A 230686-nucleotide genomic window follows, 5' to 3' on the forward strand; every position below is an offset into this window, starting at 1 on the left:
TAAATAATATCCAATAGTATAAAAAGATTGAAATAAAAAGCCAAATCAATCGAAACTAACTAATTAGAAATTAGAAAAATTAGAAATTAGAAAAATTAGAAATTAGAAAAATTAGAAATTAGAAATACTTTTCATTATTTGTTGGTTTGTATATAATTATATACAAACCAACAAATAATGAAAAGTATTTCTAATTTCTTAATCTTTTTATTAATATGTAGTGTTAATTTATTTTGTTTTCAAAATAAATTAAATACTTCTAACTGGAAATTCCCTAAAGAGGATATAATAAAAAAAAAATTAAAAATAGGCATAATTTATCATAATTATATAAATCCTATCTTTTACAATGAAAACTACAAATACATTGCATTTATCGGAATATTGACATCTTATAATGAATGGATTGAAATACAATTCAGCCCTATAAATTTTTTTACTATCCCAACAAATAAAAATTTTATTTCAAATGCTTATTTCAATTTAGCTTTCACTATTTACATTGCTAAATATTCAATTTTAACTGATACACTTAATATAAAATTCTTTATTGGAACACAAGTTGATTTAACTCTAAGAACTACTATATTTATAGGAAAAACAACCAATGCATTTCTCTATCCAATTCTTCCCCTAATTACCTTCAAATTTGAAATTGATTTCATACCTAATAATTATAGTATTTACTATAAATTATCAACTTCTTTTAAAGAATTTGTTCTTTTAGATCTAGGAATTTCTATATTTATACAATAAATAATTTATGGAATTTATGGTAAAATAATGCAAATTGCAAAAGACACAAAACAAATCTTTAAAACAATTACACTAAGGAACAAGGACCACATTGACACCCGAACTTAAAGACTTTTTAATAGCATTTTCAATATTAGAAAAACTTCTTGTAATTGCTCCCATATCATAAGAATCTGTCATCATTATACTAGTAATATTTAAATTTTCTCTTATAATATTAACAATATTTTTAGACATGCTAGTTATATCTTTAGAAATTTTAGGAACATTTACATGCCCAATCATAATAAATTTAGCAGCTCTACCAAAAACAAATGGAACAAAATTATTTAACATTAAAAAGCTTTTACTATAAGGCAAAAATGCTAAATATTTATGTGTATCTATGGTTGTTCCCCCCAATCCAGGAAAATGTTTGATTGCCGAAAATACTCCATGATTCTGCATTCCATCAATAAAAGCTTCTACCATAAGTCCGATATTATAAGCAGAATATCCTCCGAACGTCCTATTTAATAAAGGAGTATGTGGCGCAAATTTTATGTCGGCGACTGGGGCCATATTTAAATTAATACCCAGTCTACGCAATTGTTTAGCAAGAACCTCACCAATTTTATAAATAAGATGCAAATCTTTAACACCTCCCACATGCTCCATGGCTGGAAAATTATAAACCCCCATTTTTTTATTTTCACCAGCTCTACTAACTATTCCCCCTTCCTCATCAATAGCAATAAAAATATCATGGCCAATATGACTCTTTATTGTACTAATCAATCCCTTTGTCTGCTGAGCATCTTTCAAATTTTCTCTAAATAAAATTATACCAATCGGATTAATCTTTTTTATTCTATTAATATCATCGGCATTAAGCCCTTGAACATTCTTTAAATTTGTTAAATTTCTAATCCCGATAAATAAGTTTCTATCTTTTAAAATAGTTTGAAAATCTGATTCACCCAAAAATTTTATCAAATCTACAAGATCTGATTTATCCTTGTTAAAATATTCATAATCTATTTCGGGTAAAGATTCTATTGCAAATAAATTTAAACAAAAAAAGCTAAAAAATAAAAAATATAAAGTTTTCAAAAAGTCCATTTATATAGCCCACAAAGTAAACCATAATCTTTTGATAACAAATCAGAAAGAGCGTTATAATTCTTGGTAGAATTATCGACCTTCTTCTTACAACAATATCCACATCTATCTTCAAGATTACTATTAAGCAACATATCAATAAATAACTTTGCAGGAATAAATCTTTTATTTCTATCAACTGTTAAAATTAATGGATTTTCAATTAATTTTAACACTTCCCACGTTATTTGCTCAACCGAAATATATTTACCAATCTCTTTATCTTGCTTTATAATTCTAATGGGCATTTTTTCTATTATTTCATCAATATTTTTTATCAAATACTCTAAATTAAAAAGTCCAGTTGCACAATTAAATAATAGTCTATTACCCTTATTTTCAAACTCTTGCACAATCTCTGAAGAAATCCCCCCACCAATATCAACACAAGTTAAACGATTTTCACCATTTACTGCCAAGATCCCCCCCTTAAAATCCTCCTTGCTTTTAAAACTAAATTCAAACCCAGAAGAATAATTGGTCAAGGCCATTACAGCAAGTGCTTTAAAATTAGCTGTAAATCCTATATTATCAACATTACCAATATATACAAATCTTTTACCAGATTCATAAAGCTTCAAATAAATATCTTTTAAAATTTTAAAATTTTGACCATGACCAGCAGGCAAAGCCAAAATAGAATTAGCATTTTTATTATTTTTAAGAGTAAAATATTGATAATTAGAGTTATTCAGCTTTTCATAACAATAAACTAAAGGTTGAACAGCTGTGAAAACATCTTCTTTTTTTAAATCGCAAAAATTTACACTTTTAATCAAATCATCTACAAATAAATCATCCAAAAATTTTGAAATAAATTTATCTGTTTTGCAACTAGTCATTTGAAATATTGAAGGCTTAATCATTTTGCCATAAACAGATTCATATCTTTTAGCAACCATTAAAAGATGCCTAATTTTCAAAGCCAAAAATGAAAATCCAGAACTACCATCTTTGTTAATATAAGCTGGTGTTATCCCCTTTGGAAATTCTCCAAATTTTTCTTTAAATTCAAGTATTTTAGATTCATATAGCATATATAAATCTTCATTTAACGCCCTATTTTTAGCTAAATCAAAATAACTTGTTGCGGAGCCCCCATTTAAGATTCCAAAAGAAAGGTATGGAAAAAGCATTAAACCCAAATTTTTAAGATCATCAGAAGAAAAAATATAACAATCACCTTCTTCTGATTGCAAAAATTTAGAAAAATCATGAAAATATTTTTTTAAATTATCTTCAACCAAGCCTTTGTCGAACTTAAACCTCAAAATTTTATCCGAAATATTCAAAATATTTTTATGGTTATCGCAAGGAAAATATTTAATGGATTCAAAAGTATTAGGACAAATCTCACCGGAATTAAGTTTTTCAAGTATCATTTCAGAAAAAATTTCATCAACTTTAACACTCATCAGTTAAAACCAAAACCCTTAAAAAAAGCTTATTAATATAAGCAAAAAAATAAATTTTTGAGTATAATAAAATAAGTGACCATATTATTGCTATAATTAACTAATTATAGCAATAATATGGCTAGAATATCAATGAGAAGAAATTTACATGCTTAAACAATATTCACTTAACATGAAAAATTTTAAAAAAGCTTTTAATGAGATGATATTTTCTCCTTCAGGATTTAGAAAAATTTTTGCAAAATCAAAAAATGAAGATTCAACAGAAACTGAAATAAATAATGAAGATAAAGCGCTAATAGCACTAATAATCTTCACAATATCAAATTATTTCAAAAATGAATCTAAGCCCTATATTGGATTAGGATTAGACTCAAGACCAACTGGCAACATTATTGCAGAAATAACAATAAAAATATTAATAACAAACAAAGAAAAGATTAGGTTTTTTGGAATACTTCCAATAACTGAAATTTTAGCTTATACAAAAAACAACAAAGATTCAAAAGGATTTATTTACATTTCCGCAAGCCATAATCCAACAGGATACAATGGAATAAAAATAGGGTTAAACGATGGCGGTGTACTAAATTCTACAAAAGCCCATGAAATAATACAACAAATTAAAAACAATAGCCAAAATGAAAAGCTAATAAACCATTTAGTTAACACTCTAAACAAATTTGATAAAGATAAATCCCATTTAGAGCATTATAATAAAATAATAAAATTAGAAAGAAAAAATAAAAACCAATCTTATGAGGCTTATAAAGCATTAATACATAAAATAGCATATGAAAACAATATTAACAATAAAAATATTGAAATTTTAAAGAAAAGAATAATAAAAAATCCAATTGGAATAATAGCAGAAATGAACGGAAGTTCCAGAATTAACTCAATAGATAAAGAATTAATAGAATCTTTGGGATTGAAAGTAGAATTATATAATGACGAAATAGGTATTTTTAAGCACAACATTATTCCTGAAGGAAAATCTTTAAATGAATGTAAAAAGCTACTACAAAATAAATATATACAAGACAATTCTTTTGAGCTAGGATATGTACCAGATTGTGATGGAGATAGGGGCAATTTAGTGTTTATAGATAAAGCCACAAACACCGCAAATATCATCGAAGCACAAAAAATATTTGCACTTGTAGTAATTTCAGAGCTTAGCTATCTTTATTATATAGGAATAAAAAATAACATAGCAATAGTAACCAATGATGCAACATCTCTAAATATTGAAAAAATTGCAAATTTTTTCAACGCCAAAGTTTATAGAGTAGAGGTTGGAGAAGCTAATATAACAGAAATGGCAGATGATTTGAGGGCCCAGGGATTGATTGTAAAAATCTCAGGAGAGGGATCAAATGGGGGCTGCATAATCCATCCTTCAAGGGTAAGAGACCCAATTACTACGATACTTAGTATCGTAAAATTATTAAAAATGAAAGAACTTTACCAAATATGGTGTAAATTGTCCAAAAACCACTATAAAGAAAAGTACGACTTAAAAGATATTTTAAATACAACAAATTTTTATAGTAATGTAATAGCATCATCCAAGAAAGCCAATTTAACAAATCTAAAAATAGAAAATCAAGAAATTTTAAAAAGCAATTATGAAAATCTATTGATTAAAGAGATAAAGAGCAATAAGTTATTTCAAGAATTATCAATAGTTGATTATGAAATCATTAACTATGAAGGAAAAAGACAACCTAAGATTAGAACAGGAGATTCTTCGGGCGGATTAAAGGTATTGCTAAAAACCAATAAAGAAATTGTTGTTGCAACCTTATGGATGAGAATCTCAAAGACAGAACCAGTAACAAGAGTACTCAGCGAAGTTATTTATACAAAAAGAAATATTTTGTTCAAACTATTAGAATTCAACAAAAGACTAATAAAAAAGGCAAACTTTCCTAATAATTAATATTGTTTGATTTAAATAATAAGTTAATCACTAATATAAGTCTAGCATAAAATCAATAATTTTTATTCTTCATTTTTTAATTTTTTCTCAGCACTATATTTTATTCCATTCCAAGTTTTTGAAAGTCCTATTAAATCCTTAACATCTTTTACTACTTTATTTGCAATAAACCTTGCCTTGCTAGTACCATCAAAAATAATTTCATCAATGTAATCTTTTTTTTTGGCTTCATAAAAACTTCTTTTCTCTCTTATTGGTTTTAAAAAGCTATTCAAAGCTAAAAACAATTTTTTCTTAACCTCAACATCACCTACTTTACCCTTCTTATATCTACTTTTAAGATCTTCAACTTCTTCATGATTACTATTAAAAAAGCTATGATATATAAAAACGGGATTGCCTTCAACATTACCAGGAATATCCGCCCTTATTCTATTTGGATCTGTATACATAGACATAATTTTTCTTTCTAATAAATTTTCATCATCGTTTAAAAAAATTGCATTATTAAGACTCTTGCTCATTTTATTTTTGCCGTAAATACCCACCAAAGGACGAGAATCTGTGAAAACAGATTCGGGTATTGGGAAAAAATTATTTTTGTACAAATGGTTAAACCTTCTTGCAAGCTCTCTTGCAAATTCAATATGAGATTCATTATCACGTCCAACGGGAACTAAATTTGCTTTTGTCATTAAAATATCTGCGCTCATAAGAACAGGATACCCCAAAAGACCATAAGGAATCTCTTTAAGTCCAGCCGCAATGCTCATGTCTTTTATACTTGGAATCCTTTGCAAGCGCGCAACAGTAACAATCATTGAAAATATTAAATGGAGCTCAAAAAGCTCAGGTATGGCTGATTGCAGATATATACTAACCTTATCAGGATTAATCCCACAAGCAAGATAATCTAAAACCATTTCTCTAACATTAGAAGGTATTGTATTGATGCTCCTCAAGTCAGGCTTTGTAGTTAAAGTATGTAAATCGGCTATAATAAAATATGTTTCATACTCTTCTTGAAATTTTAACCGATTTACTACAGACCCCACATAGTGTCCTAAATGAAGAGCACCAGTAGGCCTATCTCCCGTAAGCATAACCTTTCTTTTCAAATTAAATCTCCTTACCTTTACCCGAAATATGACCAATATTACTTAAAATCTCAGAACCACCTAAAAATACAGAAAAAGACTTAAGCCAACTCACATTGTCAACTATTACCTTTACAATAACAGTAAAAGGATAAGATATTAAAAGACCAACGATACCCCAAAGCCATCCCCAAAAAAACAAAAAACATAAGAGCAAAAATGGTGAAATATCAAGTCTTTTACCCTGCATTTTTGGCTCAAGAATATTTCCAATCAACATTTGAATAGAAGTATTATATATAAAAATATAAAGCACTATGTTTAAATTCGGATAAAATTGAATTAAAGATGTTATTACAATAAAAAACACAGCTAATATGGACCCAATACTGGGAATAAAATTGAAAACAAAGGAAAGAACTGCCCAAACAAGAGGAAAATCTTGCCCAAACAAAGTTAATCCAATAAATACTAAAATGCCTGTTAAGCAACTCACAAGAATTTTTATTCCCAAATATTTGCCAATTTGGTTATTAATGGTATCTAAAGCCCCAATAAATCTAGTAGATACCGGCTTTTTAAAAGCTTTATCAAGTTTAATTTCAAAAACATGTATTTCTGAAAGCATAAAATACAACAACAAAAATACTACTACCAAACTACTTGTAAATCCGATAATCTCATTATAAGCTCTTGTTAAAAATGGATAAATGTAACCAGAGAAATTCATATCATTAATAACAGAACTATCAATTTTATATCTACCAAGCACATCTTTCATAATAAATGCTAATTGATTTTGATAGTAAGGCAACTGCTTCATTAAAACAGTAACGCTGTAATAAACAAAACTAAAAATCAAATAAGAAAAAGAAAATAATAAAAAAAATATAATAAAAACTATTAAAAATTTTGGAACTTTGAATCTTGCTAAAAAAGTATAAACAGGATAAACCAAAAATCCCAACACTATGGAAATAGCCAAAGGTTTAAATACGGTTTCTGCTATTTTAAAAGCCCCAATAAATATTAAAACTATGACAATACAATAAAAAACAGATTCCACTCTCCAAGGTTTTAACCCTTGATTTGTATTTAAATCTTCAAGCATATTCCCTTCTTTTCGTTTTTTTTACTGCTTCTATCAACTAAACAAAAATAAGCTATGTGAATCATACGCTCAAGCAAATTTTCTCCATTATCCAATTATACAATTTAGTACCCTTACTATAATTGGCCTCAGCAAAATCTCCAACTCTATTCTCATAAAATAATTTTTTTGCATTCTTATCATTTCCATGATATACCGTCAAAGTATTTCCACAATGTTTCAAAATATTATTTAAGATTTCAAATGCCGGAATATCGCTAAATCCATCTGCAATATAAAATATATTTTTAAAAGGAATTTGTCTTTTACTCTTTGGCACTCTTTCATTAATCTTCTCATAAGACCCTTTATTGATTTCAAAAATCACCCTGGTTTTTATTGTATGATCTACAAAGTAGCAAACACTGCTTAAAATCTTATTTTTAGAAAATTTATCATCTCTGAGTTCGTAAAAAGGCATCAAATAAGAATCTATAAACTCACATGCCCACACTTTACTCACATAGGGCGCAATTTTGCTTCCCAAAATCATTTGTCTAAACCCGCTTGAAACAATGTAAATTTTAACCTGCGAATTATTATTTTCCAACTTTTTATTTATTTCAGATATTTCATCAAATAAACCAATAACCCCTTCAAAAAATCTTAACTTAGCACCCAAATTAAATAATACTCTATTATCTAGATTTTCAAAAAACCCTTCCCTTACGTAGGTTAAAAAATGGGATAAATATATCATTTCATTAGAAATTATATTATAACCGTTTTGCCTATAAACATACTCTAAACCTTCAACTTCTCTCCAAAAGGAACAAGAATCAACACAATACTCATCAAATAGTACTTGCTGCATATTACCATAAATAAGAGTATTGTCAAAATCAAATATTAAGGCTATAATGTTTCCTCTTTCATTCATAAACAATTTAATTTAAATAATTACAAACTGTGCTTATTTGTATATTTTATATTATACTAATATAGGTTAATAAGTATAGTGTTTTCACATTGAGTAGAAAATTTATGATAGACATAAATGATTTAAATCAAATAAAAGATACTTTTTCAAGAATCTTAGATCTAAGCTTAATTAGCATCCTAGTATACTACATATATAAAAACGTAATCAATTCTTATTCTACAAATCTATTAAAAGGAATGTTAATCATCATTTCTATAGGAATTATCTCATATTATTTAAATCTCTATACTATTAGTTGGCTGTTAAATTATATAGCCAAGATATTACCAATAGCAATAGTCATACTTTTTAATCAAGAAATAAAAAAAATAATAATGCAAATTGGAAATTTCAATTTAGCCTTTAAGCTCTCAAATAAAAAAGAAGAAACTTTAAAGGTTATTTCTGAAATCTTAAAAGCAGTCAAACATCTATCTGAAAACAAATCTGGCAGCCTGATATGCATTGAAAAAAAAATACAGTTGGAACAAATAATAAACAAAGGAACTAAAATTGATGCACTAATATCTAGTGAACTGCTAATATCACTATTTGAACGCGAAACTCCCCTTCACGACGGAGCCGTAATAATTAGTAAAAATAAATTAAAATATGCAGGCTCATTTTTACCATTATCTAATGTTGATTCTATTAGCAAAGCATTTGGAACAAGGCATAGAGCAGGACTTGGAATTTCTGAAAACTCCGATGCAATAACAATAATAACCTCCGAAGAAACTGGGTCTATTTCTATTACAATCAATGCAAAATTGGAATACAATTTAAGCTTAAGTGAAATTAGAAATAAGTTAAATCTCGAACTAATAGAGTAAAATAATGAAAATAGGCAAAAAAATAATAAATATAATAAAGTTGCTATTTGATGATTGGCAAAACAAAGCTATTTCCATTTTAATAGCTATTCTAATGCTTGTAGCATTTAATTTTAATAAAATAGAATCAATAACAACTGAAAAAGAATTCAAAATTGTCTTGAATGATCAAATAGCTCTTGGAAAAATGCCAGAATTTAGTAAAGTCAAGATTACAATAAAAGTCAACAAAGATGACTTAAAATACCTTGATCTTAATAAAATAATATTATTTATTGAAGCATCAAACATAAAGATTCCTGGAAACTATAAACTACCAATAAAAATAAAAAATCTTAACTCAATACATATTGCAGAATATAAGCTTTCAAAAACAAATGTATTGCTAAATCTTGATAACAAAGTCTCTAAATTAGTTAAAATAGAACCTAAGTTTAAACTTATAGAAAAAGATAGCAAGGGGGAATATTTTATTGCAAAATACAATATATTACCTGAGAATTTATTAGTATATGGACCTGAACAAGAGCTCAAAAAAATAAACACTATTCAAACCAACGTAAAAGAATTTGACACAAGAACCCTATTCGTATCAGATTATCTTGAAGTAGTTCCACCAAACCCTCTAGTTATGTTTGAAAAAAGTCATGTGGTGGTCAATATTTATTTAAACAAAAAATATTCAAATACAACAATAAAATCTCCTAATCTTATTTTTAATAATCTTAAAAATGGCCTTGAAATTAAAGATAAAGAAAAAATAATAAACCCAGAAAATAAAATGTTTGTAAAAATAAAAACAAGACTTTCTGAAAAACAAATTAAAGCTCACATAAACAATCAAAATATAAGCCTTGCTTTTGATTTAGCAGATATAAAAACTCCCGGGACTTATAACATTGCTACAAATATAATTCTTAAAGAGAATATCAATGAAACAGAAATATATGATTATGAGCCCAAAAAAATAAAACTAGAAATAATTGAAAGCTCAGAGACCAAACCATGAAATCAATAGGATGTGATATAATAAAAGTAGAAAGATTTAAAAATTTCTTAGAAAATAAAAAAAAAATGGAGAGGTTCTTTACACATAACGAAATTGAAAATTTTAAATTAAAAGGGGGTAGCATTATAGAAAGTTTAGCTGGAAAATTTGCAGCTAAAGAATCTTTAATAAAAGCATTAAGTCCACTGTTGCAATATAAAATAAATTATACCCTTAAAGATATTGAGGTAATAAAATCCTTAAAAGGAAATGTGGGGTTTTGTTTGCATAATGAAGTTGAAAAATTTGCAATAAAAATGAATTTAAAGCTATACCTAACAATATCCCATGAAAAGGAGTACGCTATTGCATTTGTAATAGTAGAAAATTAATTCATGAAAAAAATATCATATTTTACAAAAGAAAAAATCGAATGTTCTTTATGCTCTTTTAAATTTCAAAAAGAAGAATTTTTTACTGGAAGCAGCAGATTAATAGCTGGCGAGTTACAAATTGATCTAAAAAGAGAATATATAAAAAACGACAAATATGGCAACATTTATCCTAGAATATATTCTATAACAGTATGCCCAAAATGTTACTTTGCAGCATTCCCAAGCGAATTTAATTCAATCCCTAAAAACAAGAAAGAAATTTTGCAAAATAAAAAATCCGAAAGAAAAAAAATAAATGAGATTTTTGACAACATGATCAACTTCAGTAAACCTAGAACATTAAAAGAAGGAGCTGCAAGTTATATTCTTGCCATGCTATGTTATGAGCATCTGGAAAAAAATTATAACCCCACATTAAATCAAGCAAAATCGGCAATAAGGGCTGCTTGGACATTTGGAGACCTTGAAAAAGAAGAACCAAACAAAAACTACAATTATCTTCAGAAAATATTTTACCACAAAGCTGCATATCTTTATAAACTAGTTATTGAAAAAGATAAAGACAATTCAGAACCTGTTAGTGCATCAACCATATTTGGCCCAGATACAGATAAAAATTATGGCTATGATAGTGTACTATACTTATCCGGTCTTCTAGAATACTTTTATGGAAATAAAGACAATAAAGAATACAGATATAAACAATTAAACGACATAAAAACCACTCTTTCTAAAATAGCAGGCATGGGTAAATTTTCAAAAGAAAAGCCTTCAATACTTTTAGATAAAATCAAAGAAGTTTACTTTAAAATATCAAAGGAAATGAAAACTCTTAAGTAAATGAAAAAAATATTAGCCGAAATCGCTTACGACGGGTCTATATACCATGGATTCCAAATACAACCAACAAAGCCTACAGTTCAAGGAGAAATTGAAAAAGCCCTAATGAAAATCAACAAAAAAAAAGTAAAAATTCATTCATCCGGAAGAACAGATAAAGGCGTTCATGCAAAAAGGCAAATAATAACTTTTAATATAAGCATTAATATTCGGCTAAACAATCTAAAAAAAGCACTAAATGCAATCTTATCAAAAAACAGTATCAAAATACTAAAGCTCAAGTATGTGAAAAATTCATTTCATCCACGTTTTAACGCTCAAAAAAGAAAATATAGCTATTTTATATTAAACAGCGACAACTACTATCCCTGGGAAGGTTATCAAGCTCACCATGTAAATAAAAAACTAAACATAAACAATTTAAACCAAATGGCTAAAACATTGATTGGAAACCATGATTTTACCACATTTTCATGCATAAAAGATGAAAGCAAATCTAAATTTAGGCATATACATTTTGCCAAATTTAAGAAAAGAGGAAAATATATTATTTTTGAAATAATAGGATCTTCTTTCTTGTGGAAAATGGTAAGATCAATAATAGGCACAATGCTGGACATTGAAATAAAAAAAGAATCAATTTCTACTTTTGAAACAATACTAAAATCAAAAAATAGAAACCTTGCAAGAACAACTGCACCTGCAAATGCTTTATTTTTAGAAAGAGTTTACTATGAATAATAGTATTTTAACTAAAAAACTTTTTTTTCTTAAAATATTGACAAATAATATCGAAGGCAAAATTACAGAAAATTTTGAAGAAATAGACAATGAAATTAAACAAAAAATAGAAAAAGCTAAAAGCACTAAAATTTATCAAAAAAACGAAAATATCAAAAAACCTACAAAAATACCTTTAGAAAACAAAAATTCAACAAACATATTGTTAAATAATGGTTTACAAGAAAAAAGTATCAACGATCATATCATAATATATGTAAACAAAAACTATCTCAACGAGCCTTCAAAAGACATTATAACAAAATGGTGCAAAAGCATAAACATATACAATTATAAAATAATAGACACTATTGAATCACTTAACTTAGAAATCAGCAACAAAAATCCTAAAGCGATTTTATCTTGCGAAGAAATAGATTTTTTCTTAAATCAACCACTAAGAATTCAAATTGTAAGAGGAATAGAGCTAAGATTTAAAGGCATTCCACTGGTTTTCACATATCTTCCTGCAAATCAAATAAAAAATCCAGAATTAAAAAAAGAAATATGGCAAGATTTAAAAATAATAAAAGGCATAATAAAATATGGTTGAACGTTATCATTCAACTTATTACTATGAAATCGCAATAAATATTCCTTTAAATAAACTTTTTTTTTACAGATTTAACTTAAATCTAGAAATTGGAATAAGAGTAATGGTTAATTTTAATGGCTCCAATAAAATTGGAATAATTATTAAAAAATATTTTGAAAACGAATTTAATGAAAAATTTGAATTCAAAATAAAAGAAATTATCAAAATAATAGATACAACTAAAATAATAACAGAACATAACATTAATTTAGCACATTGGATTAGTAAAAAAACATTTTCGGGATTTGGAGAAACTTTATTCTTTGGATTGCCCAAAAATTCAAAAACTAAAAAAAATCAAACATTACTTTCAATAAATGAGCTAATAAATGAGCATCCGGATCATAAAAAATGCCTTCAGCTAAACAGCGAACAACAAAATACTTTCAAGGAAATTATCGGGTCAGAAAAAACTAATGTTTTTTATCTTTTTGGAATACCTGGATCTGGAAAAACTGAAATATTTATCAAACTGTGTGAATACTATTTAGCACTAGAACAACAAGTACTTTTTTTGATTCCCGAAATATCATTGGGATATCAAATAATAAAAAGAATAAAATGTGCATTAAATATGCACCACAAAATTTATGAATATAACTCTAAAGTTACAAATTCTAATAAAAATTTAATATGGAATAAAGTTAAAAATGGAGAAAGTTTGGTTGTCATTGGAATCAAAAGTGTTTTAATGCTGCCTTTCACTAAATTAAAATTAATAATTATGGACGAAGAACACGAAACTACATACAAATCTGAAAATATTCCAAGATTTCACTCAAGACACATATCATTTTTTTTACAAAAAAAATTTAATGCTAAATTTGTTATGGGAAGCGCAACACCTTCTCTTGAAGCATACCATGCAATGAAAAATAACCAAATAAAAAAAATAATAATGCAAAACAAATTCTTTCAAAGCAAAATAGAAGATATAAAAATAATAAATATGAAAAAAGAACCTAGCACAATTTCATCAGAGCTATTATACAGTATACAAAAAAGTTTAAATGAAAAAAGACAATCTTTGATTTTCATTAATAAAAGAGGATATCTAAAAAATCTAGAATGCAACGAATGTGGGCATACAATTTGTTGTCCAAATTGCTCATTTGGCTTGATTTATCATAAAAAAGAAAACAAACTTTTATGCCACTATTGTAGTTATAAAACAAAAACAGCAAGCCATTGCCCTCAATGTGAATCAAAAGACATTAAATACAAAACCTATGGAATTCAACTTGTTGAAAAAGAATTAAAAAAATTTTTGCCAAATGCAAAAATTGCAAGAATAGATTCTGATATTACAAAAATAGAAAATATAGATTCAATAAATAAATTCGAAAATCAAGAAATAGACATACTTGTTGGAACACAAATCATCTCAAAAGGATTTAATTTTGAAAATATAAAAACACTAGGTATAATCAATGCAGACATTGGAATAGGACTGCCTGATTTTAGAAGTAGCGAAAGAATTTTTACAACACTCTCACAAATTATGGGAAGAGCTGCAAGATTTAAAAATGACAACACAATTATTATACAAACAAAAAATCCCAATTATTATGCCATAAAATATGCTTATAAGAGCCAATATGAACAATTTTACGAACAAGAACTAGATATAAGAAAAAAATTGAACTACCCTCCGTTTAACAAAATTATTAGAATAATATTTAGAAGCAAAAATGAAGAATCGGTTAAACAAAAATGTTGGGAATTTTTTGAAAAATCTAAAGAATTTTTGCAAGAAGGAATTGAACACTTGGGCCCATCAGAAGCTATTATGAAGAAAATATCTAAAAATTATAGATATAATATAATATACTTGTCAAAATCCTACAGCCTGCTTGAAAAACTAGTTAACAAGACAAGAGAAAAGGTAAAACCGACAAATACTGTTTATATTGAAATAGATTATTACCCAATATCATTAATTTAGGTAAAATCTAATCCCTCTTTACTTAAAGACTTAAGAAACGTTGAAAGCACATAAAGCGCTTTATCATTGTGACCTCCCTCAGGAATAATAAGATCAGCATATTCTTTTGTAGGCTCAATAAATCTATAATAACCCCATCTAGTGGTATTTAAATACTGATCAATCACCGACTCTACAGTACGTCCTCTTTTGGAAATATCTCTTCTTAAGCGCCTAATAAATCTAATATCATTTGGAGTATCAATATATATTTTAAGATCTATTAAATTTCTTACTCTCTCTTCAACAAAAATCATAATACCCTCAACAATAACAACAGGAGTTGGAACAACCAAAACCGTTTTAAGCTGTCTTTTATGATTAATAAAATCGTAAAGGGGCATATCTATTGGACTATTTTCTTTTAAATTTTTTAAATGCTCATAAAACAAATTATTATCAAAAGCATCCGGATGATCAAAATTTACCTTAGAAAATTCATGTTCATAATCCCCCACACTCTTATAGTAATTATCTTGAGAAATAAGGACAAATTCTGGAATAAACTCACTAATCTTGCTTACAACCGTAGTTTTTCCGCTTCCAGAACCACCAGATATCCCAATAATCTTAGCCATCAACCAACTTCTTTTTTTTTAGCTTGTGGCATGTCTTTCAAGGTACCAGCAACAAACACATTCTTAAATCCCATGCTTTTTAAAACTTTTTTAGCCTCGTAAGACTTATTAAAGCTTTTGCCATAAACAATTATTTGGGAATCAAAATCGCCTAATTTATCCTTTTTAGCAAATAAATTATTAAAAGGAATGTTAATTGATTTTAAATAATGAGATTTATTATATTCTTTGGGAGATCGAATATCCAAAATTTTTGCTCCATTTTGGATTTTTTCCAACAAAAACATATTAGCTCTTTTCATCCTAAGGATAATAAAAAACCAAATATAAAAAAAAAGCACAACTATTAATACTACAAATCTTGCATAATTCATCGCCATAGTTTCATGAACATGATATCAAAAAAAATAAAAAAAGTGAATCAAATTGTTTTTTTTGCAAAATTAATATAGAATTCAAGTAAATTACTAGCTTGTAGCTTAAAAGTAACTCTAGCATTAAAATGAAAAAGAAAAAAAAGATACGTTGTCGTAGAATTAAAAAAAAACTCAAACTATTATTAATAATAATAATAAAAAAATTAAAAACTATAACTAAAAATCCTAAATTAATATTTGATAGCACAATGCAAATAACTTTAGGCTCTGCATTAATGGCAATTTCCACCAATGTTTTGTATATTCCTCATGGACTTCTTAGTGGGGGAATTGGGGGCATTTCATTAATGCTACATTATCTATTAAGCTTCAATTTGGGGTGGACAATATTTGCATTAAACATACCATTATTTCTTATTGGAATAAAATTTTTAAACATAACATTTATAATTCAAAGTTGGATTTCAATGGGATTATATTCTATTATCATAAACTACTCCCAGTTTTTACAAAATAAAATACATCTTAACGATATGATGCTTGTATCAATACTAGCTGGACTTATTTCTGGACTTGGGCTTGGGCTAATCTTTAAGGGCAAAGGATCTTCAGGGGGATCAGATATAATTGCTATGATTATTAAAGAAAAATATTCAATAAGTATTGGAACAACAAACTTCATAGTTAATTTGATGGTATTAATACTTGCAACCTTTTTCTTTAATATTGAAATCGCCCTTTATACACTAATAGCATCATTTGTAACATCTATAATGACAGACAAAACAAGCACTGGATTTGGCAATCAAAAAGCAATATTAATCATTTCAGATAAAGGAAAAGAAATTGCTTATCTTCTTACAAACAAGTTAAAATTAGGCGCTACATTAATAGACGGAAAAGGAGCTTGGGCAGGAACAGAAAAAACTATAGTATTTATAGTAGTTCCAATAATGCGTTTGTCAAGAATTAAATATATATCACAAAAAGTTGATCCAAATTGTTTCATTACTGTTATTAACACTAATGAAATCACTGGGGGCAAAATAATAACTGATCCAATATCATTAAAATAAGAAATTTCAAATTAAAAATCTCTTAAGAAGAGAACCAAATTATCAATAATCAAATTCAATTCATCGCTCTTGTAAAAATTTGACAAAAAAATAACAAATCTTTTAGGAAATTCAGAAATGAATTTCCTAAAAGAATTTTTTCCAATATCAATTTCAAGCTTATAAGAATGAAGCATCAGAGTGATTTTTTTTAAACTGCCGTCTGCTCTGCCATAAACTTCATCTCCCAATATTGGAAAATTAAGATATCTCATATGAACTCTCAATTGATGGGTACGACCAGTTTTAGGCTTTAAAGCTAAAAGAGAATATTCCCCAAAATTGAGCAACAATCTATATTCTGTTAATGCCTTTTTACCCCTATCTTTAGAAACACTAAATTTTTTCCTATTGTATTTATCTCTATCTATAAAAGATTCAATACTTCCAAAAAAACTATTAAAATTACCCTTAACAATTGCAATGTAAACTTTATTTGTCTTTTTATCTTTAAACTGCTGAGCTAAAAATCTTAACGTGCTAATGTTTTTTGCACAAATTAGAACTCCGGAGGTATCTTTATCTAATCTATGAACAATTCCGGGTCTAATTTTTTCTTCATTAAAATTAATTTTCAAACTTTTTACATGATATAAAAGAAAATTTACAACAGTATCATCCCAATGTGATATTCCAGGATGACTCAAAATTCCTTGTGGTTTATTCAAAACAACAACATTAGAGTCTTCATAAATTATAGCAATAGGGATATTACTCGGCCTAAGATAATCAATTTGATTACCTTCCTCGTCAAATTCAATTAGTATTTCATCATCTTTAAAAACGGGCTTGGACAATTTTATCTTCAAAAATTTTCCATTACTCTTTTTAAACGCCTCTACATTTCTTCTTTTAATCTGACTTCTAGTAAAAACTTCCAAATTGCTTGATAGGTAAAGATCCAATCTTAGAGCATTTTCTTTAACGGTAAATTCTTTTTTAAGTCTTATCATATCATTAAAGAAAATAATCAATCAAAGCAATAGTTAGTGCAACTATTGCACTAATAGAAGCTGAAACAATAAATTTTTTATAAATCTCATCTTTTGAAAAACTAGGACCATTTGAAAAAGGATATGGAGCGTAATTTGTATTCATTCCGCTATAAAAATAGTAGCCCACATCAAAAAAAAACAAGCTTAAAAATAAAACTATTGGAAAAGATCCAATACTAATAGCTGAAAACCTAAACAAATCTTTTGCTGATTTTGACTCAAGATCATTCTCAAGATTTAAAGCTTTATTCTCTTGAATATTTTTATAAAGAAAAGAATCGTCATTATCAGCAACAGACATATTATTATTTTTTTGATGAGAAATAAAATTGCCACTGGAAGTTGATTTGTCTTGCAATGGCAAACTTTTAGCAATACTTAGCTTTAAATAATTAAAATTGGGCTTGAAATAATCAAGTGAATTTGAATAAACATTCAAAACACTAAAGAATAACAACAAGCTTCTAATAAGCATAAACTTTCTACTTTAATGATTCTAACTTTAAAGTCTCAGTTATTTCATCAACAATCTCAGAAGAACCAAAATACTGCACAGGACCTGGACATAAATATAAATTATTCAAAGCCCACTTATCACGATTTTTAACAAACTCTTTAAATGGCTTTCCTTCTAAATCAACTAGGGTTTTTTTTATAACAGGCTTTTTCTCTCCATACCTTTCTTCCATGTTCATCAACATTGTTAGAGGCACTCCTCCTGCAATCCAATCTGTTGGTTTCAAATTTAAATTTTTTATACAAGACATATAGCCTGTAAGGCCATTTAAAATAAGAACAACAGCATTATATCCCAAACTATAACAATAATCACTGTCAAAATTAGAAGGAAAAGCACTTCTACCTTCATAGCCAAAGAAATGATCAACTGGGGTAAAACTCCTCTTATATTCTCCCTTTTTTTTCAACTCATTTAATCTTGATTGAACCATTTCAATAAATAATTTTTCAGTAGGAACTCTTGAAACATTAAAATTCCCATGAGGATCTCTTTCCAAAATTGAATTTACAAGTTCAAATTGAATGAACAAGGGCAAAGACAAATAAACTCTCTTCATATAATCACTAAGCTTAGCAACAAAAACTTCTTTCATCCCTTCAATATTAAGCCCCTTAAACTCACTTTCATTTTTATCAAAAATATCACATAATTCAACCATTAAAGACTTAACTTCTGGAATAAACTCAATAAGCCCTTCAGGAACTATAACTATTCCAAAATTATCCCCATTTAAAGATCTCTTTAAAATAACAAACACCATTTCATCAACAATCTCAGACAAAGTTTTCTTTTTAGCCAAAACCTCCTCAGACACAATGCAAATGTTTGGATGAGTTTTTAAAGCACATTCTAAAGCAACATGAGATGCACTCCTACCCATAAGTTTGACAAAATGCCAATGTTTTTTAGTTGACATGGCATCTCTACATAAATTACCTATCATCTCGGAATAAATTTTTGTAGCAGAATCAAACCCAAATGAAATTTCAACATGATAATTCTTAAGATCAGCATCAATTGTCTTTGGAACTCCAATAACTTGAATATTCTCTCCTTTCTTTTTGAAATATTCAGCAAGAATAGCAGCATTGGTATTTGAATCATCACCACCAATAATAATAATTGCATTAAGATTGTTTTCTTTGGCAACAAATAAGGCTTTCTTATAATGTTCTTCCGTTTCTATTTTTGTTCTTCCAGAAGATACAATATCAAACCCCCCGGTATTTCTATAAGAATTTACTAAACTCTCAGTAAGTTCAATTTTGTCATTTTCTAACAGGCCTAAAGGGCCCCCTTTAAACCCAAAAATCTTTGAATTTGGATTAAATTTTTTTATTGCATCAAAAACGCCAGATATAACATTATGCCCCCCAGGAGCAGGCCCCCCAGAAAGAATAATTCCAATATTTAAAGCTTTTGAAAAAGACAAACTGGACTTTCCCTCGGTAAAACTTACAATTGGCAACCCATAAGTATTCTTAAAAAATTCTTTTAACGCCTGTCTATCTTGAATTGCTTCGGTCTTTTCTCCATAAACTAAACTAATATTATTAAAATTTTCTTTTAAAATATTTGGCAATTTAGGAACATACTTTTGCCTTTCTTGTTTAAAAAGAGAAGTATTCATACATTTTCCTCCTAATGATTTAAATTAAGCCCTATCATAACTTAAATATTAAAATAATTCACAACTAATATCTATATATGATTTAAAACTAACATAGCATCACCATAAGAAAAAAATTTATAACCTGTATTTATAGCTTCTTCATAAGAACTAAACAAAAAATCTTTGCCTGCAAATGAAGCGACCAACATCAAAAGAGTAGATTGTGGTGTGTGGAAATTTGTAAAAAGCATGTCAACAAACTTGAAACAATAGTTCTTGCCAGGATAAATAAAAAGATTTGTACTTTGCTGACCTGTTTTAAACTTCTTAAGTTTATTGTCATAAGATGACTCTAAAGCCCTAAGAGTTGTAGTACCAATTGATAAAATTTTTTTACCAAGAAATTTTGCATTCTCCAATCTATTAGCCACACAATCTTTTATTAAAAAAGTTTCAAAATGCATATTGTGTTCTTCAACCTTTTTTGATCTTACGGGAAGAAAAGTACCAAGCCCCACATGAAGAGTAATAAAATCATATTCAATATGGTTCTTTTCAAAAGCAGAAAACAAATCTCTGCTGAAATGCAACCCTGCAGTTGCAGAAGCTGCAGAGCCAATGCATTTAGAATAAACAGTTTGATATCGATCTTCATCTATTTTCTCATAATCTCTTTTAATGTAAGGAGGTATGGGAACAAAACCATGTTTTTCAAAATAATCTTCTCCAATATCAACATCAAATTTTAAAACAATCTCACTACTATTTTTTGACAAAATTTCACCTATTACTCCTTCAGGAAATTTGTAAAGATTGCCAACAATTTGCTTTTTAGACTTAGAAATAAGCGCAGTAAACACATTGGTGTCAATTCTATCCAAAATTAAAAATTCAATATTACTGCCCATCTCTGATTCTGCATACATTCTTGATTTTCTAACTTTTGAATTATTAAAAATAATAAAAGTGTCACTATTTATATATTTTAAAATATTGTTTACAGAATCTTCATGGTAAATTTTTTGCAATTTAGGATCTAGTACCATTAGCCTTGAAGATCCTCTTTTTTCACTTGGATATTGAGCTATTAAAGAATAGGGCAAATTAAAATGAAACTCTTTGGTTCTCATTAATACCGTCCTCTTTCATCTCTAAGTTTAAGTGAAGATACGCAAACTCAGTAGCTTTACGACCTCTGTGAGTTCTACTGATAAATCCTTTCATAATTAAATAAGGCTCATAAAAGTCTTCAAGAGAATCTGCTGTTTCCCCTACAGAAATAGCTAAAGTATCAACACCTACAGGTCCTCCATTAAATTTCAATATTAAACTTCTTAAAATATTTCTATCTTGCTCATCAAGGCCTTCTCCATCAATTCTAAGCATTTCAAGCCCAATTGAAACAATATCACTTGTAATAACCAAACTTCCAGCTACTTGAGCAATATCTCTTATTCGTCTTAACAATCTATTTGCTATTCGAGGAGTCCCTCTTGAACTTCTTGCAAGAAGAAAAGCAGCATCCTCTTCTATTTCAATATTTAAAATAACAGAATTTCTCTTTATTATCTCAACAAGCTCTATTTCGCTGTAAAGCTCAAATCTTGCAGTAATTCCAAATCTCGCATAAAGTGGAGATGTTACTTTTCCCGGTTTAGTAGTAGCTCCAATCAATGTGAATTTTGGAAGTGGCATTCGAACAGTTCTTGCATTAGCTCCTTGCCCTATTACCCAATCCAGCTCATAATCTTCCATGGCAATACAAAGCATTTCTTCTATTATTGGTCTGAGCCTATGTATTTCATCAATAAATAAAACACTCTTCTCATCAAGACCTGTTAAAATACCAATAATATCTTTGGGCTTGTCAAAAGCTGGCGCTGAAGTAATTTTAATCGAAGCATTCATCTCAAAGGCAATGATACTTGCAAGAGTAGTTTTTCCAAGACCCGGTGGACCGCTTAAAAACACATGATCTAGGGCTTCATCTCTCTCTTTGGAAGCTTTTATAAAAATGCTAAGGGTTTCTTTAACATTAACCTGACCTTTAAAATCTTCAAAAACTTTGGGCCTAAGCTCATTTTCACTCTTATCATATAAATAATTTTCATTAGAGCTTAAAAAGCTTATACTGCTATTTTCGTCTTTCATAAACACCCCTTAAAACCTATTTTATAGCTACAAAAAACTAACAATTAATTCGAAATTCTTTTTAAAACCTCCTTAAATAAAAACTGCTCCTTTTCAGAATCTTTTAAATTTGAAAATTCAGCTAAATTAAAAGCCTCTCTAATCTTGCTATTAACAATTTTTCTATCAAATCCCATACTAACAATTGATTCTTCTAATTCTTTAAATCTAAAAAGACTGGTAGATTCAAGCTCACTATTAATCAAAAGCTTGCCTTGAAGATGTAAAAACATTTTACCAGCCATTTTTTTGCCAATGCCTTTGATTTTAGAAACAAGTTCAACGTCCTCTCTATCAATAGCCTCCTTAAACTCATTATACCTTATATTGGATAACACTCTTAAAGCGGCTCTTGGGCCTATTCCGCTTACTCCAATAAGCCCTTTAAAGATCTCCCTTTCATCTGAATTTAAAAATCCAAAAAGTTTTAACTCATTTTCTCTTGTATAAAGATAAGTAAATAATTCTACTTTGTCTGACAAATTAAAATTAGCAAGGCAAAATGCACTAACTGAAAGTTCAAATTCAAAAACAGTAGTCAGTAAAACTAAACTAGATTCTTTTTTTTCTATAACTTTACCATGAATCTTATTTATCATATAATTAAATTATAAATTATATTACACAGAAACATCCAACAATTTAAAACAAAAGCCTTAAGTATAAAAAGGACACTAAATGAAAAATCAATTTTTAAATAGCTATTTTCAATTACTTACAACTATTTTCTTAATCTCATCTATAACTATGAAAGCAGAAGAAACAACAAGCACACTAAAAGTTCCCAATGGATTTAAAGTCGAAATTTTTTTAAACAATACAATTGAAAAACCTAGAGGAATCACAAGCGATCAAGAAGGAAACATATTCATAGGATCTGGAAGCACTTTTGCATACCTTGTAACAAAAAACAAAAAAATTTATACCATAGCAAAAACTCTACAAAAACCCATTGGTATTGCTTATTGGGATAATAAACTCTATATATCTTCTATCGATAAAATATATGTAGTTGAAAATGTAAAAGAAGAAATTAATAAAAGCATAAAATCAAATAAAGAATATACATGGAAAATGCAAATTTTTACACTTTTACCAAAAAATAATACCAAAATGCACGCAGGGCGTTACATTAAAGTGGATCCCAAAAATAACAAATTAGTGGTAAACATAGGATCCCAACACAATGTTAAAATTCCTCCCCAAAAAGAAGCAATAATCCTTAGCATCGATTTAAAAACAAAAAAAGAAGAAATAGTGGCTTTTGGAGTGAGAAACTCAGTTGGATTTGATTTTCATCCAATTAGCAATGAAATATATTTTAGTGACAATGGCCAAGACGGATTAGGAGACGACATTCCCCCAGATGAAATAAACGTAATAACCAAATATAAAGAGCATTTTGGATTTCCCTATGTGTTTGGGAAAAATCAAAAAAATTACGGTTTTTATAACAAAGCACCCAAAAACACTAAGTTTAACCCATCTATTTACGAACTTCCCGCACATGTCGCTCCACTTGGAATACACTTTTACAGAGGAAATAACTTTCCAAAAGAATATATAAATAAATTATTCATAGCAGAACACGGCTCATGGAACAGATCTTCTCCTGTTGGCTACAAAATAACAACACTGGACATTAATTCTAAAACCAGAACAGCAAAAAATTATAAGACTTTTTTATATGGGTTTTTAAAGCACAACAACTCTAAATTTGGGCGCCCTGTTGATATAATCACATATTATGATGGTTCAATTCTTTTTACAGATGATTTTGGAAATAAAATATACAGAGTTTACTACGAAAAGATTTAAATAAAATTAACTTAATTCTTCTGGAATTTCCAAATTATGAATTACTTCCTGAACATCATCAAAATCTTCAAGCTTTTCAACAAGAAGAATTATTTTTTCTGCTTGCTCTTTGTTTAAAGAAATTTTATTTTCAGGAATTAAAGCTATCTCTGCCACCTCTTCTTTAAATTTAGTTTTTAAAAAAGATAAAACTTTATCAAAATCATCGGAACTTGTTATAACTTCTGCCTCATTGTTTGAAACTAAAATATCTTCAGCACCAACTTCTAGTGCAAATTCCATTATTTCATCCTCAAGATATTTTCCTAAATTGTAAACAATAAGACCCTTTCTGTAAAACATATATGAGACTGACCCTGGAGTACCCAGAGATCCTCCACCTTTTGCAAGAACACTTTTTACATCGCTAGAGGTTCTGTTTTTATTGTCTGTTAAGCACTTAATCATTAAAGCTACCCCGTAAGGAGCATAAGCTTCATAAGTTATTTCAAAATATTCAACCCCCTCATTACCACCAATGCCCTTTTTTATTGCCTTCTCAATATTATCTTTTGGCATATTGGCAACCTTAGCCTTATTAACAGCTACCCTTAGTCTCGGATTAGATTCAATATCCCCACCTCCTATTTTAGCTGCAATGGTTATTTCTCTTATTAGCTTTGTAAAAATTTTATTACGCTTTGCATCAAGAGCACCTTTTTTTCTCTTTATTGTTGACCATTTACTGTGTCCAGACACTTACACCTCCACCAATTTTTCTAATCGATCTAAAATGTCAAACATCTTATTATTAATCAAATGAGCCTTAATTGTATTAAACATTAACATAAGAACCGTAACAGGACCTATTCCACCCTTAACAGGAGTAATAAATTTAACACACTCTTTAATATTATCAAAATCTGTATCGCCTGAAAGAATTTTTCCGTTATCAGTCTCAATTTCAGAAATACCAATATCAATAACATAAGGCTTTCCGCTCAACATGCTTTTATCTATTAACCTAGGCTTACCAACAGCAGAAATAACAATATCTGCCTGTCTCAAATAAACATCTAAATAAATGCTCTTGCTGTGACAAGTAATAACAGTTGCATCATAAGGTTTTGATGAGAGTAATATTGAAATGGGCCTTCCTACAAGAGGACTTCTACCAACCACAACAACAGTTTTTCCTAATGTTTTTATTCCTTCATCTCGCAAAATCTTTAATACAGCAAGAGCTGTACAAGGAATAAATCCTTTTTTATCGCCCAAAATCATTTTTCCTAAATTAACAAAAGATAAGCCATCAACATCTTTTGAATAAACTATACCATTTAAAATAGAATTTAAATCCATACCTTTCAAAAGGGGTAATTGAACAATAATTCCATCTGTACTTAAATTTTTATTTTCTCTATCAATTACTTTTAAAATATCGCTTTGAACAGAGTTTGTAGAAAATTTAATTACTTCAACATTTAAGCCAATCTCTTTTGCAACTCGACTTTTAATTGAAACATAAAGCTTGCTTGCAGGATCAGCATTTGCCAAAATAACTTTTAATGAAATTTTATCTCTCAAGTCATACTGCTTTAAGAATTCTTTGAGCATTAAATAATACTTATTCGCAAAATCTTTTCCATTAAACACAGTATTCAAAATATGCCCCTTAAACCTAATAAGATTACCTTAATATTATACTTAGATTGTTAATATAAGAAAAGCCAAATGACCAAATTTCAAATTGTAATTAAATTTATTTTCAACTATAATAAACAAGGATAATAATTTTAAAAGAATGGAGAATAATGAGAAAGTATCTTTTTATAACGCTAATTACAATTTTGCTAATTGGTGTAAATACAAAAAAAATCACAGCCGCTGTCAATATTGATAGGCATACAAACTCTACTTTAGGCATAGATTTAAGTGTTGGAATTCCTGTTTTTTACAACGACTTATCAAAAGCCTATCCTACCAATTTATATCCAGGAGGTATTGGGGCAATAAAATACCAATACCATATTTTAAACAATTTAGCAATTGGACTTGAACTAAGATATATGTTTAACTTTGATATTAACCATTCTTTTAACATATTAAATCCAGATTCAAGTGTAGGTAAAATTTTTTATAGTGTGCCTATTACATTTTCAATAAATTATATATTTGATATAGGAGAATTATTTCAAATTCCAGTCTTCACAAATATAGGGTTTTCTCTTAATACATATGGAGATAGAAACAATAATATTACAAATTTAAGAACTTTTGATGCGCTCCCTACAATCTCTTTTGGTTCCGGAATTTTATGGAACTTTAACTATAAATGGGCTTTTGGAGCAACAGCATCTTGGTGGATGATGTTTGAATTTGGGAATTCTGCCAAAATGGCACATTTTGCACTTGTATCATTATCAGTTACAGTAAATGTAAATAAATTGTAGGATAAAAATGAAACAAAAATATGAAAACTATTTTAAAAAAAGATTAATTTTAAACCTATTAATATTTTTACTACTAGCATGCTCAAGCGAATCCATATTTTCCCAATTAGGCAATCTGCAAAAAATAAAACATGAATACAATATTTTGGGCAGTTCAAGTCCAAGAGGAATTTCTCTAGTAGGAGAAACTCTATACATTGCAGCCATGCATTTGTTTAAAAAAGAAAACGGTAAGATTGAAAAAATTGATTTGAATGATTCTTATGAATTTATAAACGACATTGTAAATATATCTGGGAAAACCTATCTTTTGGCGCAAAACAAACAAGAAGAACTAGAAGTTTGCGAGCTAAATGGAAAAGATTGGAAATTAAAATTTAAAAAACCACTAAAAGCATATAAATTTTTAAAATCCGTGGGAAGAAATGGCGTAAAAAACGCATATATTTTAGCTATAGACAAAAATAATCGTGAGAAAATTTTTGATCTACAAGGAGCTGACAAAACGCCATCACAAGCTACTGAAAATGACAAATTTTATCAAATATCAAATGAAGACAACTTAATTACAGGAAATTCACTTAAAATATGGCAAATAAATAACAATACCTACACAAGCATAGACTATCAACAAGCCAAAGAAATAATGCCTATCATTAAAACAAGCATTAGGGGTTCTTCTGAAATTTTAGTAATAACTGGTGGTTATAATAATTTAGATACAAAATTTAAAGTGTACTCAAGTGCAAATAATTACACAACACCAATATTTATTCAAAACGAAGTAGGCGAATTTAGCAGCTACTTTGCAAGAGAATTTAATGATGCAATATTAATAGGAAGTAATAATGGATTTGCAGAATTTACAAAAAATAAAGAAGGAATTTTTGCTTTACAAGCGCCCTCAAAATCCGTAGAACCTGGAGCTTATAACGGATCTCAGCTAAGCAAAACAGGTCTTAATGATATTATTCCTGTATCAAACAACACAATTTATATATTAACTCAGGGAAAAGGTTTGTGGAAATTGGAAAACAGAAAATTAACTAAAGAATAAAGAATAAAAATTAGTTATAAATTTTTCATATCTAGATTTATTAAAATCTCCATCATAATATTTTTTAATCTTAATTTTCAAATTGAAATTAATCTTAGATCTGAAATATAAATAATTTATATTATTTATATCAAAAATTCGACCTTCATCATTCATAACCTTAACCCCAAGATCTAAAAGGAGTTTGGCAAAAAAAATATCTCGAGTAATCACAAGACTGCATCTATCTGCTAAATTCAAAATAAATGAATCAACATTGTCTACCACCTCTAAAGCAAAATTTTCTGTTTTTTCTAAACTTAAAAACTTATTAGAAACTACAATAAGTTTTGATTTATTGTGCAATATAAACTTTTGTAAAAATTTTATTATCTTAAAATTACAAGAATCAGCATCAACAAAAATTTTACTTAACAATCTTATAGTCCAGTACCTTAAGGGCCAAAAAAGAAACAATAGCATTTTTATTAATAGGTCCAAATATTCTAGAATCATTTAAAACACTTAAATTGTCATTTAATAAAAAAAATTCATTTTTTTTCAAAGTAAAACATTTAATCACTTCGTCTGTATTAAAAAAATTATTCAATTTGTAATAGCTAACCAAATTACCATTCAAATAAAAAAAATTTGTATCCTTTTTATTTACCAGGACATTCAAACCTCTAACATACACAGAATCGCCTTGAACAGCTGCTATTCTTGATACTTTATAGCTTGCTCTTTTAAAAATTTTATTTAAAAAAAAGAAATCTTTTATTAAAGTTAACAAAAAATTATTACGTAACCTAAAATCTTCATAAAGAACAATATCATTCATTTTCAAAGGAATAAAAAAAGAAGTTATATGAGTTGCTACAAAAAACAAACTAGCATTTTTTGTTATTGTTGGCAACATCTCATTACTTCTAATCATAAAAATTTGCAAAACAAACTTTGTGAAAAAAAAATTTAAAATTAAAAATGTTAAAACATATTTTAAAAAAACTTTTCTTTGTTTTTTCCTTAAAAGCCTTTGTTCGAAAGTTAAATATGGGGCCACTTTAAATAAATCCTACTCTAGAAAATGGAAGATATATTATCAAGGTTCTTCCAAGCACTTTATTCTTATTAATTACTCCAAAAAACCGACCATCATGAGAATTGTCTCTATTGTCTCCAATTGGCAAAATATATCCATCAGGAACATAAATACCACAATCTCTTATTATAGCTTTTTCCATATAATAATCAACATAAGGCATAAAAGCAGCTAAATACTTGTATTCCAATCTTTCAAACTCAAACCTATCAATCATTCTAGCATCAAAAAAGGAAAAATCGGGAGTTCTGCTTAAATTTATATTCAACTGGCTCAGAGCAACAAACATAGCAAAATCACCATAAATTCCATAGTCCTCATCTGCCACAATTTTTTTAATTTTAAAATTTTTATCAACCAAATCCCAATAAGAATCTTCTAAAATAAAATTTTCTTCGCCTTCTCTTCTAATATAAGCTTTGCCGTTATTAAATCTAACAATTTTACCATCTGCAAACGCACCCCTTTTCACAAGAAATCTAACATTAGGATTACCATATTCATCTCTATCAAGATCAATAAAAGATAATGTTAACATGTAAAGTATTCTTTGAAAGATATCAAAAAAAACGCCCTTAGATTTATACTCCGGATTTTCAAAAATAATAATATCAGATTCTTCTGGGACTTTAAAACCATTAATCTTAAACAAACCCGGTAAAAGCTCGGGACCGTAAGAAAATTTATCTACAAATAAAAAATCCCCTATTTGAAGAGTATTTTCCATTGATCCTGATGGTATTTTATAAGCTTGAACAAAATATTGATTTATTACCAATACAAAAATTGCTGCTGCTACAAAATCAAACAAAAAGTTAAGCAAAAAACCTCGTTTCTTAGCCCTTAATTTGCAAAAATATTTCTTTCTTTTTCTATATGTCAAATATTTCTCAACAATGTGTACCAAAAAAGATGCGAATTTATCCAATCTTCTTAAATACATAATCTAACCCTCAAGAATTAAATCATACAAAATATTGACACTTATTTAAATACTTTTCTATACTTTAAAAGATGAAAGATGTTGACGAGGATTCAAATATTGAGCTTTTTGAAGTTAAATTAAAACCAATTCTAGGAATAGCGCCCAAAGTTTACGTATTTCTTACAACAATAATATTGCTTTTAAGTTTAGTAGCAATTTTAATAATCATGCCTAAGTTTAAAAATCCAGGAGCATATTTAAAAATAAATTCTAATATTGCAAACACTTACATATATTTAAACGAAAAATATATTGGCAGAACTCCATTTAACAAATATATAAATGCCACCGAAGGAATTATTAGAGCAAAGAGGATGGGATTTAAAACTTATGAACAAAAGATAAAAATTAACAATAAATTTTTTGGAAGCTACAGTTTGCAAATAAATTTAGAACTGGTTGATCCTGAAAAGATCATTAAACAAAGACAAAAAGAGCTCTCTATAATGGTGAAAATAAGAAATATTAATGAAAATACAAAGCTAATTCCTGTTTTTTCATTAATATCTAGTGAACTCAAAGAACATCCCAAATACATTAAAAAATTTCTAAAAGATTCCATACCTTACTTAAATTCAATCGAAATGTTTAAAGATTTTCTAAATTCATATAAAGTTGTATATTCAATAGGCCAAATCAATGGCAATCAAGAAAAAATATGGAACTCTTTGAAAACAAATTTTGATTTAGAAAATAGAGCTATCTTTTGGTTTTTGGAAAATTTAGATAAAGATTTAAAAATGCTAACAAAAAATGAACCTTGGGTTAAAACATTGGCCAAAAGTCTAGACAATGAAAATATTCAATTAATTTCTAAAAATGAAAAAATCAATATAAAATTACCTGGATTTAAAAAAATAAATTCAAATAAAATTGAAAAAATTCATAATTATGAATTAGATTCATTGGATTCAAAAAATATTTCACTAAGATCTACCTATAGTATAAAAGAATTTCTTATTCAAGAACAAAATGTTACAAAATACGAGTATCAAGATTTTTTAAAAGAAAATCCAAAATGGGCATTAAATAACAAAGAAAATTTAATTAAAGAACAACTTGTAGATGAAAATTATCTTAAAAATTTTAATCAAATAGGCTTAAATGAAGCTATCACAGGAATATCTTATTTCTCAGCAATAGAATACGCCAACTGGTACTCTAAAAAACTTCCATCAGGATTCAAAGCAAGACTGCCCATATCACAAGAATGGGAATTGTACCAAAAAGAGCCAAACAAAAACCCATTAAATATTAATGAAATATCAAAAAAAGTCGGATTTTGGAATTTAATGCAAAATTCATCTTTTAATGATATCGCAATATTCAAAAATGAAAAAAATTTTTATAATGAAAATTCAAATTTTTACTCATTGATAACAGAAATTAGAACATACTCTTATCAAAATAATAATAATTTGCTCAATCCATCAACTAAAGCCTCTTTTTTGAAGAATTGGAGTTCTCCAAACATTGGTTTTAGGTTGATTGTATCAAAGGAATAAAAGGAATAAATTTGAACACAAACACTTTGCTTCTTGAAAACAAAAAAGCAAAATTTAATTACTTTATTGAAGAGAAAATAAGTTGTGGAATAGTGCTAAAAGGAACTGAGGTTAAATCAATAAAGGCAAAAAAAATATCATTTAACAATAGCTTTGCAAGCATAAAAAAAGAAGAATTGTGGCTTGAAAACTTGCATGTATCAAAATATAAAGAAGGGAATATCTTCAATCATGATGAATTAAGACCCAGGAAACTTCTAATCAAAAAAAGAGAATTACAAAGGCTAAAAAAATTTAAAGAAAAAGAGGGATATACTTTAATTCCTATTGGTTTTTATTTAAAAAAATCAATAATTAAAGTAGAAGTTGGAATATGTAAAGGTAAAAAATTGTATGATAAAAGAGAAATACTAAAACAAAAAAGCATAAAAAAAGATCTTAGTAGAGAAATAAAATACAATTAAAAACTCTTTTAATGACAATGAGCAATCACAATACAGAATTGCAATCACTCATTTTATAATAAATAAAATTAATAGCTTTTTTTGAAAGATAGTTCAAACCCAAGAGCACTGGCTTGACTCATCGCAACATCAAAACTAGGCTCAAATCCTCCTAAAGCTATATTAAGGCTATTTTTCAGCTTCTTATTATAACTATTAGCAAATGTAAATGGAAGAATAATTTCTGTCAATCTTGTAACAGCCATAGTAACCACACCTGCTAACATAACTCCCTTACCCCAAGTCCATTGAAAATCAGCTTTTTTAGCACCACCATCAAGAGCTTTGATATCCAAATAAGCCCCTGTAAGTATAAGCCCTATACCAACCGCATCAAATCCAAGAATAAGAGAACCTCCAAGAATATCTCCTTGAGCAAAGGAGCCTATTCCAAACCCTAAGAAAAGGTTCAATAAAAATGGCACAATAGGATCTTGCTTGCTAGTTTCATAAACCAAAAGTTTTTCTCCAGCGTTCATACCAAACGCACCGCTTTTAGAATCATTAGCTTGAGCAAAGCTAGAAAAAACACAAAAGGCTGCCAAAACAAAAATTAAAAGTTTATTCATAAAAACCCCTTTATTAAAACTGGTACTATGGTAGCATATTAATGAAATTTAAAAAAGGTTTTTAAAATTATTTGAACTTAACTTTTTTCAAATTTTTACTTGAAATTCGCTTCCCAATAGAGCTTCTTGATTTGACCATAAAATTATCAATTTCAATTCTTTTAACAATATCTTTATTTGTTGAAAATTCTACAAATTCGGGATTCAATGAAAAATCTACAAATTCATCATTTTCTCCTAAAAATTCATAAACCTTATCTGCAATAAATTTATCTATTTTAAACCTTTTAACATAATAAAAATTGTCAAGCCTATTAAAATAAATTATTGAAAATATTTGCTCTTTTGAATTATTTATATCATAAACTAAAGCACAGACATTCTTTTTATCTATAAATGTCTTATCTTCAATATTTTTAAGAATATAACTATTTTCTCTAAAAACTAATATTTTATCATAATAACTAGCATTTCCAATAAATTCACCATCAAAAAGACTTGTCCCTACAAAACCTTCTGCTAAGTTTAAATAAACCTTCATATTCTTTGTAGCTATTTCTCTTACATTTTTTGATTTGATTAAAGAAATTTCGGTCTTTCTTTTATGCTCTTTAGAATACTTTGCAAGTAATAAATCAATAAAGTTTATTGAATATCCTCTTATTGAAGAAATATTGCTATTTATACTCTTTAATTCTTTATTTAAAATTTTAATATCCTTGAAATTCTTATCAATATCAAATAGACTTATTTTTCTAATTGGAATTTTAAGCAAATTTTCAACATCTTCTTTTAAAACTTCCCTTGAAAAAGATTCTTTGTATCTTAAAACCTCTGACAATATTATACTTACAATATTTTCTTCTTTAGAAATTGTTTCAAGAAGTTTATAAATCTTTTTTTCAATAAAAATTTGCTCGAGTGTTTTAGAAAATATTTTTTCAAGAATCTTGCTTTTCTGCAATTCAAGTTCCATTTTTAAAATTTTTTGAAGATGCGCAGCATGAAACTTGATAAGATCTTTAATAGTATAAACAACAGGATATCTCTCACTAAGCAACAATAAATTAACAGAAATTGATATCTGACAATTTGTATAATGATACAACTTTTCAATCACTTCACTTGCATAAACACCCCGAGGTAAAGATAGCTCTATAGCCACATTCTCAGCAGTAAAGTCATTAATACTTGAAACTTTAATATAATTTTTTCTAATTGCTTTCTCGATCGAAGATATCAAACTCTCAGTAGTCTCACCAAAGGGTAATTCCCTTATTACAATTGTTTTTTCATCTATGGTATCAATTTTAGCTCTAACTAAAACTTTACCGTTACCATCAGCGTATTCATTAACATCAACTATTCCTCCTGTTGGAAAATCAGGATAAATATCGTAACTCTCTCCAAGAAGCTCGCTCTTTACTGCATTTAAAATTTCATTAAAATTGTGAGGCAATATTTTAGCTGCCATTCCAACAGCAATCCCCTCACTTCCTTGAATTAAAATAACAGGAATTTTGGCAGGATAAAGCAACGGTTCATTATTCCTTCCATCATAAGAAGATTCATAACTTGTTATCTCCTTGCTATAAAGAACATCAAAAGCCAAAGGGGTTAGTCTACATTCAATATACCTAGAAGCAGAAGCAGGGTCGCCTGTAAACAAATTACCAAAATTGCCCTGCTTTTCAATAAATAGACCCTTGTTGGCAATATTAACAAGAGCCTCATAAATTGATGTGTCGCCGTGGGGATGATATTTCATTGTATTACCAACAACATTTGCAACTTTATGAAAGTTGCCATCATGCATTTCGAAAAGAGAGTGTATAATTCTCCTTTGAACTGGCTTAAACCCATCAACAACACTAGCAATAGCACGATCTTTAATAACATAAGATGAATATTGCAAAAAATTATCTTTAAGTACAGTTCTAATATCCATATTAAATCAAATTCTCCATAATAAAATTCCGTCTCTCAGGAGTGTTTTGGCCCATATAAAAACCCAATTTCTCTTTTATCTCTTTAATATTAAAAAGATCCACCTTTGTTAGTTTAATGCTATTAATATCAATAAAACCTTTAAATTCATTTGGAGAAATTTCCCCCAGACCCTTAAACCTTGTCACTTCACATCCTCCCTTAAGCTCAAGAATGGCTTTTTGCTTTTCTTCCTCAGAATAACAATATATTGTGATTTTTTTGTTTCTAACCCTAAAAAGAGGAGTTTCCAAAATATACATATGCCCATTTAAAATTAAATCCTCAAAAAAAGTCAAGAAAAAAGTTAACAACAAATTCCTAATATGAAATCCATCAAAATCTGCATCGGTTGCTATTATAACCTTATTGTACCTTAAATTTTCAATTGATTCTTCAATACCAAGAGCTACCATCATGTTATAAAGCTCTTCATTTTTGTATATTTCAGATTTATTCTTTTCAAACATATTTTGAGGTTTTCCCCTAAGAGAAAATATAGCCTGAGTATAAACATCTCTACAAGACACCATTGAACCTGTTGCAGAATCCCCCTCTGTTAAAAAGATCATGGTTTGTTCTGACTGCTTGCTGCTGTCATTAAAATGAAATTTACAATCCTTAAGTTTAGGGATTTTAAAAGATATTTTTTTTGCTCTCTCTCTTGCCTCTTTTCTTACACTACTTAATTCTTTTCTGAGTCGCTCATTCTCAACTACCTTTTTCTCAATCAATTTTGCAAGTATTTTATCTTTATATAAAATTTCAGAAATTATCTTTTGCACTTCCTTTGCAACATTGCCTCTAGTCTCAATATTTCCAAGCTTATTCTTAGTTTGACTTTCAAATATTGGATCTTTAATTTTAACAGAAAGAGTTGCAACAAGCCCCTCCCTAATATCTGTTGAAGAATATGATCTTTTAAGAAAATCGTTAATAGCTCTTACAAAGCCTTCTCTAAAACCGGTCTGATGAGTACCCCCATCGTTGGTATATTGCCCATTAACAAATGAAAAATAGGTCTCCCCATAATTATTTGTATGGGAAAAAGCAAATTCTAAAGTTTTACTAGAATAGTAAACAATATCATAAAGCAAATCATCACTTTTAATTTCTGAATTCAAAAAATCTAAAAGGCCATTTTTAGATTCAAAAATTTGATCATTATAGTTTATTATAAGTCCCTTATTCAAACAAGCATAATGGAAAAATCTTCTCTTGAGAAAATCTTCACTATAAGAATATTTCCCAAATATTTCTGAATCTGCTAAAAACTCAACATAAGTACCATCTTTATCAGAAGATTTTATTTCTCTAGATTCCAATAATTTTCCCTTAGAAAACAAAGCCTCAAAAGATTTACCATTTCTTGTTGATCTTACTAAAAACTTTGAACTTAAGGCGTTAACTGCCTTAGTTCCAACCCCATTAAGCCCTACAGAAAATTGAAAAACATCATCATTATACTTGGCTCCAGTATTAATAACTGAAACGCTTTCAATAACTTTTCCAAGAGGAATTCCTCTTCCATAATCCCTAATAGAAATAAGATTATCTTCTTTTTTTATAAAAATTTCATTTCCGTAACCCACAATAAACTCATCAATTGAATTGTCTATTATCTCTTTAATTAAAACATAAATACCATCATCAATATTAGAGCCATCTCCCAAACGTCCAATATACATACCAGATCTTAATCTAATATGCTCAAGAGAAGATAGGGTAATTATTTTACTTTCATCATAATTTTGAGTCTTCATCTAAATCCTTGCTTTATAAATTAAATTTTAATAGTTTCAAGCTTTTTAACTATTTGATCTCTAATAATACTAGTTAGATTCTCTTTTTCATATTCACTTAATTTTAAAACATCTATCAAGGGATGGACATGAATATAAATAGATAGCCCAGAATTAAAAATAATATTTTTAATAAAAAAGTTATTAGTATTATAAAGAGTAACAGGAAGAATTGATGTTCCTGTCTTTAATGCCATCTTAATTGCACCTTTTTTAAAAACCTTAGTATCCCCCCCCCTATTTCTAGTCCCTTCGGGAAAAATTCCAATAGATCTACCCTCTCTCATAACCTTTATTGCCTTAACCTCAGCAGCAGCAGCAGATCTTATACTCTTTCTATTAACAAAAATAACACCCATAACAATCAAAACAATATTCACAAAAGGAACCCTAAGCAGCGTATGTTTTGCCAATATTACAAACGGACAGTCAAAAGTATAAATAAAAATTAAAGGATCCATAGCCGCAATATGATTTCCCATTATTATTACATTGCTTTTTTTAGGAATATTCTCAGAACCCGTAATAATAATTTTAATTCCAGCAAGCCATAAGCTAATCTTAATACAAGCTCGCATCATAATAAAACTAAGTCTAACAACATAACGTTCAAGTAAGAAAACTTTACAAACCAAGTAAAAGGGAAATAAAAAAAAAATTAAAATCAAAAAAAACAATAACACATTAAAATAAGTTATAATACTTCTTAAGATTTTCATAAAAACTATTATCCTATTTTTTCTATCCGCTCAAGCTTTAATTTTTGCCCTTTAACTAAGCTTACATCATCTTTTAAAATTTTAATAGGATTTAAAATGATTGTAGAAAATTTTTGTTTTTGAACAACTCTTTCGTTATGCTCAAGAAAAAAAGATTCAATAAGCCTATAACTACCCATATCAATCTCATATTCAAGAACAAAATTATTTTTTAAAGGGAAAATATTAAAAATGCCATAATAAATTTTATTCTCATCAATATAAGTTAAATGGGGATAAGAAAAGTCATAAATTTTATCTTTATACACGTAATTTCCATTAGGAATAAAATAAATATCATTGCCCCTTTTTTTAACATTTAAGACATTCTCATCAAACCTCTTAAATGCACCCGCAAATCCACTATTATCATAAGAATTCGTACTAGTGTCAATTTTGACTTCAATGTTTTCTTTATCTACAATTTTTATCCAAAAGTTGTAGACTATCAAATCTGAAAAAAGAGACTTTGCACTAACATTAAGAGTGTTGTAAGCGGGTTTTGAAATATATTCAATCTTTGCAACTTCTTGAGAATTTTTTCTAAAAAGATTAATCTCGCTTGATTGCTTTTCAAAAGACAAGAATAAAACTTCCTCAATATCTTTGCCATGCTTTTTATTATAGTCATGTACATCATACCAAACCCCATGCAAAAATTTATAAACTTCATCTTTGCTTAAATTCTTTAAAGTTTTATAAATATTATTATCGATTTTACCAACTTTTTCATTCACAGAAGAAAGATAGTATTTACCCTGAACATGAGAATATTCATATTTTTCAATCTTACTGATTATTAAATCTTCCCCCACTTTTTCATATTTTTCTAAAGAAATAGGATAGCTTTCTCTTGATCTGTTTTCTTCATAAGCCGAAGATCTTGCATACTTGTTTATAATAACAGTGCCATTAACTTTGTCAAAAAATATAGGCTTATAAGAAGATACATCATTTAAAACAGATTTTTGAAAAACATATAAAACAGATTTATCTTTTAAAAATCCCTGAACAACTATATTAAAATCATAATCACCTGTAATATCTTCAAGATACATGTTATAAGAATTTTTTGGATCAATATCTATTTGAGTTTTAAAAAGAATCTTTCCGACTTTGGCTTTAGGATCAAAGCCAATAATAAACAAATACGCATTAAGATTTGAAAAATTTTGAGCTAAAACTACTTGTTCAAAATAAACATCTAAATTTAAATTTTCCTGCTGAACTAAAAGAATTTTATAACCTTTTAAATCTATAATATCCCCAAAAAAATCTTCCATTTTATTAACTTCTAAAACATTAGAATTTGGATTATCGATCCTGGAATAAGACTTTACATCTTTGTTAAAAACAATAAAATCTTTGCTTACTTTAGAACAAGCAAGCAATGTAAAAAAAATAAATAAAAACAAAAACTTATAAAAATAATTATAAAACCGAATTAATTCTTTATTATCCTTACTAAGAGCAATTGCACTAACACCCAAAACCTTTGTCATAACATTTATTTCTTAATTTTGACTAAAGTTTTGCAAAGCAAAAAACGACTCATTAAAATTATTAACAAAATCTTTTTTATTCAGCAAAAAATCTGTAATCAAACCACTATTTGCAATATTAAAATTGTTAAGAAGTTTTTCATTTTTGATTTCTTCTTTGAACCGATTAGATCTTTTTTTAGCTGAATTGAGAAAAAATAAATAAACTTTTTTATTTGCTACAAAAGGCTTAGACCAAGAATTTTCTTTTAATCCAAAAATAATATCATAAAAAGACTTACTATTATTAAACTCAACTAACTCTTTTAGAGTATTTGGATAAATATTAATATTATAAGACAAATTAACAATTTCTTCTTTTAAGCTAAGCTGATATTTTTCAAGAACTTGGCTTAAATTACCAAATTTAACATCACTGAGAAAATCAGACAGCTTATTTTCTAAATAATCCTCAATAACGCCTGGTTCATAAGTTTCAATGTAATTTTTAACAGAACTAATATCACGATCTGAATTTTTATCAAAATCATGAACATTACTAAATGCTTTATATATTTGATATTCATTTTTATTTTTAATCTTGATAGGCTTACTAAACTCACCTTCTCTTAAAGAAAAAATAGAATTTAGATCTTCTTTCTTTTCAACATTAAGATCTAAATCAAAATAATACTTATCCAAAGAAACAACACCCTTGAAATTAGTTATATCATCTGAATAAAGCTTAGCAAGCTCTTCAAATGGAGTTTTGTTTAATAGCTTATCATAAGCAGTCCGAGCATCATTCATATTTTTAAAACGAATAGACGCAAGCGATAAACGTTTAAATAAATTTAAATTTTTTTCAGCATAAGATATTGCCTCTTTATTGGCAAAATCCTGATAGGAAAGAGAAAGATATGAAATATGCCTTTCTACAGTACTCATATCTTTAATCATATCAAAAATAGAATCGGGAAATATCAAATTACTATTTAAAAAAATTTTTACATTGGAAAACAATATATTTTCTACCATATCATCATAAATTTTAACTTTTTGATAATCAGAAGCTTTATTGTATCTTTTAGAACTGAAATTTCCACTAGAGTCTAAATATTCTGGAGATCTAAGTAAATTTTTATTTAGCATTTCTTTAGAAATATAAAAATTATATTTTTTTACTAAGTCTAAAAAAGCAACATCCTCAACATATTTCATAAATGCCAAATACCAAGCATTATAATCTGTATTAATATTTTTAGCATTGCCCTGCAATCTAGAATAAAGATTTGAATAATAATTAACATATTTGGCAAACTTACTATCTTTTTTATAGTAAATAGGTTGACCTTTATAAGAACCAAATTTTAAACCAGATGAATGAGCATTATCAAATATCCCTGGAAGCAAAGGTGCAACAATAAATCCGAAAACAATTAAAACAAGAGCAAAAATACCCCACATACCAACTTTTTTTTCTTTAGATTCAAGCACAACTAAATCATTTTTGACTTTTCTACTTCTTTTTCGCATAAAACAACCTTCAATAAGTAAGCATACTAATAATTTAACTACTAAATTATCACAATTGAAAAATTATTGCAATTGAAATATCTAACTTAAGCTATACGCTTAAATATTATAGAACTAAAAAAAATTACATTTTTAATATGAAAACGAATCGCTATGGATAAAAAGGAGAATGAAAACAAAAGTATATGAATATGAATCAAAGCAAATTCAACCTTAATATAAATATAACTAAGGACGAACTTTTAAGATTAATAAAAATAGTTTATAACAATTTTGGAATCAATCTCAGCGAAAAAAAAAAGCTGCTAATTGAAAGCAGATTATCATCCCTTCTTAAAGTTAAAGGTTTTAAAAATTTTACCGAATACATCAACTTTTTAGAAGAAAGCACTGGGAATATTCAATTGATCGAATTAATAGATAAAATATCAACAAATCATACCTACTTTTTCAGAGAATCTAAGCATTTTGATTTTTTAAATAATAAAATATTGCCCAAACTTACTGAAAAAATATTAAACTCAGAAAACTCAGAAATTAGAATATGGTCAGCTGGCTGCTCAAGTGGCGAAGAGCCTTATACAATTGCAATGATATTAAAAGAATACATGGAACAGAATAAAGTGGATTTTAAAGTCAAAATCTTGGCAACAGACATTTCAATTAGCGTTCTAAATGAGGCTCGTGAAGGGATTTATCCTGAAGATCGCATAATAAATTTGCCCAAATATTTAAAAACTAAATATTTAAATAAACTTCAAGATGATAAATTCCAAGTTAAAGAAATTTTAAAAAAAATGGTTTACTTTAAAAAATTAAATTTAATGGATGATAAATTTCCATTTAGCAAAAAATTTGACCTAATATTTTGCAGAAATGTCATGATCTATTTTGATGAAAAAACTAGAAACAACCTTGCCAATAAGTTCAACTACTACCTTAAAAAGGATTCTTATCTTTTAATTGGACATTCAGAAACAATCAGAGGAAACAAAAATCTTGAATACATAATGCCCGCTACCTATAAAAAGAATTAATGCTCATGAGCATTAATTCTTTTTATAATAAATTTTCTATTATGTAAAATTTATTTAACTTAAAAGATCTAAAAATAATGCTGCTAAGTTAAGTTTACTTTTTCACCTATTCTAATAAAATAAAGCAATTCACCAATTGTTGCTACATGATCGCCCACTCTTTCTAAAAAACTATTCAAAAATAAGATATTTAAAAGATAATCCAAATTTTCAGGATTTTTTTTCATTGCATCAATAACAATACTTTTCTGCTTTGAAAATAATTTATCTATTATATTGTCATACTTAACTATCTTTAATATTTTAGTAAAATCTCCATCAAAATATGCATCAAAAATATCAGACAACATTTCTTTAGCTGTATCGGCCATTTCTCTTAAAGGTTTAAAATATAAATTAAGAAAATCAAAATCATCCAAATCTGATTCAAGCAAAAGAACAACCTTTACAATCTTAGTAGCATGATCTGCAATCCTTTCAAGAGAACTTATTATTTTAATAATTGCTAAAATTTCTCTAAGCTCTGTAGCAACAGGATGCTCAGTCGCAATTATTCTTCCACACAAATCTTCAATATCGTACTGATAATCATCTATTATTTTTTCATCTTCATTGATTATTTTTTTAGCTAAATTTTTATCTTTAGATTCTAAAGCTATTAAAGAATCATCTATAATTTTAAGCACACATTCTTTCATATCCCAAAGATAATCTTTTATTATTTCAAGTTGTTTAGTAAGCTTTCTCCTTATCATATTATATCTCCTAAAAAAACCGCTTTAAAAATAAATATCTTATCTTGGCTTTCTCATAATAATAACTAAAAGGGTAATTATCAATAACCAATTTATAGTAATGCAAAGCCTTTAAAAAATCTTTATGCTTGCTCTCAGACTCATAAAGTTTTCCCAACAAATAACTATATTTGTCTGAAAAACTTGAATTAATATACTTAGGAAAGTAAAGAGAGCTAAAATTTAAAGCAAACTCATACTCTCCCCTTGTTACTAAAAATTCAAAAATCTCAAGATAAATACTCTCAGAAAAATCAACATTCTTTTCAACTAAATATCTAGCGTTCTCCAAAACCTCTTCTTTAATATTTAATTCTATACCAAGCTTAATTAGATCAAAAACAATGCTTTGAAAATATTTGCTCTTCAATTTCAAATAATTTTCATAAGATTTTAAATAATCCCCATTTTTATAATGAATTTCCGCCTTCAATAAAATATATTTATCGTCATCGAAATTATACTTATTAAGCAAATCTATTGCTCCCCTGTAATCATTTATGTAAGACAAATTTAAAGCCCTGACAATAATCTCTTTGGAGGTTACCCCGTCAATACTATCCCTTCCAAGTTCAAGATTATTAGCACTTGCAATGTTATTGTCCTTGCTAGAGCCAACACCACTGCCATGTGGAATTGCAACTTCAAACTTCTTTGTAATTTTCAAGATAATTATTTTATTAAATTCACTTAAATCTTTAACATTTTGATAACTGAAAACCAATTTAATTTTGCCTTCTTTTTTAAAAGTTTTAAAAGTAAAAACAGCACCATTTTCATAAGATTCTCCAATTAACTTAATAAAAGCATCATTTTCAATGCTTTTAATATAAATCCAAGACTCATCTTTAAAAGAAAGCTTAAACTTTGAATTGGTATTTACATTAATATCTACCTCTCTACTACTAAAATCAAGCTCGTATGAATCGTTTTGATTTATAAAAGCTGGCTTAGAGCAAACTTCAAAAACAATAAATAGCAAACTTATATAAATCAAATATTTTCTAATCATTTGGAAATTTCTAAAATCTTATCTATTAATTTTTCATTCTCCTTTTCAATATCAACATTAAATAAATTTTCCTTTTTAATCCAAAGATCCTTGAAAAAATTTTCATCAAGAAATTTATTTTTAATCAACCCATCAACAACTAAATTTTTATTTAAATTTTCATTTAAAAAATCAGGCCTTGGAATAAAAAAATCATCCATATTTAGACATTCATTTAAATCAAAATAAAAATCTTCCATATCAACTAATTTGACCTTAGCGTCTAAATTGTCTTCAACAGACTTTTGAGATTTCTCTAACATTTGCGTTGAATAAAAATAAGTAATACCTGAAACAATAAAAATCAAAAATATTAAAATTAAAAAATACTTTCTAAAACTAAACTTTCTATCTTGCATGTTAATTTCCTTAAATCTAACTTAATTATATATTAAACACCCTGCTTTCACCATTATCCAGTGTAATACCTATCAAATTTTCACCACCTTCAGAAACATATGCATTATGGGTTATTACTAAGAGTTGGATTTTTTTCCCCAATTCTTTTAAAAGCAAAGAAAGTTTTTTGCTATTCTCAAAATCAAGAGCTGCATCTATTTCATCAAGCATGCAAAAACAAGCAGGAGAATAATAATAAAGTGCAAATAAAAAAGCCATACTAACCAAAGTACTCTCGCCTCCTGAAAGCATATTATTGTTTTTGACAAATTTGTTTGAAAAATTTATTCTAATCTCAACATTATCGGTATTTTCATTATAAAAAAGACTGGCAGTTCCTTTAAAAATTTTTTTAAAAAAGTAAGAAAAATTTTTATTAATCTCATCAAATGATTCTCTAAATTTTTTATAAATCTCATTTTTTATTTTTTTTTGAAGCTTCTGCAATGAAGATTTTGAAAGCTTTAAATCTTCTACTTGTAAACTTACTTTTTCAAAACGATCCTTAGTTTCATCAAATTCTTTATCAATATTGAAAAATACATAATCACCCAGATTGATTGTATCTATCTCTTTGCGCAACAACTCTCTGGTTGCAAGATCTTCTTCCAATTCAAATTTATCAGACATTTCATTAGAAACATTGAAATTTTCTATTTCGCTCTTAATGCTTACATTAGAATTTAAAAGAAATTCGTATTCCGTCTGTTTTTTTATATATTCATAATAATTAGTTTTTTTAAAATCATTTAAAAAAACTAAAGAACTAAAATCTTTTTCCTTAAAAGGCTCACTACTGAATTTTGAAGCACCAATAAGATTACTTAAATTAAGCTGAATATCACTCTTTTCTAAATTTAAATTTTCAAGCTTTAAATACAAATCTTTAAGCTCTTCATCAAGGCTATTCTTAGATTCAAATAAAAATTCCAAATTGCCATCTATAAGTTTAATTTCATCCAAATTTTTAAATTTAGAAAGCTCTATATACTCAAGCTCACCTAATACATCATTTAATTGAAAAGTTTTTTCTTCAATTAATCTCTCAATATTTGTTATCTCTTTAGCAAGATTTGATTTTAAAGCATTTTTTTCGAGCAAAAATTTTTTCAAATCAACATTTTGATCGAAAATAGGCTCAATTTTGTCCCTCAATAAAGCCAAAAGCTTCTCATCTTTGCTTATATACTTGATTAAATTTACTCTAATCTCTTTAATATATTTTATACTCAATGATTCTTCAAAAAGTTTAAGAGAGTCTAATATATTCTCTTTTAATAAAACAAACTCTTCTGATTTGGCACTCTTTAATACAGATAAAATTAAATCAACAAGTTCAAAAAAACTTTTAGTATACCTATTAATCTCGTCACTTAAAGAAAAAAATTCATTTTTCTTTTCTTTAAGTAAACTATTTAATTGATATAAATTGCTATTTATAGAATTTTTTTTCTCTTCAGATTCAGATTTGCTCTTGGCAAACTTATCTTCTAAATTCATCTTTAATGTCTTTTCTTGTTCTAATTTTTGAATTTTAATTTCTAGTCCAAGAATTTTAGACTTCACAAGCTCAAGATCTTTTTCTAATGCTTGAATATTGTTAATGACATTTTTTTCTCTAAATGAATAAAATTCTAACTTTTCCTTAAAACTAGAAGACAAAAATTTAGTCAAACCGTCTAAATTTAATTCACTCTTCAAGATATTAAGCTCAAAATTAATATTGAAAAGTTTTTTTAACGTTATTGTTTTTTCTAAAGCTTCTAATTTTTGACTTAAATCTTGATGTTTTTTTCTCAAAAGGTAAACATTTTTTATGTTGTCGTACTTTTGCCTTAAATTTTCTTGCAGAGATAACAAAGATGATAAATTTTGATTAGATTGCTTAAAATTTTTCAAAGCCTCTTCTTCTTCAATTTTTAAAATATCTATTCCGCTTGCCTGTTCAATTAAAGTTTTAAGATTTACATTTCTTTCCAAAGAAATGTCTTCAACCCTGCCTTGATTTATAAACATATAAGGCGACTTTTTAAACTTAAAACTGTTCAAAAGTCTATTATAATTTTGAAAATTCAAAATTTTATTATTAAAATAATACTCACTTGAACCGTCCTTATAAAGACGCCTGCGAATATAAAAATCTCCTTCAAATTCCTTAAAAGTCAATTTTTCAGAGTTAATATTGCTAAAAAAAAGAGTTATTTCTGCAAAATTTGATTTCCCTAATTTTGAAACAGAAATTAAATCAGAAATATCTTCAACCCTTAAAAATTTTAAATTATCTTCTCCCATACAAAAACGTACAGCATCAATAAGATTGCTCTTTCCACATCCATTAGGACCCACAATAAAGCTTAAATTTTCACCTATTTCAAACTCTTGTCTATTTAAAAAAGATTTAAACCCTAAAAGCATTATTTTTTTTAAAACCAAACTAACTCCCAATTAAAATTAAAAACCAATTACTGATAAATCTACAATTTCATATTATAATAAATAAAAATATTTTTAAAAAAGGTCAATTATGATTTGCGGAATAGATGAAGTTGGAAGAGGTTGCATTTTTGGACCCATTCTAAGCGCTGCTGTAGTTTTCAAAAAAAAACCTAGCTTTATAAAAGAATTGGATGACTCTAAAAAACTAAAAAAAGAAAAAAGAGAGTACCTATCCTCATTAATACTTGAAAACTCGTATTATGCATTTGCTGAAATTTCAAATATAATAATAGAAAAAATAAATATTCACAACGCATCCCTTCTTGCAATGCAAACTGCATACGAAAACCTAAAATTAAATTGTAGCCTAGTACTTGTAGATGGCAAATTTGTCCCCAAAATAACAGCAAAAAATGTTAAAGCAATAATTAAAGGAGATTCAATAATAGACGAAATAAAGGCTGCTTCAATTATTGCTAAAGTCAAAAGAGATAAACTAATGGATGAATACGATAAAATTTATCCATTATATTTACTTAAGAAAAATAAAGGATACCCCACAAAAGAACATAAAAATGCAATAAAGAAATATGGGGTTTTAAGCCTTCACAGGAAAAATTTTAAACTAATTTAATTTTAAAAAATAAATAAAGATAATAAAATTTAATAATCCTTCTTTTTAAATCGCCCGCCTGATAATTGAGATTTCTTATCAAATCTAGAATCGTCTAATTTAGATTTCTCTCCATATTCACCATACCCTTTATTATGCCTTGCAAAAGAACTCCCGGGCTCTGTAGATACTTTCTGCTTAATAACCGCTATTGCTTTAAGTAAATTGGATTCAAACTCACTTATATTCTCTTCATATACAAAAATAGAATGTCTTTCAAAATCTCCACTTGGATTTCTTTTGCTCTCTACAATATTTAAAAAATAATCTCCTTTTCTATTTTCCTTTACATTAAAAAAATAAGTTCTCTCGGACTCTGTAAATAGTTTCTCAGAGTATACTTCCCCTCTCTCTCCCATCAATTTCCTCCACACAAGTTTTTATACTTGACTACATTTAAGTTAAATTAATTGTACTTATTTAAAAAAAAAATTACTAGCCAAAAATGACATTACAATAAATCTTATTGACATAAATTGATTTTTTTTATATAAGTAAATTATTGTATTGCGTCCTTCGTATAATGGCTATTACCTTAGCCTTCCAAGCTAATGATGTCGGTTCGATTCCGATAGGACGCTTAAAATAATGACAGTACGCTTTTCAAACTTGACAATACTTGTTAGAAATGAGAATTATATTTAAAAGATAAATAAAAGAATGAAATAAATGGAGATGGCGGGAATTGAACCCGCGTCCTAAAAACAATACTATAAGCTTCTACAAGCTTATCTAGCATTTTACTAAGCAATATGGTTTGGAAATGCTAGCAAACCGCCAAATTGCTCTCAAGTATAAAAGTCCCTAAAAATCAACTTGAAAAAATTTTTAAGCAAGCTTCGATGTCAAAAAGAGTATAAGCGAACCTCAAAGCCAAATTCAACAAAACTCCCTGCTAACTTAAGCAGCCATTACAAGATTTGAGCTTGTAAAGTTATTATTTTTTGCATTTATTTTAGAAGTTTTAAGAGATTCCCTCTGCCTGCAACTTATAATATTAGCATCTTTAGTCAAATCCAAAACATCCCCTTATATAAAAGCCACTATAGCATAATTTTAAGAAAACAACAATGCTTAGTCTTATTTGAAAAAACTAAACTAAAATTTTATAATAGTAAATCCAATATTAGTAAAAGGTAATTTTATGTTTAATGAAATTTTATGGGTTTTTATGCTAATTACTACTTATTCATTTTTGATTATTGTATCCTTTTTTTTTAAAAAAAACGGATTATTTGCATGGGTTGCAGTAGCAATTATTATAGCAAACATTCAAGTTTTAAAACAAATTACAATATTTGGAATTAATGCTACATTGGGCAACATTATTTATGCATCATCATACATTGCAACAGACATTCTATCAGAATTTTATGGAAAAAAAACTTCAAAAAAAGCCGTTTACATTGGATTTATCAGCTTTATTGTCTTTGCAGTATTAACAAATGCACAAATACACTTTATGTCAAATAGAACTCAAGAAAATTTTAAAAGTTTAGAAAACATTTTCTCTTCAATACCGGCTTTACTATTAGCATCTCTTGTTGCATACCTAGTATCCCAATTAAACGATGTTTATCTATATCAGCTTATTAAAAAAAAATTTCCTAAATTTTTATTTTTCAGAACCAATGGATCAACATTAATAAGTAGCTTAATAGATACAACAATTTTTGTAGGCATAGCAACATATTTTAAAGTATTTCCAAGGCAAGCTTTCCTAGATATAGTAATTTCCACATACCTAATTAAAGGTCTAGCAGGAATTTTGGGAACACCTTTTATATATTTTTTTGTAAAATATATAAAGCTTCAAAAATGAAAAAGTTAATTTGCATAAATAAAAAACTTTATCTAAGATAATTAATCTGGTACAATTAAATGCTATGAATAAAGATATGTTTGATTTAAGCTTATGGATAGGAATGATTCTATTTACATATACAACATTGGGAATTCTTTACCGATTTTTTGGAAAATCCGGGCTTTTTTGTTTCAATGCAATTATTTCAACAATGTCAAATATTATAATATTAAGAAATTTAAAAACATTTGGAATGTCATTAAATTTATCAGGTATCACCTTTTTATCGGCATTATTCTCTTTAAACTTAATGGTTGAAAAATACAGCAAAAAAGAAGCAACAAAATCTGTTATATTGAGCCTTTTGTTAAACATAACTTTTACAATTATGATTAATTTTATGATACTATTTAATCATAATAAATTAGACACGGCAGATATTCATTTTAAAATACTGTTTAATAACTGTACATATATTTTAACAATATTAATTGGAACTTATGTGTTTTTTTTATCCCAATATATAAACATCTTACTATATAATTATTTTAAGCAAATAAAAATAAAATCTTTATGGATAATTCATCCTCTATCAAGACTAATTTCTGGATATATAGCTAATTTGCTAGTTTCAATAGCTATAAATACAATACTTAAATTTTATCCTGAAACAAAAAATATCGAACTTATAAAAGGTTCCTTAATTATTACATTAATAATAATTTCAATCGATACCATTTTTTACCTATTTCTAAATTCTTGGAAAAAAATAAGAGAGGCTTAAAAATTAATAAGATTTTCAATAAATTGATAATTTTTAACAACTTGTCTATAATATTTTAATCTCAAATTTGATTTTTCAACTTCATTTAGCAAGTAATCAATACTGCTTTTTCTTAAGCGAATCAACAAAGAATATATAACTATCGAAACAGCTACAGAAATATTATAACTTTGAGTAAATCCATACATAGGGATTTTTACATATAAATCGGCGACTTCTAAAACTTCTGCACTAAGCCCTGTTAGTTCTGTGCCAAAAAATATCGCCATTTTATTATTAATTGGAAAATTTTCAAGATTTATTGATTTTTCATTCAAAGATGTGGCCACTATTTTATATCCATCAGACCTTAATCTATCAATTGCAAAAGTAGCATTTTTATATTTATTTAAATTTATCCATTGTGAAGATCCTAAAGTAACATCTGGATTTAAAGTATACTTATTCTTTTTTTCAATAACATGAACATCACTAAGTCCTAAAATTTCACCTGTTCTAATAGTAGCACTTGCATTTTGAGACTGAAAAATGTCTTCTAACGCAAATGTTAAATAATTAGTGCGAAGACTTAATACTTTCTCAATCCTAGCTTTTTTTTCATCTGTAATAAATTTAGACAAAACACCAATTCTTTTTAATACATCATCATCCATAATAAAAATTAAATTTCAAAAATAACAAAATTGTTTTCTTTAAAATATTTCAAATTACAAACTATTTCTTATATAATACAAAAATGAAAGTCAAAATTGAAGAATCTTGGAAAGAAGTTTTAAACAATGAATTTAACAAAGAGTACTTTAAAAAGCTTGTGAGATTTATAAAACATGAATATAAAACAAAAAATGGGAAAATATTTCCTCCTCCAAGACTTATATTCAATGCTTTTAATTCTTTACCATTTAAAGACATAAAAGTGGTAATAATTGGACAAGATCCATACCATGGAAAAAATCAAGCAAATGGACTTGCTTTTTCTGTAGATTCAAAAATCAAAATTCCACCGTCTTTACAAAACATATTTAAAGAAATAGAAAAAAGTTTAAAAATAAAAACCATCCCAAATGGAGATTTAAAAAGATGGGCAATTCAAGGTGTATTTCTGATAAATACAATCTTAACAGTCGAAGAAGGCAAGCCTTCTTCCCACAAAGCCATTGGGTGGGAAATTTTTACAGATGAAGTAATAAAAATAATCTCTAAAAATTTGAAAAACATTGTGTTTATGCTTTGGGGCAATTTAGCAAGAAGCAAAAAAGGGCTAATTGACCCAACAAAGCATCTAATTCTTGAAACAAGTCATCCATCGCCATATTCAGCAAACAATGGATTTTTAGGATCAAATCATTTTAGCAGCGCTTTAGATTATTTAAAAAAACACAATAAAAATATAATAAACTTTCAATAAAATTAATAAATGGTTAGATTTAAAATTTCTTTATGTAAAAACTCTGCTTAAATACTAAAATACTACTCGTAGCATAAACAACGATAACCAATTTAAATTATTTCTCTTTCAAATTGTTTTCTTTAATTTCATTAATGTTAGTATCTGATTTATTATTATTATCATCATCCCAGAAAGTTGAACTATTCTTGTTTTCGGTCTTTATATCATTTAGAAAGCTATCATCTGCTCTTCTAGTGTTTAGAAAAGATAACAAAACTACAAAGATAAAAAAGAGTGCTATAAAAAATCCAGTAATTTTTACAGCAACACTTGAAGATTTTGCCCCAAAAATGGAAGAACTACCACCCCCAAAAACACCACCTATTCCATCGCCCTGCTCATCTTGAATTAAAACCAAAAGAATAATAAAAATTGAAACAATAACAAAAATTATAAAAATAAAAAATCTAACTAAATCCAAAACAAACCTCTTTAACTAAAGAACATTATTAATTATAGATAAAAAAGATTCGGCCTTTAAAGATGCTCCACCTATTAGCGCACCATCAATATTGGGCTCATTCATAAGCTCTTTTACATTGCTTGAATTAACAGAGCCGCCATACTGAATTATAATATTGTCTGAAGCTGACTTTGAATAAAGCTTCATAATCTCAAGTCTAATTGCCTTATGAACCTCTTCTGCTTCCTTTTTAGTTGCGGTTTTACCCGTTCCAATTGCCCAAACAGGCTCATAAGCTAAAATTATCCTTTTAATATCTGATTCAGAAACACAATTTAACCCCTTTTTAACCTGATTTAAAACAACGTCTAAAGTTTTTCCAGAATCTCTCTCGTCAAGGGTTTCTCCAACACAAAGAATTAAATATTTAAAAGGATGCTTAAGTCCTGCAAGAATCTTTTTATTTATTATTTCATCTGTTTCTGCTAAATACAATCTACATTCAGAATGACCAAGTATAACATATTCTACTCCAAATTCTAAAAGCATTGAAGGTGAAATTTCACTTGTCCTTGCTCCACTTTCCATATAAGACATATTTTGAGCACCAAGGAGAATATTACTACCCTTAATACATTCTGAAACCTTAGATAAAGCCGTAAATGGAGGAGTTATCATTATTACAACATCATCTTTTAAAGTCTTAACCTTAGTTGCAATTTCTTTTGCAACAATAGAAGCTTCTGCACTTGTATAATGCATTTTCCAATTTCCCGCTAAAAATATTTTTCTCATTTTAATTCTCCAAAACCTTAATACCTGGCAAAATTCTCCCTTCAAGATATTCAAGTGATGCACCACCACCTGTTGAAACATGAGTAATTTTATCAGATAAATTAAATTTATTAACAGCCGCAACAGAATCTCCACCACCAACAACAGTTAAACCTGAGCAAAATGCTACCATTTCAGCAACCTTAGCAGTTCCTTTTGAAAATAAATCAAATTCAAACACACCAAGAGGGCCATTCCAAATTATAGTTTTGGCAGTTTTTACAACCTTTTCAATTTCTTTTAAAGTCTTGGCTCCAATATCCATACCAATCTTGTTTTCAGGAATATTAAAGGAATCAATATACTCAGGAGTTGCATTTTTATTAAAATCACCAGCTACAATATGATCAAGCGGCAAAATTACTTTAACGCCCAGCTCTTTTGCTTTCCTTAAGAAAGAAGATGCTATATCAATATACTCGTCCTCTAAAAGAGATTTACCTATAGAATATCCTTCGGAATGCAAAAAAGTATAAGCCATTCCACCACCAATCACAACTACATTTGACTTTGACAAAAGTGATTCTAGTACCGCAATCTTTGAAGAAACCTTGGAACCACCAATAATTGAAACAAATGGCCTTTCGGGATTTTTCAATATTCCACCAAGAAATTTATCTTCTTTTTCCATTAAAAATCCACCAACAGATGGCAAATAATCAGCAACCCCTACAGTTGAAGCATGCGCCCTATGAGCTGCGCCAAAGGCATCATTTACAAAAACATCTCCATTCTCAGAAAGTTTTTTTGCAAAATTTATATCATTTTTCTCTTCTTCTGCATAAAACCTTACATTTTCAAGCAATACAACATCTCCATCCTTCATTTGCAAGGTGCTATTTACAATTTCACTTCCAACACAATCAGAAAGCATCTTGACATCTTGGCCTAAAAGCTCTGACAATCTATTGGCAACCGGTTTAAGAGAATACTTAGGATTTTTCTTTCCCTCTGGTCTACCCAAATGACTTATAAGTACAATCCTAGCTCCTCTTTCTTTGAGATACTCTATTGTAGACAATGCGGCCCTAATTCTAGTATCATCGCTAATGTTCCCCTCTTTTAGGGGAACATTAAAATCACATCTTACTAAAGCTCGCTTGCCCGCAAAGCTACTAAAGTCTTTTACTGTTTTTATTGACATTTTATTACCTTAAGCCTACTTATTTTACCAATTTTTGAGCAAGATCAACCACTCTTGTAGAATATCCAAACTCATTGTCATACCATGACAACACCTTTGCAAATCCATTTTCAAGAACCATTGTTTCAAGACCATCAACAATAGAAGAATGAGAATTCCCCTTTATATCTGAAGATACAATTGGATCTTCCGTGTACCCCAAAATACCTTTAAGCTCAGGTGTTTCTGATGCCTTCTTGAGGACAGAATTAATTTCTTCTTTTGTAACATCTTTTTTCTTGAGTTGAACTGTAAGATCAACAATTGAACCTGTTGGCACAGGCACCCTCATTGAAGTCCCATTTAACTTACCCTTAAGTTCAGGCAAAACAAGTCCAACTGCTTTTGCAGCACCAGTTGAAGTTGGAATAATAGAAAGTGCAGCGGCTCTTGCTCGTCTAAGATCGGAATGAGGAAGATCTAAAATTCTTTGATCATTAGTATAAGCATGAACTGTTGTCATAAGTCCTTGTTCAATTCCAAATGATTCATGAAGTACTTTTGCAAGAGGAGCCAAGCAATTGGTTGTACATGAAGCATTTGACACAGCCTTTAAATCAGAATTAATATCGTGATCATTTACACCAAGAACTATTGTTTTAATCTCGTCTTTAGCAGGAACTGTTAAAATAACTTTCTTAGCCCCAGCATGATTCACATGATCAAGATATCCCCCTTTATCACTAGTTGCTGATGAAAAAACACCTGTTGACTCAATTACAACATCAATTCCAAGCTTTGCCCAAGGAAGATTTTTTGGGTCTCTCTCAGCAATAATTTTTATTTCTCTTCCATCCACAACAATAGCAACATCTCTTGACTCAACTTTTTTATTATATACTCCAAAAGTCGAATCATACTTTAAAAGATGTGCGAGAGTTTTAGGATCTGTTAAATCATTTATTGCCACAATATCAATTCCTCTTTCAAAAGCAATCTTAAAAACATTTCTACCAATACGACCAAAGCCATTAATAGCCAATTTCATACAAAATCCTCCAATTTTTTGATTTTATTCTTACTAGAATTATTAAATCACAAATTAATAACAAGTGTCAAACTATCTTTTTATAAGCACAGTGGCTCCTTCTTGAATATAATCCTTTAAAAAGGTAGAAGATTTTATGGTGCCTCTAGAAATATAATCACTTATATCTTCAATTAAAATCTCTCCCAAAATATCTGATTTTTTGTAAACAATAAAACCAGAATCTCTAGTATCACTATTTAAAGCACCTTCTTTAAGAATTAAAAAAACATCGCCTTTTACAACATCGCTTACTTGACCAAGATTAATAAGAGCATCGTCATTTTTAATTTGAATAATCTTTCCTTTTTTGGGTAAATAATCATGAAAATCTTTTGAAAGAGAATTTAAAGCATTGCTTAAATAATTAATACCCCCCACATCATAAGAGAAAGAAACAACTTTGATCCCTGTTTTACCTGAAAAAATATCCACTACCAAAGTAGCTGTATTTTTTAAAACATCTGCCTTAAAATCAAAAATTAAAAATAAATCCAAATTATTATTCCTTGAATAAGAAAACCCTTCGGAAAAATTATTAATCAGATAATCTCTATTTTTATTGTAATCAAAATTATAGTTAACTATTTCCATATTTAAATTACGTTCCAGCACCCTTTCAGCATATCTTAATATTAAATCATTTGCCCCAAAAAACTTATTTTCACTTTGAGTAAAAATAGCCATTTTATAAACTACTCTGTCATCGTAAAGCTTATTAAAATCAGCAATACTTTTATATCCATATTTATAAAATAAAGACTTTCTAACATCAAAAGACACAACATCATAAAAATCTAAAATTCTAGAATCAGTAGAATTTCTCTGTTTTACTAAATAAAAAAGCTGCTCATAAGCCATAATATCTAAATTCATAAGCTTGTATATTTTTGAAAGCAAAAACCTAGCACCATCATTATCAGGCCAAATATCAACAGCATTTTTTGCATTAAACAATGCTTTATTTAAATTTAAAGCTTTAAAAGCTTTAAGCCCCTCATTTTCATAATGTTTAGAAATTTTAACATTGGAATTATTTTTCAAAAAATTTCTAAAATTAGATGCGAAAAAACTCTCTTCAAGAGCAATATTATAAAATTCTAAATCTTTTTTAATATTTTTAGCTCGCTCCAAATTTAAAATAGCCTTTTCACTATCTCCAAATTTTAAATAAGAATATCCCAATAAATAATAAAGCTCATCAGAATCTTTATTAACTAAAATAGCTTTCTGCAATGCCTCTATTGCATCCTCATATTTAAATTCATGCAAATAAACAAGTGCAAGCAGTCGATACGCATCAACAACTCCAAAATCTTTGTAAGAGCTTTCAATTAAAGCCAAATAATTTAAAGCATACTTTTCAGCAAGCCCTAAATTATTAATACTAATATAAAATTCAGCTACTCTTTTATGAAAATCTGGAAAAGATAAAAAATTTACCCTGACTTTATTTATCAAATGCCTAATTTTGTCATGCATTCCTAGCCTTTGATAAATATCCATAAGATGTTCAAAAGCACTATAATTATTTTGACTATAATCAAGAATAGATAAATAATAATTAGCAGCGGCTATAAATAATCCACTTTTTTCAAAAATTGAAGCAAGTCCAACCAAAGCATCAATATTATTCCTTTGTTTAACTAAAACCTCAGAATAGATTTTTTTTGCTTGATCAATTTTATCATTTTTTAACAATATATTTGCGTAAAGAATTTTATACTCAGTGTCTTCATTAGACATTTTAGAGGCTTTTTCTATGAAAAATTGTGCTTGAGTATATATCTTAAGGGAATAGTAAATTGATGCAATAAATTTATAAGCTTCATAATAATTGGGATTAATTTTTATAGCCTCAACAAGTTCATCAATAGCATCATAATACCTTTTAGATAAATAATACTCATGGGCCTTTTGATAATGTCCTAATGCTGTAGTATCACTTCCTAATAGAACACTAAAATTAAAAAGGAATAAAATTAAAAACCAATTAAAATTCATAAACCTTCCTTCTCGGAAATCTTTATCACCTTAATATTTCTTTGATGCATATTTTTAATTGAAAAAACCAAATTGTTATACTCTACCTTTTCATTTTTCAAAGGAATCCTCCCAAAAAGATCATAAACAAAACCACCAAGAGTATCAAAGTCTCCATTTGGCAAATTTAAATTAAGTTTCTCATTTAAATCCTCTATTAAAATTCTTGCATCACAAAGATAAGATCCATCATCAAGACGAACTATTTCATCAAGCTCATTGTCAAATTCATCTTGAATGTCGCCTACTATCTCTTCAAGAATATCTTCAAGAGTTACAAGCCCTGAAACCCCACCATACTCATCAACCACAATTGCAATATGAACATGATTTTCTTGAAATTCTTTTAAAAGAGAGTCTGTTTTTTTGCTTTCGGGGACAAACATAACCTTTCGCATAATATCTTTTAAGTCTATTTCGTAAAAATCTTTTTTACACATGTGCAATAGTATGTCTCTTGTATGGATTATTCCAACAATATTATCAATGGTACCATGATACACAGGAAATCTTGAATGACTGCTAGATGTTACAACCTTTAAAAGTTCGTCCTTACTCTTAGCATAATCAACAAATATAACTCCTATCCTAGGAATCATAATCTCTTTTACAATAGTCTCTTTAAGAGAATTGAAATTTTTTATCAAAGAAGTTTCAATATTCGACTTATCTTCAAGATCATTTTCTGGGCTTCCTTTTTTTTTCTTTTTGTTTTTAAAATTAAAAAATCCCAACATTTAAAATACCCTTTTATTTTCTCTTAAGATATTTTCTTGAAGAATCAACATACCTTCCTTTTGAAAATCATTGGTTTCATGTTTATATCCCATTAAATGCAAAATTCCATGAATAGTAACACGTTGAAGTTCTTCATAAATTTCAACATTAAACTCTTGAGCACTAAATTTTAAATATTCAAAAGATATTACAAGATCTCCTTGTATTTTATAATTTATACCATCAACCAAATCTTCGTTAAGTTCATTGTGTTCATTATAATTAAAAGAGAGAACATCGGTTGGCTCATCCTTGTTTCTAAATTTATTATTCAATTCTTGTATATAAGCATTATCACAAAGAATAACTGAAAGTTCAAAATCGCTAATAGAAAGAGCATTCAAAACAGATAAAATAAAATCATAAAAAACACTAAGATGTTCAAATTTAATATTTTCTACCAATAAATTCAAATCAGATTTGGACAAATTAAATATACCCTAAAATAATCCATATATAACTTACAAATATGATTAATTGCTATAGCAATTAATTTATTTTATTTTTCAAACTAAAAACCAAAAAAATCTTTAATTATGTTTTCAAAAGCATCTTCTTGTAAAAAACCAACAGAAACCTTTGGCTTGCCATCAACAGGAATAAAAAGAATAGTTGGAAGACTTTGCACCCCAAGCGCAGAAGAAATATTTTGTTCCTTGTCTGTATCTACTTTGTAAAAATCAATGCTATTCTCGTACTTTTTAGAAAGTTTTTCAAAAATCGGAGAAAGCATTTTACATGGACCACACCAATTGGCATAAAAATCAATTATTGCAGGCCTATCACCTCTAAAACTCCATTCTTTATTATTTTTATAATCAAAAACTTTAACAACAAAATCTTCTTCGGTTAAAGAAATAGCCATATATTTTACATGCCCCCCTATCGACTTAAAATTATATCACAAATACAATATTAATAATAAGGAATTATAAGAAATGAATCTAATGTTAATAACTTTTAATGAATTTAAAACAGGAATTTCACTCAATGATACTAGGGCAGAACATCTTGTTAAAATCTTAAAATTAAAAGATAATGAAAAATTTAAATTTGGTATTCTTGGAGAAAAAAACATTTACCATTGCATTTACAAAAAAGATAAAAAACTATTTTTCAAAAAAATCTTTAAAATATCCGAATCTAATAAACTTAAAAAATTATATGTACTAATTGGAATTATAAGGCCAATTGTTGCCAAAAGAATCATAAAAGAACTTGCTAGCATTGGAATATACAAAATAATTTTTTTTAACACTGAGCTTACTGAAAAATCATATTTAAATTCTAAAATCTTTAAAAACAATGATTACGAAAAACATTTAATAGACGGAGCAATGCAAGGAGGAGTAACGTACTTACCAGAAATCAAAATTATGAAAAATTTAAAAGATAGCCTTAAATACATTAAACAAGAAAATTTTGAAATAAAAATATTGCTTGAAAAAAATAGTGCAAAAAATTTAATTGATATAGAACAAATAAAAAATGCAGCCATTATTGTGGGCCCTGAGAGAGGATTTACAGAAAAAGAAAAACAATTAATAGCACAATATAATTTCTCCTCTTATAGTATATCCTCAAACACAATAAGAACAGAAACAGCCACAATTGCTGCATCTATTATTACAGCATCAAAACTAATTAATATATGATTTTATATTAGAAATTTTTTTATCATTTTAAATCAATTCGCTTGAGCACAATTAATTTATAACTGTTTGATTAATTAGCTTATCATAAATATAAAGCTCAACAGTAGAGCCTTTGTTAACCTCATAGGGCAATTTAATCAATCCTCCTTTTGATTTAAAAGAATAAATCAAGGAATTTTTACCATCCAAGCCTTTTAACCTAACAGATATATCAACATAAGATGGATGTTGTCTTAATTTATAAGTCAAAATTCCAAAAACAATTTTATCATCAACCTTGGGCTTTGCAATAGTAATTAAAATTTTATCTGATTCATTTATTTTGGTTCCAGGCGGAATAGACTGAGAAATAATATTTCCAAAATCACCGGTATTTGCCAAATCAATGTCAAAGTTAATGCTATCACTTAAAAGAGAAGCAATCACATCTTTATAGTAAATTCCAATATAATTTTTAACATGTTTATCCAAGCGATCTTTACCCTTACTAATTAAAAATTGAAGATCCGTTAAACTTGATATTTGACTACCCGGTGATGGATTTTGACGAATTATTATGCCTTTTGGCAATTCACTCTCCACCTCAATAGGTTTAACAATATGGTAAAGTAATTTAGAATTGTCAAAAGAATTGGCCTTTAAATTAGTAATAACATCATTAATGTTTTTGCCAATAAAACTATCAACTCTGTTTATTATAGCCCCTTTGCTAATGAAAATTATAACCTTATTACCATGTCTTAAAACAGTTCCTGGTTTTGGGCCTTGATCTATTACTTTTCCTTTATCAAGAGCACTTGAAGAAAATTTAAATTCAATGTGCGGAATCAACTCTTTTCTCTGCAATTCAAGAACAGCATCCTCAATAGTAATAGAATAAAGATTCGGAACAACTGTAATCTCGTTATTTTCTAAAACCATAAAGAAAATTGCAAAAGCAACAATTAAAGATCCAAAAATAACTAAAAGCAATGCCTTAATTGTAGTTTTGGATAAAATCAAAATTTCATTATTACAATTTTTGTCGCTCTGAGTCAGATCTAATTTATTTTTAAACAATCCCTCTTCATTAGAAAATTTATTTTCTAGATTGTCATTATTATTAAAACTAATATATCCCTCCTATTCTATTGAAGAAAACACTTGCCCTATTAGCTGCCTACTTCCATTATAAAAAGACTTAAAATCCAAAACCTTTCTTCCAGGTCTTTGAACTTCTAAAAGCAAAAGAATTCCTTTTCCAGTATTAACAAGTAATCCTTTTTCGGAATTAAAATCAACAATTTCTCCTACTTTTTTCCCCTTATATAAATCTACATCCAAAAAATCGGCACGATGAAAAATAATGTCGCTATAATCAAGCCTAGCTCTTACAAGCGGCCAAGGATTGTACGCATTAATTTTGTTTTTAATCTCAAATGCGTTTAATTTAAAATCTATAAATCCAGTTTTTTTTTTAAAAAAAGAACAAAAAGTAGCTTCGCTTGATTTTTGAGGAATTCCTAAAAAACCCTTGCTAATTTTTTCCAAAGCTTCTAGAACAAGGCTTGGACTAAGAATTGATACAAGTTTTGAAATATCATGACTTGTATCATAAGATCTTATTTTAAATTTTTTTTGCACTAAAATATTGCCACTATCCATTTCTAAAGCCATACTCTGAATAGTAACACCGCTAACACAATCACCATTTAAAATTGCAGATTGAATCGGAGAAACACCTCTATATTTGGGCAAAAGAGAAGGATGAACATTAATACACCCCTTTGGGAAAAGATCTAAAAATTCTTTTTTAAAAATCTTGCCATAAGAAAAAACTAACATTAAATCTGGATTCAAATCCCTAACTAAACTTAATGTATTATCATCAATAATCAAGGGATCTAGAACTTTAATATTTTTAGCAATAGCCTCTGCCTTTATTACATTTTGACTTAACTTTTGTCCCCTACCTTTAGGTTTATCGGGCAAAGTCAAAACTCCCACTACCTCATAATGCTTTACAACTTCCTTGAAAACTTCTAAAGCAATAGAAGAAGAGCTTACAAAAAATATTTTCATTTTACCTTAAGACCTCTTTCTCTCATATAAGGCTTTAACAATTTATTTTTTAACTTTTCTTCGTAATAATCAATAAAAAGAACTCCATTTAAATGATCCATTTCGTGCTGAATAATTCTTGCCAAAAAATCAGAATTTTCTATAGTAAAAGATTTTCCATTCTCGTCATGAAAATTTACCACAACAGCCTTGGGCCTCATTAAATCATAATAAACTCCGGGTATGCTTAAACACCCCTCTTTGTAAGAGCTAAGCTCATAAGAAGTCTCTACGATTGAAGGATTGATAAAAACTAAAGGCTTTGCCATTTTATTTTCTCTAACTACAAAAAGCGCTAAATCAAGGCCCACCTGAGGAGCAGCAAGTCCAACTCCACCGCTAATATCCATCAATTCTATCATCTTTTTAGCATAATCTTTAATCTTATTGTCAATATTCTCGATTTGTTTTGTCTTAACACGAAGCAAATCATTAGGATAAAATACCATTTCCATAAAAACTCATCCCCCTTTCAAACAAAAAAAGACACTTATTTTATTTTTCCAAAAAGCTTCCATTCCTCATTTCCCAATAATGAAAAATAAATATTACCAATCCTAGACTTAGGAATAGCATAAAGCTTGTTTTCATTAATATCTTTAAAAACTAAAAATTCTTTAAGATCTGTATCAAAAAGAACAAGCTTTCTGTCCTTACCATTAAACTTTAATCGCCAATCGCCTTTTAATGTTTTGTAAAAAAAGGTTCTCCCATCAGCAGTATTAATTTCATAATCTTTTTGCTTTTTTAAAACACTTGTTGATTTTATAGCTCCCATAACATAGCTTAAAAAATCTTTATTAAATTGAACACTACTCAAAACAGCTCCCACATAAGCTGCCTTTATTTGCTCATTCTTAGAATCTACAAAAAAAATAGTTGGACTTCTTTGTAGATTAATTTTATTAAAAATTTCATTATCCTTATCAATAACTAAAAAAACATTTTTTCTAGATACCCTGTGAATAATTTCATCACTTGTAAAAGAGTTTAAAAAATCTTTTATTAAATTTTCTTTAATATCTCTGCCAACCAAAATTAAAACATTTTTATCTAATTTTTGAGCTTTTTTAATTGCAATCTCATAAGAACTCTCAAAAATAATATCTTCCGGCGGCAAAGAAAACAAATTTGAAAATCCTTGATTTAAAATCATTAAAAATGCAATTATAAATCTCATATTTTACTTGTTAGCTTTGCTAAAAATTCCAACTCTCCTTCATCATCAAAACGCTCTTTTAAGGTTAAAAAAACACATTCGTGATAATAATTGATATAATTTAACTCATCTTCTGAAAGCATTTCTTTTACTATTAATTCTTTTTCAAAAGGAACAAGAGTTAAATTCTCAAACTCTAAAAAAGCTCCAAAGTCATTTGTAAAAGCTTGTCTTACAAAAACTAAATTCTCAATTCTTATTCCATGACTAAATGTTCGATAAAGACCAGGTTCAATTGAAACCACTTCAGAGCCTTTAAAAAGATAACTGGAATTAGGGCTAATAGAAACTGGAAGTTCATGAACATTGAGAAAAAATCCAACACCATGCCCAGTGCCATGAATAAAATTCAATTCATTTTTTAAAAGCGGCAATCTACAAATTCCATCAAGAAAAGCTCCAGAAGATCCATATGGAAACTTTAAAGAAGAAAGACTAATGAAAGCCTTAAGAACCAAAGTATAGTCGTGCTTTTCTTTATCAGAAGCATCGCCTATTAAAAAAACTCTTGTAACGTCTGTTGTGCCAAGTCCAAAATATGAGCCCCCAGAATCAATCAAAAGAAGGCCGTTGGCATTTATTTTTTTACCTCTTTTGGGCTTATAATGAGGAAGAGCCCCATTTTCTCTAAAACCAACTATTGAGTCAAAGCTAGAACTAAAAAAATCTTTATTCAATTTCCTAAAATGTAAAAGCATATCAGCAATGTCTATTTCATCTAATTCGGCCAATTCAGCCTTGCTAAGGCTTTTAAATTTACGTAAAAATTTAATCAATGCAATAGCATCAATAATATGCGCTTCTTTCATCTTAAGAAGTTCATAATCGGTTTTTAATGCCTTAAGACTGCTTATAATGCTATCTCCTACAATGATATTCTTCTCACCAAGAACTTTTAAAACCCTAACATTGGCATAAAATGAAACAAAAAATTTACCTTCATGCTTTATCTTGTCCAAAAAACAGTAAAAATTACTGTAAGACTCTATTTCAAAATTTTCCATTTCAAGTGCTTCTTTAGCGCTTGAATCAAGTTTTTTTATATCAACAAAAATAACGTTTTTTCGATTCTTATTCCTAGATATTAAAAGAAACGAATAAAACAATGCCGATTCTTTAACATCTGATCCTCTTAAATTCAATATCCAAGCAATCTCATCAAGAGCAGTAATAACATAAAAATCTGACAAATTCTTTTCTAAGATCAAACAAATAGATTTGATTTTTTCAGCTCTTTTATTATTCTTCTCAGCATCAACCAATTCAAATATATGACCAAACTCAATCTGGGGTCTAGATTTCCAAATTAAATCAACTAAATCTTGATTTAAAGCCTTGATATGTGTATTTTTACATTTTTCAGACAACTCTTTATAAAACTTTATACTAGTCTCATCTGAATAAATTCCAAGCTTTAATTCTTGAAGATTTAAATTTATATACGTAAAAACATCAGGAGATCCTTTTACTCCAAGCCTTATTAATACAACTTCAGTTCCCTTAAGTTCTTGCTCAGCTTGTAAAAAATATCTACCATCCGTAAAAAGAACAGCTTTTGATAGTGTTACAATTACCGTACCAAAGCTACCAGAAAAACCTGTAATAAACTTACGAGTGCTATACCTTTCATGAGAATATTCACTAAAATGAGGATCATAACCTGCTACCAAATAAGCATCAATTCCATTATCCCTCATATGATCTCTAAGCAAAGATAATCTTTTATTAATATCCAAAAAAATCCCCTTTATATAAAACCTTACTAATATCTAGTATACCAAATAATTATCAATTTAAAAAAAAAAAAATATTTGCTATAATTTAGCTTGAAATTAACTCCTAAAGGATAAAACATGAAAAATATTAAAGCAGTTGCCTCTGATCTTGATGGCACTCTTTTACTGTCAAAAAGCTATATTGGGGCCTTTACAGAACTTGTAATTAAAAAATTAACAAAAGAAAAAAAGAAATTCATAATAGCAACAGGAAGAAGTAAAAATGAAATCATTCAAATTACAAAAAAAACAGATCAACTGCAAGTTTCATTTTTTATTACATTAAACGGAGCAAAAGTTTACAATCAAGAATGGGAATTAATAAAAAGTCACAATTTATCTGCTGAAGTGGTAAAGAAGATTTTAAATTTAAGAGACGAAAAATTTAGTCATATACCTCATTTTTTACATAAAGCAGATCAAAACGACGACCAATTAAATATTGACATCAAGACTAAAATTGCAATTGATCAATGCAAGAAATTGCAAAAAAAATCCAACATCTTCAGACATGAAATAGTTAGCCCACTCAATAAAATTCAAGAAGTTAAAGACTTTAGCAAGCTTGAAAATTTTGAAAATGTTGCAAAAATAATACTAGCTGGCAGAGAAGAAAGCCTAATAGAATATGAAGCAATGATTTTAGAGAAATATCAAGGAGAAATAAATACATACCTTTCCACTCCAAATTCACTAGAAATTGTAGATCATAAAGTCTCCAAAGGTAATGCATTAAAAGAAGTTCTTAAAACTATAAATATTGATTTAAGCGAAACCATAGCTTTTGGAGATGGATTTAATGATACTGATATGCTAGAAAATGTAAAAAAGGGATTACTAATGGGAAATGCAAATTATAGATTAAAAGCAATGCTTCCTTACTTAGAAGTAATAGGAACAAATGATGAAGAAGCTGTTGCAAACTACATTAATGAGAATATCTTAGAAGAACCATTCAGGAGGAACAAATGGAGAAAGATTTAATAAAATATGCAGAGCTTATAATTTTAAAGGGAATTAATTTACAAAAAAATCAATGTGTTTTAATTCAAGGTTCAATCGACAATTATGATTTTTTGAAAATATTAGCAAAAAAAGCTTATGAACATGGAGCTAAGTATGTCAAGCTAAATATTAAAGACATTGATATTTTAAAATCAAGACTAAAATTTTCACAAGAAGAAAGCTTGGAGTTTATTCCCAATGCCGAAAAAAGCTTTTTAGAAGAAATGGTTCAAGACAAATGGGCAAGAATAAACGTCGATGATACAGAAAATTTTGAAGACTTAAAAGAAAGCATTGGTCAAAAAATGTCAATTTATCAAAAAGCATTAAATCTGGCAAGCAAAACCTTATCGCAAGCAATAATGAGTAACGAAATAGCTTGGTGCGTTGTTTGTGCGCCAGGTCCAAAATGGGCTTCCAAAGTTTTAAATAAAAAAGAAGGAAGTCAAACTTTAGAAGAATTTTTCAAAATACAAAAGAAAATATTATTACTCGACAGCGAAAATCCAATAAAAAGTTGGGAATCCCATGGGGCAAAACTTCACGCAAGATGCAAAACATTAAATGAACTTAACCTAGAAAAGGTAATTTTTAAAAACGAAAAAACAAACTTGGAAGTATATTTGCTTGAAACTTCTCTATGGACAGGTGGAAGCGAAAAAATCAAAGGAACAGAAATAGAATTCAATGCAAATATGCCAACAGAAGAGGTTTTTACAACTCCAAACTATAAAAAAACAAATGGCATTGTGTACGCCACACGACCTGTAATGGTTCTTGAAACACTAATATCTGGAATATGGTTAAAATTCGAAAACGGGAAAGTCGTTGAATTTGGCTGTGATGATGAGAAGCAAAAAGAAATATTAAAATCACACATTGAAACCGACATTCAAGCAAAATATATAGGAGAAGTAGCACTAGTTGACAGCAGCTCTCCTATTTATCAAAGCAATCTTATTTTTTACAGCACATTATATGATGAGAATGCAAGTTGTCACATAGCGTTAGGAGCTGCATATCCATCTTGTTTAAGCAATGAAGAAGATTTAAAGACAGATATCGATAAACTAACTTACGGATGTAATGTTTCATTAATACATACAGATTTAATGATTGGAAGTGATGACTTAAATGTCATTGGTGTAGACAAAAATGGTAAAGAATACACAATAATAAAAGCCGGTAAATTTGCAATCTAAAAGGAGGCTTAATAATGATAAGGGCATTGCTTACCAATGATCTTTTTTTATCTTGTCTTGTATCAGGAATTTCTGCTCAAGTGATCAAATATGGTATCCAAACCGTAAAAACAAGAAATTTAAAACTAACTCCAGCACATCTTTTAAAAAAAATTTTTCTAGAAACGGGAGGCATGCCAAGTAGTCACTCATCAACAGTCACTGCTCTTTCAACCTCAATTGCACTAACTGAAGGAATAGATACAAATTTTATAATAGCTCTTGCATTTGCCCTTATTACAATAAGAGATTCTTTCGGGGTGAGATATATGTCTGGAGTTCAAGCAGAATATTTGAATGCATTATCAGAAAAATTAAAAAAAGAAATAAAAATTGACACAACAAAAATAAAAGTGGTCAAGGGACACAAAAAAAAAGAGGTTCTAACGGGCATAATAATAGGAATAATCTCTGCGTATATTGTGTGCTATTTTTAGCATAGGAAAAAATAAATGGTGCGTTTTTTAGGTTTTTTATATTTAATTACAACAATGCCACTTATCAATTCCTGCAATATAGCTCAATTTGGAGACTACAAGCCTTTATACTTTGAAAATGAAAACGATCTAAAAACTGCCAATGAATATATAAATTCGCTGGGGTACAAAACAATCTCAGAATACACAACAAAAATTGACATTTTAGACTTTCCCGAAAATAAAAAAATAACAATTAATGAGGCAAACAAACTTAACAATCTTGACCTGAGAAAAAGTATATTTTTAAAAAAGCTTCCCAATCTTTTCAACACAGAAAATAAAAAACTTCTTTATGTTGAAAGCAGGTTTAAAACTATAAATTTTAAAAAACTAAAAAAAGAACTCAATATTAATGCCGACATACATTCTCTAGATTACAAAACAAAAATTAATTTTATTTCAAGCATAATATTTCTAATCATAATAATTTTATTAATTTTTCTAGACCCAGCAAACTCTATATTTACTTTAATTTTTCTATTAATTTCATCTCTTACTTTTATGATAAGTAAAGAAATAATGTATTTTTATCCACTTACGATTCTCTCTTATTTGTTATTTTCAATAATCGGTAATTTTAACAAAAATTACAATAACATATATTTAAAAGAAATAAATTTTTTAACACTAATGACAAAAATAAAACATTTATTATTTTTATTTATATTCACAACCCTATATTTCATTGCAATCACAACCTTTTTTACTACAAACATTGATCCCACTTTGATTGCATTTGTTGCAATGCCAACCCTTTGCATTTTCTTAATTTCCAGCTGGATCAAAACAGAAAGCCATTTTAAAGATACTTTCTTATTCCCAATCGAGATTAAAGAGAAAAAAATAGAAGGAAAAAAAGCTTTAAAATCAAAAATAACAATACATCTGTTGCTATTTACACTCTCATTAATTCCTTTTGCTTATTCAAGCTATATGCTAAATTCTTATGAAAACATTAACTACCTTTACAGTAAAAAATTAAATTACTTTGATTATTTAAATCCTAATAATATTTATATAATGCTAGGATACAACAAAGACATACCCAACATCATAGGGTACTTGTCCCACATTCTTTATCAAAACGAACTAAGATACAATATTACCGCTAAATATGGAAAAATGCCTAAAGATATAAAAGAAAATTACTTTGAAATCAAAAACGACAAAATAGAAATTAATCCTAAAATTGTTTACGAATTAGACAAATCATTTATTGATGAAATTCTTAAAAAAGATCTTGCAAGTCTGTTTTTAAAAAATAAAAATCCAATCCTAATATATAAAGAAAACAAAAATAATATCAACACAGATAAAAAAAATTACAAAATACTTTTCTTTTTCTCTTTACCCTTCTTTGTATTACTATTCCTATTTAAAGCAATAAGATTTACAATTCTTTTAAACATAAATGAAAAAACCTATAAAAAGTATATTCAAGGATAAATAGCTAATGCTGGATTTAGAAAAAGTAAAAACAATTTTAAAAAAATACAATAAATACGAAGTAAACATTAAAGAGATTCAAATACCTGAATATGCCCTAATACCCCTTGAAACAGAAAATTCAAAATCCATAATATACATAATTGAAAAACAAAAAATAGAAGAAAATCAAATTTTATCTAAAAACTCAAACATAGAGCTATACACATACTCTCCAATATCTGGAATAGTAGAAAAAATATACACAGCAAATTTCCCAGATGGAAAAAAATTAAAATCAGCATTAATCAAATTTCAAGGAAAAATAAAAACCGAAAAAACACCAATTGAAGAAGGGGCTTCAAGAGAAAAAACCTTGGAAAAATTAATTCAACTGGGAATTCCTTGGTTTAACGAAAATTCTTTATTTCAATTCATAAACAAATGTAAAAAAATAGACAAAATGATTTTATTAACAAACGGAAAAGATGCATTTACAAATATTTCAGAAGCACTGATGGCAGAAAAATTAGAAGAAATTTTTTCAGGATTCCAAATAATCGACAAAATATTTAAATTCAAAGAAATAATAATAATATCAAATAAAGACAAACTTAAAAAAGAATTCGAAAAATTGAGTATTTTTAAAAACAGAAAAATAAAAATTAAATCTTTAGAAAATGCATATCCTTATACAAATCACGAAATGATAATGCACTTCTTATACAATAATAAAAATACAAAAGATGATATAAACCCCCACAATAATATTTTATTGGCAAATATTGAAGATTTATACAACGCAAATCTTGTCATAAAAAATAACAACCCTTATAAAGAAAAATTTGTAGCTATAAATGGAAATAAAAAAATAAAAAGTAGAATACTAAAAGTAAAAATTGGAACATCTTTCAGCCAGCTAATAAATGAGAAAATTGATACAAAAAAATATGAAATTTTTTTAAACAATCCGGCCAATAAAATAAAAATCAATACATTAAACATACCGATAACAAGAGATATTTATAGCCTCACCATATTAAAAAAAAAGTCAATATATGACAAAATTAAAGCATTGTTTATATCTAGCTTTTCGCCATTGCAAATGGAAAATATTATTTTTTCATTTTTAAAAAATGAAAAAATAAATAATAACAGCAAATTAAAAATATTTAACTATACAGACAAAGAAGTAGAAGAAGAAATACATAAGGTTCAAAAAGAAATTAAGGGCAAAATTCTGAATGAAAGTCCAACAAATGAAGCAATATACACTGAAAACAATTTAAAAGACATATATTTTGCTATCATACTATCCCTATCACCTAGCCTAATATTTTCTTTCCTAAATAACACAAAATTCATGACAGACACTTTGCTGTTAATATTTATTAGTGTATTAATCTATATACCTATAATGCTAAAAATTAATTACAAATGTTTGTCTTTTTTTGTTTACGCCGCCTTAATAATAAGCATTATATTGCCCTTGGATTTAGAAATTACACTAAAAATAATCTGCTTATTATTTACTTTTTTAGTATTCTTTTACTTTTTCAGACTATCAGCATTTTTAGCAAATCCCATATTAATTTCTTTTATGTTTTTTGTATTAAATTTTCCAGTAAGTTTTAAGCAAACCTATCAAGAGGAACTTAAAAACTCAAATTCAATAATTCCAACCTGGAATGAAATAATTGAAACAAATCCAAACATAAAAAATTTAAAAAATTTAAATACCTTGACAAGATATGAAAACAAAAAAATAGATGCAATTGAAAACTTTGTAAATCAAAACATTTTTTCTGCTCTTAATATAATTGTTACAAGATTTCATATTGAAAGTCTTTTGGGAGTTAATAATGAAAAAAAAATATCTCCTATCTTGCTTTATTTTGGACTCTTATTAATAGTTGGTAAATATATAATCAACAAATTAATACCATTGTCATTTTATATAAGCTTGATGACAATCTCATACATAGCACATCATATAGGAATGCTAAGTCACATCAGCTCCGATATGTTAACATTACTCATTTCTCCAATCCCAATGCTGTTAATATTTACAATGGCAACAGAATTGCAAATAACACCTCACTTTAAATTTGAACAAATACTCTACGGATCAATATTGGCATTTATATACTTTTTAACATTAAGCTATATTCCTTTTGAAACTTTATCGGTTATAATATCTATTTTCATCTTACAAACAAGCTCAAACTTAATAAAAAAATATAGCTTAACCTTCAAAATTAAAAAAATAATGCATGTTTTGAAAACAAATAAAGAAAAATCACTCAAAACCCCTCTTGAAAATGAAAAGGATATAATAAAATTATGACTAATAATTTAATTACATACTTGATTATTAACAACTTAACCTTAATACACTTTGTTGGACTTGAGGATATAAAAATAAAAAACAATACAATCCTAATAAAAAAATACATCATAATAACACTTACTTCTTTATTAATATATTCAATATCGTTTTATCTCTATAAACTGTTTGTAAAGAATAATTTACTATTCTTAATGCCAATTTTTTATGTAATTTTAATTTACGTGTTGATATTATCATTTAAAGTATTAAATGATATATTTATTGTTTACAACAAAAAATCAAATTATTCAAACGATTTCATGCTTTCAAATAGCAGCTTAATTGCAATAACATTTTTTGCGCTTGATAAAAATAACGGATTTTTTGAAGGTTTAGAAATACTTGTTCTATCTGCACTTGGCATACTAATAGCTTTAATGTTAATAACATCAATAAAAAAAACCTTTGATAACAACCCTAAAATCAATATATTGGAAAACGAACCAATATATTTTTTTATAATGTTTATTTTATCTTTAATTCCAAATATAATTATATTAATATACAATCAATAATAGCGAGAAATAAAAATGAAAGAAAAAATAAATGCATTGCTCAAACAAGCCGAAGACATTTGGAGGAAGCTTTGACAAAAATGAAATTCAAGATAAAATCGAAAAATATGAAAAAGAAATAAACCAAAAAAATTTTTGGAATGATCCTAAAAGAGCTCAAGAAGTAATTAAAGCTCAAAGTATCTTAAAAAACAAAATTGCTCCATGGGAAAAGCTAATAAATAAAATAAAAGACTTAAGCGATTTGTGCGAAATTGTTGAAAATGAAAAAGATACTAACAGCTTGGAAATCGAATTTAATGCACTTGAAAAACAATACAAAGATTTACTCACAATTTTTTACTTCAAAGAAGAGCTTGACGCAAACAATGCTTTTCTAACTATTCATTCTGGAGCTGGAGGCACTGAAGCATGTGACTGGGTTGCAATGCTTTACAGAATGTATTCAAGATACGCTGAGAGAAAAAAATACAAAACAGAACTTATTGATTTACTTGAAGCAGAGGGTGGAATCAAATCTGTTACAATAGAAATCAAAGGTGAGTATGCTTATGGGCTATTGAAAAGTGAAGTCGGAATACATCGTCTTATAAGAATTTCTCCTTTTGATGCTGCTAAAAAAAGACATACCTCTTTTGCATCAGTATTTGTTGATCCTGTTATTGATGATAAAATAGAAATAATAATCAAACCAGAAGATATAAGAATTGATACATATAGAGCATCGGGAGCCGGAGGACAACATGTCAACAAAACATCTTCTGCTGTAAGAATAACTCACATTGAAACAGGAATAGTAACTCAATCTCAAAGCAACAGGAGCCAACACAAAAACAAAGACTTGGCAATGAAAGTTTTAAAATCAAGACTTTACGAATACTATAAGAACAAAGAAGATGAAAAAAACAAATCCAAGCAAGACACAAAAAAAGAAATCTCTTGGGGCAACCAAATAAGATCTTACGTATTTCAACCTTACAATTTGGTAAAAGATCACAGAACAAAATTTGAAAATTCAAACATCACTTCGATTATGGACGGCAATATAGACAATTTCATAGAAGAGTATATAAAATGGAAAAGCTTAAACTAAAGCTAGTAGTAACATTGCTAGTATTTACAATATGCAAAATACACTCTCAAAGTAATATTGAGTACAACTTTTCTTATATCATCAATACAAAAAAAGAAAATATTGATCTGAAAAAGGGAATTGAAAAACAATTAGACAAAATCTATGATAAAATAGCAGAACATATAGTAAACAATGATGATAAGAACATCATTGAAGACATTTATATAAATCAAGATATAATAAAAACAGAACTTGAAATTAGCAAATTAAAAAAAGAAATGGATAAAAAAAAACTTCAAAACATAATAACCGCAAAAGAAAAACATAACACCAAAACCAAAATTGATGAGCTTAAAAAAAATATTCAAAATATTAACAGTAAACAAAAAAAATTTGCAGAATATTTTAACAATTTAAAAAAATTAAAAGTAAAATATAAAAAAATCGAAGAACAAACAAATATATCAAATTTAAATAAAGAATTTTTCATAAGAGAAGAATTGTTTTTTATTAACTATATTGACCTAAAAAAAATAGAAAATTATTATTTGCTAGAAATTAGCAACATCACTTCTGAGAAAATTGAAACTACAAAAGCAGTATTTAAAACATCATCTTCTGTTAATGAAATTGCAGATCAAATAACAAAATACAGCCTCAAAGAAATATTGGGCAGAGAATTTTTAAAAATCAATATTAACGTCAAAAATAACCCAGATGCAAAAATTTATATAAATGAAAAATTTGTTTCAAAAGGAATCTACTACGATAATATTTTCGACATTTCTAAACTTCCAAATAAAGAAATTGAAATACAAATCACAAGTACAAATTACGAAAACTATTCTATTAAAAAAAAGGTAAAAAATGCAGACTCAATAATATTAAATATTGACTTAAAAAGAACAATCTCTAAAAAAGTATCAATTAAAAGCAATGTACAATCTAAAGTTTTTAAAAAGGGTATATTTATAGGAGAAACTCCAATTGAAATTGAAAAACCAGAAAATCAAGACATCATTTTGCTTAAATCTAAAGGATATAAAGATAAATTCAAGTTAATAAATAAAAAAGAAGATCAAGTAGAAATAGAAATGATAAAAACCAATAAAAATAGACTTATCGACACAAGAGATAAATTTTATGTAAATCTGGCTATTTTTACATTAAGCACAATAGGAACCATTTTTGCAGGAACATTACTTAACAATTCAGAAGCACTTTATAAAATAACGGGCAATCACTTTATTAACAAAAGATTAACAGCAGAAGATGTTTATATGGCAAAAGCAGAACAAATGACTGCAACATTTCTATTTGGAGCAGGCATCACCTTAACTATTGGAAGTTTTATCTCATTAATAACTCATTTAGTAGAATATATTAAAGAAGCAAATATGGGAGAATAGACTTAATAATCTGCAAGAAAATAGGAGAACAAACTTTTGAGCATTTTAGAAAAAATAAAAAATTTATTTAAAAGCAAACAACAAGAAAATGTTATTGAAAATTTAGAAGACATTTTATTAGAATCAGACATTAATAATGAGATTGTAATAGAAATAATAAATAAATTAACAAAAGAAAAAAATAAAAACGAAAAAACTATTATTGAAAAACTAAAAGAACTTTTAAGTAATTATATTAACACAAAAAAACTTACTCTAGAAAATAACAAATTAAATATTTTGTTAATAGTTGGCATAAATGGAATTGGAAAAACATCAAGCATAGCAAAACTTGCAAATAAATTAAAAAATGAAGGCAAAAATATATTAATATCGGCTGCCGACACATTCAGAGCAGCTGCAATTGAACAAATGAAAATTTATGGAGAACAAATCGGAATCAGAATAATATCTCAAAACCAAGGAAGTGATCCATCGGCTGTGATATTCGACAGCATATCAAGCGCTAAGCTTAAAAATTACGATGCATTAATTATTGACACAGCCGGAAGATTGCAAAATAAAGAAAATTTAATAAAAGAACTTCAAAAAATAAACAATGTAATATTAAAGCAAATAAAAAACACCAACATCAATTACCAAAAAATACTTGTAATAGATTCTACTATTGGAAAAAATGCAAATAGCCAAGCAGAAATTTTTAATAAAGCAATAGAAATAGACGGAATAATAATCACGAAACTTGATTCATCTTCCAGAGCAGGCACAATAATAAATATTTCAAAAATTCTTGAAAAGCCTATATACTTTACTACATTTGGAGAAAAACTAGAAGATATTAAAGAATTTGATATCAACGAATATCTTAATAAATTGCTATGAAAAAAAAACAATTAATACTTATTCTATTTATACCACAAATTATTTATACAAAAAGCTATTTTGCATCTGATGTATTTTTCAATAAATACCAAAAATTAAATGAAAAGCCAAAAATGGGATTTTACATTGAATATTATTCTATTGATGATACTGAAAAGCTCTACTTATACAAAGATAATAACTTAATAAAATACAAAACAATTCAAATCATAGAAAACACAAAGAAAATTACATGTTATGATACAAAAGATATAAAAAGGAAAGAAGAGGTTTACGACAATTTAAATAACAAAATACAAGAAATTGAATATGATAAAAAAGGAAAAATTCTTGAAACGGTAAATTACTTTTATGAAAACGAAAACTTAATATATAAAAATTTAAAAACAATAAACCAAAAACCAAAATTAATATATTATTCTAAAGACGAAAATGGCAAATTACTAAAAATAACAGGATCAAATTTCCAAATTTGGAACTATGGAATTAATGGCGACATAAAATTACATATTTTGATATCAAAAAAGCAACAACAAAAGTGATAAAATATGATGACAAAAAAAGAAATTCAAACAGTACAATAATTGTTAATAATAAAATAAAATCCAAAGAAAAAAACCAATATCTAGATGAAGAAAAAATAGTAAATACCTTTGAAGAAGAAAATACAAAAATCATATCCACCTACAAGGCAAACAACCTAATTAAAGAAGAAACATATAAAAATAATGAACTTATAAAAATAAATGATTTTCAATACAACGAATCCGATATGATAATTTTTCAAAACACTAAAGAAAAGGATAATGACCAATACACAAATACTAAAATTGAATACGAATATAACAAGGACAATCAATTAAAAAGCAAAAAAATCTATGAGAACGATATAATTTATCTAAAAACAGAATACCACAATGATAATGAATATGAAGAAGAAATATACTACAATAAAAAACCTGCTCTTAGGGTAAAACACAAGAACGGAAAAGTTACCGAAGAAAAACCAATAGGAACAAATTAAATGGATATAAGAAATTTTTTGCTTAAAAGATTAATACTAGAAGAAAAAAATAGCCTAGCTCTTACAATTGTAATAATATTAAGCATTGCCTTAGGCGAAATAATAATTATCCTAACAATATCAATCATGAATGGTTTTCAAAACGATTTTTTTCTTAGCATTACAAATGTAGAAAGTGGAAACTTAAAAATAGAAAATGAACTAACTCAAGAAGAAATCAAAGAAATTAAAAAGATCGAAGGAATAAAACATATAAATAAAATATATGAAACACAAGGCATTGGAATTCAAAATTATTATTATCCAACTATTTTAAATATCATTGCAGTTGATATTAAAGATCTAAAAAAAGACCAAAATTTCATTTCATTTACAGGACTTAAAAAAGATGAACTGAATCTTAAAGAGAATGAAATCATTATTGGAAATGTACTCTCCCACAATTTCAACTTATTTGAAAATGATCCCCTAGAATTAATAATAACCGATGAAATAAAAACACTTTTAGCACTAGAAAAGGATATAAAAAGCTTTAAAATAAAATCGATTTTCAAAAGTAATTATGCAGAAATAAATGAAACTTTAATTTTTATGAATATAGACTATTTCATTAACAATAAAATTTTACATAATTCTAGTATTAATTACCAAGTAAAAACAAAAAATTTAAACCCAAGTAACAAATTAATTGAAAAGATCAAAGCTGTTAATCCAAAAATTATAGCAAAAACTTGGAATGAATACAATAAAGAATTTTATAAAATATTGAAAATAGAACGAAATACAATGTTAATTATTTTAGCAAGCATTTTCATTGTTATTGCCGTTAATACATATTATCTTCAAAAAAGAATAATAATAAACAAAAATAAAGCTATTTTAATACTATTAGCCATTGGACTTAGAATAAAAAAAATAAAGCAAATTTTTTTTATTCATTCAATAATAATCTGCACTATAGGGGGACTTCTTGGTTTGGCGCTGGGAATTTCCATTTCCTTAAATATAAATGAAATTTTAAAAATAATTGACAATATGGTAAACATTTCAATAATTTTTTTAAATCAAATATTGGCTTTAAAAATAGCTGGCATTAAAATACAAATAGTAAAAAATATGATTACTCCTAAATTATTTTTAAGCGATTTAGCATTTACCTTCTGCTTTGCATGCTTTTCTACGATGTATTCAAGCATGAGGGCAACAAAAAAAATTGAAAGCCAAAAAAACATTGAAACTATTAATGGGTAGTAAAATGGAAAATATATTAATTATAAAAAATCTTTGCAAGGCATATAAAAAAAATAAAACAAAAATTCAAGTAATAGAAAATTTAAACTTAACTGTAGAAAAAGGTGAATTTATTTCGATTCAAGGAAAAAGTGGTTGTGGAAAATCAACTCTTTTTAATATGATTTCGGGGATTGATAAAATAGATTCTGGAGAGATAATATCGTGTGGAATATTTTTGAAAAATGCAAATGAAAAAACATTAAGTTTGTACAAAAACAGACAAATAGGTTTAGTATTTCAAAATTATAATTTAATAAATGAATTTAGTGTAATTGAAAATATAATTTTACCTCAAATTATCTCAGGCCAAAAAACAAAAGAAACAATAAATAAAAAAGCTTTCGATCTAATGAAAATACTAAAAATAGAAAACAGAGCAAATCATTACCCTTCAGAGCTTTCGGGGGGCGAATCACAAAGAGTTGCTATTGCTAGAGCATTAATCAATGAACCTAATATAATATTGTGTGATGAACCTACGGGAAATTTAGACTTAAGCACGGCTAAAACCGTAGAAAATCTACTTATCAATACAGCAAAAAATTTTAAAAAAACCTTAATACTAGTTAGTCACAACCCGCAATTTGCAAACAAAGCAGATTCAAAATACGAATTCAAAGATAGGACATTAAAAAAATTATGATACTAAAGCTCTCAGAAATTACAAAAATTGCGTATTTAATTTTTAAAAATTCAACAAATAAAATAGCTTTAACAGGTTCTGGAATATCATTAAGTTTGGTAATGATCCCATTAATTATTGTTTACTATATGTCTAGCAACATTATGACTTCTACTATTAATAGATATATCGAAAGTGAAGGATTTTCAATGCAAATAGAATACAACGACACAAATAAAACTCATTATCTAAAAAACAGATTAAGCTTATTGAAAAAAAAATATAATTACAAGGATTTAAATTATTTTTTTGAGAAAAGAACTTATGGAATTATTGGAAATAATAAAAAACAAGGTGCATTAATAAGAGCAATAGAAAATAAATTCATATTAGAAAACAAATCAATAAAATTAATAAAAGGTACTAAAAATTTAAAAAAGGATTCTATACTCATTTCAAATCAAATAAAAAATAAACTTAATTTAAATCTTAATGAAAAAATTGATATTTTGATTCCAAATACAAAAAATGATAAAATAATACCCAGAATAAAAAAATTTAATATCTCAGGAATAATTGAAACCGGATTAAAAGATATTGATAATAATTTGGTATTGATTTCTTTTAAAAACGAAAATTTAATGTCAAAAAAATTTTCAAAAAGTATAATTGGACTTAAAACAAATTCCAATTCCATAAAAAACAATGAGATCTTAAAAAAGAATTTAGAAACCGAATTTCAAGAATTCCAAATAAAAACATTCTATGAACTTTACTCAAATAAATACAATAATCTAGATATAAGTAAAAAGCTTTTAATATTCATTATGGCTTTGATTATAATATTTGCAAGCATCAATATATCTTCGTCCCTTTCAATGCTTATTTTTGAAAATAAAAAGAAAATTGCAATACTAAAATCAATTGGAATGAATAATTTAAACATAAAAATAATATTTCTTTTGATATCGCTCACCTTAAGCACTACCTTTTGTGGAATTGGAATAATAATTGGAAATTATTTAACACTCAAAATATCTTATTTAATAAACTTTATTGACAATATTTTAAATTTTTTTTTAAAAATATTTGGAGAAGAAAATTCTGAAATATTAAATTCAGAATATTACGTATCTGAATTTCAAATACATTTAAGCCTAAACTTTAGTCTAACACTTCTTGGCCTTTATATGTTAATAAACATTTTAACTACATTGATTCCGCTTAGCATTGTCTCAAATCTAAAAGAAAAAGAAATATTAAGATAGTTTAAAATTCTATTTAATCATCACATTATAAATTTTAATAGAAGAAAAATCCTTTTCAATTGTAGGATAAATCTCATTTGGGAAAACTGTACTAATTGTAAAACTCTGCTTGGATTTAGATTTTAGAAAAGAATTGGCAGAAGAGATTAATTTGCGTCTCAAAGATCTAATAACTCTACCTTCCTTATCAATATAACCAATTTCAATCTCCAAATTTTTAATAACATCTTTTGAAGAATTAAAAACTTCTATCACGGTATTTGCCTTAGAAATCCCAAAAGATTTTTGAAAATAATTTCCAATATATTTAAATTTTAATATAAAAGAATCTGAATCAAGATTCACACCAATTTTATCATCAACATTCTCAAAAAAATCAATGTCAATAATATTTAATACTATTTTTTTAGGATTAACATCGATAGCTCTTGGTATGCTTGATATAACATCAATTGGAATATAAACATCTTTACCCCATTTTGCAGAAAAATCACTTTCTTTAGTAAAAATCCGATTAAACACAGATTTGCCAAGATCATCGCAAACTGTAACTCTGTAAGAAATCTTTTTAACAGGGTGCATTGTTGAAACAATCCCCGCTTTAAGCTGATACAAATGTGCATCTTCAAACACCAAAACTTTAGCATCCTCTATTTCCATGTAATATAGATCTTTGGGACTTGAAATAAGATTAACGGCTTCAACTACTAAATCCGTAGCCATAGTAATAGGAGGAAGACCTTGCGATGTGAAAGAGGGAGCAAATTTTTCTTTTAAAGCCATTTTACCATTCCCATTCATACTAATAAAACTCTGAAAAGATCTGTAAGTAATCAAAGAAATGCAAAAAATCAAGATAGAGCTTATGACTAATATTAACATTCTATTCTTAGATTTCTTCAATTCATAATAGTCGATTAAATCTAAATCATCTCTTATTCCAAATTCTTTTGCTTGTAAAGTTACATGGATCATTTTTTTTTTAGATTCTTTAGTATTTACCTTATTAGCAATGTCCTTAAAAAGAAAAAAAAATAAACTAAACATTGATTTGTCGTGAAGAGAATAAAAATAGATAGATTCAAGCTCTCTAAAAGCAGCATCTATCTTGCCTATATCAACAAATCTTTTGGCTCTCGCATAAGATCTTCTAAAATGAAGTCCAATATTTTCAATATCATTATCAGAAATATCTGATACTTCAATAATATTTTTAATACTCTTTTTACTTAAAATTTTATTTCTATACTTACTAAGTTTTGATAAATAAATCTTAATTCTATCTTCAGATGTTTTACTATTCATTATCTTCTAATTCATCAACTTTTTTTAAAAGCCAATAAGCAATATTTCTAGCAGTGGTCTTTGTAATAGAAATCCCTATAAAAGAGTTGATTAATACTATTTTTCCCTCTTCTCCACTTTTAAATTCTTTTGAAGCCTCTTCTAAAACACCTTCTTTGGTTTTTGTGTAAGCAATCTCCTCAGAAATCTCTGTGGACTCAAAAACAAGATCACAAAAAATTTCTCCTGTATTAGTTACATTCCCATAAATATTATTAACAGGAACTAATTTATAATCTTCAGCTTTTTCAAACCTATAAATTACTTCTTTCATATAAACGAGTATATCATAATCAAAAAACATAGCCAATAAACAAAATTTATACAAAAGTAAATTTCAATTTTTAAAAAAAATGATTATTAATTAATAATTATTTTAAAACTTTTTTTGTGAAATAAAAAATAATGATATAATAATTAAGGCTAAAAATTAAAACAAAGGAATTTATAAGGATTATGGATTTCAAACAAATAAAAAGCAATGTCGAAAAGGTTAAATTTTTAAGAAAAGATTTTCCTATTTTAAATAAAAAGTTTGAAAATAAGCATATAATTTATTTTGACAATGCAGCAACCTCTCAAAAGCCCAAAAACGTAATTTATTCTAACGTTGAATATTATGAAAATTACAACGCAAATGTACACAGAAGCGGTCATAAATTTGCAATCCAATCGAGCATAAAAATAGAAAAAACAAGAGAACTTGTAAAAAATTTCATTAATGCAGAATCCGCAAAAAATATAATATTCACCTCTGGAACTACTGATGGAATTAATACTATTGCAAGTTCATTTTTTTATTCAAAATACTTTAAAAAAAAAGATGAAATTATTCTTACAACTCTTGAACATAACAGTAATTTACTGCCTTGGGTAAATCTTGCAAATTTAGCTAATTTAAAAATTAAATTAGCTAAATTTAATGAAATGGGAATTATTACCCCTGAAGAAATTGAAAAACTTATTACAGAAAAAACAAAGCTTATCAGTATTTCAGGAGTAAATAATACCTTGGGAACCATTAATGATTTGGAATCTATTGGAAAAATCGCAAAAAAATACAACATATGTTTTCTTGTAGATGCTGCACAAATGGCACCCCATATAAAAATAGATGTTAAAAAAATTGGTTGTGATTTTTTGGCATTTTCTGGACATAAAATGCTTGCTCCAACAGGAATAGGAATTTTATACATTTCAAATAATATGGCCGAAAAACTTCATAGTTCAAAATTGGGAGGAAATACTGTAGAAGAAATATTTATAGAAAATGAAAAAATTAAATTTAAATCATCCAAGTCTCCTAATAAATTTGAATCGGGAACCCCAAATATTGCAGGAATTATTGGACTTGAAGAGGCAATAAAATATATTGATAATATTTCTATGGATTTTATTTTAGAGCATGATCAACAATTAATCGAATATGGGGTAAAAAAATTACAAGAGCTTGATGAAGTTGAATTTATACTAAATACAAATCTTAAAAGAAATTCAATAATATCATTTACGGTAAAAAATATTCACTCACACGATATTGAAACCTATCTAGATACAATGGGAATAGCAACCAGAGCCGGAAAAACTTGTTCCTATGTGGCATTTTTCCCAGAAAATTTAAATAAAAATCATCTTTTAAGAATTAGCTTTTATTTTTATAATACACAAGAAGAAATTGATAATTTCATATTGGGATTAAAAAAGGTAATAAAAGAGCTTTCATAAAAATTTATAAAATAAAGATCTTAACAAAGTTAATCAAAAATACATTTTTTGATTAACTTTAATTTTAGGATTAATAAGCATTATTTTAATCTTTTAAAGAAAATAAAAACAATTTCAACTGTATACCATATTTTTAAAATTTTTATTTAAAAATCTTCACATTATTTTTTATAATTGATTTAATAAATCAAAGAAAATAAAATTAAATTATGCTCACTGAAAAAACTAAAAAAGAATTATTAAGACTTAGTAAGGTCAATAATTACACAATAAATGAAGTAGAAACAAACCAAAATTTCAAACATCAATCCAAATGTGGAGATCAAATTTTGTTCCAAATAATAAGAACAAATAATGGAAAATTTAATTTAAAACATCATGCATCTGGATGTATGATTTTACTTGCAAGCGCCAACGCTTTAAATAAATTGTGCAATAACAAAGCAAAGTCCGAAATTCTAAATTTAGTGCAAAAAGTGTTAAGCGGTGATTTTGCAAATCTAGATGAAATTGACGTAAGTTTAAAAATTTTTGACGTATTTACAAATACAAATAGAAAAGACTGTTTTTTACTGCCATACAAATCATTAAAAGATAGTTTGGAAAACTACAAGCCTTTAAGGAGAGCTATTAGATGAAAATCTATTCACACTCATCAGTCGGATATGAAGGAGAACTAATTGAGATTGAAATAGATATAAAAAAAGGAATTTCTGGAATTGATATCGTAGGACTTGCTGGGAGTGAAATTAAAGAATCAAGAGAAAGGGTAAAATCAGCTATCAAGAATTCAAATTTTCATTTTCCTAAAGATAGAATATTAATAAATCTTGCACCGGCCGGAATTAAAAAGCTTGGAACAGCTTTTGACCTTTCGATTGCTATTAGTATTATTAAAGTCCAAGAAAGCAAAGATAATAAAAATTTGGAAATCTTAATATTAGGAGAATTACAATTAGATGGCAAAATAAGATCAATAAAAGCAGTTTTACCAGCCATTGCACTTGCTAAAGAAAAGGAAATAAAATTTGCAATAGTTCCCTTTGACAATTTAGAAGAAGCTAGTCTAATAGATGGCTTGAATATTTGGGGTGTTAAAAATTTAAAAGAAACTATAAAAATAATAGAACAATTAAACGACAATATGCTCCCCCCAAGAACAAATACTAAACTCCAATTAACAATTGAAGAAGATTATATTATAGATTATGACTTTAAAAACATAAAAGGACAACAAAGAGCAAAAAGAGCAATTGAAATAGCAATTGCCGGTGGACATAACATCATGTTATTTGGTCCACCTGGAAGCGGAAAAACACTTAGTATTAAATGCTCGCAATCTATTCTTCCCCCACTTACAAACAAAGAGCTTATAGAAACAAACAGAATATGGTCAATATCCGGGAAATTAATAGACAGAAAGATAATCAAACAAAGGCCTTTTAGAAATCCCCATCATACTGCCAGCAAAGAAGGAATAATCGGAGGGGGGCCCAATCCTTTACCTGGAGAAGTGTCTCTTGCCCACAACGGAATATTATTTTTAGACGAAGCTTTAGAATTTAAAAAATCTATCTTACAATCTTTGCGCGAACCTATTGAAGACAAATCAATTTCAATCTCAAGAGCAAATTCTAGAGTATTCAAATACCCAGCCAATTTCCAATTAATGCTTGCAATGAATCTTTGTCCTTGTGGAAATCTTGGTAAAAAAAATACAGATTGTTTTTGCTCACAACAAGAAATTTCAAATTATTGGAAAAAACTTGGAGCCGCAATGCTTGATAGAATTGATATTAGAGTTCCAACAAGAGCAATTAATAATGAAAAATTACTCGGCGAAACAAGCGAAAGTTCAAGCGAAATAAAAAAAAGAATAATAAAAGCAAGAAACATTCAAAATATAAGATACGAAAATTTTGCAAACATAAATAAAAATTCTGATCTTAATTCCGATTACATTGAAAAATTTTGTGAATTAGGTGCAATCTTAAAAAATGATTTGATTTACATTCTAAACAAACTCAACATATCTTCAAGAGCAACACATTCAATACTAAAAATTGCAAGAACAATCTCCGATTTAAAAGAAGAAAAAAATATTTCAAGAGAAGCCTTGCTTGAAGCAATTGAACACAGAAAAAACGGAGAAAATATGCTTGAAAAATGAAAACCCCTAAAATATTTGGGGTCTTAATACTAAAATTCTATTTTATCAATATAGTTTTTAAGCTGATTGGCAGAACTGTTAAACCTCTCAAGCTCTTTAGGGCTTATCTTAAAGTTTAAAACTTCTTTGACTCCTTCTTTGCAAACTATAGCAGGCGCTCCAATATAGATATCTTTAATCAATCCCCCATACTGACCATTAATATAAGAAGATATTGGCAGAATAACATTCTGGTCTCCAATTATTGCATTTACAATATTCTTAATACCAAGTCCAATAGCATAATAGGTTGATCCCTTTAACTTAATAACTTCATAAGCAGCATTTACAACCTTTTTATGAATTTCATCAAGCTCAGACTCAGTTATTTTACCTTCAGCAAGATATTCTGATAAAGGCTTCATTGCTATTTTTGTTTCATCCCAAGTAACAAAAGAACTGTCACCATGCTCACCCATAATATATGAATGTATATTTTGAGTATTAACATTAAAACGATCACTTAAAAAATATCTAAGTCGAGAAGTATCAAGAATAGTACCAGTACCAATAACCTTGTGAATAGGAAATTTGGAATATTTCATTGTAACATAAGTCATAATGTCTACAGGATTACTTGCAACTACAAAAATACCATCAAAACCACTAGACACAACATTGGTTACAATATCTTTAAAAATTTTAGAATTTTTATCAACTAAATCAAGTCTTGTTTCACCGGGTTTTTGATTAAGTCCTGCTGTAATTACAACAATATCTGCATTAGCACAATCTTTATAAGTCCCAAACAATACATTAATATTCTTCTTTAAAAACATTTGGCCATGATTAAGGTCCATGACCTCCCCTTTTGCTTTATTTTCATTCACATCAATAATCATAAGTTCATGTACAAGCGAATTGTCTATTGTTAAAGCATAAGCAAAGCTTGAACCCACCCCACCAGCTCCAATAAGAACAACTTTATTAGACTTAAGCATAAATTACTCCATATAAATTAAAACTATATACAACTAATTTTAAATAAGCAACGATAAAAATATTTTATCGCATTTCCAAGGGCTTTGCCAATCACGTAGCACAAAAAATTAAAAACAAATTTAATTATCATTGGATTTTAGAACTGCAAGAAAAGCGCTTTGTGGAATTTCAACATTTCCCACCATCTTCATTCGCTTTTTACCTTCTTTCTGCTTTTCTAAAAGTTTTCTCTTACGAGTAATATCACCACCATAACACTTAGCAGTAACATCTTTTCTAACAGGAGAAATTGTCTCTCGAGCAATAACATTAGAGCCAATAGCGCCTTGAATAGCTATTCTAAATTGTTGTCTTGCTATTTCATCTTTCAACTTTTTACAAATTCCAATAGCCTTAGTTCTGGCACTGTCTTTAAAAACCAACTGAGAGAGTGCATCAATTCTATCCCCATTGACCAGTATATCTAATCTTACTAAATCTGTATATTCATAATCTAAAAGCTCATAATCAAAAGAAGCATATCCACGACTCACAGATTTAATCTTATCATAAAAATCAAAAAGGATTTCAGAAAGAGGCATTTTATAAATAAGTTCAACACGCTTAGTGTCAAGATAAATTAAGTTTGTCTGAACTCCTCTTTTTAATAAACACACACTCATAATATTTCCTAAGAATTCTTTAGGAACAATAATATTAGCCTTAATATAAGGCTCAAGAACGCTTTCAATAGATTCATTTCCAGGAAATTGTTCAGGAGTTTCAATAAAATAAGATTCTCCCTTTTTAGGAATTATTTTGTATCTAACAGAAGGAGAAGTTAATATCACATTCAAATTAAATTCACGCTCAATACGTTCTTGAATAACCTCTAAATGTAAAAGCCCAAGAAATCCACATTTAAAACCATGTCCAAGCGCAGATGATGAATCTTTCTCAAATGTTAACGACGCATCATTAAGTTTTAATCTGTCCATTGCCTTCAAAAGATCATCATATTGATTAGCATCAACGGGATACACTGAAGAGAACACTACAGGCTTAACTTCTTTAAATCCCTCAAGAGGAGATACTGCTGAAAAATCACAAAGGGTTACTGTATCTCCAATTTTAACATCTGATATATTTTTTATTCCTGCAATAAAATATCCAACATCTCCTGCTTCTAGGCTATCTTTTCTTTCAAGTGATATTTTAAAAATTCCAATCTCTTCAATTAAATGCTCGCTATTAGTATGCATTAACCTAATCTTATCGCCCGTTTTGATTTGTCCTTCAAAAATCCTAAAGTGAACAACAACTCCTCTATAAGAATCATAATGTGAATCAAAAATTAATGCTCTTAAGGGATCCTTAATACTTCCTTTAGGAGATGGCACATACTTACAAATAGCTTCAAGCAAATCATCAATTCCTATTCCATTTTTAGCAGAAATTGAAATAGCAATTTCTTCATTTAATCCTAAATCATTTTTTATTTGCTTTTTTACAAAATCAACATTAGCATTTGGAAGGTCTATTTTATTAATAACAGGAATAATTTCTAAATCATGCTCAAAAGCCATATAAAAATTAGAAACTGTTTGAGCTTGTATTCCCTGACTTGCATCAATTAATAAAAGAGCACCCTCACAAGATGAAATTGCCCTTGAGACTTCATAAGAAAAATCAACATGGCCTGGAGTATCTACAAAATTTAACTCATAAAAATTACCATCATTACTTTTATAAGTAATTGTTACTGCCTGACTTTTTATTGTAATTCCTCTTTCTCGTTCAATATCCATACTGTCAAGCATTTGACTTTTAAAATCACGATCGGATATTATTTTGGCCTTTTGAATAAATCGATCAGCTAATGTAGATTTTCCATGATCAATGTGTGCAATAATGCAAAAGTTTTTCTTACGAATACTAATACTAATCCTCCCAAACTACAAGTCAAGATTTAAAAATTAATTTTTTTCAAATATACAGAATTTTTAATTTGACTTCTTGATTTCGCAATATAAGGAGAAAATCTTGGTGCAAGATCTACTATTAATTTCCAAGTATCTATTGCTCTAAATTTATAATTGCCATTAGAATATGCATAAGTAGCAGCAGCAACATTATAAACTATTTCCCAAAAATCTGTAGATTCAAAAGCATTTTTTATTGCCTTATACTCATTAATTTTTTGAACAAAAGACCTTAAATTTTTAAACTGATACACAGGTTCATAATAACAAACATAATCATACATTCTTGTTAAAATTCCTACTGCGGCTATAAGTCCATGAGTAATTGAAAGTTCATAAGCTTTTAAACGCAAATAAACTTTTGACAATAATTGATGAGCATCAATAACGTTATAGTTTTTAAATCTGTAAAGATTAAAAGTAAAATCAATACCAAAAGCTCCTCTTACTTGTTTTAAATAAGAAGTTAAATAAAATGAAACATTAAATTCATTATTTGGCACACTATTTTCGCCTTGAGAATAATCATGATAGCTATAATAATCTTTTTTAGTTGAAAACTTGTTTAATATATCATTCAAATAATCAATCGTATCAACATAATTATTCTCAAGTTCAGCCATTTTAGCTAAAGAAAAAAGTATTTTTTTTTCAAAAGATTCATCTAATAAATAATCTTTATCTTCAAAAGACTTGTAAAGGTTTAATTTTTCAAGAATAGCATTGCCAGACATACCATAAGCTACTGACAAATAGTAACTGGCCTCAGGATAAACACCTTTTCTAAGCAAAGCTTCCTGAAAATAATTAATAGCATGTGTAAGATTAGACTTACTAAATTCAGATTTAGAATAAAGCAATTGCCTGCCTTTTTCAAGTAAAATCCAATACGGAAAATTTTTATTACTTGAAGAATTCAAAGAAATAGAAAAAGGCAAAGCAAAAAAAAATAAAACCACATTCCTCATAATAATAAATATATTAAATTAACTCATAAATTACGAGAAAATTTAATATTAAAAGAAATAATAAATCAAAATTAAACAAACTTAAATATCATTAAAAATACCATTACAAAAAGAGCAACAGATTCGATTAATCCTAAAACTAATAGATATGTGGCAAATCCTTTCCCGGTCTCAGAAAACGCATCGCAAGCACCCGCTGCGGCTTTACCTTGAGCAAATCCAGAAACAGCAATAGCAAACCCACCACCAATACCAGCTCCAAGCAACAACCATGGATTTGTCTGCATCATCACCTCATATAATGTGTTCATCAAAATATATCCATATATTATTTGAGTCAGCGGTGCTGAAACAAAAACGATCAATAAAAATGGCGCCGGCTTTCCTTGCATATAGCATCTCTTCCATGCTCCAATAGCAGCACTACCTGCTGCACCCATACCCAACGCAGAACCTATTGCTGAGATTGTTAAAGCTGAATTAACCCCTATTAAACCTATATCCATAAGTACTCCTTTTTTATTTATTTTTTCATTTTTCTAAAAGGCCTATAAGCATATCCACTCCATTCTTGCCCTAAATGGTTTGAAAATTCAAGCATATTAAGCCTTACTCCATGAACAATTACTGAAAGCAAAGATAGCATTATATTTAAAACATGCCCAAAAAGTATAACAATAATTCCAGCTACTATAAAACCAATATTAGAAGATTTTAACAAAGGTATTGACATAGTATTAAAACTTGCTGAGATCGAAAGTCCTGCAAGTCCAACTGCAAAAAGTCTAATATAAGATATTATATCTGCAAACCCCGACACAGTGGTTAAAAACTGCTCTATAATACCCCCAAAGCTTTTAAATATACACTTGAAAAAATTTGAACCATCTTGCTTACCAAAAACAAATACAAGTGCAATGCCAAAATATATTACATTATAAACAACATTATACATGGGGAATCGAGATTGACTTAGTATTAAATTCAAAACAAGATAATAAAGTCCAACTATACACATAATCCAACCAATTTGTGCGATTGAATGAATATGGGGCTTTTCTTTTACTTGTCTGAAAAAATTCCAAGCATGCGCTAATGAAATTTGCAAAACTCCTATTGAAAAACAGATAAAGATAATATTTTGTACACTATTTTTATCTGTCAAATAACTAACTTTAAATGAATTTAAAACGGGAAACATTTCAAGAATTAAAGGACTACCAAACCAAGTCCCAGTCATAGTCCCATAAAGTATCGATGATACACTTAGATAAAATATCAACCCATGAACTGGCGTTAAGGGTTTACCTTTAAGAAGAAAACTCAAACTAAGTAAAATTCCTATCAAAAAAAATATCACTCCATAAGCCGCATCACCTATTATCATACCAAAAAACACAAAGAAAAATAACATAAAAATAAAACTTATATCTCTTTCTTTATACCCGGGAATTGTCTCTAAAATATTAAAAATAGGTGCAGCTAAACTGGCAATTCCTTTTCTTTTTATATAAGTTGGAATAATATCATTTTCTTCGGGATCTGCAAATTGAGCTGCAAAACCTGCTTTTAAAACTACATTTTTAAGAGATTCTTGACTTTCAGCTGGAATAAATCCTGTAATATACGAAAAATCTTCAAAATCAGTTTGCATATCAGCTAAAACTTGCTCAAACTCTACGATTTGATCGTAATTTTTTATCTCATCTCTTAAAATATCAATATATTTATTAAAAAGAGAAATTTGAGTCAACTTTTGATCTAAAATTTCATCAACAACCTTTAATTTATTATTAATATAATTAAGATCAAAATTAAATTTAAATTCGTCAGCAATTTCAATTTTTTGCTCAAACTCGCCAACATTCACAAAATAAGAAGTGTTTTTTACGTTTTTAATCAAAAACACATTAACATTGGGATCTTTTAATAAATTTTTATATTCACTTTTTTGGATTTTAAAAAATTGAATATAAATGTTAGATTCTTTCAATTTGTTAATATTTTCTAAAGAAAAATTTCCCCAAACAGAAATCAAATTCCTTTCATACAATAAAGATCTTTTAATATCTTGAAATTCTTTAATTTCATTTCCCAAATTAACTATGCTTTTTGCAATATCTAAAAAATTTCCATTAGAAGATTTTAAAGCTTTAACACCCCCATCTTCTTTAAGCAGAGAAAAAGCTTGTATTAAAATTCGTCTATTATCAATGCTTTTTTTTAAAGATTCTGAATTCTTATTGCAAGAATTAATATGAACTGCTCCAAAATCTCTTAAAATCTCTAAAGATTCTTTTTTATATTTTGATAAAGTTAAAAGTAAAACTTTTTTCATTTTTACAATCATAAGCTGTTCCTATTTTTTTTTATCAAACTAGATTTAGCAATTTTACCTCTTACAACAGCAGCGGTTTGCTGATCTCCAAGATATATATTAATTTTTTTTATATTAGCCTTAGCTGTTGGTATCATAACTTTCTCAAATAAATTGACTCTCTGAGATGTTACTCGAAACTCTTTTAAAAGCAAATCGATCTGTTTTTTTAAAATTTTGAGTTCTACGTCAATTTGAATAATAACTTTAAGAATCTCAATCCCCTTATCTACCCAATAAGGGGTAAAAAGTAAATCATGCCTTATTTCCTTATATTCAATAGCATCAAATATAGGAATTGCAACCCCCGCAATATTTAAAGACTTTTTGACCACTGTTTTTACTTGAATCCAACTCTCAAAAGGAAATTTTTCGCTAAAAAGAGAAATCCAATTAGAAATACTATCCCTAAGTTTTTGTTGCTCAAGATTTTTAATTTTGTAAGAATTCTCAATTTTAACAATTTCCATATAAAGCTGTTGCTTCTTAAGCTGCAAAGTAGGCAAATATCTCTTAAACATTTTAAGTTCATCTTTTTGCTTTTTAAGATCATTTTTGGTCAATTTAATTTTAGACATAATCAACAAGTCTCTTTTTAGGCCAATATTTTTCAATAAGGTCTGTTTTTATTCCTGTTTCTTTTGGACTAAAACAACTAGCAAGAATGTCCCAACCCAAATCCAAAGCCTCTTCTAAAGGAATATTAACAGACAAATCCATCATCTTACTTTCAAACATATTGCTATATTTGAGCAATTTTTCATCCCACTTGGTCATATTAAATCCCATAGCCTTTTTTTCTACAGACTCTTTTGAAGATGCATAAAGTTTGATCATTGAATCCATTATAGTCCTATGATCGTCTCTAGTTCTATTATTTACCATTTGCTTAAGTCTTGAAAGCGACCCAAAAGGCTCTATTCTGCCACCTTTTAAATAATACTGACCTTCTGTAATATACCCGGTGTTATCAGGAACAGGATGAGTAACATCATCACCCGGCATTGTTGTAACCGCAAGTATTGTAATCGATCCGGCACCTTCAAAATCAATAGCCTTCTCATAACGATATGCAAGCTGAGAATATAAATCGCCAGGATAACCTCTGTTAGAAGGGACTTGTTCCATTGTAATGGATATTTCTTTCATTGCATCAGCAAAATTTGTCATGTCTGTAAGAAGCACTAAAACCTTTTTACCTTTAAGGGCAAACTTTTCAGCAACAGAAAGCGAAATATCAGGAACAGTTAAAGATTCAACAACAGAATCATTAGCGGTATGAACAAAAAATATTGCCCTACTTAAAGCGCCCCCTTTTTCCAAGGAATCTTTAAAAGTTAAATAATCATCATTCTTAAGCCCCATTCCACCAAGAATTATTAAATCAACTTCCGCTTGAAGTGCAATTCTTACAAGCAGCTCATTATAAGGCTCGCCAGAAACAGAAAAAATTGGTAATTTTTGAGATTCAACAAGAGTATTAAAAACATCTATCATTGGAAGCCCTGTTCTTATCATATTTCTAGGAACAATACGTTTTGTAGGATTTGCAGAAGGACCCCCAATTTCAATTAAACTATCATCAAGAGAAGGGCCCCCATCTCTAGGATTCCCAGAACCATCAAAAATTCTGCCCAACAAATTGTCGGAAAATGAAATCTGCATTGAATGCCCTAAAAACTTTATCTCGTCTGAGGTAGAAACACCTCTTGTACCACCATAAACCTGAAGAGAAACTTTTTCTCTATCAAGTTTAATTACTTCGGCTAGAGAACTTGTATCTTTTGCTTTCACAATAGCAAGCTCACCATACTTAATACCTTGAGCTGTAACAGTTATTACATTGCCCGCTATAGACTCTATTTTACTGTAGACTCTTTTCATATATATATTTCTCCAAACCCCCTAAATTACCTTTTTTAAATTTATCAATTCACTCAAAGCATGCTCCAATTTATTAAACTTATAATCCTTAAAAGAAGAAAGATTCATGTCTAAAAGATTTTGCCTCAATTCATTTATAAAATCTCTTGCTTGAAGCTTATCGGAAAACTCAAAGTTGGTTTTAAGAATGTTGTAAACTATATCAAACATATAATTTTGACGCTCAGAATTTACAGCAGCATCAACAGAATCAAATGAATTTTGCTGTAAATAGCATGAATCAAGAAGTTCAGACTTTAAATAAATTAAAAAATCCTCATTACTTATGCCTTCTTCTCCAACAACTTTCATCATTTGATTAATTTCATTACCTTTTACCAAAAAAGATCTTGCATATTCGGTCTTTTCAGAATCAATAACACCTTTATATTTACTCCAAGATTCAAGAGGGCTAATAGCTGGAAATTTTCTAGCATCAGACCTTTCTCTTGTAAGTCCGTGGAATGCTCCTACAACCTTTAAAGTTGCTTGAGTAACTGGCTCTTCAAAATTACCTCCAGCAGGGCTTACGGAACCACCAACTGTTACAGATCCAATACCACCGTTATTAAGAACTACAATGCCTGCCCTTTCATAAAAGGAAGCAATAATAGATTCAAGATACGCAGGAAAAGCCTCTTCACCAGGAATTTCTTCAAGACGACCAGACATTTCTCTCATAGCTTGCGCCCATCTTGAAGTTGAATCTGCCAAAAGAAGAATATCAAGGCCCATTTGCCTGTAATACTCACCAATAGTAATAGCAGTATAAACAGAAGCTTCTCTGGCTGCAACTGGCATTGAAGATGTATTACAAATAATACAAGTCCTATCCATTAAAGATTTACCGGTTTTTGGATCCATTAACTCGGGAAATTCTTTAAGAGTTTCTACTACTTCTCCTGCTCGTTCACCACAAGCTGCAATAATCACTACATCAACATCAGCATTTCGACTTGTAACCTGCTGAAGAACCGTTTTTCCAGCCCCAAAAGGCCCTGGAATGCAAAAAGTCCCCCCTTTAGCAACTGGAAAAAATGTATCTATAATTCTAGTTTGAGTCAACATAGGCTCACTCGGAATAAGCCGTTCCTTATAATTAGTAATAGGAACTTTAACAGGCCAATGAAAAGACATTGTAATATTATGTCTCATACCAGAATCATCTTCAATTACAGCAATTTGCTCATCAATCGAATAGTCACCATCATTTACAATCTCCACAATTTTATAAGAATCCCTTTTATAAAATGGTACCATTATCTGATGGTGAACAGTTCCCTCAATTACAAAACCTAAAAAATCTCCTGCAATAACGATGTCTCCGACTTTGGAAGTTTTTTTAAAATTCCACTTTTTATCTTTATTCAAGGGCCTTAGATATACTCCCCTTTCTAAAAAAAATCCACATTGAATAGCCAATTCGGGCAAAGGATTTTGAAGCCCATCATACACTTGAGTTAAAAGACCTGGTCCAAGCTCAACTGTTAAAAGTTTGTCTGTAAATTCAACTAGATCTCCAACAGTTATCCCTTTTGTCAATTCAAAAACTTGTGCATCAACTTCATTGCCTCTAATACGAATTACTTCTGCTTTTAAATTTCTACCAGCAGTCTTTACAAATAAAACTTCATTCATAGAAACTGAACCTTCTACCTCAATAGTAACTAAGTTTCCATTAACTCCAACGACTTTTCCTTTTGTATTCATCTAAATTCCTTTTCTAAACTTTTTCATTAGTTTGATCAATTAAATTTTTACAAATATTGTCAAAATTTTGAATACCCAATTTTTCTTTAAATAAATTATGCCTTAAAAATAACCTTAACTTTAAAAAGTAAATTATTAATTTCTCAAAATCAAATTCATGCCCAACCTCAAGATCAGTTAAAAATTGCCACTTAAGAAGGTCAAAACTTAATTCTATTTCAAAAGGATTTTCTTTCAAGCAGATGTTTTTCAAAATACTCAGATAATAACTTGAAAAATAAGTAGATTCTAAATAAAAATCCTTAGGTAACCCTAATTTTTCTGCCCTTAAAGACGCAAGTGTATATCTTATTGTATCCTCAAAATCAAGAAAAAGATCAATAACTCTTGATTTACCCCTATCTACCTTAAATTCTAACAACCCTTTTAAAAAATCGAAGTCCTTTTTACTTAAAGAAATTTCAACATTATTTAAAAAATCTGAAACACTATAATTTTTCAAAGATTTTAAATCAATGTAGGGCAAAGAAGATAAAACATAATAATATGAATCCAACACAAAAGTCTCCTAGACCACCTTTATAACTTCCTTAAATCTTGGATTAAGATAATCAAAAAGAATGTCTGCAATAGTTTCAGCTGAAAAATCATAATGCAAACCAATATTCTTTTTTTGAATCTTAAAACCCTTGCTTATCCCCCTGAAAGGCCTAAGCTCCATCCCTTCCTTAAGCTTATGGCCAAGCTTTAATCTTAATATCTGCTCTAAACTAAAAAAATCAGATTCATTTAATTGAATAACTAATTTTTCCTCCTCGGCCCATGAATCCGTTATTTTAATTATAAGCTCTGCTAAAAAATTATAATCACTAAAAACTTCCGTTACACTATCTTTTAAAGCATTTTCAAAAAGAGATTTAAGATTCTTTTCAACGCCAATAATTAAATCTCTTATTGCCTGACGAGAAGCTTCAAGAGCATGACATTTGTAATCATTAGCTTCTTTTTCTAATTTTACCTTTAATGCTCTAGCAGATTCTTCTGCTCTAGCAACTATTTCTTCTGCCTCTCTTTTAGCCTTTAAAATAATATCATTAGCTGCTCTCTCAGCTTCTTCAAGTCCATCTTTTTTAATTTTATTTATAAGATCCTTTACTTCAAATTGCATTAAAACTCCTTATCATACAAGATTAAAATAATAACTTAACACTTATTAGCAAACAAAACTTTAAAAAAAGCATACAATAAATTTTTAATATCAAAAATTTTATAATATTTAAAAACATATCAAGTTGACACAATAATACTTCTTTAAAGAATACATTTATTCTCCATTATAGAAATAATGCAACCATTAAAAAAATGGCCCAATAATTTTATAAACATTGCCATCACGCACTATATCAAGATTTTTGCTTGGAAATTTATTTTTAAGTCCTTCTCTAAAGATTTCAATACCCCTTTTATTTATCTTATCCCAAAATTCATCATCAACAAAATTTAAAGTTAATATCTCAATAATAATCAAATAACCTCTTCCAAACTTAGATCCATAGCCTGACGTAAAAGTTGTTGTAACACTAAAAAGACCATCTAAGAGACCATTTGCAGCCTTGCCCCTAAAAGGTCTGTTGGGATGAATATCATAAGAATTTCCAAATTCATTCTCAAGAACAAAATCAACATCTAGACAAATGTGAAACAATACATTTTCAAATTCATTAAATTTTGATATATTCACTTAAATTAAATCTCAACTATAGTTTTTCCAGACCCTCCATCACTAGGGTGAGCAAAATAATATTTTCTAACAAACTTCAATTCTTTTAGTAAATTGTGAACTTCTCTCATAAGATGCCCCTCACCTTTTCCATGAATGATCTCAAATTTATTAATGCCATTTAATATAATATTATCTATTTTCTTATTTAAAAAGTCTAGAGCATCAACAGACCTCATACCCCTAATATCAATGGTAAAGCTTAATAAATTTTCCTTATTATAATCAATTGAAAAGTTAAAATTTTTACCATTCTCTTTTTTTTCTTTAAAGTTTTCCAAAGATATCTCTGAGCTAGAAACAGTAACATTAAAAGCACCCACATTAACAGTTATCTTCTTTTTTGAAATCCCGACTATTTTTCCTATTGAATTAGAATTTAGTATCTTAACTCTGTCTCCTATTTTAAAATCTACAACCATATTTATCTTACTGTTAAGAGAATTTACTTTATTAAACTTGAGGTCTACATTTTTTTCCAAATCTGATATAAAGGCTTTATTCTTTGAAACATTAATATTACCCTCTTTTATTTCTCTAACCAAATTTTCTAAAACTTTTCTTGAATTTTTTAAAAATTCATTCTGCTCATTTAAAAGCTCTGTCTCAATATTTTTTTCCTTTAATAAAAGATCTTGATAAAAATTTTCTAACTCTTTTTCTTGCAATTCTATTTGGATTAATTTTTTATCCATATTCTCTTTAATTAAAAGCAAATCTTTTTCTTTTTCAATTAATTTTTCTAAAATTTTATTAATTTCTGTTTTTTGAGATGAATAAATTTCATTAGCACGAATTACTATGCTACTGTCAATCAAAGCCTTACTAGCAACATTAAATGCATAACTTTCACCAGGAATGGAAAAAATTAAATTATAATTAGGCTGCATCGTCTCTAAATCCATCCGCATAGAAGCATTAACAACGCCTTCGTGGGTATATGCAAAATATTTAAGAGCATTATAATGAGTTGATATTAAAACATAAGAATTAATATTGATTAAATACTCAAGAATTGAAATAGCAAGCGCTTGACCTTGATCAATGTCAGTCCCTGAGCAAAATTCATCAAATATTACAAGGCTATTTTTTGTAGTATGTTTTAAAATATAAGAAATATTGCTCATATGACTTGAAAAAGTTGAAAGAGAATTAGAAATTGACTGTTCATCACCAATGTCAATGAAAATGTTATCAAAAATTTTAAAAGTGCTAGATTCACCAACAACAATAGGAATCCCAAATTGAAACATTGCACTAAGTAATCCAATTGTCTTTAAAGTTACCGTTTTTCCACCGGCATTAGGACCAGTAATAATTACAACACGATTCTCAGCAGGAGTAAAAGTTATTGCCTTTGAATCCTTTAAAAGAGGATGATGTGCATCAAAAATACTTAATGCATTTGAAATCTTAGGAAATATTCCTTTAGTTTTGATTCCATAAATCGCTCGTGCTTTTAAAGAATCATAATACAAAAAATTATTATAAAGATTATCTAAAAGAACAATGTTGTTATGAACTTTAGCAGAAAGATTTCGTAAAATTTTTAAAATTATTCTTTCTTTTTCTAAACTCAAATAATTTAACCTATTGTTATCATTTGCAATATCATTTGGTTCAATGTAAAATGTTTCGCCTGATGATGAAATAGAAATAATATTGCCCTTAATTTTGCCTTTAAAATTAGACTTAAGAGCAAGAGTATATTTATTGGATTTATAATAAACAAAATTAGAAGTCAAATATTCTGCGTTCAAACTAATTATTTTTTTTATCTGATTTTCAACTCGTCTATTTAAATTTTTAATTTCAAATTCAATCAAATCATATTCTTTGACAACGCCACTTTTCAATTCAAAAGCATCAACATCTATATGCTCTTTCAATTCATTAAGCAAATCTTTTAGCTCTGGGTTTAAAAATAATAAATCAGATATAATCTGAACATTAAGATATTTGATATCACTATTTTTTTGTAAAAATAAATTTATTCTTAAAACCTCATCTAAAAACATTAAAATATCTCTCAAATTCTCAATAGAAACTTTTGAATTTTCTTTTGATAATAATGAAATGGGATATTTTAAACTATTTATAAAAGAGTTTGGATATCCTTTATAACTTTCAAAAAGCATTCTAATTAAATTTACAAAGGAGAATATTTTCTCTAAACTTTCTCTTGTTTTTAATATTTTTTGATTACTTAGTAAATCAACAGTGTCTGGATTAGAAACGTATTTAGACACTAAAGATAAAATTTCATAAAAGTCAACATTTTTTAAATATTTATCTTGTGCATCTTGCATAATTTTTATAATTTTTAAGCTCTGCCAAAATCTTTAAATAGCTTTTGTATCTAAGTTTAGAAATCCCATTACCTAAAGAAGTTATAACAGAACAATAAGGTTCGCTGACATGCAAACAAGATTTATATTTACAAAAACTAGCAAAATTTTCAAACTCTTTAAAATAATATTTAAGATTCTCAAAGGGCAATGTTTCAATTCCAAACTCCTTTATTCCTGGAGTATCAACTATTATTCCACTCTCAGAATGAAATGATATTGAATAAACGGTAGTATGTTTTCCTCTAGAATACTTATGTGAAATTTCATTTACCGATTGAGAAGCTCTTGAATCAATCAAATTTATCAAAGAAGATTTACCAACACCAGACTGACCAATAAAAGAAGTTCTTGAATTTTTCAAAACCTCTTTTACTTCTTTGATACCCTCAGTAGTTTTAACAGAAGTTTTTAAAACCTTGTATCCTAGATTTTCATAAATTTCAGAAAATTCTTGTGCGCTTTGACTTATTCCTTTGTCAATTTTATTAATCACAATAACAGGAACAATATTTTGTTCTTCTGCAACAACAAGAACTCTGTCAATAAAAAAATTTTTCATCTCGGGGAAATTAGCAGAACTTACAATCAAAACATTATCAATATTAGAAACAATTGTCTGCCTAAGATCTGCTTTCTTGTTGTAACGCCAAAGCATATTCTTCCTATTTAATCGCTTATCAATATATACTTTGCGAGAACTATAAATATACCCTAAGACTATATCCCCTGGAACTAAAGGACTATACTCCTTAAAACCTGTTTCTAGTACTTTGCCCTTAAAAATTCCTTCATAAATTAACTTGCTGCTAAGTTCTAAAATAGAATATATATTATTAACTCCCCAAATAACTTCAAATTCAAGATAATTCAAACTATCGTTCCTTTAAAGCGGAGATTATATTTTTTGCAAAAATTTTGATAAAAAGTCAAATTTTTATTTCCGGTCAAATAAAACTCATCATCCATATCTACAAAATCAAAATCATTTTTATAATAATTACCTTTATGTTCAGGAAAATTCATTAATCTAATAAGATTTTGTACCACTAATTCACGATTCTCATAAACAGGAATTTTTAAAAAATCTTCTATCAATGCCTTGAGATGTAAATAATGCGTGCATCCAAGGAAAACAATTTCTCTACCGGTATTTACAACTTCAAATTTTAAAGCCTCTAAACATCTAAAAGCATCTTTTTTGTACTTTTCTCCATATTCAACAAAATTAACAAGCTCTCCGGCAGCTTTTACAATCAAATCATTATGTATATTTACTTGATCTTTAACAAATTTGCTTTCAAGAGTAGTATTTGTTGCAATCAAAAGAACTTTTTTTAAAGCAAGATCTGAAACTGAACTTACATCTGGCAAAGTATAGACCACCGGAAAAACAAAATTTAATTTATTGTATACACTAACAGAAATTGTATTGCAAGCCAAAACCAATGCACCAATATTATAGTTTTTTTTAAGTTTCTCAATTAAAAACAAAACTGCTTCTAAAAGATATTCAGGACTTTTTTCTCCATAAGGAAAATTTTTATTATCGGCAACATAAACATATTGGCACCCCCCTATTTTACTTTTAATATATTTAAAATAAGAAAGTCCCCCTATACCTGAATCAAAAATAATTATTACTTCTTTGAAATTTCCCATTACAAAATAATAATCAACCCTAAAAAGTAAAGTATAAATATTAATAAAGTTAATATCAAGAATTAAAATAATAAAAATTGTTAAATGTTTTTTTTAAAAAAAGTTTTAAGCTATAATAAAATTGATTTAGCAATATTAATAAATATTTAGGATGATAAATAAAATGTTTGCAAGCATTAAAGATATTTTAAAAAAGCCAATTTTAAACAGCAATGTTACAATAAATGGCTGGATTAGAACCAAAAGAAGTAATGGTAAGATTGGATTTATAGAAATTAATGATGGCTCAACACTTAAAGGAATTCAGGCTGTAATAAACGAAGAAGAAAATCAATTTAGTGAAAAAGATCTAAAAAAATTAACAACCGGAGCAAGTATATCATTAACAGGCCTATTGGTGGAAAGTCCTGCAAAAGGGCAAAATTATGAAATAAAAACACACAGTTTTAATGTAATCGGCGAGACAGACCCAGAAAATTATCCATTGCAAAAGAAAAGACATTCTTTTGAATTTTTAAGAGAAATCCCACATTTAAGAATACGAACCAACACATTTGGAGCTATTGCTAGGGTAAGAAACAAAATTTCATACAAAATTCATGAATATTTCCAAAAAAATGGTTTTTTTTATATTAATACACCAATAATTACATCAAATGATGGAGAAGGTGCTGGAGAAATGTTTAGGGTTTCCACACTAAAATTTAATAAACCAAACAATACGCTTAGCAATATTGATTTTAAAGACGATTTTTTTGGAAAAGAAGCTTTTCTCTCTGTCACTGGTCAATTACATGGGGAAGCATATGCAATGGCTTTATCTAAAATATATACATTCGGCCCAACATTTAGAGCAGAAAATTCTAACACCACACGCCACGCTTCAGAATTTTGGATGATAGAACCAGAAATGGCTTTTTATAAGCTTAATGACAATATTGCTCTAGCAGAAGATCTCTTGAAATATCTTTTAAGTTCAATTTTAAAAGAATGCTCACAAGATATGGATTTTTTAGAAAATTACATTGAAAAAGGTTTGATTAAAAAACTAGAAAATGTAATAAATTCAAATTTTGAGGTTATTACCTATACTAAAGCAATTGAAATTCTTGAAAACTCAAAAAAAAATTTTGAAATAAAACCTTACTGGGGAATAGATTTGCAAACAGATCACGAAAGATACCTAACAGAAGAGACTTTTAAAAAGCCGGTAGTGGTCATAGATTATCCAAAAAATTTCAAAGCATTTTACATGAAAGTAAACAAAGACAATAAAACCGTTAAAGGAATGGATATACTTGTTCCAAAAATTGGAGAGATTATAGGAGGAAGCGAAAGAGAAGATGACCTGCAAAAATTAGAAAATAGAATAAAAGAATTAAACCTAAATATTGAACATTTAAACTGGTATCTTGATCTAAGAAGATTTGGCTCGACTCCTCATTCTGGTTTTGGACTTGGACTTGAAAGGTTGATACAATACTCAACAGGAATATCTAATATAAGAGATTCAATACCATTCCCAAGGACTCCCAAAAATCTTTATTTTTAATAAAAAAAAGGAAACAAAAAGATGAAATTAATAAAACTTTGCAAATTAATGCTACTCTTTCTTTTTGCAACAAGATTATTTTCAGTAAAAGATGAAAAATTAAACACTAAATTGGAATTATTTTCAAACGTAGAAACAAAAATCAAAAAAAATTCTAAGACTTACGATTCAAGCTCAAATAGCAAAAAGATCAAAAAAGAATCAATTTTAAAAAGAGATACAAACGGTGAAAAAAATATAAATTCCAATATATACATACAAAAATCAAAAAAAATTAATTACCCCAACAGAAATTTAGGCAATAATATCAATCAAAAAACTGTAAATGATGTTTCTGCCACAACTAGTTATGTTAAAGTTTATCCTAGTTATAAAAATGATAACTTTCAAGAAATTAAAAATGCTAATAAATTTCCGGTTAAAACCGAAAAAACTCACATGCTAATAGGCCCAATATTAAAAGATAATCTGGGAATAATAATTAAAATGCTAAAAACAAAGGGATATACTTTAATAGAATACATAGAGGACAATAATTAAGATTTGGTTTTTGCTAAAAATTTTAAAATCTCATTAAGCTCATCATCTATGTATTTAAAACTATTCTTATATTCACTTTCATTTAATCCTGTCAGCTCATGATTTCCATAATGAATCCAAGTATTTAATTCTTCTTGGTTAGAATATTTATTAACATAATAATCAGGAATATAATCTACAAATCCATGATCCTTATAATCATAAACTGCTATTTTAACATTTTTATTCTCTATGCCTTTTTTTAAAACTTCATTTCTCAAATAAACAATAGTACGACCCGTATCAAAAATGTCATCAACAAATAAAACTTTATCCCCTGCCCTTAAATATTTTGGATCATAAGTCCAACCATCTATCATTATCTTTTTTTGCTCATTAAAAATATCATAAGATCTAGCAACAACGGCAGCATATAAAAGAGGTTTATCTACTTTTACAAATTTAAAAAATTCGCTAATAATATTGCCAAGATAAGCTCCTCCTCTCAAAGAGACATACATAATATCTGGAATAAATCCATCTTTATAAATTTTATAAGCAAGCTTAAATCCATTAATTCTTATCTCTTCATAAGAAACATATTTTTTCATAATTCAAACTTATTCCTTTTATTCTTTTTTAATAAAAAAAAATTTATTTAATCAAAATATTTTAACTTGCAAATTAACACACAAATATTTACATAAAATAAAAAAGGGCTAAGATCAGCTCTTAACCCCAAAACCAAAATTTACTAAAATGAAATTTTAAAAGAATCGTTTCCTCTTAAAATTTTATAAGTATTTTTTCCAATCTCAAGAGCATCATAAAATTCTCTTAAATTAGAAACACTTTTTGAATTTACAGAAAGAATTACATCTCCTGATTTCATCTTAATATTTGATGCTAAATTTTTATCAATATAATCAACAACAACGCCTTTAGTCCAATTTCTTAAATTAAGCTGAGCTTTAATATCCTCAACTAATGGATACACAACAAAACCTGGAAGCATCTTTGAAGAAGAAAGCTCTTTATCCTTAGGTCTAACAGCAAGAATAATTTCAATATTTTTTTTGACACTTCCTCTTAAGATTTCTACATTTACTTTCTCACCAGCATAAAAATCACTAATATATGATGTAACATCCTGAAAAACGCTCATGGAAACCCCATTAACCTTCATAATAATATCTCCTGCCCTAAGCCCCGACTTAACAGCAGGTGAGCCCGGATAAAGAGAAGCAATAATTGCAGCTGAAACATCATTACTTTCAACCCCTAGACTTTTTAGCACCTCAGAATCTCTTGTCTTTAACGGATAAAAAGAAATTCCAAGCCACGCTGATTCAATTTTTTTACCTTTAAGGAAAAAATCTACAGTGCTTTTAATATTGTTAACAGGAATTGCAAAACCTAGCCCAATATTTCCGCCAGAATTTGAAGCTATCCAAGCATTAATTCCAATAACTTCACCTTTTATATTTACAAGAGGGCCGCCCGAATTACCCCTGTTGATTGCAGCATCGGTTTGAATAAACAAATTCCTTGATTGCAAATTAGGATTTGCAGAACGTTGCAATCCACTCACAATGCCCGCTGTAACTGTAAAACTAAATTGAAAAGGACTGCCTACTGCCATAACCCAATCACCTATTTCAAGCTTATCACTATCTCCAAGATCAGCTACTTTAATAGTTGCATCATTACTTTCAAAACTAATAAGAGCAATATCTTTTTTTTCATCTTTGCCAACTAACTTAGCCTTGTGCTTTTTTTTATCATAAGATACAACTTCAAGTTCAGTTGCCTTATCTACCACATGACTATTTGTAACTACATAAAATAATGATTTTTTTTGAGAATCTCTCCCAATTATTACTCCAGACCCTGCCCAATTGCTTTTTCTCTCAGAATCAAATTCTGGCATATCAAAAAAGAAAAATGGAATAGGAAAACTCTGCTTGATTACCCCTGTTGCATGAACTTCTACAGATGATGGTAAAATTTTCTTGGAAACTTCCCTAAAAGAATCTTGCAAGGCTCTTACAGTATTGTCCTTTTCTTCTGCAAAAACAATGTTGCTTCTATTAGAATCTAAATAATGCATTCCAATAAAAAACCCAATACCCAAAGCCAAAAAACTAAGAAGAAATCCAGAAAAAAACTTTTTTTCCACTTTTATAACCTCCAAATAATTACTCAATTCTACAAATAATATTTAAATATTTGATTAATTTAAAATTTAAACTTCACTTAAAATTAAAGGCAATCCATCAACAACAGCAACAGTATGTTCAAAATGTGCAGAATAACTAAGATCAGATGCAAAAACAGTCCAACCATCACTTTTTATTGAAACCTTGTGCCCCTTTAAGTTTACCATAGGCTCAATAGCCAAAACCATACCCTCTTGAATTCTAATATTTTTAAAAAAAGGAGCATAATAATTTGGAACACTTGGTTCTTCGTGAAGCTCAAATCCAACACCATGGCCTGTATATTCTCTAACTATTCCAAAACCAAACGGTTTTATATAATCTTCTATTGCCTTTGATATATTTAAAATTCTATTTCCAACTTTCATCTCGGCAATACCTTTGTAAAGAGAAGCATTTGTAACTTCTAAAAGTTTATCGATGCTAGAATCCACATTTCCCACTTTAAAAGTTTTTGCCATATCGCTATAAAATCCATCAAGAATAACCCCACAATCAATACTAACAATATCCCCATTCGCTAATTTCCTTTTTCCGGGAATGCTATGAATAACCTCTTCATTAACAGATGCGCAAATAGTACCCTTAAACCCACGATATCCCTTAAAAGCAGGCTTAGCTCTATTTTTAATAATAAAATCATAGGCTATCAAATCAAGTTCCTTGGTACTAATACCAGGAACAATATTCCTCTCGACCTCTAGCAAAGTAAGCGCTAACAAACTTGCTGAAGCTTTGATTTTTTTAATCTCATCTTTAGATTTCAATCTTAGTTTAGTCAAAATTCAACTTCCTTTCTCTAAGTGTATCTATCATATTTTTATAAAGTCTTCCTTCATCAGTTTCGTAAAAAGAATAAGAAGTCAAAATAGACTCTTTACCTTTTTCCATTTTCCCCAAATAAAGATAATTAATTCCTTGTTTTAAGTAAATTTTTGATATAAGTTCACGTTCATAGTTAGTACTAGAATCTTTATCATAAAAGCTACTAGGCAATAAAGATATTCCTTTATTAAAATATCTTTCCGCTTCTTTATAGTCTTTTTCAGAAAAGCTTAAAACTCCAAGATTATAATAAATTCCAAACATATATTTTTGAGATTTATTGTCAAAAATTATCTTTTTTGAACTAATAAAATCTCTTTTAAGAAAAAAATAATAAAATTTATAAAAATTATACCAATCTTGTTTACTTTCAGAAAAATTATAAATTCTAAAAAATAAATCTAAGTCCTTTAAATCTGAATAAAGCAGCAAATTCCAAGCCAAAAATTGAGCAATACTAGAATTGTACTCAGTCTTGTAAAATAGTCGCCACAAATAAGATTTTTTTGCCTCATACTTAGAATTTGCATAATTTAATGCAAAATAAAGTTTAAAAAATAACGGATCTTCCTTATAATTAGTTATAATTTCATTAGCTTTAAAATAATTTTTAATTTTAAAGTATATATTTGCTAAATAATAACTTATTATCTTATTATCTTTAAACACCTCATTAGCCTTATTTAAATAAGAAATTGCTCTTTTATGATCATTCTCACTATTAGCTATGAGTGCAAGATTTAAATAAACAAGAACATTATAATTAGGAAATCTTGTATAAAGCTTTAAATATTCATTCTTGGCATTCTTAATATCTCCTTTTTTAAAATAAGCATCGGCAAGCAAAAAAAGCAAAGTGGAATCTTCTTCATTTTTAATGGACTTAAGATTGGAAATTGTATAATCTAAATCATTAAGATTATATGAAATATATGCTAGCTCTTTTAAAAAATTTTTGTCTTCTTTGATTTTTAAAAGTATGCGCTTAGCAGCATCTATGTTTTTTTTCTCTATATACAAAAGCATTGCATTTATTAAAAATGCATTGTTTTTAAGATTTGAACCTATCTCTTCAAAAATACGAGCATCCTTTTCTTTATAGATTTTATCAATAAATTTGTTAAAGTCTATAATACCATTATCTGAACTTAAATTTTTAATAAAAACTTCATCATAAAGGCTTTGATACTCTTCGCTATTTAAAAGATATTGATTTGCAATTCTATAAGCGTCTTTTAAAAGCCCAATTTTAAGTTTAGAATAAACTTCTAAAGCTCTTAATTTCAAATTTCCTGGCAAAACTTTAACACCAAGAGCTACTATCTCCCCCATAAGATGATAATCACCAGTATTTAAAGCCCAAATTTTAGCTCTTTTAGCAAGAGATAGCCATTTAAATTCAGTATTAGCATAATATGATGAAAATAGCATTGCTTTTTTAGCATCTGAAAATTTTTTTTTATCAATATAAAAATCAATCCCCATAATAAGCTTGCTAAAATCTTTCTCACCTTTTAAAAAATATAAAATATTGGGATCGAAATAGAAATAAAAACCTCCTAAAAAAACCGATAATAAGAACAATGAGATGAAAACTAAAGTTTTATTTTTTTTCAATACAACTCTCCATATTTTTAAGTAAAGCATCAAGTATACCATTTATAAACTTGTAAGAGTTTTTACTGCCATATTTTTTGGCAATCAAAATTGCTTCATCAATTACAGCACGTTTTGAATTTTCAAAATTTTGGAACTTTAAAGAATAAACGCCCATTCTAAGTATTGCAAGATCAACCTTATCCATGCGATCTAAAGACCAATTCAAAGAAATATTCCTAATCAAGCTATCAATATGCTCTAAATTATTAAAAGTACCATTTACTAAAGAAGAATAAAACGACTTGATAGATTCATTTTCTATGTCTAATCCTTTATCTTCAATATTAAAAATATCAAAAATATCGTCCATTGCGCTTTGATTAATACCAATGCTATAAATCTTTTGAAAAGCCAAGACTCTAACTTCATGCATTAAATCCATAATAAAATTATATAAATAAAAATATGTTTTATTTTAGACTAGAATCCAAGATTTGTATATTTGCAGACTTGTTAAGCTTACCATACATATCTTGCTGCACTTGAACAACAATTTGCTGTTGTTGCACATTAATCATATTGTTTCTTATTGCATCTTTGACAATCAAATCTGCAGTAGGAGAAACTTTATCATTCAAACCTAAAAATCTCTGAGCATATTTTTCTGTAACTTTAATAATATGAAACCCTTCCTTTGAAGCAATAGGCGAAGATATATCGCCCTTATTAAAATTAAAAACCTCTTTCACAAAATCAGCTCCAAGAAGATTTTGAGCATTTTGATCGCCTCTTGACAAAAATCCAAGATCACCATTTTTAGCCTTAGAAGATTCGTCATTTGAATATTTTCTTACAGCTTCTTCAAAAGTAATTTTTTTTGATCTTATTTGGCTTAAAATATTTTTTGCTTGATCTAAAACATCTGATCTTTTTTTATCTTTAGTAGAAAAAAATATATGACTAACTCTTGAAATATCGGGATTTACAAATTTAGTTTTATTAGCCTCATAATACTCAACAATTTCTTTCTCACCGGGGGTTTTAATTTCAGAAAACTTGGGCTGAGCCTGCTTTAAAACAAGTTTTTGAGAAGATAGAGATCTTTTCATTGAAGACAAAAGCTCGCCCCAATTTGTACCTTGTTTTTCTATCATCTGCTTGATTTGCTCATCAGTAAAATTCACAAGTCCAAATTGAGTTCTAATTGTTTGCATAACCTCATCATCTGAAATTTTAATTCCTTGTTTTGAAGCCTCTTGGCTAAAAAGAACATCTGCTATTAAAACTTGCAAAACTTGCTTTTTCTCAGCAGCAGTCAGGTCTCTACCTTGGGTCTTTTTAAATATATCAACCTTAGAATCAAAACCAGTTTTAGTAATAATTTCATTCTTATGTAAATTAATAATAGCAACAGGAGTATTTTGAGCAAAAGAGCCAATCTCTACAGTTCCCAATATTACCCAAAACAAAAAACTCTTCATAATATAACCTCTTATTAAAGAATCACTTACCCACTAATTTAACAAAATTTAACATTTAAATCTAGTTAATAAAACATTTTCATCTATATAAAAAACTAGAAATTCCTTGTCCACCACCAATACAAATAGATACTATTCCTTTTGTTTTATTATTCATTTTCATAGAACGAGAAAGTGTTAATAAAATTCTTGAACCGCTAACTGCAAATGGATGCCCCAAAGCAATAGCACCGCCATTTACATTAATAATATCACTAGTTATATTGTATTTTTTAAACAAGGCCTTTTCAATGCTTAATGCTTGGGCCGCAAATGCCTCATTTACCTCAATCAAATCTATTTCGCCAGGGTTTAAACTTAATTTACTAATAATACCTTCAATAGCCATATAAGCTCCAAAACCCATATAAAGTGGATCAAGCCCCACACTTTTAAATCCTCCAATATAAGCTAATGGACTTAACCCTAAGCTTTTTACTTTTTCCTCACTTGCTAAAATTAAAAAACAAGCACCATCATTTAAACTTGAAGAATTTCCGGCAGTTACTGTGCCTGATTCTTTAAAAACAGGATTAAGAGATGCCAGCTTATTTAAAGTCAAATTATCTCTTATTTCCTCATCACTTGAGACAGTCCTCTTAGAGTTGGTCTTCTTATCAAAAACGGTCAGGGGATAAATTTCATCCTCAAAATATCCAAGTTCTCTTGCCTTTGATGCCTTTACATGAGAATTATATGCAAATTCATCTTGCATTTCTCTTGTTATACTATATTTTTCTGAAAGATTTTCAGCCGTAAGCCCCATAGAAATAAAATTTAGAGAATCTGTTAAGGCGTCTTTTTGGATTGAATCTTCAATTCCAAAATTACCAAATTTAAGACCGTCAAATCTAATCTTTCTGGGTAATAAATAAGGAGAATTGGTTAAATCTTCTACTCCTCCAGCTAATACAATATCATTGTCTCCAAGGGTAATAGAATTAAATGCAAGCTCCAAAGCCTTAAGACCAGAACCACAAACTTTATTAACGCTAAATGCAGGTACATTATCGCCTAAACCAGACTTTAAAGCAATTTGTCTTGCAATATTTTGACCAAGTCCCGCAGATATTACATTGCCAATAATAACCTCATCCACTTTACATAACTTATTTCTTCCAAGCAAAGCTTTAACAACTTTTGAAGATTCGTCAATAATATCTAAACCCTTAAAAGAACCTCCAAACTTGAAATTGGGTGTTCTAAGTCCATCAATAATAGCTACCTTTTTTATCACAATTACTCCTAAAGTCTTAATAAACTTATTGAATTATACAATACAATAGATCATATAGAAACTAAGTTTATTTAATAAAATAAACTATTTAACCTGAATTATTTAATAAACAAGCTAAAATGTTATAATTTTAAAATGCAGTTTAAAAAAATATTTTTAACAATATTTATAATTTCTACTTTAAAAGTTTATTCTTATAATTATGCAATCCAATACAAAAATGAAGGTATTGACAAATATTATTTTGAAATACTAAATGATGGATTTGGATTTTCATTAAGCGATTTTTTTGATGACTTAAGAAGTGGTTCTCTAATTTTTACCTATGCTTCAAAATACAATTTTATAATAAATTTAGAAGCACACATGCTAACCTATAGAGGTTATAAAGACTCCCCGAAATCTTTAATTAGTAGAACAGATTTAATTGAAATAGGTTTCATGTATTATTTTCCAATCCTATTGCTAATTAATGGAAAAAATTTTGGAGAAATAGACTTAGGAATTGGAGTTAAAAACTTATTATTTGGAGACTGGGGAGGACATTTAATGCAAAGCATAATTCACCTCATTTTAAATCAACACCGCCCAATTCCAAGTATAAAAAGCTACGACAGCTATAATTATAGAGGATTTTTAAGTTTTGCTCTAAATTACTCCTACATGAATTTTTTAAATTTAGAAAATTATATGGACTTATCTTATTTTGCAGATTATTTTATTAAAAACAGTATTGGAATTACCTTAAAAAATGAAAATATTGGATTTGATATTAAACTTTATTCACAAATTCAAAATCAAATCAAAAGCTTTAAAACATATTCAAAAACACAAGAAGCAGAAATAGGAATTGGAATAAATTATCAATTTTACTCTAAAAATTTTTTCATAACCAATAATTTAAACATTAAAAATTTTTCAACCAAAGAAAATTTCTTAAGCGTTGGAGGATTTGGAATAATCATTACACCTGAAGAATACAAAAAAATATCAGAATCAAATAATGAATTTAATGTTTTAAGTAATAATTTTTACTTTGGGTTTGATATTATGATCCCATTAAAAATAAGAAATTCATTATTTTATAAAATAAATAAAAACATCAATCATTACTTTTCAATATCAACAAATTATTACACTAATCATAATGAAACTAATAGCTTTACAAATCAATTCTCATCAGGCATCATGTATGAATTTTTACCACAAAAAACATTCAATCCTTATCTAATTTCAGGATTATTTTTTGCCTATAATCAAAATAACCAAGATATTAAAAGCATCTTCAGACCAATAAGAATAAAAAACATTCTTCAAGTTGGAATTGAAAATGAATTAGGATTTTTGTTCACAATGCTAAAATACCGCAACACCGAGTATATTTTTAAAATATATTCAAAAGTCAGTTATATTCCTCTAGCTTATAACTTAAATGAAAAAAAATTAGAAAAACATTCTATTAACTTTAATTATTTAGGAATTGGATTAGTTGTTAAATAACAACTAATACTGATGATCTTTGTTAACAAATTTAGTAATGTGTGGCAAAAATAATATATCTGCCCTACCTGTAGGACCATTTCTGTGTTTTGCTACAATAACCTTAGTTTCTATTGGTTCTATTTCAGCAGAAGACTCAAATTTAAAATCCTTATCCCTGTGAAGCAAAATTACAATATCGGCATCTTGCTCTAATGCTCCTGATTCCCTTAAACTGGCAAGATTAGGCTCACGTCCTTCCGTATCTCTTGTAAGCTGAGACAATGCAACAATAGGAATCTCAAGCTCTCTAGCAAGCTCTTTGAGAGATTTGCTAATCGAAGCAACTTGTTCATGCCTTGGAAGATTTTTTGTTTCAAAAGAAATCAGACTAATATAATCAACAAATATTATATCTATACCATAAAATCGCTTAAGTTTTCTAGCTTGAGTTGCTAAAGTTAGCAAACTAATATTGGGAGTATCTTCAATATAAAGCTCAGAATCACTAATTTCATTTACAATATCATTTAGTGACTTTATCTCTTGTCCAGATAAAATGCTATTTTGAACCTTAAAGCTATCAATACAAGATTGAGAAGATATTATTCTTTTTATTAAAGCATCCGCTGTCATTTCAAGAGAAAAAAATCCTACTTTTTTCTTTTCTTCTTTTCTTAATGCTATAAAAGAAGCAATATTTAAAGCAAATGCCGTTTTACCAATGCTAGGACGAGCACCAACTATAATAAAATCACTGTTTCTAAATCCCCCAATAAGAGAGTCGACCTTTCTAAAGCCACTTGGAATGCCAAAGTTTGCTTCTTTTTTCTTCATACTGCGCTCATATATCTCATTATGAACACGTTCTGCAATAACTTTAGCATGATAAAGGTTTTTGCTAGAATAATCTAATTCAATTGAAAGAATCTTTTGTTGAGATTCTTCAACAATCTCATTAATAGATTTTGTAGAATCATTTATATAGTCATTAAGTTCTTTAGAAACATTTAAAATGCTTCTACGAACACTCTGTTCCTTTACAATTTTTGCATAAACATTTATAGTTCTATCTGTTGGCAAATAAACTGAAAGTGAATCCAAATAATCTGGCAAATTGATTAAATCTTTTTTAATCAAAAGTTGTGTTTTTGAAACATGCTTAGATACTTCTTCAAAAACGGTAATAGGATCAATATTTTCTCTTTTTTCATAAAGCGAAACCATAGCTTTAAAAATTAACCTATGAGTTTCATTGTAAAAATCATCAGCTCTCACATGAAAAGCAATTTGCTCTATCTTATCTGAATTATAAAATATACTAGAAATTACTGCTTTTTCCGCACCATCATTAAAAAGAAGTGCAGAATTTGAAAAAGCCGCTAAAGCCACAAACTACACCCCTACCCTTTCAGCTTACTCATCTTCTTTATTCAACTTTTTACTTAAAGACTTTTTATCCTCTTGTTTTTTTTCTTTTTTTATCTCTACTTTAATAATAGAGCTAATACCTTCATAAAGCTTAATTGTCACATCATAAGTTCCAAAAGTCTTTAAGGTTCCATGATGTATATCTATTTTTTTTCTCTCTATATCAAAACCAAGTTTTAAAAGTTCATCAGCAATATTCAAACTGTTAACACTATGAAACAATTTGCCAGAATCATTAGATTTCATAAAAAATTCTAATTTAACAAGATCAAGCCTAGATTTCAGATCGTTAGCCATTTGTTTTTTTGTTTCTTGCTTTTTTAATATTGATCTTCTTTTTTGATTAAAAATCTCAATATTATGTTTATTTGAAAAAACTGCAAAACCTTTTGGTAGTAAATAGTTTCTTGCAAATCCATCTCTTACCTCTACAGTATCTCCTTCTTTTCCAAGATTAATAAAATCTTCCTTTAAAATCACTCTCATAATTACCCCCCAAATAATTATTTTTTTACAAAAGGCAACAAAGCCATATATCTTGCCCGTTTAATTTCTAATGCCAAGCGTCTTTGGTGCTTAGCAGAAGTTCCAGTAATTCTTTTGGGTAAAATTTTACCTTGCTCGGTAATAAACTTTTTAAGAAAATCAAAATCCTTATAATCAGGATGTTTGCCAGAATCACAAAATTTACATGACTTTCTCTTAAAAAATCTGAAATTTGAATTTTTCTTAAAGCCATCCTGCTGATTTTCAAATCTTGAATCCCTTTGATTTGCATCTCTATCTTTATACATAACTTAAACTCCATTAAAAAGGTATATCTTCACTAAACTTATCATCAATAATATCAATATCCTTAACTACATCTTCTTTTTTATGATTTGTCAAACTATTGATATCTGAATCTTGCATTTGAATAGTATTAGAACCTGAACTAAACATTTGCAAATTATCTACAAATATATTGACCTTACTCCTCTTATCACCCGTATTCCTATCTTGCCAGCTTTCATATTTAAGAGACCCACTTACCACAACTTGTTTGCCTTTTTTCAAATAATCGCTGAGACTTTCAGCTCTTTTTGAAAAAATAACACAATCAAAATATTGTGGATAATCAATCCATTCATCGTTTTTCTTCATTCTTCTATTATTAGCTATAGAAAACCTAAGAACAGCCATGCCACTTTCTGTATAAGAAAGCTCAGAATCTCTTGTAAGCCTACCAGACAATACTAATGAATTAATATCAGCCATTCAAAACCCTCTTATTTTTCCTAAATATCTGTGCTTTCAGAACCTGTTGGTGTTTCAACTTTAGAGGCACCTTTAAGACTGTCTTTGTCAATATTATCTCTAAATTCTCTAAAATTTCTTCTTTTGATTTTTTTAGTATTGATCTTTCTAACTATTTTAACCAAAATCATATACCTAAGCAAGTTTTTAATTAACTTAAGCCTTGATTCAAGTTCTTTTAAATTATTACCTTCCATACTAAACTCTATTATTTCATAACGACCTCTGGCCTGCTTTTTGATAGGATATTCTAAGGCTCTCTCCCCAATAAAATTGCTAACAATTTCAGTTGCACCAAAAAATTCTAAAGATTTTTTAACTTCTTCTAAAGAACCTTTATATTCAATTTCTTCACTTTTAAACAAAAAACATGCCTCATATCTTTTAATCATTACTAAAACTCCTTATGGTCTATCGCATTGCAAAGTATGCAACAAAGGCTACTTAGTTAGTATATAAAAGAGACTAATTTTTTTCAACAACAAAAACTTTTTATAACATAAAAAATGTAACTAAAAAATAATGCTATAATGTTAAACCTTAATCTTCTTCTAATTCGCTAAGCTTATAGGTTTTCCCTAACTTGCCTTGCTTTTCAAGTTTTTTGTCTTCTTTCATTTCAATATAAGTCTTAAAGCCTTTTTTTACATTATCAACTGCAACCATAACACTAGCTTCAAAAAGACTCTTTGGAGAATAGTTATCAATAGCCTTTTTAATATAAAAAACATTAGATCCATAAAAAAGTTGAACCCTGCCATTAACAAGTCCTATTTTAAGAACTCCAGCCTCTTTAAGCAAATCATTATCAACAAGCTCAGTATTAACAACATCTACATGCAATCTTGTAGAACAAACATCAAGCTTTGTAATATTATCAAATCCACCAAGACCTTGAATTAAAAGATGAGCAATTCCGAGACTCTCTAGCTTGCCTTCTTGGCCTTCAAAAAATGGATCGTCTGTAACAAATATTTGAAAATCAAAATATCTATAAAGCCAACTAAAAGTAAAATAATAAAGAACAAAAAATATTACCCCCAAAGGCACTACACTAATCCAATTTGTCTTAGAATTTCCCTGAAGAATTCCAAACATAAAAAAATCTAAAAATCCATTAGAAAAGGTATTGCCAATAGTAACATCAAAAAAATTAGCAAGCAACAATGCAAATCCCGAATAAGTGGCATGAACAAAATAAAGCAAGGGCGCGGTAAAAATAAATAAAAATTCTAAAGGTTCAGTTATTCCTGTTAAAAAAGCTGTCAAGGCCCCAGATAAAAGAAGCGCTGCAACCTTATTTTTATCTTCATGAACAATACCCTTGTAAACCCCCAACGCTGCTCCGGGAAGTCCAAACATAATAGAAAGATAAAATCCACTGCTAATCTTGGCAAAACCTGATGAAAATTTACCAAGTGATGGATCTAATAGCTGAGCATAAAATATATTCTTAAGACCTCTAACAGCATTGCCATTAATTATCTCTACTCCTCCCAAAGAAGTAAAATCAAAAGGAAAAGATAAAATAGAATGCAACCCCAAAGGCAATAAAAGCCTATTTAAAAATCCATAAAGAAAACTGCCAAAATATTCAAACTTAAAAACAAACACACCTAAAGATGCAATTAACTTGTCAAAACTTGACCAAATCAAACAAAAAAATATCGCCAAAACAACACAAAAAGGCAAAATTATTACTATAGGCACAAAATGGGACTCTGAAAAAAAAATAAAAGGCTTGGGCAGCTTCATATTATAAAATTTGTTATGCAAATAGCCAACTACAAGGCCTACAGCTAAAGAACCTGCAATTCCTGTATTTAAAGTTTGAACGCCAAGAAAATTTATACGCCCCACAGAAGACATTGACTCTGCTTCAACAAGCCCCGAGAAAGTCTCAATAAAATAATTTCCAGTAATATTAAATGTTAAATAACCAATAAGGCCCCCTAAAGCAGCTGTTCCCTGCCCCATTCTTGCAACTCCAATAGAAATTCCAATAGAAAAAATTAAGGGCATATTGAGAAGAATAGCATTGCCTATGGCTTTCATTAAACCCAAAACATTTTGAATAAAAATTTTATCAACATAAACAATACTAGAAGAATTTGAAAATGCAGATCCAATACCAATCAATAAACATGCAACTGGTAAAATAGAAATAGGCACTCGTAGTGCTTTAGAAACTTTTTGCAAACTTGAAAAGTTAATTATTTTAATAAAATTAATCACGCTAAGCCTCTCCAATACTAATTTCAGCAAACACTATTTATTATAAAGCTTTTTTTGTAAAAAAAAACCTTACTTTACTAAACAAGCCAAATAATAAGATTAGATAAATCAAGTAAGATTTAATTTGATCTTGAGAAAAACTTACAATTAAAGTAATGTATTATATATTTTTTATAAATAAATGATAAAACGGAGGCAAAGTTATGCTTAGAGAAAACAAACTTAAAAATTACTCGTTAATCGATGTTAATACAAGCAAAATACCAAAAAATGAACTTTTTAGTTCAATATCGCATCTTTTTGGAATTATTTTGTCTATCATCGGAACAACAATTCTTGTTACAATATCTACTCTTAAGAAAAAAGATTTACATGTGCTTGTATTCTTTATTTACGGGTTTTCAATGACCCTATTATATGTAATGAGTACTCTTTACCACATATTTCCAAAAGGAAGTAAAATAAAAAAAATATTTAGAAAATTTGATCATATTTCAATATTTATTCTAATAGCAGGAACGTATACTCCTGCATGTGCAATCCTTGTACCAAACAAATCAGGACTAATAATATTATGCATAGTGTGGAGCTTAGCTATAATTGGAATAATTTTTAAAGTAATATTTACAAATAGCCCTGGATGGTTTAATGGATCCATATTTATAATCATGGGGTGGATTATCATTTTTAAAATTAAGCCCATTTATAAGGCCCTCAACGGACAAGGATTTTTTTGGTTAGTTTTTGGTGGAATCGTCTATACAATAGGCGCAATAGTATACGCATTAAGTAAAAAATTCAATCCAACAATTAATATGAAAATGCATGATGTATTTCATGTATTGATAATAATCGCATCAGCATCTCACTTTTGGTTTATGCTAAAATACATTTCTAATTTTTAATTAAATAAATTCAAAAAACCTCTCAAATCGTTAAAAAGGCCCAGACCAAAAAGAAACAGCCCCAAAAAAACACCAAAGCTATAAAAAGAATAAATGGTTTTGGCCTTAAATCTTTTGCCACGCAAAAGTTCAATCAAACTGATAAAAATTTGTCCCCCATCAAAAATAGGTATTACAATAAAAAATAGATTCATACCAGCAAGAATTAAGCTCAAGAAAGAAATGCTATTAATCCAATATAATACCCCTAAAGAATAAGATGAAGAGAGAATGCCTACAATTCCAACAGGGCCTGATACATTCTTAGAAGTATTTAAAAAATTTGTTATTAATAAAAAAATAGAATACAAAATGTCTTTCAAAGCGTTTACAACCTGAAAAAAAGAATTTTTAATGGCACTTAAAACATTTTCTACTTTAACTATCCTTTCTAAAGACGGTGAAAAATATATACCAATCATTTTATTTTTATCATGAAATATTAATTTTGAAGAAAAAATCTCACCATTTCTAGAAAACTTAATCTCTACAATATCCGAATTTAAATTCTTAAGAAAATCATCTAAATCTCTTTTGTTTTTCAAAAGAATATTATCAATGCTAATTATTTCATCACCCGGTTTCATTCCTGCAATCTTAGCAGGCGAATTCAAAATCACATCTGCTACCACAAGATCAACCCAAGGGCCAATTTCTTTTAAAAAATCTTGCAAACTAACAGTCTCTTTAAAAGTAATATTTTCTTTTTCCCTTAAAACATCAAATGTAACTGTGGATTTTTCCTCAGGAATAACTTTTCTTAAATCAGAAAAATATTCAATTTTTTTATTATTAATCTTTAATATAACATCACCGTCTCTAAATTTATCTTTTAAAAAAGAATCTTTATTTAAAATACTAACCCTTGAAGAATAATCAAAATATATAACACCTGCCATACTTATAAAAATGAAAACAATAAATGAAAAAATCAAATTAAACAAAGGACCTGCAAAATATATTAGAATTTTTTTAAAATGTGAAATTCCAAACAAAGAATCTTTATCCGCTTCTAATTCTTTATTTGCCTTAAGTTCTTTTTCTAAGTGATCAAATCCTTTAAGCTTACAATATCCTCCTAAAAGGATTGGAGAAAGCCTATACTCAGTATTATTAATTTTAAACTTTAATATGCTAGGGCCTATACCCACAGAAAAAACTTCAACCTTAACTTTAAAAAGCTTAGCAAATAAAAAGTGCCCAAGCTCATGAATAAATATTATAAAACTAAGAGCCAGCACACTAAAAAGAATATACATAATTTCCTCCAAAAATCACTAAGATAGGTATAAATAAAATATAGGACCTGTTAAAAGAAAAGAGTCAATCGAATCAAGAGCTCCACCTCTACCAGGAACAATTTTCCCAGAATCTTTTACTCCAGCACTTCGCTTTAATCCAGATTCAAACAAGTCGCCAATAATGGTAAAAACTCCAATCAAAATGCCTAAAACAATAGATTCTCCATAGCTTAAATTTATTAATCTAAAAAATACTGCAAATATAGCAGTAAATACAGAAAACAAAATGCCCCCAAAAAATCCCATTAATGTTTTATTTGGGCTAATAATAGTAGGACGATAACTGTTTTTCCCTAAAAAATAACCAAAAAGATATGCAAAAGTATCGTTTCCACTTACCATAGCAAAAAGTATTAACATTAAAAATGGTGCCTTAGGTAAAGTTGTAATAGAAACCGTAAAAGACATTAATGCCCCAGGATATATAAGTATAAAAAGTATTGACGTTGCTTGAGACAAAAAGTTTCCAATTTCATGTTCTTTAATAAACACCAAATCAACAATCCAATTGCTAAAAACTAACGCTATAACCAAATAATATATTACATTCATGCCTAAATAAAAAACATTAAAATGAATATATGTTAAAATTGGAGGAACAAACCCTAAAAAAAAAGATAATATGCTCGAAAGTCCTGAGGATTTGAATTTTAATTTTAATAAATCATTAACTTCTTTTGCCGCAAAGCCACTAAATATAAAAATTAAAATATTAAGAAATAAATAATTTTTAAAATCTAAAAATATTAAAAATAAAATCAAAGGAACAAAAAATAGAAATGTTCCCAACCTTGCAAAAAAAGCAAATCTCTTAACCTTACTCAACAAATCATCTCCCAAAATTTCTTCTTCTAAATTGGAAACATTCCAAATCTTTACTATACTTATTGTCGTAATATTCGGGCCACAAAACATTTGAAAAAATTAATTCAGAATAAGCAATCCTCCATAAGAAAAAATTACTTATTCTAATATTTCCGCCTGTACGTATTAAAAGATCAATATCGGGTAGTTCTGGATTGTCTAAAAAACTGAAAAAAGTATTCTCATTCAAAGACTCTAAATCAAAATCACTTGAAACAAATTTTTTAATGGCTCTAAGTATTTCATTACGACCCCCATAATTGATTGCCAAATTTAAAATAAGGTCATTGAAATTTTCAGAAAAGCTAATAGAATCTTTTATAGAACTTTTTACTTCCTTGCTTAAAGACTCAACATCTCCTGAAACTATTATTTTTATTCCATTTTTTTTATAAAAATCAAATTCAGCTCTTAAATATTTAGCAATTAAAAACATTAAATTTTCTATCTCACAATCATCCCTTTTCCAATTCTCAGTAGAAAATACATAAAAGGATAAATATTTAATACCTATCCTTAAAGAATACTTCACTATTTCTTTTGCTCTTTTAAGGCCCTCTTTATAACCTTCTAAAGAAGACAATCCCCTGCCTAAAGCCCACCTTCTATTGCCATCCATAATAATTCCAACATGACCTGGAAGAGAACCTTTATTCATGGATTAAGCTTCCATTATTTCTTGAATTTTAGATTCTAAAATTGAATCTATCTTTTTAATATAAATATCTGTAGATTTCTGAATATCATCTAAAATTCTTTTTAAACTGTCCTCTGTAATTTCCGATTCTTTTTCTTGCTTTTTAACCTTATTGTTTAAATCCTGTCGTATATTTCTAGTTGAAATTTTATGCTCTTCTGCTATTTTTTTAGCATGCTTTACAATCTCTTGCCGCCTTTCACTAGTTAAATTTGGAACCTTAATTCTAATAACTGAACCATCATTTGAAGGATTCATAGAAAGATCAGAATTAAGTATGGCTTGCTCTATCTTATTTAAGATGCTTTTATCCCAGGGCTGAATAACAACAAGCCTTGCTTCAGGAATTCTAATACTTGACACTTGAGTTATAGGTGTTCTTCGGTCATGGTATTGAATACAAATTCTATCAAAAATATTACTACTAATTCTACCTGTTCTTAACGCTTTATATTCATTATCAAGTGATAAAAGAACCTTGCTCATCTTTTCATCTAGAAAAGCCTTATAATCTTCCATATAAACTCCTCCTTGCTGATAAAAAGCACATTATCTATCCTATTCTTAAATATTTAAACTCAACCATTTCTACCTTGCTTGAAATTGCTTTTGAAATTTCTTCAAGCATTTCCTTTACAGTAATTTTATCATTCTTTACAAAACTTTGCTCAAGAAGAGAAATCTCAGCAAGATGTTTTTTGATTTTTCCCGCAACTATACCCTTGATTATGCTTTCCGGCTTACCACTAGATTCTAATTGTTTGGTAAATATTTCTTCTTGCTCTTTAATATAATTTGGACAAACATCATCATTTCTCAAATAAACAGGAGCAAACGCAGCCACGTGCAAAGCTAAATCCATAGCAAAATTTTGAAAAATTTTATCTTCAGTTTTAGAAAAATCATTTACTTTTAATTTAACTAAAACCCCTATCTTGGATTGTTCACCATGCAAATAAATCTTTACAAACTCATTAGATTGAATTTCAGTAATAAAAATTTTTTTAACCTGAATATTTTCTTTTATTGTGGCTGCTAAATTTTTAAGCTCCAGCTCTTGAGAAGTGGTTAAAGAATCTCTTCCACTTTCTACCAATTCCTTAATCAAAAAATCGCCAAAATTAACAAAATTGTGATTTAAAGCAACAAAGTCTGTTTCACAAGAAACAAGCAAAAGACCAGCATGAATATTGTTTGAATATGAGAATACTCTACCTTCTTTTGCATCTCTGTCAAGTCTTTTCTCAGCAGATGCGATTCCCATTTCTCTAAGTTTTTTTTTAGCTAATTCAAAGTCTCCACCAGCAGCAGACAAAGCTTTTTTACAATCTCCAAAACCAGCATTGGTTTCTTCTCGAAGTTTTTTTACATCCTGAGGACTAATAATGCTCATAAATTACTCCCCCCTTTCTTCAATAGAATCACTTTTATCGTTTTTAATTTCAATTTCTTTCATCAAATCTTCTTCATTCAAATTTTCAATTATTTGAATACCAACCTCTTTATCACTTTCTAAAATAGCATCAGATATTATTTTAGTAAACAAAGCAACAGAGCGAATCGCATCATCATTACCAGGAATTGGACAATCAATAACATCTGGATTACAATTCGTATCAACCACAGAAATAATGGGGATTTTTAATTTTCTAGCCTCATTAATAGCTATTTGCTCTCTCTTAGGATCAATGATAAAAATAGCACCAGGAAGTGTTTCCATGTCCTTGATGCCTGTTAAATTTTTAGCTAATTTTGATTTTTCACGATTAAGTTGTGAAATCTCTTTTTTACTTATCATGTCAAAAGTTCCATCAACTTCCATCTTTTCTAGCTTTTTTAATTTTTGAACAGATTTTCTAATCGTATTAAAATTAGAAAGCATGCCCCCAAGCCATCTATTATTTACATATGGCATATCACTTCTTCTTGCTTCTTGTTCTATTATCTCACTAGCTTGCTTTTTGGTTCCAACAAAAAGCACCTTTTTGCCATCTTTTATTACACTTTGAACAAGCTCATAAGAATCTTTAATGCCCTGCAAAGTTTTTTGAAGATCTAAAATATGTATTTCATTTCTCTCAGAAAAAATAAATCTTTTCATTCTAGGATCAAGCCTTTTTACTTGATGGCCAAAATGAACTCCGGCCTCTAACAGGCTCTTCATCGTAACAATTGCCAAATCAACCTCCTATTGTCCTTCTCTTTTACTCACCATGAAAACACACGGCGGAAATTATCCCCTCTTTCATAAGAATATAATAAAACAATCCAATTAGTCCACCTCATCAAAAATAAACGTAATTCTCTTTAATAAAATTATCAACAAATTATATTAATAAAAAAATATTAAAAGCTAAATTAATATCCAACTCTTTTAAAAATCATTCTTTTATAGATCGTTCTTATTTCTTTCAGAGAATTTAATCAAACCTATTAAAATAACTGACCCCAAAATAGGAAATAAATAAATAACAAAATCTATTTGCCTTTCATAATAATCAGAATAGAAAAAGGGGATAAAAAACAAAAATAAAATTCCACCCAAAAAACTTATTAAATAAACTACTAAAAATTTAAAATTTAATATGTTTAAAAACATAACAAAAAAGCTTACCAAAAAAGAAATAACAATGTTTGTTAAAATCAAATGAGAAAAAAATACTATCATAATCCCCCCCCTTAAAAAGAACTAATTAGATAAACTAAATCCCGACAAATCCCCAAGATTAATAAGAACACTATAAGCATCATCAACAATGCTACCGACACCCATAACAAAAATTGCCAAATTATACTTAGGGGCAATATCTTTTGTAAAAAAATCCTCATTGATGTGTTTTAGATCAATTGGCCTTTTCTCTTTATCTAAAAGATTGGACTTTTTAATAGATTTTGAAAAACCTATATATTCTCCTTTGTCAATATGGGACCTATATATAGTTTTCTTCTCAAGAATAACAGATGAAGAAGTATTTCCATTTTTCACAATAATGAACGCCTCACCAGGAACATCTTTTCTTAATTCCCCAAAATTTATTTCAAAATATAAAGACAATTTGCTATCTACCCACTCTTTATTTAATTTAAAAACAGGCTTACCTGAATAAACAGTAGAACTTAAATTTATTTTATAAAACCCTCTATTATTAAATTCGCTAACATTGTCAAAAACACCTTTTAAGGCTTCAAAATCTTTTTCTACGCTTTTTTGGAAACTACTTATATGATAATTGGCACCTTCCGGATAAAACTTGTAATATATATCAAAACCTCTTAATTTACCAGCTTCTTGACTAGAAAAATAACTTGCTGGTAAAAAAAAAGCTACATAATCTCTTGAAATTCGATTATCAACCCTTTCTGGCGAAGGAAGTATTAAAATATTGTCAAGACCACATCCAAAAAATCCCATACAAAATACAAAATATAAGATAAAAAAATTTATAAAGCCTCCCCAAAAAATACAAATTAATTTTGCTTAAGTTCTAAAATTTTATTATTTGCTATATTTATATATAAATTATTTTCATACGGAAACTTAACAATCTCTTCATATACTCTAACAGCAAGATTCTTATCTTTTTCCTCAATCAATATTGCCTTACTCAAAAGAGCTCTTGCCTTTAAAAAATCTAAATTAGTACTATTGATAAGATCTTCATAAACTAACAAAGCATCCTCTTTTAATCCCATTTTTTCATAAACTGCAGCTTTATTAAGAAAAGCAATTTCACTTTCAATACCTTTTGCCTTAATAACAATATCTAAATCTTTAATAGCATCATCATACTGTGCTTGACTTTGAAAATAAACAGCCCTGGCCAAATAGAACCTTGAAATAAAATAAGATGAAATTTCTTTTTCCTTTGAAATAAGTTCCTTTATCCTAAGAAATATTTTTTCTCTCTCTTTAGCATCATTTTCTTTTAAATAATCATTTAAATCTTTTTCAAGATTTTCTACTATTTCTCCACCACTCTTTACATAACTCTTGCCTAAAGAATTATAAAAAACAACAATAATAGATACAAACACAAAAATAATAGCAATAAAGAAAACTAAAAGATTATTCCTAGCCATTATTCATCCCTCTTTAGCAAATTTTCAAATGGTTTATAAGATTCCTCATCATTGCCCTTAAATAAATAAGAAGAAATTTCTTCTCTTGATCTTTGATTTTCATACTCCCTATAAGAGAGTAATACTGATTTGTCTTTAGAATCAATACTTGTTATTACTACTTTAAGCTTATCTCCAACATTTAATTTTTCGAAAGTTTCTAAACTAGATTCTTTTGTATCCCCCAGTTGAATTTTACTAATAAATCCCATTATTTTATTATAAACTCTTACTTGAAAGCCTTTTGATTTTTTCTCCACAATCTCAACCTCAATAGCATCGCCTTTTTTATAACTTTTAGAAAAATCTTCCCAGGGACTCTCTTCTAACTGCTTAATTCCTAATCTAACATTCCTCTTTCGCTTGTCAACTTCAAGCACTTTCCCATTCACTAAATCACCTATCTTAAAATATTCTTCAGGATCAATCTCTTCAAGCCAAGAAATATCAAACTTACTAACATAAGCATCTATACCCTCTTCAATATTTACAAAAGCGCCTGTTTTTGTAATATTGGTAACAACTCCTTGAACAACCCTTCCAATGGGATATTTCTCAGCTAATCTCTCCCAAGGATTCTCATTGATCTGTTTAATACCTAGGGATATTTTTTGATTTTCTTTATCTATCTCTAAAATCTTAACTTCTACAATCTGGCCAAGTTTTATTAATTCTTGGGGACTTTTTACTACTCTTATCCAAGAAAAATTACTTATATGTAAAAATCCCGACAATTCGCTGTCAAGCTCAATAACAGCTCCAAAGGGTAAAATTTTTACAACTTTCCCTTTTACAATGCTATCAATTTTATATTTGTCATATACAGAATCCCAAGGATTTGCTTTTAATGCCTTAAGAGACAATTCCATTTTGCCTGTTTGTGGATTTATCTTAATAATTTTCAACTTTAGCTTATCACCAACTCTAACAAAATCTTCAACATTTTCAACTTGATTAAAGGCAATATTTCTTTTATGCAAAATTCCTGTAACAAAATTTTTAATTTTTACAATCGCACCATATTCTGTAATACGCTCAACCACACCATCAACTACATCTTCTTCATTATAAGAACTTACTAACTCTATTCTCTTGGCAAGATCTCTTTCTTTTTCTAAGGTGCGCCTATCAAGAATAAGTCTTAAACCGTCTGCTTCGCTTGCTTCAAGGATATAAAATTCAACAACAGACCCTCTTCTTAATTTCTCATCCTTAGATTTAGAGCTTAAATAAAAAGGCATAAAGCCAGAAACATTTTCATTAATTTGAATCTTATAACCATTTGGAAGCTCAACCAACACTTTGCCTTTAATTATTTTTTTATTTTGAATATATTCATATACTTTATCTTGAAAATTTAAAGAATTAAGCTTTTCAACACTTAAAATAAGACCTAATTCTCCACCTATTCTTACAACGATTGCTTCAAGTTTATCACCAACTTTGGGGACGTTTTCAAATTCTTCAATCTTAATAAAGCCTTCCGATTTATAACCAATATCTACTAGAACATAATCCTTCATAATGTTAACAACCGTCCCAGAAACACGACTTCCAAGTTCTACTCTTTCAAGTACTTTCAAATAATTTTCTTGTAAATCTTTTTGATTTTCCATTCTCACCTCTCTCTTACTTTTTTCAAATTAAACTTTTCTATTATAATATTACATACATCGTCTAATCCTTTGTAGCTTGTATCAAGGTAAAAAACCCCTTTTGATAATTTTAACTTACCATATTGTTTTTTCTTGTCAAAATCATCTCTTCTTTTAAGAGTACGCTCTAATTCTTCTAAAGTTTCATTCCCATTTCTTTGTTTATATCGCCTCAAAGCTCGAACTTTAACAGAAGCATCAAGATATATTTTAAATTCAGATTCTGGAAAAACTACAGTAGTAATATCTCTACCTTCTATTATATAATTATCGTCGCTAAATTTAACAACCTCTCTTAACTTTTTATTCACAATGTTTCTTATTCCAACATAAGAAGAATAAAAAGAAACTTGAAAATCAATTTTATCATTTAAAATTTGATTTTCAACATTCTCTCCATTAAGCAAAAAGGTGGAATTATTAAAACTTATATCATTCTCAAAAATCAAATTTAAAAGACTATCCTCACTAATAAAATCGCTGCTATTCATAAGAGATCTGTGAGCAATTAAAGTTATTATTCTATAAAGATATCCAGAACTTATAAATTTATAATTCAGTTTTACACCAAGCTCTCTTGCAATTGAGCTTTTCCCTGATGCTGAAGGCCCATCAATTGCTATGATCATTTAATTTCTCCAGCCTGGATTTTAAACTATTTATCTTAGACAAAGGAATAATTTTTACTTGGCCTTCCTTTAAACTATCCAAACTAATATTGCCAATTCTAATTCTATGAATTTTTTTTAAAAAAATATTTTTACTTAAAAACACTTTTCTTATTTCTCTATTTTTTCCTTCATCTAAAATCAATCTAGCAGAATTTTTATTTAAAATTTCATAAGATTTTAATTTAAAAAATTCTTTTTTTACCTTTATACCCGATTTAAAAGAAATAAGCAAATTTTCATCAATATTTTTTTTTGATTCAATAATATATTCTCTTTCAATTTTTTGCCTTGGATGAATAATATCGTTTGCAAATTTACCATCATTGGTGAATAATAAAAGTCCAGAGCTTTTAAAATCAAGCCTACCAATTGAAAACACACGCTCTTTAAATAAAGGCTGAACTAAAGATATTGCCAATTTTCTTCCATTAACATCAAAATTGGAACATAAATAATTTCTAGGCTTATTAAGAGCTAGATAAACTCTATTATTACTTTGAAAATCTTTAAAAACAAAAATCTGTTTTTTATAAATTATTCTATCTCCTAAAGCTACTTTATCCCCAAGCTTAGCAATAGTGTTATTAACTCTTACAAGTTTCTTTCTTATCAGCTCCTCGCAAAATCTTCTTGACCCTACTCCCTTTTCAGCTAAAAAAACGTGAACTCTGGGGGTTTTAAGTGTAATCATTAATTTTACAACCTCGATACAATACTAATTTGTTATTCAAATATCCTAAATTTACAATATTAAGCATTTGGCACTCAAGAGATACTAAAAAATAAGAAAATCTCTCAAAAGAATAATTATCGGCATTAAAATCCAAAAGAGAATCAAAAATTATGCTACTCTCTTTATTTAAAATAGAAATAATTTTCATCTTTTTCTCAAAAATTTTCAATTCATATTTATTGTAAACAGCTTTAAATTTTTTATCACACAAAAAATTTTTATTAATAACTTTCTTCTTAAATGCGCCAGACTTTCTCTTTAAATTTCTCTTTTTATTATTATTAGCAATAGCATTAATATTTTTAACAAAATTATCACTATTGCTAAAAATAAACTCTTCAATCATTTTTGAGTCATAGAATTTAAAATTTTTTGCTTGATTTAATTGTAATTTTTCAGTTTCTCTATTCTTGCTAGAACATATTAATCTTTCCAGAACTTTGCGCTCAGCTTTATTTTTGTATTCAAGCTTAAGTGGAAATAAAATTTGAGTTTTCCAATAAAACAAATTATTAGCAAGATAAAAAAAATCAATCAATCCCTGAATGCTTATACCAAGGTCACCTGAAACAGATATAAATTCTTCAATTATTTGATTTAAACTCAAAGTCCTCAGAACATGTCTATTCATATTAACATATTCAAAAAAAAGCTCTATTCCACCTGTAAAATTATCAAGGCTGATAGAATAACTATCCAACTCAGACATTTAAATTTTCCATATTACTTAGATTCATCTTCTTTAAATTCAATAAAATTATCATCCTCTTGATCAAAATTATTAAAAATTATTTTTCTAAGCCTGTTATCCAAATCATTTGCAAGTTCTACTTCTTTGCTAAGATACTCAATAACACTCTCTCTTCCTTGCCCCAACTTGTTATCTCCTAATGAATACCACGAGCCTGTTTTTTGTATTAAATTATACTTAACAGCAGAATCTAAAATACCAGCTTCTCTTGAAATACCTTTCCCAAAATAAATTATCAATTCTACTTTACGAAAAGGTGGAGCAACCTTATTCTTCACAATCTTAACTCTAATCTTATTACCAATAACATCATCACTTGAGCCTGATCTGGTTATTTGTTCGATCTTTCGAACCTCAAGTCTAAGAGATGAATAAAACTTTAAAGCATTCCCGCCAGTAGTAGTCTCAGGATTACCAAACATAACACCAATCCTAATCCTTATTTGATTAATAAACATAATGCAAGTATTGGATTTAGAAAGTATGCCAGCAATCTTTCTAAGAGCCTTGCTCATTAGTCTTGCTTGAAGACCAATCTGAGAATCCCCCATTTCTCCATCTATCTCTAATTTGGGGGTTAAAGCTGCTACAGAATCAACTACAATCAAATCAACACCACCACTTCTGATTAAATGCTCAGAAATCTCAAGAGCTTGCTCTCCGGTATCAGGCTGACTAAGCCAAAGTTCTGCAACATTAACTCCTAAAGCTTTTGCATAAACAGGGTCAAGAGCATGCTCAGCATCAATAAAAGCAGCTATCCCGCCTTCTTTTTGTACCTCAGCAATCGCTTGAAGGGTTAAGGTGGTCTTGCCAGACGACTCGGGGCCAAAAATTTCTATTATGCGCCCCCTAGGATATCCGCCAATACCAAGAGCCTCATCTAATACAATAGAACCACTTGACATGCTTTTTATACCTTTTACGACAGGAGATTCTCCCATCTTAATAAGACTTCCCTTCCCAAAAGCTTTTTCTATTTGAATTTTTGCAAGTTCAATAGCTTCCTCTTTATTTGCTCTTTCTATGCCAATAACAGCTTTTTCCCTTTTTTCCTTTAACTTTGACATTCTTAAATTTTCCCTAACTAAATTTTATGGGTTCTATTTTCTTTACAAAATATCTAAAATTAGTATTATTTATAACAAAATTAAGACTGTCCCCTTCTCTAGAATCAAGCAAATTTTCTCCAAAAGGCGATTTATATGAAATAATGCCTTCATCGGGGTTTGATTCCCAAGGTCCAAGTATTAAATAAGATTCATCTTTACCTGTAGCTTCATTTAAAATAACAACCTTAGTCCCAAAACCAACAACAGAACTTTGAAGATCCTTAGTATCTATAACTTTTGCATTCTCTATTTCCAACATTAAGGAATTTAATCTTTTTGTCAAAAACTGTTGTTTTTCTTTAGCAGAATGATATTCAGCATTTTCTTTTAAATCGCCAAGTTCACGAGCTTTTCCAATTTCTTTTGAATTTTCTGGAATTTCAACTTCTTTTAAATGCTTAAGCTCTTTTTGCTTTTTGTTCAAAGAACTTAATATGGTTAAAAATCCAATTTCCATTCTCTCGCCTGCAAGCTGCATCTTTTCATCTTCAAACTCAACCGAATCAAATAATTGCCTTATTATAGATTTAATCTCTAAAAGATCCTTTGGCGGAAAATCTTTTACATAAAAACAAGTCATATAAACCCTTTTTGCAAGCTCCTCATCTCTCACGACCTCTAAGACCGATTTAAGATATCCATCTTTAACTAAAAGATTAATTGCCATTTTATAAATTCTTTTACTTGCAACAGAATTATTTTTATTATTAATTTTGATAACACTATCTGTTAAAATTTTAATCAAATTGGATAAAAGATCCGAATCTGAATAACTCAACTCTATAGAATAAGTTTTACAATGCTTTAAAATCCAAATATAAGCATCTTTATAGATCTTATAATTTTTTATAACATAGTTAAATAATTTCTCCACTTCTCTGGGCTCTTCTTTGTAAAGCGATTCAACCAATCTCTTATTAACAGAATGAGGAAAAAGTTCTTTGTAGTATAAAATCCAATTGCTTAGTTCTTTTTTGATCAAAACAACTAATTCTTTTTTGATTTCTGCGTTCAAAATTGAATCAAAAAGATCCACTATCCCTTTTGGATATTCTTTTAAAAGAGATTCTAAATTAACATCTTTTTCTATATTAACTTTTGATGACAATTCTTCAGAAAAATTACCTAAAGATTTAAGAATAACGTAAGAACTTATAACATGATGATCAACCTTTGTAAAATTGTTAACATAAATTAAAAAATAATTAAGCATCTCTTCTTCAATATGCAAATCCTTAGCAATTCCCTTAACATTACAATAGTTTATAAATATCTCGTATCTTTTATAAAAATCTTTCTCAATCTTAAATTTATCATACATTTTTTCATTCAAATTGGAAGATCTCTCATTATATACATAACAATCAAGCTTGCCAGAATCCATAACAAAATGGGGATTATCCTTTAAAATTTGCTTTGCTTTCAAACTCCATGAATTCCAAGAACTTTGAGTCATCAAGCTTGGCACTAACTCTTTTTTTATTCCCTTTAAATCAATAGCTTTATAGCTTTTTATAATAACCTTTATAGCCCACTCAATATCTTTTTTTATTCTATCTGCAAGTTCCTCCCTAGGCGTTACGGCTTTTAATACTCTAATATCCTCTCTGCTAAGAGGAGACAAAGCCGACATAGCCATATCAAAACCAATAAAATGCCCTCTTTTGGAAACAAAATCAACAGTAATGCCATTATCATTTACATCTCTTACTATTCCAACAGACCAAGTCTGATGATAAACAAAATTACCTTTTGCAAAAAACAAATATTTTTCAAAATCTGAATATACATCAACAAAGTTCTTATCTAAGTTTTCAATATCAGACTTTACAAGATAGTCTTCAATATTTTTAACATCTTTATATCTTTCTCTTAAAAATTTAACCAAATTTTCTCTTGCCTTATGATTTTTGTTATCAAGCTTTAAAATACCTTTTAAAATTTCTATTGTCTCATCAACATTATCAGTCAAAGAATAATGATCAAATAAATCCTCATAAAGAACTATGGCCTTTTTAAATCCAAGATCTTTCTCAATTTTTTGCAAAATAAGCAAAAAAGAATCAAAATCATCCGAAACATAATGAATAAGCTTAGCCCATACTTCTCTGATTCCTGACATTTGTTTTTTATCAATAAAACGATAAATGGCTTTTCTAAAATAGAAAATTGATTTTTGCAAATCAATAGTTTCATAATAAGTAGCAAGTTGTCTAACAAACACAGTATCGTCAATATCTGCTTCAACAATTCTAGTCCAAATACTTGGAAGCTTCTCATTTTCATTGTTCTGAGCATATATTTTTGCAAGAGTATAAAGAGCATGCTTATTCTCAGAAATTAAAAGCATTTCATTGCATATATGCTCAACAAGAGCCCATTTTAAATTTTGAGAAAACAAATCAATAACGGCAAGCAAATTCATATCATTTAAAGGTCGCCTACTATATATAAGCATTCCAGAAATATAAAGACCTGCTATACTTTTTTTAACATCCTTTAAATGCCTGCCACAAATATCAAGAACATCCTCTGTTAACCCCTCATCAATTATATTATCTATCAAATCATCCAATTCTTTTATTTTGGCAAGAGAATAATTATTAACAACTATTCTTGTCCATTTATCTTCTTGTAAAATACTATCTAATTTCTCTATGGTAGTAACATTAGACATCAAACTCTCCTAATATCGATTTTTTAGCATCAAGCAACTAATTTACATACTGTTGATAAATACCTAGGTCTATTTCTTTTATGTATAACAAAATTTCATCAATACGTGCTCTATCTTCTTTTATCCTTACATAATGATCAATAAGCCAAAAATATTTATTAATAAGCCTTGGAAGCAATATGCTCTCATTTATTGATCTATAAGACTTTTCTTTAAGTTCATTGCGCAAACTGTAAACAGACTGCTTTAGCTGTCCAAGCTCTATAGGCCTTAACTCTCTTTTAATATTAAAAACACCATTAAGAGAGCCATAAACAGGAATCCATTCTTTTATAAGATCGTCTGAAATATTTCTGTCAGACTTAATAAGATCTATTAATCTTAAAATCATATCAGACTCAAGAGAATATATATCTATCTTTTGAGGATTAATAAAAAAAGCCTCTCTGAATAAGACTTTGGCTTCTTTAATTTCATCAATCAACGCATAAGAATCAGCAAGCTCTGCAACAACATCTGAGTTATCTTTAAAATCTCCCAATATTTGCAAAAAAACATTAATTGCTCTCTCGTAATTTCCCATACCTTTATAAGACTTAGCAATTTTTATTAAAAGGTCCAAATTTTCTGGATGCATTTTGTATATATTTTTATATATATAAAGACAGGTTTGAAACACAAAATATTTTATAGAATTGCGACCTTGCAAAAAATTACAACCCATCTTTTTCAAATATCGTCCTGCAAAATTATTCCACTCTCTTATTAAAAATTCTGCCTTTTCATAATCTTGCCCTATTCTATCAAGGCTTTCAACTTGACCATTCCAATACACAGAACTTTTCAAAGCTGTTAGAATTTCAATATTATCAAAATCAAGAGAATGAGCCTCTTCAGATTTTACTAAAGCTTCTTTGAAATTACCTTTCCTAAAATCTAAATAAATCTCTTTAATCAATTCAACGATTCTTTCTGATGACACATCCCCACCATTTTAAACAATATATACAAACCCCCGTTACACTTTATATAATTATATCATTTATCAATTTTTAGTCAAACAAGAAATTAAGGCAAAATAACAATATTTCATTTATTATTCTTTTAAAATAAAATCTTATATTATAATATTAAAAAGAAAATTGTGGAGTCAAATTCTAGCTATATGGAACCTAATAAAATTATCAATAAATCTATTTATTACTATAATTCAAAAAAATATTCACAGGCAATAAAACTCCTAGAAAAAGAAATTTTTTTCTACAAAAATTACTATTTGTATCACTATGTCTTGGGAATGTCTTATCTTCGTATTGGGAACCTTGGCAATGCTCAAACATATCTTAAAAAAGCTTATACTTTAAACCCGGGTGAATCAAATATAAAACAAGCTATTGCTATACTTTTAGTAAGCCAAGGCAAAGAAGAAAAAGCTATTCAGATATGGCTTAAAATGATAGAAGAAAATCAAGAAGTGGATCGATCAGAGCTGTCTCTTGAAATTATTCGAAAAAATCCTATCAAAGATTCTGCCTTTTTTAAAAATAGCAACCTATATGAAAAATTGTTTCCAACAATTAAAGCAATACCCGATAAAAATTCAACAAAGTTAATCATAATAATCATCATAGGAGGGATTGTATTTATTTCAATGTTAGCAATCTATTTTGTTTTTTATGAACAAAAAACAAAAACATCCGCAAATCTAAAAACAGAAATAAACAAAAATTTAAACAATATTGCTGCTTACATTGATGACATTAAAATAAATAACAAAGAAAAAATAAAAAATGAAGAAGGTCAATTCATATTAATACTAACCAGCGACGAAATTAAAAATTCTTTCGAAAAAATCAAAATTTATTTAAAAAAGGGAAAAGATAATTTTGCAAGAGTAGAAATAAATAAAATATTAAATTCAAATGCATCAGAATCAATAAAACTAAAAGCCAAAAATCTTGCAAGTTTTATATCAAGACCAGATTTCATTAGCTTTAATGAACATCTAAACCTAAAAGATATTAAAAAAGATCCATCAATATATTCAAACGTGTATGTAAAATGGGAAGGAGTAGTAAATAATATCGAAAAAAAAGATAACATAATTCAATTTGACTTCTATGTAGGATACAATAAAAATGTACTCTCAGGAATTATCCCAACAAAAACAACCTTTGATATTGATATTGATTTTAAAGACAATGTTGAAATACTTGGACAAATAGAATACAAAAAGAACAAACTTACCTTAAATGCAATAACAATTAGAAAGATAGATAAAAATGCAAATTAATCCTAATGTCTTTGCCAAAATTCCAAAAAATAATTAACATTTAAAATTAAAAAGGGGTGCACAGTAATTTTTCATTACATTTGATAAGATTTATTGATTCTTCAAAAGAAAGCAGTAATTCTTCCTTTTTTGTCAAGTCCCTTACTTTCATTTTATTTTCTTTATATTCTTCTTGGCCAACAAAAATTAAAAATCTTATTTCTTTGCTTAAAGCATATTCTATTTGCTCTTTAATATTTTTACCATTTTTATTTTTAAAATAGACTTCACAAGAAATATTTTTAACCTTAGAATAATCATGATTTCTAAACCTAGTAGCAAGTTCATAATAATAATTTTGCAAAGCACTATCTAAATTTACAATCAAAACTTTAGATCTAGCCTTAGTTACAAATATTTTAACATAACTAAACTTTTCAAGATCAATTATATCCTTTATTCTGTCAACACCAAAAGATCCCCCAACACCCGAAACTTTTTGAATAGAGTTTGAGAACGAAGAAACCAAATTATCATATCTTCCCCCACTGCAAACACTACCCATATTACTACCAAACACCTCAGATTCAAAAACAATCCCTGTATAATAATCAAGCCCACGCGATATTTTAAGATTCAAGTTAAAAGAATCTTGAATTTTTAATAAACTAAGATGCTGAAAAACATCTTCCACTCTCTTGATAGACTCATTATCGCCTAAAATACTTTTTAAAGCTTGTATTTTATCTTTAAAAGTCCCTTGCAAGCTCACTAAATTTAAGATTGAATCTACTGCTTCTTTTTCAATCTCAAGAAGCAGCGCTTCTTTAACCTTATCAATTCCTATTTTATCTATTTTGTCAATATTTCTTAAAATAAAAATAGATTTTTCTTTAAGTCCTAATTTTTCAAAAAAAGAATTTAATATGCCAAGATGAGAATAATGGATAATAAATTTTTTATTAATACCTTCTATAAAATTCAAAAAAATCTCTTCAAGTCCATAATATACAACAGAAAGAATCTCGGCATCACCCCTAAAACTGTCCTCTCCAACTATATCAAAGTCGAATTGCATAAATTCCCTGTATCTACCCTTTTGAGAATTTTCTCCTCTGAAAACTTTTCCAAATTGAGAACGTCTGAAAGGAAATTTTAAAGCAGAAATATTTGTAGCAACAAATCTGGCAAAAGGAACAGTCAAATCAAATCGCATGGAAACATCTCTGCCTCCATTATCCTTAAACCTATAAATTTGCTTTTCGGTCTCATCCCCACTCTTTTTTAAAAGCAAATCTGAATATTCAAGAACTGGAGTATCTATTAAGTCAAAATTATAAGAACTAAGAATGCTAAATATCTGCCTAACAATATGAATTCGAATCAAAGAATCCTTAGGTAAATAATCTTTAAAGCCTTTTAAAGTTTTAATATCCATTATATTATACCCTCTGTTATATCGTAATTTACTTTTTCAGAATATAATAACATATAATAATATAGATGCAAAAAAAAATGAATAATTTTTTATTTCATACAGCCATAAAATAATTTAAGAGGTCCAAAATTCATGACCAAAAGAATACCTAATAACAATTATCGAGTAAAAACAATATTAACAATCTTCTTAGGCATAACTTTATTAACAATTTACAAGTATTTCACACTAATGGTTTTTAATAACAGCCCAGACAACATAATATCTTTAAAGTCAAATGATATTACCAGAAGAGGAACAATTTATGATAGAAATGGCAAACCAATAGCATTCTCTTCAAAGTCCTACTCAATAGGAACAAATCCTCAAAAAATAGAAAATATTGTAAGCACAGCAGAAACTCTTGGCGCAATACTTCAAATTGATTCAAGAATTTTAAAGGAAAAGCTTTCTTCCAATAAAGGTTTTTTATATATAAAAAGAAAAATAAAAAGGGAAGAATCAGATTTAATAAAAAGAATTCAAGCTGAAGGCAGACTTTCAAATATTACTTTATATCCCGATTATACAAGAATTTATCCCTTTAGACATACCACAAGTAATATTACTGGCTTTGTAGGAACAGATAATCTTGGCCTTGAAGGTATCGAATTTTCTCTAAATAGCATATTAGGAAAAGATAAAACCAAACAACAATTTTTAAATCAAGAGTTAGAAACAAACAACATCTACTTAACAATAGACATGGACATACAACAAGGTGTTAGCAAAATAGCTAAAAAATACTTTAAAGAAAATAATCCTGAAAGTTTAATTACTTTGGTAATGAACTCCCAAAATGGAGAAATATTGTCCATGGTTCAATTTCCTCAATATGATGCGAACTTTTATTCTGAATATCCTGAAGAAATACGAAAAAACTTTTCTTCATCTCTAACCTATGAGCCTGGAAGCATTAATAAAATTTTTACAGTTGCAATAATATTAGAAAGTGGAAAATTAAATTTGGAAGAAAAATTTTTAGATAATGGAATATATCAAAAACAATTTCCATCAGGAGAAAAAATTACAATCAAAACATTAAATCCTCCCTATAAGTATATCGACTCTACAGAGATTTTAATTTATTCATCAAATGTTGGAATAGCTTACATTACTGAAAAAGTTAGCAATGAATACTTTTACAAAAAACTTTTGGATTTTGGATTTGGGGAAAAAGTTGGATTTCCATTTCCCGGAGAAACAAAAGGACTGTTGAATCATTATTCAAAATGGTCAGGACGAAGTAAAGTTACAATTGGATTTGGACAAGAAATAGGGGTATCAGCGGTTCAAATATTACAAGCTGCAAGCATACTCAGCAATAATGGAATAATGTTAAAACCTAGAATAATAAAAAAAATAAGCAACGATAAAGGAGAAAATATTAAAGAATTTGATAAAGAAGAAATAAGAAAAGTAATATCCAAAAATTCAGCACAAAAAGTTTTAAAAATGATGCGAGAAGTTGTAAATAAAGGTGGAATTCCAAATCTTAAGATTAAAAATCTTGACATTTCTGCAAAAAGCGGAACATCTCAAGCTATTGATAGAAAAACAGGTAAATACTCAGAAGAAGATTATACCTCATCTATATTAGCAATATACCCCACAGAACAACCAAAATATATTATTTATATTGTATACAGATACCCAAAAAAAATAATATACGGAACAAGAATAGCGGCCCCAATGGCAAAAGAAATAATAGAATTTATTGAACACCAACAAAATACAATCGCATATAAAAAAATTAAAATGCCATCAAAAATCAAGATCCCTAAAACTGAAACCAATTATGAAAACAAAACATACTTGCCAAATTTTATCAACCTTTCCAAAAGAGAAGCAATAGACATACTAAAATATTATAAAAATACTATGAAATTAAAAATAAATGGAAACGGATTTGTTTACAAGCAAAGCATACCCCCCAATACAAAATTGGAAGATATATCAGAACTTGAACTGTATTTAAAATAATTGGGGTTAATTAAATAAATAAATTTTTAATTTCATTTTTATAAAAATTTAAAATATAGCTTCGCTTAATGTCCATTTTAATAGACATTTCTTTACCAACTTCAAATGGTTTTTCTAAAAGAGTAAACTTTAATATCTGCTCAAAAGGCTTAAATCCATTAGCTTTATTGATTAATTTTTTTATTTCATCATTTATGGCCTTAAGAACAATATTATTTGCAATAATTTGACGCCTATTATTGGCATCAAAAATTTTTTGCCCAACACTTTCTAGATATTTATTTATTTCTTCAAAATTTGGAAGAATAAGAGCGCCTAAGAATTTTTGATCTTGACCTACAACAACCGCTTTTTCTATTAATGCTGATTCTTCAAGCTTAATCTCAATTGGAGCAGGCTCAACATTCTCTCCATTGTTCAAAACAATTGTATCTTTTTCTCGACCAATAATTTGAACAACATTATCCTTAGATAATTTTGCAATGTCACCTGTGTTTAAAAACCCATCAGGACCAATAATCCTACAAGTTGCTTCTTTATCCTTGTAATATCCAAGCATTACTTGGGGTCCTTTTACAAATAAAATTCCCTTTCCAGGTTTTTTAAGTTTATTCCCATCGGAATCTCTAATCTCAGCAACAGTTCCAGGCAAAATTTTACCACAAGTTCCAATAATCACTTTTTTATGCTTATTAGAAGCCACTCCGGGTGAAGTTTCTGTCAATCCATAAGCATTGGCAAGTTCAATGCCAATTGAATTAAAAAATCTAACAGCAGGCAACGGCATACTCCCACCACCAGTAATCCCAACAACAAAATTATTACCCAAGATCTTATTTATTTTATTAAAAATTAAAATATTCCCCAAGGCTTTAAAAGGAAATAAGCAGATTAATCCAAATATTCCTAAAATTTTCTTTATAGGGAAAAATAAACTTAATCCGTTGTCTGGATAAAGCCCCATTACAACCCTATAGCAAATATCACTAAGAAGTGCTGATTTTACAAAAAAATGAAAAATCATTCTAGAAATAAACGGTTTTTTAGAAACTTCTTTGTAAATATTTTGTCTTATTGCAATCCAAAGCCTAGGAACAGCTGCAATATAATGAGGATTAATATTTTTAATATCATCAAGCATTGCCCTTGGAACAATGGTAGAAAACAAACAAACCATACCCTTGAGAAAAATATTGTAAGAAAAAGATCTTTGAAAGGAATGCCAAATTGGCAAAATGCACATAAATATTTGTCCCACCTGCGTATCAACCATTAAACTAAAGCTAGAAACCTGATAAAGAAGGTTAGCATGGCTGAGCATTACCCCCTTTGGATGGCCTGTTGTTCCAGAAGTATATATTATTGTTGCCATATCATTAGCATCAACTTTACTTGCAATCTCAATAATTTCCGAATCTTTTCTTAAGTTATCTCCAAATGAAATACAATCACTATAAGTATAAATTTCAAAATCACTATATTTTAGTTTATCTTCTTGGTTTAAATTTTCAATAATAATAAATATTGGCTTTACTGTAAATTTAATTTGAACAAACATATTAAGAAGATTTAAATTTTCTAAAACAACTATACTTGGAAGAACGGAGTTAAAAATAATTTCGGCTTCAAAAAGAGTAACATCAGAACCCTTTGGAATATCAACAGCACCTAAAGATAAAATTGCAAAATCTATCACGGTCCACTCGGCTCTATTTTCAGAGCAAATAAATATTTTATCTTGATGCTTAACATTGATTGACTTTAAAAAGGAAGCAAGCTTTAAAACATTGTTTTTTAAGTCGCCATAAGTAACATGGGCATATCCATTGCAAACTTTATATATTTGAGCAATCTTATCTTTTTGTTGATCAGCCACCTCAAAGAATGCCTTTGCTATTGACATATAATCCTCCTTTTAACAAAGTTAACATGGTTTATTATATCATTATTAACCATAAATTCATAAAGATTATTTATAAAGCCCCCTGCTGTAAAAAGCATACAGAAAGTAAATAAAAATAAAAACCTAAAAAATCAAAACAAAGTTTGAAAAAATATTTAATAAAAAAATAATTGAAAATCTAAAAGTAAATTTCAATTTTAATATTTTAGCAAGTAATATTTTTTTCTCAAAATGCCTAAAACATTAAATGTTATTCAATTATTTTCACAAACATAAAAATAGTGTTTAGGATCTATTTTATTACCTTTAAAACAATCAAGCACTCTTTCTAAAAAATCTCTTTATTTTTTCCTTCATAAATACAAGAAATATAATTTTCACAGTCTTTAAAATAATATTTATCTGATCATATTTATCTGATTTTGCTTGAATACAATGAATAAGCTTATAAAATATATTGACCCTGACCTTAATAAAAGAATAAAAAGAAAAAATTTCTGTAACTCTATTAAAATAAAATGGTACAATTTATTCTGTAATAAAAACTTATCACTATTTATCATTTAAAACAAAATGTCCACAGGCCCATAAACATAAATTTGATCGCCTATCTACAATATTCTAGGAATTTTTGAAATATTACAATCTTCCACTTCTCGTATTAAGAACTTTTAAAAAATCATTAACTACTCCATTATTAACCAAAGCAGTAAATAAAATTTTACCCTTAAGAATTAATTTCTCAAAACAAAAAAATTAATCCCCTCTGTAGGGTAAGAACTATTCAAATCATCCACAATATCCTTTAATCGATTAACAATAAATTGATTAGAAGTATAAATAATCAAAATAAAATTTTCTTCAGGCCAAACGCCATTACCTTGTTTCTCCCCCTTCTTGCCTTTTCCATAAACATTTCCTATCTTAGAATAATATATGGGCTCTCCTAACTCTTGCTCTATTTTTTCTATACATTCAAAAACATCAAGCTCTAAAGATAAGTTGGAAACTATTTCAATCCTATACTTATAAAATTCAGTCATATCATTCCCCATCTTCTTCAAATAAATTATCATAATTACTTTTAGCTGAATTATTAATTTTGAATGATTTTTCAACATCCACATTGGACGCCACTCTTTTTAACCTAGATTTGTAACTTGAAACAATGTTGGAAAAAATTTCAAAAAGCATAGGAATAAAAAACAAAGTAAGAAATGTGCTGGCTGTCATTCCACCAATAAAAGTAAATGCAATTGGCTTTAGAAGTTCATTTCCACTCCCACTAGAAAATGCCATTGGAATAAGCCCTATTATTGAGGTCAAAGAAGACATTAAAATTGGTCTAAGCCTTGAACGACAAGATTCAATAATTGCTTCTCTTAGGTCAAACCCTCTCTTGATCAATAAACCAGTATAATCTATAAGAACAATTCCCGTATTTACCACAACACCAACAAGCATAAGCATACCAATTGCAGCAAAAATAGAAAGTTTTTCTCCTGCAAGAAAATGTATAAGTACAACCCCTATTGCCGTTAAAGGAATTGTAAAAATAATAATAAAAGGTTTTAAAAAGGATTCAAATTGAGAAGCCATAATACCAAACACAACAATAACAGCCATCATAATAATTATTTTAAACTGATCCATGATATTTGAAAATTCATTATATTCTCCCTCAACCTTAAGAGTTATGCCTTCTTTATGGGGTACCTTATTATTAATAAAATCTACAACTTTTGCAGTTACTTGGGTTAAATTATCATTTGGAGAAATACCCGCATTAAGATAAATAGTTAAAGCTTGATTTTCTCTGTAAATAGATTCCGCTTTATTGGTTTTTTCAAAGGTAGCTATTGATGAAAAAGGAATTTTAACTCCAGATGAATTTGTAATAAATATTTTTTCTAAATCTTTTAAATTTTTAACATCCATTCTATCAAGCTTAAGAACAATATCATAATTAAGTCCATTCTCTACATATTGCCCAGCAACAACACCATTAATATTGGCTTTCAACTCATTTAAAATGGTATTCATGTCAACACCATAATTATAAGCTAGCGATCTGTCTATCTCAACACCAATTTGAAGTTGGAAATCACTTATGCTAAGCCTTGGATTTACAAGTTCAGGAATTTCCTTTTTTAACATAGAAATTAAAATTTTTCCATAATCTTTTATATATTCAAAATCATTGGCCGAAATTTTAATTCTAATAGAATCTCCACTGCCTAAAGAATTTTCACTGGAAGGCTCAATATTAAATTCAGGATAAAGATTTCCAATACGATTCATAATTTTATATTTAATAGAATCGTAATCTACGTTTTGAGTTAACTTATCTCTTGATTCTTCTTTAAGAGGAAACAATACGTTGAAAGTTATTCTATCAGCACGCAAAGTAGCAATAATACTTTTATATCCTTTAGCTTCACTTTTTACAATTTCTAAAAATCTATTAGAATAAAATTTTGCATATTCCAAATTAGTTTTATGGGGAAAATTTAAATTAATAGTAATTGAGTTCTCTTTACCTCTAGCAAAAGTTGTCACATCTAACAACAATCCTAAAAGCAAGCTGCCAATAAAACTAAAAAAAACAATCAACCCAAAAATCAATTTGTGATTTAAAACTATATTTAATAAATTTATATACAAAAACTCTAAAAAATAATAAATACTAGCAAAAAAGGCATCGATTTTCCTAATAAAAGCATTCTTAATATTCTTTTGAAAACTTGTGTATAAACCGACATAGTGGCTTGATAAAACAGGAACCAAAAAAATCGCAACTAAAAGAGAAACGCCTAAGGAAATAACAATCGTAAATGTAAAGTCTTTGAAAAAATCTCCATATACCCCAAGTTCTGATTTGAAAATAAGAAATGGCCCAAAAACACAAATAGAAGTAAAAGTTGAGGATGTAATAGGCAGCATCATCTCCTGAGCTCCGAGAATAGAAGATGAAATAAGCTTTGCTCCTTTTTGCCTATACTTGTATATGTTATCTATTACAACAATTGAACAGTCAACAACCATTCCAATCCCAAGTGCAAGACCCGCAAGACTCATAATATTAAGAGAAATATTTACAAAATACATTAAACAAAAGGTCAAAACAATTGCTATTGGAATAGAAATTCCAATAATTATTGTGGCCCTAAAGCTTCTTAAAAAGAAAAAAATAACAAATATTGCAAGCATAGCCCCAAAATAGGCTGAATTTACTACCGTTGAAATGGACGCTTTAATAAAATCAGTACTATCAGAAGCAATCTCCAATTTCATATCTTTAGGCATAGATAATTTCAATTTTTCTATTTCATTCATAACAACTTTAGAAACTGCAATAGAATTGGCATCACTACGTTTTTGCACCGACAAAGAAATTGAGGGCAACCCATTATACTCAACATATTCTGACAAATCTTCAAAATCGGTTTTAATATTAGCAATGTCTTTGAGTTTTATCTCAATAGGAGATGAATTTATACCGAAAGAAATGTCGGGCATCTTATAAGCTATGACTACATTACCTATCTCTTCAATTGATTTAAATTTTCCAGAAACTTCAACCAAATATTCTAAGTTGTTCTCCAATATATTACCAGCTGAAAGTTCCAAATTTTGAGACGCTATAATTGAAGATATTCTTGATAAAGAAAGACCATAAGACTCCAATCTGTTTTGAGAAACTTCAATTAAAACTCGCTTTTTACTTCCCCCATTAACAGTAACAATTGCAACTCCATCAAGCCTTTCAAGCCCAGGCTTAATGATTTCATCAGCATATCTTTTAAGCTCAGAAACTGGCCTTACAGAATTAATAACAATTTCCATTACAGGAATATTTTTAAGATTGTATCTAAAAATTCTAGGGGTCTGTGATTTGCTGGGCAATGAAGATTTTACCAATTCAAGAGCATCTCGAATTTCATTTAAAACCAAATCCAAATCAGTTCCATGATAAAATTCAAGTGAAACGGTGCTACTTTCTTTAGAAGAAGTACTATATATATTTTTTAAATTCTTTACCGAACTCAAGCCACTCTCAAGAACTCTAGAAACGCTCTCTTCAACTTCTCTGGGAGAAGCGCCAGGATAACTAGTGTAAATACTTATTTGGGGAATATCAATTCCCGGCAAAAGGTCTACTTTTAACCTTGAAAAGGTGTACAAACTTATCATCAATAACAATGAAAATAAAATCAACATTGTTATTGGTTTGCCAACTATTCTCTTTACCAACATAACACATCCCCCAACAAATTAAATATTGCTTTCGACTGAAAGACCTTCTTTAGTATCTACCAAATTTATTAGAGTTCCATTAGAAAGAGCAGACATACCTTCTACTACAATTAAATCATTCTCTTCAACCTCACCCGAAAGAGCTACAATGTTGTCTATTTCAAAAAGTACTGTAATGGGTAACATTTGAACACTCTTGCTCTCTAAATCAAGCTTAAATACAAATTTCTTGCCCTCTCTCTCAACAACAGCCTCTCTTGGAATCTTAATTACATCTTTAAATCGCTTAGTAATAAGTTTAATTTTAGAAAACATCCCAATAATAAGTTTATCCAAATTACTGCCAATAGGGGTAAGATATACTTCGATAGTTCGACTTTTAGAATCTAAAATGGGAGATATTTCTGAAACTTTAGCTTTAAACTTTTCATTAGGATAAGCACCAACCTCAATAATAGCATCATTTCCAACTTTAATATTTGAAATGTATTTCTCAGACACATAGGTTAAAATTTGCTTTGTATCTATCCTTCCTACTACTGCTATGTTGGATTGAGGATTAACTGTTTCACCAATTTTTTTTGTAATATTTAAAATATATCCTGATATTGGAGCTCTTACAGGACTTTTCAAATATACAGAACCAGGCCTTGAAGGATCAAGAATTGCAACTATTTGTCCCTGTTGAACATAGGCTCCAAGCTTTATTCTCAAAGAAGTTATTTTGCCCACAGCATCTGGAAAAATATCTGCCTTAACTTTTGTATCTACATCTCCATTTAAAGACAAATAATCACTCAAGATTCCCTTTTTAACCTTCATAGCAATTACTGGAAATCTATAAGGACTTTCTTTCTCCTTATTAATATTTTTGTCATCTAGCTTGTTCTTATTCACACAAGCAACCAAGACTAAGAATAAAACTAAAAAATATCTTTTTAAATAAAAGTTAATATTAAAAATCAAATTCATCAAAATACCTCTTAGTCTAATGAATTTATTAAATTTTTATATTCAAGTATAGAATTGGCATAATTTAATTTATCTTCAATAAATTTCAAATCGCTCTGCTTATAAACAAGTTCAATATCATTCAATTTAGAAAGATCCATGACCCCGGAATTAAAAGCATTAAACGCCATTTGATAATTTTTATTCGCTAATTCCACATTAATTTTAGAAGCATCAAGAATTGCTTTATATCTTCTAATGTCCTTTCTTTTTTGCACAATACTAGATTTTAAATTCCTAATTTTACCTTCAACATTGTTTTGTAATATTTTTAGCTGATAGTTGTTATCTTGTATTTTTGTAAAACTCTTTGAAAATGGAAATAATTCAGTTAAACCATAATTTAAACTAAAGGATGCTAAAAATCCAGTTGAAAAACCCTTAGAATTTTCATGAAATGATTTATAAGGAGAGTAAGAAAATGACAAAGAAAGGCTTGGCAAATATGTATCTAACCAAAGCGAACCAATAAGCTGTTCGGTCATTTTTAAGCGCATATTTAAATCCTTAATTTCTAATGATTCATTAAAATTTAATGCCTCATTAAATAAAGAAAAATCTATTGTTTCGTCTGGCAATTCGCCAATAATTTCAAAATCTTGATCCGGATCTAATCCTATTAATAATTTGAAAATTTCTTTTGATTTTTCAAAATTAATAATCTGACCATCCAAATCTGGTTGAGATTTTTTATACTTAAGCTGCGCATCAAGAAAATCTATTTCTGATATTAGTCCATTATTATAAGCAATTCTAGCTTGTTCAAATTTAAGTTTACTATTTTGTATTTGACTCTCAAAAACCTTCAAAGTGCTCTTTAAAGCTATCAATTGATTGTAAGACTTGAGAACATTTAGCTTGATATTGCGAACAGCACCCTCCCTTTCTATTTTTGCACTTTCATACTCCAACATAACAAGTTGCATTCTCTTTAAAACAGAGGGGGACAAAGAAAGACTAATCCCAACTCCAAACCCAAAACCCCAATAATCTCTCTCAAGTTCACTCAGCACAGAAGAATTTCTACTAAGTGTAGAACTAAGGTTAACATTTGGAACAAAAACATTCCACGCATTATTTTTATAAAGTTTTTTTATATTTTCTTTGTAAAAAGCATTTTTTGAATCCAAGCTATTTTCTAAGGCCATATTTACAGCTTGTTTGGGTGATATTTTGATAATTTCAGCAAAAGAAAAAGAGACGGTCATAAAAATTAAAAAAATTTTTTTAATTTGAAGCCCCCTTATATTTAAAATCAAAACCTTAAAGTTATAAAAATTAACTAATATTTCAATTCATTTGATTAATTATTATAATGTTTATTATAATATAATATAATTCCAAGTATGAACATTTTTAAAATTTTATTTATCTTAAATTATACTCTTATTTTTTTAATAAAAATTTATCAAAACACTTTCTCTAAAATATTTGGGCTGCAATGCATATACAAACCTACTTGCTCAAAATATTCAATCGAATGCCTTAAAAAATACAATTTTTTAACGGCCTTAATATTAATGACACTAAGAATAATAAGATGTAATGCATTATTCAAAGGAGGAAAAGATTTTATCCCTAAATACAACCCTATTTTAGAATCCTTAAAAGAATTTAAAAAAAGATTAATCAAATAAGGTCTTATATTTTTCTGGAACCCACGTCTTTACAATCTCTTTATTCTTTTCAACAAATTCAACTGCATTGCGGTATTCTTTGCCTGGCTCTTTATCATTTTTATCCATTAAGGGCAATATTAAATCATCGCTCCAATAAAAATGATCAAAAACATAATATGCATCAAAATCATCATTTTCAAGACCAAGTCTAACAAGAGTATGCACGCTCTCAATTCCCCCCATAATTAAATCAGGATCATCAAGAAACTTAATATCATACCTAGAAAAAGCCCAATGGGGCTTCCATAAAGGAACTAAAATCCATTCGTTTCTCTTTATTGAAGAATCCAAACTTGCAAGCATAACGCTCTCGCTTGAAGGAACTAGCTCATACTCTTTACTTAATCCATAATAATCAAGCGCTTGTTCTGTAACAATCTGAGTTCCCGCACCAGCATCTATGCCAATCATTTTGTTTTTAAACTTGGCGCCCTTACCCTTAAGCTCACTAATGCTAGAAATTGGAACATAACTTGGCACCACAAAACCCTGAATGGTTCCTTCGTAATTTGCACCAAGATCAACAAACTTTGTTTTCAGTTTTTCATAATAAAATTTATCGGCTGTGGGAACCCAAGAAGATACCGTACCATCTACCTTTCCAGATGCTAAGTATTGATACATTATAGATGTAGTAACTGAAAATATTTCTGCATTGTAGCCCATTTTCTCAAAAACAACCTTTAATACATTTGTAGCTGCCGTTTCTCCACCCCAATTCACATATCCAATTTTTACCGATTTTAAATTCTTTGAACTCTTTTTTTCATCACAAGACAAAAAAGTAAGAAAAATACAAAAAATAATGAATAATTTATTCATAAAGAAATCTCCATTTCATAAAGTAATCTACAAAACTCAATAAACAATTTAGACATAAAATACTATCCGCTTATTTATTATATATTTCTAAAAATCTTTTAAATTTATTTTCTCTCTTTCCACCATAATGATCTGTGTTTAAATAGCTAAATTTAATAAAGATAGATTGCATAATCCTATCTAAAATAATAGCTATAATAACAACTGCTAATCCAGATATTAAACCCTCACCAAAATTTAATCTTTCTATAGAGTAGATCACAGTTCTGCCCAAACCAGACGATCCAACCATTGCAGCAATTACTATCATAGATATAGCCATCATTATTGACTGATTAATGCCTTCAATTATACTCTGAAGAGAAAGAGGAAGCTGAACTTGAAAAAGAATGCGCAAATTACTACTACCAAAGGACTTGGCGGCTTCTATTACTTCATCTGAAACTTGAACAATTCCCAGCCTTGTATATCTAATAACAGGGGGCATAGCAAAAACTATTGTAGCAAAAATAGCAGAAGCTGTACCCATTCCAAAAAAAGGAATAGCGGGAATCAAATAAATAAAAGGAGGCATGGCTTGCATTAAATCTAGAATAGGTTTTAAAAAAACATAAAACCTTGGGAAATATCCACCCAAAATACCTATAGGAATTCCTAAAATAACAGAGACTAATACAGAAACAAATATTATAGCTATTGTATCCATTGAAGCTTCCCAAAGATTAAAATACAAAATAAAAAAGAATCCGGGTGAAATTAAAAATATTAATCTCTTTTTTAAGAAAACAAAACTCAGTAAACATACGGTCAAAATAAAAAGAATTGGATTAACAAAAAGAAATAAATTTTTCAAATTTTCATATAAAAAAATTATACTTTTAGAAAAACCTACCCCTTCAGAAATTGAAAAATTATCAACCAAAAAATCAAAAAAATTATCTATTTTTAATATAAAAAAATCTTTATTCATAAATTCCTATCTTGATAATAAATAAGAGATTTCATTTAAACTAATATACCCGGCAATAGTTCCCTTTTCTTTTATTATTAAATAATCTTGCTTATTCAAATATTCAACAATTTTTTTTATCTCATCATTTAGATCTAAATCTAAAGATACAAGATTATCATACCTTTTATTAAGAACTTTGTCATACAAACTAAAATTTTCACCTTTACACTTAATAATAACATTTAAACCATTATCACTACCAGAGTTTAAATCAAAATCATCCTTTAAAATATCTTTTATTTTTAAAATATTTAAAACAGGTAAATTTTTAATAAAATCAGATATAAAATCTGTATTAGGATTGGCTAAAATTTCCAAAGGTTTACCAACCTGAATAATTTTTCCATCTCTCATAAAAGCAATTCTATGTCCCAATTTAAAAGCTTCATTTAAATCATGAGTAATAAACACAACTGTTTTTTTAAGTTTGGCCACCAACCTTAAAAGTTCTTCTTGCATTTCTCCCTTAATTAAAGGATCAAGTGCCGAAAAAGCTTCATCCATTAAAAGAATATCTGGATTAACCACTAATGCTCTTGCTATTCCAACTCTTTGCTTCATTCCTCCAGAAAGTTCATTAATATACTTATATTTTGAATCTTCAAGCCCCACAAGATTTAATACCTCAATAGCGCGCTCTTCTCTGATCTTCCTAGGAATACGTTTGACCTCAAGTCCATAAGTAACGTTTCTCAATACATTCATATGAGGAAAAAGTCCAAAGTTTTGAAAAACCATTGCAAATTTATCTTTTCTTAAATTAGAAAGATCTTTGCGATTTATAGCATTCATTTCCATATTATTTACCAAAATAGACCCTGAATCTATTTTATGAATACCATTTAAACACCTGACTAAAGTAGACTTGCCACAGCCCGACATACCCATAATAACTAAAATTTCATTTTCATAAACATCAAGATTAATATTAGCATTTGCAATAAAAATAGAAGATTCTTTGTAGATTTGCATTCTATCTTTGCCATCTTCATAGTCTTTTATAGCTTGACTTATCCGCTTTTTGTCAACATAATACGAAAATACTTTATAACAATCTTTAATTTTAACAGCAACCCTACTCAAAGCAAACTCCTCAATAAGCCTGCATTATACTTTATAACACATCATTATAAATTATACTAAAATTATTAAATTTTTACCGATCCAAAATAAAAAAACAAAAGATCCTTTAAAGGATCTTTTGTTAATAATTTGTACCAATTAAATTAGAATTTTATCTAAGCAATGACAAAACATATTGGGGAACTTGATTAGCCTGCGCAATCATTGCCATTGCGGATTGTGTTAAAATACTATTAGTTGTAGCAGCTACAACCTCATCTGTCATTGTAGCATCTTTTATTTGAGCATAAGATGCTTTTAGATTTTCAATTGCATAATCAGTACTATCCTTGATAGATTCAAGTCTATTTTGGAAAGCACCTAAATTTGCCCTTTGATCACTTATCATTCTAATAGCATTTTCTATTTTAGCAAGTGATGTATTAGCATCAACTGTAGTTGTAACATTAACAGGAGAATTAACTCCGCCCTGAGAAGGTGCTGTAGCAGGTGCTGGCTGTTGAGCTCCTTCCTGTTGAACACCTTCTTGAACAGGTGCAGCCTGAGCAGTTTGAGCTCCCTCACCAGAGAAAAGATTTGCAACATTAGCCGCATAAATATTTACAGCAATAGCTTCATCTTGGTTTGCTCCAACATGAACTCTTAAAGTCCAAGAAGCTTGAGACCCTGAAAGTGATGCTGGAGTGTTAATTTTTGCAGGTTGCATTCCAAGCTCTTCAGCTGTTCTTACATTTTGAGAAGCAGATTTGTTTGATAACATGTGCATTTGGTTATATTGAGCTTGATCAGCAATTCTATTAATTTCGTCTGTAAGTTGCTCTATTTCAATTTGTATAGAACCTCTGTCTGCATCTGAATATGTACCATTACCTGATTGAACTGCTAATTCTTTCATTCTTACTAAGACTTTTTCTACTTCATTCAAATTACCTTCTGTTGTCTGAATAAAATTGATAGCCTTTGAAGTATTTCTAGAAGCTTGTGACAAACCTCTTATTTGAGCATTAATCTTACCAGAAACTCCCATGCCAGCAGCATCATCAGAAGCTCGATTAATTCTGTACCCACTAGAAAGCTTTTCTTGAGTTTTACTAAGATTAGCAGCATTAATACCATTATTTCTTGAAGCATTAATAGCTGATGTATTATGATTTATAATCATATATCATTCCTCCATGATAAAATTTAGTTATTTATTTTTGGCAAATCCTTTTGCCTGTTAAAAAGAATAGCACAAAAATTTAAAAAAAAGAAACGCAAACGGCAATAGCATTAAAAATAATTGTTATTATTTATTTCTTTGATTAAAATCAAAAGCCCTTAATGTATTTTCCTGATCTTTCATGCGCTTAACGGTAAAATCCAGGGTATTAAGCTCACCTTCCACTTTTCTCTCTCTGTCTTCGTACTTCTTTTTATAATCTTCAACTTTATTTTTTTGATTAAAAATTTTCAAGTCATAATTTTTTATTTTATTATAAATAACTCCTCCAGAAGCTACAAGAGGCCCCAGACAATCTCCTAGCATTTTAGCAATTCCATTATCATATACTCTGTCACCATTAAGATCAAATAAAAAAAGTTCTCTAACATTATCGATATTATTACGAATCGATTCATCAAACTTTTTCTCATCAAGTCTTAAATATCTAGAAAGTCCTCCAGAAGAAGAAATGGAATTAGTAAAAACTCCCATCTGATTAATTATTGAAAAATTAGGGTCACTAGTAACATAAGGCTTAAAAATTATTGATTCTAATCTGGACTTAAGATTTTTTAATAAAAATTCAGATCTTAAAATACCTAAATTTTTATAAGCCTCTTCTTTTTGAGAATCACTAAGATAAGTCAGCTCTTCAATTATATTAGACTTTTGATTATTGGGTTGATCTTCATTAGAGCTTACAATATTAATCTCAGCAAGAACTTCATTGTAAGCACCAATAAAATCTAAAAGAACCCTCTTAATCCCTTCATAATCAGGTTCAATTTTAGCCTCAACCATATCACTTGAGGCTTTTTTTAAACTTAATGTCACATTTGGAACTAAATCATTTATAACATTTGAATCTCTCTCAACATCTACTCCATCAAATTTAATTTTTGCATTTTCAGCAAAACTTTTAGCATTTATTGGCAAATGCCCATCTCTATTTTTTGGATCAAAAATTTCAACATTGCTAATCACAATTACTTTATTATTTGCTTTATTTTCAATATTTATTTCTTCTAGATTAGAAAGAACTCCAACATCAACTTCAACTTCTTCAAAATTATTTGAAATATTTATTAAAGGAAGCTCTAAAGAACCTTCCTTGCCACATATTTTAACCATATTCATTTGAATATATTTTTTTTCCAAAGGAGTTTTTAAATCAGATCCAAGATCAACTACACTATCTTCACTCTCAACTTTTGCATCCTTAAACGTAGCCCCCCCGGGATTAAAAATAATCTTGCTATCAGGCTCTTCTAAGCCTGTATCAAAATACTTAACTTTAAATTTAATTTTACTCCTAGATGTAATTTCAATATCTTCAGGAATTTCAATTGATACTTCTGAAAGCGGATTCAAAACAAGGCTATTATTCTCAAAAGAAAGTTTATTGTTACTGCTAGATTGATTTGCAACAATATCTGAAAGATTAGGGTTAAAATTGGTTTTAAGTTCACTTAAAATTCCAATTTGCTTAGCAAAAGACAATCCTTCCCCTTTTATAACAAGTTTATTTTCTTTACCTTCCTTTAAAGATTGTAAAACAAAACGACTATTCCCATTTTTATCACTTTTTACTATTTTTGCAGATAAAAAGCCCTTTCCCTTGTTATTAATATCCCTCACAAGTAAATCAATATTACCATTACTTTTTACATTAATTTCTTTCTTGCCAACTAAAAATATATAATCCCCCTCTGGGATTGTAACTTTTTTAGGATCAAAATTTGAAGACAAAAACACATCGGCTGATGCTATTTGATCAACAATTAATTTGTGAGTCTCATTCTTAGCTCCATATCTAGTAGACAAGGTTAAGACTTCGCTATTACTAGAATTTCCTGACATTAGATTAAAAGGACTGTTAAGCGATGTAAGTTCTTTTGCAAGAGAATTTAAAGTAGAAATTTTTCTATTAATTAGCTGCCAGGCACTTTTCTCTTGTTCTAAAGATTCAAGTTTCTTAAAAGAAGAATCGATTTTAGCTTTATCGGACTTAAGCATGGATTCACGAATTTCTTTGGTATTGTATTTACTCTCAAGTCCAGGAACAAAAAATCCTGATGCCAAAATAATGCCCTCCGGGATAAATTATATCATTAATAAAATTGAAAATAAAATATAATATGCAATAAACAAAAAACATAAAATTCAAGTATCTAAACCAATTTAAAATAAAAAACATAAAAAGTAAAAACTTTAAAAAAATTTAATGTTTATAGTAAAATAAATTAAAAGGAGCATAAAAATGCCAAATTTTTGCTTATTCAACTCAAAATCCGTTTTAACTGGAAACGATAAAATAGATAATTCAGCAGTTCTAATTAAGGATAATAAAATTTTTGATATTGTAACGTCTGATAGGCTTAAAAAAATGGATCTTGAAGAATACCAAATGATTGATACAAAAGGCAATTATATAACTCCCGGACTTTACGACAATCATATTCATGGATTTCACGGTCATGGGACAGATCAGTGTTCAACAGAATCAATACTTAAAATGTCAGAACATCTAGCACAATACGGTGTAGTAGGATTTTTGCCAACTCTTTATCCAAGACCAATAGATGAAATGATTGAAGCAATAAAAGCTTGCACAGCAGCAATTGGCAAAGAAAAGGGAGCTAAAATTTTAGGACTTCACCTTGAAGGACCATTTTTTTCTCCTGAAAAAAATGGAGCCCATCCTGTTTCTCATCTTCATGAACCCAGCATTGAAGTTATGCAAAAATTAATAGATGCAGCTGGTGGAGTATTTACAGGATCAAACGGCAAAAGAAAAACACATATAAGTACAATGACCGTTGCTCCTGAGCTTAAGGGCATGAGAGATCTTGCAATATTTTGCCTTGAAAACAATATAAACCTTCAAGCAGGACACACAAATGCAACATATGAAAATATGATAGAAGGATTTCAGGTCGGAATACTTCACACAACCCATTTTTTCAACGCAATGTCAAAACTTGATCACAGAAATCCAAATGCAATAGGAGCAGTGTTAATACACGGCGATGTTTCTTGTGAAATTATTGCAGATGGCCACCATATACATCCAAAATTAGTTTTAATGCTTAGAAAACTTAAAGATATAAGTAAAATAGTCCTTGTAACTGACGGACTTACTCCAAATTATCAGGCTTGTGGAAAACTAATCGCAAACGGAGACGAAGTTTATATTGCAGAAGATGGATTATTCCATAACGTAAAAAACAACACAATAGCTGGATCAACACTCACAATGATACAAGGTCTTAAAAACTTAATAGAATTCGGATACAGTTTAAGCGATGCTGTTCAAGCAAGCTCCTACAATCCAACAAGAATCCTAAATATTGATAAAAAGGGATTAATATGTCACGGATATGATGCAAACATCAATGTCTTAGATAAAGATTTTAATCTAAAGTTAACAATGATAGAATCTAAAATAATTTTTAACAATCTATAAATTTAAACCATTTTAAGGAAATAGTAATGAGATTAATAATCAGACCTACATATGAAGACATATCAAAGTGGGCAGCCAATCACGTAGCACAAAAAATTAAAGAATTTTCTCCAACAAAAGAAAAGCCATTTATCCTTGGACTTCCAACAGGAAGTTCTCCAATTGGTATGTATAAAAATTTAATTGAATTAAATAAAGATAAAAAAATTTCATTTCAAAATGTCATAACTTTTAACATGGATGAATATATAGGAATTGAAAAAAATCATCCTCAAAGTTACCATTCATTTATGTGGAAAATTTTTTTTTCTCACATTGATATCAAAAAAGAAAACATAAATATACTAAATGGAAATGCTTTAGATCTTAAAAAAGAATGTGAAGAGTATGAAAAGAAAATCAAATCCTTCGGGGGAATCATGCTTTTTGTAGGTGGAATCGGACCTGATGGTCACATTGCTTTTAACGAACCGGGGTCCTCCTTAACATCAAGAACAAGAATTAAAACTTTAACCCAAGATACAATCATTGCTAATTCAAGATTTTTTGAAGGCAATCTGAACAAAGTTCCCAAAAGCGCGCTAACTGTTGGGGTTGGAACAATTATGGATTCACAAGAAATTTTAATAATAGTAAATGGACATAGCAAAGCAAGAGCATTAAAGCACGCTATTGAAAAAGGTATTAATCATATGTGGACAATTAGCGCACTTCAATTACATAAAAATGCAATCATAGTGTCTGACAAAAATGCAACTTACGAATTAAAAGTTGGAACAGTAGAATACTTTAATGACATAGAAAGAGAAAACTTTAATAATGATTTAAAATAAATTAAATTAAAATTTTAAAGTAAAATACTATTATTCATAGTAAACTCTTTCTAAAAATAAAGGCTAATTGTTAGCTTCATTGTAAATTTTTGAAACTTCTTCCCAATTCAAAGCCTTAAAAAATGCATCAACATATTCAATTCTTCTATTTTGATATTTAAGATAATAGGCATGCTCCCAAACATCAATACCTAAAATTGGTTTATAAGACTTCATTAAAGGACTGTCTTGATTAGGCATTGAAATAACCTTAAGTCCGCTATCAGGGCACAATACTAGCCAAGCCCAACCACTTCCAAAAATTTTCATCGCAGTATCTTTTAAATTAGCCTTAAGAACATCTAGGCTTCCAAAAGCTGTATTAATATCATCTTTAAACTTTTCAAAAAGATTGTCCTTGTTTCCTGGCCTTAAAGTTCTAAAATATAAAGTATGGTTAGAATAGCCTCCAGCATTATTTCGTATTAAAGTTTGAAATTCTTCTGGAAAATCATGAATATTTTTTAGTATGCTTGACACATCTGTTAAATGAATTTTCTCCACTTTTTCCAAAATGGAATTCAAATTCATTACAAAACCATTATGGTGCTTGCTATGATGAATTTCCATAGTTTTAGCATCAATATAAGGCTCAACAGCATCATAATCATAACCAAGTTCTGGCAGCTTAAACATAAAACCCCCTATTTTAACTTTTGCCGTGACAATTTTTATATTTCTTCCCACTTCCACAATAACAAGGCTCATTTCTACCTATTTTAGGAGAACTTCTAACCACTTGAATATTAGAAACGTTTTTACCCTCATTAATAACAATTCCAGAAAGTTCTTTATGAATTGGTTTAACATTTCTAGACTTCTTTGTTGATTTAAAATCGGAAGAATTGCTATCTAATTTTAACTGAAGAACACGCCTTATGGTAGAAACTTTAATATCTTTAATAAGTTCGCTAAATATTGAAAATCCCTCTTCTTTATATTCTGTAATTGGATTTTTATTAGCATAAGACCTTAAATAAACAGCCTCTCTTAAAGAGTCTAAATTTGCAAGATGTTCTTGAAATTTAAAATCAATATTTTTCAAATATTCATATCTTAAAAATCCATTAAAAAGATCCCTACCAATCAAATTTTCTTTTTCATCTAAATTTGCCTTTGCTATTTGCATTAATTTAGCCTTTAAATCAAGAGAATTAATATTTTCAATAGAGCCAATACTCTCAAGCATATAAGCAAAAATTGAATTTACTTCATTTAAAAAAACATTTGAAACTGTATTACCTTTTGTCCCTTCAAGTAAAAAACTAAGATATTCTTCTAAAGCAACAAGAATACGATCCTTAATGGCTGTATCTTCAAGAATAGAGTTTCTCTGGGCATAAATAAAATCTCTGTGTTTTGTAATAACATCGTCATACTCTAATAAATGCTTTCTAATTTCAAAATTTCTGTCTTCTACTCGTTTTTGAGCATTAATCAAAGATTTAGTTAAAAGAGAATGTGTAATAGGCTCTCCTGTTGCCATTCCAAGCTTACCCATTAATGATCTTAGGTTGTCTCCAGCAAAAAGACGCATTAAATCGTCCTCAAGTGACACATAAAATCTTGAACGCCCAGGATCACCTTGCCTTCCGCTACGCCCACGAAGTTGATTATCTATTCGCCTTGATTCGTGACGTTCACTACCAATAACATAAAGCCCACCAAGACTTTTAACCTCATTATAGTCTTTCAGGTAGTTTTCTCTCTCATTTTTAACAGCCTCTTGAAATTCTTCAAGGCTTACATTAGTTCCGATTTTTTTTCTAACTCTGTGCTCAATATTTCCCCCAAGTTTAATATCCGTACCACGACCAGCCATATTTGTTGCTATTGTAACCGCATATTTTGCTCCAGCTTCAGCAATAATAAATGCTTCTCGAGAATGATTTTTCGCATTAAGAACTTCATGCTTAATCCCCCTACTTTTAAACATGGCTGATAAAATCTCAGATTTTTCAATAGAAGCGGTTCCTACTAAAACCGGTTGACCCTTTTTGTAAGTTTTATAAACCTCATCTGTAATCGCATTAAATTTAAATTCTTCCGTATAATAAATAGTATCATCTTCATCTATTCGAGCTAACAATCTGTTTGTTGGAACTACAACTACATCAAGATTATATATTTTGTGAAATTCCTTAGCTTCTGTATCAGCTGTACCTGTCATACCAGAAATCTTATCAAACATTCTAAATAGATTTTGAAAAGTAATAGTTGCCATAGTCTTATTTTCATTAGCAACTCTAACTCCTTCTTTAGCCTCAATAGCTTGATGAAGTCCGTCTGAATATCTTCGCCCTGTTAAAACTCTCCCGGTAAATTCATCTACAATCTCAACCCCAGAATCACCAACAATATATTCTCTATCTTTCAAAAAAAGCAAATGTGCTTTTAAGGCTTGAGTCATATAATGAACATAATTAAAATTTGAATCAGTATACATAGATCCACTAATAATGCCCTTAGAAACTAAAAGCTGCTCAAGATTATTAAGTCCCTTGGCAGTAAAAGAAATTCTTTTAGATTTTTCATCAACAGTATAATCACCATCAAGGTCATCTATTTCTAAAGGATAATCACCTGTTTTGGGATCCTTGGAGCATTCTTTTAAAAAAGATACAAGAGAATTAACTTCAAGATAAGCATTGATGTTGCCTTCAGTAGGCCCTGAAATAATTAACGGGGTTCTTGCCTCATCGATCAAAATAGAATCAATTTCATCAATAATACAATAATTAAACTTTCTTAAGGATTTTTCATTAAGATCATAACGCATATTATCTCTTAAATAATCAAATCCAAGCTCATTATTTGTAACATAAGTAATGTCTTTAGCATACTGAGCCTTTCTTAGCTCATAATCCATATTAGATAGAACAACCCCCACGCTAACACCCAAGAGATCAAAAACTGGCTTCATCCAATTAGAATCACGCTCCGCAAGATAGTCATTAACAGTAACAATAATAACTCCATCTCCTGTCAAACTATTTAAATACGCTGCTTGAACTGAGGAGAGAGTTTTTCCTTCTCCTGTTTTCATCTCTATTATTTTGCCCTTGTGAAGAGCAAGCCCCGCAATGATTTGCACATCATAAGGCCTTTCTTTAAGACGCCTTCTGGCAGCTTCTCTGGACAGAGTAAAGGCTCGCTCTAAAATATTATCTAAAGAATTACCCGATTTTAATTCATCTTTAAGCTTTTCTGTCTCCTTTGAAAAATCTTCATCTGCCAACAACAATGCCCAACGCTCAAGCTTATTAATATTTCTTAAAGTTGGAAGATAATCTTTTAAATCTCTTATACTTTTTGAGCCAATAGTTGTCTCAAGTACTGCTTTTAACATGATAGGTATTAATTCTCCTAAATAATTGACTTAAAGTCATTTTAAATAATAATATAAAAATATGAAAAAACACTATAAAGCTCTTATATTAAGCCTGCTTTTTGCAATTATATCATGTAATACTAAAACTTTAAACGAACTAGGAGAAGAACAATTCAAAATACCATTTGGAACACTTCCTGGCGCAATAATGCCTCTTAATAACAAATTCACAAATTCAAAATTTGACATCAAAACGTATAACGGGCTAGTGTACATTGCAGAAATAAAAACAAATAAATTAATGATTTTCAACTCATACGGAAAACTAATACAAACATATCAAAATGGAATATTTAAAACAAACCCAGATTTAAAAATAAAAAAAATAGATTTTGAAGGAATTCAAGCAATATATCCATTAAAAGATTTCATTATTGTCGCAGACAAACTAAATAATAAAAAATCAAAATTCAACCAAAAAGAGAATATTGCCTACTTCATGAGAATATTAATACTAAACAAAAACTCGACTGTAGAAATTTTAGGTCAAGAAGGTTTAAACGGAACACCATTTCCACAAATTTATGATGTTAATGTTGATGAAAATGGCAACATTGCAATAATATCAATATATAGCAAAGGATACATAATATATTCTTACAATAAAGAATTTTTCCCTCTTTATAAAATTTACGTTAACAAAAACCTGCTAAAAACGATAGACAATCAAAAGAAAAAATACAACATTTCAATAGATAAGGTTTTTTTTGAAGTTAATAAAAAAATTCTTTATGTAAAAACTACTTACTATGAAAACATTGGCGACAATGAAAATATAAACGACCTTGGAATTAAAATTAAAGATCAATATATCTATAAAATGAGTTTGAAAAAAAACAAAGAATTGGAAGTGATAACTAAAATTGATCTTCCCAAAAACTTACTAGATGATAAACAAGAAAGCTTCATAAACATTATTAAAATACAAAAAGACAAAATAATAGCATCCACTAATATGAAAAATTTATCTAACAATTTAATATGGAAATTAGACAACAAAGGTTTAATTAAAGAACAAATAGCTTTAATTGAGCCTCCAAATTTAATGTTTCTCTCTGAGAGTTTATCTAAAGATGGAATACTTAGCATACTTTATGCCGGAAAAACCGGTGTTAGTGTTTACTGGTGGAATTTAAATGCATTATTAAAATTATAATTATAAGAAGGTTGAATTTGCAAATACAATGAAAAAGATTAATTGCAATCAACAACTAGAAATTGAATACCAAAAAAAAATAAAAAAACATATCATTATTGGAATAATCTTTGTTGTAATTCTTTTATTTTTTAAAATTTTATTAATTCCCAGAATTCAAAATCACGAAAATAATAAAAATAATATCAAAATGATAATAAGCTACAAGCAAGACAAAAACAAATTGTCGCTAAAAATAAACATAAAAACAAAAAAAACTTCTAACCTGGGAAAAGCCAAGCTAGATATTTATCTGGACAGTAAATTAATTGAAAGTAACATGCTTTATATAAGTAGCAAAAACTTTACAACATATGCTAATATAATCTATCAAAATGAAAGTTTATTAAGTATAATATTAAAAAGTAATGGCAATAATAATGTCTTTTATAGCAAAAGAATAAAGCCTAGAGGATAAAATATGATACAAATATACTTCATGTCTGTTTCACTTAACATCTTAGGGGGAATAATACTTGCATTTCCAATATTAATAGAAAAAATAAGCTTTTTCAAAATTTTTGAAGATTTTGTAAATTTAATAAACGACAATAAAAAGGTAAAAAGCATTTTTGGATTATTATTTTTAATAACCAGCACCCTTGAAATAATCAAGCCCTACAAATTGCCAATAATTGGAAATTTGATTCCAGCTATAAGTTTATTTTTAATTGGATTTATCTTGTTTTTAAACCAAAAATTACCTACAGAAGTTCAAAATAATAAAAAATATGGAAAATTCAAATCAATACTTGAAAGCAATCAACAACTAATTGGCATTATATCAATTGTTATAGGAATAATTCATTTTTTAGCAGCAGAAATACCTTTATTGTAAAATGTTGAAATGATTAAAAATAAAGATGCAATTTTTAATAAAACCAAAAGTTCATTGACTTTGATATAAGCATTCTATATTATTACTATGATTTAATGTAAATTTAATTACCACCTCAAAAAGGGCTTTAAATGGTATAAAGGAAGAAGGTATAATGATATTTAGAACATATAAACATTTAAGACTAATAATACTGCCCATATTAATATTGAGTTGCGCTTTTTTTAAAAAACCACAATCTGTACAGCAAGAAAACGAAACTGGAAAACCAATAGGCGATGAAAAATTGCATTTAATATCAGGCAAAATTTCAAATAAAAAATTGCCAATCATAACCGGAAATCATGACGTAACTTGGATAAAAACAAAGGCAATGAAAATCTTAGGCGAAGATGGAAAAGAAATACCAGAATTTAAAAACAAATTTGGATATTCTTATATAATATCTCCTATAAAAATGGATGATAAATATAGTTATTACGCGTCATTATTAATACTTTTTGAAACAACTAAAAATGGAGATGATGAATATGAAATTGAAGATGTTAAATTTGTAACAGCTGGTTCCAATCTGGAACTTAAAAATTCGCTTCTGGCTGTTGAAAATTCACAAGAAGAAGGATATATTACTGCATACCCATTTGGAATATTGATGAGCGATGAAATAAAAAATGCCTTTAAATTAACATATAAAAATGGTCATTGGAATTATATGCTTGCAGATTTAACTGTCAAAAATAAACTTACTAAAGAAACTAAAATTTATAAAATTTCTCTTAATTCAAAATTAATTATTAAATTTTTAAAAGAAGTACTAAAAGAAAATTCTATATTAAAAGACATAGCTGGAGATTTATTTGAAGATATATAAATACAAGTAAAAGGAAACATCTTATGAGCATTAAAAAATTTATTTTAACCATGATAATTCTTTCTTTAGCTAAAAATATTTTTTCTGAAAACAAAATTAATATCTTCGAAAATGAAAATTATATTGTAAAAGAAAATATAAAAACAGAAATTAAAAAACTAAAACAAAGTTTTTTACTTACATCTGTTGATGTAGCCATCAGCCAACCTTACATAGAATTAGTAGATTTAAATGGAGATCCAATAAAAGAACTTGATGGAATTAGTTATTCATTTATAAATGTATTTTCAAAAATTGGATCTTCTGCTATTATTTCATTTGATCTATCAAAAGAAGCTTCCAAGAAATACAAAATCACAAAATTAGAATTTTTAAGTCCAGATAAAGGCAATTTTATTAATCGACTAAGTAATCTTACTAGTGGAAAACAGCAATCAAAAAAAGAGCTCGCAAAAGATGCTTATTCATTTGGCACATTAAGAACTGAATCTCTTTCAAAAACAATTGCAGAATATTACAAAGATAACAACTGGTATTATATTTTAGCAGCAATAACAGTAGAAAATAATATAAATAAAGAAACTAAAATATACAAAATTAGAATTAACCCTAAAATATATAATGATTTTCAAAAAAAATTGAGATTACATTTTAAAAACAATCAAATAAACAAATTCCCAATACCCGTAGTTATGGAATAAACTACAAATTAATAGAAAAAGATTTTTACTTCTCTAAAGACGCTAAATATATAATAATAAAACAATGGGTAGTAACAAAACAATAATAATAAATTTAAATAATTTAGAACATAACTTAAATTTAATTAAAAATAAAATTGGCGAAAAAGAAATAGTGGCCACCCTAAAAGGTGACGCATATGGTCATGGGCTTATAAACATCTTTAAATTTTTAAAATCAAAAAAAATAAATTATTTTGGACTTTCTAATATTGAAGACGCTAAAACACTTAAAAAAATTGATAAAAATATAAAAATATTGATGTACATTAAAGTGGATCAAAAAGAAATTAAAAATTTAATTAAACTTGATTTAGTACCATTTGTTGCTGATTTTGAATATCTATTTTTAATAGAAAAAGAATGCGCATTGCAAAAAAATAAAATAAAAGTCCACTTAAAAATTGATATTGGAATGAATAGATATGGAATAAAAATAGGTGATGCTCTTGAAATAGCCACATATATTCAAAATTCAGAATTTTTAGAACTAGAAGGGATATGCTCACATCTCCCATCAACAGAAAACTTTAAAACCACGCAAAAACAAATAGAGCAATTCTTATTTTTTTTAGAAACTCTAAAACAAAAAAATATTCATCCCAAGTTTGTTCATATTTCTAATTCAGGACACATTATTAACTACAAAATAAGTCCACAATTCAATATGGTAAGACCTGGTCTTATTCTTTACGGTTATTGTCAATCGCTAAAAAACAAAAAACCTGCTTTAAATTTTAAGCCTGTATTAAGTTTATTTTCAAAAGTAATATTTATCAAAAATGTAAAAAAAGGTGAAAAAATTTCATATTCAGGTATATTTCAAGCCAAAGAAGATATAAAAATAGGAATTATTCCAATCGGATATTTTGATGGAATACCTCAAAATATAAGTAATGATTTTTATTTTTTAATAAACAATAAAAAATGTAAAATAAGAGGAAAAGTTTGCATGAATTTAACAATAGTGGAAATTCCTAAAGACCTAAAAGTTAAAACGGGTTCAAAAGTAGAAATTGTATCAGAAAAATTAAGTATAGATGAAATGAGTAAATTTTCCAAAAGAAGTTATTATGAATTATTATGTAATATAGGAAAATACGAGAAAAAAAAATACTTAGATTAAATTGCCCAAAGAATCAAATTTTTGGAAATCTATTAAATTGCCTCTAGAATCATAAATCCACTTATAAATTGAAAATCCCCCAACATCATCTCTTAATCTCAAATCTGGACCATGATTAGATTGCTTTGATATTTTCCCAAATTTATTGTATTCATATTTATAAACACTAACTCCATGAATATCGTCTTGCAATTGTCCTAAGCTACCAAAATTTTTTTGGGAAATAAGCCTATTTTGTTTATCATATTCATATAAATACTCAAAAACAAAATTACAATCAGAAGCCAAAACCCCATCCTTAGAATAATTTTTCTTTGAAATCATATTGCCATTAGAATCGTAACTAAATTTATACTTTGAAACTCCTTCAAAATCATCTATTGGATTAACAAAATCTCCACCAAAATGTTCTTGAGCAATCAAAAATCCTTCTTTGTCGTAAGAGTATCTATAAATCATCACACCTTTAAAATCGGCTATTAAATTAAAATTTTTATCAAAAAAAATATTTTCTATTAAATAAAAATTATCATCATATTTATAACTATAAATAGCAATGCCTTTAAAATTATCCATTATTTCATACTTTTCCTCATAAACAGTCGGAATATCTCTATTATAGTTTTTATTGATCTTATTACTGTAATTTATTATCCTTTTTTCATTATTTTGAATATAAAAAATAGTCTTCTTCATGGCATATCCATTTTGACTGATTGTTAAATTATTATTATTGTCATAATTATATTCCTTGTAATAGCAATCTTTATCTTTTAAATAATATTCATAACGATAAATTGCTACATTATTTTCATCAGGAGTCAAGTTATTATTAATATCATAATTTAAAATCTCAATAACTTTTCCATCAACATCATAGTGATATATTTTAGTAGCTACAGAAAATGGATTTGAAACGACATAAGCCGATTTGTCAAGATATTCCTCTTTAATAAGATTATGATTAGTATCATAAGTTAATCTAAAACCACAAGTACCATTTTTTGATCTTACAATATAACCATTCTCATCATAATACAAAACCGTTTTAACAAATTTAGTATGATCATAGCTGATTTTCGTAAAATACACATTATTTAAATCTTTGATTTGAATCCCTGATTCATTAAATCTGTAAACATTAAACTCTCTTTCATTGTCGTATAAAAAATGATAATAAGAAACACCATACTTATCTCTAACCATTCCATTAGATCTATTATAATTAAAAATATTTTTAATCCTGCCATCACTCATATATTCTATATGCTCAATATAAACGCCATTATTGTTTTTAAAAGCAAGCCCCCTATTTAGAAATATTCGCCTTTCACTGCGCTTGGATCTTTCTATTTTAATTTGGTTTGCATTAAAAAAAGAAGGCATTAAAATACTAAGCTTACCAATATAATCAACTAAAATAAGATTATTGTTTCGATCATAAGTAAATTTATATCCGTACTCTTCCTCAGACTCTTCTTTTGTAATCTCATATTTACCCACTATACTGTAATTAACAGAATAATCTGCAAACCTATAGTAAACTTCTTTTGAAAAAAGAGAAGCACTAATAAAAAATATTATAAATAACATGAATAAATTCCTTGATAAATCAATTCTATTTTGATAGATTTTATTATACAATAAATCTATCAAAGGGAGCTTTAAAATGGCTAAAATTTCTAAAAACGCTCAAAGAGTGGGTTCAAAAGAACTAATAAGTCGATGGGGAGGAAAAATTATAATGAAATCAAAATTTGAAAATGGGAAAATAAAGCATTATGCAGAATGTCAAACGTCAAAAAATACAGCAAGAAAACCAAGGGATTTATTTTAACAAATAAATCCACTTACTTATAAACGCTATTTTTTTTGTATCCTATCACTAAATTTGACCCAGGCTTCATCTTGCTCTTGTTTTGTATAGCTCTTATTTGCTACTTGCTTAGACGCTGTGCCTTTTTTGGGGAAAGAATTCCTAACTTGTTCTTTTATTTCCTCTCTTTGTTTTCTAATTTTTTCCAATTGTCTTTTAACTCTTTCATTGGAATCAAAAAGACCGCTTCCACCTTTATTCAAACCAGCCCTAAAATCCAATCTAGATAAAGCCTCTTTATAGCTTTGATGCTTGCCTGTTAAAAACAAAACAATTCTTTTAAATAAACTTAATTCTTTATAAGCAGCATTCAAAATTGAGTACAAATCAAGTTTATATATTTTATATAAGGGCAAAAGTTCATTACTATTCTTAAAATATTTTGCTGCTTCAACTTTAATCAAATCTTTAAGATGAGCCTGAACACTTTGTGTTTTGCAAATTCTCCTGTAATGAGAAACAATAAGGTCAAGAAACTTAACTTTATTTTTTAAGCAATACTCATTCATAATATATCTAGATACCAACCTACTGAGAACTTCTTCTAAGCCTTCTTCTGTGAAAATAGAAGAAGAATCATCTCCAAAACTAAGAATTTTAAATATACTAGCCTTCAATTCACTATTAAGAAATCGCAAAACCTTTTCATATTCTTCTAGAAAAAACTCATATGCAAAAGGCTTGTACAAATAAAAATTTTCTTGTACTTGAAATATTTTTGGCAAAATATCATGAATTTTAGATTCAAAAAAGTACATATTAGCAACTAACAAAAAATTTTTAGGATCGTTTAGCCCTTCAGAATAAACTTTTAAAATCCCCAAAAACTCTTCTGTGTTAATTGAACCTTTTTTAAACTCTAAAGTCTTTTCAATTGCTTTTAAAGATTCATCAATTTTAATAGCTTCTATAGCCTTAAGCTCCTCTAAGTCTTTTTCATTTTTAATAAAAAGATTAAGAAACTCCAAAAAAACAAAATAATTTTTTGAGAAAGTAATTCCTTTCTTACCAAGAACTTCATCTTTGATTTCAATTATGCCAGAGAGAATCTTGGAAATAGCACCAATAATATTCTTGCCCTCTTCTAAAGTTTTCTCATAATCAATAAGCTTTAATCCTTTTATTCTAACGAAAACATCTTTTACAACATTGTTAGAAGCAATATTAAAAAATATTTTTTTAACAAACTCAATGAAATATAAAGCCCTGCTTGATGGAATTATCAATGATTTCCAAACTAATATTTCTTTCAATTGAGATTTTGTTTCAAAAAATTTATAGTTAATATCTAAATCTGAAATAGTTATAAATTCATTCTGAAAAACTAACAAACTGGATTCTATATTCTTAACAGTAAGCAAAGAACTAAAAAGCTCTATTCCTATATAAGTTTTCAAAAATAAATCATCAATAGAATAATAATAAAAATCATAACTGGCCTCATCGGTCAAAATTATGCTGTCTGGCAAAAATTCTCCATCGGCTGCTATTTTATTGGTAACTATTCCCCTTTTAACTTCATAAAGTTTGCGAAATAAAAAATCAAGCTCTCCTTTTAAACCTCGTATTCTTACAGAATGCTCTTCTATAAAAGAAGAATAATCTATAGATTCCTTTTTATAAGATAAAATAATTTTCAAAATTGACTTTTGGGTATCAGAAGATATTCCTAGTTGAGAAATCAAAATATCTACTTCTTTACTACTCATATAAAAAATTTCTGGTAATTTTTTCATATTTTCCCTTATATTATATCTAAATAATAAAGCATATTACATTAAAAATATATCAATAAGTCAAAATTAAGTTCAAATAATCAATAAAAATTAAATAACATTAAATTATATAAAAGATATAAAAGCAAAAAAATTAAAGAAATGCCTCTGCTAAAAATACCTTTAAATTTAACCACTAAAAATAAAACGAAAGTTATAAATACCATTATACCAAAATCTAAAATATAAATATCTTGCAACAAGATAGGCCTAAAAAAACTACTACTAGCTAAAATAAACCCAATATTAAAAATATTACTACCAATAATGTTGCCAAAGGCAATGTCTGATTCTTTTCTAATTATTGCAAAAAGAGATACAACAAGCTCAGGAACACTTGTACCAAAAGCTACAAGCATAATCCCAATCAACTTTTCACTAACGTTAAAAACATTGTTGGCAATGTAAAGAGCTCCATCTACCAATAATTTCGACCCCAAATAAAGAAAATACATACTAATAACAAAACTTAATAAATTTAAAAATATAAAGTTAAAACTCTGATTTAAATTACTTACACCCTCTTGAAAAGAATTTTCCAAGCTGGCATGCGTTTTTTCTTCTTTATAAAAAAGTAATAGATAGGATAAAAACAAAATTAAGATACTCAATGAGCTAAAACGATTATAAGGTGTTACAAAAAAAGAGTAAGATCTAAAATCAAATGAAAGCAACAAAAGAAGAAACATTAATAAAAATAGAAACATAAAAGAAAGCTTAAGTCTTTTAAAATCTGCCTTAATCTTTAAAAAGAATCCTGCTAAAGGCAGAGCAAGCAACATATTAATAATATTGCTACCAATAACATTGGAAACAACAATTTCGTTTTTACCCTTAAAAGCTGCCACCAAACTTGTAAAAAGCTCTGGAGCACTTGTTGAAAAAGATACTATTGTAACTCCTATTAAAAGCGTTGGAACTTTCAAATAAGTAGCAATGCTAACTGAACTTTTTAAAAGTAAATCACCACCAAGATACAATAAAAAAATTCCAAATCCTACGTAAAAAAATTGAATTAAATGTTCCAAATGAATCTCCTTTACAAGAAACAACAATTAAAAAGAATCTAAATATTCTTTTAGACTGCCTTTAATCATATAATAAACATTGGACGCATTCCAAAGACTAAAGCCACTACCAAATGACTCCTTGATTCCTTTAAGCTGAAACTTTAAATACTTCAAATAAATCTCGTCATCCACAAATCTTTCTTTTCCCAATAAAAAAGATTGAACATAAGGCCTAATAACAACCCTATCTAAAGAAAAAGCAAGCGCTCTATCACTTCCCTCTTTATAAATTCTATAAGCTCTTTTTGTATAATAAAAATTACTTGGCAAAAAATCATCAGTATAATGCGAAGGATAAAACATAGGAGATATAACGTCAACATAATCTGATAACATTGAAATATTTTGCCCAATACTATTAGTAGGAAACCAGCCATTATACCCATAAATATCAACAGAAATAGGAACATAAAGCTGTTCTCTTGCCATAATTAAAAAAGATTCAAGAGCATCAACGGGTTGCATCTCATACTTATTTATTCTTGAGATTGCAAGAGAAACAGGCCCATCTGATGGGAATCTAATATAATCAAACTGTATCTCGTCAACTCCAAAAGATTGAATTTCTCTTGCAATAGAAATATTGTACTCCCAAGTAGCAGGAGAAAAAATATCTACCCAATGCTCTACTTGTACATAATTCACAAGACCACTAGAATCAACTTTTTTAACAAAATGGGCCCAAGGTTTATTGGTTCTTTTATTCCAAAGAGCGTGCTTAAAATTATCATAGTAATATAATTTTGCATCTTTAAATACAACACATCTAGCAATAACATAAATTCCAAGCTCTTTGGCTTTTTTAAGAATATAAGGAACATTAATTAAGTTTTTAACAGATTTCAACTTATTGGGCAAAGAAAGCTTGCTAGAATAAGTCAAATTACCATTATCATCTTTAAAATCAATTACAACGGCATTCATACCAGAATCTTTAATAAATTTAAATCTTTCATCAACTGCCCTCTTATTACGCAATGTATATGCTGTTAAATAAATAGATCCTTTATTTTTAGCAAGCTGCATCCTTTGTGATTTTTCAAAAAAATCCTGATCCTGCAAAGATAATTTTCCAATAAATGCCCATTGCCCATTAATATAAGAATAAAAATGATTGTCATACGTTCTGACTAAAATTTTTTCTAAATTCTTGCTAGATAAGTCTAAAATACGTATTATTTGCTTTTTAAAGGGAAAAGAAATTTTTTTAATAAATCCACTTTTTTGACTAATTAAAAAAATATCTCCATAAACTCCAGAAGAAAAATATAAATTATTTGTCTCTTCTTTTGAAAATTCAATAGCACTAATAATATCGTAATACCCTGCACCTAAATAAATCTGCGGAATTAAACGATTTAAATTTTTAAAACTAATAGCTCCATTAACACTAAGATAAATGCCATGAATCGCGGTTCCAATAGCAATACGCTTATACTCTCCTTGAGAAAAGGCGCTAGATGTAATATACGCACTGCTATTAAATTTATCAATTCCCACCAATTTTCTAAAATTTTTTGAATAATCATAAGAAACGTAAAGATTGTTACTTGTAGTCAAAAATGAATTCGAAGAATAAACATCTTCATAAATAGAAGTAATTCGACTAGGAATAGGCTTATGAAAAGGGTAAACCCACCTAGAATTTACCCCATTAACTTGAACTTTGGTTATTTTCCCATTAACATTTTTACTTAAAAATCCTTTATGAACAAAAAATAAACTATATTTTTTAAAAAATTCTTCATCGGTTAATGAATATATACTAAAAACTTTAAAAACAAAAAAGAAGAAAATAACTATCCAATAGACAAAAATTTTCATATACATTAATACAATGATACTTGCAAATCAAAAAATATTAAATAATAGTGATTTTTATTTGAACAATTGGAACTCAATTAAATTCAAAAATACTTAAATTTTAGAACAACTTTGCTCTTAAAAATCTTAAGCCCTGCCATAAAGCCTTGTAATAAAACTTATATTTTGACTCAAAGCAGTATTTAAATCACTTTCTAATAATCTAAAAATACAATTATCTAAAGTATTTTTTGGGATATTTGCCTTAAATTCGTCTTCTAAATTAATATAATCTTGCATTGGCACTATTACATTATCAGAAACACTACCCATAGCACCTCTTATCATGTCCCAAACAACAAAATTTTCATTTGTATTTAAATAATCAAAAATGTACTTTTTATGCAAATCGTCCAAAGAGGCAACAAATTCTCGTATTGTATCATTATCAGTACTTCCTGTGTAAACTATACAATTTTTAATATAATTATGAGGAAGATTTTGATTACCTGAATCAAAATCAAAGGCAAGTTTCATTATTTTCATTCCTGGAAAATTAAAAAAATCTCTTAGTCTTGAAACATCTTCAAGATCATTTTCAAAATCTTCAACCCAAATTTTTAAATCTTTAATTTCATTTAAAATAAAATTGAAAAAATCTCGTCCTGGTGACTTTACCCACAACCCATTAAAAGCATAAGTCTCACCCGCACTAACTTCCCAAGTAGAAACAAAACCTCTGAAATGATCAATTTTAATTATATCTGCATACTTTCTTAAAACTCCAATCCTTTTTGCCCACCATTCATACTGAAATTTCTTTAAAACATTCCAGCTATAAGCTACACTATCCCAAGCTTGCTCTTGTTCTAAAAAATAATCTGGAGAAATTCCTGCGACCTTATCTTTGCTTGCATCAAATCTTAGCTTAAAATATTTTTGATGTGCCCAAACATCAGCAGAATCATATGCTATAAAAAAAGGCACGTTAATAACTAGCTCAATCCCCTTATCATTTGCATAGCGCTTTAAAGCTTGAAATTGTGAAAAAAAGAAATACTGCAACACCTCTTGCACTTTAATCTCTTTTGAAAGGATATTTCTCAATTTAAATAAATCTTTTTCATTTCTTTTAAGAATTCCTCTATCAAAAAGAACATTAAAAGTATTCTTTGAGTCTTTAAAAAAATATTCTTTAAATGCAACAAAACTTGCAAAATCTAAAAGCCAATAAGAAGACTTTTTTTTAAATTTTTCAAAGCCTCTAACCTCATCAGCCGAAGCTCTATTAATAAAATTTAAAGCAGCTTCTTTAAGAAATTTATCTTTAAAACTTAACTTTTTTAAATCAGAATACCTGGTTTCATTTTCCTTTAAAAGGCTCAAATCTGAATCTATAAATTTGTCAAGGGATTCTAAATCAATATAATAAACATTGCCAGCAAAAGCTGAAAAAATTGAATAAGGGGGAGATCTTGTAAAATCAATAGGAGAATAAGCAAACATTTGCCAATAACTTTGAGAAGATGCAAACAAAAAATCTATAAATTTATAAGCTCCTTTGCCTAAATCTCCAATGCCATATTTAGATGGTAAAGAGCTTATGTTAAGCAAAATACCACTTTTTCTTTTTAAGTTTAAATTAATACTTATTTTTTTATATTTCATATAAAACCTCTATTAATTAATAATTTAAATAAATTCTCACTGTGTTATAAATTATAATAAATATCAGCTCAGAACAACATATTAAATGGAAATTTTAAAAAAAATTTAAAAATTAAATACTTTTATGATAAAATCTATTAATGAATACTAAAGCTACTATGCTATTGTTGCTATTATTTTTAGTTCAAAGCTTAGCTTTTTCTTCTGAAACCTTTGAATTTAAATACATTAAAGGATCTAAGTTTAGATTAGAAGGTACAGATAATCAAGAAATATATTACAACGGGCATTATAACTCAAGCTCTACTACTAATATTCAAATTTCAAGTGAAATAAAAGACACAAAAGAAAACTTTGCAAACATTAAAGCTTTTTTTAGAATCTTAAAAAGAGAAAATATTAATGAACCTTACCTATTAAATGAAGAGTTTGAAGAAACCTTCAGCGTAAATAAGCAAGGAGAATACATAATAGGAGCAAATCAAAAAAGACCCTCTGTTAGAGGAATTCCAAGATTTCCAAAAACACCAATCAAAATAAATGAAAAATGGACATATCCTGCAGAAGAATATATAGAAGCGTCAAAAATAGACAAAAATATAAAAGATTTCGTTGTAAAATTTAATGTTAACTACGAATATAAAGGCAAAGAAGAATACAATGGCAAGCACTGCCACATAATTCTTTCGAATTACGAATCACAATACAATGTAAAAAACATCTCTTTCTATCAAAAAGTAGACCAAAAAATTTATTTCGATAATGAAATTGGCAATACATATAAATACAGCGATAAATATATATTTGAAATAAATCAGAACAACAACCAACATTTTAAAATGGTTGGCAACTCTCTTGGCAGAGTAGTTTCAATTGAGCTTCCAAATGATAATCTTATTGAAACTGAAGTTGAAAATTACATCCGAGAAAATAAAATAAAAACTATTGACGTTGAAAAAAACAATAAGGGCATTAATTTAAGCTTTGACATTGAATTTTATCCTAACTCATTTCAAATACTACAAAAAGAATATAAAAAAATTGACCTTATAGCCAAACTTCTTGAAAAATTTAAAAAAAATAACATACTAATAGAAGGACATACTGAACAATTTGGATTGGAAGAAGAAATGCATGAGCTCTCTGAAAAAAGAGCTCGTGCAATTGGGAATTATTTAATAAAAATGAAAGTAAAAGACAAAGACCAAATACTATTTAAAGGATGGGGATCTCAAAAACCAAAATATCCTAAATCTTCCCCATTAAAGGCTAAAAATAGGCGAGTAGAAATTACAATATTAAATAACTAACTTAAGATGTATCATCTTTTATTCTTTTTTTCTTTTTTTGTCTGACAACTAATACATAAAAAAGCATAAGGAATAGCTAAAAGTCTCTCCCTAGCAATCTCTTTTTCACAAGCCAAACACTTACCGTAAGAATTTTGAGAAATTCTATAAAGAGCTTGATTTATTAAATTCAACTTTCTCTTTTCAACAAAACCTAACGCTTCAAGATTATTTCCATCCATATTATCAAAAGCAATATCGACAACATCCTTTGGATACATGTCATTATTAATTATTTCCTTTTTGCTATTTTCTACAGACTTAATAGAATCTAATATCTCTCTTTTTTCAGCTGAAAGAAATTTTTTGATCTCTTTAATAAACTCATGCTCAGAAACAGCTTTTTGCATGATACCTCCCTATAAATTACATTTTTAAAAAACTTCGTGTAATTATATACACAATTTATTATAATGTAAACAAAAAATAATGCTTTTATTCTTAAAAAGAATAATTGAAATGATATGTTTAATCATGTAAAATTTATCCTATTAGAGAAAATTATGGAGGTTGTCTTGAATATTAAAGAAGAAGCTATTGAAACTGAAGGAGTTGTAAAAGAATCCCTTCCAAATACCATGTTTAGAGTAGAGCTTAAAAACAAGCACATTGTACTTGCACATCTATCTGGCAAAATGCGAAAACATTTCATAAAAATAGTTCCCGGTGATAAAGTAAAAGTTGAGTTATCTCCTTATGATCTTACAAAAGGCAGAATAGTATACAGGGAAAAATAAAATTAAACCTTTTTGAAAAATTTTCAAGTGTTATAAATATTCATTTTTTAGATCAAATCATCTTTTAAGGAAACAATAAAATTCTTGTTAATCCAGCCCTGAAGTCCATAACTTGTTTCAATAAGAACAAAATCGTCTTTGCTGTCAAGAATATAAACACTTGCATTTCCTTTTAAAAATCTCCAACTCCTTGAAAAATTGTCAGGAACTTTATAAAGAGAAACTAAATCCCCCTTGATTATTCCTACCTCAGATTGTTGCTCATAATAAAAATAATATGTTTCAAACATAGTAAAACAAGTCGCAGAAAAAAGTAAAAATATAATTATTTTTTTCAAATTTTTTGCCAAAAATCTATAAGAAATAGATACAACTAAAAAATTAATCAAAAATAAGCTAATAATAAAAAAAATGTTGGAAAAAATAAAACTATTGTTACGAACATTATCTGTAATTCCATTTTTAGCTTCAATCAAATCAATAACCTTATAAGTGGTTTCATTATTTGGAGAAGCCAAAAATGCCTTATAAGCCGAATAAATAGCATCAAAATCCCTATCCATTTTACTTAAAACAAGAGCTCTATTTAACCAAAGTCCTGAATAATTTGGATATTTTTTAAGAATATTATCAATCTTGATAAGCGCAGCACCATAATTTTTAGTATTATAGTTTTCAATCAAATCATTTATATTTTTCTCTGACAATAAACCATCATTTACAGCATTCAAACTAATGCCAACAGCCAATATTAAAATAACCAGTCCAAAACTTGATGCTGCAAAAAACTTTTTATAGTTAATTAAAATAACTAAGGATAATAAAAATCCTGGAATCAAAAGTAAATAATAGTATGAAACAAAAAATAAAAAAGTTTTATTTTTGTAATTCAAAATATCGGAGTAAGATAATAGTTTAAAATCAGAATCTACATTATTTTGTATTTTATTTATATTGTTAAACTCTCCTAAATATTCATACTTCAATTTTTTCCCTTTAAGCGTATAAACCGTATCATTATCAGGATTTAAATAATTAAAATCACCAATATTTAAAAATACACTACCTTTGGTGTCAGGCTTAACTGTATAAATTTGAGAAATACTACCCTTATATCCATTTTTAGAAGGCTTAAAGCTATAATTTTTCTTTTTATTAAGAATTTTAGAATTATAGGTTTCAATCTCTGGAAAGTAAAAATGTGGAAAATTCCCTTGACCTGTAATTTTTATTAAAATAGTAAATATATCTTGCTCAATTGTCGAATAAGTTGGAGTCTCATAATCAATTCTAAAAGTTCCTACTGCTAAAGATTTAACCTCTCCAGGAATCGGTTTGACTTTTAATAAAAGCTCGGGGGTATTCCTAATAAGACCAAAACCAATATTAAAAGAAAAACTAGGAATCAAAACATTTTTTGAGTCTTTAAGAGGAGTTAGCACAAAGTTATAAAAAGGTACATCTAAAATTTCTTTATTATGAAAAGTTCTATATTTAATATCTCCAAATATAGGCATCTTCTCAACCATTGCATCCTTAATAGCAGGTAAAAATCCAGATATTTCATTAGAATTACTATCTGAAAGCCAATTTGAGCGCAAAACAAGCCCAATACTTTGATATTCATAAACTTCTTTTTTATCAAGATCCCAATATAAATCAACCGGCAAACCAAAAGAATTTATTTCATCAGCTCTTAGCACGCTAACTTCAACTTCTGAAGATAGATAAAAATCATCCTTATAAATTACTTTTAATGGAGGAATCTTAATAAATCCCAAACTCTCAAAAAGATACTCAACCTTGATCTCAATAAAAGACAGGTTATTATCCGTTATCCTAGATATTGATAAAACATTGGAATTGGATTGAACTTCTTTATTTATTTCAACTTTTAGCAAACTTATGTCAATATCTTGCAAAGGATTGTTAAGCCTTACAACCTGAATAAATTTATCGCCCTTTAAAACTTTAATATTTTTAACAAAATCAATACCTGTAAGCGAATAAAGTTTTGCGATTGAAAAAAAATAAATAAAAAATATTACCAATCTTCTTTTGGAACAGCTAGATTCTCGTCTATTTTTCTCAACCATACAACCCTCTCAAGGTTTTCAATATACCTTAAAAAATTTTCATTACTTTCAACAAAATTTTTACTTTTTTCTACACTTAAAGAATTCAAACTATCACGCATCGTTCGTTTTTTTATTATTGCAAGTTCAAGATTATATTTAGCATTATAACTGCCAGGATTAATCTTTAAAGCTTCCTTAAAAGCCATCTCGGCCTTATGATACAGTCCTTGATTATAGTATATTACTCCTTCGTTATAATTGACATTAAAATTTAAAAAAATATCATTGGTCTTCTTTACGTAAGAAAATATTCTAAGAGAACTTTCATATTCACCTAAAGAATAATATACAACGCCAAGATTGTAATATCCCCAAGCAGAATATTTTTTATCCTCTACAAGATTATAATAATTTGAAATTGCATTTTGATAATTTCCCCTAACATATTCATAATTGCCAATAGCCATTAAAGACATGGACTTAACATTTGAACAAGACAAAAAACCTAAACACAAAAAGCAAGAATATAAAACCGCTAAAAAGTTTCGTCCCACTTTATCATCCTGATAAATAAATACATAAAAATAAACAACAACGAAATAACCAAAAAAATTTTATATCTTGATACATCAACAAGTATAATATCGTTTGACGTTCTTCTTATTATACCATTTCTTATATCATTAACAACAAAGTTAATCCCTTTTGAATATAGGTTATAATATGATCCCTTAAGAAAAGAAGCAAGAAGAAGTAAATTTTCTTCATTTATCACGGTTTTAATAAGATTTCCATTTTTATCTTTAATACTTAAATTTTGATTAAATAAAACGGGATTACTCCCGCCAATCCCAACCACAAAACTTTCCAATTTTAAATTATTGACAAATTTAGAAAACCTATAATAATTATTTTCCCCCCAATCATCGCCATCTGTTAAAATAACTAAAAAATTATAATAAGAGTCATCCTGCACATTAGAGATTACGCTAAAAACAGCATCTCCTAAAAAACTCCCAGGGGAACTTATTAAATCAGGCTCTATATAATTTAACATCTTGTTTAAACTGTTTTTATCCTTAGAAAAAGGTAAAACCAATATAGACTTACCTTTAAAAATAGTAAGGGAATATTCTGCATTCTCAAAATTACTTAAAATTAAACTAATCATATTTTTAGCAATCTCAAGCCTATTAATAATTTTACCTTCATCCACACTTAACATGCTACGAGAAATATCAAAAATAAAAGAAATTCTCAATTTACTTCTCTCATCCTCAACAGCTCTTTGCCCCCAAGAAATATCCAAAATAGATAAAATCAAAAAAATTAAGCTAAAAATAAAAAACATTGTCATGAGAATTTTTTTAATGTAGTAATTTTGAATATAGGAATTGTCCCCATACATAAAACTTAAGGTTTTGAAAAACGAAATATTTCGTCTAAAATCGAGCACGCATACAAAAAAAATAAATAATAAAATCAAAAAAAAGTATAAAGCACTATAATTATTTATACTCATAGTATCTCTTTTAAGAAAATTTTTGAAAAAATAAAATAAATAAGCAATAAGCAAAGCGCTAAAACTAAAAATTCTTTATAAATATCTTTATTGTCCACAGCTATTTTAATTTTTCTCTCCAAATTTTCCTTTTTTGAAAAATCTTGAATTGCAAATTGAAAAGAAAAATCATCATTAACCGAATAAAAAAGCCCCCCTGTTTTATTTGAAATCTCAACAAGCATACTAGGATCATAAACCTCTTTAAGACTTCCTTGATAAAATTTTCCAGATCTTAATTTAAACTCAACGCTAAATTCCTCAGAACTTCCAATACCAATAGAATAAATCTTAACATTTAAACCTTGAGCAAGATTGATTACTTGATCTTTATAAATCTCATCTGAATTAACAACTCCATCTGTTAAAACCACTATTGATCTTTTAAGAGCCTCAGAATGCTTTAAATGAGACAGTGCAATAGAAATACCTAGTCCTAAAGCAGAGCCATTGCCAAGATCCATAATATAAATATCATCTAGCTTTTTATTAAAAAATTCCCTATCTGTTGTTATAGGCACTACTATTGAAGCATCTTTTGCAAAAGCTACTAAACCAATGTTATCATTTTCACGTTGAGAAATAAAACTTCTAATCAGTTCTTTTGAAAACTCAAGTCTATTCTTAGAAGAAAACTCAACAGCCCCCATGCTAGGCGATATGTCAAGAACAATGACAATGTCAGCACCAGCACTAAGATGTATCATCTTCTTTTTTGAAACTGAGGGGCCTGCTAAAGCAAACACCATAACCATTGCAGCTAAATATAAAAAAGAATAAGTAAAAAAATACATCAAATTTAATCTATAATTCTTAAGTTTTAAAGAGTTGAAATTACCATAAAGCGATATTGGAAACTTTATCTTGCCTCCTCTATTTCTAAAAAAATGATTAAAGTAAATTATTAAAGGAAAAATTACTAATAAAAACAAATATAAAGGCTCATTAAATGTTAACATTAGCGCCCCTATTAAATTCTTCAAAATTTGATGCTGCAGCTCTTAAATCTTCTAAAACAAACGACAAACTATCAAATACTAAATTAACACCACTAAATTTACTAAAATCAGAAAGTCTTAAAGTATTAATAAAAGTTGAACGAATCTCATAAGGAACCTTAAGATCTTGCAAAATTATAGAAATTTCTGTTGTAGTAATCGCATTAAAATCAAAACCTGTTTTTTTAGATAAATAAACCCTTAAAGAAGAATTTATTAAATTATAAAATGCACTTTGATCCCCATCCTCTTTAACATATTTAGATAAAATAACGAACTGTCTCTGCAATACCTTGTAAGGCTTTCTAAGTCCGTGCTTAACTATCAAGCAAATCAAAAGCCGATTTAAAAGCTTTAAAAGCTTAATAATCAAATAAGGAATAAAAAACAAAACAAAAATGAATAAAAACAAATAGGTGCTTGTTCCAGGAATAAATAAAACGCTTTCTATATTTTTAATTTTAAAATCAGAATTATTAGATACTAGTTTATCTGTATTGATTTTTATATTCTTTAGAATAACCTTGTTTTTCTTACCATTACTAATTACATCCCCAATATAAATAGAAGGAAGAGAGCTGCTTCCAATATAAAAAGAAACAAAATTAACTATTATTTCATTTGTTGTGTCATTAAAACTAATTGAATTTACTTCAACAAATTCATCTTTAATATTAATATCTTTAAAATCTACAGGGAAAAACTCTTCACCATCATTTAAAATTAATGAAACTTTAAAATCAACAGAATCACCTACATAATAACGAGTAGGCATAAATATTTCATTTTTTATTTCATAAGAATGCAAAGATAATGTTAAAAAAAGAAAAAGATTTGAAATAGCTCTCTTCAAAATCTATTGTCCCTTTTTAAGAAGAATTTTAAGTTTTTTGAAAACATCTTCTTTAGTATCAATCTCAATAAAACTAATATTTTTTTTAATACATTCTTTTTTCCATTTTATTTTATCAAGCGTCCAATAGTTTTTATAACCACTTAATGTTGACTTGCTAAACCCTGAAACTAAAAAATTTTCTCCAGTTTCAATATCTTCACAAATCAAAGTCCCAATTTTAGGAAAATTTTCATCAAAAAAATCTGAAATTCTTATAGCAATAACATTGTGTCTCTTGCTCAAAACATTTAAAGATTTAAAATAAGCATTAGCTTTAAAATCAGAAATAATTATAACTAAAGATCTTTTTTTATAATATTCTGCCGTATTTTTAAAAATATAAGCCAAGCTGCTACCCGGCTTAAGATTTCTATTGATTGTTTCACTTAATATCAATCCCAAGTGTGAATGACCTTTGCTAGAGGGTATAAACTTATCTGTTCCACTTGAAAAAAAAGTAACACCTATTTTATCATTATTAAAAAATGCCATATGTGCAAAAATAGAAACCAACAAATCCTGAACATCCTTTTTATTTACCTTGTCTCCCAAGCTCATGGAAAGTGAATTATCAACAAGAAGGTGAAGATTCATTCCCCTATCTTCTTTAAAAACCTTTGAAAAAATGCTATCAGCTTTTGAACTTACATTCCAATCAATAAATCTAGCATCATCAGAATCCTCATAAGGTCTAAATTCATGAAATTCAAGGCCAAGGCCTTTAAAAATTGAACGATAACCACCAAAATTAAGCTCTGAAAGCATTTTCCTTGAAAAAAACTTTAAAGCTTTTATCCTAGTTTTAGTACTACTACTTATCTCATTATCTTGTATCATCTCAAAATTATTTCCTAAGGAAGCGCTACAGCGGAAAGAAGCATTCTAATAATATCATCAATACTCATTTCCTCTACCTCTGCCTCATAAGATGGTGTAATTCTGTGCCTTAATACCCCGTAAGCAACGGCTTTGACATCTTCTGGTAAAACAAATATTCGCCCCTCATAAAGAGCATTAACGCGCGCACACTTTAACAAACTAAGAGAAGCCCTAGGAGATGCTCCAAATTCAATATATTTAGCAAACGGATAAGTTTTCTTATCTCTCTCACGAGATGCTGAGATTAAAGTAACAATGTAAAGCATTATTTTATCATCAACTTTTACTCTGCTAACTGTTCTCTTAATGTCAGCCAAAGAATAAGCATTCATCACCTTTGCAACTTTAATATTCTCAAGACGCCCATCTACTGAAAATATTTTCAAAAGCCTTACTTCATCTTGCACCGATGGATAATGAACATTAACTTTTAATAAAAATCTATCAAGTTGGGATTCTGGCAAATTATAAGTCCCTTCTTGCTCTATTGGATTTTGAGTAGCAAGAACAAAAAACGGATCTGGAAGTCTATGAGTTTCGTCCCCAAGAGTTACTTGTCTTTCTCCCATAGCTTCAAGAAGAGCAGACTGAACTTTTGCGGGGGCCCTGTTTATTTCATCTGCTAAAATAACATTAGAGAATACTGGCCCTTTTCTAACCTTAAAAGTGCCTGTAGCACTTTTATAAACCATATTCCCAGTAAGGTCAGATGGCAAAAGATCTGGGGTAAACTGTATACGCTTAAATTCAAGATCAAGAACATCAGATACAGTTTGAATTGCAAGGGTCTTGGCAAGGCCCGGAACCCCTTCAAGCAAAACATGCCCATCTGTTAAAAGCCCCATTAAAATAGCATCTATCATTTCTTTTTGACCAAGAACTCTGATTGCAACCTCTCTTCTAAATTTATTTATCAAATGTAACGCATTTTCTACTTCTGAATCTATCTGAAAACTACTCTTCATAATACTCCTAGTCAAAATCACTCTAAAAGATAAATTGGACTTAAACGATAATAATATTATCTGTAAAGCAAAACCAAATTTCTATCTACTCTTAATTTCGAATTTAAAGACTTTACTTCTATTTTACTAAATAAATTTTTGATTTGATTAACCTCAAGGTTAATTCTATCAAATTTACCCTTATATGCCATAATCAATCCTCCGCTCTTTAAAAGATTTTTTAAAATTAATGCGTATTCATTCATACTTCTAAAAGCTCGAATTGTAATAAATTCATACTTCCTTTTTTCTCTTTCAATCTCATATTCTAAAATTTTTACATTTTCCAAATCAAGTTCTAATTTTATCATTTTTAAAAAAGTAGATTTTTTTTTACTTCTCTCTAAAAGATAATACTTTCTAGAAGTATCAAAAATAGCCAAAATAATGCCCGGAAATCCAGCACCACTTCCAACGTCAAGAACTTCAGAAGGATTAATCTCTTTAATAGTAGACAATCCTAAAAGAGAATCTATAACGTGTAGATTAAGAATAGAGCTAAAATTGCTATTACTATTTGAAATTAGATTAAATCTAGTATTTAAAAGTAAAATTCTCTTTATATATAAATTTATTTTCTGAAGATCTTTGTAAGCAAACTGAAAATTATATTCCGAGAAAGCAAATTCAATATCACTTATCATAAAGAAAAATTTATAACTACCTTATTTTTAGGATTTGAAAAATATATTAACAAAACAGTAATATCTGTACTTCTTATTCCAGGAATTCGACTTGCTTGAGCAAGAGTAGCTGGTTGGACCTTGGAAAATTTTTCTCTAGCTTCTCTTGAAAGGCCTTCAATAATCTCATAATTAAAATCAAATGGTAGCTTGACAAGCTCTAGATTATCAAGCCTTTTAATCAAATCTTTTTGTCTATTAATATAACCTTCATATTTAACATCTAATTCAACTTGCTCTAAAATTACTTTTGAATCATTTAAACTTGGATCAATCTTTATAAGATTATCCAAACTAATAGAAGGATCTTTTAAAATATGGTAAAAATCTTTACTAATATGTTTTTTTAATTGTTCATCAACAACATCTTTTAAGCTAAGACGTCTTTGCTTTAAAAGCTCCTTTATCTCTTCAACTCTCCTCTCTTTAAAAAGATATCTTGAATACCTATCCTCATCAACAAGTCCAAGATCATACCCAATCTTAATCAAGCGCTTGTCACTAGTATCATGCCTTAAATTAAGTCTGTGCTCAGCTCTAGAGGTAAACATCCTATAGGGTTCTTTAGTGCCCTTGGTAACAAGATCGTCAATAAGAACTCCAATATAAGAGCTAGTTCTTGTTAAAATCATTGGCTTTTTATTTTGAAGCCTAAGAGCAGCATTAATTCCAGCCATTAACCCTTGAGCTGCTGCTTCTTCATATCCTGAAGAGCCATTGGTCTGGCCTGCTATAAAAAGTCCTTTGACTCTTTTACTCTCAAGATTTGGGTAAAGTTCAATTGGATTTATATAATCATACTCAACAGCATAACCGGGCCTTGTAATAACAGCATGCTCAAGGCCTTCAATACTGTTAATCAATTTTTGCTGAATATTTTCAGGCAAGGAAGAACTAAGACCATTAAGATACATTTCTTCAGTATTAAACCCTTCAGGCTCAATAAAAATTTGATGCCTATCTTTATCTTTAAATTTTACTATTTTATCCTCAATAGAAGGGCAATATCTTGGACCATTACCTACAATCTCACCAGAATAAAGGGGTGAAAGGTGCATATTTTTGCTAATTATTTCGTGAGTTTTTTTATTAGTATAGGTTACATAACATGAAAGTTGAGATTTGTCTAACTTGCCATTTGAAAAAGAGAAAGGAATAATGTCTGAATCTCCAAATTGAACCTCCGTCTTTGAAAAATCCACACTTTTTTTATGAATTCTTGCTGGAGTACCAGTTTTAAGCCTACCCATTTCAAATCCAAGACCAAGTAAAGTTTTATCAAGTCCATAAGAAGAAAATTCAGCAAGTCTACCCATATCGGCCCTATACTCACCAATAAATATTTTACCTCTAAGAAACGTCCCTGTTGTAAGCACCACAACGCTTGACCTAAACTTATTACCTCTCTCTGTAACAACACCTTCAATTTCATTTCTCATAGAATTAAGAAGAAAATCAACAACTGTATCTTGAAAAAGATCAAGATTGTCTTGACGCTCTAAAGTTTCTTTGGCCTTGGTTTGATACATTAATTTATCAGCTTGAGCACGTGGAGCTTGAACTGCAGGACCACGGCTTTTGTTTAAAACTCTAAACTGAATCATGCTAAAGTCAATAATACGACCCATTTCACCACCAAGAGCATCAATTTCTCTAACCATATTGCCCTTAGCAAGCCCACCAATAGCAGGATTACAAGAAAGCTTGCCTATTGTATCTAAATTTTGAGTAATCATTAAAGTTTTAAAATTCAACCTTGAAAGAGCAAGAGCAGCTTCAATCCCCGCATGTCCTCCTCCAATAACAATTGCATCAAAATCCATATTTATTTCCCCAAACAAAAATTCTTAAACATGTTGTCAAGAACATCTTCACTACTAACTTCTCCTGTTATTTCCCCTAAGCAGTTGATAATCTCATAAGCATCAAATGCTAACATATCATAACTTACTTGACGATCAATTTTACTAAGTAAATCTAAAATCAAAGCATAGGCTTTCTCTAAAAGTTGCATCTGACGACTTGATGATATTATTATATCATCAAGTCCAATCTCGACTTTCTCATAAGAGATTAAAGCCTTTATTTTGTCATAAAGAATATCTATTCCTTCTAAATTTTTAGTACTAATCATTATTAAATTTGAAGAATTTAAAACCTTTGAGCGAACAAATTCTTCAGTGGACTTATTTATCTTTAAATCTATCTTATTTAAAACGAACAATATTTTACTATTAGATTTATTTGAATCAATAAATAAGAAATCATCTCTTGTTAAATTTGAACTAACATCAATCACATAAATTACTAAAGATGCTTCTTTTATTAAAGAATTACTTTTTTCAATGCCCAATCTCTCAACAAAATTGTCAGCATCTCTGAGTCCTGCTGTATCAAAAAGATTAAATAAAATACCATCAAGCTCAAAACTTGCTTCAATATAATCTCTTGTAGTGCCTGGATATGAAGAGACAATTGATCTATCTTTTTTGAGAAACAAATTAAATAACGAAGACTTTCCAGCATTAACAGAACCTGCTAAAACCAAAGTAACACCATTATTAATTTTTTCATAAATTTTATAGGAATTAATTAATTTTTTAAGTTCAGCTTTGCTACTTAAAATTAAGTCAAAAGGAATGCTAATCTCATGATCATCAATCTCATAATCAAGATAAACACTAACAGCTGATAGAAAATTTAAAATATTTTTTTTTACTGCATCTATTTTAATAAATAAAGCTCCAGAAAGTTTATTGATTGCAAGAGAATAAGTTTTATTGGTTTTGGCAAAAATAATCTCATGAATTGCCTCTGCCTTTGTAAGATCAATTTTCTTAGCAAGAAATGCGCGCAAAGTAAATTCACCAGGTTTAGCCATCCTAAATCCACTTTTTAAAAACAAATCTATAATCTTTTTAATCCCAATCACAGAACCATGCGCCATAACTTCAATAGCATCTTGCCCTGTAAAACTCTTTGGTGCTCGATATAAACAAACAACAACTTCATCGACCTTGCAATCATTCTCATTGTCTAATATATAACCATAATGAATCGTATTACCAGGTGCTGAATTGAGAGCTGAATGATTTGAAAATATTTTAGAAAATTTAGATATAGAAGAAGCACCACTGCTACGAATCACACACAAAGCGCTACTTAAAAAAGGAGTTGCAAGAGCTACAATATCATCATCTCTCTCAAAAAACTTACTCATACTTTAATGTATTATAACACAATAAAAAATACAAAATTGATTTGTAAATATGTTTATAATAGTTTATAATTAATTTTATAAAAATGAAAACAAAGCTTGAAATGGAACTAAGAGAGGTCTTAAAAAAAGAATTTCTCTTAGTAGAAGAAATATATAATTCATACTTAAAAATAAAAGAAAATATCGACAATAAAAATGAAACAGGGCTTAAAGAGGTTGCAAGCAACACAAAAATATTACTTGAAAGTTTTAAGGAAATTGAAAGTAAAAGAGACGAAATTTGGAAAAAATTCACCAAAAATGAAAACTTTAAGTCAACTTATGAAGCTGTAGAAAAATTGACTACAATTTACAAACAAGAAATATACGACTATCTACACAAATTGAAAATTGGAATACTTAATATCAAAAATTTAAACTACATAATACAAAACTATGTAAACACGTCCCTTGACATGTTGTCAATAATATTTCAAGATATCCAAGAAAGCATAGAAAATGCAACTTACAAAAACCCTTATGGGCCAAAAATTGGACGCTCAAATGAAGCTTCCATTTTAATAAATAAAAAACTTTAAAGGAGTTTAGAGTGGATTCAACATTTTCAGGAATAGAAATTGGAAAAAGAAGTTTATTTGCACATAAAGATGCTATGAATACAGTTGGACACAATTTATCCAACGCTACAAAGCCCGGATATTCAAGACAAAGAGTAACAATGAAAAGCGAAATCCCTCTTTATGCTCCACAACTAAACAGAGCCAAAAAACAAGGGCAATTGGGCCAGGGAATCGTAGTTCAATCTATAGACAGAGTCAAAGATGAACTACTTAACACAAGAATCATTGAAGAATCACACCGACTGGGATACTGGACTTCACAAGACAAGTTCATATCAATATTAGAAGATGTTTATAACGAACCTGAGGATCAATCAATAAGAAAAAGATTAAATGATTTTTGGGAAAGTTGGCACGATCTGGCAAATCAACCACAAGGTTTAGCAGAAAGAAAAATAATTCTAGAAAGAGGCAAATCTTTTTGCGAAGGAATAAGAAATAGATTCCATTCACTTGAAAGAATTTACATAATGGCAAACGATGAAATAAAAATTACAACGGATGAAGCAAACAATTACATTAGAAACATTGCAAATCTTAATAAACAAATTTCAAAATCTCAAGCAATGAAAGACAATCCAAATGACTTAATGGATGCAAGAGACTTAATGGTTGAAAAATTGGGCAATATAATAAGCGTATCAATTGAAAATAAACAAGATCCAAATGAATTTTTAATCCACTCAGAAGGAAGGCACCTTGTACAAGGTTCAATTGCAAATGAATTTAAACTAGAAGCTACAAACGGGCCTACCAGAACTAGATGGAACATTTTATGGGCAAATAATGATAAAGCTTACCTTAAAACAGGCAAGCTGGGATCTTTGCTTAACATAAGAGATGAAGAGATTAAAAATGAAATCAATGAACTAAATAATATAGCTGTCAACATTACAGAGATTGTTAACGAAATACATGAAACAGGACATGGACTGGACAAAAAAAATGGAAGAAGCTTTTTTTCTCAAGAGCTAAAACTAACTGATGATCGGGGTAGATATGATGCTAACGGAAATGGCCAGTTTGATTCCGTTCATATTTTCAAAATTAAAAGCACAAACGAAATATTTTCAGAAGAAAAATTGGGATTTTACGGAACTCTTAAATTTGAAGCTATAAATAGCAATGAAATTGTAGAAATACCCTACAACGCTCCAGATACAGTTCAAGATGTAATAAATAGAATAAACAATTCCAACGCACAAGTTACAGCAAGAATTAACTCAGAAGGCAAGCTTGAAATCAAAGCGGTTAAAGAACAAGAAGATGAGAACATAACATTTAAAATCAAGCATATAGAAGATTCTGGATCATTTCTAACAAAATATACAGGAATATTAAATACATCTGGACCTGAGGGAGCCTATGATTATAAAAATATTGACACAACAGACAAATTGGCGCCTAAATCAACCTATTCAATCTCGCCTCTAAAAAATCCTGCAGCATGGATAAAAGTTGCAGACATAATAGACTCAGATCCTTCAAAAATAGCATCGGGAATTAAAAATCCAACAAATGAAATATCTATTGGAGATAACCAAGCAGCACTGAGAATCTCCTCTTTTGGAAATTCTCAGATTATGATTGGCAAGAATTTAACACTAAATGATTACTTTGCAAATACAGCATCAAATATAGCAATAAAAGGACAAATTTCAGAAATCACAAAAGAAAGCCAATCTCAAATATTAAAAGATTTAACAGATCTAAGAATGTCTATTTCTGGAGTAAACAAAGATGAAGAACTTGCAAACATGATCGAATTTCAACAAGCATTTATTGCAGCAAGTAAATTTATCACTGTTTCTGTTGAGCTAATAGACACAGTAATAAATAAAATGGGAGTATAAGTATGATAAATAGAGCAAGTCATCCATTAACATATGAAAATTTCAAAACCTCTTTAGCAGAGCAAGAGTCTAAAATTACAAAACTTTTAGAAAACTTATACAAAGGCGGTAAAAGAATTGTAAAACTAAGAAACGATCCAACAGGCGTTACTCACGCAATAAGGCTAGATAACGACATATTTAAGCTTAATGTATACATAAAAAATATTGGTACTTCTAAAAGCAACCTGAGGTATACGGAAGGATATTTACAATCTCTTACAAATATTTTAACACGAGCTAAAGAAATTGCAATTCAGGGAGCAAGCGGAACTTATGAAGAAGATGACAAAAAAATGATATCAAAAGAAGTAAATGCTTTGCTTGAAGATGTTGTTGCAATAGCAAACGCTAAAGGGCCTGATGGATATAGCATATTCTCGGGGACTAAAATTGATAGCGAAGCGTTTAAGGTAACTAGAGAGAATAAAATAAGCAAAACAAACAAAGACGGTGCAGGCCCCCAAATAATCAAAGTAGAATACAATGGCAACCAAGCCGAAAAAAAAACAGAAGTATACAATGACATTCATATGGCAAATAATTATCCTGGAAATGTTATATTTTTCTTGCAAAACCAAAATATTGTCTCATCAATAAACACTAATGGATTTGTGGTAAAAGAAAATACAAAAATTTATATTGACAATATTGAGATAGGACTAACAGCAGGAGATACTGCTCTTGACATTGTTGCAAAAATCAATGAATCCTCAGCGCCTGTTGAAGCAAGCATTGATCCCGTTTTAAACTCATTGTCTATTAAAACTACAACTCCACACCAAATTTGGATAACAGAAGAAAAAGAATCAAATGTTTTACAAACACTCGGAATACTGACCAAAAACAATGATACGAAGCTGCCTCCTTACAATCTTTCTAGCAGTACAGAAGTTAGAAGCAGGTCTATTTTCGATGCGCTTATTGAGCTTAGAGACACACTTTACAATAACAAAGAAGAGCTTGTCGGTAGTAGAAGCCTGGCAGAAATTGACGAAAGCTTAAAAAGATTACTTATATCCGTTGCAGATCTTGGAGCAAAAGAAAATAGACTTGATAGAAGCTATGAAAGAATAAGCAAAGAAGCTGCAGATATGAAAGAAGATATGGTTCAATATACAGATCTTGATGTAACAAAAGCAATAACTAATTTAAATATGGCAAGCTTAGCTTATCAAGTATCTATAGGAATCTCTGCTAAAATAATGCAAACAACCCTATTAGATTTTATAAAATAGAATGATAGATGAAAAAAGTATAGAATTTGATTTTCCCGAAGGAATACTTGGATTTGAAAACATTAAAAAATTTATAATAAAGGACTCTAAGTATAAACCTTTTTCTATTATGCAATCTATCAATAAAGACGTAAGTTTTTTGGTAACATCTCCTTTCAATTTTTTAAGTGAATACTTACCAAATATCCAGGAAAAAGATTGGTCAGACATTAAAGCAAAAGCAGAAGATGAAAAAGTTATACTATGTATAATTAATATGCATGTTAATGATTATAAAGACATTACAGCTAACCTAAAGGCACCAATCATAATAAACAAAAAAAAATTACTTGGAAAACAGGCTATATGCACAAACGAAAAATATTCACTACACCATAAAGTTTTCAAGGAATAAAGATGCTAGTATTGTCAAGAAAAGTAAATGAAAGTATTAAAATAAATTCTGATATTGAGGTTTTGATATTAGAAATAAAAAAGGATACTGTTAAAATAGCAATTAAAGCCCCTGAAAACATTAAAATATTTAGATCTGAAATTTATGAATTTATTATAGAAGAAAATAAAAAATCACTACTAAAAGACAAACACAATATAAGCAAAATTAAAAGCCTATTTAATCATTATTTCAAGAATGAAAATTAACCTCTGCATCACTTTGTCTTATGTAAAGAGGTCCTGACAAAATATCATCGCCTTTGCGATTTTTTAAGTATTTAGCTATTCCGAGTCCTGTCAAAATTTTTCCAAACGAACTTAAATTCTCAATGATTTTAAATTTATAATTGAATTCTTTAAAAACATCCTCAAGATTGTTCCCAATAAGCACCGAATTTGGATCAATCTGATTTAAATGTTCAAATAAATCTTCCTTAGAAAAACACAAAATCTTCCCTATCAATTCACAATTTTTATAATGACCAAGAAAATATTTACCTGCAGTAAAAGTTAATACAATTACACTGGTGTTGTTTTTAACTAAATTTGCAAAAACATCTAATGTAGAAATATTGACAAAAGGAATAGAAAGACCTAAAGCAAGGCCTTTGACAAAACTTAAACTAATTCTAAGGCCAGTAAAAGAGCCGGGGCCATGAGAATTTATAATTAATTCAATTTGATTAAGATCTATATTATTTTTAATTACAAAATCATTGAAAATTTTTGGAACACTAAAATTAAAATTTGATTTAAGTTCAACCAATGAAAAATTCTTATTATTAATTCTACAATAAACTATTAATGCTTTATATGAATATTCAAATGCAAGTGTATTAATCATTAAATTCTACAACCCTGCCTGAACCGACTATTCTAAAAGTTAAAGAAAATAATCTGTCTTTTGGAACAATGCTCAAAGCAATTTGTGGCCATTCAATAGCAATAATTGAGTCAAGGTCCATAAGTATTTCCAATCCCCCAACAAGCTCAAATTCTTCTAAAGAAGACACCCGATATAAATCAATATGATAAAATTTAAAATCTATAAAATCATAAACATTAACAATGTTATAAGTTGGGCTTGTAAAATAAGAAATTCCAAGGTTAAGGGAAAGTCCCTTTAAAAAACTAGTTTTTCCAGATCCCATATCACCACTTAAAACAAATATTTTGCCAATTGGCAAAGGATAAAAAAAAGATTTGGAAAAATTTATCATTTTTTTTTCTGATTTAAATTCCAAAATCAAGGAAGCTTACCTTTAAACTCTAAATCGATTACACACCTTTTAATTGCAACCATTAATTTTAACACAGGATAATTTAAAAGATCTATAAAATCGATAGTGACATGCTTTTCTCCTAAAGGCGTAGCTTCAATTACAAACTTGACTTTTTTGATTTCTAAGATGTCATTATACTTATAAATAACATCAGCAAAATATACGTTTCTATAGTATATAAAACTCTCTTGCTTTTCAATATTATTAAGAGAAATAAGCTGCACAATAATAATCCTTAAAATAAATTAAACTCCCAAAAAGCCAACATAAGAACATTTTTATTTAGCGCTATTTTTCAAGGCGGAATTTTTATTCTTAACCTCTGAATTGCTTTCGGCTATCATTGACTAAAAATCTTCAAATTCCTAAATTTTATGAGATGTCGCAAAAAAATAACTCTAATTCTTAAAATTAAACCTCCCAGGAGTTTCGATTTTTCATTTTCTTATTTCTAAAACAATTTTTTTAAAAGCTTCAATATCTTCAATCGCCAAATTAGACAAAATTTTTCTATTAATTTTTATATTAGATTTAAATAAACCCTCAATAAATCTTGAATAACTAACTCCAGTATCACTTAAAGCAGCCGAAATTCTTGAAATCCACAAACGTCTAAAATCTCTTTTTCTAACCTTTCTATCTCTTGTGGCATACATCATGCCCTTTCTTAAGGTATCCTTAGCTTTTTTATAATTGCTCTTTTTTGTACCCCAAAACCCTTTTGTTTTTTTTAAAATTCGCTTACGCCTTGCAACGTGAACTGTACCGTTTTTAGCCCTAGCCATATCTATCTCCTAAAATTATTTTAACCATACGGTAATAAAGTTTTAATTCTTTTAACTTCAAAACAAGAAAGACTGCCCGATTTCCTTAAATTTCTCTTGCGCTTAGAAGATTTTTTTGTCAAAATATGCCTTAAATTTTGTTTTTTATGCTTAACTTTGCCATTTACAGTAAAAGAATACCTTTTTTTTGCACTTTTGCGTGTTTTCATTTTATTTGCCATTTCATCCCCTTTAATTTAATTAATATTTATTTTTTAAACTTAGGCGCTACAATCAAAAACATTGTTTTACCTTCCATTTTAGCCGAAGATTCCAAAACATAATTCACATCCCCTACTTTTTCAAGAATGCTATTTAAGATACCATATCCTAAATATGTATGAGCAAGTTCACGACCTCTAAATCTTATTGTAACTTTAACCTTATTACCATCTTTGAGAAAACCTAAAATGTTTCTTGATTTAAAATCAAGGTCATGGGCATCTATCTTGGGCTGCATTCTGACTTCCTTAAGCTTAATTACTTTTTGATTTTTCTTTTGCTCTTTTTGACGCTTTTCTTGATGGAATTTATATTTTCCATAATCAATAATCTTGCAAACCGGAGGAGATACATTGGGAGAAACCTCAACCAAATCAAGTCCAGCTTCCTTTGCTTTTTTAATAGCATCTTCAATCGGCAAAACCTCTTGTGTTCCATTTTCAAAAACAACTCTTACCTCACGAGCCTTAATTCTGTAATTAATTTTCAATTCCTTGTCATTTGATCTGGACCTGTCCCTATCTCTATTAGCATTTCTATTTATCATCTAAAAAATATATACTCCTAAATCAATTAATAATTAATTTTATTATACATTCACTAAAAAGTAAATTCTAAGAATAATGTTTACAAAAAGCAATAAAATTAATAACATTGATAAAAAAATACTCAAATCACACAAGTTTTTAGTCAATCAATTGATTTAAAAAACGTTTAAAAGTAGAATTGTACTTACAATGAGTTTATTTTTATTAACAAGTCTGCCACTAATATTAAAAATTTACATGGATATTCGGTTAAAACAAAGTCAAACAAAGAATACACAAGCTCATGTTTTAGCAATATTTTTTGCAATAACAATGTTTTCTTTTCTTTATTTAACCCAAGAATTTATTCTATACAGATCATTTGAATTAAATTACACATCAAGAATAAACCTAGGAATTTCAATATTTATCAAAGAGCATTTATACTACTATATATTCCCACTATTAATATTTATATTTTTTTTTACTCTAAATGAAAATTCTTTATTTAAAGATAATTTAACAATTCTTATATATTTCACATTTGGACTAATATTTTCTAAAAACTTAGAAATAATAATTCTAAATAGCAAAATTTTTGGAATCTATGAATATATAGAATTACCAATACTTAATGCAATAGAGTTAATATTTTCAGCTACAATCTTTGAAAAGAAAATTAAAAAATGCCAAAAATACTCGACAAAAGAATACAAAATCATTCTTTTCCCTATTCTATTTTTAGGATTATTTATTGCAACCTTAAAAACATTAATTTTAACCAATATGAGCATCTATGCACTAATAATACTTGGTCTGGTTTTAACATATATAGCTATTAATAATAAGTATTCTGGAAAGTAAAATGTCTGGCCCCAAAAAACTTATCATAGTAGCGCTTTTACTAGTTTCAACACAAGGATGCAAAGAATCTTCCATTATTGAAAAACAATTTAATTATGCAATTATTTTCTCAGATGCAACTGAATATTTTTTTGAAATTCAAAAAACTCCATTCATAAAAAACAAAATACTATTTATAAATGACAAAAATTTAGAAATTATAAAAGACAAACTTAAAACAACAAAAAAAATACTATTAACTCACAAATCAAATAACGAAATTTTAAATAACGAAATTCTAAAAGAGAAAATTTTTTATCTATCAAAAATAAAATTTTCTCTAAAAAAATCCATTGATTTTCTGCTTAACGAAAAATCAATAAACTTGCAAAAAACATTACTATTTAGAGACAACTCTCTAAATAATGAAGACCTTGAATATTTGGAAAAAAAAAGCAAAGAAAAAAATGTTAATATTACCCTAATAAACGAAAAAAACATATCCTATATTCAAACATTCATTACTCCTCAAATAAAAACAATAATATTATTCTCTTTAAGGGATATTAATATTATTTTAAAAAAGATATTAAATTCGCCTTTTTTCAAAAATATAAAATTTGTATTAATTGGCAATACAAGAAAAGATTTAAAAATTATTAAGCTAAAATATGTAATCACGCTTAAAGAGTCTGATTTGATAAAAATAGTAAAAGACATTGAAAAAAATTTTCAATATGAATTCAACATTTATAAACAATAAAAATGAATAAATCTAAAGCTAATAATAAAACATAAAAGCAAATAATTATAAATAAAATTTAATGCAGCAATAAAAGATCTTTAAAGCTATTGTATACTGCAATAGCAACATCATTAACAGAGCAATTTTTAATCCTTGCAATCTCAAGACATGTATATCCTAAAAACAAAGGCGAATTTATTTTGCCCCTCAATGGCACTGGAGCTAAAAAGGGGCTATCCGTTTCTATTAAAAGATCATTGGTATTTAATTTGCCAACAATAATTCTTAAAGATTGTGCATTTTTAAAAGTTATATTGCCTGAAAAAGAAACTTTAAATCCTAAATCAATAAATTTTTTAGCATGCTCATAAGTTCCTGAATAACAATGTAATATACCCCTATTTAAAAAATTTAAAGACCTTATAATATTATAGGCGTCATCATAGGCATCTCTTATATGTAAAATAACTGGCTTTTTATATTTATCAGCCAAATACAATTGCTCTTCAAAAGCTTGAATTTGAAATCTCTTGTTATCTGCTTTAAAATAATCAAGACCCATCTCACCAACAGCAACAACATTTTCACTAATCAAAATTTTTTCAAGCTGTTTAATATCATCTTTAAAATGATCACTTAAATTTAAAGGATGAATACCCACTGTTAAAAACACATTAGAATAAGGGCTTAAAAGATCTTTTCTATCATTAAAATCACTAGGATGCAAGCCAACATCAAGAAAATAAGAAAAGCCGTTTTTAAAACATTCATTAATAATGTAATTGACATCCAAAGATCTTTTCTTTAATTCATAAAAATGAACATGGGTATCTATTAATTTATCAAAAAAAATAGATTTTTCAGTTTCAAGTAAAGATTCAATCATTCCATTTTTTTCCTAAGAGACGCAAGGTAGTCAATAACAACAATATTTTTCATACCAAGCTGCAAAAAGCTTGATAAAATATCAATAGCATTTCCAATCTGTCCTAATGCTTCATAACATTCGGCAGCATTAACATACAATGCTGAATTTTTAGGATTGTTTTTAATTAAACTTTTAATAGCTATTAATGCTTCTTCATATTTACCTTGTTCCTTTTGAATAAGAGCAAGTCCAAGTATGGCAAACATATCAAAATCAACATCAAGAGCCTTTTTATAATAAATTTGAGAATTTTCATAATCATTTAAATAGCGATACGCATCTCCGACTCTTGTAAGAACCAAATTATTTTTTGGATCTTTTTCAATAATATCAAGCCAATATTTTAAAGCCTCTTTGTACTCCTTATTTCCCCTATAACAATCAGCAAGTCCAAAAACAGCATAAAAATTGCTAGGTGAAATTTCTAAAGCCTTTTTAAAAAAATAAATTCCTCTGGTAAATTCCCTTAGCTTTCGATAACAATTGCCAATTGAGGTTAATACTCTAACATCAACTTTGGATTGATTTAATTCATACATTTTAAGCCAATACTTTAAAGCCTCTTTATATTCTTTAAAATCGTAATACAAATGGCCAATACCTACAAGTGCATAATCATTATCGGGCATTAATTCCATTACCTTAAGATAAGTTTGCTTAGATTTTTGAAAATTTTTTAGCTTCCTGTAAGATGCCGCAACTCTTGTTAAAACTGTTATATTCTCAGGATCATATTTTAAATACTCTTCCCATATGTCTGTGGCTTTTTTATAATTATCTAAATTTTTGTAACAATCTCCAAGTCCAAAAAGAGCATAATTATTGCTTGGATGCTTTACAAGACATTTTTGATAATAAACTATTGCTTTATCGTAATTATTCTTCTTTCTTTCAATGTCCCCAAGCCCAACAAGAGCATAATTATTCTCATTATCCTTTTCAAGGATATCAGAAAATAAACTTTCTGCTTCAGATAGTCTTTCCTCCTTGATCAACTGATAACCCCTTTTTGATTTTTCAGTGACATCAAGAAGTTGATCATCAGAAATACTCGAGAGATCTTCTAAAGCATCCAAAATTTTTTCGTTTAACATAAATACCCCTTTTAAATCGGTTTATCAAAGATATAACTTTAACTACCTCAAATTCACCAAAATAATAATACGTAAAGCTCATTTTATATAAAATACAACAAAACCTAATCTAACTTTAATATCCAACTTAATAACATTCATTATATAAAAAAACATGAAAAAATATAATTGATTTTTTTAATCAAGCTTATTCTATTCATTTCATAAAATAAGTTTTAAAAAAGAATATTAAAATAAAACATAAAAATGGGCATCCACACAAAACTTATTAAAAAGTCTAACAAAAAAATCTAAAATTAATATAAACTATTACTATCTTTTCAGGAGAAACCATAATGCTTTTAGAAAAATTAAATTCGGCAACAAGTAAGATTAAGTTGATAGAAGAAAAATTGCAAGATATTAATCTAATTAAGGATCAAAAAAAATATTCAAAAATAATAAAAGAATATACATATTTAGAAAAAATAAATACTAAAAAAATTGAATACGAAAAAATACTAAGTCAAATTAATGATAACAAAACCATCTTGGAAAAAGAAGAGCAACAAGAAATGAAAGAACTGATAAAACAAGAACTAATCGATCTGGACAAAAAAAAAGAAGACCTTGAACATCAAATAAAAATACTACTTTTACCTCAAGATGAAAATGATAGCAAAAATATAATAATTGAAATTAGGGCCGGAACAGGTGGAGAAGAAGCTGCTCTTTTTGCAAACAATCTTTATAGCATGTATATAAAATATTCAGAGAAAAAAAAATGGAAAACAGAAATAATAAACTTTAATGAAACAGAACTTGGGGGATTAAAAGAAATAATCTTTGAAATTAAGGGAAAAGATGTATTTAAAAAATTAAAATACGAAAGTGGTGTTCACAGAGTGCAAAGAATCCCTATAACAGAGTCTAACGGGAGACTTCAAACTTCGGCTGCTACTGTAGCAGTGCTACCCAATATTGAAGAAACTGAAATTGATATCAATGAAAAAGATTTAAGAATTGATGTTTACAGATCATCTGGAGCTGGTGGACAACACGTCAACACAACTGATTCTGCAGTCAGAATAACGCACCTGCCAACAGGAATTGTTGTACAGTGTCAAAACGAAAGAAGCCAGCATAAAAACAAAGATCAAGCAATGAAAATATTAAGAGCAAGGCTTTATGAATTTGAGGATTCTAAAAAACAAGAGCAAAGATCAAGCAATAGAAAACAACAGGTAGGCTCAGGAGATAGATCTGAAAGAATTAGGACCTATAATTTTCCTCAAAATAGAATAACGGATCATAGAGCAAATATCACTCTTTATAAATTAGAAGAATTTATGCAAGGAGAACTTGATCCACTTCTTGACCCCTTAATGATAGCGCTTCAAGAACAAGAATTAAAAAGCAACAACATATAGCAATGAATATAAACGAAGTTATAAATTATGCTAAAAGCAAAAATTTAGATACAATAGAGGCGTTACTAATACTTGAATTAATTTTAAAAACAAGAAAAGAATTAATAATTGCAAATATAAAAAAAAGCTTAACAAAAACAGAAAAAAAACTTTTTTTTGATCAAATAGATAAAATAGGAAAAGGAATTCCTATTCACTACATACTTCAAAAGAAAGAATTTATGGGAATTGAATTTAGCCTAAACAAGCATGTATTAATCCCAAGATTTGATACAGAATGTTTGGCTGAAGAAGCCTTAATTCAAATCCAACAAAATAGTTTTAAAAAAATATTAGATTTATGCTGTGGCAGCGGATGCATAGGGCTTTCGATTGCCTATTACATGAGGAAAAAAGTAATACTCTCAGATATTTCAACAAAAGCTTTACAAATAGTTGAAAAAAATACAAAAAATCTCAAACTTGAAAAATTTGTAGAAATAATTCACTCTAATTTGCTAAAATGTATAAAGGGAAAGCTTGATATAATTATTACAAATCCTCCTTATTTAAACAAAAAAGAATTAGAAATAAAAAATAAAATAAAAAAAGAACCCACAAAAGCTCTTTTGGGATTTGGAAAAGATGGGCTTAATATTTCTAGAAAAATATTAAGCCAAGCAAAAGAAAAGCTTAACCCAAATGGTCTAATAATAATAGAATCAGCCCCTTGGCAAATAAAAAGCTTGAAAGATTTTGCAATCAAAAAAGGATTTTTGCATTTAAAAACAATCTACGATCTTGAAAAGAGAGCAAGGGCACTGATATTAGGACAAAGAGATGATACAAGCATACGAAATTGCACACTTAATAAAGATAAATGATCTTGAAAAAGCTAGAAATATTTTTAAAAAAACTGTTGAGAATACTTACAAAAATGAATTTGAACGAAAAAACATATTTAAAGCTCTAGAAATAGCAGAACAGCTCCACTATGGCCAATACAGAGAAAGTGGAGAGCCTTACATTATTCATCCAATAATGGTTTCATTATTTCTTGCCAAATTTCAACTAGACTTTAAAGCAACCATTGCTGGACTACTGCATGACGTACTTGAAGATACAAATGTTGAGAAAGAAGAAATAGTAAAAGAATTTGACGAGGAAATTTTAAGTTTAATAGACGGTGTAACCAAAATTCATGATTTACATAACAAAACAAGAAGCATAAAAGAGGCTAATACTATCTCAAAAATGTTTTTTGCAATGACACACGACATTAGAATAATAATAATAAAACTGGCGGACAAACTTCATAATATGACAACTCTCTCTTATTTGCCTAAAAACAGACAAGACAGGATTGCAAAAGATTGCCTTTCAACTTACGTTCCAATAGCAGAACGCCTTGGAATTTCATCTCTTAAAACATATCTTGAGGATCTTTCGTTTAAGCATCTTTATCCTAAAGATTATAAAGAAATAAAAAATTTTTTATCTGAAACAAAAATAGAAAGAGAAAAAAAATTATACAAAGGCAAATTATCAATAGAAAAAGAACTTCAAAAAAGCGGAATTGAAGCAGAAATTACAGTAAGATCAAAACACTTTTATTCAATATTTAGAAAAATGCAAACAAGAACAAACAAACTTACTCAAATTTTTGATACTCTAGGAATAAGAATAATTTGTAAAAAACAAAAAGAATGTTATGAGATATTAGAAATTGTTCACAGGGTGTGGAAACCAATCCCAGGAAGACTTAAAGACTACATTGCAAGCCCAAAAGAAAATAAATATCAATCACTACATACTACCGTAAGAATACCCGAGGATAACCAGCTTATTGAAATACAAATTCGAACAGAAGAAATGGACAGAATTGCTAATTATGGAGTTGCAGCCCACTGGATATATAAAGAACAAATTGAACTTAAAGCTGATGATCTTTCATTCATAAACCGAATAAAAAAATGGCAACAAGAATCAGCCAACAAAAGTCAATATTCAATGAATGACATACATAAAGAGCTATTAAATACATTCATATATGTTTACACCCCAGAAGGGGAAGTGGTAGAGCTTCCCTTTGGATCAAATTCAATTGATTTTGCATACATAATTCATACAGACATTGGAGATCAGGCTCTTTATGCAAAAATAAATGGAAAAATAAGCTCAATCACAAAACCACTTAAAAACGAACAAATTGTTGAAATATTCACCTCAAAAGACTCAAAACCGGATGTAATATGGCTAAACAGCGTAAGAACAAAAAAGGCCCGATCAAAAATTAGATCATGGCTTAACAAAAATGACAACACAATTTTTGTAGACAACAATATTATTGCATATCTTGTTGGAGCAAACAAAGAGCAAAGAAAGCTTTTCAGCTTATTTAAATCTTATACAAAAACAAAAATAAAAAGAATTGCAATAGACCCTGAATGCAGTCCAACAACAGGTGAAGATATTATTGGAATAATACATAAAGACGAAATCATAGTGCACAATGAAAATTGTCAAAAACTTAAATCTTATAAAAAAACTCAATTGATTGAAGTTGAGTGGGAAGCAACACCGACTAGAAAAGTGCATCACATTATTTTGCTTTTAAAAGAACTAAAAGGAATATTTAGTTATCTTGAAAACATTTTCACACTCAATGACGTAAGACTTATTAGCGAAAAAATAGAAGACTGCGGAAATGGTCACGGAATAACAAATATAATAGTCTCATCAAATACTAAAAATATAACAAAAATTATTTCTGCTTTAAAAGAAAACCCAAATATCTTACAAATAATGCAAATAGAAGAAGATATTAAAAATTATGATAATTAATATATTGTTATTAGTGTTATTGCTTAGCTCAGTAGGCTCCACTATTGTGCCAAATAAAATGGAAAAAAATGTATTCAATTCAAGCAATAAAATTACAAACATAGAAACTGAAAAGAGTATAAAAACGCACATTAGAAAAATTAATCAACTAAATGAAAGACAAGAAAAAATAATAAACACTTTTAATTATATAAAAAAATATTTTAATACAAATGAAATTAAATATATGGAATATTCTTTACAAGAAATTGGATTTATTGGGTATTCACAAAAAATAATACATTCTAAAATTAAAGGGAAAAACGCAAATACTTACAATATAATTATTCCAATTAAAATACAAAATAATTTAAAAAATAATTTAGCAATTGGAATTGCAATTGAGCTTTTAAATAAACTTAAAAATACTAATCCTAAAAACAACATAAATTTTTTTTTTGTTGAGGATGATTCTTTAGAACAAAATACAATAATTAGTAGCAGGATTTTACTTAGCAATAAGTATTTAGAGAAAAATACAAACACAATATACTTAATGTTAAACGAAAATAGAATAAAAAATAAAATTTACTTAGAAAATGAATCTTTCATAACAAATTCAAAAACAAATTTAGGATTTTTAAAAGCTATTATAAAAACCTTTGAAAATAATAAACTTGATTTTAATACATCAAAAATAACTGAAAAAAAATCAAACAATTTATACAATCTATATCGTGATGAATCTATACCCTTTTTAATAATAAATAATAATTTAAACCCTATATTGGCTCGAAATAAAAATACTATTTTTGAAATTTACAAATCAATCGAAGAAGCATTAACTAGTGAGTACAAAAGTAAAAATACCAATGAAACACACTACATCGTAATTGATACATCTTTTAAAAAAATAATAATTAATGAAATTGCTTTAATAGCATTAATCTACATTTGTTATAATTTAATTATAATTGTATTTATTAGAAAATTTAAAGAAGCCGGTTTAGTTATGAAAAAAGTAAAAAATAATTACTACAAACTAGTAAGATTGTTTTTTACTTTATTTGTAAGCACCTATCTGTCCTTATTGCTTACAAATAAAATATTTGCAGACTATGAGAACACAACTGTTTACAGTATCACAAATCCCAAATATCTAATAACTTTTTTTGCAACTTTACTCATACATAATCTTTTGTCTCTTTTTACATATAATTTCACAATATATTTAAATTATAGACAACTTAAATACCTGGCAATATCAACCTCTATTATTGAACTAATAATATTAATGTTTATTAAAATAGAATTTATCTTAATAATTATCATAAAAAGCATTTTATTGTTAATAAAACCAAATAAAAATACTATTTTTCGGAAAATAGTGGTATTAATCATTTGGATAATCAATTTTGTATTAATAGCATTAATACAAAATACTACAGCAATCAAAAATATACTTACACTAAGCTATCTAATATCAATTTGTCTTTTCTCTACCATATTTATTAATATCTCAAAACATTTAAAATCCAAACTCCCAAAAATTAAACAAAATTTAAAAAAAGCTGAAAAACTTGGTCTTATAACTTTTTTTTTAATAGCCACAATCATAGTATCTAACAATATTGATAAAAAAGAACATGCAATGCAAATAGAACAAACAGTTAGCTTTCCAGAAAAAATAAATAAAATAAAAATTGAATATCAAAAAAACAAGAAACATCCTATCCAAATAATTTCAAATGACTTTAACCTAACTTTACAAGCAAACGAAAAAATATTAAAAACCAATATTGAAGCTGATGATGAGCTAATGAATATTAATTTTAAAAAAATAGATATAGCAGAAAGGGCTGTTTATAGCATCGATTTGATTACTCAAAAAATTGCAAATCAAATCGAACTGCATTTTAAAAACGCATCTAAACTAATAATTTATCAAAGCAATACTCCTTATAAAATATTAGCTAATAAAATTATCTTTTCGCTTAAAAACATTAACTCTAAAAAAACAACAATTGCATTTACTCTTAAATCTCAAGATAACATAGCATATGAAGCATTTGCAAATATTCATATTAAAAAAAATCAAGTTAAAATTTATAATAAAGCCAATAATACAGAAGAAAAAAATATAAAAATAAATTATTCTTACAAAATCAAATATTCAGGAATATTGCCCAAAGCAGAAAAATACAAAAATCTCGAATACTTCAAACTAAAAGATGATAAAGAGATTGAAAATCTAAAAAATTTAAAATTAAATTAATCTAAATTACTCTTCAAAATTAATTCTTTTTTTTCTATTAATAAAACTTTGAAAAGCATAGTCGATTAAATTATCTACTAGGTCTTTAAACTGAAGACCATCATTACTACACATTTTAGCAAACATAGATATATCAGTAAATCCTGGAATAGTGTTTATTTCATTAAGATAAATAGTTCCTGATTTTTTTTCAACAAAAAAATCAATTCTTGCCATACCTCTGAGTTCTAGATTCTTATAAGCAAGAAAGGCATATTCTTTAATGCTTAACAACTGGTTTGTTTCAAGATGTGCAGGAATATTAAAAATAATAGAATTACCAGGAATAACAGAATATTTAGCATCATAATCATAAAATATAAAATCTTGCACAACAACTTCTCCAGGAGAAAATATTTTCATCTTTTCATTCCCAATAATAGAACATTCGATCTCTCTAGCCTCAATAAACTTCTCTATTACAATGGTAAGGTCATACTTTAAAGCCTCTTTAATAAAAGATTCAATCTGATTTTCACTGTAAGCTACATTTATTCCAATTGAAGAGCCTAATACTGCAGGCTTAACAATAACAGGATAGCCTAAAACCTCCTTTACACTTCTTTTTACTTCCTCTTTATCTAAAAAATAATCATGTTGTCTAAATCCAATAAAAGGCACCAGGGGGATATCAAAACTTTTAAGCAAAAGTTTGCAAAAATACTTATTACTAGAAATAGCGCTCCCTATAATACCAGCACCAACACAAGGAATATCCATAACTTTTAAAATTCCTTGAATAGCACCATCCTCACCAGTTCTTCCATGAACAACAGGGAAAACAACATCAATCTCAAGATTTTTGTTATTTGCAAAAATTCCAAGTCCCGGCAATAAACTAACAATGGGCAAAACATCTGTATTAATGGACTCTGGAGGATTGGAAACAGAATCTAATAAATACCAAACACCTGTACATTTATCAATATAAACAGGATAAATATTGTATTTATTTAGATCTAAAAGAGCCAAATAAATGCTATAAGCAGATTTGCAAGAAATTTCATGCTCAAAAGAAACGCCACCAAATATCAACATAAGATTTTTTTTCAAATCAATTCTCCTTTTCTGATTTTTCTAAACTTAAAATAGCATTTTTAACTACCTCTTGTTCATTCCAAAAAATTTCTCTATTTTTATAAATTATTGAACTTTCATGACCTTTGCCCAAAGTTACAACCAAATCTCCCGCCTTTGCAAGACTTATTGCTTTTTCAATAGCTTGCTTTCTATCAGGAATAAAAAATAAATCCTGATTTACAACTTTATTCTCAATTCCTTTTGCAATGTCTTTAATTATACACATACTATCCTCGCCTCTTGGATCTTCATCGCAAAGTACTATTAAATCAGAATAAACATCTGCAATTTGCCCTTGCAAAAATCTTTTCTCAATATCTCTTTCTCCCGCAGAGCCAAAAACAGAAATCAATCTATTGGTAGCAAATCTTTTAAAAATAGGAAAAAGTTTAGAAAAAGAACCGGGAGTATGAGCATAATCAATTATTACCGAAAAATTTTGCCCTAAATTAATACTATCCATACGCCCATCAAGACTTTTAATACAAATAAGTTTGTCAACAATATCTTGAATATCACTATTTAAAATTTGAGAAACTAAAATAAGAGCAGCCATTAAATTCTCAATATTAAAGCTCCCAAGTAGGTTGACATTAGCAAAATATTTAATCCCCTTGTGATAAAATTCAAACCTAGTAGAATCGGTTTTCTCATCAATAAAACTGACAAAAAAATCCGCTTTACTACTTTTTAAGCTATAAGTAAAAGATTTTTTAACAGCATTCTTAAAATCAGAAGAATAAAAGTCATCAAGATTAATAACCCCAAAACCAGCATCATCACTAACAGCCCGGAAAAGACCTAACTTGACATTTAAATAATTTTGAATTGTACTATGAAATTCAAGATGCTCATGTCCAATATTGGTAAAAACAGCTGCAAAATAATTAACATCAATAAGCCTCGCTGTTTCAAGGTCAAGTCCGTGGGAAGTAGATTCAAGAATTGCATATTGAACTTCATTTTTAACCATATTGAATAAAAATGAATGTATTTCTGTGGACTCGGGAGTTGATTGTCTGTAAGGATTTTTAATCAAGCTCCCACTACCGTCATCAAAAAATACCGTCGATATAAAACCTACCTTAACACCCTTTTTTTTTAAAAGAAGATATATATAATAACAAACAGAACTTTTACCGTCAGTACCAGTTACTCCTATGACTTTTAATTTTTTTGAAGGCTCATCATAAAAAATATTTGAAAAATTAGACATAAATTTTCTTATATTAAAATCATCTACCTTAATATAAGTAACATCGGAGCTGTAAAAATCCAAATCTCGTGAACACACAATAACATTACTACCCCTTTGAATTGCAATTTCAATAAAATCATGTCCATCAAAATGAATTCCTGGAAGAGCAAAAAACACAAACCTGGGTAAAACCAATTTAGAACTATAAGTAACTCCTGATATTTCTAAATCAAGAGAACCTTTTACGCATTTTATTAAATTTTGGTCTAACTTTAATAAAACTTCATTAAGCTTTTTATTCATACATTAAAATTTTACATAAAACTAATAAAAATAGCTAAGAAATTTAAAATTATGCTTCAATAGAAAATATATTTACAATTTTCTATTTTTTTAATAAACTAAGCAATGTTACAAGGCGCTGTACCCAAGTGGCTAAGGGAGAAGTCTGCAAAACTTTGATTCGCCGGTTCGATTCCGGTCAGCGCCTTCTAAGGGCAAGTTAAAAATATTTTTATACTTAAAGGCATAACTTAAAGCATTTTTATTAAAGATAAATTAAAATAATACATATATGTTAGAATTAATCATAATACTACTATTTATAATATTATCTGCTATTTTCTCAGCATCTGAAACAGCTTATACTTCATTAAGCATAATTCAGATACAAGACATAAGGAAAAAAGGAAAGTCGGGAATATCAGTGTACAACTTGGTTCAGTCTCCTTCAAAATTAATTACTACTATTCTTATCGGAAACAATATATCAAACATTGTAGCAAGTACACTTACAACAAAATTTGTACTTGAAAAATACGGAAACAGCGCGCTTGCAATATCAACGGGCTTAATAACAATAATCGTTCTAATTTTTGCAGAAATACTTCCAAAACAAATTGCAATTCTAAATAATGAAATAATTGCTCTATCTACTTCATTTTTTTTAAAGCCATTAATTTTTATATTTAGTCCATTAATATATATAATAAACAAAATAATAAAAAAAATATTAAATCTCTTTAAAGTTAAAACTAGCTCCCAAATGACTAAAGAGAGCATAAAAAATATGCTCTCTTTAGCAGGAAGTTTAGGAATTTTAAAAAATGACTCTAGAATATTTATGCAAAAAATGTTAGACATAGATCAAGTAAGGGCTTCTGAAATCATGACTCACAGAACAGAAGTTTTTTCACTCTCAAGCTCATCAAAGCTAAAAGATGTAATCAAATTGATTAAAGAAGAAGGATACTCTAGAATTCCCATATACAAAGGACAAAGCAGAGAACAAATAATTGGGATCTTAATAGCTAAAGACCTCATAGAAGTCAATAAAAAAGATATGAATAAAAACGTTTCTCAATTTATTAAACCGGCTGTATTTGTACAACAAAACAAAAGAATAAAAGATATACTAGATATTATGAGAAAAAAACAAAAACTAATGGCAATCGTAATCGATGAGTATGGTGGTTTTTCAGGAATACTTACAATAGAAGATATAGTAGAAAAAATTTTTGGAGCAATATCTGACGAATACGACATTAAAGAGGAAAAGCCTCTAATTACTCAAATCAATGAGAATACTTACTCAATACTTGGAGAAACTACTTTCGACGAGATTGAAGAGGCAATTGGGATATCTATTAAACATAAAGAATATACAAATACAATTGGAGGGTATTTAATAGATCTACTTGACAAAATACCAACAAAAAACGAAACCGTAAAAACAAATGATGGAGAATATTTTATTAAGGAAATTCAGAATAATAAAATTGAAACAATAACTTTTATAAAATCCCAAAAGTAGTGACAAAATTCGCTTAATAAAAATAATTTAAAACATTAGGAGAAACAAATGTTTGACATAAAACAAATTTTTAATAAAACTTACGAGTATTTAATAATTATTATTACTTTAATATTAATATCAATAATAGTTATTGCAAACATATTCATAGTAGGACCATCAGAAGAAGCAATTGTACTTCGCCTTGGTAAGCTTAACAGAACTCTTGATTCAGGAATACATGTCAAGATTCCATTGATTGAAGAAAAATTTATTGTACCCGTAAAAATAGTCCAAGAAATTAAATTTGGATTTCTAATATCTCCAAACGATATTAGAGAAAATGATAATGCAAGCGACGAAGGTAGGATTATCACTGGAGATTTAAATATCATAAACATTGAGTGGCTAGTGCAATACAAAATAAGAGATCCTTATTCATTCAAGTTTAAAGTAGAAGATCCTGAAACAACAATTAAAGATATTGCAAAGTCATCAATGAATAGATTGATTGGAGATAATACTATTTTCGAAATAATAAATGATAACAGAGTGGGAGTAACAGAAGGTGTAAAGTCTTCTATGAATGAAATAATAGATAATTATAATTTAGGCATTGATGTAGTTCAAGTACAAATTAGAAATGCCCTACCTCCAAAAGGAAAAGTTTACGAAGCCTTTGAAGATGTAAATATTGCCATTCAAGACAAAAATAAATACATAAACGAAGGAAAAAAAGAATTTAATCAAATAGTTCCCAAAATCAAAGGTGAAGCATTAAAGGTTATTGAAGAAGCCAGAGGATACAAAGAAAGCAGAATAAACAATGCATTAGCAGACACAGAAATTTTTAATGCCATACTAGACGCTTACTTGAAAAATCCCGATATTACAAAAGAAAGGCTTTACAATGAAACCATGAAAGAAATACTTGAAAACAAAGATAACATTGAATTAATTGACAAAAACTTCAAAAATTTTCTACCATTTAAAGAGGTAAAATAAATGAAATTTATAATAAATTTTTTATTATCTACTCTAAAGATTATAACCTTTACAGTAATAGTTTGTTTGGCTGTTTTGTCTATTTTCCAACCAATTTATATCTTGAAAGAAAATGAAATTTCAATAACCACTCGACTTGGAAAAATTCAAAGAACTGAAAATTTAGCTGGACTTAAATATAAAATCCCATTAATTGAAAATGTGCAAATATTTCCCAAAATAATTCTTAGATGGGATGGAGAACCTCAAAGAATCCCAACAGGGGGTGAAGAAAAGCAATTAATATGGATTGATACAACTGCTAGATGGAAAATTGCAGACATAAATAAATTTTATACAACAATAAAAACAATGAGTAGAGCTTACATTAGAATTGATGCAGCAATTGAACCTGCTGTTAGGGGAGTTATCGCAAAATACCCTTTGCTTGAAATTATAAGAAGCTCAAACGATCCTATTCAACGTTTGTCTAACGGAATACTCACCCCGCAAGAAACAAAAATTAATGGTATTTATAAAATAACAAAAGGACGAAAGATAATCGAAAAAGAAATAATTAATATAGCAAACAACAATACCAAGGATATTGGAATTGAAATTGTAGACGTACTAATAAGAAAAGTTACTTATGATCCAAGCCTTATTGAATCTGTAAACAACAGAATGATTTCAGAAAGACAACAAATCGCAGAAGAACAAAGAAGCATAGGATTGGCTGAAAAAACAGAAATTCTTGGGAGCATAGAAAAAGAAAAACTGAAAATATTAAGCGAAGCAAAAGCCACTGCTGCAAAAATAAAAGCTGAAGGAGATCGAGAAGCCGCAAAAATTTATTCAAATGCATACGGCAAAAATATTGAATTTTACAAATTCTGGCAGGCATTAGAAAGTTATAAAGCAGTATTAAAAGATAAAAGAAAAATTTTCTCAACAGATATGGATTTCTTTCGATATCTTCACAAAAGAAATTGAAAGTTTATTAGTATAAATTTTTTCTTTAAATATCTGTAAAATACAAATTCTAAATTCTGTTATTATTCATTAAATAGCATTACAAATCTTTATTTAAATTTTTTTTAAAAAAACCATTTAAAAAATACTCAAATAATATATACTGCACACCTTTTAAAAAATTAATTAAATTTATAGAATTGTCCATTTTAAAACCTAAAAGCTAGTTATAAATCATTTTTTAGTACTGCATTTGAAAGCTAAAATTTAAAAAGAGTTGACAAACATATATACTTATGAAAAAATTAAGGTACTAGAATAAAAATGCTGCTGTAGCTCAGTTGGTAGAGCATAGGACTGAAAATCCTTGTGTCAGGAGTTCGATTCTCCTCGGCAGCATACATTTATTTAAATTATAATCGTCGCTGTAGCTCAGTTGGTAGAGCATAGGACTGAAAATCCTTGTGTCAGGAGTTCGATTCTCCTCGGCGACATTTATTTAAAGATTAAAAGGATCTCAAAGTGATACTTAAAGAAATAAAGCAAATAAAAGATCTAAACGAACAAGACATAATTTTTGCAAGAATAGGAAACTTATCAAAACTTGGCACAAGAATAAATGAAAAAATCATTAAAATACTTTCTAAGGGCAATACGCCATACATTCCTGTACTTAAAAAAGAAGAAGATGAATCATATGAGGACCTGATAAAAAAAATAAATGAAGAAATTTTAAATGACGATCTTAACTATTTAAGAGAAAAGCTAATAGATAATCTAAAAGATGTATACAAGCCCTTTAAGGAAGACGACCCAATATTTATTACCAAGGGTAAAAAACCGCTCATGAAAATAAATACATTGATGGAAGCTGAGCCCAATCAAATTTATTGGAAAGAAATATTGGAAGGAAGCTTTAAAATACTTCCAAGACATAAAATAACATCTTTGCAAAAAATTTTATTAGAAATATATCATTATTTTGATGTTAAAAAGCTTAGAACAAAAGAAAACCTTAAAGATAAAAAAACTTTAAAAAAATTATATTTATATTCTGCTAGAAGAGACTATGAATTTTTAAAAGGAAAAGTCAAAACAGAGGGTGATTCAATACTACTACATTCAGTCGATACAACAATTTACTTTTTAATCACAATTGCAAATTTAAACAAAATAAGGTCTTTAAAAAATGCACCTCGTTCAACTATTAAATTTTTTCTTGATAAAACTGAATATACCGAATTTACAGAATTTTTTTATGCAGAAGACATGATACTACAAGCCGCACTTGGATCTTTGCTGCACTCAATAGGATTAATGCATATAACAATACTAGAAAATATAGGAAATAAAATAAGCCTTAAAGACAAAAATTTAAAAGAACATCACAAATTAAAAATAGAACACTTGGAGAAAAATATTAACATTGCTAAAAATTTGTTTAGAATAAGAGAAGATATTTCAGCTATTACAAAAATGATAATAAGTGGGCAAAAAGACTACCTTGATGCTACTGGACATCCACAGCTAAAAATCAACAAATTTGTTCATGAGCTTGTTAGAATTTTTTGTATAGTAGACACTTACGATGAATTAGTAAATCCAATAATAACCAAAGAAAGCGCTAGCCCTTTAGAGGCTGTTAAATTCTTAATAGAAAATAGTGGAAAATACTATTGGAGCAGAAAAGAGCCAAAAGAGCAAACAAAGAATAAAAAATTTGACATTAAAATGCTAGAAAATTTTTTAACAATACTTGCACCTTTTGACTATGGGCAAATAGTACATGTAAACAAAAAAAATAATAATGAAAATCTTTTTCAAGCTGCTGTTATGGAATACAAAACTAGCATTATACCAAATCTGTCTATAATAAACAAAAAAAACCAAACTTACAAAATAGAAGAAATAATAATGGATCTTGAGAACAAAGAAATTTTAATAAAAGATGCAAATGGAAATTATAAAAAAAATCCTTTAAAAAATGCGGATGATTTTGTAATAAAAAACAGCATTCCAGAATTAAATAAAAATGAAATTCAACTTATTCTCTTTAGTTATGGAAAAAAATAAATCCTACAATATTCTCAAAAAAATAAGCTTTGATCCCCCATACCTTTTTAAATTATAAACTGAAAATTTTGATGTATTTATCTTTAAATCTTCACTAGCAGGATAATGCATAATGACATTAACTTTATCATTTAAAATTTTACCCTTTAAAATAATTTCAAGCAAATTAATCTTATTTTTATAATTAAAAGGGGGATCAAGATAAATAAAATCATAAAAAAGATCTTTTTTACCCAAAAAATCCTCTGCTCTTTGAAAAAAGAATTTATAAAATTCCTCAACAAAACTAAAATTCTTAACTAATGTAATTTTAATTTTTCTATTACATTCAACAAGATGGACAAGGCTAGCTCCCCTACTAAGAGCTTCAATAGACATTATACCAGTCCCTGCAAAAACATCCAAAAATTTTGAGTTAACAATATCCTTGAAAATAATAGAAAAAAAGGCCTCTCTAACAAGAGACATTACAGGGCGAACAGAACCATTTTTGGGAAACAAAATTTTTTTACCTTTATATTTACCCGAACTTACATACATAAATAAAAATTTTAAAACAATTTTTAAAAACAATGAATATATAAAATTAAATTTTTGCTATAATCTTATTTCAAGAGAGAAAAATATGAAAGGCATTATTCTAGCGGCTGGGTATGGAACAAGATTTTTACCAATAACGAAAACAATTCCAAAAGAAATGCTACCAATTTTAAACAAACCAGCCATAGATTATATTATTGAAGAATTTATCGATTCAGGAATAAAAGATATTTTATTAATAAACTCAAGACGAAAAAAAGTTCTTGAAGATTATTTTGACAGAGAAATTGAACTTGAAAATATTTTTTTAAAAGAAAATAAAAAAGATGAATTAGAAAAGATTAAAAGCAAAAAAATTAACATAAGCTTCATAAGACAAAAAGAAATGCTAGGCACAGGAAATGCCCTGCTTTATGCAAAGCCCTGGATAAATAAAGAGCCTGTAATTGTAGCTTACCCTGACGATCTTCACATTGGAAATCCACCATTAAGCTTACAATTGATAAAACTTTATGAAAAAACTGGAAAGAACATAATATCTGTCATTGAAAATCCAGAAAATATAAATAGATATGGAGTAATAAATATCTACAAAGACGAAATCCATGTAAAAAACATTGTTGAAAAACCAAAAATTGGAAGCGAGCCTAGCAATAAAGCATCTATTGGAAGATTTCTGTACAATTATGAGTTTTTTGAACATTTAGAAGAAGGATTCAAACTGCATCAAAAAGGTGAATACTACCACATTTATGCTTTAAAAAAGCTAATGGATCAAAAAAAAGTATTATATAAAAATATTGAGGGAAAAAGAATTGACATAGGAACTCTTGAGGGTTATCTAGAGGCAATAATAAACTCTGCCAAAAAAGATAAAAATTTAATGGAAATTATAAAAAAAGGAATAAATGAAAACAATTAAAAAGGATTCAGAATTTTATGATTCCCTTACCTCATTAAAAAAGTATATAAACAAATATATAGAAGAAAAAGTTTTAAAATATAGCATTTCTTCCCAGCTTTACAAATTAAAAAACCCTGAAATAATTGAACTTATCAAAATTAGCAATGATTACGAAAAAGAAAAAAATGTATTTAATACTTCACTTGAAGAATACTACTACAAAAAAACTCAAAATGAAGTAATTAAAAAATGGATATTAGAAATAGTAAGAAGCAAAAATTTTAGCCAAATAAACAAAGAAGCGAATCTAAACACCAAAAAACTGGGAACAACATATAAACTAAAATCTAGCAACTTTTTAAAACTACTTGAAATACAAAATAGCCCTTATTATTCTCAAGAAAAAAAAGACATTTACAAGCAAATTATATTAAATTTTTCTAGTAATATTAACATTGACAATCTAGAACAAACAATAGACATTCTGGTAGCCGTAAGAAATAAAAATAAAATTAAAATACTAAATATTTTAAATAAAAATTTACAATATCAACCGGAAAATCAAAAAGTTTTTAAATCAAGCCTAACCAATAAAGAAAGTAGGCTAATAAAATTAAAAAGAATGCTAATACTTACATATTGGCCGGTTGGGTGTTTGAGTAAAAAAATTTTTATTAAAATTTTAATAAAACATTACAAATACTTGGAAGAAGAAATTCTAGCACTAAAATACAATGAAATTTTAAACTACTTACGTGCACTAAAAACTTTAAGTCTTAATGAAATTTTTTATAAAGGGTCGAGCAAAAATATTAACTTTAATTATTTTTTTAGCGATTTTACACAATACGCTCCAAAGGATTTTCAAGACACATTAAAGTGTTATTTATATGTAATTGAAAAAACAATAACAAAAAAATATTTAACTTGGTTTTTCAAAGACAAAATATCTAATAATTGGGAATCTTTCATAGATGCACTTGAATACATTGAAAAACATAAATTAATCAATATAAAAGAAAAAATAAAAGAAATTATAACTGCAAAATTTCAAACAGAAGATTTTTTCATATCTTTTGACAAAACAAATTTCAACCCCTATGAAAGCTCAATCTTTAAAGAAAGATACATTAAAAGTACATTTTTAGAAATTATTATGTATTATGTCAAAAAAAATTCTCAGAATATAGAAACTTATGGATGGATTGCATTCTATATTTATGCTGATAAAAAGGATAAAAAAAATTTTTGTCAACACATGAAAGAATTTTTCAAATCTAAAACCTTTGAAATACAAAATCAAATATTTGTATATTTTCTATCTTTTTATCCAAATATTGAATATAGGCATTTCAAATTTATATCAGACATACTCCTCTACCTTGACGAAGATAAAATTACAATACCTAAAAAAATAATCAAAATACAAAAAATAAATCCTAACCAACTAGATTACCAAAAATCATATCTTTTAATAAAATCACTAAAAACAAGATCAAGGATTTTAAAAATTATTCTCAAAAATGTAAGATTTAATCTTATTGAAAAACTGGAAGATGAAAATGAGAAAAAATTATTACCTGCAATATGGTATTTAATATGTTGTGAGAATCTGGTAGAATTAAAAAACAATAAAAAGATAAAATCTAATGAAAAAAATAGTTTATTAGAATTTATTTCTTTTTTCAAAACAAAATTGAAGCAAAAAATAAATTTTAAAAAAAAGAGCTTATGAAAGCTAAAGGCATTTAATCTAAATTAAGTATAATGGGAAAAGAATGAGGATTTATGTATTTTTAAATAGAAATTGCAAGATTTTTATTTTATTTTTAATTTTAATATTTAATTCAAAATTAGCATATTCTCAAAGACTAATTAGAATTGGTAAAGAAGAGATAAAAAACAAAAATTATATTCAAGCAATCGAAACACTTAGCGATGCTATTAAAAAATATCCAAAAGTACAACTTGGCTATTACTTTTTATCAATAGCATACAGAGAAAATAATCAACTAACAGAAGCAGAAGGAGCATTGCTTGATGGAATTGCAGTAGGAGGTGAGATCGATTACATACTATATTATGAATTGGGCAACATAATGTTTAACAGAGGAGAAGGTTACTATCCTTTAGCAATAAAATATTATTCTCATTCTATTAAAAGTAGGCCCAATTATGACAGCGCACTACTAAACAGGGCTAATGCCTATGTTCAACAGGGCAAAATAACATCTAAAGAAAAAGAATATCAAAAGGCCTGGGACTCTTACACTATGGCAATACACGACTACTCTCAATTTATTACCCTTAGATCAAAAACAGAAAAAAAAGACAGCATTTTACTTATAATAAGTTATTTAAGAGATGAAAAAATTAATCTTGAAGAACTTGACAAAAGTTTAAAGGGGAGAACCGAGCACATTGTATACGCAAAAGAAGATAAAAATCAAATACTTAAAGATAGTTTTAAAGACAATCTAGAAACAAATTCTTTAATTGAGCTAGAAAAACTTAATTGGCAAGAGGAGTTATACATAGATGAATAAAAAACATACAAATTTTTCAGTATTATTGCTTTTAATTTTCTTACTTATCTTTTCATTTGGGGGCTTTGGTTACTATATATATCAAAGCAAATTAAATGACAAAAATCGAGAAATAATGCTAAACGAAGTTAAAAATAGCGTAATAGATAGAAACTATAAAAAAGCATATTCTGTTGCAAAACTTCTGCAAGAGAAATATCCCCAAAATGAAGACATCGCAATGCTTACAAATACACTAGCAGAAATTGCCAACAGCAGTCCTTTTGAATCAAACGACTTACAAAGAGATTCTGCGAATCAAATCTTAGAAAAGATCAAAGGTCAAGACAATGCAAAAACAAATGCAAACGAAAATTTTGATATAGCATTTAATAATAGATACATCAAAGACAGCACAATAACAGAAAACTACTCTGACAGAAACGATGATGTTGGCATTGAAGATGAAGACATATCTGAATTTAAAAAAAGCAAAATCCCAGAAAAAATAAAACCAAATACAAACCCAAAAGAAGAAGAAGACCAAACAATACAATCTTCAAATCCTAAATTAAGTGTTAATGACCAAAAAAATTTATTTAATTTAGAAAAACTAAAAAAAAAATTAAGTGAGAAATCAAATAGTAAAAATATTTTAAACAACTCTCAAAAAATAGAAAATGAAAAGCAAAACACAAATTTATCCAAAGAAAAAAATTTAAAGCATATTTTAAAAACTCCAGAAAACAACAAATATTCAAACAATAACAATTCTACATCTTTAAAAAAAATTACTTCAAATCCCCAAAAAGAAAGTGAACTTTCTGCACCTAGTAAAACAATAATAGGAAAAATTCATAGACCATATAGTTATTTAATAAAAAAAGAGCTCTATGAAATATTAGACGATATTAATACCGGGAGAGTCACGCTTGGAAAAAACAGATTAAAAGAATTAATTAAAAAAGGGCTAAGCAATAAATTTCAAAAAGTAAATGAGTTGATTGAAAGTTTAAAAAATAAAGAAGCCTCAAATTTATTATTAACCTTAATAAAAAAAGATATTGAACCAAATCTAATTAATATACCAAAAGATCCTTCCAAAAAAGAAATTTTTCAATTAAATAAAGAAGACAAGAAACCTAAACAACTGAAGGACCTTAAATCTAAGGTTTATTCAATAAAACCCATTGATCTTGAAAACACAAAAACACGTCAACAAGCCATCAAAGATCTAAACGAATTCTTGAAAATCAAACCTAATGACATTCAGGCCTCTAAAACTTTGGCTCAAGCTAATAAAATTCAGCATCAAGAAGACCTTAAATCTAAGGTTTATTCAATAAAACCCATTGATCTTGAAAACACAAAAACACGTCAACAAGCCATCAAAGATCTAAACGAATTCTTGAAAATCAAACCTAATGACATTCAGGCCTCTAAAACTTTGGCTCAAGCTAATAAAATTCAGCATCAAGAAGACCTTAAATCTAAGGTTTATTCAATAAAACCCATTGATCTTGAAAACACAAAAACACGTCAACAAGCCATCAAAGATTTAAACGAATTCTTGAAAATCAAACCTAATGACATTCAGGCCTCTAAAACTTTGGCTCAAGCTAATAAAATTCAGCATCAAGAAGACCTTAAATCTAAGGTTTATTCAATAAAACCCATTGATCTTGAAAACACAAAAACACGTCAACAGGCCATCAAAGATCTAAACGAATTCTTGAAAATCAAACCTAATGACATTCAGGCCTCTAAAACTTTGGCTCAAGCTAATAAAATTCAGCATCAGGAAGACCTTAAGTCTAAGGTTTATTCAATAAAACCCATTGATCTTGAAAACACAAAAACACGTCAACAAGCCATCAAAGATCTAAACGAATTCTTGAAAATCAAACCTAATGACATTCAGGCCTCTAAAACTTTGGCTCAAGCTAATAAAATTCAGCATCAAGAAGACCTTAAATCTAAGGTTTATTCAATAAAACCCATTGATCTTGAAAACACAAAAACGCGTCAACAAGCCATCAAAGATTTAAACGAATTCTTGAAAATCAAACCTAATGACATTCAGGCCTCTAAAACTTTGGCTCAAGCTAATAAAATTCAGCATCAAGAAGACCTTAAATCTAAGGTTTATTCAATAAAACCCATTGATCTTGAAAACACAAAAACACGTCAACAGGCCATCAAAGATCTAAACGAATTCTTGAAAATCAAACCTAATGACATTCAGGCCTCTAAAACTTTGGCTCAAGCTAATAAAATTCAGCATCAGGAAGACCTTAAGTCTAAGGTTTATTCAATAAAACCCATTGATCTTGAAAACACAAAAACACGTCAACAAGCCATCAAAGATCTAAACGAATTCTTGAAAATCAAACCTAATGACATTCAGGCCTCTAAAACTTTGGCTCAAGCTTATGAAAACAATGGAGATTTGTTAAAAGCAGAAAATGCATACGAAAAAATTACCAAACTCACAAATACCCAAGAAGATCACTATAAACTTGGAATCATTAGATTCAAGCTTAAAAAGTATGAACACTCAATAGCATCATTTGATCAAACAATCAAGCTCAATCCAAAACATAAAAAAGCACATAATAATAAAGGAATAGCTTTAATGATGCTAAATAAAAACAAAAAAGCAATAGAATCTTTTGAGAAAGCAATACAAATTGATAAAAATTATAGCACCGCCTACTACCAAAAAGGAATAGCAGAAGAAAAAAATGGTGATATGCAACAAGCATTTGAAAGCTTTAAAAATGCCTACAATCTCGACAAAAAACCAAATTATGCATTAAAAGCCGGAATAGTATCAAACAACTTGGGTAACTTCAAACAAAGTGAAAAGTATTTAAATTTTTTTAATGCCAATGCAAAAACCCCTAACGAAATTGCTATTTACAACCTATCAATAGCAAAATTTGAAAACAACAAACTTGAAGAATCTCTTGAAATGATAAACAAAGCTATCGATTTAAATCCAGAAAAAAATGAATATTTATATTTAAAAGCATCTATAAATCTTAAAAAAGGAAATTATCAAAACGCTATATCACTTTACAGCTTAGTAATTGAAAAAAACCCTGAAAATACTTCAGCCCATATAAACCTAGCAAAAGCATACGAAAAATCAGGAAATAAAAGTCAAGCAATCTCAACTCTTGAAAAGATAATAAACAAAAATAATAAATTGGCCTTAAACAATCTTGGAATACTTTACAAAAAAGAAAAAAATTATCAAAAAGCAATTGAAATTTTTGAAAAAGCAATTATCAATTCAGATATTGAAGCAAAATATAATCTTGCAACCACTCTAATTGAAATTAATGATAACACAAGAGCTAAAGACCTTCTAAAAGAATATACAAAATTAAAACCAAACAATCCAGAAGCCTTACATGCCCTAGGAATAATAGAATATAATGAGAATAACAATGATCAAACGCTAAGAGAACTTATAAAAAAATTTCCAAATTACAAAAAAAATGAAAATATTAAAAAAATAATAGGAATATAAATTTCAATGAACAAAATAAGATTCTTAGATAAATACTTGGTTCAAAAAATAGCAGCAGGAGAATCAATAGACAGGCCATGTTCAATATTAAGGGAATTGTTAGACAATTCAATAGATTCTGGGGCTACTAAAATTGAGGTTTTTCTTGAAGAAGGGGGAATTCACAAAATCTTAATAATAGATAATGGAAGCGGAATAAGTAAAGAAGATTTAAAAATATGCTATCTACCACACACTACTTCAAAAATATCATCAGAAGAAGATTTAAGAAAAATAGAAACTCTGGGCTTTAGAGGAGAGGCTCTCTCTAGTATTGCAATTTGTTCCAACATTGCAATAACAAGCTCAACAAATGATAATGAAAGCTATCAAATAGAAGTAGAAAATGGAATTGAAAAATGCTTTAAAAAACAGCCTGCCATAAACGGAACAATAGTAGATGTCACAAAAATATTTCACAACTTCCCAGCAAGGAAAAGATTCTTAAAACAAGAACCCATTGAAACAAAAATGTGTCTAAAAGTTTTAGAAGAAAAAATAATAACCCACCCCGAAATCAATTTTGAGATTAATTTAAATCAAAAGCTAAGAAAAATTTACTTTAAAGAATCGTTAATTGACAGGGTTCAAAATGTATATGGAAATGTAATAGAAAATAATAAATTTAGGGTCTTAAAAAAAGAACATGAGAATATAAAAATAGAAATATTTTTAGCACCAGATAACTTTTCTAAAAAAAATAAAAGATATATTAAAACATTTGTCAACAGAAGACCTATTGATCAAAAAGATCTCTTAGAAGCAATAACTAATGGACACAGCAGAATACTTTCTCCTGGCAACTTCCCAATATGTTATTTATTTTTAGAAATAAACCCTGAATATATCGATTTTAATGTACACCCTCAAAAAAAAGAAGTAAGATTTTACAATCTTCCATTTTTATTTAAACTAATATCTGACAATATTAATAATTTTTTTGATAAAAACATAAATAACTACCAAGACATAATAATAAAAAGACAATTAACAGAAGATGATAATTTAATAGAAATGATCAACCAAACAGAAAACTTTAATAAAACCAACACATATGATACACTACAAAACAATAATTTAGAAACAGAAAATGATATAAACGAGCCAAACAAAAACATAACAAAAAGCAATATTGACCTTAGAAGATACAATTCAATTATACAAAATAGACCATCGCTTAGGGAAAACATTGAAAACATTTTCTCTGACAACTTTTTAGAATTTGAAGAACCTCAAAATAAAACTGAAAAAACTGAAAAAGAAGAAATAAAATTTAACTATGTTGGACAAATATTTTCTGAATTTTTAATCGTTGAAAAAATAAATGAAATTTACTTTATAGACCAACACGCAGTTCACGAAAAAATAATATATGAAAAACTTAGAAATTCAAAAAAAACTTTTCAAAAACTTCTAATACCAATTGAATTCACAGTAGTTGATAAAAACATAGAAGAAATTATAGATAGTGAAATTGAAGAATACAAACAAATGAACATTATAATCTCTAAAATAGGCTCTAAAAAATATCAACTTGAATCTATTCCTAATATTTGTAGTCAATATGAAAATACTCTTATTAACTTTTTTCAATCAAGAAGAAGCAGGACAATAAATTCTCTTGAATCTGACTTATACGCAACTATTGCTTGCAGAAAAGCTGTTAAAACAAATGACATATTAAGCGTTGAATTTAGCAAATTTTTAATAAATGAATTTTTTAAACTAGAAATCAAACATTGTCCTCATGGACGAAAAATTTATTACAAAATATCTAAATATGAGCTTGAAAAAAAAGTTGACAGAGCATAAAATAAAACTAGAGTTCCCATGATAAAAAAAATCAAATCAGAAATCAACTTATTAAAGATAGAAAAAGATAAAAATTTAATTGAACTGGGAAAAATATTAAAAAATAATAATATAGTAGAATTAAAAAATTTAAACCACTATCCCAATTTAAAATCAGCAGAAAAAGAATTGTACCAAATGAAAAGCAATTTAAACAAATCAGAAGAAAATGAAAACATATTAAAAAATTTAAACAAAAAGATTTATATTCTTAAAAAAGAATATAAATCTACTAGTAAATCATATAAAAAAAACCTTAAAGAAATTGCTAAAACAATAATCAAAATTTATCCTCAAAATTTAGAATTAATATCAAAATACAATATGAATTTTTCTAAATTGAAACTTGAAAAATATAAAAAAATAGAATTAGCAAGTGATCATAAAACAAAAAATTATTTACAAAGAATAATGCTTAAAGCTAACTCAGTAATAAACAATATTATCAATATGATAAATGTATATAAAATATCAAAAGAATTTGAAAAACAGGTATTCATAAAATATTACCCTTCTGAAAACTTTGAAAGCATAATAAATGAATTTTCATTAAATAAAAAATTAAACAATGTAATTGTTAAAGAATTTAAAATAATAAATGAAATCAAAACAAATATAAAAAACATAAAAGAAGAAATAAAAGAAATAATATCTACAAGCAAAAAAGAAAAAATATACAAAAAGAATAAAATAAAAAACGAAATCGATGTTATTACAAAAAACAAAGAAAATATTTTAAAAAAAATTGGTGAAGAATTTATTGAAGCCACAAAAAAAGATAAAATGACAGCCAAAACAAATGCAATCAGCTCAACAATCCAAAAAATAGAAAAAACAAACCAAAAAATATTAAACTTAAATAATGATTTAATAAAAATAACAAAACAAGAAGAAATAAAAAACATTCAACAAAAAGTGCAAATCCTAACAAAAGAAAAAGATAAAATTAATAACAAATTAGACGCATTAACTTCTAAAATAGAAGTTATTCAAAATGAACTTGACAATGAATAAAAAATAAATATAATAAATTAAAGTTACGGGCCCATAGCTCAGTTGGTTAGAGCACCCGACTCATAATCGGTAGGTCCCAGGTTCAAGTCCTGGTGGGCCCATTTTGTTTTTTTAACTAACTTTAAAAAAAAGATTTGAATTTTTTTCTACATAATAAAAACTTATATAGTTATCAAATGTTTTATCAATCTCTAGAGTATCTATTGAATCAATTCTAACAACTGAAGAGACAGGATGCATTTTGTCTTTATAGGTTTTAACAAAAAATACTTTAGAATTGCTTAACTTGTTTAACATTTCCATATCTTTAGACTTATATACATAATTGTGAACATCATCTAAATCATATTTTGACATGCCCAAAGAAATAGAAAGCTCTCTACTGTATACTCTCATACCCTTATCAAAAAGACGAACACACGAAGTAAAATCTTCAAAAGTTTTATCAAAAAAATTAAATCTCAAGTCTCTACAATATAGAATATCCTTGCCAAGACTAGAATCAATAAAAAAAGAGCTATAATTATTATTAATCACTTGAATAAACTCATTAGTATTCTTATTCTCTATTGATAATTTAAAAACATCTTTTGGATTTAGAACTTTAATTGCAAAATCAAAACTCATAAAGTAATCTAAACGATTCTCAGTAAAATAATAATTTATCTTATAATCAAGCCCCTTTATTTCCGGATAATTTATTTCGCAAGAACAGGCAAAACAACAAAAAAACAATATTAATTTAAATTTTAATACGCTCTGCATACTCTTTAGTTTCAGAATTAACTAAAACCTTATCTCCAACGTTAATAAAAAGAGGAGCTTTTACTACAAGCCCTGTATTAAGAGTAATATTTTTCATTGCATTTGTTACAGTATCGCCTTTAACAGCCGCTTCAACCTCTACAACTTCAAAAGCAATCTTTGGGGCCAGTTTAATATCAATAACCACATTGTCAAAAGTTATAAGAGAATAGATTTCAGACTCCTGCAAAAAAGGCACTTTATCTTGCAAATTAGCACTTTCTTTTAAGTCTAAACTAATTTGATCATAAGTTTCTAAATCCATAAAAACCAAAACATCTTTATCTTTGTATAAATACTGGGCACTAACTTCATAAATTTCAATAGCTTCTGCGGTATCTGCCCCTTTTAAAGTTTCTCTAATGACAAATTTGTTTTTTAAGTTCTTAAGCTTTAACCTTACTATTGCCCCTCCCCTGCCTGTTTTTGAAAATTCCCTTTCAAGAACAATATGAGGAGCCCCTTTGATAAGCAAAAAAGAACCTTTTTCAATCTCACTAGATTTCACTACTGCCATTTAAATACCTCGCAAAACTTAACATACAAATCTAGTAGTAATTTATACCAAAAAATTAAAATATTTGCTATTATTCCTCAATTTACAACTTAATCAATAAAGCTAATTTATAATTGACTTATTTTAAATTAATGATATTATATACTTAAACAAAGGAGTTTACTTGATGAAAAAAGTTATTATCTTAATTTTCATGCTATCAACAATCTTATTATACAACTGTAAAAATCAAGACAATGAAAAAATTGTATCAATTGGGGGATCTACAACTGTAAGCCCAATACTAGACGAAATGATTTTAAGATATAATAAAATAAACAATAATACTAAAGTAACATACGATGCACAAGGAAGTAGTGTTGGCATAAACGGGCTATTTAACAAAATATATAAAATAGCAATATCATCAAGAGATTTAACTAAAGAAGAAATTGAACAGGGGGCAAAAAAAACTATATTCGCTTATGATGCTTTAATTTTTATTACAAGTCCTGAAATAAAAATTACAAATATTGCAGAAGAAAATCTAGCCAAAATATTAAATGGAGAAATTCAAAATTGGAAGCAAGTGGGGGGCCCTGATGCTAAAATTAACTTTATTAATCGAGACTCTTCTTCTGGTTCTTATTCGTCTATAAAAGATCTGCTTCTTAATAAAATATTTAAAACTCAAGAAAAAGCTCAATTTAGACAAGACGGAATAGTGGTAAAATCTAATGGAGAAGTAATTGAAAAAACAAGCCTTACTCCGCACTCAATAGGATATATAGGTCTTGGATACGCAAAAAATTCAATAGAAAAGGGTTTAAATATTCTTTCTGTCAACAGCACATATCCTACAAAAGAAACAATAAATAGCAATAAATACACCATTAAAAGAAATTTAATAATAGTCACAAATAATAAATACGAAGATAAAAACGTAACTCAATTTATTGATTTCATGACAAGCTCAATCGGACAAGATATTGTTGAAGAACAAGGTTTTTTAGGGATAAAAACATAATTAAATTAAAGAAAAAAAAACTTGACTTAATATTAAGTCAAGTAATACAATTTAACACTGACATGAGCTTTAAGGGATTCTTTTAAAAAATGTATCTAAGCTTAAAGACAAAAAGAAAAGTAATTTCAATTATTTTCAAATCTTTTATTCTTATATCTGCAATAATTAGCTCCCTATCAATATTGTTTTTAGGTTTGTTTATATTAAAAACTGGAATAATGCCATTTATTAATAACAAAATGAAAATTTTAAACTTTTTATTTAGCACAAATTGGGATCCTACTAGCAATCTACAAAAATCTTATGGTATCTTAGCATTCATTATTAATTCCTTTTTAACTACACTTTTTTCTATTTTAATTGCTTTACCAATTGGATTAGGATTTGCAATATATTTACTTGAAAAAGCAAAAGGATTTTATAGGCAATTTTTACAAACAGTAATAGAGCTCTTGGCAGGAATCCCTAGTGTGGTTTACGGATTTTTCGGAAGCACATTTGTTGCAACTTTAGTAAAAAACATTTTTCAAAGAGAAGACAATTTGGGATACAATTTAATAAGCTCATCACTCATATTAAGCATAATGATAGTTCCCACAATAATTAGCGTTTGTTATTCATCACTTAAAGCCGTTCCAAAATCATATAAATTTGCATCTCTTGCATTAGCAGCAACAGACTGGCAAACAATATATAAGATAATAATACCATCAGCTAGTCGAGGTATTTTAGCAGGAACAATATTGGCAATAGGAAGAGCTATTGGAGAAACCGTAGCAGTATTAATGGTCGGAGGAGGCTCTCCTCTTTTTATTAAAAACGTATTTTCTCCCATTAGAACACTAACTGTAAACATTGCTATGGACATGGGATACGCCTCAGGAGTTCACAGAGAAGCTCTCTTTTCTACAGCTCTAGTATTATTGTTATTTTCAATAATTACAAATTTACTCAAAAATTTTATACTATCTTCCAATAAAGGGTTAAAGAAAAAGTGACCAAAACTCAAATAAATAAATTGATTAATAAGTTATATTTCTTTATAATCAATTCTATCGCATATTTTTTAACAGCAGTATTAATTTTTCTAATAGCATATGTATTGTATAACTCTTTATTTTATCTCAAAAAAAAACAAACTTTATTTTTAAACAAAACTCAAAGCTTTGTACCATTTAAATCAGAAGACAACAAAGAAATACAAATTGTTTTTATTGTTAACAAAAATATCAATACAGACAAAATCTCAATAGAAGACATTCACAACATATATAATAATAAAATTTCACACTGGGGAAGCATTTCAGATCAAGGAATTGACATTATACCTATTGCAAGTTCAATTGACAGCATATCTAACAAAGCTATTTTAAAAACACTAATCAAAAACAATGTATTTAATAAAAGATACATAAAAATCGAACCATCTACAAAAAAAATACTTCAAACCATAAACAGCACAATAGGCTCTATAAGTTATTTAACAAAAGAAGAATTTGAATCCATAGATCTTAAATTATATCCCAATATTAAAGCTTTAAAAATAAAAACTATGTCTGTCTTAGTAAGTAAAAAAACTTTAACAAAAAATGAAAACGAAATAATAAATACATTAGGTGTCGATGAAGTTGAAAAACTTATTAAGGGCAAAGAAAAATGGATCAATTTAATATCAAAGGACATTAAATTAAAAATAATAAAATATCTTGATCAAGAAGAAAATATAATACAAACTATAGAAAAAACAGAAGGCACACTAGCAATTGTGCCTTGGCATTATTTTCAAAATTTTAAAGCGCCCTTTATTAAAATGCATTACGTTGACAAAAGTAGTCCTTTGAATTTAAATTTCATATTATCTATTCCAAGAGATTCTGGTGCATATGGTGGAATTTCTTATTTAATATTAAATACTTTTTATGTAATACTATTAACAACTGCTATTTCAATATGCATTGGAATAGGAACTGGTATAATGCTTGCCGAATATACTTCTAGTAAAATATTTTACAAAATACTTTCTATGAGTGTTGACATTCTTTCTTCAATTCCTGCAATAATTTTTGGACTTTTTGGACTGATTTTTTTTGTGCCAATTTTTGGAATAGGAATACTCTCAGGAGCAATAACAAGCTCCTTAATGATATTACCAATGATTGTTAAAACAACCGAAGAAGCATTTAAAACAATCCCAAAATCATACAAGTATGCTTCATTCGCATTAGGAGCAAATAAAACAGAAACTATAATTAAAGTTATGGTTCCAGCAGCTATTCCTGGAATACTAACAGGAATAGTTCTTGCAATAGGAAGAGCTTTAGGAGAAACAGCTGTATTGCTTTTTACAATGGGAACAAACTTAGGACTTGCAACAAATTTAAATGAACCATCAAGAACATTAACCGTACACTTACTAATGTTATTTCAAGAAGGACACCTGGACAAAGGATTTGGAACAGCCTCAATACTTGTTATTATGGTACTCATAATAAATTTAACATCAAAATTTTTAATAAACAAATTATATAGGATTAAATAAGTGATAAAAGAAAAAGATACACCAAAAAATGAAGTTATAATAGAAACAGAAAATCTGAATCTATTTTATACAGACTTTAAAGCTTTAAACAAAATAAATATAAAAATACTAAAAAATAGTATTACTGCCTTAATAGGCCCATCTGGCTGTGGCAAATCAACATTCTTAAGAACTCTCAACAGAATGAATGATCTTGTTGAAGGCATTAAAATAGAAGGCAATGTAATATATGAGGGAAAAAACATTTATTCAAATAATTTCGATATCCTGGAGCTTAGAAGAAAAATAGGAATGGTGTTCCAAACCCCTAACCCATTTTTAATGTCTATCTATGACAATATAAGCTATGGTCCAAAAATTCATGGAACAAAAGATAAAAAAAAACTAGACGAAATAGTAGAGCAATCACTAAAAAAATCTGCACTCTGGAATGAGGTCAAAGACAAACTTCATACAAACGCCTTAAGTCTCTCGGGAGGCCAGCAGCAAAGGCTCTGTATTGCAAGAACTCTCGCAATAGAGCCAAATGTAATACTAATGGACGAACCCACCTCTGCTCTAGATCCAATATCAACAGGCAAAATTGAAGAGCTAATAATAAACTTAAAAGAAAGTTACACAATAATCATTGTAACTCACAATATGCAACAAGCCGGAAGAATATCTGACAGAACCGCATTTTTCCTTAATGGATGCATCGAAGAAGAAAGCTCAACTGATGAACTATTCTTCAATCCTAAAAATACTAAAACTGAAGAATATATCAGCGGAAAATTTGGATAATTTCAACCTAATGAAACATCAAGAAACATCATTAATGTAAAGCCAATAACACCAAATATGCTTGGCACTTTATTGTCAATGTATTTTCTCTTAGCTTCAGGTATTAATTGTTCAATTGACACATAAATCATAGCTCCTGCAGAGAAAGCCAAAGCAAAAGGTAAAATTCGAGTAAAAGAATAAACCGCATAAGCACCCATAAGCCCCCCCACAATTTCTACCAGCCCCGACATTTGACCATAGTTAAAGCATTTTACTAAAGCAACATTACCTCTTCTTAAAGGTAGAGAAATAGCTGCTCCTTCGGGAATATTTTGAATGCCAATACCAAGCGTAAGAAGCATAGCCCCAACTAAAGTTTGAATATCTGGATTAGACGCCAAGGCCCCAAAAGCAACTCCAACGGCTAATCCTTCTGGAAAATTATGTAAAGTAACAGCAGTAAAGAGTAAAAAATCTTTTTTACCATGCTTAGTTAAGTCTTCATCAATAAAAGTAAGTTTATCAAGATCTGGAACAAATACATCTACAATATATATAAAAAATGCTCCAACAAGAAATCCAAAAACAGCCGGCACCCAAGTAATGTAACCAAGTTCTTCAGCTCTTTCTATAGCAGGCTGAATAAGCGAAAAAAAACTGGCCGCTATCATAATACCAGCTGAAAAACCAAGCATAGCGTCCATTATTTTATTATCTACCTTTCTAAAGAAAAAAACTGCTGCTGCTCCAAAAGCTGTAGTAAACCAAGTGAAAGTAGAACCTAAAAGTCCTAATAATACAGGATGCAAAGTCAATAAATAATCTAAAATTGATTTTATCATAAAGCCTCCTATTAAAACAAATCAACAAATAATAAGTAATTTACTCATCAATCAAAATAGCTTTTATTCTTCGTATACCTGAAGATGAGGATTGTTCTTTTTGTATTTTAAAAGTACCAAGTTCATTGGTATTCTCTACATGAGGGCCCCCACAAACTTCAAGTGAAAATCCATCTATCTCATAAACGCTCACCAAATCGTCATATTTTTCTCCAAAAAGAGCCATAGCACCTTTTTCTCGAGCTTCACTTAATTTCATTATAATTTTTTTTACAGACAAAGAATTTTTTATCTGTAAATTAACAATCTCTTCAACTTTTTTTATCTCATCATCTGTCATCTTTTCAGAATGAACAAAATCAAACCTTAATCGCTCAGCAGTAATATTGCTTCCTTTTTGTCTAACATGATCGCCTAGTACTAATTGAAGTGCCTTATGCAGCAAATGAGTCGCTGTATGTAGCTTAGTGGTCTCATAAGTATAATCGGCAAGCCCACCTTTAAAGACTTTTTCACCCCCTTTCTTTGAAGTCTTTTGATGCTTTTTAAAATGCTCATTAAAACCCAATTTATCAATATTAAAGCCATATTCAATAGCAAGTTCTTCTGTTACTTCGTATGGAAAACCATAAGTATCGTATAGTTTAAAAGCAATATTACCAGGAATAGTCTTAGAAGGTAAATTTCTTGTTATTTTAATAAATTCTTGCTCTCCTTGAGATAAAGTTTTAAAAAACTTTTCTTCTTCTGTTCTTAATTCCTTTTTGATAAAATCCTTTTTTTCTGTTAGCTCATTATAAAAAGATTTATAAATAGCTTCTACAGAATCAACAAGATCAGCTAAAAAATGAGATTTTATCCCAAGCTTCTTTGCATATCTTATAGATCGCCTTATTAGTCTTCTTAAAACATATCCTTGACCCAAGTTGGAAGGAAAAACAACAGAACTGTCAGCAAGAATAAAGCAAGCTGCTTTAACATGATCAGAAATTATTCTAATACATCTATCATTATCTTCTTTTTGTCCATAAATTTTACCGGAAATATTTTCTATTCTCTTTATTATGGGTATAAATGCATCTGTGTCATAAACTGAAGATTTGCCCTGCAAGAAAGCAACTGTCCTCTCAAGCCCCATTCCTGTATCAACACATTTTCGATTCAATTCTATGTAATTACCATTTTCATCTTTATTGTATTGCATAAAAACATTATTCCAAATTTCAAAATACTTACCACAAGAACACGTAATATTACAATCAATAGAACACTTAGGTTTTCCAGTATCCACATATATTTCAGTATCTGGTCCACAAGGCCCCTTAGATCCAACGGGACCCCAAAAATTATGCTCCTTAGAAAGATAATGTATTTTATCTTTGGGAATACCCAAACTTTCCCAAACTTTAGCAGTCTCTGTATCGCGGGGAATCTCTTGATCACCTTCAAATACACTCACGTAAAGACTGTCTTTTGGAATATTTAAATAATCAGAAGACGTCAAAAATTCAAAACTACACCTTACAGAATACTCTTTAAAATAAGCTCCAAGAGACCAATTTCCAAGCATTTCAAAAAAAGTTAAATGGCTTAAATCTCCAACCTCATCAATGTCGCCTGTTCTTAGGCATTTTTGAACATTAACAAGCATATCTCCTGATGGATGCACTTCTCCAAGAAGATACGGGATAAGGGGCTGCATGCCAGCTGTATTAAAAAGAACTGTAGGATCATTTTCAGGAACTAACGATTTCCCCATTATTTCAAAATGTTTTTTTGATTTAAAAAAATCGATATATTTTTTACGCAACTTATTAAGTGTCATTAAATAAATTCCTCATTTTTTCTATATATTATTAAATCGCCTTTTAAAGTTAAATTTTTAATATAATTAACAAAAGCTGTTGTCATGGCTTTTAAATCTTTTTTACTTATTTTTCCCAAAAAAGCTTCTTCATCTAAAATAATTTCTTTACGCCTTTTTGAAACATTTGAAAGTATTTTATCTCTAACCTCGTCAGCTTTATCCTTAATAATAATTGCAATCTCTTTGTCTGTAAACTCTCTTAAAATATTATGAAGGTCATTATCCATTATTCTCAATATTACATTGATATCAAATATTTTTTCTCGAATTTCGCTATCCACAACAGGATTTAAATCCCGCATATTAATATTATTAAGTAAATTTTTCTCTTCATTAGAATCCATATAGCTTAAAATATCAACAAGAATCTTAGATCCATCAAGCTTATCTGTCTTAAGATTCCCCTGCATCTTAAATCTATCCTTAAGCTTATTCGAAATTGTCTCTATAGTTTCCATGCTTAATTGCCTTGGCTTAACAAGATCTTTTACAAATTTTTTTCTATCTTCTTTTTCTAGCATTGAAAAAACATATTTTTTTTGATCTTTATTTAAATAATTATATAATATAACAAGCGTTTTAATATCCTCATCCTTTATTAATGCCCAAAGTTGTTCATGCTCAATTTGAGATAAATAATCAAAAGGAATAAAAATATCATTACCAGTAACTTTTTTATAAATTGATTTTGCTTTAGATTTTCCCAAAGTTTTATTTAATAACTCATAAGCAAAGTTATCATCAACCTTAACATACCTTTTTTGATTTCTTAGCAACTCTTCAAATTCTTTAATAATATGCTCTTTTTCTTCTGGAGAAATATAACTAATCTTTGAAATTTCTCTGGTAATTAAGATTATATCTGAATCATCAAGCTCAGACATAATCTTTGCAGATTTTTCAAGTCCAATAGCCAAAAAATATTTTGCAATCTTTGTGACCTTACTCTCTTTGCGAATAAACCCTGGCTTTAAATCATTAATATTGTTGGATTTAGGCTCAATAGGGGCTTTGTTTTTTTTGCCCTTAATAAGGCTTATCCAAGATCTAAGCATAGAGCCTTGAATCTCCGAATCGGAAAAATTTTTATTTAAACTTAAAGTATCAATTTCTTCAACCGTTTTTTTGCTTAAATTTTTAGCATTTTTATACTTGGAAAGCCTAGGATCCTGCATAACCTTAATCTCTTTTAATGTTTGTAAGAACTAGTAAATTGGGATGCTCTTTGAGAAGTCTGGCTGGACATTCATTAATAGAACTATTAGAGCCTAAAAAATTTTCTAAGGCACGCTTTTTATCAACACCCATAAATAACAAAACAACGGCTTTTGAACTAAACAAAGTTTTCGACGTTAAGCTTATTCTTTTACTAGGAAATTTGGGAGAATTGTATTCATACTGATAACCTTCTACATCTGAAAACAACAATTTTCTTGAAGGGAAAAGCGATGCTATGTGGCCATCCTCGCCAACAGAAACTAAAATAAAATCAAAAATATTAAACCTAGAATTAAATTCAATATTATAGTCATGAATAGCTGTGGCTTCGTCTATTTCGCTATAAACAAAAGCATGAAATTTGGAAATGCTTATTAAATTTTTATCAACCATTTTGGAAAAAAAATTTTTATTTAAAAGGTTATAATTACTATTCTCATCATTTAATGGAACACACCGTTCATCAACTAAAAAAAAATGTGCTCTTTTAAAAGAAAAATTTTTTTTAAGAAAAACACTTAAAAAGTTAAGTATACTTCGACCACCACAAATTCCAATACTTGTATATTTATCTTTATCTATATTCATATTGAAAAAATCAAAAAATCTATCTTTTAAATAATTCTCTTCATCAGAATATAAAAACTCCATTTAATTTCCCTTAATACATATTAATCTAAATAATAATAAATAGTTGAAGCAATTCTTAATATTTTTTTTAGGATAAAGCTTTTGGTTGCCAAAGTTTCTATCAACTAGAAAAAATTTTAAGTATTTTTGATTTACATTTTTAATTTTATCCAATTTGGAACTAAAATGTTTTACAAATTCTAAAGTTGAGAGCTCTGCATTTCTTATTGAACATGCTAAAATTTGAGAATTTATATCATTAATTTTATTTAAATATCTTAAATCTCTATTACTTCCAATTGGCAAGTGCTGATTATAAAACTCAATAATATTTTTTTCTAGTGTTCTCATTTTTTCAAGATCAATTGTATTAGCAATTAAAGAAACATAAATACATATTTAATAAACAAGTTTCAATCTTAGATAAATTTAAATTATTTACTTTAATACGGTCATTAATTGAATCACTATTCAAATCGTACTGCAAATTCCAACTCAAAAATGCCAAAAGGATTTCTTTTTCGTCTATGCCCTTAGCCTTAATACAATTGCCATTTTTAATGCCAATTTTTTTTATTCTGCAAGAAATTCTAATTGATAATGACAGGAAAAGTATTAAAAAAAATAAATCTTTTCTTTCAGACATATAACAATTCCTCCTAAAAAAAGAACAAATAATTGTTAAATTAGCTCGTTTATTCTAACATATTATGTAATGTTAATGAATCGGAAAATATCAATAGCTCCAATGGTAAACATCACAGACGAGCATTTCAGATATTTAATAAGACTTTTATCAAAAAAAGTTACATTATACACCCCAATGATTTCTGCAAAGTCAATAATTATGGGCGATGTAAAAAAAATTGTAAAGCAAAACCCCCTAGAATCTCCAATTGCAATTCAAATAGCAACAAACTCAAAAAATGATGCTCTTAAAGCTATTCAAATTCTTGAAAAACACTTTAATTTTGACGAATACAATCTTAATGTTGGATGCCCATCTCTAAAAATCCAAAATGCAAATTGCGGAGCTTGTCTCATGAGCAATGCTAATCAAGTAGGTGAAATTTTAAAAACGATGAAAGAAAATACAAATAAGCCTATTTCAATTAAACATAGATTGGGCATAAGGCCTTTATCTAGTGATTACAAAAATGAGAATTATTCTGAGGTAAAAAGCTTTGTCAAAATAATCTCAAATTTTGGTATCAAAAATTTCATTGTACACGCAAGGGTTGCAATATTAAAAGGATTTTCTCCTAAAAATAATAGAAATATTCCAAAATTAAGACATGAATTTGTATATAAGCTGAAAAAAGAGAATAAAAATTTGTTTATTGAGATAAATGGAGGAATCAATAGCTCAGAGCAAATTAAAAAACACTTATCTTTTGTTGATTCTGTCATGATTGGAAGAAGTGCGTTTGAAAATCCATACTTTATTGCAAAAGCCTCAAGAGAATTTTTAAACGAAACTGATGAAATTCTTACAAGAAAAAATATATTGATGCAAATGGTAGAATACATTAAAGAATACGAAAATTACTTATCGATAAATATATTATTCAAGCATCTCATGGGAATAGTATTTTCCAAAGAAGGAGCTAAGAAATTTAGACAAAACTTAACAGCACCATTTCCAAAAAACTTAAAAAAACATGAAATATTGCTAAAAGCTATAGAAACATTGCCAGAAAAAATACTAAATTCTAATTCCTAAAAGGAATATAATCAAAACCTGTATACTTAACCAAACTTTTAGGAATTCTAATTCCTCCCTTTTGATCCTGAAAGTTTTCAAGTATGGAAATAATA

General features: G+C 28.0%; 216 protein-coding genes, 5 tRNA genes, 1 other RNA gene and 2 pseudogenes (1 of these 224 cut by a window edge). 86 read left to right on the forward strand and 138 right to left on the reverse strand.

Annotation, left to right across the window (positions count from 1 at the left end):
- The first annotated feature begins 177 nt into the window (after positions 1-177).
- Positions 178-756, forward strand: a complete 579-nt coding sequence (locus QIA00_RS00005) for a hypothetical protein (RefSeq protein WP_316256773.1) — start codon at positions 178-180, stop codon at positions 754-756.
- A gap of 72 nt (positions 757-828) precedes the next feature.
- Here the strand turns inward: QIA00_RS00005 and QIA00_RS00010 are convergent, their stop codons facing one another.
- Both QIA00_RS00010 and QIA00_RS00015 read right to left on the reverse strand, forming a co-directional pair.
- On the reverse strand, positions 829-1857 hold the full coding sequence (locus tag QIA00_RS00010) for a glycoside hydrolase family 3 N-terminal domain-containing protein (RefSeq protein ID WP_316256774.1): 1029 nt from the start codon (positions 1855-1857) through the stop codon (positions 829-831).
- Complete coding sequence (locus tag QIA00_RS00015) at positions 1845-3311, reverse strand: UTP--glucose-1-phosphate uridylyltransferase (protein WP_316256775.1); 1467 nt, start codon at positions 3309-3311, stop codon at positions 1845-1847. Before QIA00_RS00015 ends, QIA00_RS00010 begins: the two co-directional genes overlap by 13 nt.
- A gap of 148 nt (positions 3312-3459) precedes the next feature.
- Between QIA00_RS00015 and QIA00_RS00020 the strand changes: the two genes are divergently transcribed.
- On the forward strand, positions 3460-5256 hold the full coding sequence (locus tag QIA00_RS00020; protein ID WP_316256776.1) for a phosphoglucomutase: 1797 nt from the start codon (positions 3460-3462) through the stop codon (positions 5254-5256).
- A gap of 62 nt (positions 5257-5318) precedes the next feature.
- Here the strand turns inward: QIA00_RS00020 and trpS are convergent, their stop codons facing one another.
- The 3 genes from trpS to QIA00_RS00035 form a co-directional block, all read right to left on the reverse strand.
- On the reverse strand, positions 5319-6374 hold the full coding sequence (gene trpS / locus QIA00_RS00025; protein WP_316256777.1) for a tryptophan--tRNA ligase: 1056 nt from the start codon (positions 6372-6374) through the stop codon (positions 5319-5321).
- A 1-nt stretch (position 6375) separates the two neighbouring features.
- Positions 6376-7464 (reverse strand): AI-2E family transporter, encoded by a 1089-nt coding sequence (locus QIA00_RS00030; protein WP_316256778.1) that lies wholly within the window; start codon positions 7462-7464, stop codon positions 6376-6378.
- Positions 7465-7525: 61 nt separating this feature from the next.
- Positions 7526-8383 (reverse strand): HAD family hydrolase, encoded by an 858-nt coding sequence (locus QIA00_RS00035; RefSeq protein WP_316256779.1) that lies wholly within the window; start codon positions 8381-8383, stop codon positions 7526-7528.
- Positions 8384-8487: 104 nt separating this feature from the next.
- Between QIA00_RS00035 and cdaA the strand changes: the two genes are divergently transcribed.
- From cdaA to priA, 7 genes are read left to right on the forward strand one after another with little or no spacing between them, the layout of a single operon-like run.
- Complete coding sequence (cdaA, locus tag QIA00_RS00040) at positions 8488-9258, forward strand: diadenylate cyclase CdaA (protein WP_316256780.1); 771 nt, start codon at positions 8488-8490, stop codon at positions 9256-9258.
- A 4-nt stretch (positions 9259-9262) separates the two neighbouring features.
- Positions 9263-10267 carry a YbbR-like domain-containing protein gene (locus tag QIA00_RS00045; protein WP_301426831.1) on the forward strand — a complete coding sequence of 335 codons (1005 nt, stop codon included), beginning with the start codon at positions 9263-9265 and terminating at the stop codon, positions 10265-10267.
- The gene (gene acpS, locus QIA00_RS00050) at positions 10264-10638 is read left to right on the forward strand and encodes a holo-ACP synthase (protein ID WP_231013942.1); all 375 of its coding nucleotides are present in this window, start codon (positions 10264-10266) and stop codon (positions 10636-10638) included. The genes QIA00_RS00045 and acpS overlap by 4 nt, the downstream gene beginning before the upstream one ends.
- Positions 10639-10641: 3 nt before the next feature.
- Positions 10642-11481, forward strand: a complete 840-nt coding sequence (locus QIA00_RS00055; protein ID WP_301426833.1) for a DUF2225 domain-containing protein — start codon at positions 10642-10644, stop codon at positions 11479-11481.
- Positions 11482-12222, forward strand: coding sequence for a tRNA pseudouridine(38-40) synthase TruA (truA, locus tag QIA00_RS00060; protein WP_316256782.1), 741 nt, complete (start codon positions 11482-11484; stop codon positions 12220-12222).
- Complete coding sequence (locus QIA00_RS00065) at positions 12215-12814, forward strand: uracil-DNA glycosylase family protein (protein ID WP_316256783.1); 600 nt, start codon at positions 12215-12217, stop codon at positions 12812-12814. The genes truA and QIA00_RS00065 overlap by 8 nt, the downstream gene beginning before the upstream one ends.
- Positions 12807-14801, forward strand: a complete 1995-nt coding sequence (gene priA, locus QIA00_RS00070) for a replication restart helicase PriA (protein ID WP_316256784.1) — start codon at positions 12807-12809, stop codon at positions 14799-14801. The genes QIA00_RS00065 and priA overlap by 8 nt, the downstream gene beginning before the upstream one ends.
- On the opposite strand, the gene udk is transcribed toward priA, so the two are convergent.
- Entirely contained in the window at positions 14798-15418 is a 621-nt protein-coding gene (gene udk / locus QIA00_RS00075; RefSeq protein ID WP_301426838.1) for a uridine kinase, read from the reverse strand. The genes priA and udk overlap by 4 nt on opposite strands.
- Positions 15418-15792: a rhodanese-like domain-containing protein gene (locus QIA00_RS00080; protein WP_231013934.1), complete on the reverse strand. Its 375-nt coding sequence runs from the start codon at positions 15790-15792 to the stop codon at positions 15418-15420. The genes udk and QIA00_RS00080 overlap by 1 nt, the downstream gene beginning before the upstream one ends.
- Positions 15793-15920: 128 nt before the next feature.
- Between QIA00_RS00080 and QIA00_RS00085 the strand changes: the two genes are divergently transcribed.
- Positions 15921-16871 (forward strand): YitT family protein, encoded by a 951-nt coding sequence (locus QIA00_RS00085; RefSeq protein ID WP_316256785.1) that lies wholly within the window; start codon positions 15921-15923, stop codon positions 16869-16871.
- A gap of 11 nt (positions 16872-16882) precedes the next feature.
- On the opposite strand, the gene QIA00_RS00090 is transcribed toward QIA00_RS00085, so the two are convergent.
- The 6 genes from QIA00_RS00090 to ruvA form a co-directional block, all read right to left on the reverse strand.
- Entirely contained in the window at positions 16883-17863 is a 981-nt protein-coding gene (locus QIA00_RS00090) for an RluA family pseudouridine synthase (RefSeq protein ID WP_316256786.1), read from the reverse strand.
- A 4-nt stretch (positions 17864-17867) separates the two neighbouring features.
- Positions 17868-18380, reverse strand: a complete 513-nt coding sequence (locus QIA00_RS00095; protein WP_316256787.1) for a hypothetical protein — start codon at positions 18378-18380, stop codon at positions 17868-17870.
- A 7-nt stretch (positions 18381-18387) separates the two neighbouring features.
- Positions 18388-20055 (reverse strand): diphosphate--fructose-6-phosphate 1-phosphotransferase, encoded by a 1668-nt coding sequence (locus QIA00_RS00100; RefSeq protein ID WP_316256789.1) that lies wholly within the window; start codon positions 20053-20055, stop codon positions 18388-18390.
- A 71-nt stretch (positions 20056-20126) separates the two neighbouring features.
- Positions 20127-21167 (reverse strand): tRNA preQ1(34) S-adenosylmethionine ribosyltransferase-isomerase QueA, encoded by a 1041-nt coding sequence (queA, locus tag QIA00_RS00105; RefSeq protein ID WP_316256790.1) that lies wholly within the window; start codon positions 21165-21167, stop codon positions 20127-20129.
- Entirely contained in the window at positions 21142-22188 is a 1047-nt protein-coding gene (ruvB, locus tag QIA00_RS00110) for a Holliday junction branch migration DNA helicase RuvB (RefSeq protein ID WP_316256791.1), read from the reverse strand. The genes queA and ruvB overlap by 26 nt, the downstream gene beginning before the upstream one ends.
- A gap of 44 nt (positions 22189-22232) precedes the next feature.
- Positions 22233-22826: a Holliday junction branch migration protein RuvA gene (gene ruvA / locus QIA00_RS00115; protein WP_316256792.1), complete on the reverse strand. Its 594-nt coding sequence runs from the start codon at positions 22824-22826 to the stop codon at positions 22233-22235.
- Positions 22827-22905: 79 nt separating this feature from the next.
- Here ruvA and QIA00_RS00120 point away from each other — a divergent pair, with 79 nt between their 5' ends.
- The gene (locus tag QIA00_RS00120) at positions 22906-24045 is read left to right on the forward strand and encodes a PQQ-dependent sugar dehydrogenase (RefSeq protein ID WP_316256793.1); all 1140 of its coding nucleotides are present in this window, start codon (positions 22906-22908) and stop codon (positions 24043-24045) included.
- Between the two features lie 6 nt (positions 24046-24051).
- On the opposite strand, the gene QIA00_RS00125 is transcribed toward QIA00_RS00120, so the two are convergent.
- Positions 24052-24783 carry a YebC/PmpR family DNA-binding transcriptional regulator gene (locus tag QIA00_RS00125; protein ID WP_316256795.1) on the reverse strand — a complete coding sequence of 244 codons (732 nt, stop codon included), beginning with the start codon at positions 24781-24783 and terminating at the stop codon, positions 24052-24054.
- Positions 24784-25689: a bifunctional 5,10-methylenetetrahydrofolate dehydrogenase/5,10-methenyltetrahydrofolate cyclohydrolase gene (locus QIA00_RS00130; protein ID WP_316256797.1), complete on the reverse strand. Its 906-nt coding sequence runs from the start codon at positions 25687-25689 to the stop codon at positions 24784-24786.
- A gap of 149 nt (positions 25690-25838) precedes the next feature.
- On the opposite strand from QIA00_RS00130, the gene QIA00_RS00135 reads away from it, so the two are divergent.
- Positions 25839-26477 carry a BB0027 family outer member beta-barrel protein gene (locus QIA00_RS00135; protein WP_316256798.1) on the forward strand — a complete coding sequence of 213 codons (639 nt, stop codon included), beginning with the start codon at positions 25839-25841 and terminating at the stop codon, positions 26475-26477.
- Positions 26478-26484: 7 nt separating this feature from the next.
- Positions 26485-27534, forward strand: coding sequence for an outer membrane protein assembly factor BamB (gene bamB / locus QIA00_RS00140; RefSeq protein ID WP_316256799.1), 1050 nt, complete (start codon positions 26485-26487; stop codon positions 27532-27534).
- On the opposite strand, the gene QIA00_RS00145 is transcribed toward bamB, so the two are convergent.
- Genes QIA00_RS00145 through QIA00_RS00155 form a run of 3 tightly spaced genes read right to left on the reverse strand, consistent with a single transcriptional unit; the run spans position 27520 to position 29558 of the window.
- Positions 27520-27951 (reverse strand): DUF188 domain-containing protein, encoded by a 432-nt coding sequence (locus tag QIA00_RS00145; protein ID WP_316256801.1) that lies wholly within the window; start codon positions 27949-27951, stop codon positions 27520-27522. The genes bamB and QIA00_RS00145 overlap by 15 nt on opposite strands.
- Positions 27941-28576 (reverse strand): signal peptidase I, encoded by a 636-nt coding sequence (gene lepB / locus QIA00_RS00150; RefSeq protein WP_316256802.1) that lies wholly within the window; start codon positions 28574-28576, stop codon positions 27941-27943. Before lepB ends, QIA00_RS00145 begins: the two co-directional genes overlap by 11 nt.
- Before the next feature lies 1 nt (position 28577).
- Positions 28578-29558 (reverse strand): S26 family signal peptidase, encoded by a 981-nt coding sequence (locus QIA00_RS00155; RefSeq protein WP_316256803.1) that lies wholly within the window; start codon positions 29556-29558, stop codon positions 28578-28580.
- A gap of 71 nt (positions 29559-29629) precedes the next feature.
- On the opposite strand from QIA00_RS00155, the gene QIA00_RS00160 reads away from it, so the two are divergent.
- Both QIA00_RS00160 and smpB read left to right on the forward strand, forming a co-directional pair.
- Positions 29630-31105 carry an SUMF1/EgtB/PvdO family nonheme iron enzyme gene (locus QIA00_RS00160; RefSeq protein ID WP_316256804.1) on the forward strand — a complete coding sequence of 492 codons (1476 nt, stop codon included), beginning with the start codon at positions 29630-29632 and terminating at the stop codon, positions 31103-31105.
- A gap of 11 nt (positions 31106-31116) precedes the next feature.
- A complete protein-coding gene (smpB, locus tag QIA00_RS00165; protein WP_316256805.1) occupies positions 31117-31569 on the forward strand; it encodes an SsrA-binding protein SmpB in 453 nt (150 codons plus the stop codon).
- Between the two features lie 68 nt (positions 31570-31637).
- Here the strand turns inward: smpB and QIA00_RS00170 are convergent, their stop codons facing one another.
- From QIA00_RS00170 to QIA00_RS00195, 6 genes are all read right to left on the reverse strand, one after another.
- Positions 31638-32177 (reverse strand): P13 family porin, encoded by a 540-nt coding sequence (locus QIA00_RS00170; protein WP_316256806.1) that lies wholly within the window; start codon positions 32175-32177, stop codon positions 31638-31640.
- A 67-nt stretch (positions 32178-32244) separates the two neighbouring features.
- On the reverse strand, positions 32245-34125 hold the full coding sequence (locus tag QIA00_RS00175; RefSeq protein WP_316256807.1) for a DNA topoisomerase IV subunit A: 1881 nt from the start codon (positions 34123-34125) through the stop codon (positions 32245-32247).
- Position 34126: 1 nt separating this feature from the next.
- Positions 34127-35926, reverse strand: coding sequence for a DNA topoisomerase IV subunit B (locus tag QIA00_RS00180; protein WP_316256808.1), 1800 nt, complete (start codon positions 35924-35926; stop codon positions 34127-34129).
- Positions 35927-35946: 20 nt separating this feature from the next.
- Positions 35947-36684 carry a 1-acyl-sn-glycerol-3-phosphate acyltransferase gene (locus QIA00_RS00185; protein WP_316256809.1) on the reverse strand — a complete coding sequence of 246 codons (738 nt, stop codon included), beginning with the start codon at positions 36682-36684 and terminating at the stop codon, positions 35947-35949.
- 8 nt (positions 36685-36692) lie between these two features.
- On the reverse strand, positions 36693-38225 hold the full coding sequence (locus QIA00_RS00190) for a pallilysin-related adhesin (protein WP_316256810.1): 1533 nt from the start codon (positions 38223-38225) through the stop codon (positions 36693-36695).
- A gap of 12 nt (positions 38226-38237) precedes the next feature.
- Positions 38238-39740, reverse strand: a complete 1503-nt coding sequence (locus tag QIA00_RS00195) for a peptidylprolyl isomerase (protein WP_316256812.1) — start codon at positions 39738-39740, stop codon at positions 38238-38240.
- A gap of 185 nt (positions 39741-39925) precedes the next feature.
- Between QIA00_RS00195 and QIA00_RS00200 the strand changes: the two genes are divergently transcribed.
- Positions 39926-40777: a protein-glutamate O-methyltransferase gene (locus tag QIA00_RS00200; RefSeq protein WP_316256814.1), complete on the forward strand. Its 852-nt coding sequence runs from the start codon at positions 39926-39928 to the stop codon at positions 40775-40777.
- A gap of 83 nt (positions 40778-40860) precedes the next feature.
- Here the strand turns inward: QIA00_RS00200 and phoU are convergent, their stop codons facing one another.
- The 4 genes from phoU to QIA00_RS00220 are packed head-to-tail and all read right to left on the reverse strand — an operon-like array spanning position 40861 to position 45454.
- On the reverse strand, positions 40861-41532 hold the full coding sequence (gene phoU / locus QIA00_RS00205) for a phosphate signaling complex protein PhoU (RefSeq protein WP_002556647.1): 672 nt from the start codon (positions 41530-41532) through the stop codon (positions 40861-40863).
- A 10-nt stretch (positions 41533-41542) separates the two neighbouring features.
- On the reverse strand, positions 41543-42583 hold the full coding sequence (locus QIA00_RS00210) for a tetratricopeptide repeat protein (protein WP_316256817.1): 1041 nt from the start codon (positions 42581-42583) through the stop codon (positions 41543-41545).
- The gene (locus QIA00_RS00215; RefSeq protein ID WP_316256818.1) at positions 42580-42981 is read right to left on the reverse strand and encodes a hypothetical protein; all 402 of its coding nucleotides are present in this window, start codon (positions 42979-42981) and stop codon (positions 42580-42582) included. The genes QIA00_RS00210 and QIA00_RS00215 overlap by 4 nt, the downstream gene beginning before the upstream one ends.
- A gap of 25 nt (positions 42982-43006) precedes the next feature.
- Positions 43007-45454 carry an AAA family ATPase gene (locus tag QIA00_RS00220; protein WP_316256819.1) on the reverse strand — a complete coding sequence of 816 codons (2448 nt, stop codon included), beginning with the start codon at positions 45452-45454 and terminating at the stop codon, positions 43007-43009.
- Positions 45455-45545: 91 nt separating this feature from the next.
- On the opposite strand from QIA00_RS00220, the gene QIA00_RS00225 reads away from it, so the two are divergent.
- Entirely contained in the window at positions 45546-46091 is a 546-nt protein-coding gene (locus tag QIA00_RS00225; RefSeq protein ID WP_316256820.1) for a ribonuclease HII, read from the forward strand.
- Between the two features lie 29 nt (positions 46092-46120).
- Here the strand turns inward: QIA00_RS00225 and QIA00_RS00230 are convergent, their stop codons facing one another.
- Positions 46121-46489, reverse strand: a complete 369-nt coding sequence (locus tag QIA00_RS00230) for a PUR family DNA/RNA-binding protein (RefSeq protein WP_316256821.1) — start codon at positions 46487-46489, stop codon at positions 46121-46123.
- Between the two features lie 150 nt (positions 46490-46639).
- Between QIA00_RS00230 and QIA00_RS00235 the strand changes: the two genes are divergently transcribed.
- A tRNA-Gly gene (locus tag QIA00_RS00235) sits at positions 46640-46711 on the forward strand.
- Positions 46712-46797: 86 nt separating this feature from the next.
- On the opposite strand, the gene ssrA is transcribed toward QIA00_RS00235, so the two are convergent.
- Positions 46798-47159, reverse strand: a transfer-messenger RNA (tmRNA) gene (gene ssrA / locus QIA00_RS00240).
- 115 nt (positions 47160-47274) lie between these two features.
- On the opposite strand from ssrA, the gene QIA00_RS00245 reads away from it, so the two are divergent.
- Positions 47275-47952 (forward strand): queuosine precursor transporter, encoded by a 678-nt coding sequence (locus QIA00_RS00245; RefSeq protein ID WP_316256823.1) that lies wholly within the window; start codon positions 47275-47277, stop codon positions 47950-47952.
- A 76-nt stretch (positions 47953-48028) separates the two neighbouring features.
- Entirely contained in the window at positions 48029-48718 is a 690-nt protein-coding gene (locus QIA00_RS00250; protein WP_316257643.1) for a queuosine precursor transporter, read from the forward strand.
- On the opposite strand, the gene QIA00_RS00255 is transcribed toward QIA00_RS00250, so the two are convergent.
- On the reverse strand, positions 48715-49371 hold the full coding sequence (locus QIA00_RS00255; protein WP_316256824.1) for a TrmH family RNA methyltransferase: 657 nt from the start codon (positions 49369-49371) through the stop codon (positions 48715-48717). The genes QIA00_RS00250 and QIA00_RS00255 overlap by 4 nt on opposite strands.
- A gap of 83 nt (positions 49372-49454) precedes the next feature.
- On the opposite strand from QIA00_RS00255, the gene ung reads away from it, so the two are divergent.
- Positions 49455-50126: a uracil-DNA glycosylase gene (gene ung / locus QIA00_RS00260; RefSeq protein ID WP_316256825.1), complete on the forward strand. Its 672-nt coding sequence runs from the start codon at positions 49455-49457 to the stop codon at positions 50124-50126.
- Positions 50127-50223: 97 nt separating this feature from the next.
- Here ung and secG read toward each other — a convergent pair whose 3' ends face one another.
- The 8 genes from secG to trxA all read right to left on the reverse strand — a co-directional run bounded on the left by secG (position 50224) and on the right by trxA (position 57300).
- Positions 50224-50589 (reverse strand): preprotein translocase subunit SecG, encoded by a 366-nt coding sequence (gene secG, locus QIA00_RS00265; protein ID WP_316256826.1) that lies wholly within the window; start codon positions 50587-50589, stop codon positions 50224-50226.
- Between the two features lie 15 nt (positions 50590-50604).
- On the reverse strand, positions 50605-51366 hold the full coding sequence (gene tpiA / locus QIA00_RS00270; protein WP_316256827.1) for a triose-phosphate isomerase: 762 nt from the start codon (positions 51364-51366) through the stop codon (positions 50605-50607).
- Between the two features lies 1 nt (position 51367).
- The gene (locus QIA00_RS00275; protein WP_316256828.1) at positions 51368-52549 is read right to left on the reverse strand and encodes a phosphoglycerate kinase; all 1182 of its coding nucleotides are present in this window, start codon (positions 52547-52549) and stop codon (positions 51368-51370) included.
- A 19-nt stretch (positions 52550-52568) separates the two neighbouring features.
- Positions 52569-53576, reverse strand: coding sequence for a type I glyceraldehyde-3-phosphate dehydrogenase (gene gap / locus QIA00_RS00280; protein WP_316256829.1), 1008 nt, complete (start codon positions 53574-53576; stop codon positions 52569-52571).
- Between the two features lie 72 nt (positions 53577-53648).
- Entirely contained in the window at positions 53649-55619 is a 1971-nt protein-coding gene (locus QIA00_RS00285; RefSeq protein ID WP_316256830.1) for a tetratricopeptide repeat protein, read from the reverse strand.
- Positions 55616-56395, reverse strand: a complete 780-nt coding sequence (locus tag QIA00_RS00290) for a hemolysin family protein (protein WP_316256831.1) — start codon at positions 56393-56395, stop codon at positions 55616-55618. The genes QIA00_RS00285 and QIA00_RS00290 overlap by 4 nt, the downstream gene beginning before the upstream one ends.
- Positions 56396-56863: an rRNA maturation RNase YbeY gene (ybeY, locus tag QIA00_RS00295; RefSeq protein WP_316256832.1), complete on the reverse strand. Its 468-nt coding sequence runs from the start codon at positions 56861-56863 to the stop codon at positions 56396-56398.
- 83 nt (positions 56864-56946) lie between these two features.
- Complete coding sequence (gene trxA / locus QIA00_RS00300; RefSeq protein ID WP_301426878.1) at positions 56947-57300, reverse strand: thioredoxin; 354 nt, start codon at positions 57298-57300, stop codon at positions 56947-56949.
- Positions 57301-57373: 73 nt separating this feature from the next.
- Between trxA and QIA00_RS00305 the strand changes: the two genes are divergently transcribed.
- Positions 57374-58090 carry a 16S rRNA (uracil(1498)-N(3))-methyltransferase gene (locus QIA00_RS00305; RefSeq protein WP_316256833.1) on the forward strand — a complete coding sequence of 239 codons (717 nt, stop codon included), beginning with the start codon at positions 57374-57376 and terminating at the stop codon, positions 58088-58090.
- A 51-nt stretch (positions 58091-58141) separates the two neighbouring features.
- On the opposite strand, the gene QIA00_RS00310 is transcribed toward QIA00_RS00305, so the two are convergent.
- The 5 genes from QIA00_RS00310 to QIA00_RS00330 form a co-directional block, all read right to left on the reverse strand.
- Positions 58142-59149 carry a PASTA domain-containing protein gene (locus tag QIA00_RS00310; protein WP_316256834.1) on the reverse strand — a complete coding sequence of 336 codons (1008 nt, stop codon included), beginning with the start codon at positions 59147-59149 and terminating at the stop codon, positions 58142-58144.
- Positions 59150-59212: 63 nt separating this feature from the next.
- The gene (gene fmt / locus QIA00_RS00315) at positions 59213-60151 is read right to left on the reverse strand and encodes a methionyl-tRNA formyltransferase (RefSeq protein ID WP_316256835.1); all 939 of its coding nucleotides are present in this window, start codon (positions 60149-60151) and stop codon (positions 59213-59215) included.
- Positions 60148-60645 (reverse strand): peptide deformylase, encoded by a 498-nt coding sequence (def, locus tag QIA00_RS00320; protein WP_316256836.1) that lies wholly within the window; start codon positions 60643-60645, stop codon positions 60148-60150. The genes fmt and def overlap by 4 nt, the downstream gene beginning before the upstream one ends.
- Positions 60646-60680: 35 nt before the next feature.
- Positions 60681-61370, reverse strand: a complete 690-nt coding sequence (locus QIA00_RS00325) for a hypothetical protein (protein WP_316256837.1) — start codon at positions 61368-61370, stop codon at positions 60681-60683.
- A complete protein-coding gene (locus QIA00_RS00330; RefSeq protein WP_316256838.1) occupies positions 61367-63145 on the reverse strand; it encodes an aminopeptidase P family protein in 1779 nt (592 codons plus the stop codon). The genes QIA00_RS00325 and QIA00_RS00330 overlap by 4 nt, the downstream gene beginning before the upstream one ends.
- 117 nt (positions 63146-63262) lie before the next feature.
- Between QIA00_RS00330 and QIA00_RS00335 the strand changes: the two genes are divergently transcribed.
- The 13 genes and pseudogenes from QIA00_RS00335 (at position 63263) to QIA00_RS00395 (ending at position 77811) form a co-directional block, all read left to right on the forward strand.
- A complete protein-coding gene (locus QIA00_RS00335; RefSeq protein WP_316256839.1) occupies positions 63263-64168 on the forward strand; it encodes an HAD family hydrolase in 906 nt (301 codons plus the stop codon).
- On the forward strand, positions 64153-65391 hold the full coding sequence (locus tag QIA00_RS00340; RefSeq protein WP_316256841.1) for an aminopeptidase: 1239 nt from the start codon (positions 64153-64155) through the stop codon (positions 65389-65391). Before QIA00_RS00335 ends, QIA00_RS00340 begins: the two co-directional genes overlap by 16 nt.
- A gap of 14 nt (positions 65392-65405) precedes the next feature.
- A complete protein-coding gene (locus QIA00_RS00345; RefSeq protein WP_231014675.1) occupies positions 65406-65867 on the forward strand; it encodes a divergent PAP2 family protein in 462 nt (153 codons plus the stop codon).
- 15 nt (positions 65868-65882) lie between these two features.
- A complete protein-coding gene (locus QIA00_RS00350; RefSeq protein WP_316256842.1) occupies positions 65883-67355 on the forward strand; it encodes a hypothetical protein in 1473 nt (490 codons plus the stop codon).
- A 7-nt stretch (positions 67356-67362) separates the two neighbouring features.
- On the forward strand, positions 67363-69681 hold the full coding sequence (locus tag QIA00_RS00355; protein ID WP_316256843.1) for an RnfABCDGE type electron transport complex subunit D: 2319 nt from the start codon (positions 67363-67365) through the stop codon (positions 69679-69681).
- On the forward strand, positions 69678-70238 hold the full coding sequence (locus tag QIA00_RS00360) for a hypothetical protein (protein ID WP_316256844.1): 561 nt from the start codon (positions 69678-69680) through the stop codon (positions 70236-70238). Before QIA00_RS00355 ends, QIA00_RS00360 begins: the two co-directional genes overlap by 4 nt.
- Positions 70239-70253: 15 nt before the next feature.
- Positions 70254-71331, forward strand: a protein-coding gene (prfB, locus tag QIA00_RS00365; RefSeq protein WP_316256845.1) for a peptide chain release factor 2 whose coding sequence is annotated in 2 segments (ribosomal slippage) — positions 70254-70310 and positions 70312-71331 — 1077 coding nt in all. Because the reading frame shifts where the segments join, the coding sequence is not laid out codon by codon here.
- Entirely contained in the window at positions 71313-72722 is a 1410-nt protein-coding gene (locus QIA00_RS00370; protein ID WP_316256846.1) for a transcriptional regulator, read from the forward strand. Before prfB ends, QIA00_RS00370 begins: the two co-directional genes overlap by 19 nt.
- A gap of 36 nt (positions 72723-72758) precedes the next feature.
- Positions 72759-73604, forward strand: a complete 846-nt coding sequence (ftsY, locus tag QIA00_RS00375) for a signal recognition particle-docking protein FtsY (RefSeq protein WP_316256847.1) — start codon at positions 72759-72761, stop codon at positions 73602-73604.
- Positions 73601-74628, forward strand: a pseudogene (locus QIA00_RS00380) (hypothetical protein). The gene ftsY and the pseudogene QIA00_RS00380 overlap by 4 nt, the downstream one beginning before the upstream one ends.
- Entirely contained in the window at positions 74629-75879 is a 1251-nt protein-coding gene (locus tag QIA00_RS00385) for an ABC transporter permease (RefSeq protein WP_316256848.1), read from the forward strand.
- Between the two features lie 4 nt (positions 75880-75883).
- The gene (locus tag QIA00_RS00390) at positions 75884-76564 is read left to right on the forward strand and encodes an ABC transporter ATP-binding protein (protein ID WP_231019498.1); all 681 of its coding nucleotides are present in this window, start codon (positions 75884-75886) and stop codon (positions 76562-76564) included.
- Positions 76561-77811 carry an ABC transporter permease gene (locus tag QIA00_RS00395; RefSeq protein WP_316256851.1) on the forward strand — a complete coding sequence of 417 codons (1251 nt, stop codon included), beginning with the start codon at positions 76561-76563 and terminating at the stop codon, positions 77809-77811. Before QIA00_RS00390 ends, QIA00_RS00395 begins: the two co-directional genes overlap by 4 nt.
- A gap of 9 nt (positions 77812-77820) precedes the next feature.
- On the opposite strand, the gene QIA00_RS00400 is transcribed toward QIA00_RS00395, so the two are convergent.
- Entirely contained in the window at positions 77821-79119 is a 1299-nt protein-coding gene (locus QIA00_RS00400) for a hypothetical protein (RefSeq protein WP_316257644.1), read from the reverse strand.
- Complete coding sequence (locus QIA00_RS00405) at positions 79109-79429, reverse strand: hypothetical protein (RefSeq protein WP_002656160.1); 321 nt, start codon at positions 79427-79429, stop codon at positions 79109-79111. Before QIA00_RS00405 ends, QIA00_RS00400 begins: the two co-directional genes overlap by 11 nt.
- Positions 79430-79611: 182 nt before the next feature.
- Between QIA00_RS00405 and QIA00_RS00410 the strand changes: the two genes are divergently transcribed.
- From QIA00_RS00410 to QIA00_RS00420, 3 genes are all read left to right on the forward strand, one after another.
- Positions 79612-80880: a cysteine desulfurase gene (locus QIA00_RS00410; protein WP_316256853.1), complete on the forward strand. Its 1269-nt coding sequence runs from the start codon at positions 79612-79614 to the stop codon at positions 80878-80880.
- 209 nt (positions 80881-81089) lie between these two features.
- Positions 81090-81518: an iron-sulfur cluster assembly scaffold protein gene (locus QIA00_RS00415; RefSeq protein WP_316256854.1), complete on the forward strand. Its 429-nt coding sequence runs from the start codon at positions 81090-81092 to the stop codon at positions 81516-81518.
- Complete coding sequence (locus QIA00_RS00420; protein WP_316256855.1) at positions 81515-83050, forward strand: YifB family Mg chelatase-like AAA ATPase; 1536 nt, start codon at positions 81515-81517, stop codon at positions 83048-83050. The genes QIA00_RS00415 and QIA00_RS00420 overlap by 4 nt, the downstream gene beginning before the upstream one ends.
- A 29-nt stretch (positions 83051-83079) precedes the next feature.
- On the opposite strand, the gene QIA00_RS00425 is transcribed toward QIA00_RS00420, so the two are convergent.
- The 14 genes from QIA00_RS00425 to murI all read right to left on the reverse strand — a co-directional run bounded on the left by QIA00_RS00425 (position 83080) and on the right by murI (position 98760).
- Positions 83080-84030 carry an L-lactate dehydrogenase gene (locus tag QIA00_RS00425; protein WP_316256856.1) on the reverse strand — a complete coding sequence of 317 codons (951 nt, stop codon included), beginning with the start codon at positions 84028-84030 and terminating at the stop codon, positions 83080-83082.
- 120 nt (positions 84031-84150) lie between these two features.
- On the reverse strand, positions 84151-85956 hold the full coding sequence (gene lepA / locus QIA00_RS00430; protein WP_316257645.1) for a translation elongation factor 4: 1806 nt from the start codon (positions 85954-85956) through the stop codon (positions 84151-84153).
- 23 nt (positions 85957-85979) lie between these two features.
- Positions 85980-86960 carry a hypothetical protein gene (locus QIA00_RS00435; RefSeq protein WP_316256857.1) on the reverse strand — a complete coding sequence of 327 codons (981 nt, stop codon included), beginning with the start codon at positions 86958-86960 and terminating at the stop codon, positions 85980-85982.
- A 71-nt stretch (positions 86961-87031) separates the two neighbouring features.
- The gene (locus QIA00_RS00440) at positions 87032-87466 is read right to left on the reverse strand and encodes an ATP synthase subunit K (RefSeq protein WP_002556692.1); all 435 of its coding nucleotides are present in this window, start codon (positions 87464-87466) and stop codon (positions 87032-87034) included.
- Between the two features lie 17 nt (positions 87467-87483).
- Positions 87484-89310 (reverse strand): V-type ATP synthase subunit I, encoded by a 1827-nt coding sequence (locus QIA00_RS00445; RefSeq protein ID WP_316256858.1) that lies wholly within the window; start codon positions 89308-89310, stop codon positions 87484-87486.
- Positions 89307-89915 (reverse strand): V-type ATP synthase subunit D, encoded by a 609-nt coding sequence (locus QIA00_RS00450; RefSeq protein WP_316256859.1) that lies wholly within the window; start codon positions 89913-89915, stop codon positions 89307-89309. The genes QIA00_RS00445 and QIA00_RS00450 overlap by 4 nt, the downstream gene beginning before the upstream one ends.
- Positions 89908-91221 (reverse strand): V-type ATP synthase subunit B, encoded by a 1314-nt coding sequence (locus QIA00_RS00455; RefSeq protein WP_301426907.1) that lies wholly within the window; start codon positions 91219-91221, stop codon positions 89908-89910. Before QIA00_RS00455 ends, QIA00_RS00450 begins: the two co-directional genes overlap by 8 nt.
- Positions 91222-91242: 21 nt before the next feature.
- Entirely contained in the window at positions 91243-92970 is a 1728-nt protein-coding gene (locus tag QIA00_RS00460; protein WP_316256860.1) for a V-type ATP synthase subunit A, read from the reverse strand.
- 13 nt (positions 92971-92983) lie between these two features.
- On the reverse strand, positions 92984-93529 hold the full coding sequence (locus QIA00_RS00465; RefSeq protein WP_316256861.1) for a hypothetical protein: 546 nt from the start codon (positions 93527-93529) through the stop codon (positions 92984-92986).
- Positions 93530-93538: 9 nt separating this feature from the next.
- A complete protein-coding gene (locus QIA00_RS00470) occupies positions 93539-94138 on the reverse strand; it encodes a V-type ATP synthase subunit E (protein WP_316256862.1) in 600 nt (199 codons plus the stop codon).
- A gap of 186 nt (positions 94139-94324) precedes the next feature.
- Complete coding sequence (locus QIA00_RS00475; protein ID WP_301426911.1) at positions 94325-94711, reverse strand: hypothetical protein; 387 nt, start codon at positions 94709-94711, stop codon at positions 94325-94327.
- 5 nt (positions 94712-94716) lie between these two features.
- Complete coding sequence (locus tag QIA00_RS00480; protein ID WP_316256863.1) at positions 94717-97059, reverse strand: endonuclease MutS2; 2343 nt, start codon at positions 97057-97059, stop codon at positions 94717-94719.
- Positions 97040-97972 (reverse strand): ribosome small subunit-dependent GTPase A, encoded by a 933-nt coding sequence (gene rsgA / locus QIA00_RS00485; protein ID WP_316256864.1) that lies wholly within the window; start codon positions 97970-97972, stop codon positions 97040-97042. Before rsgA ends, QIA00_RS00480 begins: the two co-directional genes overlap by 20 nt.
- Positions 97969-98760 (reverse strand): glutamate racemase, encoded by a 792-nt coding sequence (murI, locus tag QIA00_RS00490; protein WP_316256865.1) that lies wholly within the window; start codon positions 98758-98760, stop codon positions 97969-97971. Before murI ends, rsgA begins: the two co-directional genes overlap by 4 nt.
- Positions 98761-98923: 163 nt before the next feature.
- Here murI and asnS point away from each other — a divergent pair, with 163 nt between their 5' ends.
- Positions 98924-100312 carry an asparagine--tRNA ligase gene (gene asnS / locus QIA00_RS00495; RefSeq protein ID WP_316256866.1) on the forward strand — a complete coding sequence of 463 codons (1389 nt, stop codon included), beginning with the start codon at positions 98924-98926 and terminating at the stop codon, positions 100310-100312.
- A 21-nt stretch (positions 100313-100333) separates the two neighbouring features.
- Positions 100334-100852: a hypothetical protein gene (locus QIA00_RS00500; RefSeq protein ID WP_316256867.1), complete on the forward strand. Its 519-nt coding sequence runs from the start codon at positions 100334-100336 to the stop codon at positions 100850-100852.
- Here QIA00_RS00500 and QIA00_RS00505 read toward each other — a convergent pair.
- The 7 genes from QIA00_RS00505 to QIA00_RS00535 all read right to left on the reverse strand — a co-directional run bounded on the left by QIA00_RS00505 (position 100849) and on the right by QIA00_RS00535 (position 108231).
- On the reverse strand, positions 100849-101442 hold the full coding sequence (locus QIA00_RS00505; protein ID WP_231032195.1) for a phosphoribosyltransferase: 594 nt from the start codon (positions 101440-101442) through the stop codon (positions 100849-100851). The genes QIA00_RS00500 and QIA00_RS00505 overlap by 4 nt on opposite strands.
- A gap of 143 nt (positions 101443-101585) precedes the next feature.
- Positions 101586-103010 (reverse strand): DegQ family serine endoprotease HtrA, encoded by a 1425-nt coding sequence (gene htrA, locus QIA00_RS00510; protein WP_316256868.1) that lies wholly within the window; start codon positions 103008-103010, stop codon positions 101586-101588.
- A 66-nt stretch (positions 103011-103076) separates the two neighbouring features.
- On the reverse strand, positions 103077-103832 hold the full coding sequence (gene map / locus QIA00_RS00515) for a type I methionyl aminopeptidase (RefSeq protein WP_316256869.1): 756 nt from the start codon (positions 103830-103832) through the stop codon (positions 103077-103079).
- A complete protein-coding gene (locus QIA00_RS00520) occupies positions 103825-105492 on the reverse strand; it encodes a tetratricopeptide repeat protein (RefSeq protein WP_316256870.1) in 1668 nt (555 codons plus the stop codon). The genes map and QIA00_RS00520 overlap by 8 nt, the downstream gene beginning before the upstream one ends.
- Complete coding sequence (gene nusB, locus QIA00_RS00525; protein WP_316257646.1) at positions 105479-105907, reverse strand: transcription antitermination factor NusB; 429 nt, start codon at positions 105905-105907, stop codon at positions 105479-105481. Before nusB ends, QIA00_RS00520 begins: the two co-directional genes overlap by 14 nt.
- Positions 105908-105944: 37 nt before the next feature.
- A complete protein-coding gene (locus QIA00_RS00530; protein WP_316256871.1) occupies positions 105945-106955 on the reverse strand; it encodes a peptidylprolyl isomerase in 1011 nt (336 codons plus the stop codon).
- A gap of 79 nt (positions 106956-107034) precedes the next feature.
- A complete protein-coding gene (locus QIA00_RS00535; protein ID WP_316256872.1) occupies positions 107035-108231 on the reverse strand; it encodes an acetyl-CoA C-acyltransferase in 1197 nt (398 codons plus the stop codon).
- A 135-nt stretch (positions 108232-108366) separates the two neighbouring features.
- On the opposite strand from QIA00_RS00535, the gene QIA00_RS00540 reads away from it, so the two are divergent.
- Positions 108367-109731, forward strand: a complete 1365-nt coding sequence (locus QIA00_RS00540) for a hypothetical protein (RefSeq protein ID WP_301426926.1) — start codon at positions 108367-108369, stop codon at positions 109729-109731.
- Between the two features lie 3 nt (positions 109732-109734).
- On the opposite strand, the gene dnaB is transcribed toward QIA00_RS00540, so the two are convergent.
- The 6 genes from dnaB to QIA00_RS00570 all read right to left on the reverse strand — a co-directional run bounded on the left by dnaB (position 109735) and on the right by QIA00_RS00570 (position 114672).
- Complete coding sequence (gene dnaB / locus QIA00_RS00545; RefSeq protein ID WP_316256873.1) at positions 109735-111102, reverse strand: replicative DNA helicase; 1368 nt, start codon at positions 111100-111102, stop codon at positions 109735-109737.
- 24 nt (positions 111103-111126) lie between these two features.
- Positions 111127-111627, reverse strand: coding sequence for a 50S ribosomal protein L9 (gene rplI, locus QIA00_RS00550; RefSeq protein ID WP_316256874.1), 501 nt, complete (start codon positions 111625-111627; stop codon positions 111127-111129).
- 17 nt (positions 111628-111644) lie between these two features.
- Positions 111645-111935 carry a 30S ribosomal protein S18 gene (gene rpsR, locus QIA00_RS00555; RefSeq protein ID WP_014023370.1) on the reverse strand — a complete coding sequence of 97 codons (291 nt, stop codon included), beginning with the start codon at positions 111933-111935 and terminating at the stop codon, positions 111645-111647.
- Positions 111936-111948: 13 nt separating this feature from the next.
- Entirely contained in the window at positions 111949-112398 is a 450-nt protein-coding gene (locus tag QIA00_RS00560) for a single-stranded DNA-binding protein (protein ID WP_301426928.1), read from the reverse strand.
- 20 nt (positions 112399-112418) lie between these two features.
- Positions 112419-112829, reverse strand: coding sequence for a 30S ribosomal protein S6 (rpsF, locus tag QIA00_RS00565; protein WP_301426929.1), 411 nt, complete (start codon positions 112827-112829; stop codon positions 112419-112421).
- Positions 112830-112977: 148 nt separating this feature from the next.
- Positions 112978-114672, reverse strand: a complete 1695-nt coding sequence (locus tag QIA00_RS00570) for a PTS transporter subunit EIIC (RefSeq protein ID WP_316256875.1) — start codon at positions 114670-114672, stop codon at positions 112978-112980.
- 203 nt (positions 114673-114875) lie between these two features.
- On the opposite strand from QIA00_RS00570, the gene trhA reads away from it, so the two are divergent.
- Positions 114876-115577 (forward strand): PAQR family membrane homeostasis protein TrhA, encoded by a 702-nt coding sequence (trhA, locus tag QIA00_RS00575; protein WP_316256876.1) that lies wholly within the window; start codon positions 114876-114878, stop codon positions 115575-115577.
- On the opposite strand, the gene rseP is transcribed toward trhA, so the two are convergent.
- The 16 genes from rseP to QIA00_RS00655 all read right to left on the reverse strand — a co-directional run bounded on the left by rseP (position 115574) and on the right by QIA00_RS00655 (position 131178).
- Entirely contained in the window at positions 115574-116875 is a 1302-nt protein-coding gene (gene rseP / locus QIA00_RS00580) for an RIP metalloprotease RseP (RefSeq protein ID WP_316256877.1), read from the reverse strand. The genes trhA and rseP overlap by 4 nt on opposite strands.
- An 18-nt stretch (positions 116876-116893) precedes the next feature.
- On the reverse strand, positions 116894-117745 hold the full coding sequence (locus QIA00_RS00585) for a phosphatidate cytidylyltransferase (RefSeq protein ID WP_316257647.1): 852 nt from the start codon (positions 117743-117745) through the stop codon (positions 116894-116896).
- A 1-nt stretch (position 117746) separates the two neighbouring features.
- The gene (uppS, locus tag QIA00_RS00590; RefSeq protein ID WP_316256878.1) at positions 117747-118439 is read right to left on the reverse strand and encodes a polyprenyl diphosphate synthase; all 693 of its coding nucleotides are present in this window, start codon (positions 118437-118439) and stop codon (positions 117747-117749) included.
- 3 nt (positions 118440-118442) lie between these two features.
- Positions 118443-118997 carry a ribosome recycling factor gene (gene frr, locus QIA00_RS00595; protein ID WP_316256879.1) on the reverse strand — a complete coding sequence of 185 codons (555 nt, stop codon included), beginning with the start codon at positions 118995-118997 and terminating at the stop codon, positions 118443-118445.
- A 34-nt stretch (positions 118998-119031) separates the two neighbouring features.
- Positions 119032-119871, reverse strand: coding sequence for a translation elongation factor Ts (gene tsf / locus QIA00_RS00600; protein WP_316256880.1), 840 nt, complete (start codon positions 119869-119871; stop codon positions 119032-119034).
- A gap of 3 nt (positions 119872-119874) precedes the next feature.
- Positions 119875-120657, reverse strand: a complete 783-nt coding sequence (gene rpsB / locus QIA00_RS00605; protein ID WP_184107627.1) for a 30S ribosomal protein S2 — start codon at positions 120655-120657, stop codon at positions 119875-119877.
- A 210-nt stretch (positions 120658-120867) separates the two neighbouring features.
- On the reverse strand, positions 120868-121146 hold the full coding sequence (locus QIA00_RS00610) for a hypothetical protein (RefSeq protein ID WP_010255456.1): 279 nt from the start codon (positions 121144-121146) through the stop codon (positions 120868-120870).
- A 21-nt stretch (positions 121147-121167) separates the two neighbouring features.
- A complete protein-coding gene (locus QIA00_RS00615; protein WP_316256881.1) occupies positions 121168-121890 on the reverse strand; it encodes a hypothetical protein in 723 nt (240 codons plus the stop codon).
- A gap of 56 nt (positions 121891-121946) precedes the next feature.
- Entirely contained in the window at positions 121947-122558 is a 612-nt protein-coding gene (locus tag QIA00_RS00620) for a tetratricopeptide repeat protein (RefSeq protein ID WP_316256882.1), read from the reverse strand.
- Positions 122558-124213, reverse strand: coding sequence for a 30S ribosomal protein S1 (locus QIA00_RS00625; RefSeq protein ID WP_316256883.1), 1656 nt, complete (start codon positions 124211-124213; stop codon positions 122558-122560). The genes QIA00_RS00620 and QIA00_RS00625 overlap by 1 nt, the downstream gene beginning before the upstream one ends.
- A 2-nt stretch (positions 124214-124215) precedes the next feature.
- Positions 124216-124881, reverse strand: a complete 666-nt coding sequence (cmk, locus tag QIA00_RS00630) for a (d)CMP kinase (protein ID WP_316256884.1) — start codon at positions 124879-124881, stop codon at positions 124216-124218.
- On the reverse strand, positions 124865-125614 hold the full coding sequence (locus QIA00_RS00635; protein WP_316256885.1) for a pseudouridine synthase: 750 nt from the start codon (positions 125612-125614) through the stop codon (positions 124865-124867). Before QIA00_RS00635 ends, cmk begins: the two co-directional genes overlap by 17 nt.
- A complete protein-coding gene (locus tag QIA00_RS00640; protein ID WP_316256886.1) occupies positions 125601-126365 on the reverse strand; it encodes a hypothetical protein in 765 nt (254 codons plus the stop codon). The genes QIA00_RS00635 and QIA00_RS00640 overlap by 14 nt, the downstream gene beginning before the upstream one ends.
- 14 nt (positions 126366-126379) lie before the next feature.
- Positions 126380-127477 (reverse strand): recombinase RecA, encoded by a 1098-nt coding sequence (gene recA, locus QIA00_RS00645; protein WP_316256887.1) that lies wholly within the window; start codon positions 127475-127477, stop codon positions 126380-126382.
- Positions 127478-127490: 13 nt separating this feature from the next.
- Positions 127491-130196, reverse strand: a complete 2706-nt coding sequence (gene greA / locus QIA00_RS00650) for a transcription elongation factor GreA (RefSeq protein ID WP_316256888.1) — start codon at positions 130194-130196, stop codon at positions 127491-127493.
- 37 nt (positions 130197-130233) lie between these two features.
- Complete coding sequence (locus tag QIA00_RS00655) at positions 130234-131178, reverse strand: tetratricopeptide repeat protein (protein ID WP_316256889.1); 945 nt, start codon at positions 131176-131178, stop codon at positions 130234-130236.
- A 183-nt stretch (positions 131179-131361) separates the two neighbouring features.
- On the opposite strand from QIA00_RS00655, the gene QIA00_RS00660 reads away from it, so the two are divergent.
- A complete protein-coding gene (locus QIA00_RS00660; protein ID WP_316256890.1) occupies positions 131362-132489 on the forward strand; it encodes a tetratricopeptide repeat protein in 1128 nt (375 codons plus the stop codon).
- 46 nt (positions 132490-132535) lie between these two features.
- Here the strand turns inward: QIA00_RS00660 and hisS are convergent, their stop codons facing one another.
- Entirely contained in the window at positions 132536-133906 is a 1371-nt protein-coding gene (gene hisS / locus QIA00_RS00665) for a histidine--tRNA ligase (RefSeq protein WP_316256891.1), read from the reverse strand.
- 132 nt (positions 133907-134038) lie between these two features.
- On the opposite strand from hisS, the gene QIA00_RS00670 reads away from it, so the two are divergent.
- On the forward strand, positions 134039-135928 hold the full coding sequence (locus QIA00_RS00670; protein WP_316256892.1) for a penicillin-binding protein: 1890 nt from the start codon (positions 134039-134041) through the stop codon (positions 135926-135928).
- A 10-nt stretch (positions 135929-135938) separates the two neighbouring features.
- Here QIA00_RS00670 and QIA00_RS00675 read toward each other — a convergent pair whose 3' ends face one another.
- The 5 genes from QIA00_RS00675 to QIA00_RS00695 form a co-directional block, all read right to left on the reverse strand.
- Positions 135939-137831, reverse strand: a complete 1893-nt coding sequence (locus tag QIA00_RS00675) for a long-chain fatty acid--CoA ligase (protein WP_316256893.1) — start codon at positions 137829-137831, stop codon at positions 135939-135941.
- 734 nt (positions 137832-138565) lie between these two features.
- Positions 138566-138874 carry a PG0541 family transporter-associated protein gene (locus tag QIA00_RS00680; protein WP_316256894.1) on the reverse strand — a complete coding sequence of 103 codons (309 nt, stop codon included), beginning with the start codon at positions 138872-138874 and terminating at the stop codon, positions 138566-138568.
- Between the two features lies 1 nt (position 138875).
- A complete protein-coding gene (locus QIA00_RS00685; protein ID WP_316256895.1) occupies positions 138876-142088 on the reverse strand; it encodes an efflux RND transporter permease subunit in 3213 nt (1070 codons plus the stop codon).
- Positions 142089-142106: 18 nt separating this feature from the next.
- A complete protein-coding gene (locus tag QIA00_RS00690) occupies positions 142107-143060 on the reverse strand; it encodes an efflux RND transporter periplasmic adaptor subunit (RefSeq protein WP_316256896.1) in 954 nt (317 codons plus the stop codon).
- An 11-nt stretch (positions 143061-143071) separates the two neighbouring features.
- Positions 143072-144307, reverse strand: a complete 1236-nt coding sequence (locus tag QIA00_RS00695; protein ID WP_316256897.1) for a TolC family protein — start codon at positions 144305-144307, stop codon at positions 143072-143074.
- A 138-nt stretch (positions 144308-144445) separates the two neighbouring features.
- Between QIA00_RS00695 and yidD the strand changes: the two genes are divergently transcribed.
- Positions 144446-144736 carry a membrane protein insertion efficiency factor YidD gene (yidD, locus tag QIA00_RS00700; RefSeq protein ID WP_316256898.1) on the forward strand — a complete coding sequence of 97 codons (291 nt, stop codon included), beginning with the start codon at positions 144446-144448 and terminating at the stop codon, positions 144734-144736.
- Here yidD and QIA00_RS00705 read toward each other — a convergent pair.
- From QIA00_RS00705 to fliD, 5 genes are all read right to left on the reverse strand, one after another.
- On the reverse strand, positions 144725-145600 hold the full coding sequence (locus QIA00_RS00705) for a glycine betaine ABC transporter substrate-binding protein (protein ID WP_316256899.1): 876 nt from the start codon (positions 145598-145600) through the stop codon (positions 144725-144727). The two genes, yidD and QIA00_RS00705, sit on opposite strands and share 12 nt — an antisense overlap.
- Before the next feature lie 70 nt (positions 145601-145670).
- Entirely contained in the window at positions 145671-146570 is a 900-nt protein-coding gene (locus tag QIA00_RS00710) for an ABC transporter permease (RefSeq protein ID WP_301426961.1), read from the reverse strand.
- Positions 146571-146576: 6 nt separating this feature from the next.
- Complete coding sequence (locus QIA00_RS00715) at positions 146577-147695, reverse strand: glycine betaine/L-proline ABC transporter ATP-binding protein (RefSeq protein ID WP_316256901.1); 1119 nt, start codon at positions 147693-147695, stop codon at positions 146577-146579.
- A 151-nt stretch (positions 147696-147846) separates the two neighbouring features.
- On the reverse strand, positions 147847-148857 hold the full coding sequence (gene flaB, locus QIA00_RS00720; RefSeq protein ID WP_316256902.1) for a flagellin FlaB: 1011 nt from the start codon (positions 148855-148857) through the stop codon (positions 147847-147849).
- Between the two features lie 126 nt (positions 148858-148983).
- Positions 148984-150981 (reverse strand): flagellar filament capping protein FliD, encoded by a 1998-nt coding sequence (gene fliD, locus QIA00_RS00725; protein ID WP_316256904.1) that lies wholly within the window; start codon positions 150979-150981, stop codon positions 148984-148986.
- 178 nt (positions 150982-151159) lie between these two features.
- Between fliD and nagA the strand changes: the two genes are divergently transcribed.
- Positions 151160-152365: an N-acetylglucosamine-6-phosphate deacetylase gene (nagA, locus tag QIA00_RS00730; protein ID WP_316256906.1), complete on the forward strand. Its 1206-nt coding sequence runs from the start codon at positions 151160-151162 to the stop codon at positions 152363-152365.
- 26 nt (positions 152366-152391) lie between these two features.
- Complete coding sequence (gene nagB / locus QIA00_RS00735; protein ID WP_316256907.1) at positions 152392-153198, forward strand: glucosamine-6-phosphate deaminase; 807 nt, start codon at positions 152392-152394, stop codon at positions 153196-153198.
- 63 nt (positions 153199-153261) lie between these two features.
- Here the strand turns inward: nagB and QIA00_RS00740 are convergent, their stop codons facing one another.
- Together QIA00_RS00740 and secA are read right to left on the reverse strand one after the other, a co-directional pair.
- Positions 153262-153873 (reverse strand): superoxide dismutase, encoded by a 612-nt coding sequence (locus tag QIA00_RS00740; protein WP_316256908.1) that lies wholly within the window; start codon positions 153871-153873, stop codon positions 153262-153264.
- Positions 153874-153886: 13 nt separating this feature from the next.
- Positions 153887-156586 carry a preprotein translocase subunit SecA gene (gene secA, locus QIA00_RS00745; RefSeq protein ID WP_316256909.1) on the reverse strand — a complete coding sequence of 900 codons (2700 nt, stop codon included), beginning with the start codon at positions 156584-156586 and terminating at the stop codon, positions 153887-153889.
- 61 nt (positions 156587-156647) lie between these two features.
- Between secA and QIA00_RS00750 the strand changes: the two genes are divergently transcribed.
- The 6 genes from QIA00_RS00750 to alr all read left to right on the forward strand — a co-directional run bounded on the left by QIA00_RS00750 (position 156648) and on the right by alr (position 161398).
- Entirely contained in the window at positions 156648-157784 is a 1137-nt protein-coding gene (locus QIA00_RS00750; protein WP_316256911.1) for an LIC_12708 family protein, read from the forward strand.
- Positions 157785-157812: 28 nt separating this feature from the next.
- Positions 157813-158241 carry a hypothetical protein gene (locus QIA00_RS00755; protein ID WP_316256913.1) on the forward strand — a complete coding sequence of 143 codons (429 nt, stop codon included), beginning with the start codon at positions 157813-157815 and terminating at the stop codon, positions 158239-158241.
- Between the two features lie 3 nt (positions 158242-158244).
- Positions 158245-158661, forward strand: a complete 417-nt coding sequence (locus QIA00_RS00760) for a hypothetical protein (RefSeq protein ID WP_316256915.1) — start codon at positions 158245-158247, stop codon at positions 158659-158661.
- Positions 158662-158815: 154 nt separating this feature from the next.
- Positions 158816-159532: a S2/P23 family protein gene (locus QIA00_RS00765; RefSeq protein ID WP_316256916.1), complete on the forward strand. Its 717-nt coding sequence runs from the start codon at positions 158816-158818 to the stop codon at positions 159530-159532.
- 23 nt (positions 159533-159555) lie between these two features.
- Entirely contained in the window at positions 159556-160233 is a 678-nt protein-coding gene (locus QIA00_RS00770; protein ID WP_316256917.1) for a S2/P23 family protein, read from the forward strand.
- Positions 160234-160279: 46 nt separating this feature from the next.
- Positions 160280-161398, forward strand: coding sequence for an alanine racemase (alr, locus tag QIA00_RS00775; protein ID WP_316257648.1), 1119 nt, complete (start codon positions 160280-160282; stop codon positions 161396-161398).
- Here the strand turns inward: alr and QIA00_RS00780 are convergent.
- Positions 161390-162991, reverse strand: coding sequence for a hypothetical protein (locus tag QIA00_RS00780; RefSeq protein ID WP_316256918.1), 1602 nt, complete (start codon positions 162989-162991; stop codon positions 161390-161392). The genes alr and QIA00_RS00780 overlap by 9 nt on opposite strands.
- 76 nt (positions 162992-163067) lie before the next feature.
- On the opposite strand from QIA00_RS00780, the gene QIA00_RS00785 reads away from it, so the two are divergent.
- A complete protein-coding gene (locus QIA00_RS00785) occupies positions 163068-163235 on the forward strand; it encodes a hypothetical protein (protein WP_002657037.1) in 168 nt (55 codons plus the stop codon).
- A 26-nt stretch (positions 163236-163261) separates the two neighbouring features.
- Here the strand turns inward: QIA00_RS00785 and QIA00_RS00790 are convergent, their stop codons facing one another.
- From QIA00_RS00790 to malQ, 4 genes are all read right to left on the reverse strand, one after another.
- Positions 163262-165010, reverse strand: a complete 1749-nt coding sequence (locus QIA00_RS00790) for a hypothetical protein (RefSeq protein ID WP_316256919.1) — start codon at positions 165008-165010, stop codon at positions 163262-163264.
- Positions 165011-165090: 80 nt separating this feature from the next.
- Positions 165091-166077 carry a calcium/sodium antiporter gene (locus tag QIA00_RS00795; RefSeq protein ID WP_316256920.1) on the reverse strand — a complete coding sequence of 329 codons (987 nt, stop codon included), beginning with the start codon at positions 166075-166077 and terminating at the stop codon, positions 165091-165093.
- A 27-nt stretch (positions 166078-166104) separates the two neighbouring features.
- Positions 166105-167949, reverse strand: a complete 1845-nt coding sequence (locus QIA00_RS00800) for a putative glycoside hydrolase (protein WP_316256921.1) — start codon at positions 167947-167949, stop codon at positions 166105-166107.
- Positions 167950-168069: 120 nt separating this feature from the next.
- The gene (gene malQ / locus QIA00_RS00805) at positions 168070-169590 is read right to left on the reverse strand and encodes a 4-alpha-glucanotransferase (protein WP_316256922.1); all 1521 of its coding nucleotides are present in this window, start codon (positions 169588-169590) and stop codon (positions 168070-168072) included.
- A 140-nt stretch (positions 169591-169730) separates the two neighbouring features.
- Here malQ and QIA00_RS00810 point away from each other — a divergent pair, with 140 nt between their 5' ends.
- On the forward strand, positions 169731-170900 hold the full coding sequence (locus QIA00_RS00810) for an OmpA family protein (RefSeq protein WP_316256923.1): 1170 nt from the start codon (positions 169731-169733) through the stop codon (positions 170898-170900).
- An 11-nt stretch (positions 170901-170911) separates the two neighbouring features.
- Here the strand turns inward: QIA00_RS00810 and QIA00_RS00815 are convergent, their stop codons facing one another.
- Positions 170912-171289 carry a TraR/DksA family transcriptional regulator gene (locus QIA00_RS00815; RefSeq protein ID WP_316256925.1) on the reverse strand — a complete coding sequence of 126 codons (378 nt, stop codon included), beginning with the start codon at positions 171287-171289 and terminating at the stop codon, positions 170912-170914.
- A gap of 165 nt (positions 171290-171454) precedes the next feature.
- Between QIA00_RS00815 and infA the strand changes: the two genes are divergently transcribed.
- Positions 171455-171676: a translation initiation factor IF-1 gene (gene infA, locus QIA00_RS00820; protein ID WP_006433515.1), complete on the forward strand. Its 222-nt coding sequence runs from the start codon at positions 171455-171457 to the stop codon at positions 171674-171676.
- A gap of 47 nt (positions 171677-171723) precedes the next feature.
- On the opposite strand, the gene QIA00_RS00825 is transcribed toward infA, so the two are convergent.
- The 10 genes from QIA00_RS00825 to mnmE are packed head-to-tail and all read right to left on the reverse strand — an operon-like array spanning position 171724 to position 182994.
- Positions 171724-173727, reverse strand: a complete 2004-nt coding sequence (locus QIA00_RS00825) for an SH3 domain-containing protein (protein ID WP_316257649.1) — start codon at positions 173725-173727, stop codon at positions 171724-171726.
- Positions 173721-174308 carry a tetratricopeptide repeat protein gene (locus tag QIA00_RS00830; protein WP_316256927.1) on the reverse strand — a complete coding sequence of 196 codons (588 nt, stop codon included), beginning with the start codon at positions 174306-174308 and terminating at the stop codon, positions 173721-173723. Before QIA00_RS00830 ends, QIA00_RS00825 begins: the two co-directional genes overlap by 7 nt.
- Positions 174290-175276: a vWA domain-containing protein gene (locus QIA00_RS00835; protein ID WP_316256928.1), complete on the reverse strand. Its 987-nt coding sequence runs from the start codon at positions 175274-175276 to the stop codon at positions 174290-174292. Before QIA00_RS00835 ends, QIA00_RS00830 begins: the two co-directional genes overlap by 19 nt.
- Positions 175273-176274 (reverse strand): vWA domain-containing protein, encoded by a 1002-nt coding sequence (locus tag QIA00_RS00840; protein ID WP_316256929.1) that lies wholly within the window; start codon positions 176272-176274, stop codon positions 175273-175275. The genes QIA00_RS00835 and QIA00_RS00840 overlap by 4 nt, the downstream gene beginning before the upstream one ends.
- Positions 176261-177166, reverse strand: a complete 906-nt coding sequence (locus tag QIA00_RS00845) for a hypothetical protein (protein ID WP_316256930.1) — start codon at positions 177164-177166, stop codon at positions 176261-176263. The genes QIA00_RS00840 and QIA00_RS00845 overlap by 14 nt, the downstream gene beginning before the upstream one ends.
- A gap of 3 nt (positions 177167-177169) precedes the next feature.
- A complete protein-coding gene (locus QIA00_RS00850; RefSeq protein WP_002656651.1) occupies positions 177170-178045 on the reverse strand; it encodes a DUF58 domain-containing protein in 876 nt (291 codons plus the stop codon).
- A 14-nt stretch (positions 178046-178059) separates the two neighbouring features.
- Positions 178060-179052 (reverse strand): AAA family ATPase, encoded by a 993-nt coding sequence (locus tag QIA00_RS00855; RefSeq protein WP_316256931.1) that lies wholly within the window; start codon positions 179050-179052, stop codon positions 178060-178062.
- Between the two features lie 56 nt (positions 179053-179108).
- On the reverse strand, positions 179109-179735 hold the full coding sequence (rsmG, locus tag QIA00_RS00860) for a 16S rRNA (guanine(527)-N(7))-methyltransferase RsmG (protein ID WP_316256933.1): 627 nt from the start codon (positions 179733-179735) through the stop codon (positions 179109-179111).
- Positions 179732-181597, reverse strand: coding sequence for a tRNA uridine-5-carboxymethylaminomethyl(34) synthesis enzyme MnmG (gene mnmG, locus QIA00_RS00865; protein WP_316256934.1), 1866 nt, complete (start codon positions 181595-181597; stop codon positions 179732-179734). Before mnmG ends, rsmG begins: the two co-directional genes overlap by 4 nt.
- 2 nt (positions 181598-181599) lie before the next feature.
- Complete coding sequence (gene mnmE, locus QIA00_RS00870; RefSeq protein ID WP_316256935.1) at positions 181600-182994, reverse strand: tRNA uridine-5-carboxymethylaminomethyl(34) synthesis GTPase MnmE; 1395 nt, start codon at positions 182992-182994, stop codon at positions 181600-181602.
- An 83-nt stretch (positions 182995-183077) separates the two neighbouring features.
- Between mnmE and QIA00_RS00875 the strand changes: the two genes are divergently transcribed.
- The 5 genes from QIA00_RS00875 to csrA are packed head-to-tail and all read left to right on the forward strand — an operon-like array spanning position 183078 to position 187386.
- Positions 183078-183572, forward strand: a complete 495-nt coding sequence (locus QIA00_RS00875; protein ID WP_316256937.1) for a flagellar protein FlbF — start codon at positions 183078-183080, stop codon at positions 183570-183572.
- A gap of 11 nt (positions 183573-183583) precedes the next feature.
- Positions 183584-185467 carry a flagellar hook-associated protein FlgK gene (flgK, locus tag QIA00_RS00880; RefSeq protein ID WP_316256938.1) on the forward strand — a complete coding sequence of 628 codons (1884 nt, stop codon included), beginning with the start codon at positions 183584-183586 and terminating at the stop codon, positions 185465-185467.
- Between the two features lie 2 nt (positions 185468-185469).
- A complete protein-coding gene (locus QIA00_RS00885) occupies positions 185470-186744 on the forward strand; it encodes a flagellar hook-associated protein 3 (RefSeq protein ID WP_316256939.1) in 1275 nt (424 codons plus the stop codon).
- Position 186745: 1 nt separating this feature from the next.
- On the forward strand, positions 186746-187138 hold the full coding sequence (fliW, locus tag QIA00_RS00890) for a flagellar assembly protein FliW (RefSeq protein WP_184107679.1): 393 nt from the start codon (positions 186746-186748) through the stop codon (positions 187136-187138).
- Between the two features lie 2 nt (positions 187139-187140).
- The gene (gene csrA / locus QIA00_RS00895; protein WP_014023437.1) at positions 187141-187386 is read left to right on the forward strand and encodes a carbon storage regulator CsrA; all 246 of its coding nucleotides are present in this window, start codon (positions 187141-187143) and stop codon (positions 187384-187386) included.
- On the opposite strand, the gene tsaB is transcribed toward csrA, so the two are convergent.
- From tsaB to infC, 6 genes are all read right to left on the reverse strand, one after another.
- Positions 187370-188023 (reverse strand): tRNA (adenosine(37)-N6)-threonylcarbamoyltransferase complex dimerization subunit type 1 TsaB, encoded by a 654-nt coding sequence (gene tsaB, locus QIA00_RS00900; protein WP_316256940.1) that lies wholly within the window; start codon positions 188021-188023, stop codon positions 187370-187372. The genes csrA and tsaB overlap by 17 nt on opposite strands.
- Positions 188016-188429 carry a tRNA (adenosine(37)-N6)-threonylcarbamoyltransferase complex ATPase subunit type 1 TsaE gene (gene tsaE / locus QIA00_RS00905; protein ID WP_301427001.1) on the reverse strand — a complete coding sequence of 138 codons (414 nt, stop codon included), beginning with the start codon at positions 188427-188429 and terminating at the stop codon, positions 188016-188018. Before tsaE ends, tsaB begins: the two co-directional genes overlap by 8 nt.
- On the reverse strand, positions 188426-188686 hold the full coding sequence (locus QIA00_RS00910) for a hypothetical protein (RefSeq protein ID WP_316256941.1): 261 nt from the start codon (positions 188684-188686) through the stop codon (positions 188426-188428). Before QIA00_RS00910 ends, tsaE begins: the two co-directional genes overlap by 4 nt.
- 213 nt (positions 188687-188899) lie before the next feature.
- Positions 188900-189247 carry a 50S ribosomal protein L20 gene (rplT, locus tag QIA00_RS00915; RefSeq protein ID WP_231014480.1) on the reverse strand — a complete coding sequence of 116 codons (348 nt, stop codon included), beginning with the start codon at positions 189245-189247 and terminating at the stop codon, positions 188900-188902.
- 20 nt (positions 189248-189267) lie between these two features.
- Positions 189268-189468 (reverse strand): 50S ribosomal protein L35, encoded by a 201-nt coding sequence (gene rpmI / locus QIA00_RS00920; RefSeq protein ID WP_316256942.1) that lies wholly within the window; start codon positions 189466-189468, stop codon positions 189268-189270.
- A 26-nt stretch (positions 189469-189494) separates the two neighbouring features.
- A complete protein-coding gene (gene infC / locus QIA00_RS00925) occupies positions 189495-190055 on the reverse strand; it encodes a translation initiation factor IF-3 (RefSeq protein ID WP_316256943.1) in 561 nt (186 codons plus the stop codon).
- A gap of 190 nt (positions 190056-190245) precedes the next feature.
- Between infC and QIA00_RS00930 the strand changes: the two genes are divergently transcribed.
- Together QIA00_RS00930 and QIA00_RS00935 are read left to right on the forward strand one after the other, a co-directional pair.
- The gene (locus tag QIA00_RS00930) at positions 190246-190899 is read left to right on the forward strand and encodes a hypothetical protein (RefSeq protein WP_316256944.1); all 654 of its coding nucleotides are present in this window, start codon (positions 190246-190248) and stop codon (positions 190897-190899) included.
- A gap of 1 nt (position 190900) precedes the next feature.
- Entirely contained in the window at positions 190901-191641 is a 741-nt protein-coding gene (locus tag QIA00_RS00935) for a hypothetical protein (RefSeq protein WP_316256945.1), read from the forward strand.
- A gap of 58 nt (positions 191642-191699) precedes the next feature.
- Here QIA00_RS00935 and QIA00_RS00940 read toward each other — a convergent pair whose 3' ends face one another.
- Both QIA00_RS00940 and QIA00_RS00945 read right to left on the reverse strand, forming a co-directional pair.
- Positions 191700-192509 (reverse strand): TatD family hydrolase, encoded by an 810-nt coding sequence (locus QIA00_RS00940; RefSeq protein WP_316256946.1) that lies wholly within the window; start codon positions 192507-192509, stop codon positions 191700-191702.
- Entirely contained in the window at positions 192506-193645 is a 1140-nt protein-coding gene (locus QIA00_RS00945) for a tetratricopeptide repeat protein (RefSeq protein ID WP_316256947.1), read from the reverse strand. Before QIA00_RS00945 ends, QIA00_RS00940 begins: the two co-directional genes overlap by 4 nt.
- Before the next feature lie 335 nt (positions 193646-193980).
- Here QIA00_RS00945 and prfA point away from each other — a divergent pair, with 335 nt between their 5' ends.
- The 4 genes from prfA to QIA00_RS00965 are packed head-to-tail and all read left to right on the forward strand — an operon-like array spanning position 193981 to position 200131.
- On the forward strand, positions 193981-195054 hold the full coding sequence (gene prfA, locus QIA00_RS00950; protein WP_316256948.1) for a peptide chain release factor 1: 1074 nt from the start codon (positions 193981-193983) through the stop codon (positions 195052-195054).
- A 2-nt stretch (positions 195055-195056) separates the two neighbouring features.
- Positions 195057-195917: a peptide chain release factor N(5)-glutamine methyltransferase gene (gene prmC, locus QIA00_RS00955; RefSeq protein ID WP_316256949.1), complete on the forward strand. Its 861-nt coding sequence runs from the start codon at positions 195057-195059 to the stop codon at positions 195915-195917.
- Entirely contained in the window at positions 195874-197877 is a 2004-nt protein-coding gene (gene spoT, locus QIA00_RS00960) for a guanosine-3',5'-bis(diphosphate) 3'-pyrophosphohydrolase (protein ID WP_231014472.1), read from the forward strand. Before prmC ends, spoT begins: the two co-directional genes overlap by 44 nt.
- A complete protein-coding gene (locus QIA00_RS00965; RefSeq protein WP_316256950.1) occupies positions 197867-200131 on the forward strand; it encodes a hypothetical protein in 2265 nt (754 codons plus the stop codon). The genes spoT and QIA00_RS00965 overlap by 11 nt, the downstream gene beginning before the upstream one ends.
- 6 nt (positions 200132-200137) lie before the next feature.
- On the opposite strand, the gene QIA00_RS00970 is transcribed toward QIA00_RS00965, so the two are convergent.
- Together QIA00_RS00970 and QIA00_RS00975 are read right to left on the reverse strand one after the other, a co-directional pair.
- Positions 200138-201223 (reverse strand): D-alanine--D-alanine ligase, encoded by a 1086-nt coding sequence (locus tag QIA00_RS00970; RefSeq protein WP_316256951.1) that lies wholly within the window; start codon positions 201221-201223, stop codon positions 200138-200140.
- A 1-nt stretch (position 201224) separates the two neighbouring features.
- The gene (locus QIA00_RS00975; RefSeq protein WP_316256952.1) at positions 201225-202751 is read right to left on the reverse strand and encodes a UDP-N-acetylmuramoyl-L-alanyl-D-glutamate--2,6-diaminopimelate ligase; all 1527 of its coding nucleotides are present in this window, start codon (positions 202749-202751) and stop codon (positions 201225-201227) included.
- Between the two features lie 114 nt (positions 202752-202865).
- Here QIA00_RS00975 and QIA00_RS00980 point away from each other — a divergent pair.
- From QIA00_RS00980 to QIA00_RS01010, 7 genes are all read left to right on the forward strand, one after another.
- Positions 202866-202938: transfer RNA gene (locus QIA00_RS00980), tRNA-Cys, on the forward strand.
- An 84-nt stretch (positions 202939-203022) separates the two neighbouring features.
- A complete protein-coding gene (locus tag QIA00_RS00985) occupies positions 203023-204261 on the forward strand; it encodes a hemolysin family protein (RefSeq protein WP_316256953.1) in 1239 nt (412 codons plus the stop codon).
- 48 nt (positions 204262-204309) lie between these two features.
- A complete protein-coding gene (gene hflK / locus QIA00_RS00990) occupies positions 204310-205245 on the forward strand; it encodes an FtsH protease activity modulator HflK (RefSeq protein WP_316256954.1) in 936 nt (311 codons plus the stop codon).
- Positions 205246-206217, forward strand: a complete 972-nt coding sequence (gene hflC / locus QIA00_RS00995) for a protease modulator HflC (protein ID WP_316256956.1) — start codon at positions 205246-205248, stop codon at positions 206215-206217.
- A gap of 305 nt (positions 206218-206522) precedes the next feature.
- A tRNA-Phe gene (locus tag QIA00_RS01000) sits at positions 206523-206595 on the forward strand.
- 22 nt (positions 206596-206617) lie between these two features.
- A tRNA-Phe gene (locus QIA00_RS01005) sits at positions 206618-206690 on the forward strand.
- Between the two features lie 28 nt (positions 206691-206718).
- Positions 206719-208269, forward strand: coding sequence for an HD-GYP domain-containing protein (locus QIA00_RS01010; protein WP_316256957.1), 1551 nt, complete (start codon positions 206719-206721; stop codon positions 208267-208269).
- A 3-nt stretch (positions 208270-208272) separates the two neighbouring features.
- On the opposite strand, the gene rsmD is transcribed toward QIA00_RS01010, so the two are convergent.
- Positions 208273-208842 (reverse strand): 16S rRNA (guanine(966)-N(2))-methyltransferase RsmD, encoded by a 570-nt coding sequence (rsmD, locus tag QIA00_RS01015; RefSeq protein ID WP_316256958.1) that lies wholly within the window; start codon positions 208840-208842, stop codon positions 208273-208275.
- 52 nt (positions 208843-208894) lie between these two features.
- Between rsmD and QIA00_RS01020 the strand changes: the two genes are divergently transcribed.
- The 7 genes and pseudogenes from QIA00_RS01020 (at position 208895) to QIA00_RS01050 (ending at position 218781) form a co-directional block, all read left to right on the forward strand.
- Positions 208895-209731: a UTP--glucose-1-phosphate uridylyltransferase gene (locus QIA00_RS01020; RefSeq protein ID WP_316256959.1), complete on the forward strand. Its 837-nt coding sequence runs from the start codon at positions 208895-208897 to the stop codon at positions 209729-209731.
- A pseudogene (locus QIA00_RS01025) lies at positions 209718-211465 on the forward strand (BB_0208 family protein). Before QIA00_RS01020 ends, QIA00_RS01025 begins: the two are co-directional and overlap by 14 nt.
- A 26-nt stretch (positions 211466-211491) precedes the next feature.
- Positions 211492-212259: a tetratricopeptide repeat protein gene (locus QIA00_RS01030; protein ID WP_316256960.1), complete on the forward strand. Its 768-nt coding sequence runs from the start codon at positions 211492-211494 to the stop codon at positions 212257-212259.
- Positions 212252-215776, forward strand: coding sequence for a tetratricopeptide repeat protein (locus QIA00_RS01035; RefSeq protein WP_316256961.1), 3525 nt, complete (start codon positions 212252-212254; stop codon positions 215774-215776). The genes QIA00_RS01030 and QIA00_RS01035 overlap by 8 nt, the downstream gene beginning before the upstream one ends.
- A 6-nt stretch (positions 215777-215782) precedes the next feature.
- Positions 215783-217627: a DNA mismatch repair endonuclease MutL gene (mutL, locus tag QIA00_RS01040; protein ID WP_316256962.1), complete on the forward strand. Its 1845-nt coding sequence runs from the start codon at positions 215783-215785 to the stop codon at positions 217625-217627.
- An 18-nt stretch (positions 217628-217645) separates the two neighbouring features.
- The gene (locus tag QIA00_RS01045; RefSeq protein WP_316256963.1) at positions 217646-218680 is read left to right on the forward strand and encodes a coiled-coil domain-containing protein; all 1035 of its coding nucleotides are present in this window, start codon (positions 217646-217648) and stop codon (positions 218678-218680) included.
- 27 nt (positions 218681-218707) lie between these two features.
- A tRNA-Ile gene (locus QIA00_RS01050) sits at positions 218708-218781 on the forward strand.
- Between the two features lie 10 nt (positions 218782-218791).
- On the opposite strand, the gene QIA00_RS01055 is transcribed toward QIA00_RS01050, so the two are convergent.
- Together QIA00_RS01055 and efp are read right to left on the reverse strand one after the other, a co-directional pair.
- Entirely contained in the window at positions 218792-219445 is a 654-nt protein-coding gene (locus tag QIA00_RS01055; protein ID WP_316256965.1) for a hypothetical protein, read from the reverse strand.
- Complete coding sequence (gene efp / locus QIA00_RS01060; RefSeq protein ID WP_316256967.1) at positions 219423-220001, reverse strand: elongation factor P; 579 nt, start codon at positions 219999-220001, stop codon at positions 219423-219425. The genes QIA00_RS01055 and efp overlap by 23 nt, the downstream gene beginning before the upstream one ends.
- A gap of 166 nt (positions 220002-220167) precedes the next feature.
- On the opposite strand from efp, the gene QIA00_RS01065 reads away from it, so the two are divergent.
- From QIA00_RS01065 to pstB, 4 genes are all read left to right on the forward strand, one after another.
- Complete coding sequence (locus tag QIA00_RS01065; RefSeq protein ID WP_316256968.1) at positions 220168-221007, forward strand: extracellular solute-binding protein; 840 nt, start codon at positions 220168-220170, stop codon at positions 221005-221007.
- Positions 221008-221096: 89 nt separating this feature from the next.
- Positions 221097-222005 carry a phosphate ABC transporter permease subunit PstC gene (gene pstC / locus QIA00_RS01070; protein WP_316256969.1) on the forward strand — a complete coding sequence of 303 codons (909 nt, stop codon included), beginning with the start codon at positions 221097-221099 and terminating at the stop codon, positions 222003-222005.
- A 104-nt stretch (positions 222006-222109) separates the two neighbouring features.
- Positions 222110-223546 carry a phosphate ABC transporter permease PstA gene (gene pstA / locus QIA00_RS01075; RefSeq protein WP_316257650.1) on the forward strand — a complete coding sequence of 479 codons (1437 nt, stop codon included), beginning with the start codon at positions 222110-222112 and terminating at the stop codon, positions 223544-223546.
- Entirely contained in the window at positions 223547-224329 is a 783-nt protein-coding gene (gene pstB / locus QIA00_RS01080) for a phosphate ABC transporter ATP-binding protein PstB (RefSeq protein WP_002556817.1), read from the forward strand.
- Positions 224330-224331: 2 nt separating this feature from the next.
- Here the strand turns inward: pstB and QIA00_RS01085 are convergent, their stop codons facing one another.
- From QIA00_RS01085 to QIA00_RS01110, 6 genes are read right to left on the reverse strand one after another with little or no spacing between them, the layout of a single operon-like run.
- Positions 224332-225153 (reverse strand): ZIP family metal transporter, encoded by an 822-nt coding sequence (locus QIA00_RS01085; protein ID WP_316256970.1) that lies wholly within the window; start codon positions 225151-225153, stop codon positions 224332-224334.
- 40 nt (positions 225154-225193) lie between these two features.
- Positions 225194-226978, reverse strand: coding sequence for an alanine--tRNA ligase (locus tag QIA00_RS01090; protein ID WP_316256971.1), 1785 nt, complete (start codon positions 226976-226978; stop codon positions 225194-225196).
- Positions 226978-228195, reverse strand: coding sequence for a flagellar motor switch protein FliG (locus QIA00_RS01095; protein WP_316256972.1), 1218 nt, complete (start codon positions 228193-228195; stop codon positions 226978-226980). Before QIA00_RS01095 ends, QIA00_RS01090 begins: the two co-directional genes overlap by 1 nt.
- A gap of 4 nt (positions 228196-228199) precedes the next feature.
- A complete protein-coding gene (locus QIA00_RS01100) occupies positions 228200-228889 on the reverse strand; it encodes a 6-phosphogluconolactonase (protein WP_316256973.1) in 690 nt (229 codons plus the stop codon).
- Entirely contained in the window at positions 228890-229219 is a 330-nt protein-coding gene (locus QIA00_RS01105; protein ID WP_316256974.1) for an SIMPL domain-containing protein, read from the reverse strand.
- A gap of 19 nt (positions 229220-229238) precedes the next feature.
- Entirely contained in the window at positions 229239-229514 is a 276-nt protein-coding gene (locus QIA00_RS01110; RefSeq protein ID WP_316256975.1) for an SIMPL domain-containing protein, read from the reverse strand.
- A 69-nt stretch (positions 229515-229583) separates the two neighbouring features.
- Here QIA00_RS01110 and dusA point away from each other — a divergent pair, with 69 nt between their 5' ends.
- On the forward strand, positions 229584-230591 hold the full coding sequence (gene dusA / locus QIA00_RS01115) for a tRNA dihydrouridine(20/20a) synthase DusA (RefSeq protein WP_316256976.1): 1008 nt from the start codon (positions 229584-229586) through the stop codon (positions 230589-230591).
- Here dusA and serS read toward each other — a convergent pair.
- A protein-coding gene (serS, locus tag QIA00_RS01120) for a serine--tRNA ligase (protein WP_316256978.1) crosses the window boundary here: on the reverse strand, positions 230581-230686 show its 3' portion. 1172 nt of this gene lie beyond the right edge of the window; the window shows 106 of its 1278 coding nt (coding positions 1173-1278); its start codon lies off the right edge, out of view; the stop codon is at positions 230581-230583. The two genes, dusA and serS, sit on opposite strands and share 11 nt — an antisense overlap.

The organism is Borreliella americana (assembly GCF_032595795.2).
Taxonomy (GTDB): domain Bacteria; phylum Spirochaetota; class Spirochaetia; order Borreliales; family Borreliaceae; genus Borreliella; species Borreliella americana.

Coding starts and splice junctions, on each gene's coding strand:
- QIA00_RS00005 (WP_316256773.1), top strand. CDS start 178: ATGAAAAGTATTTCTAATTTCTTAATCTTTTTATTAATATGTAGTGTT.
- QIA00_RS00010 (WP_316256774.1), bottom strand. CDS start 1,857: ATGGACTTTTTGAAAACTTTATATTTTTTATTTTTTAGCTTTTTTTGT.
- QIA00_RS00015 (WP_316256775.1), bottom strand. CDS start 3,311: ATGAGTGTTAAAGTTGATGAAATTTTTTCTGAAATGATACTTGAAAAA.
- QIA00_RS00020 (WP_316256776.1), top strand. CDS start 3,460: ATGCTTAAACAATATTCACTTAACATGAAAAATTTTAAAAAAGCTTTT.
- QIA00_RS00030 (WP_316256778.1), bottom strand. CDS start 7,464: ATGCTTGAAGATTTAAATACAAATCAAGGGTTAAAACCTTGGAGAGTG.
- QIA00_RS00035 (WP_316256779.1), bottom strand. CDS start 8,383: ATGAATGAAAGAGGAAACATTATAGCCTTAATATTTGATTTTGACAAT.
- cdaA (WP_316256780.1), top strand. CDS start 8,488: ATGATAGACATAAATGATTTAAATCAAATAAAAGATACTTTTTCAAGA.
- QIA00_RS00045 (WP_301426831.1), top strand. CDS start 9,263: ATGAAAATAGGCAAAAAAATAATAAATATAATAAAGTTGCTATTTGAT.
- acpS (WP_231013942.1), top strand. CDS start 10,264: ATGAAATCAATAGGATGTGATATAATAAAAGTAGAAAGATTTAAAAAT.
- QIA00_RS00055 (WP_301426833.1), top strand. CDS start 10,642: ATGAAAAAAATATCATATTTTACAAAAGAAAAAATCGAATGTTCTTTA.
- truA (WP_316256782.1), top strand. CDS start 11,482: ATGAAAAAAATATTAGCCGAAATCGCTTACGACGGGTCTATATACCAT.
- QIA00_RS00065 (WP_316256783.1), top strand. CDS start 12,215: ATGAATAATAGTATTTTAACTAAAAAACTTTTTTTTCTTAAAATATTG.
- priA (WP_316256784.1), top strand. CDS start 12,807: ATGGTTGAACGTTATCATTCAACTTATTACTATGAAATCGCAATAAAT.
- udk (WP_301426838.1), bottom strand. CDS start 15,418: ATGGCTAAGATTATTGGGATATCTGGTGGTTCTGGAAGCGGAAAAACT.
- QIA00_RS00080 (WP_231013934.1), bottom strand. CDS start 15,792: ATGAATTATGCAAGATTTGTAGTATTAATAGTTGTGCTTTTTTTTTAT.
- QIA00_RS00085 (WP_316256785.1), top strand. CDS start 15,921: ATGAAAAAGAAAAAAAAGATACGTTGTCGTAGAATTAAAAAAAAACTC.
- QIA00_RS00090 (WP_316256786.1), bottom strand. CDS start 17,863: ATGATAAGACTTAAAAAAGAATTTACCGTTAAAGAAAATGCTCTAAGA.
- QIA00_RS00095 (WP_316256787.1), bottom strand. CDS start 18,380: ATGCTTATTAGAAGCTTGTTGTTATTCTTTAGTGTTTTGAATGTTTAT.
- QIA00_RS00100 (WP_316256789.1), bottom strand. CDS start 20,055: ATGAATACTTCTCTTTTTAAACAAGAAAGGCAAAAGTATGTTCCTAAA.
- queA (WP_316256790.1), bottom strand. CDS start 21,167: ATGAGAACCAAAGAGTTTCATTTTAATTTGCCCTATTCTTTAATAGCT.
- ruvB (WP_316256791.1), bottom strand. CDS start 22,188: ATGAAAGACGAAAATAGCAGTATAAGCTTTTTAAGCTCTAATGAAAAT.
- ruvA (WP_316256792.1), bottom strand. CDS start 22,826: ATGATAAATAAGATTCATGGTAAAGTTATAGAAAAAAAAGAATCTAGT.
- QIA00_RS00120 (WP_316256793.1), top strand. CDS start 22,906: ATGAAAAATCAATTTTTAAATAGCTATTTTCAATTACTTACAACTATT.
- QIA00_RS00135 (WP_316256798.1), top strand. CDS start 25,839: ATGAGAAAGTATCTTTTTATAACGCTAATTACAATTTTGCTAATTGGT.
- bamB (WP_316256799.1), top strand. CDS start 26,485: ATGAAACAAAAATATGAAAACTATTTTAAAAAAAGATTAATTTTAAAC.
- QIA00_RS00155 (WP_316256803.1), bottom strand. CDS start 29,558: ATGTATTTAAGAAGATTGGATAAATTCGCATCTTTTTTGGTACACATT.
- QIA00_RS00160 (WP_316256804.1), top strand. CDS start 29,630: ATGAAAGATGTTGACGAGGATTCAAATATTGAGCTTTTTGAAGTTAAA.
- QIA00_RS00170 (WP_316256806.1), bottom strand. CDS start 32,177: ATGAATAAACTTTTAATTTTTGTTTTGGCAGCCTTTTGTGTTTTTTCT.
- QIA00_RS00175 (WP_316256807.1), bottom strand. CDS start 34,125: ATGGATATTAGAACTGTACTTAAAGATAATTTTTTGCAATATTCATCT.
- QIA00_RS00180 (WP_316256808.1), bottom strand. CDS start 35,926: ATGAAGACTCAAAATTATGATGAAAGTAAAATAATTACCCTATCTTCT.
- QIA00_RS00185 (WP_316256809.1), bottom strand. CDS start 36,684: ATGAAAATCTTAAGAAGTATTATAACTTATTTTAATGTGTTATTGTTT.
- QIA00_RS00190 (WP_316256810.1), bottom strand. CDS start 38,225: ATGACAAAGGTTTTGGGTGTTAGTGCAATTGCTCTTAGTAAGGATAAT.
- QIA00_RS00195 (WP_316256812.1), bottom strand. CDS start 39,740: ATGCGAAAAAGAAGTAGAAAAGTCAAAAATGATTTAGTTGTGCTTGAA.
- QIA00_RS00200 (WP_316256814.1), top strand. CDS start 39,926: ATGAATATGAATCAAAGCAAATTCAACCTTAATATAAATATAACTAAG.
- phoU (WP_002556647.1), bottom strand. CDS start 41,532: ATGATAAGGAGAAAGCTTACTAAACAACTTGAAATAATAAAAGATTAT.
- QIA00_RS00210 (WP_316256817.1), bottom strand. CDS start 42,583: ATGATTAGAAAATATTTGATTTATATAAGTTTGCTATTTATTGTTTTT.
- QIA00_RS00215 (WP_316256818.1), bottom strand. CDS start 42,981: ATGCAAGATAGAAAGTTTAGTTTTAGAAAGTATTTTTTAATTTTAATA.
- QIA00_RS00225 (WP_316256820.1), top strand. CDS start 45,546: ATGATTTGCGGAATAGATGAAGTTGGAAGAGGTTGCATTTTTGGACCC.
- QIA00_RS00230 (WP_316256821.1), bottom strand. CDS start 46,489: ATGGGAGAGAGAGGGGAAGTATACTCTGAGAAACTATTTACAGAGTCC.
- QIA00_RS00245 (WP_316256823.1), top strand. CDS start 47,275: ATGTTTAATGAAATTTTATGGGTTTTTATGCTAATTACTACTTATTCA.
- QIA00_RS00250 (WP_316257643.1), top strand. CDS start 48,029: ATGTTTGATTTAAGCTTATGGATAGGAATGATTCTATTTACATATACA.
- QIA00_RS00255 (WP_316256824.1), bottom strand. CDS start 49,371: ATGGATGATGATGTATTAAAAAGAATTGGTGTTTTGTCTAAATTTATT.
- ung (WP_316256825.1), top strand. CDS start 49,455: ATGAAAGTCAAAATTGAAGAATCTTGGAAAGAAGTTTTAAACAATGAA.
- tpiA (WP_316256827.1), bottom strand. CDS start 51,366: ATGAGAAAAATATTTTTAGCGGGAAATTGGAAAATGCATTATACAAGT.
- QIA00_RS00275 (WP_316256828.1), bottom strand. CDS start 52,549: ATGTCAATAAAAACAGTAAAAGACTTTAGTAGCTTTGCGGGCAAGCGA.
- gap (WP_316256829.1), bottom strand. CDS start 53,576: ATGAAATTGGCTATTAATGGCTTTGGTCGTATTGGTAGAAATGTTTTT.
- QIA00_RS00285 (WP_316256830.1), bottom strand. CDS start 55,619: ATGAATTTTAATTGGTTTTTAATTTTATTCCTTTTTAATTTTAGTGTT.
- QIA00_RS00290 (WP_316256831.1), bottom strand. CDS start 56,395: ATGTTGGGATTTTTTAATTTTAAAAACAAAAAGAAAAAAAAAGGAAGC.
- trxA (WP_301426878.1), bottom strand. CDS start 57,300: ATGGCTATTTCTTTAACCGAAGAAGATTTTGTTGTTAAAGTTTTTGAT.
- QIA00_RS00305 (WP_316256833.1), top strand. CDS start 57,374: ATGAATCTAATGTTAATAACTTTTAATGAATTTAAAACAGGAATTTCA.
- fmt (WP_316256835.1), bottom strand. CDS start 60,151: ATGAAAATATTTTTTGTAAGCTCTTCTTCTATTGCTTTAGAAGTTTTC.
- def (WP_316256836.1), bottom strand. CDS start 60,645: ATGGAAATGGTATTTTATCCTAATGATTTGCTTCGTGTTAAGACAAAA.
- QIA00_RS00325 (WP_316256837.1), bottom strand. CDS start 61,370: ATGAGATTTATAATTGCATTTTTAATGATTTTAAATCAAGGATTTTCA.
- QIA00_RS00335 (WP_316256839.1), top strand. CDS start 63,263: ATGAAAAATATTAAAGCAGTTGCCTCTGATCTTGATGGCACTCTTTTA.
- QIA00_RS00340 (WP_316256841.1), top strand. CDS start 64,153: ATGGAGAAAGATTTAATAAAATATGCAGAGCTTATAATTTTAAAGGGA.
- QIA00_RS00345 (WP_231014675.1), top strand. CDS start 65,406: ATGATAAGGGCATTGCTTACCAATGATCTTTTTTTATCTTGTCTTGTA.
- QIA00_RS00350 (WP_316256842.1), top strand. CDS start 65,883: ATGGTGCGTTTTTTAGGTTTTTTATATTTAATTACAACAATGCCACTT.
- QIA00_RS00355 (WP_316256843.1), top strand. CDS start 67,363: ATGCTGGATTTAGAAAAAGTAAAAACAATTTTAAAAAAATACAATAAA.
- QIA00_RS00360 (WP_316256844.1), top strand. CDS start 69,678: ATGACTAATAATTTAATTACATACTTGATTATTAACAACTTAACCTTA.
- QIA00_RS00370 (WP_316256846.1), top strand. CDS start 71,313: ATGGAAAAGCTTAAACTAAAGCTAGTAGTAACATTGCTAGTATTTACA.
- QIA00_RS00385 (WP_316256848.1), top strand. CDS start 74,629: ATGGATATAAGAAATTTTTTGCTTAAAAGATTAATACTAGAAGAAAAA.
- QIA00_RS00390 (WP_231019498.1), top strand. CDS start 75,884: ATGGAAAATATATTAATTATAAAAAATCTTTGCAAGGCATATAAAAAA.
- QIA00_RS00395 (WP_316256851.1), top strand. CDS start 76,561: ATGATACTAAAGCTCTCAGAAATTACAAAAATTGCGTATTTAATTTTT.
- QIA00_RS00405 (WP_002656160.1), bottom strand. CDS start 79,429: ATGAAAGAAGTAATTTATAGGTTTGAAAAAGCTGAAGATTATAAATTA.
- QIA00_RS00410 (WP_316256853.1), top strand. CDS start 79,612: ATGGATTTCAAACAAATAAAAAGCAATGTCGAAAAGGTTAAATTTTTA.
- QIA00_RS00415 (WP_316256854.1), top strand. CDS start 81,090: ATGCTCACTGAAAAAACTAAAAAAGAATTATTAAGACTTAGTAAGGTC.
- QIA00_RS00420 (WP_316256855.1), top strand. CDS start 81,515: ATGAAAATCTATTCACACTCATCAGTCGGATATGAAGGAGAACTAATT.
- QIA00_RS00425 (WP_316256856.1), bottom strand. CDS start 84,030: ATGCTTAAGTCTAATAAAGTTGTTCTTATTGGAGCTGGTGGGGTGGGT.
- QIA00_RS00435 (WP_316256857.1), bottom strand. CDS start 86,960: ATGAGGAATGTGGTTTTATTTTTTTTTGCTTTGCCTTTTTCTATTTCT.
- QIA00_RS00440 (WP_002556692.1), bottom strand. CDS start 87,466: ATGGATATAGGTTTAATAGGGGTTAATTCAGCTTTAACAATCTCAGCA.
- QIA00_RS00445 (WP_316256858.1), bottom strand. CDS start 89,310: ATGATTGTAAAAATGAAAAAAGTTTTACTTTTAACTTTATCAAAATAT.
- QIA00_RS00450 (WP_316256859.1), bottom strand. CDS start 89,915: ATGTCTAAAATTAAATTGACCAAAAATGATCTTAAAAAGCAAAAAGAT.
- QIA00_RS00455 (WP_301426907.1), bottom strand. CDS start 91,221: ATGAAAAGAGTCTACAGTAAAATAGAGTCTATAGCGGGCAATGTAATA.
- QIA00_RS00460 (WP_316256860.1), bottom strand. CDS start 92,970: ATGAATACAAAAGGAAAAGTCGTTGGAGTTAATGGAAACTTAGTTACT.
- QIA00_RS00470 (WP_316256862.1), bottom strand. CDS start 94,138: ATGCAATTTGAAGTAAAGGATCTTATAAATAAAATTAAAAAAGATGGA.
- QIA00_RS00480 (WP_316256863.1), bottom strand. CDS start 97,059: ATGCAAGATGCACAAGATAAATATTTAAAAAATGTTGACTTTTATGAA.
- murI (WP_316256865.1), bottom strand. CDS start 98,760: ATGGGAAATTTCAAAGAAGTAATAATTATTTTTGATTCAGGTATAGGG.
- asnS (WP_316256866.1), top strand. CDS start 98,924: ATGTTTGCAAGCATTAAAGATATTTTAAAAAAGCCAATTTTAAACAGC.
- QIA00_RS00500 (WP_316256867.1), top strand. CDS start 100,334: ATGAAATTAATAAAACTTTGCAAATTAATGCTACTCTTTCTTTTTGCA.
- QIA00_RS00505 (WP_231032195.1), bottom strand. CDS start 101,442: ATGAAAAAATATGTTTCTTATGAAGAGATAAGAATTAATGGATTTAAG.
- nusB (WP_316257646.1), bottom strand. CDS start 105,907: ATGCATGAAGTTAGAGTCTTGGCTTTTCAAAAGATTTATAGCATTGGT.
- QIA00_RS00530 (WP_316256871.1), bottom strand. CDS start 106,955: ATGAAGAGTTTTTTGTTTTGGGTAATATTGGGAACTGTAGAGATTGGC.
- QIA00_RS00540 (WP_301426926.1), top strand. CDS start 108,367: ATGCAGTTTAAAAAAATATTTTTAACAATATTTATAATTTCTACTTTA.
- rplI (WP_316256874.1), bottom strand. CDS start 111,627: ATGAGAGTGATTTTAAAGGAAGATTTTATTAATCTTGGAAAAGAAGGA.
- rpsR (WP_014023370.1), bottom strand. CDS start 111,935: ATGTATAAAGATAGAGATGCAAATCAAAGGGATTCAAGATTTGAAAAT.
- QIA00_RS00560 (WP_301426928.1), bottom strand. CDS start 112,398: ATGGCTGATATTAATTCATTAGTATTGTCTGGTAGGCTTACAAGAGAT.
- rpsF (WP_301426929.1), bottom strand. CDS start 112,829: ATGATTAAAAGATATGAGGCATGTTTTTTGTTTAAAAGTGAAGAAATT.
- trhA (WP_316256876.1), top strand. CDS start 114,876: ATGCTTAGAGAAAACAAACTTAAAAATTACTCGTTAATCGATGTTAAT.
- rseP (WP_316256877.1), bottom strand. CDS start 116,875: ATGTATATTCTTTTTAGTGTGCTGGCTCTTAGTTTTATAATATTTATT.
- uppS (WP_316256878.1), bottom strand. CDS start 118,439: ATGAATAAAGGTTCTCTTCCAGGTCATGTTGGAATTATTATGGATGGC.
- frr (WP_316256879.1), bottom strand. CDS start 118,997: ATGGAAGATTATAAGGCTTTTCTAGATGAAAAGATGAGCAAGGTTCTT.
- tsf (WP_316256880.1), bottom strand. CDS start 119,871: ATGAGCATTATTAGTCCTCAGGATGTAAAAAAACTTCGAGAAGAAACC.
- QIA00_RS00610 (WP_010255456.1), bottom strand. CDS start 121,146: ATGATAGTATTTTTTTCTCATTTGATTTTAACAAACATTGTTATTTCT.
- QIA00_RS00615 (WP_316256881.1), bottom strand. CDS start 121,890: ATGGGATTTTTTGGATGTGGTCTTGACAATATTTTAATACTTCCTTCG.
- QIA00_RS00620 (WP_316256882.1), bottom strand. CDS start 122,558: ATGGCTAGGAATAATCTTTTAGTTTTCTTTATTGCTATTATTTTTGTG.
- QIA00_RS00625 (WP_316256883.1), bottom strand. CDS start 124,213: ATGGAAAATCAAAAAGATTTACAAGAAAATTATTTGAAAGTACTTGAA.
- cmk (WP_316256884.1), bottom strand. CDS start 124,881: ATGATCATAGCAATTGATGGGCCTTCAGCATCAGGGAAAAGCTCAATT.
- QIA00_RS00635 (WP_316256885.1), bottom strand. CDS start 125,614: ATGATTACACTTAAAACCCCCAGAGTTCACGTTTTTTTAGCTGAAAAG.
- QIA00_RS00640 (WP_316256886.1), bottom strand. CDS start 126,365: ATGTCTGAGTTGGATAGTTATTCTATCAGCCTTGATAATTTTACAGGT.
- recA (WP_316256887.1), bottom strand. CDS start 127,477: ATGTCAAAGTTAAAGGAAAAAAGGGAAAAAGCTGTTATTGGCATAGAA.
- greA (WP_316256888.1), bottom strand. CDS start 130,196: ATGTCTAATGTTACTACCATAGAGAAATTAGATAGTATTTTACAAGAA.
- QIA00_RS00660 (WP_316256890.1), top strand. CDS start 131,362: ATGGAACCTAATAAAATTATCAATAAATCTATTTATTACTATAATTCA.
- hisS (WP_316256891.1), bottom strand. CDS start 133,906: ATGGATATTAAAACTTTAAAAGGCTTTAAAGATTATTTACCTAAGGAT.
- QIA00_RS00670 (WP_316256892.1), top strand. CDS start 134,039: ATGACCAAAAGAATACCTAATAACAATTATCGAGTAAAAACAATATTA.
- QIA00_RS00675 (WP_316256893.1), bottom strand. CDS start 137,831: ATGTCAATAGCAAAGGCATTCTTTGAGGTGGCTGATCAACAAAAAGAT.
- QIA00_RS00680 (WP_316256894.1), bottom strand. CDS start 138,874: ATGACTGAATTTTATAAGTATAGGATTGAAATAGTTTCCAACTTATCT.
- QIA00_RS00685 (WP_316256895.1), bottom strand. CDS start 142,088: ATGTTGGTAAAGAGAATAGTTGGCAAACCAATAACAATGTTGATTTTA.
- QIA00_RS00690 (WP_316256896.1), bottom strand. CDS start 143,060: ATGAATTTGATTTTTAATATTAACTTTTATTTAAAAAGATATTTTTTA.
- QIA00_RS00695 (WP_316256897.1), bottom strand. CDS start 144,307: ATGACCGTCTCTTTTTCTTTTGCTGAAATTATCAAAATATCACCCAAA.
- yidD (WP_316256898.1), top strand. CDS start 144,446: ATGAACATTTTTAAAATTTTATTTATCTTAAATTATACTCTTATTTTT.
- QIA00_RS00705 (WP_316256899.1), bottom strand. CDS start 145,600: ATGAATAAATTATTCATTATTTTTTGTATTTTTCTTACTTTTTTGTCT.
- QIA00_RS00710 (WP_301426961.1), bottom strand. CDS start 146,570: ATGAATAAAGATTTTTTTATATTAAAAATAGATAATTTTTTTGATTTT.
- flaB (WP_316256902.1), bottom strand. CDS start 148,857: ATGATTATAAATCATAATACATCAGCTATTAATGCTTCAAGAAATAAT.
- nagA (WP_316256906.1), top strand. CDS start 151,160: ATGCCAAATTTTTGCTTATTCAACTCAAAATCCGTTTTAACTGGAAAC.
- nagB (WP_316256907.1), top strand. CDS start 152,392: ATGAGATTAATAATCAGACCTACATATGAAGACATATCAAAGTGGGCA.
- QIA00_RS00740 (WP_316256908.1), bottom strand. CDS start 153,873: ATGTTTAAGCTGCCAGAACTTGGTTATGATTATGATGCTGTTGAGCCT.
- secA (WP_316256909.1), bottom strand. CDS start 156,586: ATGTTAAAAGCAGTACTTGAGACAACTATTGGCTCAAAAAGTATAAGA.
- QIA00_RS00750 (WP_316256911.1), top strand. CDS start 156,648: ATGAAAAAACACTATAAAGCTCTTATATTAAGCCTGCTTTTTGCAATT.
- QIA00_RS00755 (WP_316256913.1), top strand. CDS start 157,813: ATGAAAAAGATTAATTGCAATCAACAACTAGAAATTGAATACCAAAAA.
- QIA00_RS00760 (WP_316256915.1), top strand. CDS start 158,245: ATGATACAAATATACTTCATGTCTGTTTCACTTAACATCTTAGGGGGA.
- QIA00_RS00765 (WP_316256916.1), top strand. CDS start 158,816: ATGATATTTAGAACATATAAACATTTAAGACTAATAATACTGCCCATA.
- QIA00_RS00770 (WP_316256917.1), top strand. CDS start 159,556: ATGAGCATTAAAAAATTTATTTTAACCATGATAATTCTTTCTTTAGCT.
- QIA00_RS00780 (WP_316256918.1), bottom strand. CDS start 162,991: ATGTTATTTATAATATTTTTTATTAGTGCTTCTCTTTTTTCAAAAGAA.
- QIA00_RS00785 (WP_002657037.1), top strand. CDS start 163,068: ATGGCTAAAATTTCTAAAAACGCTCAAAGAGTGGGTTCAAAAGAACTA.
- QIA00_RS00790 (WP_316256919.1), bottom strand. CDS start 165,010: ATGAAAAAATTACCAGAAATTTTTTATATGAGTAGTAAAGAAGTAGAT.
- QIA00_RS00800 (WP_316256921.1), bottom strand. CDS start 167,949: ATGTATATGAAAATTTTTGTCTATTGGATAGTTATTTTCTTCTTTTTT.
- malQ (WP_316256922.1), bottom strand. CDS start 169,590: ATGAAATATAAAAAAATAAGTATTAATTTAAACTTAAAAAGAAAAAGT.
- QIA00_RS00810 (WP_316256923.1), top strand. CDS start 169,731: ATGAATACTAAAGCTACTATGCTATTGTTGCTATTATTTTTAGTTCAA.
- QIA00_RS00815 (WP_316256925.1), bottom strand. CDS start 171,289: ATGCAAAAAGCTGTTTCTGAGCATGAGTTTATTAAAGAGATCAAAAAA.
- QIA00_RS00835 (WP_316256928.1), bottom strand. CDS start 175,276: ATGAGTATAAATAATTATAGTGCTTTATACTTTTTTTTGATTTTATTA.
- QIA00_RS00840 (WP_316256929.1), bottom strand. CDS start 176,274: ATGTTAACATTTAATGAGCCTTTATATTTGTTTTTATTAGTAATTTTT.
- QIA00_RS00850 (WP_002656651.1), bottom strand. CDS start 178,045: ATGATACAAGATAATGAGATAAGTAGTAGTACTAAAACTAGGATAAAA.
- QIA00_RS00855 (WP_316256931.1), bottom strand. CDS start 179,052: ATGAAGAGTAGTTTTCAGATAGATTCAGAAGTAGAAAATGCGTTACAT.
- rsmG (WP_316256933.1), bottom strand. CDS start 179,735: ATGATAAGTGATATTGAATTTGCTTTCTCGGAATATAATTTTCAGTTT.
- mnmG (WP_316256934.1), bottom strand. CDS start 181,597: ATGGATTTTGATGCAATTGTTATTGGAGGAGGACATGCGGGGATTGAA.
- mnmE (WP_316256935.1), bottom strand. CDS start 182,994: ATGAGTAAGTTTTTTGAGAGAGATGATGATATTGTAGCTCTTGCAACT.
- QIA00_RS00875 (WP_316256937.1), top strand. CDS start 183,078: ATGAAAACAAAGCTTGAAATGGAACTAAGAGAGGTCTTAAAAAAAGAA.
- QIA00_RS00885 (WP_316256939.1), top strand. CDS start 185,470: ATGATAAATAGAGCAAGTCATCCATTAACATATGAAAATTTCAAAACC.
- fliW (WP_184107679.1), top strand. CDS start 186,746: ATGATAGATGAAAAAAGTATAGAATTTGATTTTCCCGAAGGAATACTT.
- csrA (WP_014023437.1), top strand. CDS start 187,141: ATGCTAGTATTGTCAAGAAAAGTAAATGAAAGTATTAAAATAAATTCT.
- tsaB (WP_316256940.1), bottom strand. CDS start 188,023: ATGATTAATACACTTGCATTTGAATATTCATATAAAGCATTAATAGTT.
- rplT (WP_231014480.1), bottom strand. CDS start 189,247: ATGGCTAGGGCTAAAAACGGTACAGTTCACGTTGCAAGGCGTAAGCGA.
- rpmI (WP_316256942.1), bottom strand. CDS start 189,468: ATGGCAAATAAAATGAAAACACGCAAAAGTGCAAAAAAAAGGTATTCT.
- infC (WP_316256943.1), bottom strand. CDS start 190,055: ATGATAAATAGAAATGCTAATAGAGATAGGGACAGGTCCAGATCAAAT.
- QIA00_RS00930 (WP_316256944.1), top strand. CDS start 190,246: ATGAGTTTATTTTTATTAACAAGTCTGCCACTAATATTAAAAATTTAC.
- QIA00_RS00935 (WP_316256945.1), top strand. CDS start 190,901: ATGTCTGGCCCCAAAAAACTTATCATAGTAGCGCTTTTACTAGTTTCA.
- QIA00_RS00940 (WP_316256946.1), bottom strand. CDS start 192,509: ATGATTGAATCTTTACTTGAAACTGAAAAATCTATTTTTTTTGATAAA.
- QIA00_RS00945 (WP_316256947.1), bottom strand. CDS start 193,645: ATGTTAAACGAAAAAATTTTGGATGCTTTAGAAGATCTCTCGAGTATT.
- prfA (WP_316256948.1), top strand. CDS start 193,981: ATGCTTTTAGAAAAATTAAATTCGGCAACAAGTAAGATTAAGTTGATA.
- prmC (WP_316256949.1), top strand. CDS start 195,057: ATGAATATAAACGAAGTTATAAATTATGCTAAAAGCAAAAATTTAGAT.
- spoT (WP_231014472.1), top strand. CDS start 195,874: ATGATACAAGCATACGAAATTGCACACTTAATAAAGATAAATGATCTT.
- QIA00_RS00965 (WP_316256950.1), top strand. CDS start 197,867: ATGATAATTAATATATTGTTATTAGTGTTATTGCTTAGCTCAGTAGGC.
- QIA00_RS00975 (WP_316256952.1), bottom strand. CDS start 202,751: ATGAATAAAAAGCTTAATGAAGTTTTATTAAAGTTAGACCAAAATTTA.
- QIA00_RS00985 (WP_316256953.1), top strand. CDS start 203,023: ATGTTAGAATTAATCATAATACTACTATTTATAATATTATCTGCTATT.
- hflK (WP_316256954.1), top strand. CDS start 204,310: ATGTTTGACATAAAACAAATTTTTAATAAAACTTACGAGTATTTAATA.
- hflC (WP_316256956.1), top strand. CDS start 205,246: ATGAAATTTATAATAAATTTTTTATTATCTACTCTAAAGATTATAACC.
- QIA00_RS01020 (WP_316256959.1), top strand. CDS start 208,895: ATGAAAGGCATTATTCTAGCGGCTGGGTATGGAACAAGATTTTTACCA.
- QIA00_RS01030 (WP_316256960.1), top strand. CDS start 211,492: ATGAGGATTTATGTATTTTTAAATAGAAATTGCAAGATTTTTATTTTA.
- QIA00_RS01035 (WP_316256961.1), top strand. CDS start 212,252: ATGAATAAAAAACATACAAATTTTTCAGTATTATTGCTTTTAATTTTC.
- mutL (WP_316256962.1), top strand. CDS start 215,783: ATGAACAAAATAAGATTCTTAGATAAATACTTGGTTCAAAAAATAGCA.
- QIA00_RS01045 (WP_316256963.1), top strand. CDS start 217,646: ATGATAAAAAAAATCAAATCAGAAATCAACTTATTAAAGATAGAAAAA.
- QIA00_RS01055 (WP_316256965.1), bottom strand. CDS start 219,445: ATGCAGAGCGTATTAAAATTTAAATTAATATTGTTTTTTTGTTGTTTT.
- efp (WP_316256967.1), bottom strand. CDS start 220,001: ATGGCAGTAGTGAAATCTAGTGAGATTGAAAAAGGTTCTTTTTTGCTT.
- QIA00_RS01065 (WP_316256968.1), top strand. CDS start 220,168: ATGAAAAAAGTTATTATCTTAATTTTCATGCTATCAACAATCTTATTA.
- pstC (WP_316256969.1), top strand. CDS start 221,097: ATGTATCTAAGCTTAAAGACAAAAAGAAAAGTAATTTCAATTATTTTC.
- QIA00_RS01085 (WP_316256970.1), bottom strand. CDS start 225,153: ATGATAAAATCAATTTTAGATTATTTATTGACTTTGCATCCTGTATTA.
- QIA00_RS01090 (WP_316256971.1), bottom strand. CDS start 226,978: ATGACACTTAATAAGTTGCGTAAAAAATATATCGATTTTTTTAAATCA.
- QIA00_RS01095 (WP_316256972.1), bottom strand. CDS start 228,195: ATGCAGGATCCTAGGCTTTCCAAGTATAAAAATGCTAAAAATTTAAGC.
- QIA00_RS01100 (WP_316256973.1), bottom strand. CDS start 228,889: ATGGAGTTTTTATATTCTGATGAAGAGAATTATTTAAAAGATAGATTT.
- QIA00_RS01105 (WP_316256974.1), bottom strand. CDS start 229,219: ATGAGAACACTAGAAAAAAATATTATTGAGTTTTATAATCAGCACTTG.
- QIA00_RS01110 (WP_316256975.1), bottom strand. CDS start 229,514: ATGTCTGAAAGAAAAGATTTATTTTTTTTAATACTTTTCCTGTCATTA.
- dusA (WP_316256976.1), top strand. CDS start 229,584: ATGTTAATGAATCGGAAAATATCAATAGCTCCAATGGTAAACATCACA.